The sequence below is a fragment of the Lacibacter luteus genome, from assembly GCF_004118265.1.
GTDB classification, from domain to species: Bacteria; Bacteroidota; Bacteroidia; order Chitinophagales; family Chitinophagaceae; genus Lacibacter; species Lacibacter luteus.
The window spans coordinates 634,385-865,070 of the sequence record NZ_SDHW01000001.1 but is presented as its reverse complement, the minus strand read 5'-3'; the positions used below and the strand labels follow the sequence as shown (position 1 = coordinate 865,070).

General features: G+C 40.8%; 178 protein-coding genes, 3 tRNA genes and 1 pseudogene (2 of these 182 cut by a window edge). 111 read left to right on the top strand and 71 right to left on the bottom strand.

What is annotated here, in order from left to right:
* The 3 genes in view from ESA94_RS03190 to ESA94_RS03180 are tightly spaced (at most 60 nt apart) and all read left to right on the top strand, a layout consistent with a single transcriptional unit that may run on beyond the window.
* On the top strand, positions 1–234 hold the 3' end of the coding sequence (locus ESA94_RS03190; RefSeq protein ID WP_129129406.1) for a vanadium-dependent haloperoxidase. Its footprint begins 1,122 nt before the window's first position; the window shows 234 of its 1,356 coding nt (coding positions 1,123–1,356); the start codon falls outside the window, past its left edge; the stop codon is at positions 232–234.
* Positions 235–294: 60 nt separating this feature from the next.
* A complete protein-coding gene (locus ESA94_RS03185; protein WP_240670973.1) occupies positions 295–1,236 on the top strand; it encodes a glycoside hydrolase family 43 protein in 942 nt (313 codons plus the stop codon).
* A gap of 40 nt (positions 1,237–1,276) precedes the next feature.
* Positions 1,277–4,039, top strand: coding sequence for a PKD domain-containing protein (locus tag ESA94_RS03180; RefSeq protein WP_129129405.1), 2,763 nt, complete (start codon positions 1,277–1,279; stop codon positions 4,037–4,039).
* Positions 4,040–4,045: 6 nt separating this feature from the next.
* Here the strand turns inward: ESA94_RS03180 and ESA94_RS03175 are convergent, their stop codons facing one another.
* Positions 4,046–4,822: a response regulator transcription factor gene (locus ESA94_RS03175; protein WP_129129404.1), complete on the bottom strand. Its 777-nt coding sequence runs from the start codon at positions 4,820–4,822 to the stop codon at positions 4,046–4,048.
* A gap of 35 nt (positions 4,823–4,857) precedes the next feature.
* The gene (locus ESA94_RS03170) at positions 4,858–7,986 is read right to left on the bottom strand and encodes a ligand-binding sensor domain-containing protein (RefSeq protein WP_129129403.1); all 3,129 of its coding nucleotides are present in this window, start codon (positions 7,984–7,986) and stop codon (positions 4,858–4,860) included.
* A 209-nt stretch (positions 7,987–8,195) separates the two neighbouring features.
* On the opposite strand from ESA94_RS03170, the gene ESA94_RS03165 reads away from it, so the two are divergent.
* The 14 genes from ESA94_RS03165 to ESA94_RS03100 all read left to right on the top strand — a co-directional run bounded on the left by ESA94_RS03165 (position 8,196) and on the right by ESA94_RS03100 (position 27,116).
* Positions 8,196–11,387, top strand: a complete 3,192-nt coding sequence (locus ESA94_RS03165) for a SusC/RagA family TonB-linked outer membrane protein (RefSeq protein WP_129129402.1) — start codon at positions 8,196–8,198, stop codon at positions 11,385–11,387.
* Between the two features lie 24 nt (positions 11,388–11,411).
* Entirely contained in the window at positions 11,412–13,316 is a 1,905-nt protein-coding gene (locus ESA94_RS03160; RefSeq protein WP_129129401.1) for a RagB/SusD family nutrient uptake outer membrane protein, read from the top strand.
* A 94-nt stretch (positions 13,317–13,410) separates the two neighbouring features.
* Positions 13,411–14,112, top strand: coding sequence for a DUF3823 domain-containing protein (locus ESA94_RS03155; RefSeq protein WP_129129400.1), 702 nt, complete (start codon positions 13,411–13,413; stop codon positions 14,110–14,112).
* A gap of 177 nt (positions 14,113–14,289) precedes the next feature.
* Positions 14,290–16,746 (top strand): glutaminase family protein, encoded by a 2,457-nt coding sequence (locus tag ESA94_RS03150; protein WP_129129399.1) that lies wholly within the window; start codon positions 14,290–14,292, stop codon positions 16,744–16,746.
* Positions 16,747–16,833: 87 nt separating this feature from the next.
* Positions 16,834–17,406, top strand: coding sequence for a hypothetical protein (locus ESA94_RS03145; RefSeq protein ID WP_205755899.1), 573 nt, complete (start codon positions 16,834–16,836; stop codon positions 17,404–17,406).
* Positions 17,407–17,455: 49 nt separating this feature from the next.
* Positions 17,456–18,559 carry a cellulase family glycosylhydrolase gene (locus tag ESA94_RS03140; protein WP_129129397.1) on the top strand — a complete coding sequence of 368 codons (1,104 nt, stop codon included), beginning with the start codon at positions 17,456–17,458 and terminating at the stop codon, positions 18,557–18,559.
* Positions 18,560–18,664: 105 nt separating this feature from the next.
* Positions 18,665–19,732 (top strand): glycoside hydrolase family 43 protein, encoded by a 1,068-nt coding sequence (locus ESA94_RS03135; RefSeq protein ID WP_129129396.1) that lies wholly within the window; start codon positions 18,665–18,667, stop codon positions 19,730–19,732.
* Positions 19,733–19,780: 48 nt separating this feature from the next.
* Positions 19,781–21,862 carry a beta-L-arabinofuranosidase domain-containing protein gene (locus tag ESA94_RS03130; RefSeq protein WP_129129395.1) on the top strand — a complete coding sequence of 694 codons (2,082 nt, stop codon included), beginning with the start codon at positions 19,781–19,783 and terminating at the stop codon, positions 21,860–21,862.
* A 12-nt stretch (positions 21,863–21,874) separates the two neighbouring features.
* Positions 21,875–23,038: an aldose epimerase family protein gene (locus ESA94_RS03125; RefSeq protein ID WP_129129394.1), complete on the top strand. Its 1,164-nt coding sequence runs from the start codon at positions 21,875–21,877 to the stop codon at positions 23,036–23,038.
* 10 nt (positions 23,039–23,048) lie between these two features.
* Entirely contained in the window at positions 23,049–24,095 is a 1,047-nt protein-coding gene (locus ESA94_RS03120; protein WP_205755898.1) for a glycoside hydrolase family 43 protein, read from the top strand.
* Positions 24,096–24,434: 339 nt separating this feature from the next.
* Positions 24,435–24,848, top strand: a complete 414-nt coding sequence (locus ESA94_RS03115) for a hypothetical protein (RefSeq protein WP_129129393.1) — start codon at positions 24,435–24,437, stop codon at positions 24,846–24,848.
* A gap of 508 nt (positions 24,849–25,356) precedes the next feature.
* The gene (locus ESA94_RS03110) at positions 25,357–25,923 is read left to right on the top strand and encodes a hypothetical protein (protein WP_129129392.1); all 567 of its coding nucleotides are present in this window, start codon (positions 25,357–25,359) and stop codon (positions 25,921–25,923) included.
* A 315-nt stretch (positions 25,924–26,238) separates the two neighbouring features.
* On the top strand, positions 26,239–26,568 hold the full coding sequence (locus ESA94_RS03105) for a DUF5713 family protein (protein WP_129129391.1): 330 nt from the start codon (positions 26,239–26,241) through the stop codon (positions 26,566–26,568).
* A gap of 107 nt (positions 26,569–26,675) precedes the next feature.
* On the top strand, positions 26,676–27,116 hold the full coding sequence (locus ESA94_RS03100) for a hypothetical protein (protein ID WP_129129390.1): 441 nt from the start codon (positions 26,676–26,678) through the stop codon (positions 27,114–27,116).
* Between the two features lie 186 nt (positions 27,117–27,302).
* Here the strand turns inward: ESA94_RS03100 and ESA94_RS03095 are convergent, their stop codons facing one another.
* Positions 27,303–27,653, bottom strand: a complete 351-nt coding sequence (locus tag ESA94_RS03095) for an outer membrane protein assembly factor BamB family protein (RefSeq protein ID WP_129129389.1) — start codon at positions 27,651–27,653, stop codon at positions 27,303–27,305.
* 172 nt (positions 27,654–27,825) lie between these two features.
* Here ESA94_RS03095 and ESA94_RS03090 point away from each other — a divergent pair, with 172 nt between their 5' ends.
* Entirely contained in the window at positions 27,826–28,806 is a 981-nt protein-coding gene (locus tag ESA94_RS03090; RefSeq protein WP_129129388.1) for a type I glyceraldehyde-3-phosphate dehydrogenase, read from the top strand.
* Between the two features lie 113 nt (positions 28,807–28,919).
* Complete coding sequence (gene uxuA / locus ESA94_RS03085; protein WP_129129387.1) at positions 28,920–30,101, top strand: mannonate dehydratase; 1,182 nt, start codon at positions 28,920–28,922, stop codon at positions 30,099–30,101.
* Here the strand turns inward: uxuA and ESA94_RS03080 are convergent.
* Positions 30,082–30,405 (bottom strand): hypothetical protein, encoded by a 324-nt coding sequence (locus tag ESA94_RS03080; protein ID WP_129129386.1) that lies wholly within the window; start codon positions 30,403–30,405, stop codon positions 30,082–30,084. The two genes, uxuA and ESA94_RS03080, sit on opposite strands and share 20 nt — an antisense overlap.
* Positions 30,406–30,582: 177 nt before the next feature.
* On the bottom strand, positions 30,583–34,557 hold the full coding sequence (locus ESA94_RS03075; protein ID WP_240670972.1) for a hybrid sensor histidine kinase/response regulator transcription factor: 3,975 nt from the start codon (positions 34,555–34,557) through the stop codon (positions 30,583–30,585).
* 344 nt (positions 34,558–34,901) lie between these two features.
* On the opposite strand from ESA94_RS03075, the gene ESA94_RS03070 reads away from it, so the two are divergent.
* From ESA94_RS03070 to ESA94_RS02975, 20 genes are all read left to right on the top strand, one after another.
* Positions 34,902–38,045, top strand: coding sequence for a SusC/RagA family TonB-linked outer membrane protein (locus ESA94_RS03070; protein ID WP_164972620.1), 3,144 nt, complete (start codon positions 34,902–34,904; stop codon positions 38,043–38,045).
* Between the two features lie 49 nt (positions 38,046–38,094).
* On the top strand, positions 38,095–39,840 hold the full coding sequence (locus ESA94_RS03065; protein ID WP_129129384.1) for a RagB/SusD family nutrient uptake outer membrane protein: 1,746 nt from the start codon (positions 38,095–38,097) through the stop codon (positions 39,838–39,840).
* A 116-nt stretch (positions 39,841–39,956) separates the two neighbouring features.
* Entirely contained in the window at positions 39,957–40,766 is an 810-nt protein-coding gene (locus tag ESA94_RS03060; protein WP_129129383.1) for a glycoside hydrolase family 16 protein, read from the top strand.
* A gap of 11 nt (positions 40,767–40,777) precedes the next feature.
* Positions 40,778–42,718 (top strand): heparinase II/III domain-containing protein, encoded by a 1,941-nt coding sequence (locus ESA94_RS03055; RefSeq protein WP_129129382.1) that lies wholly within the window; start codon positions 40,778–40,780, stop codon positions 42,716–42,718.
* A 10-nt stretch (positions 42,719–42,728) separates the two neighbouring features.
* Positions 42,729–43,997, top strand: a complete 1,269-nt coding sequence (locus ESA94_RS03050) for a glycoside hydrolase family 88 protein (protein ID WP_129129381.1) — start codon at positions 42,729–42,731, stop codon at positions 43,995–43,997.
* Between the two features lie 44 nt (positions 43,998–44,041).
* Positions 44,042–45,301, top strand: coding sequence for a DUF2264 domain-containing protein (locus tag ESA94_RS03045; RefSeq protein WP_129129380.1), 1,260 nt, complete (start codon positions 44,042–44,044; stop codon positions 45,299–45,301).
* Between the two features lie 146 nt (positions 45,302–45,447).
* Positions 45,448–46,668, top strand: coding sequence for an ROK family protein (locus tag ESA94_RS03040; protein ID WP_129129379.1), 1,221 nt, complete (start codon positions 45,448–45,450; stop codon positions 46,666–46,668).
* Between the two features lie 66 nt (positions 46,669–46,734).
* Positions 46,735–50,064 (top strand): SusC/RagA family TonB-linked outer membrane protein, encoded by a 3,330-nt coding sequence (locus tag ESA94_RS03035; protein ID WP_129129378.1) that lies wholly within the window; start codon positions 46,735–46,737, stop codon positions 50,062–50,064.
* A gap of 27 nt (positions 50,065–50,091) precedes the next feature.
* The gene (locus ESA94_RS03030; RefSeq protein WP_129129377.1) at positions 50,092–51,675 is read left to right on the top strand and encodes a SusD/RagB family nutrient-binding outer membrane lipoprotein; all 1,584 of its coding nucleotides are present in this window, start codon (positions 50,092–50,094) and stop codon (positions 51,673–51,675) included.
* Positions 51,676–51,796: 121 nt separating this feature from the next.
* Positions 51,797–53,254 (top strand): alpha-L-fucosidase, encoded by a 1,458-nt coding sequence (locus ESA94_RS03025; RefSeq protein ID WP_129129376.1) that lies wholly within the window; start codon positions 51,797–51,799, stop codon positions 53,252–53,254.
* A gap of 157 nt (positions 53,255–53,411) precedes the next feature.
* Positions 53,412–55,409 carry a glycoside hydrolase family 2 protein gene (locus ESA94_RS03020; RefSeq protein ID WP_129129375.1) on the top strand — a complete coding sequence of 666 codons (1,998 nt, stop codon included), beginning with the start codon at positions 53,412–53,414 and terminating at the stop codon, positions 55,407–55,409.
* Between the two features lie 36 nt (positions 55,410–55,445).
* Entirely contained in the window at positions 55,446–56,768 is a 1,323-nt protein-coding gene (locus ESA94_RS03015; RefSeq protein WP_129129374.1) for an alpha-L-fucosidase, read from the top strand.
* Positions 56,769–56,784: 16 nt separating this feature from the next.
* Complete coding sequence (locus tag ESA94_RS03010; RefSeq protein ID WP_129129373.1) at positions 56,785–59,709, top strand: GH92 family glycosyl hydrolase; 2,925 nt, start codon at positions 56,785–56,787, stop codon at positions 59,707–59,709.
* 130 nt (positions 59,710–59,839) lie between these two features.
* A complete protein-coding gene (locus ESA94_RS03005) occupies positions 59,840–60,715 on the top strand; it encodes a DMT family transporter (RefSeq protein WP_129129372.1) in 876 nt (291 codons plus the stop codon).
* A 66-nt stretch (positions 60,716–60,781) separates the two neighbouring features.
* On the top strand, positions 60,782–63,937 hold the full coding sequence (locus ESA94_RS03000) for a glycoside hydrolase family 2 TIM barrel-domain containing protein (protein WP_129129371.1): 3,156 nt from the start codon (positions 60,782–60,784) through the stop codon (positions 63,935–63,937).
* Between the two features lie 6 nt (positions 63,938–63,943).
* A complete protein-coding gene (locus ESA94_RS02995) occupies positions 63,944–65,464 on the top strand; it encodes an alpha-L-fucosidase (RefSeq protein ID WP_129129370.1) in 1,521 nt (506 codons plus the stop codon).
* Positions 65,465–65,479: 15 nt separating this feature from the next.
* On the top strand, positions 65,480–66,565 hold the full coding sequence (locus tag ESA94_RS02990; RefSeq protein ID WP_129129369.1) for an alkaline phosphatase family protein: 1,086 nt from the start codon (positions 65,480–65,482) through the stop codon (positions 66,563–66,565).
* 303 nt (positions 66,566–66,868) lie between these two features.
* Positions 66,869–68,425 carry an alpha-N-arabinofuranosidase gene (locus ESA94_RS02985; protein WP_129129368.1) on the top strand — a complete coding sequence of 519 codons (1,557 nt, stop codon included), beginning with the start codon at positions 66,869–66,871 and terminating at the stop codon, positions 68,423–68,425.
* Positions 68,426–68,454: 29 nt separating this feature from the next.
* Positions 68,455–70,428, top strand: coding sequence for an alpha-L-arabinofuranosidase C-terminal domain-containing protein (locus tag ESA94_RS02980; protein ID WP_129129367.1), 1,974 nt, complete (start codon positions 68,455–68,457; stop codon positions 70,426–70,428).
* A gap of 6 nt (positions 70,429–70,434) precedes the next feature.
* Positions 70,435–71,445: an arabinan endo-1,5-alpha-L-arabinosidase gene (locus tag ESA94_RS02975; RefSeq protein WP_129129366.1), complete on the top strand. Its 1,011-nt coding sequence runs from the start codon at positions 70,435–70,437 to the stop codon at positions 71,443–71,445.
* 11 nt (positions 71,446–71,456) lie between these two features.
* On the opposite strand, the gene ESA94_RS02970 is transcribed toward ESA94_RS02975, so the two are convergent.
* From ESA94_RS02970 to ESA94_RS02885, 18 genes are all read right to left on the bottom strand, one after another.
* Entirely contained in the window at positions 71,457–72,023 is a 567-nt protein-coding gene (locus ESA94_RS02970) for a DUF4256 domain-containing protein (RefSeq protein ID WP_129129365.1), read from the bottom strand.
* Positions 72,024–72,033: 10 nt separating this feature from the next.
* A complete protein-coding gene (locus ESA94_RS02965) occupies positions 72,034–72,612 on the bottom strand; it encodes a YdeI/OmpD-associated family protein (protein ID WP_129129364.1) in 579 nt (192 codons plus the stop codon).
* A gap of 115 nt (positions 72,613–72,727) precedes the next feature.
* The gene (locus tag ESA94_RS02960; RefSeq protein WP_129129363.1) at positions 72,728–73,873 is read right to left on the bottom strand and encodes a lactonase family protein; all 1,146 of its coding nucleotides are present in this window, start codon (positions 73,871–73,873) and stop codon (positions 72,728–72,730) included.
* A gap of 1 nt (position 73,874) precedes the next feature.
* Positions 73,875–74,237, bottom strand: coding sequence for a VOC family protein (locus ESA94_RS02955; RefSeq protein WP_129129362.1), 363 nt, complete (start codon positions 74,235–74,237; stop codon positions 73,875–73,877).
* A 56-nt stretch (positions 74,238–74,293) separates the two neighbouring features.
* Entirely contained in the window at positions 74,294–74,779 is a 486-nt protein-coding gene (locus ESA94_RS02950) for a hypothetical protein (protein WP_129129361.1), read from the bottom strand.
* A complete protein-coding gene (locus tag ESA94_RS02945; RefSeq protein ID WP_129129360.1) occupies positions 74,763–75,353 on the bottom strand; it encodes a DUF6915 family protein in 591 nt (196 codons plus the stop codon). Before ESA94_RS02945 ends, ESA94_RS02950 begins: the two co-directional genes overlap by 17 nt.
* 60 nt (positions 75,354–75,413) lie before the next feature.
* Positions 75,414–76,151 (bottom strand): BlaB/IND/MUS family subclass B1 metallo-beta-lactamase, encoded by a 738-nt coding sequence (gene bla / locus ESA94_RS02940; RefSeq protein ID WP_129129359.1) that lies wholly within the window; start codon positions 76,149–76,151, stop codon positions 75,414–75,416.
* A 162-nt stretch (positions 76,152–76,313) separates the two neighbouring features.
* Positions 76,314–77,525, bottom strand: a complete 1,212-nt coding sequence (locus ESA94_RS02935; RefSeq protein ID WP_129129358.1) for an acetate/propionate family kinase — start codon at positions 77,523–77,525, stop codon at positions 76,314–76,316.
* Positions 77,526–77,528: 3 nt separating this feature from the next.
* Entirely contained in the window at positions 77,529–79,616 is a 2,088-nt protein-coding gene (gene pta, locus ESA94_RS02930) for a phosphate acetyltransferase (RefSeq protein ID WP_129129357.1), read from the bottom strand.
* Positions 79,617–79,916: 300 nt separating this feature from the next.
* Complete coding sequence (locus ESA94_RS02925; protein WP_129129356.1) at positions 79,917–80,276, bottom strand: hypothetical protein; 360 nt, start codon at positions 80,274–80,276, stop codon at positions 79,917–79,919.
* Positions 80,277–80,374: 98 nt separating this feature from the next.
* The gene (locus tag ESA94_RS02920; protein ID WP_129129355.1) at positions 80,375–81,310 is read right to left on the bottom strand and encodes a hypothetical protein; all 936 of its coding nucleotides are present in this window, start codon (positions 81,308–81,310) and stop codon (positions 80,375–80,377) included.
* A 492-nt stretch (positions 81,311–81,802) separates the two neighbouring features.
* Positions 81,803–82,579, bottom strand: a complete 777-nt coding sequence (locus tag ESA94_RS02915) for a DUF4272 domain-containing protein (protein ID WP_129129354.1) — start codon at positions 82,577–82,579, stop codon at positions 81,803–81,805.
* 249 nt (positions 82,580–82,828) lie between these two features.
* Positions 82,829–83,446 (bottom strand): hypothetical protein, encoded by a 618-nt coding sequence (locus tag ESA94_RS02910; protein WP_129129353.1) that lies wholly within the window; start codon positions 83,444–83,446, stop codon positions 82,829–82,831.
* A gap of 244 nt (positions 83,447–83,690) precedes the next feature.
* A complete protein-coding gene (locus ESA94_RS02905; RefSeq protein WP_129129352.1) occupies positions 83,691–85,415 on the bottom strand; it encodes a sodium:solute symporter family transporter in 1,725 nt (574 codons plus the stop codon).
* Between the two features lie 20 nt (positions 85,416–85,435).
* Positions 85,436–86,932: an L-arabinose isomerase gene (araA, locus tag ESA94_RS02900; RefSeq protein ID WP_129129351.1), complete on the bottom strand. Its 1,497-nt coding sequence runs from the start codon at positions 86,930–86,932 to the stop codon at positions 85,436–85,438.
* A 147-nt stretch (positions 86,933–87,079) separates the two neighbouring features.
* Positions 87,080–87,778 carry an L-ribulose-5-phosphate 4-epimerase gene (locus ESA94_RS02895; protein WP_129129350.1) on the bottom strand — a complete coding sequence of 233 codons (699 nt, stop codon included), beginning with the start codon at positions 87,776–87,778 and terminating at the stop codon, positions 87,080–87,082.
* Positions 87,779–87,797: 19 nt separating this feature from the next.
* Positions 87,798–89,468, bottom strand: a complete 1,671-nt coding sequence (locus ESA94_RS02890; RefSeq protein WP_129129349.1) for a ribulokinase — start codon at positions 89,466–89,468, stop codon at positions 87,798–87,800.
* An 11-nt stretch (positions 89,469–89,479) separates the two neighbouring features.
* Complete coding sequence (locus ESA94_RS02885) at positions 89,480–90,187, bottom strand: NUDIX hydrolase (protein WP_129129348.1); 708 nt, start codon at positions 90,185–90,187, stop codon at positions 89,480–89,482.
* Between the two features lie 158 nt (positions 90,188–90,345).
* Here ESA94_RS02885 and ESA94_RS02880 point away from each other — a divergent pair, with 158 nt between their 5' ends.
* The 8 genes from ESA94_RS02880 to ESA94_RS02845 all read left to right on the top strand — a co-directional run bounded on the left by ESA94_RS02880 (position 90,346) and on the right by ESA94_RS02845 (position 98,683).
* Positions 90,346–91,521, top strand: coding sequence for an aldose epimerase family protein (locus ESA94_RS02880; protein WP_129129347.1), 1,176 nt, complete (start codon positions 90,346–90,348; stop codon positions 91,519–91,521).
* An 89-nt stretch (positions 91,522–91,610) separates the two neighbouring features.
* Positions 91,611–92,762 (top strand): galactokinase, encoded by a 1,152-nt coding sequence (gene galK / locus ESA94_RS02875; protein WP_129129346.1) that lies wholly within the window; start codon positions 91,611–91,613, stop codon positions 92,760–92,762.
* Positions 92,763–92,765: 3 nt separating this feature from the next.
* Complete coding sequence (locus ESA94_RS02870) at positions 92,766–93,806, top strand: UDP-glucose--hexose-1-phosphate uridylyltransferase (protein WP_129129345.1); 1,041 nt, start codon at positions 92,766–92,768, stop codon at positions 93,804–93,806.
* Between the two features lie 33 nt (positions 93,807–93,839).
* Positions 93,840–94,484, top strand: coding sequence for an HAD family hydrolase (locus ESA94_RS02865; RefSeq protein WP_129129344.1), 645 nt, complete (start codon positions 93,840–93,842; stop codon positions 94,482–94,484).
* A 105-nt stretch (positions 94,485–94,589) separates the two neighbouring features.
* A complete protein-coding gene (gene nagB, locus ESA94_RS02860; protein ID WP_129129343.1) occupies positions 94,590–96,518 on the top strand; it encodes a glucosamine-6-phosphate deaminase in 1,929 nt (642 codons plus the stop codon).
* Between the two features lie 188 nt (positions 96,519–96,706).
* Positions 96,707–97,237, top strand: coding sequence for an LVIVD repeat-containing protein (locus tag ESA94_RS02855; protein WP_164972618.1), 531 nt, complete (start codon positions 96,707–96,709; stop codon positions 97,235–97,237).
* 11 nt (positions 97,238–97,248) lie between these two features.
* On the top strand, positions 97,249–98,013 hold the full coding sequence (locus ESA94_RS02850; RefSeq protein WP_164972616.1) for an LVIVD repeat-containing protein: 765 nt from the start codon (positions 97,249–97,251) through the stop codon (positions 98,011–98,013).
* A 4-nt stretch (positions 98,014–98,017) separates the two neighbouring features.
* Positions 98,018–98,683, top strand: a complete 666-nt coding sequence (locus ESA94_RS02845) for a hypothetical protein (RefSeq protein WP_129129340.1) — start codon at positions 98,018–98,020, stop codon at positions 98,681–98,683.
* A 5-nt stretch (positions 98,684–98,688) separates the two neighbouring features.
* On the opposite strand, the gene ESA94_RS02840 is transcribed toward ESA94_RS02845, so the two are convergent.
* Positions 98,689–98,889: a YqaE/Pmp3 family membrane protein gene (locus ESA94_RS02840; RefSeq protein WP_129129339.1), complete on the bottom strand. Its 201-nt coding sequence runs from the start codon at positions 98,887–98,889 to the stop codon at positions 98,689–98,691.
* Positions 98,890–99,093: 204 nt separating this feature from the next.
* Here ESA94_RS02840 and ESA94_RS02835 point away from each other — a divergent pair, with 204 nt between their 5' ends.
* Complete coding sequence (locus ESA94_RS02835) at positions 99,094–100,197, top strand: hypothetical protein (RefSeq protein WP_129129338.1); 1,104 nt, start codon at positions 99,094–99,096, stop codon at positions 100,195–100,197.
* A 50-nt stretch (positions 100,198–100,247) separates the two neighbouring features.
* Here ESA94_RS02835 and ESA94_RS02830 read toward each other — a convergent pair.
* The 10 genes and pseudogenes from ESA94_RS02830 to ESA94_RS02785 form a co-directional block, all read right to left on the bottom strand.
* A pseudogene (locus ESA94_RS02830) lies at positions 100,248–101,108 on the bottom strand (SDR family oxidoreductase); the annotation flags it as partial.
* Positions 101,109–101,233: 125 nt separating this feature from the next.
* Positions 101,234–101,653, bottom strand: coding sequence for a VOC family protein (locus tag ESA94_RS02825; RefSeq protein ID WP_129129336.1), 420 nt, complete (start codon positions 101,651–101,653; stop codon positions 101,234–101,236).
* 51 nt (positions 101,654–101,704) lie between these two features.
* The gene (locus ESA94_RS02820; protein WP_129129335.1) at positions 101,705–102,325 is read right to left on the bottom strand and encodes a hypothetical protein; all 621 of its coding nucleotides are present in this window, start codon (positions 102,323–102,325) and stop codon (positions 101,705–101,707) included.
* A 39-nt stretch (positions 102,326–102,364) separates the two neighbouring features.
* Positions 102,365–102,577, bottom strand: a complete 213-nt coding sequence (locus ESA94_RS02815; protein WP_129129334.1) for an FUSC family protein — start codon at positions 102,575–102,577, stop codon at positions 102,365–102,367.
* A gap of 231 nt (positions 102,578–102,808) precedes the next feature.
* The gene (locus ESA94_RS02810) at positions 102,809–103,435 is read right to left on the bottom strand and encodes a hypothetical protein (RefSeq protein ID WP_129129333.1); all 627 of its coding nucleotides are present in this window, start codon (positions 103,433–103,435) and stop codon (positions 102,809–102,811) included.
* 119 nt (positions 103,436–103,554) lie between these two features.
* Positions 103,555–104,184 carry a hypothetical protein gene (locus ESA94_RS02805; protein ID WP_129129332.1) on the bottom strand — a complete coding sequence of 210 codons (630 nt, stop codon included), beginning with the start codon at positions 104,182–104,184 and terminating at the stop codon, positions 103,555–103,557.
* Between the two features lie 83 nt (positions 104,185–104,267).
* Complete coding sequence (locus ESA94_RS02800) at positions 104,268–104,846, bottom strand: Crp/Fnr family transcriptional regulator (protein WP_129129331.1); 579 nt, start codon at positions 104,844–104,846, stop codon at positions 104,268–104,270.
* A 212-nt stretch (positions 104,847–105,058) separates the two neighbouring features.
* A complete protein-coding gene (locus tag ESA94_RS02795; protein WP_205755897.1) occupies positions 105,059–105,577 on the bottom strand; it encodes a MepB family protein in 519 nt (172 codons plus the stop codon).
* 216 nt (positions 105,578–105,793) lie between these two features.
* Positions 105,794–106,222, bottom strand: a complete 429-nt coding sequence (locus ESA94_RS02790) for a hypothetical protein (RefSeq protein WP_129129329.1) — start codon at positions 106,220–106,222, stop codon at positions 105,794–105,796.
* Positions 106,223–106,387: 165 nt separating this feature from the next.
* Complete coding sequence (locus tag ESA94_RS02785) at positions 106,388–108,220, bottom strand: UbiD family decarboxylase (RefSeq protein ID WP_129129328.1); 1,833 nt, start codon at positions 108,218–108,220, stop codon at positions 106,388–106,390.
* Between the two features lie 226 nt (positions 108,221–108,446).
* Here ESA94_RS02785 and ESA94_RS02780 point away from each other — a divergent pair, with 226 nt between their 5' ends.
* A complete protein-coding gene (locus ESA94_RS02780; protein WP_129129327.1) occupies positions 108,447–108,857 on the top strand; it encodes an SET domain-containing protein in 411 nt (136 codons plus the stop codon).
* Between the two features lie 180 nt (positions 108,858–109,037).
* Here ESA94_RS02780 and ESA94_RS02775 read toward each other — a convergent pair whose 3' ends face one another.
* Both ESA94_RS02775 and ESA94_RS02770 read right to left on the bottom strand, forming a co-directional pair.
* The gene (locus ESA94_RS02775) at positions 109,038–109,253 is read right to left on the bottom strand and encodes a PLDc N-terminal domain-containing protein (protein ID WP_129129326.1); all 216 of its coding nucleotides are present in this window, start codon (positions 109,251–109,253) and stop codon (positions 109,038–109,040) included.
* A gap of 3 nt (positions 109,254–109,256) precedes the next feature.
* Positions 109,257–109,487 (bottom strand): PLDc N-terminal domain-containing protein, encoded by a 231-nt coding sequence (locus ESA94_RS02770; RefSeq protein WP_129129325.1) that lies wholly within the window; start codon positions 109,485–109,487, stop codon positions 109,257–109,259.
* 333 nt (positions 109,488–109,820) lie between these two features.
* Between ESA94_RS02770 and ESA94_RS02765 the strand changes: the two genes are divergently transcribed.
* The 12 genes from ESA94_RS02765 to ESA94_RS21340 all read left to right on the top strand — a co-directional run bounded on the left by ESA94_RS02765 (position 109,821) and on the right by ESA94_RS21340 (position 117,633).
* A complete protein-coding gene (locus ESA94_RS02765) occupies positions 109,821–110,543 on the top strand; it encodes a pyridoxine 5'-phosphate synthase (protein WP_129129324.1) in 723 nt (240 codons plus the stop codon).
* 176 nt (positions 110,544–110,719) lie between these two features.
* Positions 110,720–111,142: a hypothetical protein gene (locus ESA94_RS02760; RefSeq protein ID WP_129129323.1), complete on the top strand. Its 423-nt coding sequence runs from the start codon at positions 110,720–110,722 to the stop codon at positions 111,140–111,142.
* Positions 111,143–111,669: 527 nt separating this feature from the next.
* Positions 111,670–112,188: an OsmC family protein gene (locus tag ESA94_RS02755; protein ID WP_164972613.1), complete on the top strand. Its 519-nt coding sequence runs from the start codon at positions 111,670–111,672 to the stop codon at positions 112,186–112,188.
* Positions 112,189–112,199: 11 nt separating this feature from the next.
* Complete coding sequence (locus ESA94_RS02750; protein WP_129129321.1) at positions 112,200–113,015, top strand: class I SAM-dependent methyltransferase; 816 nt, start codon at positions 112,200–112,202, stop codon at positions 113,013–113,015.
* 187 nt (positions 113,016–113,202) lie between these two features.
* Positions 113,203–114,048 carry an EamA family transporter gene (locus ESA94_RS02745; RefSeq protein WP_240670971.1) on the top strand — a complete coding sequence of 282 codons (846 nt, stop codon included), beginning with the start codon at positions 113,203–113,205 and terminating at the stop codon, positions 114,046–114,048.
* Between the two features lie 86 nt (positions 114,049–114,134).
* Entirely contained in the window at positions 114,135–115,016 is an 882-nt protein-coding gene (locus ESA94_RS02740) for a pirin family protein (protein ID WP_129129319.1), read from the top strand.
* A gap of 86 nt (positions 115,017–115,102) precedes the next feature.
* Positions 115,103–115,498 (top strand): OsmC family protein, encoded by a 396-nt coding sequence (locus tag ESA94_RS02735; RefSeq protein WP_129129318.1) that lies wholly within the window; start codon positions 115,103–115,105, stop codon positions 115,496–115,498.
* Between the two features lie 25 nt (positions 115,499–115,523).
* Positions 115,524–115,859, top strand: a complete 336-nt coding sequence (locus ESA94_RS02730; RefSeq protein WP_129129317.1) for a hypothetical protein — start codon at positions 115,524–115,526, stop codon at positions 115,857–115,859.
* Between the two features lie 101 nt (positions 115,860–115,960).
* Positions 115,961–116,320, top strand: a complete 360-nt coding sequence (locus ESA94_RS02725) for a bleomycin resistance protein (protein WP_129129316.1) — start codon at positions 115,961–115,963, stop codon at positions 116,318–116,320.
* A gap of 155 nt (positions 116,321–116,475) precedes the next feature.
* Positions 116,476–116,937, top strand: a complete 462-nt coding sequence (locus ESA94_RS02720) for a hypothetical protein (RefSeq protein WP_129129315.1) — start codon at positions 116,476–116,478, stop codon at positions 116,935–116,937.
* 181 nt (positions 116,938–117,118) lie between these two features.
* Entirely contained in the window at positions 117,119–117,442 is a 324-nt protein-coding gene (locus ESA94_RS02715; protein WP_129129314.1) for a hypothetical protein, read from the top strand.
* Between the two features lie 35 nt (positions 117,443–117,477).
* Positions 117,478–117,633 (top strand): hypothetical protein, encoded by a 156-nt coding sequence (locus tag ESA94_RS21340; protein WP_164972611.1) that lies wholly within the window; start codon positions 117,478–117,480, stop codon positions 117,631–117,633.
* Positions 117,634–117,808: 175 nt separating this feature from the next.
* Here the strand turns inward: ESA94_RS21340 and ESA94_RS02710 are convergent, their stop codons facing one another.
* On the bottom strand, positions 117,809–119,596 hold the full coding sequence (locus tag ESA94_RS02710; protein WP_129129313.1) for a DUF7477 domain-containing protein: 1,788 nt from the start codon (positions 119,594–119,596) through the stop codon (positions 117,809–117,811).
* 194 nt (positions 119,597–119,790) lie between these two features.
* The gene (locus tag ESA94_RS02705; RefSeq protein ID WP_129129312.1) at positions 119,791–120,528 is read right to left on the bottom strand and encodes a toxin-antitoxin system YwqK family antitoxin; all 738 of its coding nucleotides are present in this window, start codon (positions 120,526–120,528) and stop codon (positions 119,791–119,793) included.
* Positions 120,529–120,556: 28 nt separating this feature from the next.
* On the opposite strand from ESA94_RS02705, the gene ESA94_RS02700 reads away from it, so the two are divergent.
* The 5 genes from ESA94_RS02700 (at position 120,557) to ESA94_RS02680 (ending at position 126,920) form a co-directional block, all read left to right on the top strand.
* Complete coding sequence (locus ESA94_RS02700; RefSeq protein ID WP_129129311.1) at positions 120,557–123,121, top strand: VPS10 domain-containing protein; 2,565 nt, start codon at positions 120,557–120,559, stop codon at positions 123,119–123,121.
* 160 nt (positions 123,122–123,281) lie between these two features.
* Complete coding sequence (locus tag ESA94_RS02695) at positions 123,282–123,791, top strand: DUF2911 domain-containing protein (protein ID WP_129129310.1); 510 nt, start codon at positions 123,282–123,284, stop codon at positions 123,789–123,791.
* Between the two features lie 127 nt (positions 123,792–123,918).
* Positions 123,919–124,770 carry a hypothetical protein gene (locus tag ESA94_RS02690; RefSeq protein ID WP_129129309.1) on the top strand — a complete coding sequence of 284 codons (852 nt, stop codon included), beginning with the start codon at positions 123,919–123,921 and terminating at the stop codon, positions 124,768–124,770.
* 107 nt (positions 124,771–124,877) lie between these two features.
* Positions 124,878–126,017, top strand: a complete 1,140-nt coding sequence (locus ESA94_RS02685; RefSeq protein WP_129129308.1) for a hypothetical protein — start codon at positions 124,878–124,880, stop codon at positions 126,015–126,017.
* 210 nt (positions 126,018–126,227) lie between these two features.
* Positions 126,228–126,920, top strand: a complete 693-nt coding sequence (locus ESA94_RS02680; RefSeq protein WP_129129307.1) for an outer membrane beta-barrel protein — start codon at positions 126,228–126,230, stop codon at positions 126,918–126,920.
* Between the two features lie 118 nt (positions 126,921–127,038).
* On the opposite strand, the gene ESA94_RS02675 is transcribed toward ESA94_RS02680, so the two are convergent.
* A complete protein-coding gene (locus tag ESA94_RS02675) occupies positions 127,039–129,279 on the bottom strand; it encodes a Tex family protein (RefSeq protein ID WP_129129306.1) in 2,241 nt (746 codons plus the stop codon).
* Positions 129,280–129,594: 315 nt separating this feature from the next.
* On the opposite strand from ESA94_RS02675, the gene ESA94_RS02670 reads away from it, so the two are divergent.
* Positions 129,595–132,591 carry a SusC/RagA family TonB-linked outer membrane protein gene (locus tag ESA94_RS02670; RefSeq protein ID WP_129129305.1) on the top strand — a complete coding sequence of 999 codons (2,997 nt, stop codon included), beginning with the start codon at positions 129,595–129,597 and terminating at the stop codon, positions 132,589–132,591.
* 19 nt (positions 132,592–132,610) lie between these two features.
* Positions 132,611–134,047 carry a RagB/SusD family nutrient uptake outer membrane protein gene (locus tag ESA94_RS02665; RefSeq protein ID WP_129129304.1) on the top strand — a complete coding sequence of 479 codons (1,437 nt, stop codon included), beginning with the start codon at positions 132,611–132,613 and terminating at the stop codon, positions 134,045–134,047.
* Positions 134,048–134,097: 50 nt separating this feature from the next.
* Here ESA94_RS02665 and ESA94_RS02660 read toward each other — a convergent pair whose 3' ends face one another.
* From ESA94_RS02660 to ESA94_RS02630, 7 genes are all read right to left on the bottom strand, one after another.
* A complete protein-coding gene (locus tag ESA94_RS02660; RefSeq protein WP_129129303.1) occupies positions 134,098–134,400 on the bottom strand; it encodes a hypothetical protein in 303 nt (100 codons plus the stop codon).
* A gap of 123 nt (positions 134,401–134,523) precedes the next feature.
* Positions 134,524–134,829 carry a lysozyme inhibitor LprI family protein gene (locus ESA94_RS21335; RefSeq protein WP_262708012.1) on the bottom strand — a complete coding sequence of 102 codons (306 nt, stop codon included), beginning with the start codon at positions 134,827–134,829 and terminating at the stop codon, positions 134,524–134,526.
* A 149-nt stretch (positions 134,830–134,978) separates the two neighbouring features.
* A complete protein-coding gene (locus tag ESA94_RS02650; protein ID WP_164972608.1) occupies positions 134,979–135,617 on the bottom strand; it encodes a peptidylprolyl isomerase in 639 nt (212 codons plus the stop codon).
* A gap of 212 nt (positions 135,618–135,829) precedes the next feature.
* Positions 135,830–137,566, bottom strand: a complete 1,737-nt coding sequence (locus ESA94_RS02645; protein ID WP_129129300.1) for a M14 family metallopeptidase — start codon at positions 137,564–137,566, stop codon at positions 135,830–135,832.
* A 23-nt stretch (positions 137,567–137,589) separates the two neighbouring features.
* Entirely contained in the window at positions 137,590–139,227 is a 1,638-nt protein-coding gene (locus ESA94_RS02640) for a M14 family metallopeptidase (RefSeq protein WP_129129299.1), read from the bottom strand.
* A 164-nt stretch (positions 139,228–139,391) separates the two neighbouring features.
* The gene (locus tag ESA94_RS02635; protein ID WP_129129298.1) at positions 139,392–139,994 is read right to left on the bottom strand and encodes a hypothetical protein; all 603 of its coding nucleotides are present in this window, start codon (positions 139,992–139,994) and stop codon (positions 139,392–139,394) included.
* Between the two features lies 1 nt (position 139,995).
* The gene (locus ESA94_RS02630) at positions 139,996–140,904 is read right to left on the bottom strand and encodes a hypothetical protein (RefSeq protein WP_129129297.1); all 909 of its coding nucleotides are present in this window, start codon (positions 140,902–140,904) and stop codon (positions 139,996–139,998) included.
* Between the two features lie 223 nt (positions 140,905–141,127).
* Between ESA94_RS02630 and ESA94_RS02625 the strand changes: the two genes are divergently transcribed.
* Positions 141,128–141,832 carry a hypothetical protein gene (locus ESA94_RS02625; protein WP_129129296.1) on the top strand — a complete coding sequence of 235 codons (705 nt, stop codon included), beginning with the start codon at positions 141,128–141,130 and terminating at the stop codon, positions 141,830–141,832.
* 52 nt (positions 141,833–141,884) lie between these two features.
* Here ESA94_RS02625 and ESA94_RS02620 read toward each other — a convergent pair whose 3' ends face one another.
* Together ESA94_RS02620 and ahcY are read right to left on the bottom strand one after the other, a co-directional pair.
* Complete coding sequence (locus tag ESA94_RS02620; RefSeq protein WP_129129295.1) at positions 141,885–142,505, bottom strand: Pr6Pr family membrane protein; 621 nt, start codon at positions 142,503–142,505, stop codon at positions 141,885–141,887.
* 91 nt (positions 142,506–142,596) lie between these two features.
* The gene (gene ahcY, locus ESA94_RS02615) at positions 142,597–143,925 is read right to left on the bottom strand and encodes an adenosylhomocysteinase (protein WP_129129294.1); all 1,329 of its coding nucleotides are present in this window, start codon (positions 143,923–143,925) and stop codon (positions 142,597–142,599) included.
* A 118-nt stretch (positions 143,926–144,043) separates the two neighbouring features.
* On the opposite strand from ahcY, the gene ESA94_RS02610 reads away from it, so the two are divergent.
* The 3 genes from ESA94_RS02610 to ESA94_RS02600 all read left to right on the top strand — a co-directional run bounded on the left by ESA94_RS02610 (position 144,044) and on the right by ESA94_RS02600 (position 147,825).
* Entirely contained in the window at positions 144,044–144,541 is a 498-nt protein-coding gene (locus ESA94_RS02610) for an Lrp/AsnC family transcriptional regulator (protein ID WP_129129293.1), read from the top strand.
* 95 nt (positions 144,542–144,636) lie between these two features.
* Positions 144,637–144,945: a phosphoribosylpyrophosphate synthetase gene (locus ESA94_RS02605; RefSeq protein ID WP_129129292.1), complete on the top strand. Its 309-nt coding sequence runs from the start codon at positions 144,637–144,639 to the stop codon at positions 144,943–144,945.
* 66 nt (positions 144,946–145,011) lie between these two features.
* Positions 145,012–147,825: a TolB family protein gene (locus ESA94_RS02600; RefSeq protein ID WP_129129291.1), complete on the top strand. Its 2,814-nt coding sequence runs from the start codon at positions 145,012–145,014 to the stop codon at positions 147,823–147,825.
* A gap of 97 nt (positions 147,826–147,922) precedes the next feature.
* Here the strand turns inward: ESA94_RS02600 and ESA94_RS02595 are convergent, their stop codons facing one another.
* On the bottom strand, positions 147,923–148,390 hold the full coding sequence (locus ESA94_RS02595; protein ID WP_129129290.1) for a hypothetical protein: 468 nt from the start codon (positions 148,388–148,390) through the stop codon (positions 147,923–147,925).
* 18 nt (positions 148,391–148,408) lie between these two features.
* Complete coding sequence (locus tag ESA94_RS02590) at positions 148,409–151,090, bottom strand: valine--tRNA ligase (RefSeq protein ID WP_129129289.1); 2,682 nt, start codon at positions 151,088–151,090, stop codon at positions 148,409–148,411.
* Between the two features lie 475 nt (positions 151,091–151,565).
* Between ESA94_RS02590 and ESA94_RS02585 the strand changes: the two genes are divergently transcribed.
* Positions 151,566–152,930 (top strand): exonuclease domain-containing protein, encoded by a 1,365-nt coding sequence (locus ESA94_RS02585; protein WP_129129288.1) that lies wholly within the window; start codon positions 151,566–151,568, stop codon positions 152,928–152,930.
* Positions 152,931–152,973: 43 nt separating this feature from the next.
* Here the strand turns inward: ESA94_RS02585 and ESA94_RS02580 are convergent, their stop codons facing one another.
* A complete protein-coding gene (locus ESA94_RS02580; protein WP_129129287.1) occupies positions 152,974–153,423 on the bottom strand; it encodes a DUF2147 domain-containing protein in 450 nt (149 codons plus the stop codon).
* A gap of 307 nt (positions 153,424–153,730) precedes the next feature.
* Between ESA94_RS02580 and ESA94_RS02575 the strand changes: the two genes are divergently transcribed.
* The 10 genes from ESA94_RS02575 to trpA all read left to right on the top strand — a co-directional run bounded on the left by ESA94_RS02575 (position 153,731) and on the right by trpA (position 163,591).
* Positions 153,731–155,146 (top strand): anthranilate synthase component I family protein, encoded by a 1,416-nt coding sequence (locus ESA94_RS02575; RefSeq protein ID WP_129129286.1) that lies wholly within the window; start codon positions 153,731–153,733, stop codon positions 155,144–155,146.
* Positions 155,127–155,792 carry an anthranilate synthase component II gene (locus ESA94_RS02570; RefSeq protein WP_240670970.1) on the top strand — a complete coding sequence of 222 codons (666 nt, stop codon included), beginning with the start codon at positions 155,127–155,129 and terminating at the stop codon, positions 155,790–155,792. The genes ESA94_RS02575 and ESA94_RS02570 overlap by 20 nt, the downstream gene beginning before the upstream one ends.
* A 31-nt stretch (positions 155,793–155,823) precedes the next feature.
* The gene (gene trpD, locus ESA94_RS02565; RefSeq protein WP_129129285.1) at positions 155,824–156,819 is read left to right on the top strand and encodes an anthranilate phosphoribosyltransferase; all 996 of its coding nucleotides are present in this window, start codon (positions 155,824–155,826) and stop codon (positions 156,817–156,819) included.
* A gap of 97 nt (positions 156,820–156,916) precedes the next feature.
* A complete protein-coding gene (gene trpC, locus ESA94_RS02560) occupies positions 156,917–157,705 on the top strand; it encodes an indole-3-glycerol phosphate synthase TrpC (RefSeq protein ID WP_129129284.1) in 789 nt (262 codons plus the stop codon).
* Positions 157,702–158,328, top strand: a complete 627-nt coding sequence (locus tag ESA94_RS02555) for a phosphoribosylanthranilate isomerase (RefSeq protein WP_240670969.1) — start codon at positions 157,702–157,704, stop codon at positions 158,326–158,328. The genes trpC and ESA94_RS02555 overlap by 4 nt, the downstream gene beginning before the upstream one ends.
* A 186-nt stretch (positions 158,329–158,514) precedes the next feature.
* Entirely contained in the window at positions 158,515–159,150 is a 636-nt protein-coding gene (locus ESA94_RS02550; protein ID WP_129129283.1) for a phosphoribosylanthranilate isomerase, read from the top strand.
* A 225-nt stretch (positions 159,151–159,375) separates the two neighbouring features.
* A complete protein-coding gene (locus ESA94_RS02545; protein WP_129129282.1) occupies positions 159,376–160,323 on the top strand; it encodes a hypothetical protein in 948 nt (315 codons plus the stop codon).
* A gap of 179 nt (positions 160,324–160,502) precedes the next feature.
* A complete protein-coding gene (locus ESA94_RS02540) occupies positions 160,503–161,456 on the top strand; it encodes a sialidase family protein (protein ID WP_129129281.1) in 954 nt (317 codons plus the stop codon).
* Positions 161,457–161,570: 114 nt separating this feature from the next.
* Complete coding sequence (gene trpB / locus ESA94_RS02535) at positions 161,571–162,758, top strand: tryptophan synthase subunit beta (RefSeq protein WP_394342822.1); 1,188 nt, start codon at positions 161,571–161,573, stop codon at positions 162,756–162,758.
* A 65-nt stretch (positions 162,759–162,823) separates the two neighbouring features.
* Positions 162,824–163,591 (top strand): tryptophan synthase subunit alpha, encoded by a 768-nt coding sequence (trpA, locus tag ESA94_RS02530; protein WP_129129280.1) that lies wholly within the window; start codon positions 162,824–162,826, stop codon positions 163,589–163,591.
* Between the two features lie 77 nt (positions 163,592–163,668).
* Here the strand turns inward: trpA and ESA94_RS02525 are convergent.
* A tRNA-Gly gene (locus tag ESA94_RS02525) sits at positions 163,669–163,741 on the bottom strand.
* 40 nt (positions 163,742–163,781) lie between these two features.
* Between ESA94_RS02525 and hisH the strand changes: the two genes are divergently transcribed.
* Both hisH and hisA read left to right on the top strand, forming a co-directional pair.
* The gene (gene hisH, locus ESA94_RS02520; RefSeq protein WP_129129279.1) at positions 163,782–164,441 is read left to right on the top strand and encodes an imidazole glycerol phosphate synthase subunit HisH; all 660 of its coding nucleotides are present in this window, start codon (positions 163,782–163,784) and stop codon (positions 164,439–164,441) included.
* Between the two features lie 41 nt (positions 164,442–164,482).
* Positions 164,483–165,196, top strand: coding sequence for a 1-(5-phosphoribosyl)-5-[(5-phosphoribosylamino)methylideneamino]imidazole-4-carboxamide isomerase (hisA, locus tag ESA94_RS02515; RefSeq protein ID WP_129129278.1), 714 nt, complete (start codon positions 164,483–164,485; stop codon positions 165,194–165,196).
* Between the two features lie 62 nt (positions 165,197–165,258).
* Here the strand turns inward: hisA and ESA94_RS02510 are convergent, their stop codons facing one another.
* Positions 165,259–166,770, bottom strand: a complete 1,512-nt coding sequence (locus ESA94_RS02510) for a lipopolysaccharide biosynthesis protein (protein WP_129129277.1) — start codon at positions 166,768–166,770, stop codon at positions 165,259–165,261.
* A gap of 94 nt (positions 166,771–166,864) precedes the next feature.
* On the bottom strand, positions 166,865–168,496 hold the full coding sequence (locus ESA94_RS02505; RefSeq protein WP_129129276.1) for a M1 family metallopeptidase: 1,632 nt from the start codon (positions 168,494–168,496) through the stop codon (positions 166,865–166,867).
* Positions 168,497–168,606: 110 nt separating this feature from the next.
* Here ESA94_RS02505 and ESA94_RS02500 point away from each other — a divergent pair, with 110 nt between their 5' ends.
* Positions 168,607–170,256 carry an ABC transporter substrate-binding protein gene (locus tag ESA94_RS02500; protein WP_240670967.1) on the top strand — a complete coding sequence of 550 codons (1,650 nt, stop codon included), beginning with the start codon at positions 168,607–168,609 and terminating at the stop codon, positions 170,254–170,256.
* Between the two features lie 113 nt (positions 170,257–170,369).
* Here ESA94_RS02500 and msrA read toward each other — a convergent pair whose 3' ends face one another.
* The gene (gene msrA, locus ESA94_RS02495) at positions 170,370–171,050 is read right to left on the bottom strand and encodes a peptide-methionine (S)-S-oxide reductase MsrA (protein ID WP_240670966.1); all 681 of its coding nucleotides are present in this window, start codon (positions 171,048–171,050) and stop codon (positions 170,370–170,372) included.
* Between the two features lie 154 nt (positions 171,051–171,204).
* Positions 171,205–171,786 (bottom strand): DUF1684 domain-containing protein, encoded by a 582-nt coding sequence (locus ESA94_RS02490; RefSeq protein WP_129129275.1) that lies wholly within the window; start codon positions 171,784–171,786, stop codon positions 171,205–171,207.
* 189 nt (positions 171,787–171,975) lie between these two features.
* Here ESA94_RS02490 and ESA94_RS02485 point away from each other — a divergent pair, with 189 nt between their 5' ends.
* On the top strand, positions 171,976–174,078 hold the full coding sequence (locus ESA94_RS02485; RefSeq protein WP_129130233.1) for an endonuclease MutS2: 2,103 nt from the start codon (positions 171,976–171,978) through the stop codon (positions 174,076–174,078).
* A gap of 42 nt (positions 174,079–174,120) precedes the next feature.
* On the opposite strand, the gene ESA94_RS02480 is transcribed toward ESA94_RS02485, so the two are convergent.
* Positions 174,121–175,824, bottom strand: a complete 1,704-nt coding sequence (locus ESA94_RS02480) for a hypothetical protein (protein ID WP_129129274.1) — start codon at positions 175,822–175,824, stop codon at positions 174,121–174,123.
* 219 nt (positions 175,825–176,043) lie between these two features.
* Here ESA94_RS02480 and ESA94_RS02475 point away from each other — a divergent pair.
* The 7 genes from ESA94_RS02475 (at position 176,044) to ESA94_RS02445 (ending at position 185,074) form a co-directional block, all read left to right on the top strand.
* Positions 176,044–176,131 (top strand) — tRNA-Ser (locus ESA94_RS02475).
* A gap of 73 nt (positions 176,132–176,204) precedes the next feature.
* A tRNA-Ser gene (locus ESA94_RS02470) sits at positions 176,205–176,291 on the top strand.
* Positions 176,292–176,383: 92 nt separating this feature from the next.
* Positions 176,384–176,620, top strand: coding sequence for a GIY-YIG nuclease family protein (locus ESA94_RS02465; RefSeq protein ID WP_129129273.1), 237 nt, complete (start codon positions 176,384–176,386; stop codon positions 176,618–176,620).
* Positions 176,621–176,831: 211 nt separating this feature from the next.
* Entirely contained in the window at positions 176,832–179,780 is a 2,949-nt protein-coding gene (locus ESA94_RS02460) for a S9 family peptidase (protein WP_129129272.1), read from the top strand.
* Between the two features lie 186 nt (positions 179,781–179,966).
* Positions 179,967–180,950, top strand: a complete 984-nt coding sequence (bioB, locus tag ESA94_RS02455; RefSeq protein WP_129129271.1) for a biotin synthase BioB — start codon at positions 179,967–179,969, stop codon at positions 180,948–180,950.
* 285 nt (positions 180,951–181,235) lie between these two features.
* Positions 181,236–183,926: a 4-alpha-glucanotransferase gene (locus ESA94_RS02450; RefSeq protein WP_129129270.1), complete on the top strand. Its 2,691-nt coding sequence runs from the start codon at positions 181,236–181,238 to the stop codon at positions 183,924–183,926.
* Between the two features lie 122 nt (positions 183,927–184,048).
* Entirely contained in the window at positions 184,049–185,074 is a 1,026-nt protein-coding gene (locus ESA94_RS02445; protein ID WP_129129269.1) for a mandelate racemase/muconate lactonizing enzyme family protein, read from the top strand.
* On the opposite strand, the gene ESA94_RS02440 is transcribed toward ESA94_RS02445, so the two are convergent.
* The 3 genes from ESA94_RS02440 to ESA94_RS02430 all read right to left on the bottom strand — a co-directional run bounded on the left by ESA94_RS02440 (position 185,071) and on the right by ESA94_RS02430 (position 188,205).
* A complete protein-coding gene (locus tag ESA94_RS02440) occupies positions 185,071–185,643 on the bottom strand; it encodes a Uma2 family endonuclease (protein ID WP_164972606.1) in 573 nt (190 codons plus the stop codon). The genes ESA94_RS02445 and ESA94_RS02440 overlap by 4 nt on opposite strands.
* A 64-nt stretch (positions 185,644–185,707) precedes the next feature.
* On the bottom strand, positions 185,708–186,673 hold the full coding sequence (locus ESA94_RS02435; RefSeq protein WP_129129267.1) for an ROK family protein: 966 nt from the start codon (positions 186,671–186,673) through the stop codon (positions 185,708–185,710).
* 50 nt (positions 186,674–186,723) lie between these two features.
* On the bottom strand, positions 186,724–188,205 hold the full coding sequence (locus ESA94_RS02430) for an MFS transporter (protein WP_129129266.1): 1,482 nt from the start codon (positions 188,203–188,205) through the stop codon (positions 186,724–186,726).
* A 133-nt stretch (positions 188,206–188,338) separates the two neighbouring features.
* Here ESA94_RS02430 and ESA94_RS02425 point away from each other — a divergent pair, with 133 nt between their 5' ends.
* From ESA94_RS02425 to ESA94_RS02400, 6 genes are all read left to right on the top strand, one after another.
* Positions 188,339–189,754, top strand: coding sequence for a glycogen synthase (locus ESA94_RS02425; protein ID WP_129129265.1), 1,416 nt, complete (start codon positions 188,339–188,341; stop codon positions 189,752–189,754).
* 36 nt (positions 189,755–189,790) lie between these two features.
* The gene (locus ESA94_RS02420) at positions 189,791–191,077 is read left to right on the top strand and encodes a glucose-1-phosphate adenylyltransferase (protein WP_129129264.1); all 1,287 of its coding nucleotides are present in this window, start codon (positions 189,791–189,793) and stop codon (positions 191,075–191,077) included.
* A gap of 84 nt (positions 191,078–191,161) precedes the next feature.
* Positions 191,162–192,487, top strand: a complete 1,326-nt coding sequence (locus ESA94_RS02415) for an MFS transporter (RefSeq protein WP_129129263.1) — start codon at positions 191,162–191,164, stop codon at positions 192,485–192,487.
* A 40-nt stretch (positions 192,488–192,527) separates the two neighbouring features.
* Positions 192,528–194,384: a glycoside hydrolase family 13 protein gene (locus ESA94_RS02410; protein WP_129129262.1), complete on the top strand. Its 1,857-nt coding sequence runs from the start codon at positions 192,528–192,530 to the stop codon at positions 194,382–194,384.
* A gap of 26 nt (positions 194,385–194,410) precedes the next feature.
* Complete coding sequence (locus ESA94_RS02405; protein ID WP_129129261.1) at positions 194,411–194,938, top strand: RBBP9/YdeN family alpha/beta hydrolase; 528 nt, start codon at positions 194,411–194,413, stop codon at positions 194,936–194,938.
* A gap of 47 nt (positions 194,939–194,985) precedes the next feature.
* Positions 194,986–195,423, top strand: a complete 438-nt coding sequence (locus tag ESA94_RS02400; protein WP_129129260.1) for a DUF805 domain-containing protein — start codon at positions 194,986–194,988, stop codon at positions 195,421–195,423.
* Positions 195,424–195,501: 78 nt separating this feature from the next.
* Here ESA94_RS02400 and ESA94_RS02395 read toward each other — a convergent pair whose 3' ends face one another.
* Positions 195,502–196,242 carry a GLPGLI family protein gene (locus ESA94_RS02395; protein ID WP_129129259.1) on the bottom strand — a complete coding sequence of 247 codons (741 nt, stop codon included), beginning with the start codon at positions 196,240–196,242 and terminating at the stop codon, positions 195,502–195,504.
* A gap of 21 nt (positions 196,243–196,263) precedes the next feature.
* Positions 196,264–199,032: an outer membrane beta-barrel protein gene (locus tag ESA94_RS02390; protein WP_262708022.1), complete on the bottom strand. Its 2,769-nt coding sequence runs from the start codon at positions 199,030–199,032 to the stop codon at positions 196,264–196,266.
* Between the two features lie 168 nt (positions 199,033–199,200).
* On the opposite strand from ESA94_RS02390, the gene glgB reads away from it, so the two are divergent.
* From glgB to ESA94_RS02370, 4 genes are all read left to right on the top strand, one after another.
* A complete protein-coding gene (gene glgB, locus ESA94_RS02385; RefSeq protein ID WP_129129257.1) occupies positions 199,201–201,150 on the top strand; it encodes a 1,4-alpha-glucan branching protein GlgB in 1,950 nt (649 codons plus the stop codon).
* A gap of 104 nt (positions 201,151–201,254) precedes the next feature.
* Positions 201,255–202,286, top strand: coding sequence for a tetratricopeptide repeat protein (locus ESA94_RS02380; protein ID WP_129129256.1), 1,032 nt, complete (start codon positions 201,255–201,257; stop codon positions 202,284–202,286).
* A 118-nt stretch (positions 202,287–202,404) separates the two neighbouring features.
* Positions 202,405–203,244, top strand: a complete 840-nt coding sequence (locus ESA94_RS02375) for a type 1 glutamine amidotransferase (protein ID WP_129129255.1) — start codon at positions 202,405–202,407, stop codon at positions 203,242–203,244.
* Positions 203,245–203,297: 53 nt separating this feature from the next.
* Entirely contained in the window at positions 203,298–204,497 is a 1,200-nt protein-coding gene (locus tag ESA94_RS02370) for a hypothetical protein (protein ID WP_129129254.1), read from the top strand.
* Positions 204,498–204,503: 6 nt separating this feature from the next.
* Here ESA94_RS02370 and ESA94_RS02365 read toward each other — a convergent pair whose 3' ends face one another.
* Both ESA94_RS02365 and ESA94_RS02360 read right to left on the bottom strand, forming a co-directional pair.
* Positions 204,504–205,616 carry a carboxylate-amine ligase gene (locus ESA94_RS02365; RefSeq protein WP_129129253.1) on the bottom strand — a complete coding sequence of 371 codons (1,113 nt, stop codon included), beginning with the start codon at positions 205,614–205,616 and terminating at the stop codon, positions 204,504–204,506.
* Positions 205,617–205,633: 17 nt separating this feature from the next.
* Complete coding sequence (locus tag ESA94_RS02360; protein ID WP_129129252.1) at positions 205,634–206,587, bottom strand: ATP-grasp domain-containing protein; 954 nt, start codon at positions 206,585–206,587, stop codon at positions 205,634–205,636.
* A 139-nt stretch (positions 206,588–206,726) separates the two neighbouring features.
* On the opposite strand from ESA94_RS02360, the gene ESA94_RS02355 reads away from it, so the two are divergent.
* Complete coding sequence (locus tag ESA94_RS02355; protein WP_129129251.1) at positions 206,727–207,533, top strand: alpha/beta hydrolase; 807 nt, start codon at positions 206,727–206,729, stop codon at positions 207,531–207,533.
* Positions 207,534–207,601: 68 nt separating this feature from the next.
* Here ESA94_RS02355 and ESA94_RS02350 read toward each other — a convergent pair whose 3' ends face one another.
* Positions 207,602–210,829: a TonB-dependent receptor gene (locus tag ESA94_RS02350; protein ID WP_129129250.1), complete on the bottom strand. Its 3,228-nt coding sequence runs from the start codon at positions 210,827–210,829 to the stop codon at positions 207,602–207,604.
* A gap of 193 nt (positions 210,830–211,022) precedes the next feature.
* Here ESA94_RS02350 and ESA94_RS02345 point away from each other — a divergent pair, with 193 nt between their 5' ends.
* The gene (locus ESA94_RS02345; RefSeq protein ID WP_129129249.1) at positions 211,023–212,222 is read left to right on the top strand and encodes a bifunctional 3,4-dihydroxy-2-butanone-4-phosphate synthase/GTP cyclohydrolase II; all 1,200 of its coding nucleotides are present in this window, start codon (positions 211,023–211,025) and stop codon (positions 212,220–212,222) included.
* A 42-nt stretch (positions 212,223–212,264) separates the two neighbouring features.
* On the opposite strand, the gene ESA94_RS02340 is transcribed toward ESA94_RS02345, so the two are convergent.
* From ESA94_RS02340 to ggt, 6 genes are all read right to left on the bottom strand, one after another.
* Positions 212,265–216,956, bottom strand: a complete 4,692-nt coding sequence (locus ESA94_RS02340) for a translocation/assembly module TamB domain-containing protein (RefSeq protein ID WP_129129248.1) — start codon at positions 216,954–216,956, stop codon at positions 212,265–212,267.
* A 112-nt stretch (positions 216,957–217,068) separates the two neighbouring features.
* A complete protein-coding gene (locus tag ESA94_RS02335) occupies positions 217,069–217,956 on the bottom strand; it encodes a bestrophin family protein (RefSeq protein ID WP_129129247.1) in 888 nt (295 codons plus the stop codon).
* Positions 217,957–217,980: 24 nt separating this feature from the next.
* Positions 217,981–218,619 (bottom strand): porin family protein, encoded by a 639-nt coding sequence (locus tag ESA94_RS02330; RefSeq protein WP_129129246.1) that lies wholly within the window; start codon positions 218,617–218,619, stop codon positions 217,981–217,983.
* Positions 218,620–218,653: 34 nt separating this feature from the next.
* Complete coding sequence (locus ESA94_RS02325; protein WP_129129245.1) at positions 218,654–219,691, bottom strand: aminotransferase class I/II-fold pyridoxal phosphate-dependent enzyme; 1,038 nt, start codon at positions 219,689–219,691, stop codon at positions 218,654–218,656.
* Positions 219,688–220,221 (bottom strand): DinB family protein, encoded by a 534-nt coding sequence (locus ESA94_RS02320; protein ID WP_129129244.1) that lies wholly within the window; start codon positions 220,219–220,221, stop codon positions 219,688–219,690. The genes ESA94_RS02325 and ESA94_RS02320 overlap by 4 nt, the downstream gene beginning before the upstream one ends.
* Positions 220,222–220,373: 152 nt before the next feature.
* Positions 220,374–222,074 carry a gamma-glutamyltransferase gene (gene ggt / locus ESA94_RS02315; RefSeq protein ID WP_129129243.1) on the bottom strand — a complete coding sequence of 567 codons (1,701 nt, stop codon included), beginning with the start codon at positions 222,072–222,074 and terminating at the stop codon, positions 220,374–220,376.
* Between the two features lie 125 nt (positions 222,075–222,199).
* Here ggt and ESA94_RS02310 point away from each other — a divergent pair, with 125 nt between their 5' ends.
* The 5 genes from ESA94_RS02310 to ESA94_RS02290 all read left to right on the top strand — a co-directional run.
* Complete coding sequence (locus ESA94_RS02310; protein ID WP_129129242.1) at positions 222,200–224,701, top strand: M14 metallopeptidase family protein; 2,502 nt, start codon at positions 222,200–222,202, stop codon at positions 224,699–224,701.
* 168 nt (positions 224,702–224,869) lie between these two features.
* Positions 224,870–225,619 (top strand): DeoR/GlpR family DNA-binding transcription regulator, encoded by a 750-nt coding sequence (locus ESA94_RS02305; RefSeq protein WP_129129241.1) that lies wholly within the window; start codon positions 224,870–224,872, stop codon positions 225,617–225,619.
* A gap of 39 nt (positions 225,620–225,658) precedes the next feature.
* Positions 225,659–228,805 (top strand): SusC/RagA family TonB-linked outer membrane protein, encoded by a 3,147-nt coding sequence (locus ESA94_RS02300; RefSeq protein WP_129129240.1) that lies wholly within the window; start codon positions 225,659–225,661, stop codon positions 228,803–228,805.
* 11 nt (positions 228,806–228,816) lie between these two features.
* Positions 228,817–230,460 carry a SusD/RagB family nutrient-binding outer membrane lipoprotein gene (locus tag ESA94_RS02295; RefSeq protein WP_129129239.1) on the top strand — a complete coding sequence of 548 codons (1,644 nt, stop codon included), beginning with the start codon at positions 228,817–228,819 and terminating at the stop codon, positions 230,458–230,460.
* An 18-nt stretch (positions 230,461–230,478) separates the two neighbouring features.
* On the top strand, positions 230,479–230,686 hold the start of the coding sequence (locus ESA94_RS02290; protein ID WP_129129238.1) for a DUF4397 domain-containing protein. The gene runs 578 nt beyond the window's last position; only the first 208 of its 786 coding nucleotides appear in the window; its start codon is at positions 230,479–230,481; the stop codon falls past the right edge of the window.

Here is a 230,686-nt window from a genome sequence, read left to right as displayed (position 1 = left end):
CATTTTTCTTACGACGATTCAACCGAACTTGAATTTAATATTCCTGTTCGTCATTTCAACTCGTTCAATGAAGCTGCACAGGAAGCTGCTATCAGTCGTTTTTACGGAGGCATTCATTACATGCCATCCATTATAAATGGGTTAGACGAAGGAAAGAAAATAGGATTTTTTATTGTAAACAAATTACGAACAAGGCGAACAGCAAAACCTGTTGCAGTTCGCACAAGTAAATGATACTGTAGAATGAACGTATTTAAACACAACTTAAAAGGAATTGTCTGCTGCATAATGTTGATGCAGCTGTTTGTTACAACTGCTGTTGCACAGCGCCCGGTTAAAGATGCGCATACGGTTTATTTTGCTGATCCATGTATCTTTCATCTCAACGGTGTTTATTATCTCTATGGCACAACAGATGAAAATGCAAACAGTGGATTTATTGTCTATACATCCACCGATCTTATCAACTGGAAAAGATCAGCCGCACAGGAAGGCTATGCATTAAAGAAAGGTGAAGCATTTGGTCAGTCGGGTTTTTGGGCACCGCATATCTTTCAGCAGAGAGATACGTTTTATATGGCCTATGTTGCAGATGAACAGATCGCAATTGCAAAAGCAACAAGTCCCGCCGGACCGTTTACACAAAAAACAATAAAGCAATTGGATGCACCTGTTAAACAGATCGATCCCTTTGTATTTACAGATGATGATGGAAAGAAATATCTCTATCATGTAAGGCTTACAAACGGCAACCGGATTTTTGTTGCAGAAATGGAAGATGATTTGTCGGCTATTAAACCGGCAACAGTAAAGGAATGCATCAATGCAACAGAACAATGGGAAAACACAGCGAATGCTCCCTGGCCGGTAACAGAAGGCCCAACAGTATTAAAGCATAACGGACTTTATTACATGTTCTACACAGCAAACGATTTTCGTAATCCTGATTATGCTGTTGGTTTTGCAACAGCCACATCACCTTATGGGCCTTGGAAGAAATACAACGGCGGGCCATTGATCAGTCGTTCCTTGCTTGGCATTAATGGTACAGGACATGGCGATTTTTTTACAGATGCGCAAAATAACCTGTTGTATGTTTTTCATACACATTTTTCCGACAGCAGTACAGGGCCACGTAAAACAGCCATTATCAAATTTAGTTTTGTGAAGGATGAGCAATTGGGTATTGATAAACCTGTAGCCGATAAAGAGAGTTTTTATTTTCTGAAAAAGTAGATTAATAAAGAACAAAAGCTTTTTGCTGAAGAATACATTCATGCGTTTATATCTGTTGTTTTTAAGCATTCTTTGTTTGCTTTGCATTACTGCATCGGTGAAAGCACAAACATGCCGCACTTCTTTAGGCGATCCTATTGTAAACGTTGCGTTTGGTTCCGGCGCAAACTATGGACCGCCATTGCCTGCAGGCACAACCAGCAGTTTGCAATACCAGGGAGCAAATTGTCCTCCCGATGGTTATTATTCGATCAATAATTATTCAACAGGTTGCTGGCCGAATGATGTTGTTTGGCATACAGCTACCGATCATACTGGTGATGCAAATGGTTATTATATGTTGATCAATGCATCCAATCAACCAAGTAATTTTTATATACAAACCATTAACGGACTTTGTGCCGGCACAACTTACCAGTTTGCTGCATGGTTGCTGAACATGTGCAGCGTTACCGGTATTAAACCCAATATCACATTCACAATTGAAAAGCTTGACGGAACGGTGCTGGGTTCTTACAACACAGGCGATATTCCTATGACGAATCCTGCAACATGGGTACAGTACGGTTTATATTTTACAACACCTGCAGGAGTGTCGTCGGTTGTGTTACGCATGCGTAACAATTCGCCTGGTGGAGTAGGGAACGATCTTGGTTTGGATGATATTACATTTCGTCCGGCAGGCGCTGCAGTAAAAGCAAGTGCAGCAGGAATATCGGGCGATACGATCAACTTATGTGCAGATGATCTTCGTTCGCTTACGTTTCAATCGACTGTTGAAAACTGTTATGTTACTACTGCCTATCAATGGCAATTGAGTACAAACAATGGCGGCACATGGAATAATATTGCCGGAGCAACAACAGCATCGTACACACGCACAACTACTGCTCCCGGAAAATATTTGTATCGGTTGTTGATTGCAGAGAGCATCAACATTGGTATTACAACCTGTCGGGTTGCGTCGAACCCGATCACTGTGAATATTAATCCATTACCTGTTGTAACAATCAGAAGTAACAGCCCACGTTGTGCAGGCGATACCTTGTTGCTTACTGCAACGGGTGGTAACCGCTACAGCTGGAGCGGACCGAACGCAGTTTCCGGAACTGCAAATAATTTACAGATCACAAATACTGTTGTTGCAAATAGCGGAATGTATTATGTAACAGTAACGGATAGTCTCGGCTGTGTAAACAACGACTCGCTTGCTGTAGTTGTGCATCCGACTCCTGTTGCTGATTTCAGTATGACAGCACCGCTTTGCGAAAAAAACAGTGTACAGTTTTCCGACAGGTCGATAACAGGAGGGCAAGCCTTGCAAAAATGGAATTGGAATTTTGGCGACGGTACAACCACAAGCAATTCAAATCCTTCACATGTGTTTGCAACAGCAGGCAAGTACAGCGTAAGTTTTTCAGTTGAAAATGTAGTGGGTTGTAAAAGTCAACCCATAACAAAAGATGTAACAATAAACCCTTTGCCCGAACCTGATTTTATAGTGCCTGCTATTTGTCTTGCCGATTCATTTGCAACATTTATCAATACATCCGTAATTAAAGACGGCAGTGAATCTTTGTTTACACATCTCTGGAATTTTGGCGATGCAAATGCAATGCCTGCATCAACGAACACATCAACACTTGTATCGCCTGATCATTCGTATAAGGCAGTTGGCATCTATCCTGTTAAACTTACAGTTACATCGAAAGATGGTTGTGTAAAAGATACGCTTAAGAATTTTACAGTAAACGGTTCACAACCTGTTGCAAAATTCGGGATAGATCCGGCTGTAAGTTATTGCAGCAATACGGATCTTGTTTTGCAGGATCAATCGACTGTGAACTTCGGAAGCATTACACGCATTGAAGTGTATTGGGATTACGGGAATGATATTTCATTAAAGTTTGTTGATTCGTTACCATCTGCAGGCAAGCGCTACACGCATCGTTATCCTGCTTTCACAGGTCCTGCAACAAAGGATGTACAGCTGCGGTATGTTGTTTATTCCGGCATCAGTTGTGTAAATGAGCTCAGCCAAACAGTTACATTAAAAGCAAGTCCCGTTGTACAGTTTCTTCCATTGCCTGCTGTATGTGAAAATGCAATGCTTTTTACATTAACACAGGCAACAGAGATAAGTGGTTTGTCTGGCATCGGTAGTTATAGTGGAGCCGCTGTTAATACTGCCGGTTTGTTTGATCCTGCCATTGCAAAGGCAGGCACACATACCATTCGTTATACATTTACTGCAGGCAACAGTTGTACAGCTTATGCAGAGCAGTTGATAAAAGTATATCCGCAACCTGTTGCAGATGCCGGGCCGGACAGAACCTTGTTATCCGGCATGTCGATCATTCTTAATGCTGCTGCACAAGGCGATAGTTTGCGTTATGAATGGTTGCCGCTTACAGCAATTGAAAATAATCTTGTGCTGCAACCAAAAGTTGCACCGCTTGCTGATATTACGTATACATTTCGTGTTGTATCAAAAGACGGATGTGAAGCAACTGATGATGTGTTTGTTAAAGTGGTGAAAGATATTTTTGTACCCAATGCGTTTACACCAAACGGAGATGGTTTGAATGATGTGTGGGAAATAGCAGTGTTGAATGCATATCCGGGTGCATCGGTAAAAGTGTATAACAGGTATGGTCAATTGGTTTATCAATCAACAGTAACATCAAAAGGATGGGATGGGATGTTTAATGGTAAACAACAACCCATCGGCACGTATGCATGGGTGCTTGATGTTGGCGATGGCAGAAAAAAAATGCACGGTATTGTAAATATTGTGCGATAGAACTGCTTATTGCTTATTTCGCTCTGCCTGTTTCGATGTTACGTATTCACGTGGTGTTAAATTGAAATGCTTCTGAAAGTTGCGGGAAAAATTACTTTGCGAACTGAAGCCCACCATGTATGAGATCTCATAAATTTTATATTCACCTTCTGCCAATAACTCAGCAGCTTTTTTCAATCGTGTAATGTTGATGAGCTCAATAGGAGTTAAAACCGATACCGCTTTTATTTTCCGGTAAAGCGTAATGCGGCTCATGTTCATGATCTTGGCTAATTTGTTCACATCAAGATCAACATCATCAATATTACTGCAAATGGCATTGTTCAGTTCTGCAAGAAAACGCTCATCGGCTTTTGAATGCTCAGGTGTTTTAATATGCACCAACGGTGAGCTGGCAAAAAAATCACGAATGATGTTTCTGTTCGAAATTAAACTGGCGATCTGTGCATGCAGGTGTTCTTTTGAAAAAGGTTTTTCGATGTATGCATCTGCACCCAGTTCCAAACCTTCCACTTTCGATTGAATGGTGTTTTTTGCTGTAAGCAGTATTACCGGTATGTGTGAGTATTCGAAGTTTGATTTTATTTTTTTGCAGAGTTCAAAACCATCCATCACCGGCATCATTACATCGCTTATAACAAGATTGATCGCTTCTTTACTAAGAATGTTCAATGCCTGTTCGCCGTCTTCGGCTTTCAGTATCGTGTACTTGCTGTTGAGCGATCTTTCAAGCAGGTCAAGAATTTCTTCGTTATCATCCACAACTAAAATCGAGGGCAGCATGTTGTTCTTTATTAAATGTTAGAGCCTGTTTAAATTCAGTTTGCAGTGTTTTCCAGCGGCAAGTTAACAACAAACACATTATGTTCTTCCGGCGAGATACGTAAAAACAGTTTGCCTTTGTGTAATTCGGTAAGTGATTTTGCAAGCGCCAGCCCTATACCTGTTCCCTGTCTTTTTTGTGTTTCTTTAAGCCGCACAAACGGCTCAAATATTTTTTCCTTCATGTCGTCGGGTATAGCAAGTCCATCGTTTTCAATTTCAACAGTAAGATCTGTTTTGTTGTTTTCCTGTGGCAGCAAGCGAATCTGTACTTTTTGCGAAGCGTATTTTACCGCATTGTCAACAAGATTGGAGAAGATCTTATTTAATGCTTCTTCGTCTGCGTAAAGATAAGCATCACTGTCGGGTAATTCGATGCTGTAGTCGAGGTTTCTTTTTTTAGCCACTGCGGAAAAATCGGCAAATGTATCTTTCAACAGTTCGGTAATATTCACTTTCGAAAAATCAAGACGGAATGAGTTGGTTTCTGTTTTGCGGAAATCGAGTATCTGTGTTATTAACGCAACCAGCCTGTTGGTATTGCGGTTCATCATAAACAGATCGTCTTTTATTACCGGTATCTCATCCACTTTTTCCATCAGGTTTTCAACCGGCCCTTTTATAAGCGTTAAAGGTGTTTTTATTTCGTGTGCAACATTGGTGAAGAAATCGATCTTTGCTTCGTAGATCTCTTTTCTTTTTTTGCTTTCGTTATAAATATGGTAAATACGGAAGAGATAATAGAACAGTAAAAGCGCAAGAATGCTGTAGACAGCATAAGCCAGGTTTGTTGCCCAGAATGGCGGTAGTATTTTTATTTTCAACTCTTTTACATCGGTCGTCCACATGCCATTTACAGAAGCTTTCACCTGGAAAATATAACTGCCGGGCGAAAGATTACTGAAATACACTTTTCGATTAGGCTTTATTGTAGTCCAGTTTTCATCGGCTCCTTTCATAAAATAACTGTACTCCGTCATTTCAGGCGAAGTGTAACTGAGCGATGTAAAATCGATGCTGAACGATGAACGGTCGTGTGGCAATACAATTTCTTTTGTGTAAAGGATCGACTGTTTCAGAAACGAATTTTTAACGCCAATCTGTTGCTCTTCGTTTTGCACCTGGAAGCCGGTGATATAAACAGGACCGATCTTGGATGCATTTTCAAAATCATCGGGGTGAAAACGGATCATTCCTTTTACACTGCCAAAGTACATGATGCCGTTGCTGTCTTTATAACCGGAGTTGTAATTAAACTGATCGTTTAGCAATCCGTTATCCTTTGTGTATACAGTAATTTTTTTTGAAGCTGAGATGAGTTGTACAAGCCCACGTGTAGTAGTGATCCACATATTGCCATCATTATCTTCAAGCGCCTTGAAAATAAAATTGCTGGGCAAACCATCGGCTGTAGTGTAAGAAGTAAGTTTTGTTTTTTCTTTATTCAGCATTGCAATACCACCGCCATCAGTAGATATCCAGATGTTATGCTGACGATCTTCTGTTAATGCATTTACAATGTTGTTCATTAAACTGATGTTGCTGCCCGGCTTGTTTAGAATTTGTCCCCTGGCTCCTGTATACGGGTTGAAATAAAAAACACCGTGATTATGTGTGCCTACCCAAATCGTGTTATCAGACCCCTCCAGTAAACAGGAAATAAAAATGTTTGAGGGTACATCATCCAACAGATCGAACGCTTTTATTTGTGGGTTGTATTTATAGAGTGAATTGCTGGAACCAATGTAGATAACATCTTTCTTGCTTTTCAGCATCGATACAACAAAGTTGCTTTTCAATTCATGTTTCCCTGTACCGTAACTATAGCGTTTGATGATTTTTTCTGTTCGCAGATCCATAATATCTAAGCCATGATCGAAGGTGCCGATCCATAGTTCGTTTCCATTCAACAATAATCCATGAATATTGCTGTACGCAATATCTGTGCTTTTGCCGGTTGGTTTAAACTGTGTAATAACACCTGTTGCCGGATTGAATTTGTTCAGCCCTGCATCTTCTGTTCCTAACCATAAAAAGCCTTTGTTGTCTTCGCAGATTTCACGAACAACATTTCCGCTTACTGCAGTTGCAGAATTGTCGGGAAAAAATTTTTGAAACAGTGTATTCTGTTTGGAATAATAGTTAATGCCGCCAAAATAAGTGCCTGCCCAAATGCCGCCTTCTCTGTCTTTACATAGTGAGTAAACAGCGTTATCGGAAAGTGAATAGACATCAAGAAACCGTTTCTTCAGGTTGATGTATTCATTTGTTTTAGTATTAAGAATAAAAATACCCGACTCTGTTGCAATCCAGAATTCATCGGTGGAGTACTGTTCTATATCACGTACAAAAACAGCAGTGCGGTCGGGGTTGTAAGTAAGGATGTCTTTATAAGTAAGTGTTGCAATATCGAACTCTTTTAAACCTTGAATAGAAGTGCCCACATAAATACCGTTGCGTCCGTTGTAATATATTTTCGGTATCCATGTTGATGCAGGAGGAGGGGAGTGTGCAAACATGTTAAACGAAGTAAAACTGTTGTTTGCATAATTATACTGATGCAGATAGCCGTTTAAGGATGATACCCATAATTCTCCTTCGGGTGTAATGCAAACAGAAGAAGCAAGAAAATATTCAGGTTCGGAAAAGCGGAATAGTTTTTTTGTTTGTAGATTGTATTTGTGTAAAACGCCGGCAGCTATAAACCAAAGATTATTTTTTTTATCGAAGTTGATGGAAATGATTGCATCAAGTGTATCAATAAACGGAATTAATTTTTCTTCCTGCCTGTTAAAGGAATAAATGCCTCTTTGTGTTCCTATCCATAATGTGTTTTGTTTGTCAACCTCGAGGCAATTAATAATAGAAGGCGTTATTCTGTTGCCATTGTTTGCAATATCATAATGTTTAAAATGATAGCCGTCGAAACGGTTCAGTCCATCTTTTGTTCCAAACCAGAGAAAGCCGGTAGTGTCTTGTACGCTGCAGGCAACCATGTTGTGCGATAATCCATTCTCTACCTGGTAATGACGGAAAGTATACGATTGTGCATTGCTGTGAGATGCACAAATACAAAGTAGAAGATGCAGAAAAAAAGCAAGCCGTTTATACGTAGTCTGTTTCAAGTTAAAGCATTGGTTTAGTAGGTTGAAACCGGTTACAGTTGCTGTAACAGACCTAAAAGTAAATGAAACAATTTGAAAAAATTATGAAACGCCGGGAATGACCCGTCGGGAAAACATGGTTTTAATTTACATCGTGAAATTAAGGTAGGATCTCTCTCCGAAATAAGCTCACAACGATTAACCATTATTAACTAACAATTTCTTGCCTCATGAGTTTTTTTAAAAAACGCATTAAGCCAGTTGATGTATGTTCTCCCGTCAACCTCCGGCAAAAAGCAAAACTACTGCTGTTTACATTTTTCATTTTATGCTCCTTAACAACTGTTTTTTCACAGGGAACAGGCGTTACCGTTTCGGGTACCGTTAAAGACAGTACAGGCGCCGGTATTCCTAACACAACTGTTTCTGAAAAGGGAACAAAAAATGCAACATCAACCAATGCTGATGGTAAGTTTACACTTACTGTAGGAAGTACGAAATCGGTATTGGTCATTTCTTCTGTTGGATTTTCACCACAGGAAATTGTGGTAGGCAATCAAACAAACATTTCCATTTCACTCGAACTTTCAAAAGTAAATATGGAAGAGGTTGTTGTAATCGGTTACGGTACCAAACGTAAGCAATCATTAACCGGTGCCGTTTCTACCATTACTGCAAAAGATATGGATCGTGTACACGGTGGTTCTACTGTAAGCTCCGGTCTTGCAGGTAAATTACCGGGTGTTACATTTAAAATGCCCGATGGTCGCCCCGGTGCAAGTGCCAACATACAGATACGTAACATGGGCGATCCCTTGTATGTAATTGACGGTATTCAACAGGATGCAGGACAGTTTAACAACCTTGCTCCAAATGATATCGAAAGCATCACCATCTTAAAAGATGCATCTGCAGCCATCTATGGTGTGCGTGCTGCAAACGGTGTTGTGGTTGTTACAACAAAACAAGGTCGTCGTAACTCAGGCAATACCATTAACATCAGTGCTTATGCAGGTGTGCAAAACTGGTCGAGATTTACGGATGTATTAACCAACTCTTACGACTATCAACGTTACAGAGCAGAAGCTGAAGTAAACCGTTATGGCAGCACTGCAATTACACAGGCGGAGCTGGACAAATGGAAAGATGGTACATTGCCCGGCTACAATAAAAGTTTCAACTGGAAAGATTTTATCATTAAAGGAAACGCTCCTTTAAATTCGGTGAACATCAACTTCACTGGTGGTAACGACAAAATCAATTATTATGTATCAGGTACACGCCTGTTTCAAAATTCTGTTTTGGGTCGTGAGTATAAATTCGGTCGTACAAACCTGCAATCAAACATTACTGCACAGGTTGCAAATGGTTTAAAGATCGGGTTAGCTATTAACGGACGTATTGAAACAAGAGACAATCCCGGTGTACCCGGTGGTGATGACTACTGGTTAGCACGTTTTGCTATTCTGCGTAATACGCCATTGGAACGTCCTTATGCAAATGATAATCCGGAATACCTCAACGATATCAAGCACAACGAAACAAACTGGGCTTATCTGAACTATAAGAACGCAGGTCGTTTTCATAACGACTGGCGTGTATTGCAAACCAATGCAACAGTTGAATACCAGTTGCCTTTCATAAAAGGTTTAAGTGTAAGAGGTATGTACTCTTACTACATTGCCGATTATCTGTTTAACAATCACGAGTACACATACGATACATACACGTTCAATCCAACCGATTCTACTTATAAAAGAACGGGTGGATCTATTAACCCTTGGAGAGAAAGAGAACAGGTAAAACAGATTAACATTACATCTCAGGCACAGGCAAACTACAACAACACATTCGGCAATCATACTGTAGGTGCAACGTTTGTAGCAGAGCGAATTTCTAACCAGCGTTTGCGTAACTGGATCCACTCTGTACCAACTACCAATGCATTGCCGTTGATTTATTTTGCTACTGCAGATCAGTACCAGGATAGCGACGACCGCCAGGCCCGTATCGGTTACATTGGCCGTGTTAACTATAACTATGCAAGCAAATACTTCCTTGAGTTATCTGCAAGAAGAGATGCATCTTATCTCTTTGCGCCTGATAAACGTGTAGGTTACTTTCCAAGTGTTTCTGCAGGCTGGCGTTTAACAGAAGAAGCATTCATTCAACGTTTGCTGGGTAACAGCAATATCCTCACTGATTTCAAAATCCGTGCTTCATACGGTCAGTTGGGTGATGATGGTTCTGCATTGGGCTTAGGTGCTTATGCATACATGACAGGTTATAACTACAACCAGGGTATTGCTATTATTGGAGGTGTTCCTGTTATCGGTTCAAGAGACCGTGGTGCACCAACAACAAACATTTCGTGGTTAGTGAGCCGTATTACAGATATCGGTGCAGACTTCAGTTTGTTTAAAGGAAAGATCTCCGGTTCGTTCGATTATTTCTATCGTAAAAGAACAGGTTTACGTGGTGTAAGAACAAACATCCTCATTCCTGTTGAGATCGGTTATGCATTACCGAACGAAAACCTTAACAGCGATGCACAATTCGGTTCTGAAGGTTCGTTAACTTATAGCGACAACTTTGGTAAAGTAAACTTCCAGGTTGGTGGTAATCTTTCGTACACACGCTCAATGTCACTTGACACTTACAACCCAACATTCTTTAACTCATGGGATCAATACCGTAACTCAAGTGAAAACAGGTATAGAAGAATTGACTGGGGTTATATCATTGATGGTCAGTTCCAGACACAGGAGCAAATCAACAACCATCCTGTTAACATCGATGGACAAGGTAACAGAACCTTATTGCCCGGTGATCTGATCTACAGAGATATCAATGGCGATAATAAAATTGATGGTTTTGATGTTCGTCCGATCGGTTATGGTGGCGGTGCACAACCAAACATAAACTTTGGATTTAACGTTGCAGTTGCATGGAAAGGAATTGAATTTCATGCAGACTTCTCAGGTGCATCAGGCTATACCTGGTTCCAGAACTGGGAAACACGTTGGGCGTTCCAGAACGATGGTAACTTAAACAAGATCTTCGAAGACAGATGGCACAGAGCAGATATTTATGATCGTAACAGCCCATGGATTCCCGGTCGTTATCCTGCATTGCGTTACAACGAAGGTGGTCACAGCAACTACAACCGCAGCTCTACTTATTGGGCACACAACGTTACTTACTTAAGAGCACGTACGTTAGAACTTGCTTACTCATTGCCTGCATCTGTACTGGAAAAAGTGAGAGCGTTTAAAAAGGTTCGTGTTTATTTAAATGCATACAACCTCTTCTCAATTGATAATGTGAAGAAGTTCAGCATCGATCCTGAAGTAAACGATGATAACGGTCTGCAGTTCCCGCAGAGTAAGGTTGTAAACGTAGGCGTTAACATCACCCTTTAATTTTCTTACAACAACTTAATTTCAATGAAACGATTATATATAAGTTTAACGGCACTTTCCCTGTTGGCGTTGGGAAGCTGTAAAAAGGATAGTGAATTTCTGAACGTACAGCCAACATCCATTATCTCTACCGATCTTGCTTTTGCAAACTCTGCCAATGTACTTTCTGTTTTGGCCGATTTGTATAACCGCCAGGTAGATATTTCTACACTGAAAGATTGGTATACCATGGCCGACTTCAGTGAAAGTTTTCCATCAGAAAACGGTCGTGCATTTTTAGTGCAACGTAACAGCTGGGGCTTTGGCGAATGGGGTAGCTGGGATTATGGTTACGTACGTGAATTAAATCTCTTCCTTGAACGTTTGGAAATTTCAACAGCACTTACAGCTGCAGATAAAGCTTTGTTTAAAGCAGAAGCCCGTTTCCTTCGTGCCAACTATTATTTCGAAATAACAAAACGTATGGGTGGTGTACCACTTATTCTGAAATCGTTGACATATGATTTCAGTGGTGATGCAAGCAACCTGCAGTTTCCCCGTTCAAAAGAATCGGAAATGTATGATTTCGTAATTGCAGAGGCAGATGCGATTAAAGCCGATCTGCCGATCGATACAAAATCGAGTGCAGCAACAGCTGCAAGAGCATCGAGAGGTGCAGCATTAGCTATGCAGGCAAGAGCTGCATTGTATGCAGGTTCTATTGCAAAGTATGGCGGTACAACTCCTGCGGTATCATTACCGGGTGGCGAAGTTGGTATTCCTGAAACAAAAGCAACGGCTTACTATACAAAAGCATTGGCTGCTGCAAAAGAAATCATCAACGGCAGTGCAGGTGCTTATGCGTTGTACAACAAAAAGCCCGATCTGAGCGAAAACTTTTCAAACATCTTTATCGATAAAGGCAACAATCCTGAAACGATCTTTATCGAAGACTTTAAACTGAAAAGTGGTAAAGTGCATTATTTCACAGGTTGGAACCAGCCACGTTATGGTGCAGAAGAAGAAGAAGGTGGACGCATTAATCCATCGCTCAACTTTGTACAGGAGTTCGAATTATTAAACAACACATTTGCTCCAATTCCAATTGCAGATGGTGGTGGCAATCCACTTTACTATAGCAATCAAACAGATCCTTTCGCAGGTCGTGATGCACGTTTGGCCGGTACAGTAATGTTGCCCGGCACATCGTTCAAAGGCCGTATGGTTGATATCTGGAACGGTTACCAAATGGCAGATGGCTCAGTTGTAAGTGGTGATGATCGTGGACAACAAAAAGTATTACCCGGTACAACAGGTTTACGCCAGGTAGTTGGTTTCGACGGACCGATCAATGCAAAAGAGTTTACTGCACAAAGTGGTTTCTACCTGCGTAAATATCTCGATCCTGCAATTGGTTCCGGCTCACGTGGTACAAACAGCGAACTGCCGTTTATCCGTTACCGTTATGCAGAAGTATTACTGAATGCTGCGGAAGCTACATTCGAATTAGGTAACACAGCAGAAGCTGCATTGTTTATGAACCAGGTGCGTGCAAGAGCAGGACTTACTGTTCCTTTAACAGCAGCCGATATTACGTTCGATCGTATTGTACACGAACGCCGTGTTGAGCTTGCGTTTGAAGGACATATCCTCTTCGACCGTAAGCGTTGGAGAATTGCACACCAGGTTTGGGATGGTACAAAAATGACGGTGAGCGATCTCTTAACCAATATCGGTAAAGCAACCAAACGCAATACACAACCGTATGCACTCTGGGCTTACAAATATTTCAACCCGGGTAATCCGAATGATGGTAAATGGATCTACAAAATTGTACTGCCATCACTGGTAACAGGTGCAAACAATTTCCAGTTGGGTAACTATTATTCATTCATTGATGATAACATCAGGGCTAACAATCCAAAAATTGTAAAGCAGCCTAACCAATAAGAATGATCAAGTGGGTTGCGTTTTCAACAATTCGCATGCAAGCTTAAACGCAACTCACTTTTTCTCATCGTTGTAAATTTTAAATAACAGAAAGATGAAAATGAAGTTTCACTATATTGGATTGCTGGCTTTATTAATTGCTGCAGCATCCTGCAAAAAAGATAATTACAAAGAACCAACTACCGTGTTGAAAGGAAAGGTACATTACCAGGGCGAGGCTATACAGGTAGAGTACGATCGTGTTCCTTTTGAACTGTACCAGTTTGGTTTTGGTAAAGTAGGTGCCATCCGTCAATCATTTACACAAGAAGGTACCTATTCCTGTGTATTGTTTGATGGACAGTATAAGCTGATCGTACCAACAGGTCAGGGCCCTTTTAAATGGAAACAAACAACATCGGGTTCACCTGACAGTGTTGTGATCAATTTAAAAGGTAATCAAACGCTTGATCTTGAAGTAACGCCTTATTACATGATCCGCACACCACAGTTCTCTGTTGCTTCAGGGAAAGTGAATGGTTCGTTCAAGGCAGAAAAGATCGTTGTTGATGCAACCGGTAAAAATATTGAAAGCGTTAGTCTTTATATCAACAAAACACAGTTTGTATCATCTGCAGATAATATTGGTTCTACAACTATTGCAGGTGGTTCAATAGCCGATCCAAACAACATTAGCATGCAGGTAACAATTCCCACAATGACGCCAACACAGAACTATGTGTTTGCACGTGTAGGTATTAAAATCGTTGGTGTGGAAGACAGGATCTTTTCTCCTGTTACGAAGTTGACGTTTTGATGTGTTTATGCTTATGCGATAAGTACGGCAATTTAAAAAAGGGCAGCAGTTAGTTTTGGAATACAGGTAAGTCTTGTTTGTTTATTACGAGTCGTTACCAAGGCCATTTAACGCTGGTTAAATGGCCTTCTTATTTTAACTTAACAGCAGTTGTTCCGCAGTTCAAATAAAATGAAAATGAAAAAAAACGGTTTATTAGGTCTCGTATTTCTTTTAGCAGGTTCGTTGGGTTTTGCACAGAGCAGAAAAGCGCCTGCTTATCCTTTGGTAACACACGATCCTTATTTCAGCATCTGGTCAACAACCGATTTGCTTACAGAGTCGCCAACACGTCACTGGACGGGAACTGATCATTCATTGGTTGGTCTGTTGAAGGTGGATGGCGAAGTGTATCGCTTTTTAGGCAACACCGGCAAGCAGTTTAAACAGGTATTGCCTGCAGCAGACGAAGTATATTACGATGCAGCTTATACCGAAACTGCACCTGCAGGTGAGTGGACAAGTGTTGCATACGACGACAGCAACTGGAAAAAAGGGAAAGGCGCTTTCGGCGATAACAAAACCACTGCACAAACCATGTGGTTGTCGAAAGATCTCTGGATGCGCAGAGAGTTTACTATGAACAGCAGCGATTTAAATGATTTGTTTGTAAAACTTCATCACGATGATAATGTAGAAGTTTTTATTAACGGCGAATTGGTTTATAAAACCATTGGCTGGACAGGAAAATATATTTACCTGCCCGTAAGCGAGGCGGTAAAAGCAAAAATAAAACAGGGGAAAAATGTATTGGCGATACATGTAGCAAATACTGCAGGCGGGCAATGGCTCGATGCAGGTATTGTGCAGGAAGTGCAGCCGCCACAAAGCGAAGCAAAGAAAATTGCCGAGCAAAAAAATGTAACAATCAATGCTACACAAACCATTTACCAGTTTACATGTGGCAAGGTTGATCTTACGCTCACATTTACATCACCGTTATTGATCAACGATCTTAACATGCTTGCAAGGCCGGTGAGTTATGTCACAACAAAAGTAAAATCGAACGATGGTGCAGCTCATGATGTGCAGTTGTTTGTTGGCGCATCAACCGATATTGCCACTAACACTTCTGCACAACAGGTAGAAGCAAAAAAATATACAGCAAACGGACTTGGTATTTTAAAAGCCGGTACAACAACACAACCCGTTTTGCAAAAGAAGGGCGATGACTTACGTATCGACTGGGGCTATATGTACATTGCAGTTCCGCAAACTGCGGCCGTAACACAATATATTTCTGCAGAAGAAGGTATTGCTAATTCATTTGCTGCACCAACTGCATCTGTAGAAAACGGCAAGCATTTGTTTTTGAATACTGTTGTACGCATGGGTAAAATCGGCAGTATTGCAAAAGACCAGGTGTTGATGATCGGGTATGATGATCTGAATCCTGTTCAGTACTTCGGAACAAATTTGAAACCCTGGTGGAAACAAGGCACTACTGCAACAATGGAGCAGTTGCTGTCAACATCATTAAAAGAGTATGCACAGGTGATGATCAAGTGTTCTGTTCTTAACCAGCGTATTTACAACGATGCGTTAAAAGCAGGTGGCGAAACCTATGCAAAGCTTTGCGAAATGGTGTATAGGCAAAGTATTGCTGCACATAAACTGGTAAAAAGCCCAACAGGTGAACTGCTGTTTTTATCAAAAGAAAATTTCAGTAATGGTTCTATCAATACGGTTGACATCACTTATCCTTCAGCTCCGATGTTTCTTGTGTACAATCCGGAGTTGTTGAAAGGGATGATGAATGGTATTTTCTATTACAGCGAAAGCGGTAAATGGACGAAACCTTTTGCAGCACATGATCTTGGTACTTATCCATTAGCCAACGGACAAACCTATGGTGAAGATATGCCTGTGGAAGAAAGCGGCAACATGATCATTCTTGCAGCTGCCATTACAAAAGCAGAAGGCAACACTTCTTATGCAAAGAAGCATTGGAAAACATTATCTGTATGGGCAGAGTATTTGAGCAGGGAAGGATTTGATCCCGCCAATCAATTATGCACCGATGATTTTGCAGGGCATCTTGCACGCAACGTAAATCTTTCTGCCAAAGCAATTGTTGCATTGGGTGGCTATGTGTTAATGGCTGAACAATTAGGTGAGAAAGAAACTGCAGCAAAATACAAAGCGCTTACAAAAGAAATGGTGACCAAGTGGATGCAGATGGCCGATGATGGTGATCATTATGCATTAACGTTTGATAAAAAAGGAACATGGAGCCAGAAATACAATCTTGTTTGGGATAAGGTGTTAAACTTAAATCTGTTTCCAAAAGAAGTGTATGCAAAAGAGATCAGCTATTACCTCGGTAAACAAAACAACTATGGCTTACCGTTAGATAGCCGGGCTACGTACACAAAATCGGATTGGATCGTTTGGACTTCTGTACTCACTTCCAACCAAAAAGATTTTAATGCACTGGTTGATCCCATTTACAAGTTTACAATGGAAACAGCATCACGTGTGCCGGTTTCAGATTGGCATCAAACCACAACGGGTCGTATGGTTGGTTTCCAGGCAAGAAGTGTAGTGGCAGGTTATTACATGAAAGTGCTGGAACAAAAAATGAAAACTAAATAAGCAACTGTGGCCAGGTATTCTGTTTTCATCGCACTTCTATTTTGCACATCGCTGCAGGCTCAGCAAATAAGCAAGCCGGTCGCCATTTTGCACTATGTGTTCGATACATTTCAACCAGGCAAAGTACAGATGAAGTCGGGAGAGATGTTTGAGCGAAGAATGAATTATAATACCATCACGGGTGAAATGATCTTTGAGGAAAAAGGGAAGTATCTCGCTATAAAAGAACCGTTGAAAGTAGATACTGTTTTTATTGCAGGCAGGAAATTTATACCTGTAGAAAAAGTTTTTTACGAGCTTTTAGTAAACGGAGCCTATCCTTTTTTCCAGGAGTTTACAGCAAAGTTGATCGAACCGGGTGCATCTATCGGCTATGGTAATGCATCTGCTACAACCAACGCTGTTTCGCTTAATTCGTTAAGACGTAACGGGCAGGCTTATGAAATGAAACTGCCCGACGATTACCAGGTTATACCCGGCTTTACGTTCTGGATATTGAAGGATGGAAAATACCATAAGGCTGGCAGTGCAAAACAACTCATTGCTGTTTTTCCGGAAAAGAAACAATGGATCAATGATTTTATTAAAACAAATAAAACCGATTTTTTAAAACGAAGCGATGTGCTTTTGCTTGTACAGCAACTGTTAGAAAATAAATAACGGTTAATAGGGGAATAAAAGCATACAATTTAATTTTTAATGAACTACTATGTATAAGAAGACGATCATTCTGTGTCAGTTGTTTTTAGTATTGACGACTGCTTTTGTACAGGCGCAAAAAACAAAGAAAGAGGCCGTTGCTCCACCTGTACCTGTTGCTTCTAAAATATGGAGCATAGAAAAAGCAAATGCGTGGTACAAACAACATAAATGGCTTACGGGTGCAAACTATATTCCTGCTAATGCCATCAATCAACTGGAAATGTGGCAGGCCGATACATTTGATCCTGCTCTTATTGATAAAGAATTAGGTTGGGCGCAAGGTATTGGCTTTAATACCATGCGTGTGTTCCTGCATTCGTTGGCGTGGAAACAGGATCCTGAAGGATTTAAAAAACGCATGGATCAGTTCTTAACCATTTCTGCAAAACATGGTATTGAACCGATGTTTGTTTTCTTTGATGATTGCTGGAACAAAGAACCAAAAGCAGGATTACAACCTGTAGTAAAAACAGGCATTCATAATTCAGGCTGGATGCAGGATCCCGGACAGCCTGCATCTGCTGAGAGTACAAATTTTCCGGAGCTTGAAAAATATGTAAAAGATGTGTTGACGCATTTTGCAAAAGACAAACGCATTCTTTTGTGGGATCTGTACAACGAACCCGGCAATAATGGCAAAGGCGATTCATCATTGGCGTTGTTGAAAAAAGTATTTCAATGGGCACGTGAGGTAAATCCTGAGCAACCCATCAGTGCAGGCTTATGGAAATGGGATCTTGAAAATCTGAACGCATTTCAGTTACTTAACTCCGATATTATTACCTATCACGACTACCAGGATGTGCAGCAACACAAACGTGTAGTTGAAATATTAAAAGCAAGCGGTCGCCCATTGATCTGTACTGAGTATATGGCACGTACAAGAAACAGCCGCTTTGCAACAGTTATGCCGATGTTGAAAGATAAAAACGTAGGCGCTATTAACTGGGGCTTTGTTGCAGGTAAAACAAATACCATCTATGCATGGGATACACCGTTGGCCGACGGCAGTCAACCGATTGAATGGTTCCATGATATTTTTAATACAGATGGAAGTGCATACCGCAACGATGAGATCAATCTCATTAAAAAGCTGAACGGCGTCAAGTAATTTTCATACACATAGCAATCGTTAACACCTTATGTTTCTACATGAGGTACTCTTTTCTTCTTTAAGCTTAATAACACAGATTGCTGCTATATGTCAACTCGTTCAATGAAACATTTTCCGATTGTTCTGTTATTGCTTTCGTTTTTGCTACAGGCCTGTAACAAAAAAAGCAGTTCGCAAACGAACACGCAAACAGGCAACACAACTGTTGCAACGTTTATGAATCCGTTGCTGAGTTCCGGCCCTGATCCCTGGGTGTACAAGAAAGACAGTTTTTATTATTACATGCACACATTGGGCAACAGGATCGAGTTATGGAAAACAAAAGCTATGAGCGACCTGAAAAACGCAGCAGTAAAAACAGTGTGGCGTACTCCGGCAACAGGTGCTAACTCAAGAAACATCTGGGCGCCTGAATTACATTTTATCGAAGGCAAATGGTATATCTATTACACAGCAGGTGCATCAGGCGATCTCAATACGCAACGCACTTTTGTATTGGAGAATGCAGCAGCAGATCCGTTTACAGATACATGGGTTGATAAAGGACAGATCGGCGATCCTGCAGCAGCACATCTTTTTTCAATCGATGGAACAGTGCTTGAATACAACGGCAAGAATTATTTTCTTTGGAGTGCGCATCCTTCAAACACAGAAGTAAAACAATATTTATACATCGCACGCATGAGCAACCCTTGGACATTGGAAACTGCAAGACAATTACTTTCATCATCCGATTACGATTGGGAAAAGAAAGGCGGCACACAATGGGTAAACGAAGGGCCACAAGCATTGAAGAATGTAAACGGTAATGTGTTTGTCATTTATTCTGCAAGCGGATGCTGGACCGATGATTATGCACTCGGTCAATTATCATTAAAGAAAGACAGTGATCCGTTGCTGAAATCAAACTGGACAAAACATCCTTTCCCTGTGTTTAGCACGTATGCAGCAAACAAAGCATTTGGTCCGGGGCATAATGGATTTTTTAAATCACCCGATGGAAAAGAAGACTGGATCATCTACCATGCAAATGCAAACAGTGGTGAAGGTTGTGGCGATCTGCGTAGTCCACGCATACAAAAATTTACCTGGAATGCCGATGGTACACCCAACTTTGGAACACCCGTGCAACTGTTTACAGCTATACCAAAACCATCAGGCGATAAATAACTATTGAACCAACAAATAAATTATTGACAACCCGTCATCTAAAAAATTATGAACAAAAAAAATCAGGCAACCAAAAAACTAAAACAGGCAGCGGCCGTTTGTGCGTTTGCATTAACAGCATTCGGTGCTTTTGCACAGGATAAGATCACAAATGTAAAAAGGCCTTCAACAAAAACTGCCAATACCTTTTATACCGGCAACCGTTTGCCATTGCAACCGTTAAGTTTTGTAAAACTTCCTGCCGGTTCGGTGAAGCCGGGCGGTTGGGTATTAAAATATTTAGAGTTGCAACGTGATGGGTTAACGGGTCAGTTGGGAAGCATCAGTGCATGGCTTGAAAAAAATAACAACGCATGGTTCAGCAATGATGGTAAAGGCGATCATGGTTGGGAAGAAGTGCCGTACTGGTTAAAAGGTTACGGTAATCTTGGTTATGCATTGAATGATGCAACCATTATTGCAGAAACAAAACTGTGGCTGAATAAAGTATTTGAAAGCCAGCAACCCGATGGTTACTTCGGGCCAAAGCTTTCTCCGAACGACAGAAAAGAAATTCCTGATCTGTGGCCAAACATGCTTATGCTTTGGACACTGCAATCGTATTACGAATACACAAACGATGCACGTGTAATTCCGTTCATGTTGAAGTACAGTAAATGGTTGATGAATGTGCCCGATGAGAAATTATTAAAAACATATTGGGAAAACAGCAGAGGTGGCGATAATCTGTACAGTGTTTATTGGTTGTACAACCGCACGGGTGAAAAATGGTTGCTCGATCTTGCACATAAAATTCATCGTAATACTGCAGACTGGAGTCAGAAAAATAATTTGCCCAACTGGCACAATGTAAATGTGGCGCAATGTTTTCGTGAGCCTGCTACTTATTACATGCAAACGAAAGACAGTAATCATTTAAAAGCAACTTATAATGATTTCTTTCTCATCCGCACATTGTACGGACAAGTGCCCGGTGGTATGTTTGGTGCCGATGAAAATGCAAGAAGAGGATATGATGATCCACGCCAGGCTGTTGAAACATGTGGTTTGGTAGAGCAAATGGCATCGAATGAATTGCTGGTTGGTATTACAGGTGATCCTTTCTGGGCAGATCATTGTGAGAATGTGGCGTTCAACAGTTATCCGGCAGCAGTAATGCCCGACTTTAAAGGATTGCGTTATCTCACAGCACCCAATATGGCAGTGAGTGATAGCCGTAATCATGCACCCGGCATACAGAACGAGGGACCATTCTTAATGATGAATCCATTCAGCAGCCGTTGTTGCCAACACAACCATGCAATGGGCTGGCCTTATTACAATGAACATTTGTGGATGGCTACACCTGATAATGGTATTGTTGCCATGCTGTACAGCGAAAGTGAAGTGCGTGCAAAAGTAGGAAGCGGAAAAGGTACAGAGGTAACATTAAAGCAAAGCACACATTATCCCTTTGATGATAAAATAAAAATTGAAGTGAACGCTGCAGCTGCAACAAACTTTCCTTTGTACATGCGGATACCTGCATGGTGCAGCAATGCAACAATCAGTATTAATGGTGTGGCACAAAATGTTTCGTTTGAAGCAGGCAGTTATGCACGCATTGAACGTAAATGGAAACAGGGCGATGTAGTTGAATTAACAGTACCGATGAAATTGCAGAAAGATGTTTGGGCAAAAAATAAAAACAGTGTAAGTATTAATTATGGCCCACTTACTTTTTCATTGAAGATAGAAGAACAATACAAGCTGATGGATAGTAAGAAATCGGCCATTGGTGATTCTAAATGGCAGGCAAATGCAGATCAGAGCAAATGGCCTTCGTTTGAGATTTATCCGGCAAGTATGTGGAACTATGGTTTGTTGTTGAACGATCAACCATTGGAACAACAGTTTGAGATCGTTAAAAAATCATGGCCTACGAATAATTTCCCCTTTACACAGGATGCCGTTCCGTTTATGATCAAAGCAAAAGGAAAAATTATTCCTGAATGGATACTGGATAAAAACGGTTTGGTCGATCTGTTGCCGCAAAGTCCTGTACAAACTTCAACCAAAGCACAAAACATTGAATTGATCCCAATGGGAGCAGCACGCTTACGCATCTCTTCATTTCCTGTAGTAAAATAAAAGCATAAAACTATGAAGCAACATAAAAACAAATTCATCCTGTTGTTAAGCATGGCGGCTGTAATAGCCTGCAACAATGCAGAAAAGCAAACCGAAGAAAAACAAACAGCAGGCGCAAAACTGCCATCGGTTGAAGCATACAAACAAACCATTGATGGTAAAGCAACAAGTTTGTACATCTTAAAAAATAAAAACAACATGCAGGCGGCCATCACCAACTATGGCGGACGTTTGGTAAGTCTGCTTGTGCCTGATACCGACAACAACATGGTAGATGTTGTGGTTGGTTTCGACAGTGTGCAGCAATTCAAAGCATCAACCGAACCATATTTTGGTGCAACCATTGGTCGCTACGGCAACCGTATTGCAAAAGGTAAGTTTACATTGGATGGAAAAGAATACACACTGTTCACCAACAACGGCCCCAACACATTACATGGTGGTAAAAAAGGTTTCCAGGATGTGGTGTGGGATGCGCAACAGGTTGGCGACAGTTCATTGGTGCTTACCTATCTTTCAAAAGATATGGAAGAAGGCTATCCCGGTAATCTCTCTGTAAAAGTTACTTATACAGTTACGGCCAACAATGAACTGAAGATCGATTACGAAGCAACGACCGATAAAAAAACGGTGGTGAATTTAACCAATCATGCATTTTATAATTTAAACGGACAGGGTAGTGGCACCATCAATAAGCATACGCTGTGGATCAATGCCGATCTGTACACGCCGGTTGATTCTACATTAATTCCATTGGGGAAAAATCAATTTGTTGCCAATACGCCTTTTGATTTTCGTACACCCACTGCTATTGGTTTACGGGTAGATGCCGATGATGTGCAGTTGAAAAACGGTAAAGGATACGATCATAATTTTGAGCTGAATAAACCAACAGGTGCAGGATTGAATCATGCAGCAACAGTTACAGGTGATAAAACAAATATTGTGATGGATGTGTTTACGCAGGAACCCGGTCTGCAGTTTTATGGTGGTAACTTTATGCAATCGAAGAACACGATCAAGGGTGGAGGGAAAGATGATTTCCGTACAGCGTTTTGTTTGGAAACCCAACACTTTCCCGATTCGCCAAATCAACCTTCGTTTCCATCAACGGTACTGGAGCCGGGGCAACAGTACAAAACAAGCTCTGTTTATAAGTTTTCTGTAAAAAAATAAGTTTACTTTGATGATGATGAAATTGCTGAAACCTCTTTTTAGTGCGCTTGTTTTGTTTGCATCTGTTTGTGCAGCGGCACAGGAAACATTTACCAATCCGTTATTGCCTGCAGGCGCCGATCCCTGGTGTATGTATAAAGGTGGCTATTATTATTACACACATACAACAGGCCGCAACATCACACTCTGGAAAACAAAAAGCATTGCCAACTTAAAAACGGCTGAAAAGAAAGTGGTGTTTACGCCACCTGCAAAAGGTCCGTATTCAAAAGAATTATGGGCGCCTGAAATTCATTACCTGCAAAATAAATGGTACATCTATTTTGCAGCTGATAGTGGCAAGAACATCGATCATCGTATGTATGTGTTGGAAAACAGTGCAGCCGATCCTTTGCAAGGCGAATGGATCGTAAAAGGAAAACTCACCACACCCGATGATAAATGGAGCATTGATGGTTCGGTATTTGAACACAAGCAACAACTGTACATGATCTGGTCGGGTTGGGAAGGCGACGTAAACGGACAACAGAATATTTACATGGCGAAAATGAAAAACCCGTGGACAGTAGAAAACAAACGTGTAAAAATTTCATCGCCTGAGTATCCATGGGAACGCAATGGAAAGATCAGTAACCCCGATGATCCGCCGAATGTATATGTCAATGAAGGGCCGCAGGTATTAGTGAATGGCAACAAACTTTTTCTTATTTACTCAGCCAGTGGTTGCTGGACGGATACCTATGCACTCGGTATGCTTACTGCAAACAGCAACAGTGATTTAATGAACCCTGCTTCGTGGAAAAAATCACCGGAGCCTGTGTTTAAACAATCTGCAGAGAACAGTGTATATGCACCGGGGCATAATTCCTTTTTTCAATCGCCTGATGGTAAAGAAAATTATATTCTCTATCACGCCAATTCAAAACCGGGGCAAGGTTGTGGTGGCTTTCGATCACCACGTGCACAACTGTTTACCTGGAACAAAGATGGTACACCCAATTTTGGAGTGCCGGTGAAGGAGGGAGAGTTATTGAAAGTTCCTTCGGGAGGTTTGTAGTTTATGGTTTATAGTTTATAGTTCATGGTTCATAGTTCATGGTTCATAGTAATACATCAGCTGTATTGCCTTCCCGTGAACAATGAACAATCAACCATGAACTGGTGAGTGGTGAATGCCAGGCTATAGTACTGTGGTAGACTGTGGTCAGTTGTTCAACGTTAATTGTTCATAGTAATACATTACTTGCACCGTCTTTCCCTTTTTTATTTCTTACTATTGTCTGCACTATCCGAAGCGTTCTTGTGAGGAAATACAATGAAGCAATCTGGCGCTTTTTTTAGCATTTGTTATCAAAGTATATATTTACAGTACAAACCCTCTGTAAAAAGTACCAGTATGCAATTTGATTTTACCGATCAGATAAAACAAAAGACCGATAAAGAGCTTACCGATATCTACATCAACTCCCGTAACTATAACCCCGAATTTGTGCGCCTTGCTAAAGAAGAATTACTTGCCCGTAATATTGTATTGGAAAATTTTGCTGTACAGAAACAGGAAGCTGAACAAAGCGTTAAAGAAGAACTTAAAGAAGGAAAGGATGGCAACCCACTGTATATTTTTCTTTGTTTTATGCTGGCATTGCTTGGCGGCTTGCTGGGCATCTATGCAGGCTATGTGTACAGTCAATCGAAAATTAAAACCGACGGAGGCGAAACGTATTATGCCTATAATAAACAGACACGGCAAATGGGTAAACTAATGATGCTGGTTGGGGTGCTTGCTTTCTTATTTATTATATTCAGGTAATAGTTGTTCAGTCTTTTTTCGGGTGCTTGAACCATAAAATGTAAAAAGTGAATGAAAGTTCTATGGCACAGATCAGCGATATGCGCCGGTAAGTTTCTCTGGCCTAAGCGTCACTAAATTTGTAATTGCAAACTGTATAAAAAGAAGTAACGGAAATGCACAGGTCGGGAGACCTGCGCCAGTTACATATTTATATTTTCAACTTTAGTAACTTTATTCGGTTTCGGTAGGCTGGGCTGGATGTAACAACAACGACCGCCTGTATAAAGCCCTAACGTTGCCTGCAATGCTAAATTGACACTCTGCTATTTTTAATACCAAGACTTTATGAAACTGCATTACGAAAAGTATATTGTTTGTCCTGACTGCCAAATTGGTGGGTATGACTTTTGCGAAAAGTGCTTAGGTGCGGGTGGATATACAATAAAGGTTTTCGGCGACCCGACACTTGAAAAAAACATAGTTAAGCCGGACAAACTCAAATCTATTAATGGAAAACTTGACTTAATTGTACAACGCAGTATTTGGAACGAGAGGATTGAAGAAAAGCTTACAGAATATTTTATACTTATTATCGGAAAGCACTTACTCTGCTGAAGTTTTAAAAACCTTAAAACGGATTTTAAAAATCAGGAAAAATAATTACGGTAAAAAACTCTTACGACTATACCAGGAAAAGACGAAAAATTTGGAGGCTATAAAATTTACTTTTTCGAAAAATGAAACATCCGTTTTTGGCGACAACAAATATTTTATTACTTGGGACGATAATAGAGTAGTCTATAAATTGACTTCATCTCAATTTGTTTCATTTTCATCAAAACTTCTCAAAGGTTTCATTGACAATCTTGAGTATAATTCAATTGTGAAATTTGAGAGTAACCAAACTGTTAGCCAATACAAAAAAGAAGATGTTGAGGCAATATCTCAGGCAGATTGCATGTATATTCATATAATGACTGACGAAAAAACAAAAAAATTTGTAATTAAAAAATCAATAATCAGGCGAGTGTGTGTTACTTATATCAATATGCTACATGAAAAGAATATAGATGGGTGGTATTATATTCAATAGACAAAACACATGCAGGCAACAAAAGTATTTGCAATAGCAGGGGCGACAGAACTCACGCTGGCGCAAGTGTTCCATCGCAGTGGATCACTTGATGCCAACTAATGTAGCTCCGATTGTATCGGGGAATTTGGAAATCAAGAACTGAGCAATAGTACAAAGCTGTATGTTATTATTTACCGCAGCTGTTGTGCAAATGAAGTTTCCGATAAATCCGATAGCTATCGGATCGGAACAGAAATAAACGGCAACAAGTGATTCTGCGGAACACTTACACCAAAGAAGAAAAAACGTTTAAAACAACTTAAAATACTTAATATGACAAAGAAACTCCCAGGCGACTTCGAATATTTAAAAGACATGTACGCAGATGAATATTTTCCCAACTTTCTTGTTGACAAAGTAAAGGAGCTGATCAAGAGTGTTGTGCTGTTTATTGAAGAAGGTGATCATTCAAACGAAGAAATTCAGGCTTCACTCGATAAAATGACGTTGGGTATAAATCAGCTGGAGGAAGAGTTTGATGAACATGACAGCGAGATTGAAACAGTTGCAAGAGAATCGATCGGCGAAACTGTAGACAATATTCTTAAGTATTTCAACATCGATATAGATATTGAGGAAGCAATACGTGAAAGAGAGTGGTAATTATTTTTATTCAGCTTCAGTGCAGAACCGGTACAACAATAAATCTTTTGTCTGGAGTAATTCTTTAACATTACCGGCGATTTGAAACATTAACACTGAATATATACATGGCAAATTTTAAACCTTACGAAACGGAGAAGCATACAGAAAAGAATGTGAAGGTTGAATTTTTTAAGGATGAAGGAAAAAGTATCATGCTTGCAAGATTAACGGGTGTACTCTCGGAGGGCAGCAAGGCAAAACCCGACTGTAGTTATATCAAGCAGGAACTGGCAATAAATCTGCTGGCCATGCGTCCCTCATCGCTTTTGCTCGATATGTCGCTTTTGCAATATTCCTTCGGCAATTCATTTATTGATGCGTTGAGCCCTTTGTTTGAATTGCAGATTTTTGAAGATAAGTATGATATTGCCTTTCTGCTTTCAGACCTTAATAAATATGGTTTGTCAAGTTTATGGAACTTTGATATCAATCAGCCGCCGGTAAACATTTTTTTCCGGTACGAAGACGCAGTAAAATACGCTGAAGCAAAGTATGATTTTTTGTAAAGAGGTGCATGCTCTTGGGCGCCCTTCTATAACCGGTTCAAAATAAGTAAGGCTATGCGAATTGCTGAAAATCTTACGACCGACAACCAATGCGCTGCAGTTTGGCACTCACGATTCACCATTGCCGAACGACGATAAAGCCAAAACTTCACACTTGTAATAACATCTGCAATTACGTAAACTGCATTATGTAGTAGTGGTAACAACTGCAGCCGTAACAGCAGCCTGTGCTGCGGCAGAAGCAGCTGCAGCAGATTCGTTGCCTGCTCCTGCAATACTGATAAAGTTATAGCCCCAGCCTTTCAGCTCGTTAAACCATACCAACGATCCGTCTTTTGCGTTAAGGCAAAATAAAAGACCCGATATTCCGATATAAAGCTTGTTGTTTTCAACACTTATTTGTCCGTAGCCTAACGATGTACTGCTTACGTTGGCGTAATCCTTCAGCTTTATTTCCCAGAAAATACTTCCGTCCTTTTTGCTTATTGCAGCCACTCTGCCTTTCGATAAAATGTACAGGTATTGATCGGTTCTCATGCGTTGTTTTTTTGTAAATATAATAACAAGGAAATTCCAAATTCCAAATTCCAAATTCCAAAATCCAAAATCCAAAATCCAAAATCCAAAATCCAAAATCCAAAATCCCAATCCTCCATCCTAAACATCCTCTGCTTAACTTTGCGGCTTCAACAATCACCCATATTTAAAAATGCGAATTGCGATAAACGGAATGGGCAGGATCGGACGAATGTTGTTTCGTCGTCTTGCAAACGATCCTCAACTGGAAGTAGTGGCAGTAAACGATCTGATGGATGCGGCCAATCTTGCGTACTTATTAAAATACGATTCGTTATACGGTGCATGGCAGCAGGAGCTGTTACAGGATAACAATACATTTACTGTTGCAGGCAAAGACATTGCAGTGCTGCAGGAAGCTGATGTAAGTAATATTAACTGGAAACAGTATGGAGTAGATGTGGTGCTGGAATGCAGTGGTGCGTATTCATCTAAAACAAAGGCAACACAACATTTGGCAGCAGGTGCAAAACGTGTATTGCTTTCTACGACAGGTTCAACCGATATTCCGTTGCTTATTTACGGGCATAATCATACCAATCCTGCAGGTAAAGATGAAATAGTTTCACCCGGCGGATGTATGACCAACTGCAGTACACATATTCTTTATCTGCTCAATTCAATCGGTATTGAATCGGCACAACTGAATATTTTACATTCTTACACATCCCGACAGGAACTGGTTGATGCTGCACATAAACAATACCGCAGGGGCAGGGCAGCGGCAGAATCAATTATTCCCGTAGAGATCGATCTGGCACAATCGCTGGAACGTTTGTTGCCGCTGCAGGGAAAAATTGCAACTGTATCGGTACGCATACCTGTTACCAATGGTGCAATGGCCGATGTTACGGTGCAGATGAAAGAGGATATTACAAAAGAACAGATCAACGCACTGTTTAAGAAAGCTGCCGACAACGAATACAAAGGCATACTGCAGTACACAGAAGATCCGTTGGTATCGGCAGATATAAGAGGAAACACGCATTCGTGTATTATCGACGGAGAACTTACCTCCGTTGTAGGACGGCAGTTAAAACTCATTGCATGGTTCGATAATGAATATGGCTATACCAGTCGGATGATCGATTGGTTGCGTTACTGGATAAACTAAACGAACGCTTGCTTCACGTAAACGTTTTCGTTTATTGTTTACTACTATGCTGTTAGAGTTGATTATTTAACTCTGCAGTAAATTAATTTTACGCCTTTAACCAACTAACAAGAATGAATAAAAAAAATGCAGGGCTTATTGAAACAATGCGTTGGTATGGCCCTAACGATCCTGTATCGTTAAACGATATTGCCCAGTCCGGTTGTTCGGGTGTTGTAACTGCACTGCACCATATACCTAACGGTGAAGTATGGACGATTGAAGAAATAAAAAAGCGCATTGCCGAGGTGGAAGCTGCAGGCTTAACATGGGATGTGGTGGAAAGTGTGCCTGTGCATGAAGCTATCCGCAGGCAGGAGCCGGGCTTTGAATTGTATATTGAAAATTATAAACAATCGCTCCGTAACCTGGGTGCATGCGGTATTACTGTTGTTACCTACAACTTTATGCCTGTGCTCGACTGGACAAGAACCGATCTGTATTACACAATGCCCGATGGCAGTAAAGCATTGCGTTTTGAACGTGCTGCTTATATTGCTTTTGATGTGTTTATTCTGCAACGCAAAGGAGCAGCAGATGAATACAGTAAAGAAGAGTTGCAAAAAGCAGAACTGCGTTTGCAAACAATGACGGAAGAAGAAAAGCAATCGCTTATACGCACCATCATTGCAGGGTTACCCGGCAGTGAAGAAAGTTTTACTGTTGCTGATTTTGCAAAAGCATTGGCTGCTTATGATAATATTGATGCAACAAAACTGAAACAGCATTTAATTTACTTTCTGCAGCAGGTAATACCGGTTGCAGAAGAAACAGGTGTGCAGTTGGTTATTCATCCCGACGATCCGCCACATCCTATTTTTGGTTTGCCTCGTGTGGTAAGTACAGAAGCAGATATTAATGATTTGATTGCTGCTGTACCATCGCCTGCAAACGGTTTATGTTTTTGCACGGGCAGTTTTGGCGTACGTGCAGATAACGATTTGCCGGGTATGGTAAAACGTTTGGGTAATCGTATTTACTTTTTACATCTGCGCAGCACACAACGAAATGTTGATGGCGATTTTTATGAAGCCAATCATCTCGAAGGCAATGTAGATATGTATGCAGTAATGAAAGAAGTGGTTTTGCTGATGCAGAAAGAAAACCGCCGCATTGTGGTAAGGCCCGACCATGGTCACCAGATGCTCGACGATTTAAGCAAAAAGACCAATCCAGGTTACAGTGCCATTGGCCGTTTACGTGGCCTGGCCGAATTAAGAGGGCTTGAGCTGGGCATCAGCCGCTCGTTGGCGTAAAAATGAGGTCTTTAAAATGAAAGAAGGGAATCCGGCAATACGGATTCCCTTCTTTTTTGCAGGAATCTGCATGTTCGGGAACGATTGCGTGAAGTTTTTTGCAACTATTTTTTAGCCCAAAAATGCGTTGGAAGTCATTTGGTTTTTTATGCTGAAATCCTTTGCCAGATTGCGTTTCAGCTTTTGTTCGTGCCGTAGGCATCATAAAATGAGCCGTTTTCTTGTTTTTGCCGCAATCGGTTTCATAGTAATTTTGATTTATCAAATAAGGCGAAAGGGTAGAGCGGTTAGAAAAGTGATTCACCTTATTTCACAAACAAGATCTTCGAACTCTTTTTTTATATGGCAAGCAATCGTTAACGGTCAACTGTTTTTACAGATGACCTTTTTTTTTGCCCGTAAGTGAAGGAAAAGACGACAGACGATGGACAACAGACAACCAGGGGCCGTTGTTCGGTACGCACTATTTATCATTCACAATTCACGACTCTTTAAACTCACTTGGCAATTTCCCAAACTGTTTTTTAAACTCACGGCTAAAATATTTTCTGTCGTTATAACCAACAGTAAACGAAACTTCATTTATAGTAAGATCGGTTTGTAATAAAAGCTGTGCTGCTTTTTTCAAACGCAGCGATTTTACAAACTCATTCACCGACATATTACTTACCGCTTTGATCTTTTTATAGAGAATAGGTGCACTCATGGCAACCTTGCGTGATAATTTTTCTACACCAAAATCAGGATCATCCATATGCTCATCAACGATCTGCATTACTTTTTCTAAAAACTCCTGATCAACTTTGTTGGCATAACCTGTTACATTGTGTTCTTCAGCTGTTTCTGTTTTCGTTTCAGGAATTACCGTTATTTGTTTGCTGAAACGTTCACGCAACTTCTCCCTTGCAGCAAGCAGGTTGCGTACATTCAGTTCAAGAATTTTTGTGCTGAAGGGTTTGGTTAAATAAATATCAGCTCCTGTTTCCAATCCGCTTACCTGGTCGCTTTGCGAACTCTTTGCAGTTAACAATACAACCGGTATATGACTGGTGCGTTCATCGGTCTTTAGTTTTTCACAAAGCGTAAAGCCATCCATCTCCGGCATCATTACATCGCTGATGATGAGATCGGGAATTTGTTCGGTAGCAGTGTTCCAGCCGAGCAAACCATTTTCACATTCCAATACATTGTAGTTGGCAGCAAATGTTTCTTTAATGAGCAAACGCAGCTCGCTGTTATCTTCAACTACTAAAATGGTAAATGGTTTTTCTGCAACGCTATCCGTTGCTGGTATCGGTTGATGTTGAACAGCAACAGGCGCTTGTTCTGCAGCAATGCTTTGTGTAACGGTTGATGTTTGTGCAGCTGATGCAACTTCGAAATGCTGATTGCCTTGCAGCAGTGTAACAGTGAAAACAGTTTTGCCTTCCTTCTCAGCAGTGGATGGTTCACTTTCTACACTGATGTTGCCTTTGTGTAGTTCAACAATGTTTTTCGATAGTGCAAGACCAATCCCATAGCCTGTGTTTTGCATGCCATGATCGGCTACCTGGAAAAAGTTGGTGAACAATTTATCAATATACTCGGGTGCAATGCCTCTTCCGTTATCGGTTACTGTAACAAGTATTTGATTGTTCTCTTGTGTTGCTTCAAAAAGAATGCGTCCACCTTCGGGTGTAAACTTAAATGCATTGGCCAGTAGGTTGAAGAATACTTTCTCCAGTTGTTCTTCATCGTAATACGCAAACATTTCTTCCTTGTTATGAATAAAGGAAATGGAAATGTTTTTAGCCAGCGACATTTCACGGAAGCTGTTGTAAACATCCTGGAGAAAAGGAATCAGGTTATGCCGCTCAACATGCAGATTTAGATGATTGGTTTCTGCTTTCCTGAAATCCATCAGCTCACTCACCAGTTTCAACAAACGATGTGCATTGCTTTTTACCTGTGTTAATTGCTGTTGTACAAATCCATCGTTTTGTTTTGTATCGAGCAGTTTATCAACCGGCGCCATGATCAAGGTAAGATGCGTACGTATTTCATGCGACACATTGGTAAAGAAATTAAGCTTTACCTGGTGCAGCTCATCTTCTTTCTTCAGCAATGCACGAAGGAAGAAGAAACGAACAACAAGAAACAATATTCCTGCAAAGGCAAGTATATAAATACAATAAGCCCACCAGGTAAGCCAGAAGGGTGGAAGTATTTTCAGTTCAATGGATGAAGCTTGACTCCATACTCCATCATTGTTGGCGCCTTTTACCCAAAATGTATAGGTACCCGAAGGAAGATTGGTGTAGGTAGCCGAAGCAGTTGTTACATCGTTCCAGTTTTTATCAAACCCTTCGAGCTTGTAAGCGTATTTGTTTTTACTGCTTTTGATAAAGTTGAGCAATGCAAACTCAACGGTAAACACATTCTGTTTATGGGTGAACACAATGCGTTTTGTTTGACTAATATTGCGATCGAGCAATTCATCATCACCATTAATTGTAACGGGGTTGTTGAACAAACGCAAACCTGTAAATACAACAGGTGCAACATAACTGTTGGTTTCAATTGTGCCGGGAAAGAAACTGGTAATACCATGATAACCGCCAAAGAAAAATTCACCCTTGCTGTCTTTTAAGTATGAGTTGTAGTTGAACTCATTGCCTGCAAGTCCATCACTCATCGTATAAGTTTGTGCCGTTTTTAAAGCAGGACTGTATTTGATCAACCCTTTATCGGTGCTCAGCCAAAAGAATCCATTCTCATCTTCCAGCAAACTGATGACGTTTGTATTGGGCAAGCCTTCTTTCTCTGTATAATGCACAAACTTTCCGTTACTGCTGTTGTACATGGCAATGCCGCCATAGCTTAACGCCACCCATATGTTTCCCTTCTTATCCTGTGTGATGTTGTTGATGTAGAGATCGTCGCTCAGTTCTTTCATGTTGTTGCCGTTCACCACATACAAACCCGGGTTGCCGCCAATCCATACGGCTCCCTGTGCATCTTTATAAAATGTTCTTGCAGGAACACCGTTTGTAAATCCATTGATGCTGCTGAATGAAAGTGCTGTTAACTCCGTTCCTTTTTTGCTGAACAACTGTAAACCAAAATTTGTTCCTGCCCAAAGCCGTTCGTTGTCATCTTCAATCATCGAAGTGATTTCTGAATTGAGGGTGGCTGCATCATTTTCTTTATAGAGATAGCGTTTAAATTTATTTTGCCTGCGATCAAGAACATTCAAACCGCCGCCATGTGTACCGCACCAGATGTTTTGTTCTTTATCAACCAAAACGATCTTTACCAGGTTAGAGCCAAGACTTGCTGCATCGTTTACATTGTTTTTATAAACTGTAAACAAACCCGTGCTGCGGTTATAATAATTTAAACCACCGCCTTCGGTGCCCATCCATAAGTTGTGCTGTTCGTCTTCAACAATACTACTCACCACATTATTACTTAAGCTTGATTTGTTTGCATGATTTTGCAGAACAGAAAAATTGGTGCTGTACGGGTAGGTTGAATTTGCTCCGCCGAAATAAGTGCCGATCCATACCGAACCATTGGCATCTTCATACAAACTGTAAATCGAATTCTGGCTAAGACTTTTTCTGTTGCCGGGATCGTTTTGATAAGAGCGGATGTTTTTTGTAACAGGATCAATAATGCTTAACCCTTCCTGTGTGCCCACCCACAACATGCCATTGCGTGTTGATCTGATGATGCGAATATTATTATTAATGATACTTGTTTCGCCATTTCCGTTTTTCGTAAAACGTGTAAACGATTTTGTAACTGCATCAAACAAATTAATACCACTGTTTTGTGTGCCTACCCATAATTGCTGTTTGGCATCTTCTGCAATACTGGTAATATATAGCGCACTTAACGAACGGGCATTACCTGCTTCATGCGTAAAGTTTTCAAAGCTGTATCCGTTCTTTTGTGGAATCATCCGGGTTAGCCCCTTATTTGTTCCTACCCACAGGTGCTTGTTATGATCTTCAAAAACAGCCCGGACATTGTTACCGGCAATACCATTTGCATTACCGGCTTTGAAGATTGTTGGCTTATCTGTTTGTCCGTTGCTGAATAAGTACAACCCATCTGAACTGCCTACCCAAATATTACCTTGCCTGTCTTCATACACACTATTAATATTCACCGGGCTTGTTCTGAGTTGAATCCGTTCAAACTGGTCCTTTGCCTCGTTATAGCGGTTAAGCCCGGTTGAAGTACCTGCCCAGATCGTTTTACGTGAATCGCACAAAAGAGAGATTACATTATTGTTGTAAAGTGTGTTGCTGTCTTTATTATTATGGAAATAGGTTTTAAAGCGTGTGCCATCGTAGCGGTTGAGTCCGATTTGTGTTCCAAACCAAAGAAAACCTGAACGATCCTGTGTAATTGATAAAACAGAGTTACTCGACAATCCATGTTCAAGTGTTACATGGTTGAAGAGCATGGTTCGGACCTGTGCTTGCAGTGGCCTGTAAAAGCCGGGTAAAACAAACAGCAGAGATGTAAGCAGGAAGTGGGCGATGCAGGAATATTTGCGGCACATATCGTTCGTATCAACTGCAATAAAAGTAAAGATATTTCAAGAGAATACAGGTGTTATGCGAAACAGCCTTTATTGAAAATCAAGTAGTTGATTTGTCGTTTATAAAATTCACCCCATTCTTTTACGATACTCACCCCGGTATTTTTTCAACAGTATGAAATATTGTAGGAAGAAAGCCGCTCAAGCTTTTCGAACGATCAAATTGCCGGCAGCTTTCTTTATTATTTCCCTTAAAACAAATGCTTATGCGATTGCTGAAAATGACCAGTGTTCCACCCGGTTTAAAACTTACGATGGGTTGGACGATCCTCTTTCTGCTGCCTCTTTTTCTGGCAGCTCAAACCAAAACTGTAAACGGAACGGTAAAAGACAGCGACGGCAAACCCGTTTCGGGTGCTTCCGTTACCATTAAAAAACAAAACGCCGGCACAACTACAAATGAAGCCGGAAACTTTACGATTATTGCTGCCACAGGAGATGTGCTGATTATTTCGGCAGTAACCTATGAATCAATTGAAGTAACGGTTGGAACAGGAAACAGCCTGAACGTTCAACTAAAAACAAAAGCCACTGAACTCACCGATGTGGTAGTAGTGGGTTATGGTACAAAGACCAAACGAGATATTGGCGGTGGTATATTAACAGTAGATCAAAAATTATTGAACAACAGGCCTGTTACAAATACAATGGATGCGCTGCAGGGAACTACTCCCGGGCTTGTCATCACACGTACTAACGGTCAGCCTGGTCGTGAAGGACTCACAGCAAGAATAAGAGGTATCACTTCTTTGGGTGTTAATAATTCTCCTTTAGTAATTATTGATGGAGTTGAAGGTGATCTTACTGCATTAAACCCGAATGATATTGAAACAATATCTGTTTTGGAAGATGCAGCCTCGGCATCCATTTACGGTGCAAAGGCAGGTGGAGGTGTGATATTGGTAACAACAAAAGCCGGCAAGGCGAGTCAAAAAACACGTTTTGAATTAACGACGATGTACACAACCCGTACTCCGTTTGCCCGCCCGGAATTGTTGAGCTCACGCAGGCAGGGTGAATTGATAAATGCAGCCAGGGTATTTGCCAACCAGAATAAAGACTTTACTGATCAGCAACTGGAATGGTTTGATGACCCAACTGTACAGGATGTATGGAATACAAATACCAAAGCATGGGACTATTATTATAACAATAACATGGTTGATATTTTGATGCGTAAACAAAGCTCACAGCGCAATATCAATCTTAGTGCTTCTGGTGGTGGCGATAAATCTACTTACCTCTTCTCTGTAGGATACCTGGGTCAGCAAGGTGTATTCAAATTTGGGCCCGACAGCTATAGCAGGTTCAATGCAAGGCTGAATTATAATACAAAGCTGTCAAAGATATTTTCACTTGATACCCGTTTGTCTTTTGTTAAGGAAAATATACTTGCTCCATCAGTGGGTGTTACCGGCGAAGGTTTGATCTATAATATTTATTCGATCCGTGCTGCCCGCAATCCCATTTTCACACCGGGAACAAACGACAGCAAATATGCTTTCATTGGAACAATATCCACTGCCTACCCCGTTTTGAAAGATGGTGGTTACGATCAGGAAGACAGATATAACATGAATGGTGTTCTTAGTCTTAATGCAAAACAAATTGTAAAAGGACTTGATTTGAAAGTGGTGTATAGCCCGGGTATGGTTTTTTCTGCAAGAGAAGTGTTTAGTAAAACAGTTGCACGCTTCTCCATTGACTCTAACAAAGTACCCATTGCAGGTACAGCTATTAACCAGGTAAACTCATATAATAAAACAAGGCCTTATACCATCAGTCAAAACATTTTTGCAACTGCCGATTACGATTATAAACTTGGTGATCACAGTTTTCATTTATTAGGTGGTACAGAGTACAAAACATATACGTACGATTGGATGCAGGCTATCCAAAGGGCTTTGTTGTTGAACAATTTTGAGACGTTAAATTATACAACTCTTGCTACTGCCGATGTAACGAACGTTGCAGATAACATACAAGAAAACAGATGGCTGTCTTATTTCGGACGCTTATCATACAACTATGCAAGCAAGTATTATTTTGAAGGAGTGCTTCGTCGTGATGGTAGCTCACGTTTAGCGCCGGGTAATAAGTTTCAAACATTCTATGCGCTGAACGCATTTTGGCGTGCTTCGCAGGAAGAGTGGTTTAAACAAACATTACCCTTTATTAATGAATTTAAATTAGCAGCTTCCTATGGTACGGCAGGTGGTGCGCAAACTTCCAATCCTAATACCAGCAACTACGATTTCCAAAGCGTTTTGGCAAGAGGTTTTTATCCATTCAACGATTCACGTACAGCGTTTTTGCGCCAGGCAGAACTTGCTTCGGAAGGCAAACAATGGGAGATCATTGAAACAACCAACTTCGGTGTTGACATTGAAGTGTTGAAAAGAAGATTGCGTGTGCATTTTGATTACTTCATCAAAGAAAACAACAATGTATTTGTTGCGCAGAATCTTCCGGCACTTCTTGGCGTAACACCAAACAGCGCCAACCTTGCTGCCATACAAGTGAAAGGCTGGGGGCTTACGCTTAACTGGAGCGATAAGTTTAGAAATGGTGGATACTTTGTTTCTGCAAACCTCAGCGATGATCAAAACAAAGTTGTTCGTTACGATGGTGCCAATACATATGCTGCAGGCATTAACAGCACAATCTTAGGCATGTCAACCAACTCAATATTTGGTTACAAAGCTGAAGGATATTTTGATACGCCTGAAGAAGTGCAAGGATCACCTCGCAGAACCACGAATACAGGTGTAGGCGATATTAAATTGCTCGACATGAACAAGGATGGTTTCATTAACCAGGGTATTGGTACAGCAGCTAATCATGGTGATCTTGTTTATCTCGGTAATACAAACCCACGCTATGTTTTTGGTTTTAGTGCAGGTGTTAACTGGAAAGGCTTCGACTTGTCTGTGCTCTTCAACGGTGTTGGTAAAAGAAGTATTCTGATTGAGCCAACTGCAAGTATTGGCCTGTATGACGGATGGAGAATGCCCTGGGCTATTCACCAGGATTATTGGAGGCCCGATAATTTAGATGCTAAATTTCCGGCTCTACGTTTTAGTGACAGAGTTAATGATCAGATATCATCTCATTGGGTGCAGAATGCAAGCTACATACGTTTGAAAAACCTCCAGTTGGGATATACATTCAGCAAGGCAATGCATAACGTAAAAGGCTTAGGTGATATCAAGCTCTATTTCTCCGGACAGGATCTTTGGGAAAAAACAGGAATGTGGTTCAACTACTACGATCCTGAAAATACAGATAGAATATCATTTGGCTATCCACTTTGGAGAAGCTATGCAATGGGTTTAAACATCAGCTTTTAGTTAACCCGTAAATGGAATTACGATTATTAATTACTTCAATGTTCAAGAAATGCGTTTCAATAAATTCTCTATAATAAACTGTATAGCTGTTGCAGCTGTATCGCTTATAACAACCGGGTGCAAGAAACAGTTAGATCTAAATACCCGTACTGTAATAACAGATCCTGTTTTTTGGAAAGACTCCAGCGATTTGATCGTGGGCACAAACTATCTCTACACAAGCCTGCCGGATTTTGATACACCGCTTGAAGATCGTTACAGCGATCTTGCAGTCAGTCTTAGCTCTGCAGGAGCTTTTAATCTTAATACTGTGAGTGACGGAAGTCGTCCCATCTCTGCTACCGACGGGCAGTGGAATAATGCATATACTTTTATAAGGGCAGCCAACAATGTAATTGAAAAAGCTGCTAACATTCCGGATGGTCCTATGAAAAGGAATTGCATCGGGCAGGCACGTTTCTTCAGGGCGTTGGCTTATTTCCGTTTGGTAAGAACTTACGGAGCTGTGCCTTATATCAGCAAAACGATTAGTGGAAGCAGTGATCCTGCTTTATATACTCCCCGTACTGAACGCAAAGCGGTTGTTGATTCTATTTATGCAGATCTTGATTTTGCTGCAAGTGTTTGTCCGCAGGCAGATAAGCTTCCGGGAAGCACAACTTCAGCAGGTCAACCTGGTATGGAGTACGGACGTATTACACGAAGTGCAGCACTCGCTTTTAAATCACGTGTAGCTTTGTACGAAGGTTCATGGCACAAGTTTCATAGTGCGCCGGAGTTTACAGAAACAAAAGATCCAGCCAAACATTTTACTATTGCACGTGATGCAGCTTTATTGGTGATGAACGAAGGAAAGCACAGTCTTTATACAAAGGATGCTGGTTTAAGTTATCAGAACCTGTTCAGGTATCCCGGTGAAGGTTATACAAATAACAAAGAAAATATTCTTGTAAGAATATACGGTAAGGATATCAGTAATGTTATTGCTTCACAGTCTTACATGCGTACACAATTGACTGACGGTGGAAATTCTGCATCAAGAACATTTCATTTGATGGCGCTTTATTCGGATGGATTACCTGCAGGGAAATCTTCACTGGATTCAAACGGAAAAGAAACCAGTCTTCTTACAGATTTCAGAAACAGAGATCCACGTTTTGTATTAACCTCATTTAAAGTTGGCGATCCATTCGCTTCCATCTCTGGTGGTAGTCCAACTTACGGTAATACTTATCATTATCATCAACAGAAATACTGGACAGGCCAGGCCGACTTCTTAGCATCGCCCAATATTTTCTTAGACTTTATTGCTATTCGTTTTGGTGAAGTGCTGTTGAACTATGCAGAAGCTGTGTATGAATTGAATGGTAGTATATCTGATGCCGATTTGAATTTATCAGTTAATCTGCTGCGTAACAGGGCTACCAACAACGATGTTGCAAAACTACCGTTGTTGACCAACGCTTTTGTTACTGCCAATGGATTAGATATGCAGGCTGAAATTCGCCGTGAACGTACAGTTGAACTTGCATTTGAAGGATTTCGTTATTGGGATCTGTTACGATGGAAAACAGCGGAAACAGAGTTGCCGAAAGCAGCTTTGGGACGCAAGTACTTTGCCACAGGTGTAAACTACGGGGGTGCTACAGCGCCAACATTGCAGAACGGTTATGTTCTTTACCAGGCAGCGGATAAAAGAAAGTTTAATGCTGCAAAAGATTATTTATGGCCAATACCAACTTCGCAAATTGGATTAAGCAATAACACATTAACGCAAAACCCTAACTGGCAATAAAAGCCGTATAACTTATACAGTACATAGGTTTACTATTTTTCAACACTGCAGTAGTTAGTTTTCATATAGCAATAATCAGGCGCCTGTTTTCCAACAGGTGCTTTAAAAATCTTTTTATGATGCAATATTTGTTTACATCTGTTCTGTTTGCAGTTGCATTTGCTTCGGCAGGCTGTGCAAAGAAAAAAGATACAACAGCGACGACAAATCAAACTCCCGTGTATAAACTTGTATGGGAAGATAATTTTGATGCAGCGCAATTGAATACCGGCGAATGGTTTCATCGTTTGCCCGGTGTGCGGCACGATGGTTTTAATGATGAAACAACTGTGTCGGTAAGCGATGGTAATTTGTTCATTAAAGTTTATTCCGATACCATCAATGCTGTTGTTAAACATCACACCGGTATGATCGCCACAAAAAAAGAATGGCGCTATGGTAAGTTTGAAGTGAGGGCTTCGTTTGTAAATAAGTATGGTTCATGGTCGGCGTTCTGGTTGCAGAGTGCAACAATGGGAAACCCCATTGGTAATCCGCAAACAGCAGGAATGGAAATTGATGTAGTGGAAACATTAAGTAACGATGGTCGTGTACATCATAACCTCCATTGGGATGGTTATGGTGCCGATCATAAAACTACCGGTATCAAAACTTCCGATCTTGGTGCCAACAGCGGCAACTATCATCTTTACACACTGGAATGGACACCCACTTATTATAAGTTTTATGTAGATGGCATTCTTACGTGGACGTATTCAACTGTAATTTCTCAACGCAGTGAATTTATTATTCTCAGTTCCGAAGTAAAAAATTATGCAGTAGGTTCATGGGCCGGTCCAATTCCTGCAGGCGGGTATGGATCAAAAGCAACTACATCAACAATTATGAAAGTTGATTATGTTCGTTGCTATAGTCTTCAACAATAAAACAAATACCGATGTTGCGTAGCGTTATCACAATTTGCTTTTTCTTCTTTTTTACATTGTCGTTTGCATACGAGAAGCGTGATCTGTTGCAAAAAAAAGCAACAGTAGCAGATGTAAAGAACAGTCTTGTAGCAAAAGAAAGCTGGATCACTTATCCTTCTTATTCTAACAGGAAAGGATGGGATGCGTTTACCGGTTCGCTTAAAGAAGAGTTGATCAAAGAAGGTGAGGCCTATCTTGATTATACATGGAAGGTTGTAAAAGCTTCTGATTATTTAGAATACGAACGCAGCGGCAGCCGTGTAGCAATGGAAAATCCGTTTGGTGCAAACAATACAGCATTAAGCAGGTTGGTATTTGCAGAACTTGCAGAAGGCAAAGGCCGCTTTATGGATCAGATCATAAACGGCGTGTGGCAATCATGCGATATGTCGTCGTGGGTTTTATCTGCGCATCTCTCCGCACAAAAATCAAGAAGAGCATTGCCCGATTACAGGGAAGAGGTCATTGATCTTACATCGGGTGATCTTGGTTCCTTTCTTTCATGGACCTGGTATTTTTTGCATGATGCATTTGATAAAGTAAATCCTGTAATTGCTGCACGACTTCGATCAACCATACAGCAACGCATACTTGATCCTTTTATGCAACGCAGTGATTACTGGTGGCAGGCATTTAATTACAAACCGGGTGTGCTGGTGAACAATTGGAATCCCTGGTGTAATTCAAACGTGCTCACTTGTTTTCTTTTGCTGGAAGAGGATAAAGATAAACTGGCAGCAGCTGTGCATCGCAGCATGCAGAGTGTAGATCATTTCATCAATTATGTGCAGGCCGATGGTGCTTGTGAAGAAGGTCCTTCGTATTGGGGACATGCAGCAGGAAAACTATACGACTACCTGCAACTGCTCAGCAATGCAAGTAAAGGTAAGCTCAGTATTTTCAACGAACCCATGATCAGGAACATGGGCGAATACATCGGCCGCGGTTATGTTGGTAACGGTTGGGTGGTAAATTTTGCTGATGCTTCTGCAAAAGGTGGTGGCGATGCAGGTGTTATTTATCGTTATGGCAAAGCTGTGAACAGTATGGAGATGCAGAGCTTTGCTGCATACCTTGTAAAGGCTGCAAATGGAAAAACAGAGATCAATGCAGGCAGAGATTTTTTCCGCAGTATGGAGAACATTGCTTCGTATAATGAATTGCTCGCTGCATCACCGGCGTTGCCCTCAGTAAAATACAGCTGGTATCCGCAAACACAATTCTGCTACATGAAAAACAAAGCAGGTTTCTTTTTTGCAGGGAAAGCCGGCTTTAATAACGAAAGTCATAACCACAATGATGTAGGTACGTTCTCTTTATATGTTGATACGACTCCGGTATTTATTGATGCAGGTGTAGGAACCTACACAAGGCAGACGTTCAGCAGCGAACGTTATACCATCTGGACCATGCAAAGCAATTACCATAATCTTCCAATGATCAATGGACAGCCGCAACAGTTCGGTACACAATACAGGGCAAGCGATGTATCGTTCGATGCAAAGAAAAATCTCTTTACGTTGAACATGGCTGCTGCTTATAATAAAAACGCTGCTGTGCAGAAATGGGTACGCAATTATACATTGGGCAGCAATCAACTTACAATCGAAGATGTGTTTGAATTAACAGAACAGAAAGCTGCCAATCAACTCAATTTTATGACCTGGGCCAAGCCGCAGTTAACAAAGCCGGGCATTGTTGTATTGCATAAAGAAGGTAAGTCTGTAACAATGCAATACGATGCTGCATTGTTTGACGCAACAGTCGAAAGCATTCCGCAAACCGACCAACGTTTATCGAAAGTATGGGGTAGTGAAGTGTACAGGTTAGTGTTGCTTGCGAAGAAGCAACAACTCAAAGGCCGCTATAAGTTTATCATCAGCAAAAACGAATCAACAAACAGTAAATAATAGTATTTGAATGAAAAAGTCACTCTTGTTCGTCTGCGTTATTGCGCTTGTATTAACAGCATTCCGGAACGATAAAAAGGATACAGCTTTTATTAAAGAAAACTTCAGCTATGCCAATAAGCAACTGAAAAATATGTTGAAGGAAGTTGATAAAAGTAAACTTGCTTTTCCACGCAGCATCAACAAAAACGGAAAGTTGGTAACTACGTCTATGTACGATTGGACACCGGGTTTCTTTCCCGGCAGTCTTTGGTATTCGTTTGAATACAGCAACGATGCAGAACTGAAAAAGGCAGCACAGCAATGGACAGAAACGCTGGAGCCTTTAAAAACATTTACACAACATCACGATCTTGGGTTTATGATGTATTGCAGTTATGGCAATGCATACAGACTTACCGGTAACGAAGCGTATAAAGATATTTTAGTACAATCTGCCCGTTCGCTCAGCACAAGGTTTAACCCGGTAACAGGTTGTATCAAGTCGTGGAATGTATTTAAGTCATGGCATGGAAATAAAACCTACAACTTCCCGGTGATCATTGATAATATGATGAATCTTGAGCTGTTGTTCTTTGCATCGGAAGTAACCGGCGATACATCCTTTCGTCATATTGCAATAGAACATGCAACAAATACCATGAAGTACCAGGTAAGAAAAGATTACAGCTCGTATCATGTTGTTTGTTACGATACCATTACAGGCAAAGTTGCAGGTAGAGAAACAGCACAGGGTTATGCAGATAATTCAACATGGGCGAGAGGACAGGCATGGGCTATTTATGGTTTTACCATGGTGTATCGTGAAACAAAAGATCCCCGATTTTTAAAAACAGCAGAAGGGCTTGCAGATTTCTTTATGCATCACAAAAATCTTCCGGCCGATAAAATTCCGTATTGGGATTTTAATGCACAACAACAAGGCTACACACCCGGTGTACGTTCAAACGCAAAAAATATTACCACTCTTTATCGTGATGCATCAGCTGCAGCAGTAGTTGCTTCGGCGTTAATGGAATTAAGTACATACAGCACTACCAAAGGAAAAGCATACCGCAACTTTGCGGCACAGATGTTACATTCATTGGCAAGCCCGGCTTACAGAGCACCGCTTGGCAACAATGGAAATTTTCTGCTGATGCAATCTGTTGGTAGCATTCCACATAATGTTGAGATCAATGTGCCACTTGTATATGCCGATTATTATTTTCTTGAAGCGTTACAACGTTACGATCTGTTGTTAAAAGGAAAAAAGTTGTTTACTCCTATCAAAAAATAAACTGTTTATATAATAAGCAGTAGCTTAAGTGTAATAAGAAGGATATGAAAAAATATACGTTGCTTTTTGTTCTGATTGTTGTAACAGGTTTGTACAATACGATCAATGCGCAAAAAACAAAAAAGAAAGAAACTGCAGCTCTGCAAGTTACACAAGGCTTACAAGACAGACAGGTGTGGGTAAACAACCTGTATAAAATTGCTTACCCTGTTATTCATAATCTTGCAGAAGGCACATTAAAACAAAACCTTCCATTAGAAATTGGACCACAGTATTATTTGCCTGTGAAGAAAGTAACCTATCTCGAAGCTGTTGGCCGCACCATGGCTGGTGTAGCGCCTTGGCTGGCATTGCCTGATGATGAAACTGCTGAAGGTAAAATGCGTAAACAGTTGCGTGATGAATTACTGAAAGGCTTACGCAATGCTGTTGATCCTGCACATCCTGATTATTTAAACTTTCGTACGGAAGGACAACCCATTGTTGATGCTGCATATGTGGCGCATGCATTTTTGCGTGCACCAAAAGCTTTGTGGGAGCCACTTGATGCTGTAACAAAACAACGTTTTATTGAAGAGTTTAAATCATTACGCAACCGTAAAGGTGCTTATAATAACTGGCTGTTGTTTTCTGCACTTAACGAAGGATTCCTGTTAAGTATTGGCGAACAATATGATCCTGCTCGTATTGATTTTGGTGTTCGTAAAATAAAAGAATGGTATGTGGGTGATGGATGGTATAGTGATGGTGAAAAGTTCAGCATGGATTATTACAACTCGTATGTCATCCATCCAATGTTGGTTGATCTGCTGAAAATATTGGTTGAAAAGAAAATGGCTCAACAACAGGATTACGATCAGGCAATACAACGCATGGTACGTCATGCTGAATTTTTAGAACGTATCATTTCACCCGAAGGAACATATCCTGCATTCGGTCGTTCCATCACTTACCGTACAGCTGCTTTCCAGGTATTGGCGCAGGTTGCATTAATGGAAAAATTGCCCGCACATATTACACAGGCACAGGTGCGTGGTGCATTAACTGCTGTTATTGATAAGATGTACAGTGGCAATCAAAACTTTGATAGCAATGGATGGTTAGTACTTGGTTTTAACGGGCATCAGCCAATGATCGCCGATCAATATACTTCTACAGGTAGTTTATACATCTGCAGCATTGGCTTTTTAACGCTTGGTTTACCTGCCAGTCACGCTTTCTGGACTGATGCTGCAACCGATTGGACCAGCCGTAAAGCCTGGAAAGGTGAGCCGGTGAAGAAAGATTATAAGGTGGAATACTAAACCGGTAGGCGAAAAAGCCAAAAAAGCTAACAGTTAGTGGGCTAAGTTGGGAATGTTTATAAATAAGTGGAAAAACTTTTATAATTTTTTTAAGAAGTTTTAAAAGTTTGTCTATTTTAGCTTCGATTTAAAAACCGATTGCCCACATGCTGTTAAAGAATAGTCGTTACAAACGCCAGATTCAAAAGCATCTCTATTTTGAGAAGGAGCTTTCCTGCGCCGATTTGAGTCTGCTCACAGATAAAAGCCTTCCGCTTACAACCCGTGTGCTGAACGAGTTGATCGAAGAGGGATTGGTAGTTGAGTCGGGCTATGCCCATTCAACCGGAGGACGTCGCCCGTTGGTATATTCTTTAAAAGCAGATATGCTTTATGTGGTTTCGGTTGCCATGGATCAGTTGGTAACACGTATTGCCATTCTGGACATGCAGAACAATTATGTGCTGGAACCGGTGCGCATCGAACTTCCTTTAAGTAACAATCCGGCAGCACTTACACAGCTAACACAACACATCAATAACTATATTCTGGCATCAGGTATTTCAAAAGATAAAATTGCCGGTATTGGTATTGGTATGCCCGGTTTTGTTGATGTAACCAAAGGCATCAATCATTCTTTTCTTAAAACAGAAGGTAGTAATAGCATCATAAGTACTGTTGAAGCGATTGTTGGAGTACCTGTTTTTATTGATAACGATTCCAGCTTAATTGCACTTGCCGAATTAAAGTTTGGTGTTGCACGCAGTAAGCAAAACGTAATGGTGGTAAACATTGGTTGGGGTATTGGTCTCGGAATGGTTGTAAAAGGCGAACTGTTTCGTGGTAACAATGGTTTTGCAGGCGAGTTCAGTCACCTTCCGCTTTTCAGCAATAACAAAATGTGCAGTTGCGGTAAGAGTGGTTGCTTAGAAACAGAATCATCGTTATTTATTGTTACCGAAAAAGCCATTACAGGTTTAAAGCAGGGGAAAGTTTCGATCTTAAAGAACCTTACATTGGAACATGCCGAAGATTCATCCAAAGAAATTATGGAGGCGGCAACCAAAGGCGATAAATATGCCATTGAATTGTTATCAGAAGCGGGTTACCATATAGGCCGTGGTATATCTATCCTTATTCATTTATTCAATCCCGAACTGATCGTGTTGAGCGGAAGAGGATCAGTTGGTGGTAAAATATGGCTTGCACCTATACAACAAGCAATCAATGAACATTGTATTCCCAAAATTGCGGAGAATACACACCTCGAAATTTCATCACTTGGTTTTCGTGCGGAATTAATTGGAGCAGCAGCATTGGTAATGGACCATTTTGATACGTTAGAAAGACGAAAAACCAAAAATGCAGGTAGCCAGGTTGAGCTTTAGGCTACCATTTACTTACTTCCATTATTCACAACAGTCTCTTTATTTTTTAACCAAAAACAAACTGCAATGAAAACGTTGTTTAAACGATTGCTGCTTTTTACTATGGCAGCTCTGTGCTTGTTGAGTGTAACAGCACAAGAAAAAAAGACGGTTACCGGTACCGTAAAGGATGCGGAAGGAAATCCTGTGGCTTCGGTAACAATTAAGGAAAAGGGTACTTCCAATCAAACAACAACTGGTGCAAACGGTGCGTTCCGCATTACAGTAGCTTCTAATGCTACGTTGGTGTTTACTTCTATTGGTTTTGAAACCAGGGAGGAAAGTTTGAATGGCCGAACTACTCTTGAAGTAAGCATGGATGTATCTACCAAAGAGATTGGCGAAGTAGTTGTAACATCTCTGGGTATTACAAGAGAGAAGAAGGCGCTTGGGTATGCGAGCTCAACCATTAAAGCCGAAGATCTTACACAAGCCGGTTCTCCAAACTTTGCAGCAGCATTATATGGTAAAGCGCCCGGTGTTCGTATTGGTGCAACACCCGGTGGTGCAACCAGTGCGGTGAACATTAATATTCGTGGTATTAACTCTATTACGGGTAAAAACCAACCATTGATTGTAATGGATGGTGTGCCTATCCGTAACGAGGAGGTAAGAAACAACGATTATTGGAACGATCAACGTTTACGTGGTAATGGATTACTTGATATTAACCCGGAAGATATTGAGAACATCTCAATTCTGAAAGGAGCATCTGCTGCAGCCTTGTATGGTTCGGAAGCGGTAAATGGTGTGATTTTGATTACAACAAAAAAAGGTTCTAAAAGCAGTAGAGGATTTAGTGTTGATTTTAATGCCAACTACAGCGTTGATCAGGTAGCTTACTTACCCCGTTACCAGAATGTTCGTGGTGCAGGTGCTCCGTTGAACGTAAGTAATGGTGGACAGGATGCTGAAGGTTTTGTTTATTACGATACAAATGGTGATGGTATTAAAGAAACAAGAGGTATTCTTGGTTACAGTATCAACTTTGGACCTAAGTTCGATGGTAAGCCTACAATGGGCTGGGATGGTGTTATTCGCCCATATGAAGCTCAAAAAGATAACTATGCCGGCTTGTTCCAAACCGGAAGAAATTCAAGCATTAACGTTGCTGTTTCGCAATCTTCTGCAAATGCAACTACAAGGTTTTCTTTAACCCGTCAGCAAAACCAGGGTATAAGTCTTGGTGCAGAAAATTATAAGAACATTGCAAACCTTAATACTTCGCTTAAACTCGGCAAGAAGTTTACAACTGATGTAATTGTAAACTTTATTAACCAGAAAACACATAACCGTCCATATTCGATTGATCGTATGATCAACAACTTTACGGGTATGATGGGCCGTTTCGATAATGCAGACTGGTACCTCAATAAATATCAAACCAGCAAAGGTTACAGATTTGTAACTGGAACCAACCAAAGCTTAACGCCCGGTGAAAATATCATCTACAATGGCTTTAAAGGTGATATTGCTGATTATGTGTGGAGAGTAAAAAGACACAATGAAGATGAGTACAGTAACCGTATTATCGGTAGCATAACCAATACCTGGCAAATTATTAATGAGCTGCGTTTACGTACAAGATTCTCAAGCGATTTTACAGCCCTTCGTTCAGAAAGCAAACAGGCAACAGAAATTCCTTTAGCATTTGGTAACTCTGGTTATTTTGGAATGAACTCTTATCAGAATAATATTCTGTATGGCGATGCCTTGCTCACATACTCTAAGAACATTACCCGTGATATTGAGTTTAATGCAATGGCCGGTTATACTGCAACAAAAGAAACGCAAACATTAATTGGCCGTGGTACAAATGGTGGGTTAAGTACAGAAAATCTGTATGATGTTGCTGCATCGGTAAATACTGCAAACAGCTCTTCATCAAGATTTTTCCTGATAAAGGATGCCATTATCGGAACTGTAAATGCCAACTATAAAAACTATCTTTTTGTTGAGGCAACAGTGCGTAGAGATCGTACTTCTGTAATGAACCCAAGTCATAACAGCTTTGTTTACCCATCTGTTAACTCAAGCTTTATTCTTTCCGATGCGTTTAAGCTTCCTTCTTATGTAAGCTTTGCTAAAGTGCGTGCTTCATGGGGTGTGGTAGGTAACTATCCGGATATCTACAATGCAAATATTGCATACAATCAAAACACATTGGGTGTACAAAGTGTAGGTGGCCAACCGGTATTGTATACAACCATTCCTTCATCTTTTGGTAATGATGCGATCAAGCCCGAAGAAAAACATGAAATGGAATTTGGTGTTGAAGCAAGATTCCTGAATAACCGTTTAGGCCTTGAGGTTTCTTATTACAATGCACAGATCAGAGACCAGATTTTACCATTAACTATTCCTGCAAGTTCTGGTGCTACTTCTGTTCTTACAAATATCGGTACACTTCGTAACAAGGGTATTGAAATTGCATTAACAGCAACTCCGGTTAGTAAAAAGAATTTCAAATGGGAAACTGGTGTTAACTTCTCTCAAAACAAAAATGTTGTAGAAAAATTATCATCCGGTTCAAATGAATTGCTGCATCAGGATTATGATGGCAATGCAGCTCAGTTGAAATCAGTTGTAGGTCAGTCGATGGGTGATTTTTATGCACACCCTGTATTAACCAACAGCAAAGGCGAAAAGGTAGTAGGCTCGAACGGTTTGTACACACTCGATGCTAACAACATGGTGAAAGTAGGAAACGCAATGCCTAAAGTAGTAGGTGGTTTCTTTAATTCAATCCGGTACAAAAACTTCAACTTAGATGTGCTTACCGATTTTCGTTTTGGAGGTTATGTAATGCCAACGGGTATTAACTGGATGATCAGTCGTGGTTTGTTGGAAGAAAGTTTGAACTACATGGATAAAGAACACGGCGGTATCAGTTATTATGTAAATGCGCAGGGAAAAGGTATGCAAACAACTGCTACAGCAGGCCCTAATGGTGAAAAGGTTTATAATGACGGTATGCTGGTTGATGGCGTTACTTCTAATGGTCAGAAAAATACCAATGTTATTTCTCAGGCTTACTATTACTGGAATGTTTACAACTGGGGTGGACCTCAGTACAGCTATTCAAGATATGAACTGTATATTAAGAAGAACTCTTACGTTAAATTAAGAGAAGTTTCTCTGAGTTACACGTTGCCTGAAAAAGCTGCAAAATTTGTTGGTGCAAGAAAAATTCAATTATCTGCATTTGGCCGTAACCTGTTCTACCTCTATAGAACATTAAAGGATATGGATGCTGAACAAACAACTGCAGGTTCAAGATGGTTCCAAACATTAAACAATGCCGGTACAAACCCATCAACAAGAAGTTATGGTGTAATGATCAGGGCAAATTTCTAATTCTGATTAACGACTAAAAAAGTAATTATGAAAAAAATAATATTGATAGGAACAACAGTACTATCGCTGGCAATAACCTCCTGTAAAAAGCAGGATTTTGCAGATAATTATGCTGATCCTTCTAAGATATCTCAAACCTCTGTTGAAAAGCAGTTTGCAGGATTCTTATCGTATAACAGGGAGTATGTTTTACCTTCTTACTGGAATTATTTTGTTGTGTTGCGTACAACAGTAAACCGGTATTCGCAGGCTGTTGGCTGGGTTAATTCAACCGGTCAATACGTTCCGGGGGCTGCAGGTATAAATGATCGCTGGAACAACTATTATGGTTTCCTTGCACAGTTTAGAGAAATGGAAAAAGTGTATGCAGGAATGACCACTTCTGATCAGCAATTGCGCAGAATTTATATGATTGCTGCAACTATTTATCTGTACGACCATACACAGAAAGTAGTAGATCTTCATGGCGATATTCCATTTTCTGAAGCAGGAAAGCTGAGTGCAAACGGAGGAGACTATGCTGTTTCGCTGCCGAAATATGATAAAGCAGAAGATCTTTACACCAAAATGCTGGATGATCTGAAAGCATTTGCAGATGAGTTAAATTCAATTACTGTTTCTGCTGCAATTCAAACAGGTTTCAAAAACCAGGATATTATAAACAAAGGAAACATGACAACGTGGAAGAAGTATTGTAATTCGCTTCGTTTGCGTATGTTAGGAAGAGTATCGGGTGTAACAGCATTTCAAACAAGGGCAGCTACCGAAACTGCTGCTATCTTAGGCAGCCCTTCTACTTATCCTGTTGTTGAAACAAATACAGAAAATGTTCAGATAAAAGTTCATGATTTAAATACTCCGCTTAATTCAACAGGTTTCAGAACAGGTTTGGAAGATTGGGATGGTAATGTAGCGGGCAAATTAATGATCGATCACATGAACACAAACGCTGATCCAAGAAGAAGAGCAATGTTTGAACCAGGACCAAATGCAGCAGGTGGTGCATATATTGGTCTCGATCCAATGGCAACTGCAGCAACACAAACTACATTGGTTGCAGGTGGTACACTTGCACGTTATAATCGTTCAACAATCAGTCGTAATCAATATTTCCCGGGAGTATTGGTAAATGCTGCCGAAGTAAGCTTTTTGGTTGCAGAAGCATACCTGAAAGCAGGAAACAATACAGCGGCAAAAACTGCTTACAATGCAGGTATTGCCAAGTCTATTGAAAATTACTTTTTGTACAGAACCGTAAGTAACGATAATACGGCCGGCGCACTTACTCCTGTAACGCCTGCAGAAATTTCAGCTTATCAAGTAATGGCAGGCGTAAACTGGGATCTCGCAACAACAACTGCAGATAAATTGAAATTGATTGCAACGCAAAAATGGATCGACTTCAGTGTTATTCAGCCTTTAGAAAACTGGTCAGAAGTACGTCGTTTGAACAGCCCGGTTTTCAGTTTCGAAGTTGATAATGCAAATGCACAGCAACTTCCTCCGGTAAGATGGTTGTATGCTACATCAGAGTCAACTTACAATACAGCTAATTATAACCAGGTAAAAGCAAAAGATAATCTTACAACAAAACTTTTCTGGGATAATTAATTTTTCGATCAGCAGTTTTAGGGTTTTAAACAGGGCCTTGATTAAGGCCCTGTTATTATCAGGCTTCTGAAAAAGATTGACTCATGGAAACGGATTTTACATGCCCGTCAACAATGCGATTATGAATAAAAAAAACAATAAGCTGGCAATAACCTTGTCGATTTTATTTACAAGTTTGTTATCAGTAACAAATGCCCAGCACAAAGAATATTATCCCGATCCGGATACAGCTATTCAACGCAGGTTAGAAGAATGGAAAGATCTGAAGTTTGGACTGTTGATGCATTGGGGAACTTATAGTCAGTGGGGTATTGTTGAAAGCTGGAGTATTTGTCCCGAAGATCTGGGTTGGGCAACAGGTGCAAGAAAACCCGGTGTTGCAGATAACTATGTCGATTATGTAAAAGCATACGAAAAACTGCAAACAACATTCAACCCAACAAAGTTTAATCCCGAACGTTGGGCAGCGGCTGCAAAAGATGCCGGTATGAAGTACATGGTGTTTACAACAAAACATCATGACGGTTTCAATATGTTTGATACAAAGTATTCCGATTACAAGGTTACAGATAAGGCAACGCCTTTTTCAAGTAATCCAAGGAGTAATATTACCAAAGAAGTGTTTAATGCATTTCGTAAAGAAAATTTATGGATCGGTGCCTATTTCTCAAAGCCCGATTGGCATACCGATTATTACTGGTGGAAAAAATTTCCTGCAAGTGATCGTAACCCAAGTTATTCTGTTCAGAAATATCCTGAACAATGGAAAAAATTTACAGACTTCACACATAATCAAATTAACGAGCTGGTAAGCGATTATGGAAAAGTGGATATTCTTTGGCTTGATGGTGGTTGGGTGCGTAAAAAAACAGATGAAGAAGTGAAAGCCGATATGTTTGAAATTTATGAAGGCAGTCGCTGGGCCCGTAACCCCCAAAGCCAGGATATTAATATGCCTGAACTTGTAAAAAAAGTAAGAGCGAAACAACCAAAAATTATTGTGGTAGACAGAGCTGTGCCGGGAGAACAACAAAATTATTTAACGCCTGAACAACATATTCCTGAAAACGGATTGCCTTATCCATGGGAAACTTGTATGACGATGGCAAACAGCTGGAGCTATGTGCCCAACGATCAATACAAACCAACAAACGAACTAATTGAAAAGCTTGTAGATATTGTAAGTAAAGGGGGAAACTATTTACTCAACATCGGGCCAAGTCCCGAAGGTGAGTTTGATCCTGTTGCGTATGACCGGTTAAAAGAAATTGGTGTGTGGATGAAGTTAAACGGCAATGCCATTTATGGCACACGGATGTATAAGCTGTTTGGTGAAGGTGAGAATATCCGCTTTACCCAAAGTAAAGACGGACGTACATTGAATATTTTTCTGTTTAATTATCCTGATGGGAATGTGCATATAAAAAATGTATCGTTCAATGCAAAAACAACCGTGAAGTTGATTGGCAGTAATCAGAAATTAAAATGGAAATCAGGTGCTGAAGGAGTGGATATCAGTTTGCCGGCTTCTTTAAAACCGGTAACAGATCATGTGTGGGTATTGCAGGTGCAGTTATAATTTAAGTTGTATTGCAATTAGCAAAACTTGAAAATATTCCTATGAACTATTCAGTTTTTTCATAATCAGTAGTTTTAGCATACAAAACTATACGGCCGGCCATTCCTGGCTGGCCTCTTTTTTAAAATGCAGCTGCGTATTGGTTAATGTTTATTTTATGAACAAAGAATTTCTGTTTTCACTGTTACTTGTTTTTGCTGTTGCCGCTACAGTAACTTCACAATCTCCTGTTCAAAAAATATTGTTACATCAAAACTGGACATTCAGTAAACAGAATACAAATAAATGGTATACTGCAAAGGTGCCGGGCACAGTGCATACAGATCTGCTTAACAACAAGCTTATTCCCGATCCTTATTACAGAGACAATGAAAAGAAATTACAATGGATCGGTGAAGCCAACTGGAATTATCAAACAACATTTACAGCAGATGCTTCTGTTTTACAAAAGAAGCATATTGAATTGGTGTTTGATGGATTAGATACGTATGCTGATGTATATCTCAATGGTCAGCTGCTGTTATCTGCCAATAATATGTTTCGCCAATGGAAAGCAGAAATAAAACAATTGCTCAAGCCAAACAATACGTTGCTTATTTGTTTTAGTTCGGCTAAAAATAAAGTTGATTCGATTGCAAAATCAAAACTGCCGTTTGTGTTGCCCGATAATCCCCGCACTTATGCACGCAAGGCACAATATCATTTTGGGTGGGATTGGGGGCCGACTTTCATTACTTGCGGCATCTGGAAAAATGTTTACCTCGAAGCATTTAATGAAAAACCAAAAGAAAAACCTTTTACGGCTGTAAATAAAGTTGAATTGGTGCAGGAACCCGATGAGCATGGAAAAACATTTTACTTTAAAATAGATAACAAGCCTGTGTACATGAAGGGAGCGAATTACATTCCTTCTGATATGTTCACCACACGTTTAACAAAAGCTGACTATCGAAAAATTTTGCAGTTGGCCAAGGATGCCAATATGAATATGTTGCGTGTGTGGGGTGGTGGTATTTATGAAGATGATGCGTTTTACGATCTCTGCGATGAAATGGGCATTTATATCTGGCAGGATTTTATGTTTGCAGGTGCAATGGTTCCGGGCGATGAGGCATTTTTCAACAATGTAAAAGAAGAGATCAGATATCAAGTAAAACGGTTACGTCATCATAAGTCAATTGTGCTGTGGAGTGGCAATAATGAAATTGATGAAGCGTGGCACCAATGGGGATGGCAAAAGCAATTCAATTTACATGGCGAAGATTCTGCAAGGGTATGGAATGATTATGTGCGTTTGTTTCGTGACAGTATCGCTGCATGGGTAAACGAGTTTGATGGCACAAGACCTTATGTAAGTACATCGCCTGCAAACGGGTGGGGCCGTGCAAAAAGTATTACTGAAGGCGATAGTCATTACTGGGGCTTTTGGTGGGGGCTGGAGCCGGTGGAAATTTTTGAACAAAAGACCGGCCGTTTTGTAAGTGAGTATGGCATGCAGGCAATGCCGAATTATGCAAGCATTGAAAAGTTTACTGTGCCGCAGGATCGTTTTCTTTTTTCAGATATTATCAATCATCACCAGAAAGCAGGAAATGGTTTTGCAAAAATCCAAAGCTACCTGCATCGCTATTTTCTCGATTCAACAAAAGTGAAACAGCTGAGTTTGCAGGATTATACTTACCTCACCCAATGTTTGCAGTATTACAGTTTTAAAAATGCCATTGCTATTCATCGCAGCAAAGAACCTTATAACATGGGTACATTGTTATGGCAGTTAAATGATTGCTGGCCGGTTGCCAGCTGGAGTATCACCGATTACAGTCGAGAACCCAAAGCTGCATGGTATGCAGTGAAAGAAGCGTATCGAACTGATGTGAAGCCTGTAAAAGACAGCGTGTATCCAAAGGAACTTGTATTGACGAAGCCTTCGTTTGTGATAAAGCATGAAGGCGAAAATCTGTTCAGCATCGTAAGTAATGTGAATGCAAAGTATGTATACTTGTATAAACAGCAATCCTTCTTTGCTATCGATGATAATTATTTTGATTTAAAGGCCGGACAGAAAAAGTATCTGCAGGTGAAGAACAGGTATTTTTCAACAAAGGAAATTCCGCAGATCAAAATAAAATCGCTTTATGATGTTTTGATGAAATGATGATGTAAAATTCTTCAGTTAAATAATATGCCGGTAATGAAAAAACTATTGATTGCATTTGTTCTTCTTGTTTCGCTTACAACAAATGCCCAACAAAAAACGGATGCTGGAACAATTAAAGATAAAATGCAGTGGTTTGCCGATGCCAAGCTGGGTATTTTTATTCATGCAGGTATTTATGCAGTAAATGGTATTGATGAGTCGTGGAGTTTTCATAACAAAAAGATCACTTATGCCGATTATATGAAGCAGCTGAAAGGATTCACCTTAAAGAATTATGATCCTGTTGCATGGGCCGATCTGATACAGGAAAGCGGTGCACGGTATTCGGTGATCACTACTAAACATCACGATGGTGTTTCGATGTATGATACAAAAATGAACAAGCTGAGTATTGTACAGGCAACACCGGCAAAAAAAGATATGATCAAACCTTTTTTTGATGAACTGCGTAAACGCAACATCAAATGCGGTGCATATTTTTCATTGCTCGACTGGAGCCATCCCGATTATCCCGGTTTTTTAAACGACAGCAGCCGTTATAAGATCGCTAATGATTACGAACGCTGGAACCGTTACCGTTCTTTTTTCCAGGGACAGATTAAAGAAATCAACTCCATGTTTAAACCCGATCTCTGGTGGTTCGATGGCGATTGGGAACGCAGTGCTGAAGAATGGGAATCGCAGAAAGTTAGAAGTCTCATCTTGGCAGGTAATGCCAATGCAATCATCAACGGACGTTTGCAGGGCTATGGTGATTATGATACACCTGAACAGAATTTTCCTGTATCAAGACCAAAGTTCAACTGGTGGGAATTGTGTATGACCACGAATGATAACTGGGGCTTCCATCACGATAATAACTGGAAAACGCCGTATGAAGTGATCAGCATTTTTGTTGATGCGGTTTCGAATGGCGGTAATCTTTTGCTCGATATGGGACCAAAGGAAGATGGAACCATTCCTGCTGAACAGGTGAATGTGTTGAAAGAATTGGGAGCATGGAACAAACGTAACGGCGAAGCCATTTTTAATACCATCGGCGGACTTCCGCAAGGACATTTTTATGGGCCAACAACATTGTCTAAAGATTCAACAACCTTGTATCTGTTTCTGCATGGAAGTTCAGGTGGCAACATTATGATCAAAGGACTGGACAATAAAATTCAGGACATCACAGTGCTCGGCAGCAACACGAAGCTTGCTCCTAAAGTTGTTGGAAAAATTTCATGGAGCCCGGTGCCCGGTCTTGTGTACATTAATGTTCCGCAAAATGTATTGGATAAGTATATCACTGTTGTAAAAGTAAAACTCGATAAGCCGGTTAAATTGTATCGTGGACAAGGCGGATTAAATTAAGAATTGAAAATTTAAGATGATGAAAAGAATTGTGTTCGTTTTTTGTTTTATTGTTTTTAGTATTTCTATTCATGCACAAACAAATTATGCAAAGCTTGTAAATCCTTTTATTGGTACAGGCGGGCATGGACATACCTATCCCGGGGCAACTATGCCGTTTGGTATGATGCAGTTGAGTCCGGATACAAGATTGGAAGGATGGGATGGATGCGGCGGTTATCATTACAGCGACAGTATCATGTACGGCTTTTCGCACACGCATTTGAGTGGTACGGGTATTCCCGATTATTGCGATGTATTGTTGATGCCGTTTACTGGTGAAGTAAAATGGAAGAACAATGAATATGCATCAGCTTTCTCACACAAAAATGAAAAAGCCCATGCAGGCTATTACGAAGTGTTACTGAAGAAGCATAACATTCATGCCGCACTTACCACATCTTTTCGTTCGGGTATGCATGCGTACACATTTGATGCTGCTGCAACCGAAGGAAAAGTATTGCTCGATCTGCAACACAGGGATGAAGTACTTGAATCATCTTTTGAAATGATAAACGAATACGAAGTAAGAGGTGTGCGCCGCAGCAAAAGCTGGGCGACAAATCAAATCCTTTACTTCCACATGAAATTTGAAAAACCGGTAAAAGAGTTTGGCATTGCGTTGAACGATGTGTTGCAAAACAACATGCGTTCTGCCAGCGGAAAAAACATCAAAGCGTATTTTAGTTTTGATGTGAGCAACAACAAAACCATTCAGGTGAAAGTTGGTATTTCAGGTGTAAGCATGGAAAACGCAAAGCTCAATCTCGATACAGAAATTCCGCATTGGAATTTTGCAACAGTGAAACAACAAGCTGAAGATGAATGGAACAAAGAGTTGGGTAAAATAGAAGTGAAAGGTGGCGCAAACGATCAGCAGGTGGCGTTTTATACTGCATTGTATCATGCATCGGTAGCCCCGAATATTTATACAGATGTAAATGGCGAATATCGTGGTACTGATCTGCAAGTGCACAAAGCCGATGGGTTTACAAACTACTCTGTGTTTTCGTTGTGGGATACGCACCGTGCATTGCATCCGTTAATGTCCATCATTAATCGCAAACGCACTGCAGATTGGATCAATACTTTTCTTGTACAATACAAACATGGTGGTATGTTGCCTGTGTGGGAGTTGAGTGGCAATGAAACATTTTGCATGATCGGTTACCATTCTGTTCCTGTTATTGTGGATGCTTATCAAAAAGGTATTAAAGGGTTTGATACCAAGCTGGCTTTAGAAGCTATGACGAATTATGCAGAAAGCAGTCGCTATGGTTTAACGCAATATGGTCAACAAGGTTTTGTAAGTAACGATTATGATCACGAGAGTGCATCGAAGACAGTTGAGTATGCATATGATGATTGGTGTATTTCAGAGTTTGCAAAATGGACAGGTAATGAAGCTGTAGCAAAAAAATATGCAGCACGTGCATTGAACTATCGGAATCTCTTCGACCCAACTACTTATCATATTCGTGGTAGAGTACAGAGCTTTTGGTTTTCGCCATTCAATGCAACAGAAGTCAATAACTTTTTCACAGAGGGTAACTCCTGGCATTATTCTTTTTCTGCACAGCAGGATATTGATGGCTTGATAAAACTTTATGGTGGCAAGGAAAATTTCTTGCGCAAGTTGGAAGAACTTTTTACAACCAAGCAAGCAATGAGTGGCAGAGACCAGCAGGATGTAACCGGACTCATTGGCCAGTATGCACATGGTAACGAACCGAGTCATCACATGGCTTACCTCTTTAACTACGCCGGCAAACCCTGGCGCACACAGGAGTTGATTCACCAGATCTGCACAGAGTTTTATCCGAACAATCCCGATGGGTTGATTGGCAACGAAGATTGCGGACAAATGAGTGCATGGTTTGTGTTGAGTGCAATGGGCATCTATCAACCAACACCCGGCAGCGGTGTGTATGCATTGGGTACGCCTTTGTTTGATGAAGTAAAGATTCATTTAGAGAATGGAAAAACATTCTCCATTACTGCAAAGAACAGAACAGCAAGGAACTTTTATGTAAACAATGTGTTGTTGAATGGCAAGGAACATGCAGCTACATTTATTAAGAATACGGATGTGGAAAATGGCGGTGAGTTGGTTTTTGATATGGCTGCAACGCCTGACAAAACACGTGGCATTAATAAAGTGGATATGCCATCATCGAAAGTAAGTGATGCAGATTTTGTAGCAGTTCCGTTCTTTAACATGAACACGAATAAATTCAAATACAGTTTGCCTGTTAAGCTGCAACATCTTGATCCGAAGGCTGAAATTTATTATGCAATTGTGAATGGTCCAGCAAAGCCACGGTTTATCCGTTACGAAAAACCGTTTGCTCTAACGGAAAGTGCAACAGTTGAACTGTTTGCAAGCAAGAATGGCAAACAGAGTGCAAGGATTGCGCAGAAGTTTTACAAAGTGCCAAGCGACAGAACCATTACTGTACTCAGCGAAGTGCATCCTATGTACACCGCTGGTGGTAAAGATGCATTGATCGACGGAATAGTGGGTGATGCTAATTGGAAAACAGGCGACTGGCAAAGTTATTTTGCAAAAGATTTTGTTGCCATTATTGATCTGCAGAAAGTAAGACCGGTAAAATATGTTGGCATAAATGTGCTGCAGGAAGTAAGCCCCTGGATCGTTTATCCAAAAGAAGTGGTGTTTGAAGTAAGTAATGATGGAAAAAACTTTACAGCATTAACAACAGTTGTAAACAAAATTACAACAGATGCCAAAGGTCCTGAAGTGCAACAACTCGGCGCAAGTGTAAATGCAACGGCACGTTATATTCGTGTGCGTGCAAAAACAGGCGGACAATTGCCTGCATGGCACGAGAGTGCAGGTTCGCCAACACATATTTTTATTGATGAAGTAATTGTGAAGTAAATAAAACAAAGGCACAAGATAAAAATCCAATATCCTTAATCATATATCCTCATGCTGTTTGCTTCGTTCTGTTAGTTGCAGATAGAATATGTTTGCAGCGCAGTTGTTGTAAGTGCTGCAGAAAAAAGTCATGAACTGGAAAGTTATATCAGCGGGATTGTTGTTTGCATTATTGTGGTCATCTGCGGCTGCTGCTACAAAAATTGGGTTACAATCGGCACAGCCATTTGTAATTGCAGTTGCCCGTTTCTTTTTAGCAGGCACAGGCATGTTGTTGTTTACACATCTTGTTTTGCGTAAACGGTTGCCGAAACAAAAGGAATGGTTGTTTCTTGCTGTTTATGGGTTACTCAATATCAGTATTTACCTGGGTGTGTATGTAATTGCAATGCAGGAAGTGTCGGCAGGTTTGGGAAGTATGGCAGTAGCTGTTAACCCTGTGCTCATCAGTATTATTTCTGTTTTACTGTTTAATCATAAAATGGAACTAAAACATTGGCTTAGTCTGTTGTTTTGTGCTGTTGGGGTAGTGATTGCTGCATGGCCCCTGTTGCAAAACAGTTATGCAACCGTAACAGGTTTGTTGCTGATGTTAATAAGCATGCTGGCCTATTCTGCAGGAGCAATATACTTTGCAAGAACAAAATGGAATGATCTGCATATCCTTACCATTAACGGCTGGCAAACATTGCTGGGCGGTTTGTTTTTACTGCCGTTTCTTTTGTTTACTTATAAACCGGAGTTGAACCATTTCGATCTGAAATTTTTCGCTTCTGTTCTTTGGTTAGTTGTTCCGGTATCTGTAGCTGCGGTGCAGTTGTGGTTGTGGTTGTTGAAACGAAATGCTGTTACAGCTTCTTACTGGTTATTTCTTTGTCCTGTGTTTGGATTTATGATCGCTGCAATCAGTTTGCGTGAGCCGATAAGTCTTTACACATTTATTGGTGTTTTATTGGTTAGCGTTGGTTTATACATTGCACAAAATAAACGAACAGTTAAGAGTTGATTTCTGCTCAATTCGGTCAATCGTTTGCACAGTGCTTTGCCACAATAAGCAAGTAAGTTTGAGCAAATGAAAAGTTTAATTGCGATTACAGTTGCAGCACTGTTTGTACAGGCTGCTTTTACACAGGAACTCCCCACAGAATTGCAAACGCCTGATGTTGTTTCGGTAAACCGCATGCCTATGCGTGCATCGGCATTTGCATTTGAAAACCGCACATTGGCACAAGGCCGTAACAAAGAACAGTCGGCTTATTTTCTTTCGCTCAATGGTAACTGGAAATTCAATTGGGTGCAGGATCCACGCAAACGTCCGCTTGATTTTTATAAAACAGATTTTAACGATGCAGCTTGGAGCAATTTTAAAGTGCCTGCCAACTGGGAAGTGAATGGTTATGGTTTACCCATTTATGTAAACCAGCCTTATGAATTTGCAGGAAGTACAAGAACAGGTGCACGTATGACACCGCCGTTTGATATTCCTGTTGATAACAATCCTGTTGGTTCGTATCGTAAAAAAATAAACATCCCTGAAAATTGGAATGGCAGACAGGTGTTCATTCATTTGGGTGCTGTGAAATCTGCATTTTTTATTTGGGTGAATGGTGTAAAGGTTGGCTATAGTGAAGACAGTAAACTTGCTGCTGAGTTTGATATAACGAAGTATGTAAAGGCGGGAGAGAATCTTGTTGCATTACAGGTGTATCGCTGGAGCGATGGCAGTTATCTCGAATGCCAGGATATGTGGCGCATTTCCGGTATTGAACGTGATGTGTATCTCTACTCAACACCAAAGCTCGATGTGCGTGATTTTAAAGTGATGAGCACATTGACGGATAATTATACCAATGGCTTGCTCAACATTAAAGCAGAGATCAACAACTATCGTATCGATCAACGCACCAACCACAGCAAGCCCGATACATTTGCTGTTGATATTGAATTGGTGGATGCGGTTGGTAACAGTATCATAAAAAGATCAACTGCAGGAGTACAAACAGTGTTGGGTAATTACAAAAGCACTGTTTCGTTCGAAGAAAAGATCAGCAATGTAAAACAATGGTCGGCAGAGCTTCCTTATCTCTACACTTTATACATTACGTTAAAAGATAAACAGGGCAATGTGGTGGAAGTAATTCCGCAACGTGTGGGCTTCCGTTCAATCGAGATCATCAACAATAATTTTTTGGTGAATGGCAAACGTGTTTTCATGAAAGGCGTAAACCGTCATGAGCATAATGCAACGCAAGGTCATACGTTGACGAAAGAAGACATGCACAAGGATATGGAGATGATGAAGAAACTGAATGTAAATGCTGTTCGTCATTCGCATTATCCGCCCGATCCATACTGGATGGAATTGTGTGATGAGTTTGGTTTGTATGTGGTGGATGAAGCCAACATTGAGTCACACGGACGTTATTATGATCTTGCTTACACATTGGGCAACGATAAACAATGGCGCATGCCGCATCTCGAACGTATCTATCGCATGTACGAACGTGATAAAAATCATACATCCGTTGTTACATGGTCGCTGGGTAACGAAGCAGGTAATGGTGTTAATTTTTATGAAGCTTATGATTGGTTAAAGCAAAATGATATTCGCCCCGTGCAGTACGAACGTGCAGAGAACGATTATAACACAGATATGATCGTTCCGCAATATCCTGATCCCAATTGGTTAAAGCGTTATGCATCACGCAATCCTTCACGTCTCATGATTATGAGTGAGTATGCACACATCATGGGGAACAGTCTCGGTAACTTTAAAGAGTATTGGGATGCGATAGAAAACAATCCTAATCTGCAGGGTGGTTTTATCTGGGAGTGGATCGATCAGTCGATTGATACCGTGAAGAATGGTAAACGCATCATGGCTTACGGCGGTGATTTCCCCTTAGAAGGACCTGTGCCGCAACATTTCACCGATAATAACTTTTGTGTAAAGGGTGTGGTAACGGCTTATCGTGGTTTAACACCCATGGCTGTTGAAATAAAGAAAGTGCATCAGTTCATCAAATCATCACTGAACAAAAATGAACTGACAATACGCAACTCTTATTTCTTCCGCAACCTGGATAATGTACAATTGAGTTGGGAGCTGATGGAAGATGGGAAGCAAATTGAAAAAGGAATCATCAATCAATTAACAATTGCAGCGCAGCAATCAACAACAGTTACGTTGCCCATCAAATCAAAACAAAAAGAAGCAAAAGAATATTTCATCAATGTGCATTATACATTGAAAGAAGCAGAACCGTTTTTAGAGAAAGGTTACGAGATCGCTTACGAACAGTTTGCTTTGAATCCCGGAACGGTTATACAGGATATGATCACTGGCAAAGGAAATCTGCAGGTGAATCAAACCGAAACTACCTGTAACATCAGTGGTAAAGGTTTTGCAGTAAACTTCGATCTGAAGAATGGTACAATGGGTGCATACATTGTAAACGGAACAACTGTTGTTGAGCAAGGCCCGCAACCATCGTACTGGCGTGCACCAACCGATAATGATATTGGTGCAGGCTTCAACCGCAACCTGCGTATGTGGCGCAATGCATACGAACAAGGCAAATTGATTGCAGCAACTGTTACAAAACAAACGGATGGCTCGTACACAATTCTCTTTAAAAAAGAAGTTGTGAATGGCGATGCGGTAAGTGAACAGCAGTTTACAGTTTATGCCGATGGTAAAATAAAAGTAAGCAGCAGTATTGATGCAGTGAAAGGAAAATATCCGTTGCTGTTGCGTGTTGGTACTGATCTGCAGTTGAAGAAAGAATTTGATCAGATCAGTTTTTATGGTCGTGGCCCATGGGAAAACTATTGGGATCGCAAATCGGCATCACTTGTCGGTTTGTACAAACAAACAGTGAGCAATCAATATTTCTCTTATGCCCGTCCGCAGGAGAGTGGTAACAAAGCCGATGTGCGTTGGGTTAAGATGACAAACAAAGCAGGCAAAGGAATTGAGTTTGTGTATGCAGATAGTCTGCTGAATTTTTCTGCGTTACCTTACACGCTCGATGATCTTGATCCGGAGACTGAGAAGAAACAATATCACTCAGGCGAACTGGTAGCGAAAGATAAAATTTACATGCATGTAGATCTGCAACAAAGCGGTTTGCAGGGTATCGATAGTTGGGGCTCAATGCCAATGCAGCAATACCGTATTCCGTTTGCTGATCATCGTTACACTTACTGGATCGTTCCGGTTAAATAAATAATTATGATGCATCATTTGTTAAAGTATTCGTTTTCTGTTGTGGCATTGATTGTGGCACAGGTCTGTGCTGCACAAGCAACCAATAAGAATTATGTAGTGATCAAACCCGGTGATACTGAACAGGAGATTGTTCGCAAAGCTGCAACTGTTACGCCAAGTGCAAGACAATTGCGTTGGCAACAACTGGAGTTAACGGCTTTCTTTCACTTTGGTGTGAATACGTATACCGATAGAGAATGGGGAACAGGCAAGGAAAGTCCCTCCATTTTTAATCCTGTTTTGTTTTATGCAGAACAATGGATCAAAACGGTAAAGGCAGCAGGTTTTAAACAGGTGATCATTACGGCTAAACATCACGATGGTTTTTGTTTATGGCCGAGTAAGTACACTGAACATTCGGTGAAGAACAGTCCATGGAAAAACGGCAAAGGTGATGTGGTGAAAGAAGTAGCTGCCGCCTGCAAAAAATATGGAGTAGGATTTGGTGTGTATTTATCGCCGTGGGATATGAATGCGCCGATGTATGGTACAGATGCCTACAACGATTTTTTTGTAAACCAGTTAACGGAACTGCTTACACAATATGGCCGAGTTGATGAAGTGTGGTTTGATGGTGCAAACGGCGAAGGACCGAATGGAAAAAAGCAAGTGTATGATTTCAATCGTTGGTATGGAGTAATACGCAAATTGCAGCCAACAGCAACCATTGCCATCATGGGGCCCGATGTACGTTGGGTAGGTACCGAAACAGGTATGGGTCGTGAACAGGAGTGGAGTGTAATACCTGCCGATGAAAACATGATGGAGAAGATTGCCGATGGTTCGCAGAAAGATGTGGCTTTTGCTCCGAAAGGAGATAAGATGCAGAAAGACCTTGGTAGCAGGGAAAAAATAAAAGATGCAAAAGGATTGATCTGGTATCCGGCAGAAACAGATGTATCGATCAGGCCGGGTTGGTTCTATCATGCAAAAGAAGATGATAAAGTAAAATCGCCGCAACGTCTGCTTGATATTTATTTCAGTTCGGTAGGATATAACAGTGTGTTGCTGTTGAATATTCCGCCAAGCAGAGATGGATTGCTTTCTGCAAGTGATGTAAAGAGCCTGGAAGGCTTTTCTGTGCTGCTTAAGAACACATTTGCAAACAATCTAGCAAAAGGTGCAACAGTAAAATGCAGCAACGGTATCAATACAAATGCAGTGCTCGATCAATCGTACACAACTTACTTTACGACGAAAGGAAAAGATACTGCTACTACCATCAGCTTTTCATTTCCATCAGCAAAAACATTTGATGTATTGAGTCTGCAGGAAAACATCAGTATTGGTCAGCGGGTAGAAAAGTTTGTGTTTGAATACAAGGATGGAAATGAATGGAAGCAGATTGCTGAAGGCAGCACCATCGGTTATAAGCGCTTACTGAAATTTAATGCAGTAACTGCCAAAGAAATAAGGCTTCGTATACTTTCGTCAAGGTTAAACCCAACACTTTCTTCATTTGGTTTGTACAAACTGGCAGAATAAATCAATTATCACTTTATGCGTATAGTTTTTACGATTGCTCTTTTTATTGCTGCACTCAGTTCAACAGCACAAAAAATTGAGAACATTATTATTGTTACTACCGATGGTCTGCGTTGGCAGGAAGTATATGGCGGTATGGATTCGGCCGTTGCCAATAACAAAAAGTTTCACCGGGGCGACAGTGCTTATATCTTCAAACATTACTGGGCTGCAACTGCAGAAGAGCGCCGCAGCAAACTGATGCCGTTTATGTGGAGGGCATTTGCTGCAAAAGGGCAACTGTATGGCAACCGCAATTATAAAAGTTATGTAAACAATGCCAATCCGTATTGGTTCAGTTATCCCGGTTACAGCGAGATTATGACGGGTTATGCCGATACAATGATCAACTCCAATGATTACAAACCCAACCCGCATGTAACAGTGCTGGAATATTTCAATCAACAACCAAAGTTAAAAGGTAAGGTAGCAGCCTTTGGTGCATGGGAAGCTTTCGATCGTATCTTAAATGAAAAGCGAAGTGGTATTCCTGTTGTATCAGCATACGATACTGCTAATGTTGCTTCGCTTTCTTCAGAGCAAAAGTTGGTGAACAGAATGCTTACAGATTCATACAAGCCATGGCATGAAGATGAATGTTTGGATGTGTTTACGCATTACGCTGCACTTTCACATTTAAAAGCAAAGAAACCAAACGTACTGTACATTGCTTACGGAGAAACAGATGAGTGGGCACATGCAGGACAATACCGTTTTTACCTGGATGCTGCACACCAGGTTGATGCATGGCTGCAACAATTATGGAATTATGTACAAAACGATCCGCAATACAAAAACAAAACAGCATTGTTTATTACAACCGATCATGGCAGGGGCGATGTGGTAAAAGCAGAATGGACCAGTCATGGTAATTCTATTAAAGGTGCATCTGAAATATGGTTTGCGGTAATGGCGCCGGGTGTTGCAGCAAAGGGAGAAGTAAAAAGCGAACAGCAGTTTTATCAGCAACAGTTTGCACAAACCATTGCCCGTTTATTAGGTTATACATACAAAGCAATACATCCGGTTGCAGAACCGGTTTCTTCCGTGTTTGCAAAATAAAAGAACAAGCGTTCTTTTAAAAAAAGCGACAGTCTGCTAACAGGCTGTCGCTTTTTTGTTAAAAATTGAGCAGAAAATTAATAATTGTAAAAATTACAATTATTCCTGTAATTTAGTCCTGCTGAACTTCCTGAACCGATTGCTGATGATGCCGTTTGATTTTAGTTATTCTTCTCTGGCCGTATGCTTTGCTGAGCATCAACCGGCCGCATGCTCATCTGTTATTCATAAGGGAAATGCTTTTGCTGTATGCAATGCTATGTTGTGTACACATTCATTTAATTGTAACCATAACAACAAACCATGTTACTGAAAAAAAGTTTTTCCGCTTTATTGCTTGCAGCTGTTGTTGCTGCACAACCCATCGTAGCACAAGAGAACAAAGCCATTCTTAATGCCGATGCCGGTAAACATGTTATCAACAAAAACATTTACGGTCATTTTGCCGAACATTTGGGTAATTGTATTTACAATGGTTTTTATGTGGGCGATACCAACAAAGTAATTCCCAATACAGCTGGTGTACGCAATGATATTATTGCGGCATTAAAAAAATTAAAAGTGCCGAACCTGCGTTGGCCCGGTGGTTGTTTTGCCGATACGTATCATTGGAAAGATGGTGTAGGTCCGAAGGATAAACGTCCGTCGTTGGTAAATGTTTGGTGGGGCGGTGTAACAGAAGATAACAGCTTTGGTACACACGACTTTTTAAATATGTGCGAACTGATGGGTGCACAACCTTATCTCGCCGGTAATGTGGGCAGTGGTACTGTACAGGAGTTGATTGATTGGGTGCAATATGTAAATAATCCGGGAACATCGAGCCCCATGAGTACATGGCGTGTGCAGAACGGACGTAAAGATCCGTGGAATGTAAGCATCTGGGGTATTGGTAACGAAGCGTGGGGTTGCGGTGGTAACATGAAGCCGGAGTTTTATGCCAATCTGTTCCGTCAGTATTCAACGTATGCAGCAGGTTCAAGTAACGGTGTTAAAATGTTTCGTGTTGCATCTGGTGCAAACGGTGGCGATTATAACTGGACAGAAGTGTTGATGCGTGAAATTCCTTCATCATTAATGGAAGGCATTGCGTTGCATCACTACTCGGTTATCCGTTGGGAACAAAAAGGGCCGGCAAGAGATTTTACCGAGCAACAGTATTTCGCTACCATGCGTTCTGCTTTGCATATGGAAGAGCTGGTTACACGCCACAGCACCATTATGGATAAATACGATCCTGCAAAACGTGTTGCATTGGTTGTTGATGAGTGGGGTGGATGGTATGATGTAGAGCCAGGTACCAATCCCGGATTTCTTTATCAACAAAACACTGTTCGTGATGCAATGATCGCAGGTGTTACGCTTAACATCTTTAACAATCATGCCGATCGTGTACGCATGGCGAATCTTGCACAGGCGGTAAATGTGTTGCAATCGGTGGTGCTTACCAATAAAGAAAAAATGATTCTTACGCCTACCTATCATGTAATGGAAATGTACAATGTACATCAGGATGCTACCATGTTACCATTACAACTAACAACAACAAATTACACGTTGGGTAACGACAGGCTGCCTGCCGTTTCAGGTTCGGCTTCAAAGAATGCAGCAGGTGTAACCAACATTTCATTGGTGAACATTGATGCGAACAAACCTCAATCGATTACAATTGATTTGCGTGGCGGTACATTTAAAACAGTATCGGGCCGTGTACTTACTTCTAAAAAAGTACAGGATTACAATTCATTTGATGAGCCGAATAAAATTCAACCGGTAGAATTTAAAGGAGCCAGATTAAACGGTTCAACACTGGAAGTAACATTGCCTCCCTGCAGTGTAGTGGTACTTGCCGTAAAATAATCAGTAACGAAAACAAGCTTACTATAAATATGAAACGTTCTTTTTTATCGATAGTTGCTGCTGCTGCTTTGTTAACTGCAACTGCGCAGGACAAAAAAACATTTGTTGTAAAAGCCAATACACCCGTTGCAGAAGTACAGTCAACCATGTGGGGTGTTTTTTTTGAAGATATTAATCTTGGTGCCGATGGTGGTATTTATGCCGAGCTCATCAAGAACCGTTCGTTTGAATTTGCACGGCCATTGATGGGATGGAAAGTAGAACAGCGTCCGTATACAGAAGGTGCTGTTACGGTGCAGAACAGGCAGGGCAACAATGCTGCGAATCCACGTTTTTTGCGTGTGCAGCTAAACAATGCTTCACAAACTTCCTTGAATTTAACCAATGAAGGTTTTCGTGGAATGGGTTTAAAAAAAGATCTGCGTTACGATTTTTCAGTAATGTATCGTACAACTGCAAACAATCTTAAACTGCATGTTGAATTACTCAATGCAAAAAATGAAGTGATCGGTAACAGCGTTGTAAACCTTGCTGCAACAGGTAGCTCCTGGAGTAAAGCCGCACAAAGTTTTCAATCGAAAGATACCGCACAAAAAGGGCAGTGCCGTTTTTGGTTTGAAGGAACAGGTACAGTTGATCTCGATATGATTTCTTTGTTTCCGGAAGATACCTGGAAGAAACGTCCCGGTGGTATGCGGGCTGATATGATACAGATGCTTGCTGATATGAAGCCAGGCTTTGTACGTTTTCCCGGCGGTTGTATTGTAGAAGGTATTGATCTGGCAAACCGTTATCAATGGAAAAAAACAATCGGGCCAATTGAGGAACGTCAGCTCATCATGAATCGTTGGAACGTAGAATTTCCACATCGTGCAGCGCCTGATTATTTTCAAACCTTTGGTTTAGGTTTCTTTGAATACTTTCAGCTGTGTGAAGATATTGGTGCAGAAGCATTGCCCATTCTTAACTGTGGTATGGCTTGTCAGTTCAACACTGCAGAACTTGTTCCGTTAGATCAACTCGATCCGTATGTACAGGATGCATTGGACTTGATTGAATTTGCAAACGGCGATGTTACAAGTACCTGGGGTAAGAAGCGTGCAGAAATGGGACATCCTGCTCCTTTCAATTTAAAAATGATGGGCATTGGTAACGAAAACTGGGGACCGCAATACCTGGAACGTTTGAAAATTTTTCAAACAGCCATCAAAGCCAAATATCCAACGTTCAAATTAATTACCAGCTCCGGTACCGATCCGGATGGTGCACGTTACGATCTGCTGAATACAGAACTGCGTAAAATGAATGTGGAGTTTGTTGATGAACATTATTACCGAAAGCCTGAATGGTTTTTCAGTAATGTAAAACGTTACGATAATTATACAAGAACAGGTTCAAAAGTATTTGCGGGTGAATATGCATCGCATGTAGACAGAACCAATGGCGATAAACGCAACACCTGGTTGGCGGGCATCAGCATTGCGGCATTTATGACTGGCCTGGAACGCAATGCAGAAGTTGTACAGATGGCTTCTTATGCGCCTTTGTTTGCGCATGTTGACGGCTGGCAGTGGGCTCCCGATCTTATCTGGGTAAACAATCTTAATGTGTACGGCACTCCCGATTATTATGTGCAGAAATTATTCTCACTCAATAAAGGAACTCAAGTGCTTCCGCTTACATTCAACAACGAAGCAGTTGCAGGACAAGACAGTTTGTATGCATCGGCAGTATTGGATAAAGCAACCAATGAGCTTGTGGTGAAGATTGTTAACGCATCCAACAAACAACAGATACAAACCATCAGTGTAGAAGGTGCGAAGAAGATCGCAAAGACTGCAAAGCTGCAGTTGATGCAACAGAACGATCTTACTGCATTGAATTCTATTGCTGCTCCGCAACAGGTAGCACCGGTTGAAAGCATGATCACTATCAACGGAAAGAAATTTGATTATACAGCAGCGCCTTATTCGTTTAGTGTGTTGCGTATTAAACTGCAATAATTATTTATGAAGAAGAGTCTGTTTCTTCTTGCTTTAACGATTGCCGCTGTTGTGCATGCACAACAGCGGCAATCGTCTGTTGGTACTGTTACTACTACTGCTCAAACACCGGTACACGATCCGGTAATGATCAAAGAGGGAAATACATTCTATTTGTTCTGCACAGGTTTTGGCATTTCTGTTTTCTCTTCAACCGATCTGCAAAACTGGAAAAGAGAAAAGCCGGTTTTTGCAACTGCTCCCGAATGGGCTGTTGCTGCAGTGCCCGGCTATCGTGGACATACATGGGCTCCCGATATCAGTTATCATAACGGTATGTATTATCTCTACTATTCCGTATCGGCATTTGGAAAAAATACAAGCTGCATTGGCGTAGCAGTAAACAAAACACTCGATCCCGCTTCACCCGATTTTAAATGGGAAGATAAAGGCAAGTTGTTGCATTCTGTTCCCGGCAGAGATAACTGGAATGCGATTGATCCCAATCTTGTACTGGATGAAAAGAAGGAAGCATGGTTAAGCTTTGGTTCGTTCTGGGGTGGATTAAAATTGGTAAAGCTCAACAACGATCTTATCAGCATTGCAGAGCCGCAGCAATGGCGTACGATTGCAGCAAGGCCACGTGCAGCTTCATCCGATACAGCTGCAGGAAACGGAGCTATTGAAGCGCCATTCATTTTTCAGAAGAACGGCTACTATTATCTTTTTGCTTCCTGGGATTATTGTTGCCAGGGCGAAAAGAGTAATTACAAAGTAGTAGTGGGCCGAAGTAAAACCGTAAGCGGTCCGTATACCGATAAGACAGGCAAGCCAATGGAACTGAACGGTGGTTCACTCATTATTGAAGGTGATGGTAAGAAATGGTTTGGTGCCGGACATAATGCTGCTTATACATTCGAAGGAAAGGATTACATCATTTATCATGGTTATGATGCGGAAGATAAAGGCCGTTCCAAATTACGCATTGATGAATTGTTGTGGGATGCGGAAGGTTGGCCGTATGTGAAGAAGAATTAAATAACAAATCATCACACCCTTAGCATTCCCCTGAACCCTCTTGCTGCATAATACGATTGTGCCCCATTGTGGTAAACAAATACATGATCATATCGTCTGTCGGCAAACAAAGCACCGCCCAGTTTACGGATAGGAGCAGGCGTAACGATCCAGCTTGATGTTTTGAGATCGAATTCACCAAGTTGCTGCAATGCCCGGTATTGTTCTTCGTTCAATAGTTCAACACCCATATCTTCTGCCATTTGCACTGCACTGTTTTCGGGTTTGTGTTCTTTGCGTGCTTCCAATGCTTCATGATCGTAACAAATACTTCTGCGGTCTTTCGGTGTTTCGGCCGAGCAATCGCAAAAAAGATACTCGCCTGTTTTTTTATCGTAACCAATAACATCCGGTTCGCCACCTGTTTGTTCCATTTGGTTGAGCGACCAGATTTTTTCCGGAGAAGCATCCAGTTTCTGTTGTACATCGTTCCAGGCAATGCCTTTGTGCCGGTTGCCGTTTTTTTCAAAACGTTTTTGCAGTGTGCTTAGTAAAGCTTCACGTTCTTTGGCTGCAATTGTTTTTTTATTGTTCTTCATGATTGGGAGATTAATCGTTCAAGCCTTTTCCAGCAAGTATTTGCGGTAAACATTTTTCAATGCGGGCTTCTCTTGTTGTTGATTGTTTAGGCGCAGCAAAATGAAGGAGATAACCCCGTTGCCTGCCCGGTGTTAAAGTCGCAAAAGCTTTTTTTACAGCCGCATTTTTTTTGAGTACAGTTTGAAACTCTTCCGGCACTGCATATTCTTTTGTTTTCTTCAGCTCCACTTTTAAACCGGCTTTTTCTATTTCAATTGCTTCGAAAATGTATTGCTTCAACGTGCGTTCAAGTTTGCTGATTTCATTTACCGAAGTAAAACGAACCTGTCTTGCACTTTGTACATTTTCACTCTGCTGTATAAGGATGTTTTTGGGGTCTTTCAATAATGCACCTTTAAAAAATAAGAACGCACAATACTCTTTAAAATCATGAATGAGCACCACATTGCTTTTACCTTCTACATAACAAGGGCAACCCCATTTCAATTCTTCGGTTAAGCCTGTGGCAATTGCTATTTTTCTTAAAGCTTCCGTTTCTTTTTGCCATTTACCGGCTTTATTAAAGTAGAAATCAACTTTTGGATTCATGACATGCTTGGTTAATAAGGTTTGTAAAAACGAACAATTCTGTTCTGTTGAATAAATGTAGTAAAGATTAAGGAATGGAAAGCAGGACTTTCAATTGTTGGGCAGATCGTTTTAGCTACCTGGTTTTATAAGTTCGTATTTGTAAGCAGGAGGCACCCGGTATGTTTAGTTCTGTTCCTGTTTTAGTAAGCAGTCCTGTAAAAGCATCTCTCTTAAAAACAACAACGTTGCCTGTAAACTGATTGGCAACAAGCAAAAAGTTTCCTGTTGGATCGATGCAGAAATTTCTTGGATGATCGCCATCGGTTTTTTGATGGCCCACTAACGCAAGCTTTCCGTTTGTTTGATCAATTGAAAAAATGGAGATGGTATTTTCTTCTGTACCACGATTGGATGCATACAGAAAAAGTCCATCGGGTGAAATATGAATATCGGCACTTGTATATGCTTCAAGTTTTTTAGAATAAGAAAATATACGTTGTATGGAATCAAGTTTGCCGTTACGATACCGATAAGCGGCAACTGTTCCGCCAAGTTCTTCAATACAGTATGCGAACTTCCCATTTGGATGAAATGTAAAATGTCTTGGGCCACTACCGGGAGTTGTGGTAACAAAATAGTTGGTAAAAGCCGTCAGTGGTTTTACATGCTTCGCATTAAATCGGAACACTCGTATTTTGTCAGCACCAAGATCGGGTAAAAATAAAAAGTCGTTTCCGGGTGAAAAAACAGTTGAATGAATATGTGCTTTTTCCTGTCGTACTTTGTTAATGCCGCTGTCTGAAAATTGAATGAGTTGTGAGAAAGGATTGATGCTGCCATCACTGTTGGCAGTAAGTACAACTACACTTCCTCCAGTATAGTTTCCTGCTGCAACAAAGCGGTTGTTTTTATGTACAGTAATGTACACAGGGTTTTCACCACCGCTCGATTGTTTATTGATAAAGCTGAGCTTGCCGTTAATACTGTCGATGCTGAAAGCAGTAATGCTTCCGTTGTGCGGCAACTTAGTATCGGTGCAGGCGTATAAAAAACGACCGTTGGGTGAAACCGTAAGGTAGGAAGGGTTGGTAATTTTTTCAACCGTACTCCGATGTGTAAGCTTACCTGTTGATGTATTCAATTCATACACATAAATACCTGTATCGGGTTTGCCGCCGGTGAACGAACCGATAAACAAAAGCGTTTTGTTCTTTACTTGCGCAACTGCTGTTTGCAGCAGGAGTGTACATATAAAAGCAATCGTTATTCTGCGTATCATTTTACCATTGTTGAATAATAATGCCGATCTGTCCATCGGTAAGCGCAAACTCTTTTGCTCCCCAGGGACGCAGCGTAACTTTTGATAAGTTAGGATGTAAAAATTCGGGAAACCGTTTACTCACTGATTCGTACACTTCTTCAATGTTATCGGTTACCAGCCGGAACTCAGGGTTGTGTTCTTCAGCCAAGGCCGTATGTTGAAAGAGATTAACCCCAAGTCCGTCTTTTCTCAGCACACAAAAAGGGTTTTGTGTTTCAATTTCGTTATGACTTATCTGAAACTCAAGACAATCGACAAAAAGTTTTAAACCGGTTCGTATGTCTTTATAAAAAATATTCGGAACTAATTTTGAAAACTGCATGGTGGATTGTTTAAGGTAATATCTATGTTTTAATCCGATGTTTCTTTCGTAAAGAATTATAATTCAAAAAGAGTTTTTTCACCGCTATCCTGTTCTTCTTCACTATAGATTTCTTCTTCGGTTTCTTCATTAAAATCAAGAAGAGCTTTGATGGTTGAACTATATTTTACTACTACCCGGTTGTTTTCAATGGAAATGTTTCCTTTGCCATTCATTTCAAATTCGCCGGCATCAGGAATGTCTAATTTGTCAATCATGTATTGTTCCAGTTCGAAAAAATTGTCTTCTTCTTCTGTGCTCGCATCTTTGAATGTAACAAAAGCTTCATCGTTTCCGCTTTCCCAGGTAAATGATAAATTCTCTTTTTCTTTTACTTGTGCAGATATCCAGTCCTTGAGTTTATGTTCGGCAGCTGTTATTCTTTCTTGCCTTTCTTTTTCCCAGGCAGCCATATAGTCTATTACCGGCGGAGCAGGTGTTTCTTTTTTTGTATTGTTCGAAGTGCCAAAAAGAGTTTTAAATAAATTACGAAATAAACCCATTGTCAATTTGTTTTAGTTGTTGTAAATCGGGTGAGTACTGCCATCTGTCTTTCAATTTAACGTATTGCAGTAATTCATTAATGTCTGAGCGGTCTAAATAATTTGCAAGTTCCAATGCATAGTCAATACCCAGTATTTCTTTAGTAAGATAAATGCCAAAGTTGCTGTGTGTGATTATAAGCGTAGACTTTAAGCCAGACATAATGAACGGTCGAAGAATAAACTCTTTTAGTTTGCTGTCGTCAGGGTTAATCGGTTTGATTAGCGACAGTAAAGTGTCGTCAACATATTTAAACCAATTATTGAGAGTTGGTACAACACCAAGCAAATCTTCTTTGCAATGTTCGGCAGAAATATCCCTCACCATAATTGTTCGCCCTTCAGAATTAGTTACAGTTTCCCCGAATTTTTCAATGCTAAGATCAATTCCATATGTGTTATGTAAAAGAATTCTGTGTTTAATGTCGAAATAAAATAATTTGCTGATGTCTAAAAATTTGTGGATGTGCAGGTAATCCTCCGGAGTACCACCAAATTTTTTCTTTGACAATAAACTGTGTTTCCAGTAATTCATTTTAAGAGTCCTGTTTTGGAGTTGTTCTGCTAATGTATATTTTTTGCGAAGTGCCGTAGATTAATTGCTCTTTTTCTTCTTAAGCTCTTTCGCCATCATTATCGAATGTTTCAATGAGTTCAGGTTATTCCAGTCGCTGTGTGCAACAATGATAAACCGGGGGCTTCTGTATTTTTTCTCAACCCTCTTTAGTGTAGATTCGTATTCGGTTATATTACCATCGCCAAGAAAACCAAGATTCTCATCGCTTGCACCTTTTATTAAACAACCGCCAAAAAGAATTTTTTCTTTTTTGAACCAGATTACAATATTGTCAACTGTATGGCCTTGCCCGGGATAAAAGGTTTCAAAAGAATATTCACCTGCATGAAAAACGGTATCTTTTGTCATTAAAAACTCGGCTCTTTTTTTATTGTTCTTTTTGCTTAGTTCATCTGTAAGAACGGTGCTGTAGGTTTTAATTCCCTGCTGTCGGTAATATTCCAGTCCGGCAGTTTTATCGCTATGCCAATGTGTAGCAAAACACATAATCACTTTTTTGTTGTGCCTTACTTGTATGCTGTCGAGCAACGGCTGAAATTGCGTTGTATCCCACGGCGTATCAAACATTACCACGCCATTGCTTGTTACAAGGTACATTCCGTTTGCGGGTACTTTACTTTCCTGGTAGGTGTTGTAGGTTGTATAGATGTAGAAGTTTTCCGTTAAATGAGCGATCTTAAGTTTAGCATCTTCTGCTTGTGCTGCAGCAATGGTTAACGAACAGAGAAATACAAGAGTTGAAATAATTATCCGCATACTGTAACTGACTTTTTGTTGATGATCGTATGTAAAGTTATTGGTACTGATGGAGAATACAGATTGATTTTTTAAGGAGTCTGTAAGTTTTTCTGGCAATCATTCGCTAAACAAAAAAGCAACCGGTTACAGTTGCTTTTAATCTGCTATCAGTTAACAGCATCAGGCTTTCGCCACCAACTCTGCTACCTCTTTTGCTATCTGCCATTCTTCATTGGTTGGCACGATCAATATTTTTACTTTACCAGATGGAGTTTGTATTTCCACAGGAGTATCAGCATGATTGTTGTCAACATTCAGTTCTTCATCCAGTTCAATACCTAAGCCTTCCAGGTTCTTACAGGCATAACGGCGTGTAAGGATAGAGTTTTCACCCAGCCCGGCTGTAAAGATCAACGCATCCACACCATTGAGTGCGGCCATGTATGCTCCAATGTATTTGCGTATACGATAGCCATACATTTCAAATGTAAGAGCAGCATTAGGATCACCTTCATTATACCGGGCAGCTACATCACGTGCATCGCTGCTGCCTGCAAGCCCAAGCATGCCGCTTTCTTTGTTTAACACATTTTTAATTTTTTCTAAAGGCATGTTCAATTGCTCGAGCATGTGAAAGATTACCGAAGGATCAATGTCGCCGCTTCGTGTGCCCATAATTAATCCGCACAAAGGTCCAAACCCAAGACTGGTATCAATACTATGTCCGTTCTCATCTATTGCCGTCATACTGCTGCCATTGCCGAGATGAATCGTAATGGCTTTTAGTTTTTCATTCTTTAAATACTTCTTTGCTTCGTTGTACACATATTTATGACTGGTGCCGTGAAAACCATATACCCGTATCTTTTCTTCGGCATAAAATTTTTCAGGAATAGCATAACGGAATGCATGTTCGGGAAGTGTTTGATGAAAAGCCGTATCGAATACTGCAACCTGTACAGCATTCGGGAAGAATTTTTCTGCAGCTTCCACACCAATAAGATTTGCAGGATTATGCAATGGCGCTAACGGAATCAATGCACGAATGGTTTCTTTTACTTCGGGAGTAATTACCTGTGTCTCCGAAAATTTTTCACCACCATGTACAATACGATGACCCACTGCTGTTATCGCTTCAGGTGATGCAATTACTGCATCTTCTTTATCGGTAAGCAGCTGTGTAATAATTTCAAAAGCTACGTTATGATTTGGAAGATCCTGCTCAACAACTTTTTCAATGGAGGCTCCGTTTTTTGTAAACTGATGTTTCACCCTGCTGCCTGCAATGCCAATGCGTTCTGCAAGTCCTTTGGCTAAAACGGTTTTATCATCTGTTTCTATTAGCTGGTATTTCATAGATGAGCTACCGGCATTGATCACTAATATCTGCATAACTTATTTGTTCGTTGATTGAATAGCTGTAATCACTACGGTGTTGTAAATATCGTCGATGGTTGCACCACGGCTTAAATCGTTAATGGGTTTGTTCAACCCTTGCAACATGGGGCCAACAGCCAACGCACCTGTTTCACGCTGTACAGCTTTGTACGTATTGTTACCCGTGTTGAGATCGGGGAAGATGAGCACATTGGCTTGCCCTGCAACTTCGGAGCCGGGCATTTTACTACGGCCAACAACAGGATCAACAGCCGCATCGTATTGTATAGGACCTTCCACCAAAATATCCGGACGACGTTCTTTTACCAGTGCTGTTGCCGAACGTACTTTCTCAACTTCTTCACCTGTACCCGATGAACCCGATGAATAGGAGAGCATGGCTACTCTTGGAGTATCAATGCCAAAAGTTTTTGCAGAATCGGCCGATGAAATGGCGATCTCTGCCAACTGCTCTGCAGTAGGGTTGGGAACAATGGCACAATCACCATACAACACAACTCTATCTGGTAACAGCATAAAGAAAACAGACGATACCGTATTGAACCCTGCTCTTGTTTTCACAAACTGCAATGCAGGTTTAATGGTATGCGCTGTTGTGTGTGCAGCACCCGAAACCATTCCGTCTGCATCGCCTTTGTACACCATCATTGTTCCATAGTACGATGAGTCGGTCATTAAGTCGGCGGCAACAGTAATCTCCATTCCCTTGCTCTTGCGTAAGTTGTACAGGGTTGTATAATAATCTTCATACTTAACACTGTTCATCGGGTCAACAATCTTAATGCGTTCATCATCCCAATACAAACCAAGATCATTTACTTTCTGTTTCACTTCATCCGGTTTGCCTAACAGTGTAAGGTAACCGATCTTATCTTTTGCAAGACGGGATGCTGCTTTTAAAATACGTTCATCTTCACTTTCGGGTAATACAATATGTGTTTGTGCTTTTTTTGCAATTGCCAGTAAATTATGCTGGAACATAATCGGGGTAATAGCTTCCGATTTTACCGAGTTGATCTTTTCGCTCAGCTCATCGGTACCAACAGCCGATTCAAAAATTTCTATTGCCAATCTTATTTTGTATTCGTTGCCTGCATAGATCTTTGGTTGAATGTTGGCAATGCGTGATGCAGTTTCAAATGTACCTGTGCTTACTGCTAAAACAGGCAATGTATGTTGCGAACCATCCATCAGATTTACCACCGAACGTTCAGGTAAAAAACCACCGGTAAGTACCAGGCCTGCAACACGTGGATAGTTGGGCGACATGTTCGCCAGCATTGTACCAATCACTAGATCCGATCTGTCGCCGGGCATTACTGCCACACAGTCGGGCGAAATGCGGTTGAGATAATTGGCGAGCTGCATTCCTCCAATAATGGAGTTGCGTGCAATCGCATCCATCTTATCATTACCAAACAAAACATGGGCTTTTAATTCATCGGCAATTTCTTTCATGGTGGGATGGCCTAACTCTTCGTTGTCGGGAATCAGCGATACAACCAGTTCTTTCGGCAATCTTGCTTTAAGTGCTGTTTCTGACTTCGCTAAATCTTTGGTACAGCGGCTTACAAACACACCAATGATCTTGATGTTTTTTGCAATGAACGAATGCAGTTGTAACTGCACATGTTCTACCAGTTCATCACATGTATCGAAGTTGTCTTTAATTACAAGCAGCGCCGGCATACCAAGCGATGTTGCAAGCGATGCATTAAAGTCAACTTCAAACACAGAAGTTTCTTCGTTAAAATCGCTGCCTTCCACCAGCACAAAATCAAACCGTTCTTCCAGCTTCTTGTATTTATCAATGATCTCTTCGTACACATAATTAATGCGGCCCTGGTTACGGAGTTCATTCAACTCACTTCTCGAAAATGCATACGCATCTTCATATTCCATCGGAATTTTAAAATGCGAAAGCACCGCATCAATATGATTGTCTTTTTCTTCTTTGTCTTCAACCACAGGTTTAAAAAAAGCCACTCTCGGGGTAGTGCGTTGCAGCATTTGCATAAGCCCCAGACTGATGATGGATTTTCCACTTTGGTTGGATGGTGTAATGATGTAAACCGACCGATTCATAAAGTAAAAATTAGTTGAATACAGTTAACAAACCGCCTTTTACGGGCACATTTATTTTATGCAGCAAATTTATTGCCCCGCAACGGACGAAAAGATGGGATACAACCTTTGCAAAACTGATTATTATCATGCTTCATAAACCTGCAAAGCCTTAAACATCGTTTTTAGTTGGGCAGAGGAGGCGTTTTGCTGATGCAGAGCAGTAAACTGATGGGGTGGGTAAGTTACTGAAGCCTTGGTTTGTACCATCACGGGCCAATTTGTAAATTATTTGGATTCGTGGAAAGAGGAACCAAGGCGTTAGTTTTTATACAGTGGGTTTATTATTACAGTGTCCCTGTGAATAAAAATTCTTGTAACGCTTTCTTGTGGGATGCCGTTTGAAAAGTACCCAAAAGGCATGACAACGGGCTTGCCTTTTAATTTAAATGATAACAGGTAATAGCCGTCTGTTTTAGCAATGCCTGTCATGTCAATTTCATACAATGCTTTTGAACCGGGTGTCATTTGAAGAAAGTTGTTCTTCGATTTGTCTGGAAGAATGTAAAGACTGTCAACGTTTTCGGAGCTCGCATTTGTAATTTCAAATTTTGCAATTGTTTCTGAATTACATGCTGTTGATAAAATGATAATAAGGAGAAAAACGAATGTTTTATTCATAGTAATAATGATTGACCAGAGGTTTTTATTGTTTCTGAAAGTTACAGAACAATTTGTAAATTATTTCGGTTCGTGGAGATAGAAACCGAGGCGTTTCTTTATTTGATAATACTTTTTTGAAGATATGTAATAGTTGACTGCTCTATGTGTTTAATTGCTGACGATGAAATTTTTATTGCTTCAATTCTTGATTTTTCTTTTTGCGAATGCGCTTGTGAATTATACCAGTTGGCTAAAGGGACATTTCCATAATATTGCTCCCATTGTAAATAATCCGCTTGGGTCAGTTCACTCCAAGTGATTTCGTCGTATGTATTGTCAATTTTTACTTTGAATGTTTTTTCTCTCATTGAATATTCTTTCATCGGCACCATAAGTACAGACCAGCTGTGATTATTTTCTGAAACTACCTTGCCTTTAAAGTTCATCATTTCCATTACGTATATAAATGACATTTCCCGTTCGCTGCACCATCCAAATGTTGAAAAACTATCACAAAGTGTACTTCTATATTTTGGGTAATCGCCAAACAGGTCACTTAAAAATAGATAAGGTGTTCGGTCAATGTCAGCAAAAGAACCATATTTTGGATAGGCGTTTAAGGTTTTTAGGTCATTCAGTTTTATGTTGTTTCTGGCTAGAAAAATATTGTATCTCGGGTTTGGATTTATCCAATGCCAGTAATAGGGGATATTAATAATGTCTCCCACTGAGCCATTGGTTGGACTTTTCGAAGTAAATAGTTTATGTATGATACCTATAGTAAAGAATTGTTTGATATTATGAGAGTCTTTGGCGTTTAGGTTGTTTGTTTTGCAAAAGTCAATAAAGATGGAGTGGCTGATTAATTTAAAATCGGGTATATGATTGCTAACATACGATTTAAAAAATCCGGCAACAGTAGTGTTATTGTAGTTGTGATAAACAATTGACTTGTTGGGTTTGGAAGAATTGTCATTTGATGTTGATCCTGTTGAATGATTACAGGAAAGAGAGCAGAATAAGATAGCTATGGCAATGGTGATACGCTTCATTTTTATCATCATCCAATATTTACTCTATTATACACAACAACATTCAATAATCAAAACCAGCAAACAAAAAAGCTATTATTGTTTTACTGGTTGGTGTTATCACCGACCATCTTTTTTGTTATGATGTTATTTCGGTTTGTGGGACACCAACCGATAAGAAAAAAAGCCTTTGTCAATATTGTGAAATTATAATTACAAGAGGAACAAATAGCAATAACAGTCCAATGATAATTTGTTTATAAATTTTTGCTTGTGTCACTTTTAAAAGTCCCAAAACAATAGCGATAATTAAATTCAAAATTGTCAAAGCAGGATAAAACACCATGAAAATAATTGGGGATTTGTCAGAGTCGGTCTTGATTACAAAATAAATGATAAGCCCAATAATTATGGCGTTAAATATAAAAGCAATTGTCCTATGTAAATTAAATGTTGAAGTCATTAGAGAGTGTCAATTAGCATTGCCAATACGATGTTGCCTGCTGGCATTTTCTATGTGTCTGTTGTTACATCGTCCCAAGATTGGTTCATATAATTTATCAACCAATTCAAAGTATGATGTCTTTCAAAAACCACACTTTTATCAAGCCCACCTGGTGCTGTTTCATTTTTTACTCTTGCACTTACACAAGCCCAGTCAAGTCGCAATATTAAGTCTGCTTGGTCAAGAATTTCCTTTTTGCTTCTCAATTTGGCTTTTTGTCTGAACCCTTCTTCTTTGAGTTCGTAAATTATTTTTACATCGTCAGCAACATTACACATCTTGTCTGGGTAACTTAATGTGTCAATGTATCCTAATGCCCATAATAAAACGTGTAAACTTTCATATCTCCAATTTGCGTCCACTTTCTGTTGTTCTGTCGGTTGGTTTGATATTGCATAGGCTTTTTCGGTTGGACTTAACTTTTCTGAAATGCCAAAGTCTTTGTCCATTTGGTCTAAATGTTTTTGTTCAAGCCCTTCGCTTTTTAAACCAATATAGCAAAGTGCCAAAGCCCTGTCAACAACTTCATCTTGTGTTCTTATGTTAACCTTTTCGTCTGTCTCAACAAATAAAGAGTTGGGGTTTTTGTAAACAGGGACATTTTTAGATTTACAAATTTCTTCAGACTTTGCCCGCCGTTCAATTTGTTCTTTAGTAGCTGAAATATTTTCAACTGGTTTTGTTATTATTGAATTGTCGGTCTTGTTATTTTTAGAATTGTTCTGTCCACAACCAAAAAGTGTTGTCAAAATACCCATTATCAGAAACGTTTTTAAAACTCTCATTTTACTTCAAAGTTTGTAAGGTGTCGCACTATGCTTGCAGGTAACGTTAAAGCATTTGTGTTTGTGGCGGAATTTAAAATTCGTCAGCTTGGTACAAATGCTGATTAAAAATACTAAAGTTCATTGTTACTTCTGTTGCTCAATTTATAACGTCGAGCTGATAACTACAGATGATTGACAGCTGAAGTTGATGTGGCGTTATCTGTCCGCCGACATAACACAAATGCAATGTTACCTGCTGTGCTTTTGTTACACTACAATTGTCCTGCTTTTGATTGCATTGGTTTTTGAAAATTTATTCGTGCAATTTGTGTCTGTCAAGTAAGTAAACTCACTTTTAGAAACGATATCTTTAAATAGAGTGTCTGCTGTCTTATTCTTTGTCGAGATATGAAGATTTCCATATTGACAAATGTCAGCAACGATATTTTGCTCTGGGTCAGTGAAGTGAACATACTGAACAATGCCGTTTGTCCGTACCAGCCAACTAAGGTATTTAATAAAGGTTTGCAGTTCATTTATGTCAACTTGCAAGGCACCATTAAATCGCTTACCGATTTTATTGTCAACTAAATACTGTAATGCTTCTTGAAAACTTTCGTAAGTGTCAAGTCGTTTAAGCCAAGGAATATCTATATCGCCCAGAAATACTAAACGGTCATAGCCTAAGTTTTTTACTAAATAAGCAATCTGTGTCCCGAGTAGCTTTTGATGTCCTTTGTAAGATTTTGAGGGAAGTGTCAAAACGTAGTTCGCAAAAACTTTGGGAGAGTTAAAAATCTCCTCATCATTCTTCTTGTCGTAGTGTCGCAACGGAAGAATTGGGAATTTATTAATTGCTTCTTGTCTGTCAATTTTGATTAGCATACGATGTCGAATAGCATAGCATACAACACGTATATTGATGTTATTATACGCAGTACTAATTTAGAAAACGTTTTTAATAGTCAATAAGTTAATGTTCAACTTTTTGTATTGTTATTGGTACAATCCACTTTTCTTAAAGCCGTGTACAAACGTTTAAAAACATTTGTACACGGCTTAAGTTCTCCCAACTAAAAAGCCGCTGCACAAAACTTGCAGCGGCTTTTCTATCTATACATAAAACTTCTTACCAGAATTTCACATACAGTGCCACAAGAATGAGCAGTGTTACCACGATCATTGCTAAAATTTGCGGACTTACTTTAAACATTTCCTTATCCAATGCAAATGCTTTCGGATTTACTTTTGGTCCGGCTAAGCTGATGCCGATCATTACCAACATGGTAAAGAAGAACGACCAACCCATGTTAATCAAGAATGGAATTTCATAAGCTCCTTTACTGTTTTTAAATGCAGTGTATAAAAGTGTTTCGTGACCAAATATATTAACTGCAAATAATTTAAAGAACAGGATAACTACAAGGCCGGTAATTAAACCAACCACAGCAGCTTGTCCGGTTGTACGTTTCCAGAACATACCAAGAATAAACATGGCAAATACACCCGGGCTGATAAAGCCGGTATATTCCTGAATAAAAGTAAAACCACCTTTGCTGTTAATACCCAGTAAATCGTTCCATTCAAAAATTACAGCAATGGCAATGGATGTAAACGCCACCACCTTGCCAATCCATACCATACTTTTTTCGGCACCGGATCCCTCTGTTTCTTTTGTTTTCTTTCTGAAATATTTCATGTGAATATCCAGCGTATAGATTGTAGCAATACTGTTTAGTTTACCAGCAAGCGATGCTACAATTGCCGCAGTAAGTGCCGCAATTGATAAACCTTTTAATCCGTTTGGCAAGAAACTCAAAATAGCCGAGTATGCCTGATCTTGATTAACGGTACCAGATGCATCCAGCATTTCCTTTTGGAGACCGCCATTTTCGTGTAACACAAAAGCAGCAATACCGGGCAGCATTACAATAATCGGCATCATCAGCTTCAGAAAACCTGCAAACAAAATTCCTTTACGTGCAGTATTTAAATCGGCACCCAATGCACGTTGTGTGATGTATTGGTTACAACCCCAGTAGTTGAGGTTTACGATCCACTGACCGGCCAGGTACATCGCAATACCGGGAAGGATCAGGTATTTGTCAATCTCAGACTGAGAAGATGCTTCTGTTGGTTTTTGCAGAATCATTTTGAAATGATCCGGAGCCTGTTGCATGAGTGTTTTAAAACCTGCAATCGCATCTCGACCAACACCGAATTTTTCACCTACAATGGTTAATGCAAAATAGATGGTTGCAAAACCACCAATGATGAGTACTGCTACCTGTATAACGTCGGTATAACCGATCACCTTCATACCACCGAGTGTGATGATGAGGGAGAAGATGGCCAGGCCGATCATTACAGCATGCAGATATTCTGGCCCAATTAAACCACTGATGGCAATAGCACCGAGATAAAGAATAGAAGTAAGGTTTACGAATACGTACAAAAACAGCCAGAAGATGGCCATGATGAGTGATACGGTTTCGTTATACCTTGTTTTTAAAAACTGCGGCATGGTGTAGATCTTGTTTTTAAGATATACAGGCATGAACCATACAGCAATAATAATAAGTGCCAATGCAGCGATCCATTCGTAAGCGGCAACAGCAATACCTACAAAGTAACCGTTACCACTCATGCCGATAAACTGTTCGGCAGAAATGTTGGATGCAATAAGTGATGCACCGATAGCCCACCATGTAAGTGAACCTTCGGCTAAAAAGTAATCATGCGAAGCAGAAACGGATTCCTTTTTCTTTTTGCGGTAAATCCAGTAGCCGTAGAACGTTACCACTGCAAAGTAGACAAGGAATACGACAAGGTCAATCGATTTTAATGAGCCCATGTGTTGTGGTTTAAGTTGTTTTATTTGTAATATACTTCACTCCAGCGAAGCTGGTTCTTAAAGTCATAAAGATTTGTGTTTTTGTTGATCAGCGTTAATTCAATGCCGGCCATTGCTGCAAAATCTTCCATGTGTTCGGCTGTAAGATTCTGACTGTAGGCTGTATGGTGTGCACCACCTGCATAGATCCATGCTGCACATGCCGTATTCATATCGGGCAATGGTTTCCACAATACTCTTGCAACAGGCAGTTTAGGCAGATCGTGTTTGGGTTTAACTGCTTCCACTTCGTTTACCAGCAAACGGAAACGGTTACCCATATCAACAATGGATGCATTCAATGCTGCACCTGCAGCAGAGTTAAACACCAAACGTACAGGATCGGCTTTGCCACCAATACCCAACGGATGAATTTCGCAGCTTGGTTTTGCATTGGCAATTGACGGACAGATTTCCAGCATGTGCGAACCCAACACTAAATTGTTGTTTGGTTCGAAGTGGTACGTATAATCTTCCATAAACGAGTTGCCACCAGGCAAACCACTGCCCATTACTTTTAATGCACGCACCAAGGCTGATGTTTTCCAATCGCCTTCGCCACCAAAGCCATAACCATCGGCCATTAAACGTTGTGTTGCAATGCCGGGCAATTGTAACAAGCCATGCAGATCTTCGAAGGTATCGGTATAACCTTTAAAGTCGCCTTCTTCTAAAAAATTGCGGATAGCAATTTCAATCTTCGCTGCATCCCGCAGGCTTTGATGATTCTTGCCATTCTTTTTTAATGAAGCTGCAAGCTTGTAGGCTTTGTTGTATTCATCAACCAACGCATCTACTTCTTTTTCTTTTACTTTATTCAATACCGCTACGAGGTCGCCCACACCATGTGTGTTTACACTGTAACCGAATTGCATTTGCGCTTCTACTTTATCGCCTTCTGTTACTGCAACCTGGCGCATGTTATCGCCAAAGCGTACAAATTTTGCATTCTGCATATCAAACCAACCTGCAGCAGCACGGCTCCATGTGTTGATCTGTTGCAACACTTTTTTATCCTGCCAGTGACCAACCACAACCTTGCGCTCAATACGCATACGGCTCATCATAAAACCAAATTCACGGTCGCCATGTGCAGATTGGTTGAGGTTCATAAAGTCCATATCGATCGTTCCCCAAGGAATATCACGGTTGAACTGTGTATGTAAATGCAGCAATGGTTTTTGTAAAATCTTTAAACCATTGATCCACATTTTAGCAGGAGAGAAGGTATGCATCCATGTAATGATACCGATACAGTTTTTTGCTGCATTGGCTTCTGCACAGATGTTGTAAATTTCTTCCGGTGATTTTACAACGGGTTTAAATTTTACCTGCACAGGAATAACGGCTGCTTTATTAAACGACTCGGCAATTTTTGCTGAATGTTCATCTACCTGTTTCAAGGTTTCAGGACCATACAAGTGCTGGCTGCCTGTAACAAACCACACTTCGAACGATTTTAAATTTGGTAAACTCATATTGCTGGTTTTGTCCTGTGCGGGGCACAAGATATTTTATTGTTTGCTGTTTAATTATTCAATATAGATCGGTTTTTCTGTCATTTAGTTCATGGTTCATGGTTGATGGTTCATAGTGGAACACTCATCATTCATCACTCATCTCCGTCATTGCCCATAATAACTATCCGGTCCGTGCTTGCGTTCGTAATGCTTTTTAATCAACGCATCTTTTAAACGTGGCGCATTGGGGTTAATCTGTTCAGTTAACCAAGCCATCTTTGCTACCGATTCCAGCACAGCTGCATTGTAAACTGCTTTGTGTGCATTCTTTCCCCATGTAAAAGGAGCGTGGTTACCCACGATCATCATTTCCACTTCGGTATAATCCAATCCTTTTTCTTTGTAACAGTTCATGATCTGGAAACCTGTTTCGTATTCGTAGTTGCCTTTGATCATTTCATCGCTCATTGGTGCTGCGCAGGGAATATCAACGGTGTTATGATCGGCATGTGTGGTGCCGAAGATGGGAATATCTCTTAATGATTGTGCCCATGCGGTTGCATAGGTTGAATGCGTGTGTACGATACTGCCGATTTTTTCCCAATGCTTGTAAAGTACAGCATGCGTTTTGGTGTCGGATGATGGACGCAGATCGCCTTCGATGATATTGCTGTCGAAATCAACGATCACCATTTTATCAACCGTTAATTCTTCGTAAGGAACACCACTTGGTTTAATAGCGAAAACTTTTTTCTCTCTGTCGGCCACACTCACATTGCCGAAGGTAAACAGCACCAAACCGAGTTTGGGCAGTTCCATATTGGCATCGTAGCACTCTTGTTTTATTTGTTGATACGCACTCATGATGAATGATTAAAAGTGATTAAGCTTTGGTTTGTTGTTCGATGAACGCACCCAGCTGTTTGTATTTATTGTAACGTGTTTGATAGAACGCAACTTTTGCAGGGTTGGGGTTGTATTCTGCATCGAAACCTTGTCCCATCACTTCCATTGCTTCTTCTACTTTGTTATAGATGCCTGCTGCTGTTGCTGCAAACATGGCTGCACCCAAGGCACAGGTCTGTTCACTTTTATGAATACGGATCGGCATGTTCATGACATCGGCCATCATTTGCATAATGAACGGTGATTTTTTTGCAACACCACCTAAACCTATCAAACCTTTCACCGGAATACCTTCATCAATAAAACGATCTACAATTGCTTTAGCACCAAAGCAGGTTGCTTCTACCAATGCATGAAAAATGCGTGGTGCACTGCTGCCGAGGTTGATGTTGGCAATAGCTCCTTCGAGTAATTGATTGGCATCGGGGGTACGGCGACCGTTCATCCAATCTACTGCCAGCTCTGCATCTTCGCTGATGGTTAAGGCAGCGGCCTGTTTCGATAATTCAGCAATGAGTTTATCGCTCATTTCCTGTTGCAGTTTTTCGGCAGTAGCTGCATCAATGATTGCTGAGTTTTGCAACAAATTTTTTGCCGGCCAATCTAATACAGATTTAAACCATGCATAAATATCGCCGAATGCAGATTGACCTGCTTCCAGACCAATCATACCGGGAATAATAGAACCATCAACCTGTCCGCAGATGCCGTTTACACAACGGTCGTTGATGTCGGCAACAGGAGCTACCAGCATATCGCAGGTAGAAGTGCCCATCACTTTACTCAAGTGGTATGGTTCAATTTGCCCACCAACTGCACCCATGTGTGCATCAAACGCACCTACACCAATCACCACATCATTTGGTAAACCCAAACGTTGTGCCCATTCGGCAGAAATAATGCCTGCCTGTTGTGCTGATGTGTATGTTTCAGTAAACAGTTTAGTTGTAAAACCATCTAACAACGGATCGAGTGTTGCAAAGAATTCGTTTGGAGGAAAACCATTGAAGGCTTCGGCCCATAATGCTTTATGGCCTGCACTGCACACACCACGTTTCATTTGTGTAACATCGTTGCCTCCTGTTAATACAAAGGGTATCCAATCGCAATGTTCTACCCACGATGCTGCTTTGCTGCGTACAGTTTCATCAATACGCAGAATGTGCAGGAGCTTTGCCCAAAACCATTCAGATGAATAGATACCGCCTACATACTGTAAATAGTTAACGGGGAATTTTGTTGCATGCACATTGATCTCTGCTGCTTCGTTTACACTGGTATGATCTTTCCACAACACAAACATGGCGTTGGGATTTTCTTTAAACTCAGGCAACAATGCAAGCGGAGTACCTGTTGCATCAACTGCTACAGGAGTAGAGCCTGTGGTATCAATTGAAATACCTTTTACTCCTGCTGCTATTGCCGGTCCTGCTTTTTCCAGGCAGACTTTAATGGTTTGTTCTAAACCTTCTAAATAATCCAACGGATGCTGGCGAAACTGGTTGTCTGTTGCATTACAATACAATTGTTGTTTCCAGCGTGGATAGTAGAATACCGATGCAGCAATTTCTTCGCCACTGTTTGCATTTACCAGGATGGAGCGAACTGAATCTGTACCGTAGTCTACACCTATTACATATTGACTCATCAACTGTTTATTTAAGAATAATAAATATCCGGGTTGGGAATAATGGTAGCCACCGAATGAAAATTGGCTTTGTATTTCTTCTTGTTCAGCTTATAAAACCATGCACCTTTCTTTGAGTTCTCTTTATCTTTTTCATCGAGCTTTTCCAATAAGTGCATCGAAAGGATCTTGCGGCTGAAATTGCGCTTGTCCATTTCTATGTTATAAACTTCTTCGTACAAGCTTTGTAATTGCGGCAGGGTAAATTTTGCCGGCAGCAGTTCAAACAAAATAGGGTGGAAGGCTGCTTTGTACCGTAAACGGGCTTTTGCTTTTTCCACCATTTCCTGGTGATCGAAAATGAGTTTGGGAAACTTATTCAGATCGAACCACTCTGCATGATAATCGGTCGTGATCTGCTGCTTGTATTTATTTATATCAATAAGGGCAAAATAGGCAACGGAAACAGTACGTTCAACAGGGTCACGGGTTGGTTCGCTGAAGGTGGAAAGCTCTTCAAGGTATACATCCGATAAACCGGTGAGTTTGTGCAATACTCTTGATGCTGCCTGCCCAAGGCTTTCTTCGGGTTGTACAAAACCACCTACAAGGCTCCATTTGCCTGCTTCGGGCTCAAGCGCCCTTTGTACCAGTAAAAGTTTAAGCTGTCTTCCATCAAACCCGAAGATAATACAGTCAGCTGCTATGAGAATTTTTGTCTGATGGTTATATTTGGTCATACGACTTGCAAACGTTATGGCGATAAAAATAAATGTAATTTTGACAATTAAAAAAAATAATTTTACTTTGTCTACCCGCAAGGGTCATAATCAATAGTTGGGCGGGCAGTGTCTACTACTCGCCATTTTCTTTCATTTTTTAAAATAAACATTGCCATATGCATCAAGCTATTAAGTTTACCTTTATTTCAGCTATTTCTTTCTTATTATTTTCCTGTTCAAACAATCAAAACAACAAAACCGAAATGAATTCTACAACCGATTCGGTAGCCGCAGCTACATTGCCGGGCGCTGCTACGTTCGATTCTACCATTGATGGTAAAAAAGTACAACTTGCTTACATCTCTAACAAAAATGGTATTAAAGCAGCAGTTACCAATTACGGTGCAAGAATGGTTGGTTTGTTAGTGCCCGATAAAAACGGTGTACCAACAGATGTTTGTATTGGCTTCGATAATATTAAAGATTATGCAAGCGCTCCTGAACGTTACTTTGGCGCTATCGTTGGTCGTTTTGGTAACCGTATAGCAAAAGGAAAGTTTACCATCGATGGTAAAGAATACCAATTGGCATTGAACAACGGTGTAAATGCACTGCATGGCGGCCCCAAAGGTTTTCACAGTGTAATGTGGGATATGGTACAACCCGACAGTTCATCGGTTGTATTGACTTATGTAGCTGCTGATGGTGAAGAAGGTTATCCCGGTAAATTAACCGTGAAGGTTGAGTACCGTATTACCGATGCAGATGAAGTAGTGATGAATTACGAAATAAGCACCGACAAGAAAACAGTGGTAAATGTTACCAATCACAACTACTGGAACCTGAATGGTGAAGGCAGCGGTACCATTAACAACCACGAGTTACTGATCAAAGCAACAAAATATACGCCTGTTGATTCTACCTTGATTCCTACAGGCATTGAGCCCGTTGCAGGTACGCCTTTCGATTTTACAACTGCAGCAACAATCGGTTCACGTGTTGAAGCAGATAACACACAATTGAAATACGGTAAAGGTTACGATCATAACTATGTTTTAGATAAAGGCATTACGGCGCAACCCGAATTGATTGTTACAGTTAAAGGCGATAAGAGTGGTATTGCAATGGATGTATTAACAACAGAGCCTGGTGTGCAATTCTACGGTGGTAATTTCATGGGTGGTCTTAACACATTAAAGAATGGTACAAAAGATACTTTCCGCACAGCGTTTTGCCTGGAAACACAGCATTTTCCTGATTCACCGAATCAACCAACTTTCCCAACAACGGTATTAGAGCCAGGCAAAGTTTACAAGAGTTCTACTGTGCAACGTTTTTACGTTGTAAAGTAACACGGTCTTCGCTTACTTATTGATTTGAATAAATAAATGCATCAGGCCGTTTTTAAAAACGGCCTGATGTGTATAACAACTATCAGAGAATGAAACAAAAACTACAGAAAACTTTTTTAGAGCAATATGCTGTTGAACCAACAGTAATTGTTCGTTCGCCGGGCCGTGTAAATATTATCGGTGAACACACCGATTACAACGAAGGCTTTGTATTGCCTGCTGCTATTGATAAAGCAGCATATGTTGCCATGAGCTTGCGGAACGATGATGAAATTCATCTTACAGCAGCAGATCTCAACGAAACATTTTCCACTACTGTAAGCGGATTAAAACCGGTTGGCGACGTTAGCTGGCCCAATTATATATTAGGCGCTGTTGCACAGTTTGTAAAACGTGGCATGAAGCTTCCGGGCTTTAATGCGGTTCTGTCGAGTGATGTACCAATGGGTGCAGGACTTTCATCGTCTGCTGCAGTTGAATGTGCAACCGTGTTTGCATTGAATTATTTACTGCAAACCAATATCGACCGTGTGGCAATGGTGAGCATGGCACAAAAAGCCGAGCACGAATATGCAGGTGTGATGTGTGGCATTATGGATCAGTTTGCATCGATGATGGGCAAGAAGGATCATGTAATTAAACTCGATTGCCGTTCGCTCGATTACGAATATGTACCGTTTAAGTTAGATGGAATCAAAATCGTTTTATTAAACACCAATGTAAAACATTCGCTTGCTTCATCGGAATACAACACACGCCGCAACGAATGTACACAAGGGGTGGAGTGGATCAAGGCGCATCATCCGGAAGTAACATCGCTGCGTCATGCAACTATTGCGATGTTGGATGAGCATGTGTTACCGAAAGATGAAACCATTGATAAACGCAGCCGTTTTGTGGTAGAAGAAATTGATCGCTTGCTTACAGGTTGTGCCGATTTGCAGAAAGGTGATATTGCAGCACTCGGTGAGAAAATGTTTGCCACGCACGATGGGTTGAGCAAGATGTATGCAGTGAGTTGTAAAGAACTCGACTTTCTGGTTGATTTTGTACGCAACCGTCCGGAAGTGCTTGGTGCACGTATGATGGGTGGTGGCTTTGGTGGCTGTACCATCAACCTTGTAAAAGAAGAAGCCATTGATGCATTGATTACAGCAGTAAAACCGGCTTACGAAGCAGCAACCGGTTTACAACTCGATTATTACATTGCTTCTATTGAAAACGGAACAGAAATCATCTAAATCATGTTTAACAGTAAAGAACATTCACATACACGTTTAAATATTCTCACAGGCGATTGGATATTGGTTTCGCCGCATCGCATGAAACGTCCTTGGCAGGGAAAAGTAGAAGCACTGCCTGCAGATAATCGTCCTGCATACGATCCTACATGCTATCTCTGCCCGGGTAATAAACGCAGCGACGGAACAGTGAACCCTGCATACACCGATGCGTATGTATTCACCAACGATTTTTCCGCATTGCTGCCCGATACACCCGATGGTGGTGAAAATGAAAATGGTTTATTGGTAAGTAGCAGCGAAAGCGGTATCTGCCGTGTAATTTGTTTCTCACCAGATCACAGCCTTACCCTTCCTGTAATGCAGGAAGAAGCCATTGTAAAAGTTGTTCAGCTGTGGAAAAAAGAGTTCAATGATCTGTCGCAAAACGAACACATCAAATACATTCAGATATTTGAAAACAAAGGCGAGATCATGGGGTGCAGTAATCCGCATCCGCATGGACAGATATGGGCTTCGTCTTCTGTTCCTTTAGAATTAACCAAGGAAACCACACAACAGAAAAACTATTTTGAGAAAAATGATAAGAGTTTGCTCTCTGCTTATCTCGATGTAGAGTTGCAAAAGAAAGAACGAATTGTTGTGGAGAACGAACATTTTGTTGCACTGGTTCCGTATTGGGCAGTATGGCCGTACGAAACAATGATCATCAGTAAACGACATGTACAAACTGTAACACAGTTTACTGCCGAAGAAGAAATTGCACTGGCGCAAATACTCAAACAACTTACCTGCAAATACGATAACCTGTTCAATGTTTCATTTCCATACAGTGGGGGTATGCACCAGGCGCCTGTAAATGATGGTGCACATCCCGAATGGCATTGGCATATGCATTTCTATCCGCCATTACTGCGCAGTGCAACTGTAAAGAAATTTATGGTGGGTTACGAAATGCTTGCAAATCCACAGCGTGATATTACGCCGGAAATGGCAGCCGCTACATTGCAACAATTGTCAACTGTTCACTATTCAATTCAGTAAAACTGTTTCTTTGCAGTAATCACCAACAGAACTATGCAGAAAGCTTTTTTGTTCGATCTCAACGGAACGATGATCGATGATATGGAGTATCATATCCGTGCCTGGCATTCTATTTTAAACGGGTTAGGTGCACACTTAACATACGAAGAAACCAAGCTGCAGTGTTACGGCAAAAATCATGAATTACTGGAACGCACTTTTCCCGGCAGGTTTACACTTGCCGAGAAAGATGCGATGAGTGTTGAAAAAGAAAAACAATACCAGCAGGCATTTGGTCCACACTTAAAACTTATTGATGGTTTGGATGTGTTAATGAACGAAGCAAAGCAGGCCAACATTCCAATGGCCATTGGTTCTGCTGCCATCATGTTCAATATCGATTTTGTATTGGATGGCCTTGATCTTCGTTCGTACATTTCGGCGGTAGTAAGCGCCGATGATGTAACCATCAGCAAACCGCACCCCGAAACATTTCTTAAATGTGCAGAAAAACTGGGGGTTGCTCCGGCAGATTGCATTGTGTTTGAAGATTCACCAAAAGGTGTTGAAGCTGCTGCTGCTGCAGGCATGAAAGCAGTAGTAATTACAACCATGCATGAAGAGCATGAGTTTGCAGTCTATAATAATATTATTGGGTTTATAAAGGATTACAGCAGTTTGTCTCTTTCGTCTTTATAATTGCCAGGCTATCGGGCATTTGTTAGTTCATTTTATGCAAACGGTTGAATTGGGATGGTTAAACCTGAATTGAATATCTTTGGGTTTCAACTAAGAACAATGATTATGGCAAAAAAGACTGCCTCAATGGATTTAATTGACAGTTTCGAAAAGATCCCCACCAAAATTTTTACCACAGCAAAACAAGGGTCGGCTTATGCAGCACAGCAGATCGCCGAATTGATTCGTGAAAAACAGGCAAAGAACGAAAATTGTGTTCTTGGTCTTGCAACAGGTTCTACACCAAAATCGCTGTATGCTGAGTTGGTTCGTCTGCACAAAGAAGAAGGCTTGAGTTTTAAAAACGTAATAGCTTTCAATCTCGACGAATATTATCCCATTGAACGTGATGCTATTCAGAGTTATCATCGCTTTATGAAACAGCAGTTGTTCGATAAAGTAGATATCGATCAAAACAATTGTCATATCCCCGATGGCACAACTGCAAAAGAAGAAATTAAACATCATTGCGCTGCTTACGAACAAAAAATTGCAGAAGCAGGCGGCATCGATTTACAAATACTTGGTATTGGTGTTAATGGACATATTGGTTTTAACGAACCAGGCTCAAGCATTTTTACTAAAACACGTTTAACCACCCTTACCAACTCAACACGTTTAGCCAACAGTTACGAGTTTGCAAACATCAGTGCAGTACCACGTTTGGCCATTACAATGGGTATTGGCACAATTACAAAAGCAAAGAAAGTTATTCTGTTGGCATGGGGTTCTACCAAAGCACCTGTTATTCGTGAGGCAGTAGAAGGCGATGATACGGAACATGTGCCTGCATCGCTTTTGCAAAATCACGATGATGTTACGTTTGTGGTGGACGAAGCAGCTGCGGCTGAGCTTACCCGTTATAAAAGCCCCTGGTTAACGGGTGAATGCGAATGGAACGAGCGCATGATCAAAAAAGCAGTGGTGAACATGGCGCTGAAATTAGGTAAGCCTGTATTGAGTTTAACCAATACCGATTATAATGAATATGGTTTAAGTGATCTGCTGGTAGAAAAAGGAGATGCATATGAAATAAACCTGCAGGTGTATTATATGTTGCGTGACAGCATTACGGGCTGGCCAGGTGGTAAACCAAATGCAGTTATTCCAAACCATCCGGAACGTAGTAATCCTTATCCAAAGAAAGTGGTGCTTTTTTCGCCGCATCCTGACGATGATATTATTTCAATGGGGGGGACTTTTCAACGCCTGCACGATCAGGGACACGAAGTACATGTAGCTTATCAAACAAGCGGTAACATTGCTGTTACCGATGAGTTTGTTACTCGTTTTCTCGATTTTGCTGTAGGTTTTGAACAGATGTTTGGAATTGATGCAGACAAATCGAAACAGATATTAGCAGAAGCAAGAGGTTATCTGGAAAAGAAAAAGTCGAACGAAATTGATACAAAAGAGATCCGTGAGATAAAAGGTTTGATTCGTCGCTGCGAAGCTGCAGCAACATGCCGTTATGTTGGATTGAAAGAAGGGCAATGGCATTTCCAGAATCTTCCTTTCTACGAAACAGGAACCATTGAAAAGAACCCGATGGGCGAAGAAGATGTATTGTTAACAATGCAGTTGTTGCGTGAAATTAAACCGCAGCAGGTGTATTGTGCAGGCGACTTTGCCGATCCGCATGGAACGCATCTTGTATGCTTTAATGTTGTTTTGGAATCGCTGAAGCGTATTAAAGCAGCAGGTGATGAGTGGGTGAACGATTGCTGGCTGTGGTTATACAAAGGCGCATGGCAGGAGTGGAACCTTGAAGAAATTGAAATGGCCATACCAATGAGTCCCGAACAGGTGATGAAAAAACGCTTCGGCATTTTCATTCATCAATCGCAGAAGGATATGGTGCCGTTCCAGGGTAGCGACAGCAGAGAGTTCTGGCAACGTGCTGAAGAACGAAATGCAGCAACAGCCGATCTGTATGGTAAGCTGGGCTTAACACAATATGCTGCAATGGAGGCATTTGTACGTTGGCATTATTGATACTATTCAAGCACTAAATAGCAGGAGCCGGTCTTTCAACAGACCGGCTTTTTGCTTAAAGATCATTTGCGCCAGGCCGTCATGCAGGTAACTTGTAGTGCCGTTTAAACAGCTTTTTTTAGTAAGTTTTTATAACCATGCAGCGAAAGCCCCGCCACAGTAATCATTTCTGTAAGAAAATATTGCTTATGAAATTCTTCCTGTTACTTATTGCAGGGGCACTGCTTTTCTCGTCGTGCGACACTTCTTCGGACTGGCGATTTAATTCTGCTACTTCCGGCTATGTACCTGTTTATGCCAAAGCTGTTGATCTGGAGAATATTGGTGTTGAAGCTGCTAAACCCGTAGTTAAACCAGGTAAGGTTTATGTGATTGGAAACCTTTTACTTCAAAACGATGTAAACAGTGGTGTTCATTTTATTGATGTAAGTAATCCTAAACAACCGGTTAAACTTTCTTTTCTGCGTGTGCCTTTCAGCACCGAAATTTCGGTAAAGAATAATTATCTCTACGTAAACAATTACAACGATCTGCTTGTGTTTACAGTTGCCGACCCTGCAAATCCACAGCTAGTAAAGCGATTGAAAAATGTATTTCCTTATCATAACAGCGAGTATCCGCCTGTAAGTAATACTTACTTCGAATGTGTAGATCCCTCAAAAGGAATTGTGGTAGGATGGAAATCAGCTAATCTTACCGATCCTAAATGCCGACGTTAAAAACAACGCCTATGTATCGCTACTTCAAAAAACTGTTTTGCATCGTATTTGTGTCCGCTTTCTTTCTGCATTGCGGTAAAGACAGTGGAGCTAATAATTATGCCGGAGGATCACCTGCAGGCCAGGGAGGTTCGCTTGCCCGGTTTGCTGTTGTTGGAAATTATATGTATGCAGTAGACAAAGAAAATCTCTCTGTTTTTTCTATTGCCGATGCTGCAAATCCGCAGTTGGTTAATATCGTTAAAGTTGGATTTGAAATTGAAACGATCTTTCCGTTCAAGGATAAATTGTTTATTGGCAGCACCAGCGTCGTGCATATTTTTTCGATTAGCAATCCGCAGTCTCCTGAAAAACTAAGCCAGGCAATTTCGCCCGATGTAATGCGCCGTTGCGACCCTGTTGTTGCAAAAGATACCGTTGCATACGCAACGCTTCGTGTAAATGGTGCCTGCGGTGGGGTGCAAAGTATACTTGCCTGTTATGATGTAAAAGATATTACCAGGCCGGTACAACGGGGAGTAGCGTTGGTTGGCGAACCTTACGGACTCGGTTATAAAGATAACGTGCTGTACGTATGCGACCGGCAACGTGGTTTAATTGTTTTTGATATAAGCAAAGCATACGAACCTGTACAAATAAAAACAATCTGGACAGGTAGATGGTTTCTTGATGTGATTCCGTACAATGATCTGTTGATTTGCTGGACGGATACCGGTGTTTCGCTCTACGATATTACAGACAACCGCAATCCTGCTTTACTCACCACTATTCAATAACCGGATGAAAAAAATACTGCTGTTGTTGGCAGCCTTTATTGTGCATGCAGAGTTAAAAGCACAGAAAAAATCTTTCTCTCCTTTGTATCAAACGCAATTGCATATCAGCCCGCTTGGCTTGCTTGATGTGATTGAACACAATGTAAGTGCAGGGTTCGATACAAAAGTTGCAAACAGGCTTTATGCAGGAGCTGATGTGTCGGCATATTTCTGGAGTAGTACTTACAGCAAACCGCTGAATGGTTTTGCAGTAAGGCCAATGCTTCGTTTGTACAACAAAAGGTTGCAAACTGATTATGTAGAACTGGTACTGATGTATAAACGTACCGCTCTTAAAGAACAGGGATGGCTGGGAATGGATTGTGTAAATAACGTGCCTTCTTACGAAAAGTTTGATACGTATAAAAGAATAAAAGAAGTGTACGACATAAGCTTTCGCTACGGAACACGGCAGCCCTTCTTTTCTTCTGGAAAATGGTTTTACGAATGTTATTTCGGCATTGGTATCAGGCACAAACAGTACACGGTAAAATACAACGAAGCCAATTCCTGTATGCTTGATAACGGGGAAGTAACGCTTAATTTTTTCGGAAATTCAACAGGTAATACAGGACGTTCAACATTCTTTTCTCTTCCCTGCGGATTTCGACTGGTACGTACCATAAAATAAAACAATCAGCGTTGCTGTTGCATGGCTTTAATAATACGATCGGTGCGTTTATCGGCTCTTGCATTATTAAGCGAAATAACAGCCCATATTGCAGCAGGTATCCAACCGAGAATAGTGATCTGCAAAATCAAACATAAAATACCGGTGAATATTTTTCCACGCAGAAAAAACGAAAGCCAGGGAAGAAGTATAGCAATAAGTGTCATGAAAAGGTTTTAGTTGAAGTTAGGAAATTTTGTTGTGCAGCTGTATGCTTTTTACTGATGCTTACTTATCGGGATATTGTTAGTATATCCATCCATCCATTTTTATATCCATTTATCTGCTGTTTGCGTTTGTTGCGCATTAATACATAAATATGTCATTGGCTCAAATTTAGTTTTGCGGCTAAATTAAAAACCTATTCATCTATGCGTTTGTTAACCTTTGTTGCAACTGTATTGTTTATGCAGTTGCTGAGTATCAGCTCCTGCAAAAAACCAACTCCTTCAACAGCCCCGGCAGTAGATCTTTCACAGGTAAAAATAACTGCGTTTGAATTTGCCGAAGCAACAGCTGTGTCTGTAAACATTACACATCCTGTACTTGTTAATGGCGAGGAAACAACAGCAGGTCGTATTGAAATCATTATGCCGGAAGACTTAACCGGGTTACAGTTAACACCCCTTGTTTCAAATTTTCTACAGCAGGAATTTACGATTTCGCCACAGCTTGGCATAAAAACAGACTATGAGAACAAGGAAGTGCTGTATACGATTACATCAACTCAAAACACCCGGAAAAAATTGCGGTATAAAGTTGTTGTACAAAAAGAAACAGCAGGTGCGCTTCGGTTAACGGATGTGCAGTTGCTTCAATCTTCAAATCCACAATTAGGTTCCGATATTCATGCAGCACATATACTGCATAGCAATGCTTCTATTGGTAAAGTATACCTGTTTGTTCCTGCCGGTACCAACTTCAGTTCATTAACAGCAAAAATGGTACACAATGGCAGCGAAGTGCGTTATACACAAAATGCAGCAGAGGTGCCGGGCAACAGTGCAAATGTATATCCCGCAAACGGGCAGGTGCTTGACTTTGCTTATCCGAAAGGATTTTATGTTGCATTAAAACGTGGTAACGAAACTGTAACCTACAGTATTGTGGTTGATGTGGTGAAGCCCGTTGCGTTTACGAACGAACAGGTAACATTGCAACTGGCAACCGGTGTAAATCATCAACTCAAAGCAGGTGAATTACATAACCGGGGCAACAGACCAATAACAATTAACCAGATCGTTCATGCCGATCCTGTTCCGGCATTGTCGCCATTACGCACATTTGTTTTAATTCCTTCGGGAGGTTTGTTGCCGGGGCAAAAGGCAGATGTTATTACAAGTTTTGATGCTCGTTCTTTACCGGCAGGTGCATATGAAATTACTGCTAAAATACGGCCGGGGTTTGTAATGGAGCCGGAAGCACAAACATTTTTACAAACCTCCGATTTTAAATTAAAAGCAGTGTTGCAATAATACAGCAGCTGTGAAATTATTTGCACAGGCGTAAAGCCTGTGCATTTTTTTTAATTGCCTGCTTTTTGTTTTACATATGCTTCAAATGTTGTTGCACCAATTTGCGGAGCAATGGTATCGTGTTGCATTACTTCGGTAAAAAAGGCAAACTTATCGTACATGTTTTTATTAAAAAGTTTTAGTAAAGGCAGCATGCTGTTGAGCAGCCATAGCGGTATGGTACGCAGTTTTTTTGATTTGCCAGCTTCATTGTTGATGATCTCATTTAACTGCTTTCTTGTGTAAATGTTTTTACCACCAGCTTCAATAACAGTATTTGGCTGATCGATTGCTTTTACAACAATTGCTGCAAGATCGCCTTCGTAAACAGGATTTGTTTTTTTATCGCCACTGCCAATATTCACCAGTCTGCCTTTTTTTGCCATATCAATAATGTCGATGAATGCGCTGAAGAGGGCAGGAGGCTTAATGATGCTGTAATCGATGCCGGAAGATTTGAGTCGCTCAGCAAATAAATGGTGCACACGAAAGTATTCGAGCTGCGGATATTTCTCAGCATGAAACGCAGAGATGTACACAAATTTTTTAATTCCTTTTTCAACAGCATAGTGGAGAATGTTACTGTTGCCGTCGAGATCAACTTCTTTAAAGCCTGGTTTGCTGTTGTCGTTTGGCGATACGCTTTTGCCCAATGCTGATACGATAACATCATATGAGTCCTGTAGAACAGAAAATGAATCGGCATTACAGGCGTTAACAATAACAGCAGCAGATGTAATATGCGATAATGTTTTTGCTTTGGCTTCGCTTCTTACAGCAACAGTAAGCTGATAGTTCTGTTGTACAAGTTCTTTTGCAATTTCTTTACCTAAGTTACCGGATGCACCGAAGAGGAGTACTTTTTTCATGGTTAAATGGTTGAGCTTTTACAATGTAAGGGAAGCAGGCAGAGTACACTGTTTATTTTTTTCTGCTAAAGATAAAATTACTGCAGATACCTGTGTGCGTTAAAATGAAAATGACAAGCGGTTTGCGATCAGATGCTTTTGCCGGAACTTATTTTTTTCTGTATTTGCCAGTAGTGTCCAAATGGATCTTTAAACATGGCCTGTCTGTATCCGTAGTCGTGATCGGTAACAGGGGTAATGCCGGTTGCACCGGCGACAATTGCACGGTCGAAAACTTCCTGCACATCATCCACAAACAAACCAATAACTGCTGTTACTCCTTTTGCGGTTACGGGTTCATTTGCTTCAAACCAACGCATGGTTTCGTGAAGATGAAAGATAGCGCCATCAATTTCCAGCTCAGCTACATGAATGCTGCCGTCGTCGTTTCTGAAAATAAAATGTTCTGTTGCGCCAAACTTTATGTAGAAGTCGATGTTGAAAGTGCCGTTCGGAATATGTAATTCCGGTGCGAAGTGCGTTTTTTTATCGTTTGCTTCTGCTGTCATTGTAAGGCATAATTGGCGATTGCAAGCTGTGAAAGTTATGCTGCAGAAAAGTTATAAATAAATAACCTTTAAATAGTCAATTGCCAGGCTTATTTTTCTGCCGGCACCGAAGCCAATTAAATTTCCGAAAAAAGGAGTAAAGGGCATGGTATATATATCATCGTCGTTAATAGAAAAAGTATAAGTGTTGCCTGTTTTTTTAATACGGTACACATTGAAATCGTCGGGGTTAAGCATTGTTTTTTGTAACGAGCCTTTTTTTACTGTACAGGAACTCAGGGTTTTGCCCGTGCAGAACTGAACAGAAGCAAAGCCATCTTTAGCGAATGTAAAATAGTGGCTTTGCATTGCTTCCCTTCCCCAGAAAAGCATGCTGAAATAATTTTTATGTTCTGCATTGCCGCTTACAATTTTTATACTTGCTTCAATTTGAAAATCTTTCCTGGTATCAATTTTTATTTCATGTGCTTCGCCATAAGCGTGACCTGTTGCGGTTAAATAGTAAACGCCGCCTTCAATTTTTGAACGTACGTTTTTATCGTCAGCAACTGTCCAGTTGTTGGCATTGTTATCAAAACCATCAAAGAAAATAATATTGGCCGATGTGCTGTCTGCCTGTGCTGCGCCGGTAATTGCTGATAATAGCGCAATAAACAAGGAGAATAGTTTCATTGCTTCAGTTTTTTGAAGTTGTGTTTTGTAAGCCGGCAGCTATTTTTTGCTGTTTCCATTATTGATCAGTTTGTAGATGAGATATAAAGGGATGAGTGTAAGAAAGCCCCAGCTGTTCATTACAATACTGTACAGCACAATGCCGATAAGAAACCCGATGAATACTGCATTGGTGATTGCAGTTGATCTAGCTTTCTTTGCTTCAGCAGACAATTCCTTGTCTTTTACCTGTGTTGATTCCTGTTCATTCATTATTGTTCGGTTATGTTTGTTTATGAACGATGACAGTTGTATGAGTGCCACCTGTGCAAAAATAGCGGCCACAATTTTACAAAGCAAACTTCAGACATGCAGCTGCTTACTAAATGTTTAATCTTGCGCATGTCTCCGAACTGCACATTGTTTTACGGTTGTGCTCTTCGCCAACCTGTGTTAATACAATTTCGGTTGCTGTCGCCAGCAACCGAAAAGAAAAAATAACAACTAAAAATTAAATCCAAAATGAAATCCCGGTTCTCCAAAAACGAATTTCGACCATTTGTCATCCAGCTGCTTAAATCCATCAGGTAACTCTGTGTGATAAGCACGATGCGTTATTGCAATGGATGGTTGAATAAAAAACCGGTCTTTAAAAAGTTTGATGTGATAACCGGCTCGGTAAGTATTGAAAACCTGGAATCCGTTATCAATTTTTTCACCATCAGTATTTACAAATTTTTGCAGTGTAGGCATTACATTCAGTTCGGCATAAAGGCCTTTCCGGAAAAAGCGTTGATATGCCAGTGATAAACCATACTCACGAACATATCCCGGAAACTGTTCTTCCTGCTTTCCATATGCTTTGTTTAAAAACGGGTGAATACCATTTGGCCAGGCATATTTCCAGGTTTTTGGTTCCAACGTAACTACATCTTTTCCTGTAATACGATAGCCAATATTCAGTTGAACAAAGTTGGGGGGATTTGTAGTTGACAAATTGCCCAATAAAAAAACAGTGCTGCCAACGAACCACCGTTTAAATGAGCTGTCTGTTTTACCATATTGTGCGTTCAACTGTAAGCTGCCTGCCAACACAAAGGCAAGTGTAATCCATAAAAATTTCTTTTGCATGTATTCTTTTTTGTAAAGTGATACTGCAAAACTAGATTGGCAGGTAGCTTCAATACGTTCACTTAAGTTAAGAAATAACGTTCAGCTCTTTTATCTGGTGGTTATTGTTGTTGTGGCTATTATTTTTTCTTTTTAAAATCGAAATTATATCCAAAGTGAAGACCGGGTTGCAAAAAATAGTTGGGCCATTTTTTTTCTACAGCTTTAAACGATTCCGGAACATTTGTTCTTACAGGCCAATAACTACACCCAATAGCCGGTTCAAAAAAGAAACGGTTTTTAAAAAACTTAAACTGGTAACCCAAATGGAAGTTCAGGTATAACGTATATCCATTTCCAATTTTATCATCATCCTCATCCATGTATTTTTCAAAAGCATTCAATGCATACACGGATGTATAAGCGCCTTTCCACCAAAAACGCTGGTATGCTATTGTAGGTGCAAGTATGCGTGCATGTCCGGGATAGTTTAGCCCTGCTGCATCAAATGATGGTCCGAAGGGGATGCCCAGTGGCCAGGCGTAAACAGATCTTTTAAACTCAAAGGAAACAACATCTTTGGGTGTTATCCTGTAACCAACATTTAATTGTATGTACTCAGGGTTGTTTACTCTATCAAAATTTCCTAACAGAAAGAGCGAGCTCCCAACATACCATTTCTTGTAGGTGCTGTCCTGATCTTGTGCATTTGCCTGTAAACTGCCTGCCAACAGAAAGGCAAGTGCAAGCCATAAAGTTTTCTTTTGCATATCTTTTTGTAATTGTTAAACGATACTGCAAAAGTGGATGGACGGGATGCCATAACCCGTTCACTTAAGTTAAGAAATGAGGTTCAGCTCTTTTTTTCGAGCAGTCTTGCTCTCAGCCGGCTTAATGATTGGGGTTTGATGCCGAGGTAGCTTGCTAACTGGTGTTGCGGAACACGTTGAACAAGGTCCGGTCTTTTTTGCAATAGGTTCAGGTATCGTTCCTCGGGTGAAGAAGTTTTAAATTCGTCAAAGTCGATTCGTTCTTTCGCTAATAATTCTTCCGACAACTTTCTGCACATTAATTCAAATTTTGGAAACTTACTGTTTACTTCTGCTTCCATATCGGAGTTGGAAACGGAGAGAATACAGTCTTCCACGCAACTGATGAAAAAGTCAGAAGGCGTTTTATTGATAACAGAATGAGGTGTTAAGGCGTCCATTTCTGTGTAGAAAGCGGTTGTTTTTTCTTCTCCGTCTATGATGTAATATGTGCGGATGCAGCCTTTTAAAACAAAGTAGCTTTCATTTGAATGTTGTCCTTCTTTGAGTAGAACAGTGCCTTTCTTTACCGTGCGGAATAAATCTAAAGAAATGAGTGCATTCTTCTCATCTTCTGTAAGAGAAATGTATTTTGAAATAAAGTCGAACAGTATATTTTTCATTGTTTTGTTGTTGCTGCTTCTGCAATAAAGACTAATATACGCAACTCATTAATAAATCGAAATTTCTAACCCCTTTTTTACGACGAATCGGCGTTGCCGGACATCGTCTTTGAAGTATGGAGTCTCGGCGGAGAAGTATGCGGCTCCCTTTCTGGATACTGGCCTGACAAAAAGCTACTATTGCATATTCGTTGCTCTTCGCTTCAATCTATTCAACTGGTTCCAAATAGTTGTTTTGCTGAATCTAAATTTGGTTGTTCGTTTGCTCTGAGATCGATAAAGTGTTTTGTTTGCCAACGTTGCGTTTTTTCGGCTTGTTTATTTGTTACTGTGTTCCAGTTTGGATAGACCCTGATTCCTCGTTTGCCGTCTTTGTTGTTTATTGTTATAATTCCTTTGTCAGCTAAAATAGTTTTTGAAAAAATAAACAACCCGAAATTGTTTTTGTCCTGCGAGCAAATAATCAGAAAATCAAAATCGTCATTCTGGTTAAATGGTGCTGTAATGTTTTGCTTGTTTCTTTTCCAGATTGTTACGAATTGCCCAGTCTTTTCAGGAGTTATTTTAGAAGCCCGAAACCTGATTCTTAGATCATTCAGCTTAAAGCTGCAAGCTTCATATTCCCGGCTTTCATCTTCCATTACAAAATCGGATAATTCAAAGTTGCACAGGTCGAACAACGATTCCTTTGCCAGGTAAAGTTGCCTGTATAAAATGTTATCTTCTTTCAATTGGTTTGCTTGTGACATTGTTTGTTCAGAATGTGTTGTGTTCCTGTTTGGCATTGTTGTTACTAAAGTAAGAAGATAGTGAGCGTGCAGAAAAGTAAAGCTGATAAGTTTAAGACTTTTTATTTACTGGTTGCTGTCTTCGCCAACCAGCTGTTATAACAAAATTTCGGTTGGTGGAGACAGCAACCGAAAAGAAAAATGTTGGCTGCTGCTTTATCAATCAATTATCCTGTTGTAAAGTCTTCTTACCGATTGTCCGAGAAACGTTATGATTGTACATACAGCAAATGGAATAACTGTCACCAAAGCAATATGAGTATATGAATCTTTGGTTGTGTCATATATGAAATAAGCAATGCTAAGCCAAAATAAAATAAGCCCAACAATTTGAAATACGTTTTTTAGATTTTGTTTGAGATTGAATAATGAAAATAATAAACAAATTTGTCCTAATAGACTTAAAAAACCAATCACAGCAAAATGATTGTCAACTCCATTGAATGAAAAGATGAAGCTATCTTTTGTCAAATAAGGAAACGTGAATATCTCAATGATAAAGAGGAATAGAATTCCATGCCCTGCTCCAACTAAAATAAGTCCATGAGTAATGAGGGTCCAAATTTTTAATTTTTTGGTTGTTGTCATTTTCGATTGTCAAAGTTTGGGACGTTTGAGCTGTTAGGTACAAGTAGCAGCCAACACATGAACATACGCAACCCGTTCAAAAAACAGGGTTTCTAATCTTTTGATTTTCATTACTTGTTCTATGCGCTTTTCAGATTGTTGGTTGCACAATTGCCGCAATTAAAATCATCCAACTCCTTCCAAACTTCCTCCCTTTGCAAACAAACGATCCACTCTCTTTTCAACAGCAGCATCTTTTTCCAGCGCTGGTGCATGGTGCGGCTTTATACGTACATCAAACACAACAGGTCCGTTGCAGCCCCAATGCTTGTGCTGTACAAACGAATCAATACCATACACATCATGACTGGGATTGCATCTTGTGTACGTAACCCATAAATAGTTTTTCAATGTAGCAGCAGTAAAGGATGCATCATCGCAGATGATGATTTGGGCTACTGTATTCAATTCACCATTCACCATTGACAATTCACCATTGAGCCGCTCCATTTCTTTGGCAGCTTCAGTATACGTAGTAAACTTCTTTGTTTGCAGTGCAACAACACCGGGCATGCAGAGTTGTGCATTTTCAAACTCTTGTAATTCTTTCAACGCCTGCGGTACTTCTCTGCACAGTTCTCTTTTCTTATCGCCATAAGCAGCCAGTACCAATTTACTTCCACTGTTTAAACCTGTACCGGAATAATCGAGCGTATCAATAGTGGTGTTGGTATGGAAATGCAGATCACGACTAAGATCAATGCGTTCAAAAATATATTCGAGATACTGTTGAATGTTGTGTGTGGTGAGTTGATTCGTATCGTCAGCCGTAATAAATAAAAACTTCGCCAGGCTTAACTGTCCTGTGCCCAATACATGGTTAGCAATCGTTAACAGTTCAGCCGGTTGTTTGGCAGGCATGTAGGGCGTATAACGTTCGCTGCCGATGGCCAGCAACAGCGGATGCACACCTGCGGCATCAACCGCATGTACTTCTTTTACGCCGGGTATTTCCTGTGGAATAGCGTTGCCCGTTAGTTCGTGTATCAGTTCGCCAAAACTGGTATCTTCCTGCGGCGGACGACCAACTACTGTAAATGCCCAGATGGCATTTTTCTTTGCATACACATTGTGCACCTTCATTAACGGAAACGGATGTGTTAAACTGTAGTAACCCAAATGATCGCCAAACGGTCCTTCGGGTTTTGTTTGGTAAGGATCAACTTCACCTGTAATCACAAAGTCTGCATCGGTGCTGATGGCGTTGCCCAATGCATCATACGCATAACGGAATCTTCTTCCTCCCAATAAACCGGCAAAGGTCATTTCGCTGATGCCCTCGGGCAAAGGCATTACTGCACTTAAGCTGTGCGAAGGTGGTCCGCCAACGAAGCAACTTACTTTCAGCGCTTGTCCCTTCCTGTTAGCTTTTGTTTGATGCACACCAATGCCACGATGTATCTGGTAATGCAAACCAATTTCTTTATTCAGTTCATAGTCGTTGCCGCTTAGCTGTATGCGGTACATGCCCAGGTTCGATTGCATGATGCCGGGCTTGTCTGCATCTTCGGTATATACCTGCGGCAGTGTTACAAACGCACCGCCATCCATCGGCCAGTGCTTGATCAATGGCAGATCGCTTACCTGTATTTGATCGAACGAAAACGAGGATTGTTTTTTAGGTAATGCTTTTAACGCTGCAAGTCCGGTGCTGATGTTTTGTAACGGACGTTTAATGGCTTTCATAGGATCGCCTTTCAACTCAATGATCTTTTGCACCAGTTGCAAGGTATCTCTGAAAATAAATTTACTGCGATCGAGTGTGCCGAAGATATTGGAAGCGGCACGGTATTTACTTCCTTTTACATTTTCAAACAACAGTGCCGGGCCTTTTGCATCATACACACGGAGATGGATAGCCGCCATTTCCAAATGCGGATCAACTTCTTCTTTAATGCGTACAAGGTGACCGTTCTTTTCAAGATCAACTAAACATGCTTCGAGCGAACTATATGCCATAGGATGCAAAGATAACTGAGGTTTGCAGTTTATGGTTTCTTGTTTATGGTTTGTTACGGGTGGACGGCACTCTGCGATTGAACTCTGTTTCTCACTTCTCTGCGCCAAACAAAAGTTTAAACAGCTGAATTAAATACAACATGATAAAAGTTATAAGCACCCATAACCCTTAACGCATAACCCGTAACAGTTTTATACCCATCTTTGCAATCAACAAATCAAGAAAATGCTCAACTATCCCATTGAAGTTAAAAAAAGTAAAGTGGCAGGTAAAGGTGCGTTTGCACAAAAGGCTATTCCGGCAAAACGGAAGCTGGGCAATATGGCGGGGGAGATCATCAGCTATAAAGAAGCACAACGCAGAGTAAAGCAGCAACATGCCGGTGAATTACTGATGGTGGAGTTTGACAACGATCCTGTGGCGTTGGATGCAAGCATTAACCGCAACGAACTTTCATACATCAATCATTCCTGCGACCCCAATACATACATGCGCCGTGCATACAGGCAGGTGGAGTTTTACAGCAAACGGCCCATTAAAAAAGGAGAGGAGCTTACCTGCGATTATGGCGAAACACATCACGACGGTAAACTGCCTTGCCAATGCGGAGCAAAGAACTGCAGGGGATTTATTTGATGGTGAATGGTGAGTGGTCAATGGTGAATGGGGGCTTGATCGCCTGATAGCATAGATCTCAATTTTTTCATCTCTGCGCAAACTCCATATCCTTCTGTTCTTTGCGTTAAAAGAAATCTTTGGTGCAGCGAAAGAAGAGACAGAGCTAAACGCAGAGGGTTAGCCACTCGTAACCTTCTTCTATCGTTCACGACTTGGTTTGTAGCCAAAGAGTAGGTAACAGATTATACTAATAAAAGGCGCAACAACAAAAAAGAGCATCCACATAATTTTGGATGCCTGGCTGATATCGTTTCGTTTCCACACAGCAAGAATAAATGTGAGTGGTATTGCAATCAGCAAAAAAAGAAAGATGAGGTAAAGGAAGCCTCCCATAGCAGATTCAACCAGTTCCATAGGTTAGTTGTTTTCTTCTTCTAAAGAAATGTCGCTGCGGCTGCCAAACATAAAGTAGCAAACGAGACCGATAACAGGTGCAAGTACAATAAAAATACTCCAGAGTAATTTTGTGCTTTGATAAAGATCATTTCTGCCCCACACAGAATAAACAGCACGAATAAATACAGCTAAAAATAAAAGTGAAAAAAGTGCCCAAAAAATAAGTGTCCAGTCGGGGGAGAGCAGCGTCATAGATTATGTGTTTTGGTAAAATTAGTGAAGTTATTGCAAAGAAAAGTGTTTTCGGGAGCAGAGAGTGGCCCTCATCAACGGGTTGCAATCTTTCAACTGTTTCACAACACTGTTTATTTGTATTCATCTCTGTGCAAACTCCATTTCCTCCTGTTCTCTGCGTTAAAAGAGATCTTTGTCGCAGGAAAGGAAGAGTGAGAGTTCAACCGGAGAGTGTCAAACACTCGTAACTCATAACCCTTAACCCTTAACCCGTAACAGGCTACCTGTAACCTATAGCAAGAAACAATAAACGATAAACCACAAACTTCAAACTCTCCCTACCTTTACAGCATGACGAAGCTTTCTGTAAACATCAACAAATTTGCCACGCTGCGGAACAGCCGTGGTGGTAACCGCCCCAACGTATTGCAAGCCGCTATTGATGCCGAACGTTTTGGTGCCGATGGCGTCACTGTTCATCCACGCCCCGATGAACGTCATATCCGTTACGATGATGTGCGGCAGATAAAACAGATCATTACAACCGAGTTTAATATTGAAGGCAATTGCCGTGAGCAATCGTTTATTGATCTGGTGCTGGAAGTAAAACCCCACCAGGTAACACTTGTGCCCGATACACTCGGACAGCTTACCAGCGATCATGGTTGGGATACCATACAGAATAAAAATTACCTGGTTGAAATGATCGGCGTTTTTAAAAGTGCAGGCATACGTACTTCCATTTTTGTTGATCCGGAAGTAAGGATGATTGAAGGTGCAGCTGAAACCGGTACTGATCGTATTGAACTGTATACCGAAGGTTATGCAAGAAAATATGCAGATGATCCACGTTATGCTGTACAGGAATACCTTGTTGCTGCAACACGTGCAAGAAGTTTTGGCTTGGGCATCAATGCAGGACACGATCTCGATCTTGAAAATCTCAACTATTTAATAAAAACAATTCCCTGGATAGATGAAGTAAGCATTGGACATGCTTTGGTTTGTGATGCATTGTATCTTGGTTACGAAAATGCCGTGCAGATATATAAGCGACAGTTGCAGATTTTGTAAATGCAGATAAAGGTTAACAGTTACGTGTTTCGGATGCTTATAATTTTTACCCCGTTGCGCTTTAAATTATGATACGGAAACTTTTGTTTGGTGCAGCGCCAATGGCAGCATGCCTGCCATCCATAACCTTCTTCCCATCTCCCCATTTATTCCGTATCTTACTAAAAAGCTTCTGTATGAAAAAGTATCAAGCATTCCCTGCTTTATTTTCAGTATGTTTTGCAACTGCCTGCAGTAATGGGTTGGAAGAAGGTAAATCAGCCACCACAATAACTCCTGTAACAACAACAGCTCCTGCTGCACCTCCGCCAGTACAGCAGCCGCAACAAACAGCTACTAAAGGAACGGTTACACTAAATCCTCCGCATGGGCAACCCGGTCATCGTTGCGATATTAAAGTAGGAGAGCCGCTTACAGGCACAGCTCCTGCAACAACCATAAATACACAGCCGCCACAAATGCAACCTGTTACCAATACAGTTGTTGCACCTTCTGCACCGGGTACTGTTGCTGCAGGAAAAAACCCACCGCATGGTCAGCCGGGCCATCGCTGCGATATTGCTGTTGGCGCTCCGTTAAACAGCAAGCCTGCACAGTAAAACAGAAGTTGAATGCATGTTGCTTTCGTATAAAAAATAATCTGGAAATGACGGGCATCATAGGAACAGATTGTAAAGTTCGGTACCTTCAAACAACTTTAACACGGAGTAGGTCGGTTAAGAAAGGAAACAGCAGCGTTGCTTAAAAGACAATAAACCTGTTTTCTGCAAAGCAGCATAAAAGCTGCGAACGAGACCACGACAATTACCGGATTAAATAAGAAGTTGCAGAATAGCAGCATTTAACAACTGCAAATACTGCAACAACTGTGCAAGGTAGGTTTTAACGAACCTGCCTTGTTTTTTTATGGATGCTGTTGCCTGCAAATAGCTACACAATTGAAAATATCCCTTTTAATCCTGGCAACACAAGTGCATTCTTTCGTGTAATTATTGTGCGTTTGCATTCTACAAAGAATAAATCTATTTTTAAAAAACTTTCAAAGCAGTATGCTTTGCGTAAAACAGAATGCTTCTTACAGCAATTGCTGCATAAAGAATATTACCAAGCCTTAAACAAAAATTGTATGCACAACACAGAACAAATAAAAACAACAATTGAACGTACAAAAAAGGCCTTGTTGCTAAAACCATCGCTGGGAAAAGGAACGGGTGTTTCAAAAGTAAAAGTTTCGGAAGGGTTGAGGTGCGAAATAGAAGAAGGTAACTGGAAGTTTTATGCTGATATGCCCGAAGGTGCCGGTGGTAAAGGTTCTGCACCAACTCCGGGTGTTTACGGCCGTGCTGCATTGGGCGCTTGCCTTGCTATTGGTTATATGATGAAGGCTGCTGAATTGCAACTTCGCATTAATAATCTTGAAGTAACTGTTGAGGCCGATTTTGATGATGGTGCGTTATTTGGTACTGCAGACAAAACAATTCCTCCCGGCTATCTTGAAGTCAGGTACACAATAACGATAGAATCGGATGAAACGGATGAAGCAATTATGCAGATGATCAATGAAGGTGATTTGTACAGTCCATATTTAGACATCTTCAGCAGGGCACAAAAATGTGTGCGAAAAATTAATATCATTTCCAAGTAAACAATTTCCTGATGGAAGAAGCATTACAAAGGCGTGTACAACGTTATGGATGGGATAAAGCTGCACAGTATTACGAAACATTGTGGCAGCAACAATTAAAGCCGGCACATAACAGCATGTTCGCACTTGCTCAAATTAGTGTAGGTGAAAAAATAATTGATACTGCCTGTGGTACAGGTCTCATCAGCTTTCGTGCATTAGAGGCAACAGGTGTTGATGGCTATGTTTTAGGAACGGATATTTCGGATAAAATGATTGAGCTGTGTATGCAGGTTGCTAAAATGAATAAAAGCGAAAACTGTCGTTTTGAAAGAATGGATGCGGAGTTGCTTGTTGCAGGTGATGGAGAGTTTGATGTTTCGCTTTGTGCATTGGGTTTAATGTATATGCCCAATCCTGTTCGTGCATTACAAGAAATGTTTCGTGTAATAAAGCATGGTGGACGATGTGTTGTTTCTGTTTGGGGAAAGCGACCGCATTGCGGTTGGGCAAGTATATTTGAAATTGTAGACAAACGGGTTACATCAGAAGTATGTCCTATGTTTTTTAATCTTGGCAACGATGGTATGTTGGAAAGAAGTATGAAGATGGCCGGATTCTCTGATATTGTGTTGGAAAAAATAAATACTCATTTGCAATACAAATCTGCAGAGGAAGCATGTGCAGCAGCATTTGAAGGAGGGCCGGTGGCTTTGGCGTATCACAAATTTTCGGATGTTGTAAAAAAAGAAGTTTGTGAAGAATACCTGCAGTCGATAGAAGCATATAAACATGAAAACGGGTATACAATTCCCGGTGAGTTTGTTATTGGAAAAGGAAGCAGATAGGGGGAAGTAACAAGATGCAAGGAGCAAGGTACAAGATCCAAAAACCAAGACTCATAACCCATAACCCATAACCCATAACCCATAACCTGTAACCCATCACTCATAACAACTCTCCCCTCGTATCTTCGCAGCTTATTTTAATTAATAACTGTTGCCGGAAACAATTATAACTGTCCTCGCCGTTTTATTGCGCATCATATCGAACCCGTTGGGTAATGTGTTGCAAAAACAATTAACGGTAAAAGGCAATCATCCTTTGCTGGTTAATTTTCTTACCTACCTGTTGTTGTCGGTACTTTGCGGGTACATACTTGTTACAACAAGCTGGCTGTTGTTGCCGCAACAGTTCTGGATGTTTGCAATAGCAGGAGGTTTGACTGGTGCGTTGGGTAATGGGTTTTTAGTAAAGGCATTGCAAAAAGGCGATCTGTCGGTTTTGGGCCCCATCAATTCGTATAAATCGGTTGTAGGAATAATCGTGGCTGTTTTTCTGTTGGGCGAATTGCCCAATGTTTGGGGCTTGCTTGGCGTTGCACTCATTATTTACGGAAGCTATTTTGTGCTCGATACAACAGCAGAACGTTTTTCGTGGGCATTGTTTAAAAAAAGTGAAATACAGTTTCGCATCTGGGCTATGATCCTTACTGCAATTGAAGCTGTTTTTGTAAAGAAAGTAATTGTTGCATCAAGCGCCACAATTGCATTTGTAAGCTGGTGTTGTTTTGGTGCATTGTTTTCGTTTTTGCTGTTGTTTGTGTACAGGTTGCCGCTTGCAAAAGAGTTGAAAAAGATTGCAACACCCGATCTTAAATTTTACCTGCTGTTGATTGTTTGCATCGGTACCATGCAGTTTACCACCAATTACGTGTTCGATCGTATGCCTGTTGGTTATGCATTAAGTTTGTTTCAGCTTTCAACTATTTTGAGTGTGCTGTTTGGTTACAGGTTGTTTAACGAAGCGAACATCCGCAAAAAACTCATTGGTTCTGTAATTATGCTTGTTGGTTCCGTTGTAATTATTTTAATGAAGTAAAACGGTTTTCTTTTTTTGAACGAACCTTGCTTAATTTTATTCTTTCCTGCAAACAATATTAGTCAACCGAAGAAGAATCTGTTATCATGTCAAACATCAATCTCATTATTGAAGAACGTGCAGCCAATATCGGCAAGTTTATGGTGGGCCGCTTATTGCCCTTTCGTGAAAAGCGGATGGTAGGGCCGTTTATTTTTATTGATCACATGGGGCCTGTGCAAATGAACGAACGGGAGAACATGGATGTAATGCCACATCCGCACATTGGCCTCAGCACACTTACCTTTTTGTTTGAAGGCAGCATCATGCACCGGGATACATTAGGAACAGCAATAGAAATTAAACCCGGTGCTGTAAACTGGATGACGGCAGGAAAGGGAATTGTACACAGCGAACGCACTCCGGAATACCTGCGTCATTCAACCAAAACAATGCATGGTTTGCAGATATGGGTAGCATTACCCAAAGAACTGGAACTGATGGAGCCGGAGTTTTATCATATCAACGAAGAAGATATTCCTGCATGGGCAGATGGAGGTTTGCAATATAAACTTGTTGCAGGTGAAGCATGTGGTCATCAGTCGCCTGTACCTGTTTACAGCAAACTGTATATGCTCGAAATAAAAAGCACTACACAACAAACAGTAAAGATCGGCAGCGAATTATATGGCGAATCGGGTTTGTATATTTTAAAAGGCGGTATAGAAAGCGATGGCAACAGTTTTGGGCCTAAGCAGTTACTTGTGGCAAAAGACAGCACCCTTTGCGAGTTTACTATTGAAGCAAACAGTACCATCTATATTTTTGGTGGTGAGCCTTTTGCCGAAGAGCGTTTTATTGATTGGAATTTTGTTGCAACAAGCAAAGAAATTATTGAAGCCGCAAAACAAAAATGGATCGCACAACAGTTCGATAAAATTAAAGGCGATGAAACAGAATTTGTTCCTTACCCTGCACCGAAGAGATAGAAGCTGGCTGCAGGTTTCTTGTTCCTTATACCCTAAACCTTTTACCCTATTCCTTATTCTTTACCCAACATTAAAACGTTAACAGCATGGCAAGTGTATCATCAGTTATTAAAAAGGAGTTGTACCGTATAGAAATAAAATCGCCGTCGGGTAATGTGGTTATTGCCGATGAACCGGTTTCGAATGGAGGTAAAGATGCAGGCTTTGCACCAAAAGAATTACTGTGTTCTGCATTGGCTGCCTGTACCAGTGCAACAGTGCGTATGTATGCCGATAGAAAAGGGTGGGAGTTAGAAGAAGTACAGGTACAGATTAACCTGGAGTATATAACAGCTGAAAGCAGAACCATCATCAACAGAGAAATAAGATTTATCGGCAACCTCGATGATGCACAGCAAAGTCGTTTGCTGGCCGTAGCCAATGCATGCCCCGTTCATAAAATTTTAAGTAACCCGATTGAGATCAATACAGCAATTGTGTAACTTCAGAAAATAAAGCACCTGAGACATGCCTAAACTTCTTCTTGGTATACTTCGTGCAGCACTTTTGCTGATACTTGCACTTAAAATAATAAACTTGTTTTTGCATTTTCCAAAGGAGATAAATGCACTGTTAAATGCAGCCATGTTTACGCTTATTGGCATTAATTTTATTTTGGTCGGCTCAAAGTGGGATAAACCGATCATTAAAATTATCTTTTCTGTTTGCGGACTTTATCTTGTTGTAATGAACTTTTTTTCATCAACCGCTTTGCTGAATGTTATTGGTATCGTTTGCATTTTAACGCCAATCATCATTGCAAGGTTCAGTACTGATAAAGAAAAATTGGCCAAAGCTGACTAACGTGAAAAAAGTTATGGGTTGAATTCTAATAACAAGATGTTGCCAATTTTTTAAATGTTGACAGCGCCGTCAATAACAACGATCAATCAAACACAAGAACAATGCTTACAGCCATCCATCCAAAATTGCCCATGCGTAACCCAGCTGTTACAAAAGCATATTATATAGAACAGTTAGGTTTTACACAATTGGGCGATCCGGTTTTTGAGCCTTACCTGATGGTAAAAAAGGAAAATATCGAAATTCACTTTTTCGAATTTAAAGAACTGGAGCCCAAAGAAAATTACGGGCAGGTGTATATACGTACCAACAACATCAACGAATTGTATCAACAGCTATTGCAAAATAAAATTGCCATTCATCCTAACGGTCACCTTCAAATAAAACCCTGGGGACAAATTGAATTTTCGTTACTCGACCCCGATAATAATCTGCTTACGTTTGGGCAGAGCATTGAGTAGTTGCCGATAGTCCTGAACGCTTTGCTTTCTTCGTTGAAACTCCAAGCTTCAAAGACGGCGTCTGGCAGCGCCAACTCGTCGTAATCAAAGAACAAAAGTTGAAATTTGCGGTAATGAGCATATCGTTTTAACATTGTATGAAATACATGAACCAAATGAAAACTTTTTTTCCAATCATATTTTTTCTTGCTGCGTGCACAACAAAGTCAGGCAAAGTTGACAATGCTCAACCTACTGTAAGAGATACTTTACAGCAACAAGCCGCACAAGTAAATAAACCAAACGTAAACGCTGAAAGTAAAATACAAACGTTGATACTTAGTTATAATGCAATTTCCTGTACCTGTGCGCAATGGAGTGAATCGAAATTTAATAACGATACCAGTGAAAGGGTTCGTTATTGGTTAGAGCCTGAAAATACACTTTTGGTAAATGCAGATACATTGTATAGTGGCGATAATTTGCCACTGCAAATACAAGTAACCGGACGGATAGTAAATGAAAATGGTTACCCGGTTGGCGCTAACGTAGAAAAGCTTGGTTTAGACGAAGAAGCTAAAGTATTTATGTACACAAAAATTAAAGTGCTGAAAAACGGGCAGAAGAAAAAGGCTTAACTCTGTTAGCTGATAGTTGTTGTTTGCCGGTAACCACTAACTAAACCACAACCCGCAAACAGCTTATCTGCATTTCGCTACAACTTATCTGCTTTTTTTTACCACTTACTCAAAAATAGTACGCAGCTTTTCTGGTCTTTTCTATTTTCATGCTGCATTTAACAACTGCCCGTTTAGCAGAATGAAAATAAAGGCACTCATATTACTTATTGGCTTCATTGGTTTGCTTACCGGAACAGAATCATTTGCAGTTTACCTGGAAACTGTTAAACAAAACCGTACAGCTTGTAATGCTACGCAGCCCGTAAACGAAGAGCAAAACAAAGATGCCTGTTGCTGCAATAACACAGTAAGCACAGCCTGTTTGCTGCAAAAAGAATTTACATATACACAGGTTACAGCACCAACAGTAAAGCATGTTGCAGATGTAGTTAATCATTACAGCATGTTTTATCTTGTCAGCGTATGGCGGCCGCCGGCTCTGCTGCTGTACTTCACAATCTGACAGATTTTATTTTATCAACATCAAAATTTAAAAAAATGAAAAAGCTTATTTATATGGCAATTGCCTTTGCATTTATTGGTACAGTTTACGCAGGTGTTACTGCAGATAAACCCAAAAAAAATAAAAAGAAAACGGAGCAGTGCTGCAATAAAACAAATACCTGCTGCAAAAAAGAAACCAGTAAACAATAGCACTGGTTGGTTTAAATAAAAAGAAGCTGCCTCTTTTTGGGGCAGCTTTCTTTTTTATTAAGTATAGCACATATGTAATAACAAAATAAAGCTCAAAAAACAAAAACCAAGCACCAAGGAACAAGCTCCCGCCTTCCGGGTTCTAACATGCCTGCACTAAATACAGCTTAACCCGTTAATCGTTTTTACCCGGTATGTAAAACACTTTATCAATATTGTATCCTGCATCCCATTTAGGATTTATCTCCGATACGTTTATTGCTTCTCCGTAATTGTATGCAGAAGAAGTAAGCTTACTGTCTGTTTGCAACAATACATACCAATGGGTTTTTGTTTTTGCTACAGAGGAAATATAGAATTTACTTTTTTCATCTTCAAGTATACGGCTGTGGTTCCATCCGTCTTCCAACGCAAACTTGCGGTAACGTTGCGTGTAATTGCCACCCAGACTCATCACTACAATCCATCCCTCTGTTGGGCTGTAGGCCATATCGGTTATATCGTAGTTCTGCTTCCAATAAGCTTCAATCTTTGTTTCAGGAAATTCATCTGCATGAAAAAATACCTGGCTTTTATAGTTCGATCCTTTTGAGGTAACAGCGATCCACTGATTGTTGATGTAACTGAGTGTAGTGATCTTGTGTGAAGTATCTTTTCTCCAGATATCTTTAATAGCAGTCATTATCTTTTCCCTGCTGTCTGCTAATCGCCATATCTGATCTGTGTAGTTTGTGTTTTTCGAAAACGTAACAAACCATTTTCTGTCTGCTCCTCCGTACGTAATGTCGGTAATATAATAATCCGATTTCCACCGGCTGTCAATTGCAGCAGAAGGGAAGTCGAGGGAAGAATTCCAGGCCTGCATGCCAAGATCTTTACCTCTGCTGAAATGTACATACCAGCGTGCGGTGGTAATTGAAGAGTTGTTGTTCTTTTGTGCGCCCGATTCTCCACTAACAGAAACCGGGGGCTTGTTGGTTGTTACACCGGTTGAGCTGTTGTTAATACCCGATTGATTTAAAGTTGTTGAGCCGTTACCGGGAACTGCTGTAGCGGTTGATGAATTGTTGGTGCCATTACAAAAACCCGAAAGATGTTTTAATGCACAGGCAATGTTTTCCATGATCTCTTCATTCCTGTCGGAAATAGCTACAGCGCCGGAGTATTTGCCAAATGTTTTTTTACCATCATCAAAACTGTCGGGAGTAGTGGTACGTATGCTTGCTGCATTTGTACTGTACTCGAATTTGCCGTATTTGTTAATGGCTAAAATAGCGGTAGGCAATATCTCTTCATAACTTCTTACCAGGCCCCTGTACGTTACCGTTAGTTGGCAGCTGTTAATACTTATTTTGATGTTGCTGCCATACTGCCCTGCATATAAATTTTCGTTCAGTTTGGTTTGCAGCCAGCTGATGGTTTGGTCTTTTGTAAACTTGCGGATCTGTGCATTAAAAGCCGATTCCTGTTTCTTTGGTTTAAAGCTGTAAAGCAGGTTCATGTTTTTCTCAAACTCTGCTTTGTCTTTGGTACGAATGTAAAATTCAAAATAATCGGATGAAGAAGGATCGTCGTCGGCGGCTTCATCTGATGGGAAGAATTCACTTTTAAAACTTTTTTTAAACCTCACTTTTACAATCTGCAGATCGCTGTTTTTGTATTCTGTAAAAACATCATGGTCAAAAATATCGTTCCAGGAAATATTGCTGTAACGGTGTATCCACTCGGTACTTTTTTTCTCCATGTTTTTGGTATACACTGCCACAGCAGTTTCGGTAAAGAGTTGTTTGGTGATCTTGTCGGGCTCTTTACTGAAAAGACTGTTGCCGTCTATCTTTTCGCCTACAGCACGGTTAACGATTTGTTGCAAAGCAGCAAATACTTCCTGCCTTGTTTGGGCGACAGCATGCTGGCTGCAAATAATAAGGAGCAGAAACGCAACAGCTTTCAGGGGTAAACGCATTGGTGATTGTTTGTGGTTTGGCTGCAAAATAATTGATTTGCTGTAAACAGGGCAATGGGCAGTTGAAAATACTCCTTATGGGGTAGGGGAATGTTTTACCAATGTAATTTGCTGGTAGATGAATGTGCATGCAATAACACAAGCCACAAGGAAGAAGGCACAAGAAACCAAAACTCAAAACCCATTTACCCAACTCATCCTCCCGTTTGCCCGGTACGAACTTTCACTTTCTTCTTGCCGCTGTTCTTCTTTTCGTATTCGAGTATTTCTTTGGGCTTGGGTTTTTCTTTCGTGGTTTCTTTTTTGGTAGTGCTGTTGGTATCTGCTGCTTCGTTGGGATCTTTTTTTACAATACCGTTGGCTGTACCTGTACCATCATCGAGTTTACCAAGAATAAAATTTTCTTTACGTAACACTTTGCCGGTGCCGGGTTCGTAAATGGTCCAGAAACCATGTGGTGTACAGCTTGCTTCCATCTTCACTTCCACCAATGTAATTTTCTTGGGGTCGTTTACATCGTACACTTCCACTGTTTCGGTTGGTTTGTCGGGGTTTTGTGCAAGCCAGCTTTCTTCACGCACCATATCGCCCATGGTATTAAAATATTGCTGCTTACCATGCTTGTTTCCCCAACGGTAATTTTCAATGGCAAGAATATCGCCCATTAAACTGTACACACGCCAGGGACCTTCTTTTTTTCCATCTTTAAAAATGCCTTCTTCTTCATAACCCGGTTCGCCACGAACCTCTTCTACCCGAACCACCCATTTACCCTGTTTAAGATCTTTTACATCGGTGCAGTTTAAGGTATCGCCTTTCACCCCAATGGTATAGTCTTTACATTGTGCAGAACCATTCATCCAAAAAATGAAAGCAGCAACTGCACTTAAAATCAACCTTCGTATGTTTGAACAAGTCAATGTCTTTTTCATCGTAACATGAGAATTTAAATACCAACGCATGAACCCAACTAAAACGACTGCAGGCATCAAAAATTGCCTCTTCAAAGTTATTCCGATTCTTTCATTTCTGTCGGTTACCTGTACAGTTTCCGCACAAATCAAGCCAACAACAGCAGACGAACGGCAGAAGGGAATGGTTGTACGCAAGGAGCTCGAAAAGAAATCATTATTAAAGGATGCAAAGTTCCGCAACATTGGGCCGGTGGTAATGAGCGGCCGTGTAGTTGATGTAGATGTAAATCCGCAAGACCCTACTGAATTTTACGTTGCCTATGCAAGCGGTGGTTTGTGGCATACAAAAAACAACGGACAATCATTTACGCCTTTGTTCGATAACGAAGATGTTATGACCATTGGTGATATTGCGGTGAAATGGTATGGAAGCCGTGTTATCTGGATTGGTTCGGGTGAGGTAAACAGCAGCCGCTCATCGTACGCAGGTAATGGTGTGTACAAGAGCAGCGATAATGGTAAAACATGGGAGTATCTTGGTTTGCCCGAAAGTCATCATATTGGTAAAATACAATTGCATCCAACCGATCCTAACACAGCATGGGTTGCCGCATTAGGGCATTTGTATTCGCCCAATAAAGAACGTGGTGTATATAAAACAGTTGATGGCGGTAAAACATGGAAGCTTACACTTGCAGTTGATGAAAACACAGGTGCTGTTGAAATGGAGATCAATCCCAACAACCCTAATGAACTGTATGCTGCCATGTGGCATCGCACACGCCGTGGCTGGAGCTTTACCGAAAGCGGTGCAACAAGTGGCATTTATAAAAGTACCGATGGTGGTACTACCTGGAGTTTAATAACTGCACCGGGCAGTGGTTTTGCAGAAGGAAAGAAACTGGGTCGTATTGGTTTAAGTGTGTATGCACAAAACCCCAATATTGTTTTTGCTGTAATTGATAACTACGATGCAATGCCCGATACAAGTCGCAGAAGACAAACAGCCGATACCGGTTTGCAGTTGAAAGATTTTAAAACAATGACAAACGAACAACTGCTGAACATGGAGAGCAGTAAGCTGGATACGTTTATGCGTAAGCAACGTTTTCCTGCTAAGTATACAGCCGCAGTTGTGAAAGAGATGGTTCGTGCCGGAAAAATTCAGCCCGTTGCATTGTGGGATTATTATGATGCAGGTGATGATGGTTTCAGCGGCAACGTAAAAGGTTGCGAAGTTTACCGAAGCGATGATGCAGGTAAAACATGGAAGCTCATCAACAATAAACTGCCACAAGCCTTCAGCACTTATGGTTACTATTTTGCGAAGATCTATGTATCGCCAATGAATGTTGATAAGATTGTTGTGCTTGGCGTAAGTGCATGGATGAGTGTTGATGGCGGTAAGTCGTTTAAAGTAATTGACGGCCGCAATGTGCATTCCGATCATCATGCGTTATGGTTTAATCCAAAGAAAGATAATCACATGATCAATGGTAATGATGGCGGCATCAATATTACATACGATGATGGTGCCAACTGGTTTAAAGCCAACACGCCCTCTGTTGCACAATTTTATGCCATTACAGTTGATGATGCAAAGCCGTACAATGTATACGGTGGTTTGCAGGATAACGGTAGTTGGTATGGCCCAAGCAACAACCGTGAAACAGTAGACTGGCACGATAACGGCAACTACGCATTTAAATCAATTGGTGGTGGCGATGGTATGCAGGTACAGATCGATACAAGAGATAACAAAACAGTTTACACCGGTTCGCAGTTTGGTGCATACATCCGTGGCGATAAAACCAATTTGTTTCCAACAAGAGTAAGTGTACGTCCGCTGCACGAGCTGGGCGATAAACCGCTTCGCTTCAACTGGCAATCGCCGATCCTGTTATCAAAACATAACCAGGATGTATTTTATTTTGGTACCAATCGTTTTCACCGCAGTTTAAACAAAGGCGAGCAGTCGGTAAATATGAGCGGCGATCTTACAGGTGGCAAGCGTGAAGGCAATGTTCCTTTTGGTACATTGGTAACTATCAGCGAATCGCCTGTTCGTTTTGGTTTGATCTATACCGGAAGCGATGATGGGTTTATTAATGTAAGTAAAGATGGTGGTTACAGCTGGTCGGCTATTCATACCAAATTACCTAAAACAGTACAGGGCCTGTACGTAAGCCGTGTAGTTGCATCGAAATACAAAGAGAGCAGGGTATATGTTACCATGAACGGTTACCGCAACGATCATTTTAATGCATGGGTATTTGTTAGTGATGATTATGGTGCAACATGGAAACAACTGTTTACCGATTTACCTGCAGAGCCTGTGAATGTATTGCGTGAAGATCCGAAAAACGAAAACCTGTTGTACGTTGGTACAGATCATGGTTTGTATGTATCGGTTGATGCTGGTGCAAGCAGTATGGCATGGATGAGCGAATTACCAAGAGTGGCTATCCACGACATAGCTATACAGGATCGTGATAATGAAATTGTGTTGGGTACACATGGCCGTGGCATTTACATTGCTTCTTTAACCGAAGCACAAAAATTAGCAACTGATAAAGCCTATTACGAAAAGAAAAAAGCTGAAGTAAAATAAGCAGATACTAAAAAGACTGATTGAACGAAGGGTTGTTACCGAAGGCCATTTGGCACAGGTAACAACCTTTCTTTTTTTGAGCAATAAAACCGTTTGTCATACAGGCAACAATATTGCAAGTATTTTGTAGTAATTTACTCACTCAAAAAAAATAACGAATATGAAACGTATGTTCCGTTTGCTGCCTTTTCTGTTATTTGTTGTTACAGTAACAGCATGTGCACAGGAAAATAAAAAGCCTAGTCCTCCTGCATCAACCGAATTTAAAAGCGGTGCAGCTACTATTAAGATTAATTACAATGCACCTTCTGTAAAGGGTCGGGAAATATGGGGTAAGCTGGTGCCTTATGGCGAAGTATGGCGTGCAGGTGCCAACGAAGCAACTACTTTTGAAACCGATAAGGATATTAAGGTAGAAGGTAAAACATTACCTGCCGGTAAATATTCATTCTTTACCATCCCTGGCGAAAAAGAGTGGACCATCATCTTTAACAAAACAGCGAAACAATGGGGCGCTTACAGTTACAAACAAGCCGATGATGTGCTGCGTGTTACGGTAACTCCTGCTGCTGCAGCTGCTGCCAACGAAGTGCTGAAGTATGAAGGAAAAACAGGCAGCTTCTCATTACTTTGGGAAAAGCTGGAAGTAAAGGTTAAAATTGAAGGATAGTTTTTAAACCATCAATGTATACAACCCGATCCCTCTGCGTTTGCGGAGGGATTTTGCATTTCACAGCTTATCCACAAAGCGGGTGCGGCATCTTTCAAACCTTAATTAATAAGTAGTTTGCAGCGGTATGAAGGATACGAGGAATATTTTGCTGGTTGTAGTTTCACTTTGTCTTGTTGCCACCTGGGGTTATCATTTGTATGATAAAAACAAATATGCAACAAGTGTAAAAGAAGTTGTACCTGTAAAAGATTCGCTTGCATTGCAAAGCCGCATCAACGATTCGTTACGGTTGGCTTACAACAGCCTGTTACAACAAATGGATTCTTCCCGCAATGCTGTAATGATCGATACGGTTGGCACAACTGCAGCCGTAAATGAAATAGATAGTTTACGCAACGAAATTTCGGCAATACTTGCCATCAATAACATAACAAAGGAAGATCTTAAACGGGCAGAGCAAAAAATAAAACAACTGCAGCAACGCCTGGCACAAACAGCCGGAATTTCTGTGCAATCACCTGCCGAAACACGTTCAACCGTTACTACTGCAAAAACAGATAATTCCATTAAACCACCAACCGTCGAAACTTCTTATACTGTTTCAGGTGTCAGTTTTCGTGCTATGGAAACAGGCAGAGAGCTGCCCACTGCAAAAGCCGATGCTGCAGGTTACCTGAGTGTTGGAGCAACTTTGCAAACTACATCAGCTAACGCAGCGGAGTCGGATGTATTTATGGTTATTACCGATCCTTCGGGTGATGTTATACAGGATGATCCCTGGCAATCGGGAATGTTTACTGCTGCCAACGATGATCGCCTTGCTTATACACGCAAAGCAAAAGTGCTGGCGAAAAGAGGTGAGCCGGGGCGTTTTGCTGTAAACCTTAAACTTGCAGGCTTTAGCAAAGGCGCATACAGTGTACAGATATATTTAAATGGTATGCGTATGGCCCGCACCGAATTGCGTTTAAATTAAACGGTACAGGGTTAAGCACATTTTTTTCACAGTTGCACAATGCTGTTTTACGCAAACCCTTACTGGGCTTATGTTTGTGTTACTTTTACCCAAACTTACATTACGCTATGGTGAAAACGAAAGCCCGTGCACTGCTTGCTGCGTTTCTATTTATTACTGCTTTTGTTGCAGCACAAACAAGTGTCAACCGCAACATCAAAATTCCTAATCTGTATGCCGGTATCGAAGTAGGTTCAAAAGGTGTAAAAATGAGTTTGATCGAATTTACACGCAGTGCAGAAACAGGTAACAGTTTTGCCATTGTAAAAGATACCAGCATTAATACCGATTTTATTTCGTTTACTCCCGCAACCTTCGATGCTACATTAAATGGATTAACAGCACTGTTCAATGCAGCGCTTACAAAGTATAATATTCCAACAAAACGTGTGTTTACTGTTGTAAGCAGTGGTGTAAAACAACAGGCCGAAAAAGAAAAGAAAACAGAATCGATCTCGAAACTTATTTCTGCATTTCAAACAAAAATTAATGAGCCTGGCCGTTTGGTTGATGTGGTGGATGTAATGGATGAAGCAAAACTTTCGCACCAGGGTATTGTGCCATTGGCCCGCCGTTACAATACTTTTTTAATTGATATTGGCAGCGGTAATACAAAAGGTGGTTTCTTTCCTTACGGCAACGACAGTTACTTTTATTTGTTTCAGTTAAACTGGGGAACAAAAAGTACAGCGAACGCAGCCGATAAATTATGTGGCGATGATAAATCGTTGCAGAATTACAGCAAACAATTGCTTCGTGTAGCTGCTAATGCAGAGGCTGCCGATATTACATACGCTGTAAATACAAGTGGCAGTTATCCGGTGAGTGATCATATCGCCTTCAGTGGCGGTATTGCATGGGCTACTGCAACATTATTATATCCTGAGCTGAGTAATAATCCCATCATTCCGGTTACATACGAAGATGTTGAACGTTTTACCAAACGTGTAAGCGATAACTTCTCTTCGTTAAGCGAAGCATACCTTGTTGGTAAGTTGGGGAATGGTAAGTGGAATAAAAAACAGATCAGTGATGAAGTAAAACGTGTACACAGCGTGTTCGATCAAAAGTCGTTAATGGCAGGCAGTGCATTGCTGCTGCGTATTATGCGCCAGTTTAAATCGGTTAACGAAGCCAAACAGTTTTATTTAATTAAAAACGGACAGGTTGGTTGGGTATCGGCCTATGTTACCGAAGCTACAGATTAGTTTGTGTACTTGCCCCTTGTTTATATAAAGAGCTCCGCAAGTGCGGAGTTTTTTTTGTGCTGTATTAAACATTGCAGTTTTATTTCCGTCTTAAAATCTATGTATTTACGTTTTGCGTAAACAAGAAAACAAATTCATTACAAACAATCCGTACCCAGGTCAATTTTTAGTTTGGCATGGTGTTTGGCAAACAACTGAAAAATTACGTTTATGAAAATCAAAGCGCTTTGTATTCTTCTCTTATCTGCTGTTGTAAGCAGTGTATCAGCACAGGAATCATCAGTATTTTTAAAAGCTGGTTTTAATATGGCCAATGTGTCGGTAACAGATGGTGGCGATATTGACGAAGCACGCATGTTGCCAAGTTTTCATGTGGGTATAAAAGGTGATATTCCTGTAGTTAAAAATCTTTTATCTATTCAGCCCGCTTTGCTGTTTACAGGAAAAGGTTCTAAAGTACAAAGTGGTACAGAAGGTACCAATGGTTACTTTAAAGCATCAACCAATCCTTATTACATTGAAGTACCGGTGAATGTTGTGGTAAAAGCTCCAATGGGCGATGGTGCAAAATTCTTTGCAGGTGCAGGTCCGTATGTAGCAATGGGTATTGCAGGTAAACGTAAACTCGAATACCAGGCGTTGAATATTGTGTACAACCGTACAGATAATATTGAATTTTCAAATGATGATCCAACAACAGCAGGAGAGGAAGGTGCAGGTTACGGTATTCTCCGCCGTTTTGATTATGGTTTAAACGGAACGATCGGTTTCGAAGGTAAAACAGCGATGTTTTCTGTAAACTATGGTTTAGGTTTAGCAAAGTTGCAATCCGGCAGCGACAACAATGCAGATGAAAATAACAAGCACAGAGTCTTGAGTTTTACAATTGGTTTCAGATTGTAAAGAAGCTGTTAGCTATTAGCTGCAAGACATTGGCTAAAACAATCACTCCATCATAAATATAGAGGCGCATCATTTGATGCGCCTCTTCTGTATTTATTTGCAGCTAAAAGCTTGTAACTTATTTCTTAAACTTATTCTTCAAAGCAGCCAACGCATCATTTACACTCAGGGTGCTTAAATCCTCTTCCTTCTTTTGGAATTTGGTATTGGGATTTTTATTCATTCTTGTTCCTCTTGCCGGTGCTTCCTGTGTTTGTTTGATCGAAAGTGCAATACGTTTACGAACAAGATCAACTTCCACCACCTTCACCATTACTTTATCGTTGAGTTTTAATTTCTCAGCAGGATCAGTAATATAGTCGTGTGAAATTTCTGAAACGTGTACAAGGCCATCTTGTTTTACACCAATATCAACAAAAGCACCAAAGCGGGTGAGGTTGGTAACCATGCCGGGAATAACCATGCCGGGTGTAACTTCTTCGATGCTGAAGATGTTGGCATATTCAAACACCTGTGCTTCACTGCGTGGATCAAGTCCGGGTTTTACCAACTCTTTTAAAATATCGTTGATGGTTAATTCACCAATCGTTTCGCTTACATATTTTTTTGCATTGATCTGTTTTACTGTTGCTTCATTGCCTACCAGTTCTTCCAGTTTCAGTTGTAAGTCTTCCGCCATTTTCTCAACAACCGCATATGCTTCGGGATGCACCGAACTTTTATCCAAAGCATTCTCTCCGTCATTGATGCGTAAGAAACCTGCACATTGTTCAAATGCTTTATCGCCAAGGCGGGGTACTTTCAACAATTGTTTGCGTGAGGTGAAACGACCGATCTCATTTCTGTACTTCACAATGTTTTCTGCAATGCTGCTGTTAATACCACTCACATAGCTGAGCAAATGTTTGCTGGCAGTATTTAAGTTTACACCCACCTGGTTTACACAGCTCACTACTGTTTGATCGAGACGTTCTTTTAAACGCAGCTGGTTTACATCGTGCTGGTATTGTCCAACACCAATACTTTTCGGATCGATCTTTACCAACTCAGCCAATGGATCCATTAAACGGCGACCGATACTTACTGCACCACGAACGGTTACATCTTTATCAGGAAATTCTTCACGTGCCACTTCACTTGCACTGTAAACAGATGCGCCATCTTCATTCACTAAAAAGATGGGTAAACCTAAGTTGAGTTTTTTAATGAACTGTTCAGTTTCTCTTCCCGCAGTACCATCGCCAATGGCAAATACCTGCGTGTTGTAAGTGCTTACTAAATGACGGATGGTATGTTCAGATGAGTAAAGCTTACCCGGCTCGTGTATGTAAATAAGATCAGTTGTCTGCAATTCGCCTTTCTCATCTAAACAAACAATTTTACAACCTGTACGGTAACCGGGATCAAGTGCAAGTATACGTTTGCTGCCAAGCGGACTGCTTAACAACAGCTGACGTAAATTTTCTGCAAACACGGTGATGGCTTCTTCATCGCCTTTTTGTTTCAGCTGCGAACGGAATTCTGTTTCAAGGCTTGGTTGCAGTAAACGTTTATAGGCATCTTTAACAGCACGCTTCACCTGTGCAGTAGAATCGTTCATGCCTTTTACAAACAAACCATCAACCAATTCAATGGCCAGTTCTTCTTCGGGTTCAATACTCATCTTTAAAATGCCTTCTGTAAAACCACGCAGAATAGCAAGAATACGGTGCGAAGGAATTTTATGTACGGGTTCACTAAAGTCAAAATAGTCTTTGTATTTAGCGCCTTCGGTTTCTTTATCTTTCATTACGCTGCTCTTCACTAATGCTTCATCTTCAAAAAACTTACGAAGCTTGGCACGCACATTGGCATCTTCGTTCACCATTTCTGAGATAATATCTCTTGCGCCTTGTAACGCATCATCTGCACTTGCAACTTTCTCATTCACGAATGTTGCGGCTTGTTCTGCTACATTGATATCTTTCTGTTCAAGCAACAGCAAGGCTAAAGGTTCCAGTCCGTTTTCACGTGCTGTTTGTGCTTTTGTTTTGCGTTTAGGTTTATAGGGGAGATAAATATCTTCAAGTTCGTTTAACGTAGCAGCTTTGTCCAGTTTCTCCTGCAATGCTTCCGTCATCTTACCTTGTTCGGTAATTGTTTTTTCAATAAAGGCTTTACGTTCGGTAAACTCTTTCAGGAATTTCGATTGATCCTGTATCTGCTGAATCGCTACCTCATCTAAATTGCCTGTTTTATCCTTACGGTAACGGGCAATAAACGGAATAGTGGCGCCTTCGTTCAATAACTCCATTACGGCTTCTACCTGCTGCACACGCAGGCTTAATGAACCTGCGATCTTTGATGAAAATTCTGTCATTCTATCTACGTTGTCTTGTTAAAAAGGGGATGCAATATAAACCCCTGCGGCAAGAAAAAAAATTTGTTCCTTTCAAACAGGCTGCTAGCTTTTTTGCTGACAGGAAAATGACAAATGCAGTTTAAAATGTAAAAAACAGCAATTGTGTTTTTAATAGCTGTTGAAAAATTACCATTCATCAAATGAGTAAGCCGTATGAGCAGCGTAACATATTTATGTGATGTCAGTTTAATGTGCAGTGCGTTTAATTCGCATGCATTATAACCGTTGAACGACAACAGTTATACCATTGTTTCAACTTAAACCTTATCATTCATGAAAAGAAAAAACCTCCGGGTTCTTCTTTCATTTGTGATTGCGTTGTTTTCATTTGCGTTTGTGCAGGCACAAACAGTAACGGGAAAGATCGCATCACAAAACGGAGAACCCCAGCCTTTTGCTACTGTACAGGTAAAAGGCACACAAACCATTGCTACTGCAGATGCTCAGGGAAATTATTCTATCAAAGCAAAACAAGGCGATGTTCTTATTTTCACCAGCACTTCTTTTGAACGTTTAGAAATTACTGTTGATGGCACTGTTGTTAATGCAACAGTAGTTGCAACGGTAAGTGCGTTAAAAGAAGTAGTGATTACCGGTTATGGTGCACGTTCCAAACGTTCGAACATTGGTTCAGCTGCAACGGTTGTAATTGACGATATCCGCACCCAACCCATTGCATCTTTCGATCAGATTTTACAAGGACAGGCTCCGGGTTTAAACGTTAAAACAGGATCGGGACAACCGGGTCGTAATGCCGATGTAATTATTCGTGGACGAACTTCTGTAAACGGATCGGTAGATCCATTGTATATCGTTGATGGGGTAGAGGTACGCCCCGGCGATTTCAGCACCATCAACCAAGGCGATTTTGAAAGTGTATCGGTATTAAAAGATGCAGCATCAACAGCTATTTACGGTTCACGTGCAGCAAATGGTGTTATTGTTGTTACAACCAAAAAAGGCCGCAGCGGTAAAGTTCGTTTTGCATACGATGGACAATTTGGTATTTCAATGCTTCCGGAAAATAAACTGAAGCTGATGAATACTGCAGAGAAACTCGATTTTGAAATGAACATTGCAGGTAATCCATGGGGGTGGTCTGCTGCCGATGTAACTGCTCTCAGCCAGATCAATAATAACTGGAACGATTTTGTTTTTCGTGATGGTAAAATGCAATCGCACCAGGTTAGTGCAAGCGGTGGTAATGAAAAAACAACTTTCTATACTTCGTTCAGTTATTTCGATCAGGAAGGTGTAACCATCAATACCGGTTTAAAACGTTATAACGGACGATTGAATTTAGCACATACCGAACGCAACGTTAAGTTTGGTGTAAATCTTTCAGGTGGTTGGTCAAACTTCAGAGGAACGTTTGAAGGCGATCAGAGTGTTGGTTCGCCATTGAATACTGTTTTGTGGGTATTGCCTTACGAAAAAGCGTATAACGATGATGGTACGTATGCAGGCTCTGTTCAGTTTCCATTCTGGTTAAATCCTGTTGAGGAGTTACTGGAGAATGGTGATAACAGCTGGCAGTTAAAATCAACCGGAAATGTTTTTGTTGAATACAAAATACCAGGCATTAAAAACTTAACTTATCGCTTTAATGCAGGTGGCGATTATTCACAAACAGAAGCATTTGCTATTACAAAGAAAGGAACACAAGCTGCAGAACAAAACGGTGCAATCGGCAGTGGACTTTCTGTTGATGGTGCTATTGCAAGAAGCCTTGATCGTCGTTTCCGTTCAACTATTACCAACAGCCTTACACACAAAGCAAGTTTTGGTGCAAATGATGAACATGAATTAACAACTTCTGTGTATACCGAATTTATTCGTCGCACAGGCCGCAGTTTTAACTTCACAGGTTTTGGTTTGTTACTTCCGTTCGATAATGAAGCCGGGCTTGTTGCCGGTACTGCAACCAATGGCTATATTCCTATTGTTGGTGGTGGCTTTCCCGAAAACAGTTCGTTGCTTTCGTACTTTGGTACAGCCGATTATTCATTTAAGAACAGATACTTTGTTTCACTCTCGGGAAGAACAGATGGTTCATCACGCCTCAGTCCGCAAAACCGTTGGACACAGTACGGTTCAATTGGTGCAGGCTGGCTAGTATCCGATGAAAGTTTCTTCAAAGTAAATGCTGTCAATTACCTGAAGCTGCGTGCAAGTTTTGGTGCAGTTGGTAATCAAAATGGTATTGGCGAATTTCCTTATCTGCAACAATATGGTCGTGCAACTTATGGCGGACAAGGAACATTGAATATTACACGCCTTGCAAATCCTGATCTTACATGGGAGAAAAGAAGAACAGCAAATATTGGATTGGATTTTGAATTGCTGAAGAGTCGTATACGAGGTTCAGTTGAGTTATACCAAAGTGTTACAACAGGTTTGTACTTCGAACCAAAAGTTCCGGCAACAAGTGGTGGTAACGGAACCTTCCTTTCCAACGCAGGCGACATGGAAAACAAAGGCGTGGAAGTAAGTCTTTCGTTTAGAATTATTGATGCAAAAAGTTTCAAATGGAATATTGATGCAAACTATGCGTACAATAAGAACACCATTAAATCATTGCCCGATAACCAGGATTTCCAGTTGTTTAAAAGCTTCCAGGCATTGCAGGTAGGCAAACCATTGAACAGTTTTTATCTCGTGCAATATGCAGGTGTAAATCCGGCAAATGGTAATTCGCAATACCTTAAAGCCGATGGTAAAACTATTACAGAAGATTATGATGCCAACGATCTTACGGTGTTAGGTACAAGTGATGCACCGCATAACGCAGGCTTCACCAATACCTTCAACTTTAAAGGACTGGAGCTTTCTGCATTCTTTGTGTATTCTGCAGGTAACTATGTGTACAACAATGCACGCTTTAATGTAGAGTATTATCAATACACCACATCCGGTTTTGCAAGCAGCGGTTTAAGTGCATGGACAACACCCGGACAAATCACCAACTTCCCACGTATTGATGAAGCAACACAGGGACAAACGACACGCTTTCTTGAAAAAGGCGACTTCCTGCGTTTGCGTAATGTGATGCTTTCTTACTCTTTGCCAAAAAGTATTACACAAAAACTGAAGATACAAGGCTTGCGTGTGTTTGCACAAGGACAAAACCTTTACACATGGCATAAGTTCCAGGGATGGGATCCTGAAGTGTCTTCAATTGTTGATGGCGACGGAAACAATGCTTCTGTAAGTGGTGCACAATACCCTGCATTACGCAGCATCAACTTTGGATTGAACTTAAATTTTTAACGAACGAAATTCTTAGTATATGAAGATGAATAAACCGTTTCTGTTGCTGATGGCCCTGTTGCTTACAGGTTTCATGGCATGTAAGAAACCTTTGGATACGGTGCCCGATACGTCGCTCACCGAATTGAAAACATTTGATGATGTACGCAATGCGTTACGTGGTGCATACGATGGTTTTCAAAGCAATAACTATTATGGTAATCCCGGTGCTTCGGGTTCGCCAAGTGGCTGGAGTGGTTTGCCCGAACTCATGGGGGATGATTTTGTAGAAGCGTTGGAAAGCTTAGGCAACTGGAATATTATGAGTGAAATGATCTATGCTTCCGATAACGGACAGGCTGCCGGCATCTTTGTTCAACCCTACGAAATTATTTCCAGGGTGAACAACCTGCTGAAGTATATTGACAAATACGAAACAGGTTCAACAGCTGCTGAAGCCAAACAGATCAAAGCACAGGCATTGGCAATTCGTGCACATGCACATTTTGATCTGATGCGTTATTTCGCCCCCGACTTCGGACGTAATTCAACTGCACTTGGTGTGCCTTACGTAACGGTGTTCGATCCGCAAAAACCATTTGCAAACTTACCTGCACGTAACACTGTTAAAGAAAATTACGATGCAGTGCTGAAAGATTTTGCAGATGCATTGGTTGCTTTTCGTGATGGTGGTAACACAGCCGATAATACAACACGTAATTACATTGACAGTGTAGTTGTGTATGCCATGCGTGCACGGGTTAATTATTATGCTTCGCAATGGACAGCTGTTATCAGCGATGCAAATGTGGCGTTGGGTTTACGCCCAGTAGGAACTTCTGCAAATTATGTTTCAGCTTTTTCTGTTGCGGGTGAAGCAGCTCCATCAAGCGAAGTGTATTGGGCTATTCCGTCGGATAATGCTTTACGTCCCGGTGCTGCTGTAAGCGGCGCAAGTCCTAACTATCGTGTAACAGCAGCAATGAGTGCGGTATTGCAATCGCAGGGCGGTGCGTACATAAACACAGGTGTTAATCGTTTTAACCAAGCCGGTCTTGGTGGTATACAACGTACACTTTGCTGGAAGTATCCCGGCATACGCAGCTTTAAAGTTTTTCGTGCAGGCGAGTTGGTATTGATGCGTGCTGAAGCAAAACAACGAACAAGCGATGCCACAGCTCTTGATGATCTTAACCTGTTGCGTACAAACAGGGGAGTAGCAACAGGTGCAGAAGCAGGTACAGCATTGCTCGATGCAATTTTGTTGCAGCGTCGTGTTGAGTTGCTTGGTGAAGGTCATCGTTGGTTCGATCTGCGCAGAACAACGAAGACCATTATCCGCACAGAGTGTGGTGTTGCCGGTGGTTCACGTGCATCCAACTGCAATATTTCCCCAACGTCAAGATCGTGGACATTCCCGATTCCATTTAATGAAATCAAAGTAAATCCAAACCTTGTACAGAACCAGGGTTATTAATGATTGATGTTAACAGGAAAAGCTGTTCAGTTATTTACTGAACAGCTTTTTTATTGTTCTTCCCTTTCGTGATGTGTTAATTCGGCGTGCAGCACTTCTTCAATTTTTTCATGCAGAATCTGCGAAGAGGCAAGTACCCAATCGGGGAGTTCTGTAATTTCTTCCGATATCTTCCAGCCGTAATCGTCTTTCTGCATTTTAAAGAGTAGGCGGTTGCCACGTTCATCGGCCACATCTACGCTAAAGATGCCTTCCTGTAAGCCGCCAAGCTTGCGGAAGTTGAATTCACGTAAGCGCCCGTCTGCTTTAATTAAACGGGTGAACTGAATGTTTTTTGTTACCTGTAGTTTCATCAGTATGTAAGTTTTTTAGTTGTGTGCTGTTCTACTGATGCGGATATGGGAATAGAAACAAAAGCAAATCTCATGCACAAGTTGTTTTTTGTGGAAAACTTAACCTTTGTCAGGCTAAAGCGATTAATTGAAAGTTCTTTTCAGTAATGCAAGTATTCTTTCTTTAACAAACTGAGCATTTTCATCATGCATTATCATCGCATCGTCCTGAGCTCCCGAAGAATTACCCAATGGTGATTTGCCAGGATGTTTTTGCTTAAACTTATTTAAAGTCATTTTAAAATATACATTTCGGGATGTTAGCCAACTTCGTTGTTCGTTTCTTAGCTGAATCTTATGGTTTGAATCGAGTTTTGCAGCTATTTTGAAATAAACAATATTGAGCATGCTATCCATCACTTTGTAAAACGATTTAGAACAGTCAAGCATGTTTTTCCCTTCATCGAGACAGGCTTGGTATTTTGTTTCTAAACTGTCGATCGTTTTTTCATTCTGTGCAAAGCAGTTGCCGTAAGCAGAAAGAGTAAGCAGTATGCAAAAGAGAATTGTGTAGCGAAACATTTAAACAAGGGTTAGGGTTATTCTTTGATCACTTTTGCTTCTTTAATAATATCGATCTGCGGAAATTTATTGATGAACCATTTATTGCCTTTGAAGTAAATGGTATCGGCCGGTTTCATGGCATCGTTTCCATAACCTGAAAAGAATTGACGCACCACATCCATGCCGGTGATGACTTTTGCAAAAGGAACAAAGCCCTTTACGCCGCCTGCATTCAATGTATCATAAGTGAGGTTGTTACGTAGATTAATAAAGATGGATGTTTTGCGTGTATTGGGGGCGCCACGTGAAAAACAAATGGTGCTGTCGGTATTGGAGCCAACCACCGGTTCGTCTTTTAAATTTTTCCCCTGCCAGAAAATGTTCTTCTGTTTGTCTTCGCTTACACCAAACTGTACCAAAAAATCTTTTACTACACGAAAGATAACAGTATTGTTATAGTAACCGCTGCGGATGAGTTGATAAAACCGATCGGCACCAAGCGGCGACCAGTTGCGATATACTTCAACGGTAAAATTGCCTTTGGTTGTTACAAACTCTGCTTTAAAAGTTTCGGGTGCTTTTAGCTTTAAAAGGTTGGCATCTGTTTTCAATACCTGTGCATGTGTTTGTATAAACAGGAGTGAAGTGCATATAAAAAGTAGCAATGATTTCATGTTGAATGCTTGATGCCGAAAATTACAAAGCTTTCGGTAAACAGACATCAATAAAAAATCCTCACAACGTTAGTGTGAGGATTTTCTTTTTGTGCTCCGTGAAAAGACTTTGTGTTCTTTGAGCGAATAATAAGTTACACAACGAACACTGAGAATGCACCAAGGAAACGGAGAGATTCATTCTTCGTACCTCGTACATCTTACTTCGTACTTTATTTCTTCGCTACTCCACCTTTCTTACTATCAACGCTAATGGTATATTTTCCGCTGCCTTGCACAACCCAACGAACCGTAACAGTTGATAAGCCGGGAATATTAGCCACTTCAATACGTTCAGGATTTGTCGCTTGTTCGGTTGTGATGTTAAGATCGGCATTTTCAACAACCATTCCTGCAACAGCTTTTACACCACTGATGGAAATATAATCAGGTCGTTCAATTTTAAACTTCAGATCATGACTGCTGTGTGTTGGCATAATGCGACTGTTTGAAATAACTGCAGTTACTTCTTTCAATCCATTGCCTAAGTCTTTTTCTGTAACTGTATCAACATTGAGTAACGGCGTATGATATGCATGATAGATCGTGAAAGCCATATTGCGATGCGCATCACTTTCTAACAAAAATCCGGGATGTGCACGGCCAAAATTTTTCTTGAAACCACCAATTTCAATTTTACCATATTGCGGATGATCGTATTCATGCCAATCAACAAATGCATCTTTAAATAGGAGATAACTGTCAAATTGAAAATTGCTGTTGTCCTGCGGGTTGCGTGTTGCATCTTTATTGAACATTAAATACGGAGTCCATAATTCATTCGAATAAGTATAGATACCACGACCGCCATAGAACCAATCTAGTTCGCCACCATACGCAGCATAGAGATCTTTGTGTACAATGAGATAACGGTAGCCCGGAATCAATTCTTCGCCCTTGCGTGCAATGATATCGTACACCTGTATGTCCTGCGGATTATAAGTAACCTGGTCGGTAGGATCGCCGGGGCCTCGTAAGATCATACCACCTGCATTGTGATACGATTGTGCACCTGCAATATTCGGATGCTTCATCACGAAATCCATCACTGCTCTCGATTCAGGCAACGAGAATGGATATTTATACGCACCATTCTGTATATAGTTTGGTTGCCATCCCCAACCCCAGTCACGGTTAGGATCGTATTGAAATGTATAACCATCTTCATTTACCACACCATCACCATCATCATCTTTTCCTTCAAGTCCAAGCAATTCATAATCCCCTTTTTCATCCGGGCCAACCTGTATCATTCTGCGTGGATCGGACGGATCAACACGGTAACGACCCGTTGCACTCTTACGACGCATCAATAAAATTTCATTGTCTTTATCAAGGTCATCATAACCGTCTTCATCTGTTAAACCATCACGATCATTATCTACAGGAATAACACCTGAACGTGGTGTGCTTCCTGTATTAGGCTCATGAAAATAACTGTCACGGCCATCGGGATTAATTGTTGGGACGATATAAAAAACTTTATCGGCCAACAACTCTTTAATGAAACGTGTGTCTTTAAACGTCTCCGTTAAATACCATGCAGTGTACAATGAAAACTCTGCGCCCTGCACTTCGTTCGAGTGTATATTACCATCGATGTACATACCGGGTTTCTGATCAGGATTTCCTTTTTTGAAATCGGTAATGGTAAGGCACCAGATATCACGGCCTTTATACGATTTGCCGATGGATTGCAGTTTTGCTAACTCGGGATGTGCGGCAGCAATCTTCTTGCAAATTTCAGTAATGCCTGCATGATCGTAATAACGGTTCCAGCTGACTGTTACTTTTGGATTGGCTGGTGAGCCTGCTGCTTTAAATATCTGATCGGCATTTTGTGCAGTTGCAAGCAATGCACTTACACTGAATGCTGCTGATGCGATGAATTGTTTTATGTGAAGTTTCATTGTAGAAAAATTTGGAGTGAACATTAAAGTGTAACCTCAATTGTTTTTGTTCCTGTTGTTGGACTTCCTGCTTCAATGGTTACTTTGCCGGTTCCTTTAATTAACCATGTAAGTTGTTTGGAACTGTAACCTTCCAATGCATTCAACAGTTGAATCTTTTTACCACTGATGATGGATTGCGAACTGCTGTTGTTCACTTTTACATTGATGCGTTTTACCCAATAACTACGTTCACCTAATTTAGAATGCGAAGGCAAGGCAGCTTTGTTAATGACGTCAAGCGTAATTCTTGTTAAGCCATTTGCCAGTTTTTCCGTTTGCACATTAATGATGTCGATCTCGGGTTGTGCAGCTGCAAGTTTTACAATAAATGCACTGTGTTTTTTTACAAGATCAGGTACGAGTGAAAAAGGAGGTGTTTGCATTACAAACGGATCAACACCACCCACTTCCACTTTTTGATTCGGAAAATCAGGATGCTGAATTGTTTTCCATTCGGTAAAAACATTGCCGATATTTTGTTGCGAAGCCCAACGCAAATAGTTTGCTGTTGCATCTTCTACGGTAAATGCTTTTTCATTTTTTGCAGTATCGGGTTTTGTTTTCGGCACCCACCATCCCGGTGTGCTGAAACTGAAACGGCCATAGTGATAATAACCCCATGATAAAAGATCGCCGCCGTTTGCAGATGATGCAGGCGCATCTTTTAAACCAACAGTTTTGTTGTATAGGTCGCTCACCATGCTGTTTACTTTTGTATCGGGCATTAACCATCCTGCAAGAACAGGAGCGGTGGCAGCTTGCGGATTAAATGAAAGAGGTGTACTTAAATTATTGTTACTGCTGAAACTGATGACAGCATACACATTAAAACGATCGAACAATTCATCCAACAGCGCTCTTGTTTCATTTTCACTTGCAGGATATTCGCCTGAGCCTTGTGAAAAAGATGGATGCTTAAATGTTAAGTTCTTATTGAACCAAACGCCACCTTCTGCATCTTCATTGAAGTTGCCGTCTTTGTCATTGTCTTTGCCTTCGGTAAAAACAAGATAAGTTCCTTTTTCGCCTTTACTTGCATCGGCTTTTATCAATACTCTCGGATCGTTGGGATGTACACGGTAGGTACCAATAGGCGATTCAACACGCATCCAGGTGATCTTGTTGTTGCCATCCAAATCATCGTAACCATCTTCATTGCTTTTGCCATCACGATCATCATCGGTTGAAGTAGCATTGCCCTGGCGTTCATAACGCAGCGATGCAAAGTATTGTTCCATTGCATCAGGACTCATATTTGGAAAAATATAAAACGTTGTTTTGTTCAACAGGTTTTTAATGCTGTCGCTGTTGATGCCCTGCAATAAATTTTCTGCAAAACCAATGGCCAGTTCAGAACTGAGTGGCATATTACCCTCCACACCTCCAACAACTGCAATAGCAGGTTTGCTTTCGGTGTTGCCGGAGCCAATGGTGATCTGCCAAATGTCTTTGCCACCTGTTGTTTTAGTAATTGATTTTACTTTTACCCATTGCGGATTGGCTTTTGCCAATGCGTTAATGCGGTTGCTTTGCTGGGCGAAATTGCTGTAGCCTGTTTGTGCGGTGATGCTGTTATAACAGAGCATGCACAACAGGTAAGCACCTATTCTTTTCATCATACTGAAATTGTTTTGGTTGCCGAATATACTGAAAACAAAAGCCTGTAGCTCTGCTTTTGATGAATGGCGGAATAGGGGGATGGGTTGGGAGAGATAGCAGGAAGTATGAGGTAGGAATTAAGAGTATGATCATTAAACAGGATCATAAAGCCAGATATGTGCAGTTATCTGAACTTAGCTGAAACAGTGTAACAAACTTTCTCGTTTATACGGTAGAAAATTTCGTTGTTGATTTTGCGTGCACGCCGCAGGTTTCTTCTGTCGAGCAATACACCGTTTTCATCGTAGTACTGCGGTTGCTGGTAAAAGGTGAGAATAAAATATTTTTCGGGCGAAAAAGGAGAAGTACGTGCACCATTCCGAATACTCATAAACGTAAGCAGCTTTGCTTCTTTATCTGTATAATAATCGAGTTTATTGATCCATGTGCATTTGATGGTCTTCATGTCTTTCAGCAGATTAATACAGGTAACTGCATCGTAACCGTATTTTACAAGTGTATCTGCAAATGATGGATCGGCGAGATTGAATTCGTACACATAGCGGATGCTGTCTGTTTTCATTTCGGCCAGTACATGCCTGAACTCTCCATCGGTAAAACCGAGCGATATTAATCGGTTTGTTGTAAGCTGTGCATATTGCTTTTCAATTGCAATAATGGCTTGCTCATGCTGAAAATAATAATTGCCCGGAAACTGTTTGCCGGTTCTGCATCCACTGATGAAAGCAGCTGATAGAAAAATCAATATGAACAATCTGTTTTTCATCTTACCTGTGTCGTACACTCCAGCTGATGCCGAAAAGCATGCTGTAAAGAGCTTTTGTGTCAATTTGCCGTTGTGTTGTAAAGCCTGCATCCCAGTAAGTCATTGTGATATGTCCGTTTTCTTCAACAATACTTTTTAAAACAACATAGTGTGTAGGGATGTGCTTCTTTACTTTGTTATGATTTTTTTTACGGAGAATGCCATTGTTGAGATAAAGAAATACATCGCCCTGCGCAAGTTTTTTCTGCAGCGAATCAACCAGGTGTTTTTGTTTTACCCGAACAAGGTCGTAACCAATGCAACGTATTTCAGTTTGCATCATAGCACGAAGCATACGGTTGAATTTTGCAAGATTGGTTGCGGCCCAAAGTCCAAGTTCTCCATCCCGTTTATACTTGAGGTGCAAAATGTTGAGATAACCTTTGTAATGATCGGCAAGTGTAAAAAAGAAAACCTGGTCGGCATCATTGCGGTCCAGCTCACCTTCGTACAAAATGGTGCCTGCTGTTTTTCTTACAGCTTCAGCTGGTTTATACGTTGTGTTTGCGTACAACGCTTCTCCATTCGTATACAGGTCGAGCATGAATTGTACGTAACCTGACGGATCCTGTTCGAGTAAGATATAGCCTACAGCGGCATAACTGCAGAAGTTGGTGTTACGTCCTGCATATAAAAACACCGGCCGTTCAATGTTACGTTTAAGGTTGGCAAGAAAAAGATCGGGGTTAACGTTTGGCCAGCTATTGCTTTTTGTAAGAGTGATTTGTTTTACCAGCGATAACGCCTGTTGTTTTTTGTCTGCATATGTGTTACTGTGTGTTTGTGCAGCTGCTGCAAACACAACAAGCCAGTATAAACAACAGAAAAGTAGTCTTGAATAAATGCCCATGCTTTCGAAAACGCTTATCATGCTAAAAGTAAAACTAAACTGCGAACTTAGATGATGACGATCACGCAATTATCATATTTGCAACAATATGCCACAGCAACGATTTACTGCTTGCATTTCAGTAACGGATTGTTTAACTTGTTATACTTACTCTTCCGCACCAACCTTTTAAATTCCGCTCCCGTTTTAATCTGTGCCGGTTCGTATGCCTTGTCTTGTTCTTAACATCAAAATAAAAAAAGTCATGAAAAAAAATGAACAGAAACAGGTAACTGCACGCAGAGAATTTTTAGGTGCATTTGCTGCCGGAGCTGCGGCTCTTGGCCTTGCGTCTTTTCCAGGAGCTGCCAATGCCGGGGCTTTCCTGGAAAACAGTATGGCAACAGATGAATCAAACCCCGACGAATGGTTCAAACAAATTAAAGGCAAACATCGTATTGTGTTTGATGCAACACAACCGCATGAAATTTTTCCTTTTGCATGGCCTAAAGTTTTCCTGTTGACCAATGAAGCTACCGGTACCGGTGCAAAAGACTGCAGCGTGGTGGTGGTGCTGCGTCATTCGGCAATTGGTTATGCAATGGAAGATAAATTATGGGCAAAATATAATCTTGGTGAAGTATTTAAAGCCAACGATCCTAAAACAAGTAAGCCAGCAACACGTAATCCTTTCTGGCAACCCAAACCCGATGATTTTGTCATTCCGGGTATTGGTGCAATACCACTTGGTATTAATGACCTGCAAAAAGAAGGTGTGATGTTCTGTTATTGCCAGGCAGCATTTGGCGTTTACTCAGCAGTAGTTGCCGGTGCTGCAAAAATGGAAGTTGAAGCTGTTCGTAAAGAATGGCTGGCAGGAATGTTGCCGGGTATTCAACCGGTGCCTTCCGGTGTATGGGCATTAGGCAGGGCACAGGAACATGGTTGTGGGTATATTTTTGCCGGATAATAAAACAAAGCCCCCGCAAAAGCGGGGGCTTTGTTTTATAAGGTATAGCTGATCATGCTTTTTTCTTTTTGCCAACCCATAATAATAGCAGCGACACCAGCAGGAAACAAACCGTTACATAAAATGCATTTACAAATGCTTTGCTGTAGCCGAGTTTACTTACATCGATAAAAAAGTAAGGATAGAAATTACTGAACGCTCCACGAATGATCACATATATGAGATAGAGCAATGGATAGATCAACCATGAAGTGGTGCTTTTCCAGCTTACTTGTTTGGTATTGGCGAAAAACAGCCAGTAAAGCAATGCAAGTGCTGGTGTTGCCGAATGTAAAAGATTATCTGCCAGCAATTGCAAACCCTGCGGGTTCCATAACGAACGTAATACAAGATTATAAATAAGCCCCACAATAAAAATGTAAACAGTTACTGCTGTAAGCACTCCGGGGTTATTGAAAAAGCGAAACGCTTTTCCTTTTTGAAGGGCTAATGAAGTAAAACAAACAGCTACGATGATGTTTGTGAGAATGGTGAAGTAGCTGAAGAAACGAATTACTGCTTCTGCAACGCCGGTTGTACGGTTAATGATCTGCAGGTACAATTGTAAAAGAATTGCAAACCATGCAACAAGTGCTATTACAATTTGGGTGATGCGTTGGCCGATGGATGACATAGTAAGATGTTGTGCTTAAAGATAAGCAAGAACTTAAAAAACAAAAACCCGTTTCAATTGAAACGGGTTTTGCTTGCAGCTTAAAGCTGTATTAATAACGATAATGTTCAGGTTTAAACGGACCTTCTTTTGCAAGACCGAGATAATCAGCTTGAACAGTTGTTAATTCTTCCAGTTCAACACCAATTTTAGCAAGGTGTAAACGGGCAACTTTTTCATCGAGGTGTTTCGGAAGAACGTACACATCATTGTTGTACTTGCTGTGGTTCAACCAAAGTTCGATCTGCGCCAATGTTTGGTTACTGAATGAGTTACTCATCACAAATGATGGGTGACCGGTAGCACAACCAAGGTTTACGAGGCGACCTTCAGCCAAGAGGATGATGTCTTTACCATCTACATTGTAAATATCAACCTGTGGTTTCACTGTGTCTTTTGTGTCACCGTAGTTATCGTTCAACCATGCAACATCAATTTCAATATCGAAGTGACCAATGTTACAAACGATGGCTTTGTCTTTCATCAGTTTGAAATGTTCGCCGGTGATGAGATCACGACAACCAGAAGCAGTAACAACAATGTCAGCTTCTTTCACCGCATCTTTCATTTTCTTTACTTCAAAACCATCCATTGCAGCTTGCAAAGCACAGATAGGATCAATTTCTGTAACAATCACACGGCAACCAGCGCCTGCTAATGAAGCAGCAGAACCTTTACCCACATCACCGTAACCACCAACAACTGCAATTTTACCTGCAAGCATAACGTCGGTAGCACGACGGATAGAATCAACCAATGATTCTTTACAACCGTATTTGTTATCGAACTTCGATTTAGTAACACTGTCGTTTACATTGATAGCAGGCATTGGTAATGTACCTTTTGTTACACGCTCGTACAAACGGTGAACACCTGTTGTAGTTTCTTCGCTGATACCTTTAATACCGGCAATCAGTTCAGTATAGTTATCCAACACCATGTTGGTTAAATCACCACCATCATCAAGGATCATGTTCAAAGGACGGTCAGCACCACCAAAGAACAATGTTTGTTCAATACACCAGTCAGCTTCTGCTTGTGTTTGGCCTTTCCATGCGTAAACACCAATACCTGCAGCAGCAATAGCAGCAGCAGCATGATCTTGTGTAGAGAAGATATTGCAAGAGCTCCATTTAACTTCAGCACCCAAAGCAACGAGTGTTTCAATTAACACCGCAGTCTGGATGGTCATGTGTAAACAACCGGCAACACGTGCACCTTTCAATGGTTGTTGTGCACCAAATTCTGCACGGATCGACATTAAGCCCGGCATTTCTGCTTCAGCTAAACGAATTTCTTTACGACCCCATTCTGCGAGGCTGATATCTGCCACTTTGTATTTCAGATCGAAATCAATAGTGCTTCTTGTGAGCGTTGACATATTGTAATGTTTTTAGATTGCAAAGGTAGTTTTTCAGGATAAAATAATACGAATGTGAATAAATTCAGGAAATCATTCTAAATTGGAGGTAGATAAAAGGACAAAAACCTGTTTACCCATGGCAAAAGCGATCAAAACAGAACAAATCACTAAAGAACCGGTTACGCTCGATAAAACCGACCTGAGTATTCTCCGTCTGCTGCAGCAAAATGCACGGATGACGGTGAAGGAGATCGCAGATAAGGTTCACCTGAGCACCACACCAGTGCATGAACGCATCAAATGGCTGGAACGGAGTGGGGTGATCAAGCAATATGCTGCACTCATCGATCATGCAAAAGTAAAGAAGGGTTTAATGGTGATCTGTTATGTTTCGCTAAAAGAGCACAGCAAAAATGCAGGCACGAAATTTATTAAACATATTAATGAGTTGCCGGAAGTGATCGAGTGCTATAATATTTCCGGTGAGTTTGATTTTATGTTGAAGGTGGTGGCGGAGAACATGGATGATTATTATAACTTTCATGTAAACAAGCTGAGCCAAAGCGAAAACATGGGCAATGTGCAGAGTGTGTTTGTAATGGGCGTATTGAAACAAACGCATGTGATGGTGTAGAGAAGTACGAGGGACGAAGTAGGATGTAAGTGGTACGAAGTAAGACTTTAGCGATTAACAAGAAACTAAAAACAATAAACTATAAACTTTATTATATGTACAACTACGATACAGTAACCGATGCCATCAACGGTTTGAGAGAAAGAGGCTTTACGCTTGATTTTAATTTGCAGGTAAACTCCTTGCAATGTTTTAATCCTGATTTGAATTTAACGCCGCATGAATTTGAGATCAAAGAGATCTATCGATTTGAAGGTGATACAAATCCATCAGATGAAGAGATCGTGTATGCCATTGAATCGAAAGACGGGCACAAAGGTGTATTTGTAAATGGCTATGGCACATCGGCCGAAGCAGTTGGTGGGGAGATGATGAAGAAGCTGGTGGATCATCACAATCAATAAAGCTTAATAATTTCATGGTAAAGGAAGATCAGAATCGATTTTCCTTTTTTATTTTTAATTATGGTTATGAAACGATTGATCTTCTCTTTCTTACTTTTTGTTTTTGCTGCTAAAACCAATGCCCAGGTGTTTGGCGGTAATCCAACTTCTTTAAAATTCTATCAGCTTACTACCGATACGGTGCGTGTCATCTTTCCTAAGTCGCTGGAAAAGCAGGCGAGAGAAGTCGCATGGTTGCAGCATCAGCTGGTAAAGAACAATCCTGCGGCGTTGGGTACACAGCACCGTAAGTTCAATGTGGTGTTACAGAACCAAACAACTGCATCCAATGCGTATGTTGGTCCGGCACCGTGGCGCAGTGAGTTTTACATGATGCCCGATTTAAACAATCTGCAAAGTGGTGCTCTTCCCTGGCACCGGTATCTTGCGTTGCACGAGTTCAGGCATGTGGAGCAGTTCTCGAATTTCAATCGTACCATTCCTAAACTGGCAGGCGTATTCTTTGGACAGGAAGGACAAGCTGTAGCAATGAATCTTGCAGTTCCCGAATGGTTTTGGGAAGGCGATGCCGTTTGGCAGGAAACAATGAGCAGCGAACAGGGAAGGGGACGATTACCCTCTTTCTTTAACTCCTATCGTTCGTTGTGGCTGGCTAAGAAAAATTATTCGTACCAGAAATTAAGAAACGGATCATACAGGCATTTTGTACCTAACCATTACGATCTTGGTTATTTGCTTGTAACCTATGGACGGGAAAAGTTCGGCAACGATTTATGGACAAAGGTGAACAAAGATGCACTTGATTTTAAAAAGATTGTATTCCCGTTTCAGAAAGCGGTACAGAAATATACGGGTGTAACGTATAAGCAATTTGTAAACGATGCATTCAGCTGGTATAAAACAAAGATGCAGATCGAATCGCAATCGTTTTTTGCAAACATGCAGACAGTTACCAAAGCCGATAAGAATAATGTGCGCAACTACCTCTATCCGATTGAAGAGGCAGATGGCAGTGTGCTTGTGTTGAAAACATCGTACAGGCAAGTGCCAACATGGGTGCGTATTCATACAAACGGACATGAAGAAAAACTGCGGCCAAAAGATATTGCCGAAGATCAGTACTATTCGTATCGTAACGGAAAAATCGTATACACAGCGTTTGCTACTGATGCCCGCTGGGAATGGAAAACCTATTCTGTGCTGAAGATCTGGAACCCGGCAGTGAATGAAATAAAAAAGATCACCAGCAAAACACGTTTGTTTCAACCCGATCTTTCGCCCGATGCATCGAAAGTAATTGCAGTAAATGCAACAACCGATCTGCAAACGAATCTGCAGATGATTGGCGTAAACGATTCGTTGAAATATGATTTGCCCAATCCGGAGGGTTATGTTTATTCTTATCCCAAATTTTCGGCAGATGGATTGTCGGTTATAAGTGCAGTGCGTAACCAAAAAGGTGAAATGAGTTTGCTGCAAACAAACCTTGAAGGAAAAGAAGGACAATTGTTATTTCCGTTCAGCAATACCGTATTGGGATATGTGCAGGTTTCCGGTGATACGGTTGTATTTACAGCACCACAAAACGGAAGAGATGCTTTGTACCTGTACGATCTGAAGCAAAAGAAATTGTTTCGTGCAGCCGATCTGCCCAACGGAAATTACCAGGCAAGTTTAAATACAGCAACGGGTAAGTTGCTCTGGAATACTTTTACAGCTGATGGATATATGTTGCTGAAGCAGAACATAACCGATCTGCGTTTAACAGAAGAAGCGCAACCTAATGCCTTGTCCGATCTGTATGTTTCAACAACCAAATCAATTGAACGAAACATTTTGCAGGAGGTGAAGCCATTGGAAGGAACAATAAAACGGTATCGTTCGGGTCTCAATCTTTTTAATATACACAGTTGGCGACCATATACTACCGATCCCGATTATGGTATTACCTTCTTCAGCAACAATATACTCAACACAATGGTTGGTGAGTATAGCTATAACTACAACCGCAACGAAGCATCGCATGGTTTGTCGGCTGCACTTGTTTATGGTGGATTGTATCCGCAATTATCTGTTGGTGCATCGCAAACATGGAGCCGCAGCCAGGTGTACAATGCCGATACTACGTTAACATGGAATGTAAGCAACGTAAACGCAGGTGTAACATTGCCATTCAATTTTACCGGTGGATTGTTGTACAGTAATCTTACATTCAGCAGTTCCATTAATGCCGAGCAAATGAATTTTACAGGTATTGCAAAGCGTTTATTAAACGATCGTACGATCAATTATACAAATTCATCCATCAGTTGGGTAACGCAAACGCAGAAAGCATACCAACAGATCTATCCGAAATTTGCAAACGTTTTCTCAGTTCGTTACAGAAGAACGGTTAACGGACAACAGGGAAGCCAGGTATTGTTCAATGCAGGGTTATACCTGCCGGGTTTGTTGCGTAACCATAGTATTGTGTTATTTGCTTCTGCTTTTTCAAGAGACACGTTGCGTGGTGGATTGTTCAGCAACAATCTTTCCTTTGCACGTGGATTTAATGCAGTGAATTTGCCACGCATGTGGAGAGTAAGTGCCAACTATCATTTCCCGATCGTATACCCGGAGTTTGGAATAGCCAATCTTATTTACTTTTTGCGTGTGCGTGGTAATTTGTTTTACGATTATACACATGGCAGGAGTTTGCGCACAGGAAGAGAATTTCCATTTGAATCGGCAGGGGGCGAATTGTATTTTGATACAAGATTGTGGAATGTACAGCCCTTTACATTTGGGGTACGTTACAGCCGTTTGCTTACAACCGATGTGCTGGAGCCCGGAAAGAATCCTAATCAGTTTGAGTTGATACTGCCGATCGAATTGTTTTAATCGACGATAGTATGAGATAAAAATGCCGATAACATTTCATTGTCATCGGCATTTTTTATTGTAAGAACCTTTTGGCGAATAGCTTACAGCTTCTTCTTTACATTACTTTGATCTTAATATCCGGAGCTGTATAATAATAGCCGAACTTATCTTTTACAATAATATCGGTGATAAGAATCTCGTCTTCTTTCTTAACGATTTCATACAGGTTTTTTTGCCAGTTTGCAGGGAGAAAAGGAGAGTTGCTTACGTTAGCACCCGAAGTATTGAAACGGGTTTTGATTTCGCCTGTTTTCTCATCTTCAAACTTATCCTTGCTTTTGTATACAAGAATAAAGCGGGAAATATGGTACTTCACTTTTTTGTCGTCGATTACCCAAATAGCCGAATCGATTGTTGGCAACAACAGATCTAAAGGCAAGTCGCCACCTTTTGTTTTACCCCAGAAACTTTGCAGCACCGGTGGTTTTAACGTAGGCTTGGGTTTTTCCTGGGCTTTTGTTTGTGTGCTTAAGAGCAGAACAAACAAGGCAAAAAACAAACGGAATGGTCTTTTCAGCAACATGGATCAAATTGATTTTTGTTATAACGATGCAAGACTTTCTTCTATTGCCTTGATCTTTGCTTCTGCATCGGCTTTTTTCTTCCGTTCAACATCCACCACTTCGGGCTTTGCATTTTGCACAAAGCGTTCGTTGCCCAGTTTCTTTTCAACCGATACGAGAAAACCTTTGAGGTAATCAAGATCTTTCAGCAATTGTTCTTTTTGAGAAGATGTATCAATGGCCTGTTCGGTTGCAATGTAAAACTTGTCTTTTTGTACTACGGTTGAAATGGTGCCTGCCACTGCTGCACTCACAAAATCGATGCTTTCTGCATTTACCTGTTTTTGCAGGATAGATGCAATGCGTTTATAGGATGCATCATTGGCTGTTTCAATTGAAAGCTTGATGGCTTCTTTTGGTTTGATCTGGTTTTTTACACGAACGTCACGCAATGAACTGATCACTTCTTTTAACTGTGCAGCCAGCTGCAATACTTCTGCATTTGCAGTTCCTGCAGTTGCATATTGTTTGATGATAATGTCATCGCCTGCTGCTCTTTCTTTCAGTGCATGATAGATCTCTTCTGTAATGAACGGCATGAACGGATGTAACAATTGCATCAGCTCTTCGAAATAGGCAACTGTTTTTGCGTACACTTCCGCATCAATCGGTTGTTCAAAACCCGGCTTCACCCACTCAAGATACCAGCTGCAGAAATCATCCCAAATGAGAGAGTATATTGTTTTCAACGCTTCGCTCAAACGGAATTCTTTGAACAGTTGATTGATCTCTGTTTTCGCTTCATTCAACCGGTTGCCAAACCATTCAACTGCAAAGTTGTTTTCAACTGTGGTCTGTGGTCCATTGTCTGTCGTCGTTTGTCTTCCTTCCCACATCTTCACCAGCTTCAAGGCATTCCACAATTTGTTATTGAAGTTGCGGCCTTGTTCGTTGCTGCCTTCATCCCACAACAGATCATTCCCTGCCGGAGAGGAGATGAGGATACCAAAGCGACAGGCATCAGCGCCATATTTATCAATCAGCTCAAGTAAGTCGGGTGAGTTGCCCAAGCTCTTACTCATCTTACGTCCTTGCTTATCTCGCACAATACCGGTGAAATACACTTCTTTGAACGGGATTTCTTTTTGGTATTCCATACCCGCCATAATCATACGGGCCACCCAGAAGAAAATGATCTCTGGAGCGGTTACCAATGTATTGGTAGGGTAGTAATACTGTACATCTGCATTACCGGGATTGCTATAACCTTTAAACACTTCAAAAGGCCAGAGCCAGGAAGAAAACCAGGTGTCGAGACAATCTTCGTCCTGCGAAAGTTGAGTAATGGATTTGCCAAACTTTGTTTCGTATTGTTTTAATGCTTCTTCATGCGAAACAGCAACAACATAATTGCCCTCCGCATCGTACCAGGCCGGAATACGATGTCCCCACCATAACTGGCGACTGATGCACCAGTCCTTAATGTTCTCCATCCAATGGCGATAGAGATTCTTGAATTTAGCCGGATAGAATTTAATGTCTTCATTCATCACCACATCCAATGCCGGGCCGGAGATCTTTTTCATATCAACCCACCATTGCAAACTCAAACGTGGTTCTACAACTGCATCTGTACGTTCGCTGTAACCAACTTCACTGGTATAATCTTCTGTTTTGATAAGGTAACCATCTGCTTCAAGCATTGGAATAATTTTTTTCCTTGCTTCAAAACGATCTTCCCCGATCAATATCTGTGCTTCTTCGTTCAGCGTTCCATCTTCATTGAAGATATCAACTACTTCCAGGTTGTGCTTTTGGCCCAACTGGTAATCGTTCATATCATGTGCAGGTGTAACCTTCAATGCACCTGTTCCAAAATCCATCGTCACATAATCGTCGGTAATGATGGGGATGCGGCGGTTGATCAATGGCACAAACGCAAACTTGCCATGCAGGTGAGCATAACGTTCGTCTTTTGGATGTACACAGATGGCGGTATCGCCCATGATCGTTTCCGGACGAACTGTTGCAATAGTAATGAAGTCCTCGGTCGACTGTCCACTGTCAACAGTTGTATTGCCATCGTCTGTCGTCTGTTGACCATGGTCAATTCTGTATTTTAAGTGATAAAGTTTCTGCTGTGTTTCTTTCCTGATCACTTCCTCATCGCTCAACGCTGTTTTCGCTTTCACATCCCAGTTGATCATGCGTTTACCACGATAGAGATAACCTTTGTTATACAGGTCAACAAACACATTGATCACCGATTGGTAATAATCAGGATCCATGGTGAAGCTGGTGCGTTCCCAATCCAGACTACAGCCCAGCTTTTTCAATTGCTGAAGAATAATACCACCGTACTTCTCTTTCCATTCCCACGCATATTTCAAAAATTCATCACGACTGAGTGATGCTTTCTGAATTCCTTTTTCACGGAGCATCTGTACCACTTTAGCTTCGGTGGCAATAGAAGCATGATCGGTACCCGGTACCCAGCAGGCATTTTTCCCCTGCATACGGGCACGACGCACCAACACATCCTGAATGGTATTGTTGAGACAATGCCCCATGTGCAACACACCCGTTACGTTTGGCGGGGGTATTACAACCGTATAAGGTTCACGGTCGTCGGGAGTACTGTTATAGTATTTGCGCTCGTTCCAGTAGCTGTACCATTTTTGCTCGGATGCCTGATGCTCAAAATTCTTGCTGAGTTCCATGAAGGATGTACTTTTTTTGGTGTGCAAAGTTAAGGAATGAAGGGTGGACGCAGGAAGGAAATCCTGCTGAAAATGAGGCATGTAAATAAAAAAGCTCCCTGTAGGGAGCTTTTGAATAAAGTGAATAAGGTACATTGCTGTTTTTCAACAGCCTTCAGCGTAAAGTTTGAACCATAGGCAATTGCTTAACCGAACATTAATAATGTAACGAGTGCAATTGCTGCAAAAAATACAATAACGAAGATTGTAGTTTTTACTGATTCGCTCATTTGTGAAGAATTTGATGCCATAACTTTAAGTTTAAAGGTTACAAATTACGATCACAGGAAATACGGAATTCTAATATACTGTTGAGGCCTTACGAGGGAATCTTATACTTATTCTAATTCTAATACGAATTTACTTCAGATTTCGTGCCCCACAAAGAATCTCGTCTATTTATTTTTACTTTGCTATACGTGTTTTTACGATAAATATGCTTTACGCTGTAACTGATATTGAAACAACAGGTGGCTATGCTTCTGCAAACGGTATAACCGAAATAGCTGTTTACATCTATGATGGTCAGCAAATAGTGGATAGTTTTGAGTCGCTCGTAAATCCGCATCAACCCATTCCCAGGTTTGTGCAATCGCTAACCGGTATTACCGACGATATGGTGCAACTGGCACCATCGTTCGAAGAAATAGCTCCCCGCTTGTTTGAGCTTTTCCAGGGCAAAGTATTTGTTGCACACAATGTAAACTTCGATTATTCTTTTGTAAGTCACCAGTTACAGCAATCGGGTTATCATCTTAACTGCAAAAAACTTTGCACGGTACGTTACACCCGCAAAATATTTCCAAAGCTTGCATCGTATAGTTTAGGCAACCTCTGTCGGCATTTCGAAATTCCTTTATACAATCGTCACCGTGCAGCAGGTGATGCAAAAGCTACTGTTCAGTTACTCGAATTGTTGCGTAAAAATGATGTAAACAATCATCTGCATACAATGATCGGCAAACAATCGAAAGAACAGTATTTGCCGTTGCATCTGAACAAAGAAGATATTGATCAGCTGCCTTTAACACCTGGTGTATATTATTTTCACGATGCAAAAGACAAAGTAGTGTATGTGGGGAAAGCGATACAGCTGAAGAAGCGTGTAACAAGTCATTTTTCCAATAACAAACCAACTAAACAGAAGCAGGAATTTCAGCGAAATGTTCATCGTATTTCATACCAGCAGTGTGGTACAGAGTTAATGGCATCGGTGCTTGAAACAATTGAAATAAAGCGACTGTGGCCGAAGTACAACCGGGCCGTTAAAGGATATGAAGCACAGTATGGGTTGTATTTGTTTGAAGATGGGAGAGGGTATTATCGTTTAGGCATAGACCGTAAGCATAAGAATGTTCCTGCCGTTTACCAGTTTTACAGCAGACATGAAGGAACCCTGGAGTTGAAACGACTGATACAGGAGTTTGAATTATGTAATAAGCTTTGCTTTATCGATCGGTCAACAGATAGATCCTGTGAACATCCGCAATGCAAAGGCGCCTGTACAGGCGAGGAGTTGCCAACTGATTACAATGAACGTGTAGAACAGGCGGTTGCACAGCTGCGTAAAGAGCTGCCCAGCTTTGCCATTCGTGAACGTTCTTATTTTAACGGACAGGACAGTTGTATTTTGATGGAGGACGGTCGCTTTTATGGAATGGGTTATGTGCCTGCCGGTTTTGATGTAAGTATGAAAGATGAATTACGGAAACAGCTGCAGGAATATCCCGAGTACGATTTTGTACGAAACATCATTAAACGATATGCGTTGGATCAGCCGGAAAAAGTGATATGGTTATAATATGTTGCAAGTTGTTAGCAGAAAGCTTGCAGCTTACAACATCTTATTGTTTTGTCCATGTATCGGTTCTGCCAATAAGCGATACACCGATATAGCCTCGTACTTTTAATTTAGTAGCACCATCCAGCGACATTTTGCAGGAATAGGTTTTGCCATTCTTCGGATCGTAAATTTTGCCACCTGTCCATTCGTTTTTATCAGTATACTTGAAACCCCACATATTAACCAGACCCATCACCGGGCGCTTGTGATTTACTTCGTCCGGGTGGTTTTTATCGAGCTTGGGTTTGCCTGTTTCAGGATCGTTCGGTTCTTTTAACCAAATGATCTTTCCCTGGTATTTATCTCCGTTTTTATAGATCTGAATAATGCCTGTTCCTTCGCCATTTTTCCATGAACCGATAATGGCATCGGGGTTATCTTGAACTAAAGTAAATGATAAGAATAAAATGGTGCAGCAAAGTGTAAACTTTATATATGCAAGCTTTTTCATGTAGGAAACTATTTAAAGGGTTTAAATGCTGTTTCAAAAATAAACAACCATTCGTAAAGAAAATTTTAATTCCGATCCTGTAAAAAAAATTTTGCAGTTCCATCATCCTTCAACATATTTGCACAGCAATGAACAAAACAATTACAAATACTCAGTGGTGGTGGCATACAACTCTAAAGGGGCTGTAATGCTGTTGCTATGATTATTGTATCATATTTCAGAAGCCCCGATTTTATCGGGGCTTTTTTATTCCCCTCCCTGGAGGGGTTAGGGGTGGGTTAAGAAAAATAATTGAACTAAACGGATCATGAAAAAAATTAACATAGAAACGACTTGTAAGAAAATGCTGGCCGATGTGTACACACCGGTGGGCATTTACCTGCGCCTGCGTGACCGGTTCAGAGATACCGTGTTGCTGGAGAGTACTGATCATCATGCAGCAGAAAACAGTTGGTCGTTCATTGGTATCAATGCCATTGCAGGTATGGAGATCAGCTCCAATGCCAGCATAGAATTTAAACTGCCCGGACAAAAGCCGGAACGGATTGCTATTAAGCAACCATCGGAAGTGCCGCAGCAGTTGTTCGATTTTATGAACCACTTTGAAGCGACAGGTGATTGCAAGGAAGCCCGTTTTGCACATGGTTTGTATGGTTATACTACATACGATGCGGTGCAGTTTTTTGATGCGGTGAAGTTGAGTGATGCAAAAGTGCAGGCATCGGCTATTCCGTTGATGCGTTATCGCCTGTATCAATATGTCATTGCTATCAATCATCATAAAGATGAGTTGTTCATTTGTGAGAACAGAATGAAAGGTATTGAAAGTGAGCTGGCAGTTGTGGAGAGTTTGATCCGGAGTAAAGATGTTCCCGTTTACCCGTTTGAAGTAAAAGGTGAAGAAACATCGAACATTACTAACGAAGCATACATTGAGATGGTGAAGAAAGGTATTGCCAGCTGCATGCGTGGTGATGTGTTCCAGATCGTGTTGAGCAGAAGATTTCAACAATCGTTCGCCGGTGATGAGTTTAATGTGTACCGTGCCTTACGCAGCATCAATCCTTCTCCTTATTTATTCTTCTTTGATTATGGCGATTATAAGCTGATGGGTTCATCACCTGAATCGCAGATCATCATCAATAATGGTAAAGCAGTGGTGCATCCAATTGCCGGTACCTTCAAGCGCACAGGCGATGATGAAATTGATCAGCGTGAAGCAGCCCGTCTGCTGGAAGATGCAAAAGAAAATGCTGAGCATGTCATGTTGGTTGATCTTGCCCGTAACGATCTGAGTCGTGTTTGTGATGATGTGCGTGTGGCGCATTACAGACAAGTGCAGTACTACAGTCATGTGATTCATTTGGTGAGTGAAGTGATTGCAAAAGTTCGTCCTGCTTCCAATCCGTTTGAATTATTGGCGAAAACATTTCCTGCAGGTACATTAAGCGGTGCGCCAAAGATCAAAGCCATGCAGTTGATCGATGCATATGAAACAACAGCCCGCAGTTATTATGGTGGCGCAATAGGCTTTATGGGGTTTGATGGAAGCTGTAATCATGCCATCATGATCCGCACCTTCCTGAGTAAACAGAATACATTGTTTTATCAAGCCGGTGCTGGAGTTGTAGCTGCAAGTAAACCTGAAAGTGAATTGCAGGAAGTAAATAATAAACTGGGAGCATTGAAAAAAGCAATTGAGTTTGCTGAAGAAATTAGTTGATAGTCCATGGTTCATAGTAAAAAAGACCATGAACAATGAACCATCAACCATGAACCAAATAAAAATGAAAATATTAGTCTTCGATAATTACGATTCGTTTACCTACAATCTTGTTCATCTTGTAGAGAAGATCATTCATGAAAAAGTGGATGTGTACCGGAACGATCAGATTCCCTTGGAAAATGTAAAAGCTTATGATAAAATTATTTTGTCGCCTGGTCCCGGTATTCCCGAAGAAGCAGGTTTGCTGTTGCCGTTGATCAAAGAATATGCAGCAACAAAATCTATACTTGGTGTGTGTTTGGGTCACCAGGCAATTGGTGAAGCATTTGGCGGAACGTTGACGAATCTGTCAACTGTATTTCATGGGGTAGCTACACCTATCAATATCCAAAATCCAAAGAATCCAAAACCCAATGGCGTGTTAAATGGATTGCCGGATACAATTGAGGTGGGTCGTTATCATAGTTGGGTGGTGAACAAAGAAGGCTTTCCTGCAGAATTGGAAATTACTGCCGAAGATGAAACAGGAATGATCATGGCGTTACAACATAAAACGTATGATGTTCAGGGCGTGCAGTTTCACCCGGAGAGTGTGTTGACACCACGAGGTGAAGACATTCTTCGCAACTGGTTGAAGGCGTAATTTGATAATGAGTGAATTTGAAAATTTGAAAATGAAAAAAATACTTCAGTTACTGTTTGAACATAAAAGTTTGTCGAGAGCGCAGGCAAAAGAAGCGTTGCTCAACATTGGTAAAGCCATGTACAACGAACATGAGATCACTGCTTTCATGACGGTGTATTTAATGCGCAGCATTACCATTGAAGAGCTGCAGGGTTTCCGTGATGCATTGCTGGAATTGTGTGTGCCGGTTGATTTGAATGGTCATGCAGTGTTGGATATTGTGGGAACAGGTGGCGATGGAAAAAACACCTTCAACATTTCAACGCTTGCTTGTTTTATTGTGGCGGGTGCCGGACAAAAAGTTGCCAAGCATGGTAACTACGGGGCATCTACCATCAGCGGTGCAAGTAATGTAATGGAGCAGTTGGGTTATAAGTTCAAAAACGATGTCGATCAATTAAAACGTGAAGTGGAAGAGGCAAACATCTGTTTCATGCATGCGCCGATGTTTCATCCTGCATTAAAAACTGTTGGGCCTATTCGTAAGAATCTCGGCATGCGTACCTTCTTCAATATGCTCGGTCCAATGGTTAACCCGGCGAAACCTGCGTATCAACTGGTGGGTGTGTATAATTTGGAGATGGCACGGGTGTACAATTATCTGTTGCAGCAAACAGGCGGTGCGTTCACCATCATTCACAGTTTGGATGGTTACGATGAAATTTCATTGACCAACGATACCAAAGTGATCACCAACAAAGGAGAGTTTGTAATGACGCCTGAACAACTCGGCAAGCGAATGGTGCAGCAAAGCGATATACATGGCGGTAACACGGTTGAAGAAGCTGCAAAGATATTTACGAAGATATTAAGCGGCGAAGGGACATGGGCGCAAAATGCAGTGGTGATGGCGAATGCAGCAATGGGTTTGTACTGCACCGGTGCTTATACAACTTATGATGATGCATTTGCAGCAGCAGTGGAAAGCCTGGAGAGTGGTAAAGCAAATAACTGTTTAAAGAAATTGATAGAATTGAATAACTAAACCTTGTGTCCTTAGTGTAAAGCTTTGTGCTCTTTGTGGTAAAAATTGAACCACGAAGCACACGAAGAAATCACAAAGATTCACGAAGAGATAAGACATGAATATTTTAGATAAGATCATTGCACAAAAACGAATTGAAGTAGCAGAACGCAAAGCTAAAACAAGCATTGCTGAATTACAGCAACAGCCCTTGTATGCCCGTGCAACACTTTCGTTGAAACAGTTTTTACTCGATGATACAAAGACCGGCATCATTGCGGAATTCAAACGACAGTCGCCATCAAAAGGAGTGATCAACGGAACGGCTGACGTGGCGGAAGTAACATCTGCTTATACAAACAACGGAGCTTCCTGTTTAAGTGTATTGACGGACGAACAATTCTTTGGCGGCAGCACGAATGATCTCATCAAAGCAAGAGTAAACAGCATTCCTATTCTCCGCAAAGATTTTATTGTAGATGAATACCAGATCGAAGAAGCAAAGGCAATGGGAGCTGATGTAATTTTGCTCATCGCAGCATGTTTAACAACAGATGAAGTAAAACGTTTGGCGGCTTATGCAAAAAAACTTTCGCTGGAAGTATTGCTTGAGCTGCATGATGAAGAAGAGTTGCAGCATATCTGCGATGAAACAGAGATTGTAGGCATCAACAACCGCAACCTCAAAACATTTGAAGTGGATATTGAACGGAGTCTGCGCATGGCCAAGCAGATCCCTGATACAAAAATAAAAGTGGCAGAAAGCGGTATCAGTTCGGTGGAGAATATTCAACTGTTCAAAGCAAATGGATTCAGAGGATTTTTGATCGGCGAAAATTTTATGAAAGCAGAAAACCCGGGAAAAGCATTTGCAGCATTCGTACAACAACTAAAAGAAAAAGCATGAACATAAAAGTATGTGGCATCACCACAGCAAAACAAGTACAACAGTTAGACGGATTAGATATCGATTTCGCAGGATTTATTTTTGTGCCCGATTCTCCACGTTATGTAGAAGGTAAGCTGGATAAGAAAGCAATTAAGAATGCAGATTTTGATCTGAAGAAAGTAGGTGTGTTTGTCAATCCATCGTACAGCGATATACTCGATGCAATTGAAGATTATGGTTTGGATGTGGTGCAGTTGCATGGTGAAGAAACACCTGAGTTTTGCAGCGATCTGAATGAAGATGTGGAAGTGATCAAAGTATTTCACATTGATGAATCAGTAAAAGATATTGATGCATTGGTTGCACCGTACGATGAAGCTTGTGATTATTATTTGTTCGATACAAAAGCAGGTGAGTTGAAAGGTGGCACCGGTAAACAATTCGATTGGAGCATAATCGCCAAAAGCAAAATTGAAAAACCATTCTTCTTAAGCGGTGGAATTGGTGTGGATGATATTGCGCAGATCAAGAAGTTTAAGCACCCTGATTTTTATGGCGTGGATATCAACAGTAAATTTGAAACAGAACCGGGTACAAAGGATATGGCGAAAGTGTTACAGTTTAAAGTGGGGTTGAAATAATTGATAATTGGTTAATGGATAGTGGAGAATGAAGTATAATACGAAGCCGAGCCATGAGAGGTGGTTGGATTTTGAGCGTTTTATATGGCGAAGCAATCTCAGTTGAAAAAGTAGATTGCTTCGTTCCTCGAATGACGAAAACAGATAACGATTGCGTTTGCTGACAAAACCTTTTAAGCAAAGCTTATGCGCATAAAAGTCTGCGGCATGACCGAACTGGAGCAACTGCAACAACTGGGCGATCTGGGTGTTGAGTTTGCCGGTATGATCTTCTATCATAAATCGCCGAGGTTTGTGTTGCGCACGCTTACGGGTGAGCAGGTGAAAAGGGCCAAGCTGAAAGTGTACAAGGTGGGTGTGTTTGTAAATGCTTCGTATGATGAGATCATGAATCATGTAGAAAATTTTGGTCTTGATCTTGTGCAGTTGCATGGCGATGAAACGCCGAGATTTTGTGAACAGGTGAGTGAGTATATACAAACCATCAAGGCATTTCGAATTGCCGAGGATGATAACATCGCCTGGAAGATCAAAGATTATTTTGATGCCTGCGATATGTATATGTTCGATACGATGGGTGCAGGTTATGGTGGCACTGGTAAAAAGTTTGACTGGAATATGCTGAAGGGACTGGATATTGGTAAACCGTTTTTCTTAAGCGGCGGAATAGAACCAACCGATGCAGCAGCAGTAAAAGAATTCGCCAACGAACCGGTAGCGAAAAACCTGTTTGCATTGGATATGAACAGTAAGTTTGAACTGAGTGCGGGTGTAAAAGATATGAAGCTGGTGAAGAAGTTTGTGGAAGAGGTGAGGGGATAGCAGGATGTTGGATTTATGATGTATGATTTCGGATGTAAGAAGATGTTGGCGATTCGTCATGTCGACGAAGGAGACATCTCTGAGAGTAGAGACTGTTTGAATGATGGAGGGATGAGTGAATATATAAGGTATGAATGTTTAGGGATGCTTCGTGCCTCAGCATGATGGCTTATAGAGTTTGTGTAAGTAAAAGTACTTGTGCATCAACTATGCTAAACAACTATTATGAAAAAGACTATTTGTTTGATCGTTTTATTTGTTGCTAATCATGTAATGGCTCAGTTAAAAGTTGAGGAGTTGATGAATGATTCACTAGTGAAAGCATTTGTATGTGAGCAAACAGGAAGAAATTTTCAGAATGTACATCTTGTTTCGATTGATGAATTAAAAGAAAGAAAGCAGCTTGAAGCTGTAACTGTTTTTGATTCTCTACAGACTGTGCATAAACTGGTTGATGATTTTAATGAGGATGGCAAGAAGGATTTAATAGTGAGTTATGCATTTCGGGTGCCGAGTCAAATGTATTTTGATGGATTTTTTATACAAGCATTTGTGTCGAATGAGAAAGGAAAATACGATCTGAAAGATCTTTGGCATCGGTACGAGTATTTGCTTGGGCGAATTATTGGAATGGATAGAAAAAGCAAGAGTTTTGTAGTTGCAAGGCAATGGATTGATTTCAGGAAGGAGGTTTTGGGGTTTGATACGCTTTTTTATTTCCAGGGAGAGTTTATTAATAAGAACAATACTTGCAATATAGGATTTGACCAGTTGGAATATTATACAACATCAAACTGGTTGGCATCTTCCTACAAGTATAGTTATTTTACCCTTTTTGCTAATGGAGTTATTAGAAGGGAAGATTTTGATATGGGGAACAGGAAGATTTATCAGTGTCAGTTGAAGAAAGAGATTTTTGATAGCCTTAATAATCTAATCTGTGCCGTAAATCTATGGGAGTTAAAAGGTCGCTATGAAATGGAAAATGTACATGATGTTGGAACCTCTCACCTGGTAATTAGTTATAAAGGGACAGTAAAAAAGATTGATGATTATGGCCATTGGGGAAATTTTGGTTTGGCAGTTATTTATAAAACGCTGAGCAGATTGAGTAAGGATTCGGATTGGGTGTTGATTGAGCAGATAACTAAAAAAGATGAGGGGAAATATTGAAGCTGAAAAATATGCCGGGGGAAAACTGATGCTATTTGCACAACCGATGTTTTCTGGCGCAGGTCTCTGACCTGATGCCATGTGTTACTAAATTTTAAAAGATAAGTAGCGAATAAGCACAAGTCAGAGACTTGCGCTAGTTGAGAGTTGATTAGATAAATAAAATGAGATTAAGATAAATGCGAATCGTAATAATTATTTTATTAAGTCTGTTTGCTAATTCAGCAAAATCGCAATCGTCATCTATCCTTGATTTAGTTGTTATTGGCAAAGACACTATTGTAGCATCAACTTACGATATGTCAATCATCGTGTCGCATGATGGAGGAAAAACGTGGATAACAACGGAACGTCAATTAATGAAGAAATTAGGGTTAGATGGTAAGCGTATTTGGGGTATTGATAGCTGGATTGGAATACATGAAAGAAGTTATTCCAGATTGTTTTACTCTGATGATATTGGTAAAACATGGAAACAAATTGAGCTTAACACAGACTTGTTTTTTGCAATGGATTTCATTGAAATAGGAGGACGGTTTTGGATTGTAGATGCACAAAGTGATATATGGGAGCATAAAGTAACCAACGTTGAAACTAGTTTAAGTTGGAAGAAACGAACAAGTTTTAATGATTTCGGCAGGCTTTCTATCTTATCATCTTACAGAGATTCATATTTAAAAATTAGTGGACTCGGGGATAGTTTATGGGTGTTTGATACAAAAGCAAAAAAGTTGATACGAAGCAAAAGTCCAATTGAGGATTTAGAATTGGCTGTTTTACTTAACAACAGTATTGTTTATTTGTTAGATGGAAAAGATAGTCAGGTTTTTCAATTTGATTTAAAAGAACAAAAGCTTAATTCTATCACCAAAGTTGAAGGATACAAATGGTTTTCTTCGTTCTCAATTGTTGGAAATACTCTTTTTGTATTGGGTGAAGGTAATGATGGTAGGCAGGATTTTACAGTTTTGTCCATGATTAACTCACAGGGACAATTAAAAATAATCGATGGGGTTAAAGGAGGCGACGCCGATGTTTGTTTTATTGACAAATACAATCGACTTTGGATTGGAACTACAAAAGGAATGTTTTTGCTTGAACCCGGAAGTGATAAATCGAAGCAGATTCTTTAAAGATGAATAGAATTACAAAACGTACAAGTGTGCGACGCAACAGAAGATAAATAGTAGCACAAGCGGTGGCTACATAACCCTCCTTCGCTAAAGCTTCGGAGGATAAAAAATAAAATGATGGAAACAACATATCAAAAACCTTCGCAACAAGGTTATTACGGAAAGTTTGGCGGGGCATACATCCCGGAGATGCTGCATCGCAATGTGGAGGAGCTGCAGAGCCGTTACCTCGATATTATGAGCGATGCATCGTTTCAGCAGGAGTTTCGTGGTTTGCTGAAAGATTATGTGGGCAGGCCAACGCCTTTGTATTTAGCAAAACGTTTGAGCAAACTGCATAACACCAACATCTGGTTGAAGAGAGAAGATCTTTGTCATACCGGTGCACATAAGATCAATAACACGATCGGACAAATTCTGTTGGCTGAACGTTTGGGTAAGAAACGCATCATTGCAGAAACAGGTGCAGGTCAGCATGGAGTGGCAACGGCAACGGTGTGTGCATTGAAAGGTGTGGAGTGCATTGTGTACATGGGCGAAAAAGATATTGAACGGCAGGCACCGAATGTGGCCCGTATGAAAATGCTGGGTGCAACGGTTGTGCCTGCAACTAGCGGCAGTAAGACATTGAAGGATGCAACGAATGAAGCGATCCGTGACTGGATCAATAACCCCAACGATACGCATTACATCATCGGCAGTGTAGTGGGGCCGCATCCATATCCTGATATGGTGGCGAAATTTCAGAGCGTGATCAGCGAAGAAATGCGTTGGCAGTTGAAAGAACACACGGGCGCTGAATTACCATCGCATGTGGTGGCATGTGTGGGTGGGGGAAGTAATGCAGCCGGTGCGTTCTATCATTTCCTTGATGAGTTGAGTGTGCAGTTGGTGGCTGTGGAGGCTGCTGGTGAAGGTGTGCATAGTGGCATGAGTGCTGCTACAACACAACTCGGTAAGCCGGGTGTATTGCATGGCAGTAAAAGTTTGGTGATGCAAACAGAAGATGGACAGGTGGTGGAGCCGCATAGTATATCGGCAGGTTTGGATTATCCCGGTATTGGTCCGCTGCATGCAAATTTATTTGATAGTGGTCGTGGTTTGTTTTTAAGTGCAACAGATGAAGAAGCATTGAAAGCAGTGTTTGAATTGTGTAAGCTGGAAGGAATTATTCCGGCCTTGGAAAGTGCGCATGCGTTGGCTGCATTGCATCAACTGAAGTTTAAAGAAAACGACCAGGTGATTCTTTGTTTGAGCGGAAGAGGAGATAAGGATCTGGCGACGTATATGAAACATATTTAAAATTAACCACAGAGGTACGGAGACACAGAGTAGCTCCGAGCCTCTGTGTCTCCGTGGTAAATAATATGAGCAGGATACAAGAATTATTCGAAACAAAAAGCAATCGTGTATTGAATGTGTATTGCACAGCCGGTTATCCGCAGTTGAACAGTACACTGGAAGTAATGTCTGCCTTGCAGGTAAACGGTGCAAACTTAATTGAGTTAGGTATGCCGTATAGTGATCCGCTGGCTGATGGTCCGGTGATACAGCATAGCAGTACCATAGCCTTGGCAAATGGCATGACCATTAAAACCTTGTTTGCACAATTGAAAGATTTCAGACAGACGATAAATGTGCCGGTGATCTTAATGGGCTATATGAATCCTGTGTTGCAGTATGGCTTTGAACAATTTTGTAAAGATGCTGCTGATGTTGGCGTGGATGGTTTGATCTTACCTGATCTTCCTGAATACGAATTTGAAACGGAGTATGGCGCTATCATCAAAAAGCATGGACTTGATTTTGTTTTCTTAGTTACACCTGAAACAAGTGAAGAACGTATTAAAAGACTCGACAGTTTGAGTACAGGTTTTTTATATGCAGTATCATCATCGTCTACAACAGGTAGTGATAAAAACATGACCGATGTAAATGCTTATCTGCAAAAACTAAAAGCCATGCAGTTGAAAAATCCGGTGCTGGTTGGTTTTGGCATTAAAGACAAACAAACTTTTGATACAGCCTGTGCAAATGCAAATGGCGCAATCATCGGTACAGCCTATATCAAGGCATTGGAAGGAACAAGTGATGTGGCGAAAACAACAAAAGAATTTCTGAAGGCAATTGTCTGAACCAGGATTTGGGTGGATTAAATGATTTTATCATCTTCTTCATCCTTTAAATCTTAATAATCATGGTTCAGACAATGAGCGGAAGACGGGGCTCGAACCCGCCACCCTCAGCTTGGGAAGCTGATGCTCTACCAAATGAGCTACTTCCGCTAGTATGTTTAAAGTTAAACATGAAATTGAATTTTAAAAAATGAGTACAGTAGAAAACAGCGGGGTCTTTTCAGTTCCCCCTTCAGGGGGCGGAGGGGGCTCTGTGGCAATTGTAAAATACAACGCAGGAAACATTCAATCGGTGCTGTTTGCATTGGAACGATTGGGTGTGGATGCAAAAGTGACGGATGATTTTGAAGAACTGCAGAAAGCGGATAAGGTGATCTTTCCCGGTGTGGGCGCTGCTCGCAGTGCTATGGATAGTTTGAAAGAAAAGGGACTGGATGCAGTGATCAAAGAATTAAAGCAACCGGTGCTGGGTATTTGTGTGGGGATGCAGTTGTTGTTCGATCATTCAGAAGAAAGTGATACGGAATGTTTGGGTATTATTCCGGCGAAAGTGAAATTGTTTCGCAGTGAAGAGATCAGTCCGGATATTCCGATAAAAGTTCCGCAGGTAGGATGGAATGATATTTACAATTTAAAAACCGATCTGTTCAGTAATGTACCGGAACATAGTTATGTGTATTATGTTCACAGCTATTGTGCTGAAATGAACCCGTATTGTATTGCCACTACCAAATATGGATTGGAGTATGCAGGCGCTGTGCAGAAAGATAATTTCTACGGTGTGCAGTTTCATACAGAGAAAAGTGCAAAGGTGGGAGAGCAGATATTAGCTAATTTTTTGGAGTTGTAGAGTGATTTTCGAATTGATAATTTTTTAATTGATTATTGATAATGCAAATAATTCCAGCCATCGATATTATAGATGGAAAATGTGTGAGATTAACAGAGGGTGATTATTCTCAAAAGAAAATTTACAACGAACACCCTTTAGAAGTTGCAAAGGAATTTGAAGATGCCGGCTTACAGCGTTTGCATCTCGTTGATCTGGATGGCGCAAAAGCAGGTGCTGTTAAAAACTGGAAAGTGCTGGAAACAATTGCAGCAAAAACATCGCTGGTGATTGATTTCGGTGGCGGTATTAAAAAAGCAGAAGATGTAAACATTGTGTTCAACTCCGGTGCTGCATTGGCAACAGTGGGCAGTATTGCTGTGAAAGATGAAACAACATTTGTTTCATGGTTGCAACAGTTTGGTGCTGCTAAGTTTTTATTGGGTGCTGATGTAAAGAATGAAAAGATAGCTGTAGGTGGCTGGTTGGAAACAACTGATATCTGGATCTACGATTTTATTGAGAAATACATCAATCATGGTGTGCAGCAGATCTTCTGTACGGATGTAAGTAAAGATGGTCGCCTTGAAGGTCCCTCAACCGAACTCTATAAAAATATTCTGCAGAAATTCCCTCAACTTCATTTTATTGCCAGCGGCGGTGTAAGTTCTATGAGCGATTTAGATGAACTGGCGAATATCGGTTGCACGGGTGTAATTGTTGGCAAAGCTATTTACGAAGGAAGGGTGACGTTGAATGATTTGAAGAAATTCTAAAGATGTAAGATATAGAATTTAGGATGTATGAAGCGTGTTGATTATTCACCATTCACAATTGACTATTCACCTTTCTTCCCAAATCGTTTCTTCACCACCTCCACCAACTGCAATGCATCGGGTGTAAGTTTTAATGCAAACACGGCTGCAACAAAGATGATGCTGAATAAACTGCTACGCAGAAAAACACCTGTCCATCCGTTCATGCTGTTAAACAAATAGTAACTGATGAAATAGGCTGCAGCTCCTGTTACAAGCGCAAGAATGGTTTTGCTGCTGAACGGTTGCAGGTTATATTTCCGCAACAGGAACACATAACGTATAGCATTGTAAATAACAAAGGAAATGAGGTTAGCATACGCACTGCCTACTATGCCGTACTCTTTGATCAACAAATAGTTTAACGGAAGTATGAGAAGAATCAATATTACACCGGTGAAAAATTCAAAGCGCCAATGAACAGATGTTGCAATGATCTGACCATTTACACCTGTACCCGCATCGATGAGTTTGGTAATGCCCAATACAAATACCACCATCAGCCCGGCTTTGTAATCGCCTTGTATTTTCAACAGATCGAATGCATCTTCCACATTCAGCCACACACCAAGAAATATAAACAAGCCAAGCAGTAACAGATTGATGGATGTGCGTTTATACAGCCGTTCAATTTCTTTTAAATTTTTATTCTTCCAGGCAATAGATAAAGCTGCAATAGTAACAGCTACAATGCTGCGTTGCGGCACCTGTATAAGATTGGCGATGTACGACGAAAGATTGTATACGCCGGTGTCTTTAATGCCGTTTTCACTTACACTGGAAATGATAATGCTGTCTGCCACCTGCGAAAGAATCATGATAAGTGAGCCGCCATATACATAGCTCGATAGCGCAACCATTTTCCATTTAAACTTTTTGGTAACACGGCTTTGTTTAAAGGTGAAATGTAAATCGCCTCCACGTTTCAGGTAAAACAAAAGGAAAAGAGCAATCACAATAAACATCAACGAGAACAACTTGATGAAGCCATCAAATTCAACCAGATTAAAAAAGAAGAGCATCACCAGTAACAGAGTAAGCAAACGCAAACCTGTTTCCCGTAAAAAGTTGGAGTAAATGGTTTTTTGATAAGTCCACGCAAAACTTTCGAGTATCGAAAACAACAATGTGCCAAAGCCAAATAGAAACGTCCAGTGGTAATATGTAACGAAAATAGGAGAGCGGTAACTGAACTTTCGAACGATCAGTGGTTCAAATAAAAGTCCGCCTGCAATGACTAAGATAAAACCCAGCATCGGAATCAATAACAACCAGCTGTACAGGTCGTTTTCTTTCTTCTGCAGATTGTCTTTGTAATACGGAAAGAATTTGTATACAACAGCAACCACACCAAATGCCGATACTGCATACATCAACTGACCAATATCAAAAAATAAACGGGTTAAACCGTATTGTTCCGGAGTAAACGCATGTTCGCCACTGCGGATGAAAAACCAGGTATTAATAAAGCCAACAAAGAAGCCAATGTAAATGACGATACTGGATAGGATGGCTTGTTTCCTGATTTGTCCCATTTAGTTTAAGGTAGATGGTTAAAGGTGAAAAGTTTTATGGAAGAAGGTCAAAGGTATAAGGCTTTCCTTTAACCCTATACCTTACGCCTTTCAACTATTTTACCTTCTTATAGTTTACATAAAAATTCTTATCCATCAGATTACCGATGTCTTCGCCCTCTTTGAAATTGGTGCGTACCTGTTGCCAGTTTTCAGTAGCCAGCAATAAACCATATTTACCGTTGCTGTTACCGGGTAAACGAACAGGCATATTAAAACCTTTTACACAATTACTCCAGCGGTAATACAAAATCTGCGAAGCATTTTCTGTACTTAAATAATATTCCAGTGTTGGCACCTGCGTTGTACGCAGGTATTGATCGAACATTTTTGAAAGATTATAACCTGTACGTTTCGAAATGAAATCTTCTATCTCAGCAGAAGTAACTGTTTTGTGGTAATACTTTTCATTCATATCACGCAGCAACAAACGGAAGGTGCTTTTGTCGCCAATGATCTGCCGAACCATGTGCAGCATGTTTGCCGCTTTTGGATACATGTCACCACTTCCTTCATTATTCAAATTGTATTTGCCAATTATGGGGCGGTCGTTACGGATGTTTCTGCGAATGCCCTGCAGATAGGCATTGCCTGCCTCTTCACCATAAAGATAGTCGGTGTACAAGGTTTCGCTGTAATTGGTAAAACCTTCATGCACCCACATATCAGCAATGTCTTTACTGCTGATGTTGTTGCCATACCACTCATGTCCGCTTTCATGAATGATGATGAAGTCGAATTTTTTTCCCCAGCCTGAGCCGCTTAAATCGTTTCCTTTATAACCATTCATATATTCATTGCCATAAGCAACAGCACTTTGGTGTTCCATTCCAAGGTGATGACTTTCTACAAGCTTGTAACCATCTTCATAAAATGGATAAGGACCAAACCAATATTCAAACGCACGCAGCATTGGTTTTACCTGTTCAAATTGTTTTTTTGCTTTATCAAGATTGTAATCGAGTACATAATAATCAAGATCGAGTTTTCCTTTTTCGCCTTGCAACGTATCGCTGAAATGTACATACTTGCCCACGTTCATCGTTACGTTATACAGGTTGATGGGTTGCGTAACAGCCCATGTCCATGTTTTATGACCTTTACCGTCATTACTTACATTTTGTAAACGTCCGTTCGAAACATTCATTAATGTATCGGGAGTAGTAACGCTGATGGTTACGCCATTATCCGGCTCATCACTTTGGTGATCTTTACAAGGCCACCAAACACTTGCCCCTAAACCCTGGCAGGCAACGTTGATCCATGGGTTGCCATTCTTGTCTTTTTTCCACACAACACCGCCATCCCATGGTGCACGCAGGGCAGGCTTCGGTACGCCATGATAAACGATGCGTAACTGATGCACACCTGTTGCTGATGTTGCAGATTTCGGAAGACGACCTTTTGCTATATCAATAAACCATGCATGGCCATCTCTGCGGAAATTCATTTTTGTACCGTTAAGAATTGCACTGTCGATGATCATTGGGTCCTGCAGATCGATCTGCATTTGTTTGCCTGGCTTTTTTACCAAACGAAACGTTATAACTGTTGTGCCGGTTAATGTAAACTTATCGAAGTTGGGTGTTACATCCAGATCGTACTTCACTACATCCCACCAAACACGACCAGGGGTTATGCTGCCACGCAAGGTATCCTGTCGTGTAAACGATGTTTCGTTTTGCATTAACTGGGCATTGGCTGTTGAAAAAACTGTAAAACAGGTTAAGAGGGACAGAAGCAAATGATTTTTTTTCACCGGGAAATATTTGAGGCTAAATTTAGCAGGAAATATTTATGTACAGAACGGAAAATATACAAATCAACTTTCTGCATACACTAATGGGCTGTTTAAGTGTTGTACTGCTGTTTATATCCTGCGGTAAACGCAGGGAGAACGATGCGAATTTTTTCAAGTATAACGAAGTTAGCGGTGTCAGTTCTCTCGATCCTGCATTTGCAAAAAGCCAATCGGTTATTTGGGTAACACATCAGCTTTACAGCACATTGGTTGAAACAGATGATCAGCTGCATGTTGTTCCATCGGTTGCAAAGAGTTGGGATATCAGTGCAAACCGTTTGCAGATTACATTCCATTTACGTAACGATGTGTTCTTTCATGACAATGCAGCTTTTGCAAATGGACGGGGACGAAAACTTGTTGCAGCGGATGTTGTGTACAGTTTTCAACGGTTGATGGATAAAAATACAGCAAGCCCCGGTGCATGGATCTTTAACAACCGCATCGATTCCGTAAAAGGTTTTGAAGCATTGAACGATACAACTTTTCGCATCAACTTACAAAAACCATTTGTGCAGATATTGGGTGTGCTGAGTAATGTGTATTGCTCTGTTGTACCGAAAGAAGTAGTAGAAAAATATGGCGTTGATTTTCGACGCAATCCATGTGGCAGCGGTCCTTTTCGTTTTAAAGCATGGGAAGAAGGGCAGGCGCTTGTGCTTGAACGCAACCCGAATTATTTTGAAACCGACAGTACAGGTAAACGTTTGCCTTATGTTGATGGCGTGAAAGTGAGTTTTCTCGACAGTAAGGCGAGTGAGTTTATGGAGTTCCGGCAAGGCAACCTGCATTTTATTAATGATATTGATGCATCGTTTAAAGATGAAGTGTTGAGCAAGAAAGGAGAGTTGCGTGATAGCTGGAAAGGAAAAATTGTGTTGAACAAACATCCTTATCTCAATATCGAATACATTGGTATATTGGTCGATTCAACGAATCCATTGGTGAAGAATTCACCTTTGAAATTAAAAGCAATACGGCAGGCAATTAATTATGGATTCGACCGCCGAAAGATGATGCTGTACTTACGTAACTCCATTGGTACCGCAGCAGAAAGCGGATTTATACCAATGGGCTTACCAAGTTTTGATACTGCTGCTGTGCATGGTTATACCTACAATCCGCAAAAAGCAAAAGCATTGTTGCAGCAGGCAGGTTTTGGAAACGGAAAAGATGTGCCTGAAATAAAGTTGCTCACCATTCCTATCTATGCCGATCTTGGAAGTTATATTGCCCGGCAGTTGCAGGATATTGGGTTGAATGTAAAAGTAGAAGCCGTACAAAAAAGTTTACTGCTTACACAAACAAGTAAAAGCGAAGCTTTGTTTTTTCGTGGCAGCTGGATAGCCGATTATCCTGATGCAGAAAACTACCTGAGTGTGTTTTATGGTAAGAACCCGGCACCGCCGAATTATACACGCTATAAAAATCCGTTGTTTGATGTGTTGTATGAGCAATCGACAAAAGAACCAAACGATTCGTTACGTTATCAGCTTTATCAGCAAATGGATAAATTAATTGTACAGGATGCACCTGTTGTGCCTTTGTGGTACGATATGGTGATTCACTTGGTACAACCGAATGTAAAAGGCTTTCGGCCCAATGCGTTGAATTGGCTGGAGCTGCGGAGGGTGAAGTTGAAGTAGTTTCTGGTTTTTAGTTTTTTGTTCATGGTTTAATTACACCCGATTGTACTGTAACAAAAAAGGGAACATTTGAGTTTCAAGAATAATAACGAAAAACCAGAAACGATAAACCCTTAATTCTTCCTCTTTTTATTTGCAAACACTTTTTCAAACTTATCCAGTTTGGGCTTAATTACGTAGTAGCAATAAGGATTTGTGTTTTTGTTGAGATTGTAATAATTCTGGTGATAGTTTTCTGCCTCGCTGTAATTTTTATACTGCTCAATTGTTGTTACAATCGGTTTACTGAAGGCGCCACTTTTATCCAATTCTGCTTTATAATGTTCTGCTTTTTGTTTTTGTTCTGCATTATGATAAAATACTGCACTGCGGTACTGGGGGCCTTCATCATTACCCTGCCTGTTTAAAGTAGTAGGATCGTGTGTTTGCCAGAAAATTTCAAGCAACTCATCATAACTTATTTTTTTCGGATCGAAAACGATCTGTGCAACTTCTGCATGGCCTGTTGTTTTGCTGCACACTTCTTCGTAAGTAGGATTTTTTACGTGGCCGCCACAATAACCACTACTCACTTTTAATACGCCTTCCACCTGTTGAAAAATAGCTTCCACACACCAGAAACAACCTGCGCCAAAGGTGGCTGTATCTGTTTCTTCGCCTGATTTACCGCCGGTAAAAGCAGCGGTAGAAATAGTATCGCTCATAGTTTTATTATTCGGTTCGCTGGTAACACAGGAAAAAAACTGAAACGATCCCGCTGTTACTAATATGCTCAAAAGAAATTTACTCCACATATCGTTTTTTGTTGTTTTTCGCAACATGCAATTTACGTTCAAAATTGTGCCGAAAGATTGCAGCAGTTTGTACGCTGTGCGACAATTTACAGATTTTATACTTGCTTTAACGAATCGGATCGCTTTTGTAGAAGTATTACGACAGAATCGGCTTCTAATGCTTCCCGTAATTCATTTCACCTGCTTTAATGGCTACCTGCAAATCATTTTCCTGCGGAGGAATAGGACAGTTATAGCCTGTTGTATAGGCACAATAAGGGTTGTATGCTTTGTTGAAATCGATTGTGTAGGTTTTGTTTACAATGTCTGACAGTACAAGATCAATGTAGCGGCCGCCACCATAGCTCTCTATACCGGATGTTTTATCGGTAAACGGAATAAAGAGATAGTCTTTGTATTTTTCCGAACTCAATAAGTTGCGTGATTGATACACCTGCAACGTTAGCAAGCTGTCGTTCAGTTGAAAATAAAGTACGCCAAACACTCTGTATTGTTTTTTCTCTTTGCCCGAAGTATTCATCCAGAACCATGCACTGTTTTCTTTTTTTTCGAAACTTGCAGTAATGCGGTACTGTTTGCTTACCGGAAAGAACTTCAGTTTTTGTTTATCGGCCCCGGTAACCACTTCGTGATCGGTAACATATTTTTTCAGAAATACAGTAACAGAATCTTCGTAAGAAGTTTGTGCAGTTGTAACAATGGGTATACAAAATAAAATGAGTAAAAGATATTTCATGCAGCCGGTCATTTGCAGCAATTTAATGAACTGTACGATACAAAATGCAACGGCCTTGCTGCTGCCTGCATTGCTGTAAAAGTGTTCCGACGATAAAATATCGGAATGCAGACCGAAAGCGTCTGCATGCGACGCAAGGAACGGTGAGAAGAATTACCTTTGCCGGCAACAAAAAAGTGGTTTTCTGTGATAAAGTTTTTCCCGGAATCGGCATTAGTGCAGTTGGAGTTTGATAAAGTAAAGGCCTTGTTGTTTGAGCATTGCAAAACAGAGTATGCAAAAAATAAGGCACAGAACCTGCGCATCCATACCCGAAAAGAATATATACAACTGGAGTTGCAGCAGAGTTATGAAATGATGCTGATAACGCAACAGGGACAATATTTTCCCACCGATTATATTCTCAATCTGTCGAAAGAGTTAAAGCTGTTGAGTATTGCAGGTGCTGTACTTACTGAAGAACAGTTTATGCAACTACGCAAGCTGGCAGAAAATATGCAAAGTATTTTTCGCTGGTTCGATAGCGACCGACGTTCGGCTTACCCTGCATTAACGCAGGTAATTGAAGGTACATATTATGAGAAAGTAATTCTGGAGTTGATTGATGATGTGCTCGACAGCGGCGGCATGGTAAAAGACGATGCAAGTGAAGAGTTGAGCAACATCCGTATGAATTTATACCGCAAACGGAACGAGCTGCGGAAAGAGTTTGAAAAGGTGTTGAAAAAATTACAGAAGCAGGGTTATGTGGCCGATATTGAAGAATCGTTTTTGAGTGGAAGGAGAGTAGTGGCCTTGTTTGCAGAACAGAAGCGCCAGGTAAAAGGAATATTGCATGGCGAGAGCGAAAGCCGCCGTACAGTATTTGTTGAACCTGAAGAAACCATTGAACTGAACAACGATATTTTCAGTTTAGAAAATGAAGAGCGTAGGGAAGTGTATCGCATTTTGCGTGAGCTTACACAGCAGCTTTCGGTTTATGCATCCTTACTTACAACTTATCATGGTATTTTAGGCGAGTATGATTTTATTCGTGCAAAAGCAAAGCTGGGTGTGGATATGCAGGCGAATTATCCTATGCTTACAGATAAAGCTGTTATTCAATTAAGAGATGCTTATCATCCATTGCTGTTACTGTACAACAAAAAAAATCAAAAGCCAACGATTCCAACACAAATCCGTTTAGATGAGAAGAGCAGGATTCTGGTAATATCCGGACCAAACGCCGGTGGTAAAACGGTTACCATGAAAACGGTGGGCTTAATGCAGCTGATGGTGCAGAGTGGGTTGCTGGTACCTGTACATCAGGAAAGTGAATTTGGGATTTTTAAACAGATCATGATCCATATCGGCGATACACAAAGTATCGAATACGATTTGAGTACATACAGCAGTCACCTGTTGCACATGAAGCATTTTATGGAAACAGCCAATGGCCGCACATTGTTTTTTATTGATGAGTTGGGTAGCGGTAGCGATCCTAATCTTGGTGGTGCTTTTGCCGAAGTAATTATGCAGGAGCTGGTAAAAAAACATTCGTTGGGTATTGTAACCACACACTATCTCAACTTAAAAGTAATGGCCAATCATACACCTGGTATTATTAACGGTGCTATGAGTTTTGATGAAAAGAGTTTACAGCCTTTGTATCGATTGATCATTGGTAAACCCGGCAGCTCGTACACATTTGCTATTGCTGAAAGAATTGGTCTCGACAAAAAACTCATTGATCGTGCAAGAGCGTTGGTTGATGAAGATCATTTCCGTTTAGATAAATTATTGAACAGTGCAGAAAGCGATCTGCGGCAGATCGAGAAAAAAGAAAAAGAACTGCATCGTTTGCTGAAAGAAAATGAACGCCTGAAAAAAGAAATGGAACAGGTGCTCAACAAAGAACGGCATCAGCAACAGGTTGAATTATTAAAACAGCAGAATAAAATTACCGAAGACCGTATTGCTTACCTCAAGGATATGGATCGCAAACTCAAAGCTATTGTGCAGGAGTGGAAGCGGAGTGATAATAAAGCTGAGGTGATGAAACAGATCAATGCCCTGCTGTTTGATCAACGGCAGAAACAGGTAGCAGAGAAAAAAGATAAAAAGCTCAACGAAAAGTTTAAAGAAATTGGCGGCGAAATTAAGCCCGGCGTAAAAGTAAAAATGATGAAGAACCGGCAGGTGGGTGTTGTAAAAGAGTTGAAGGGTAAAAATGCAGTTGTGCAGTTAGGAGCAATTCCCATTACCGTAAGTTTGAGTGACTTGGTGGTGGTTGTGGATAAAATTGAAGAATAAGAATAAACGAAAAGATCCGCTGTTAAGCGGATCTTTTCGTTATTAGCGGATGGTTATTTTGCCAAGCTTCAGTGTCGATTTACCTAACAGGCTCGGTTTATATGCTACAAGATAAAGTTCATTACCTGTAAGCATGCCGTGCCGCACCATGGCTATTGGTTCATCTTCGTTTGTAAACAGAAATTTCCTTGCTACATCGCCACTTGTTAAATCAAGTGTAAGCGTATAACAATTCGATTTGCTAAAGTTGTAAGTTGATTTAGCCTTGTCGCCAACTTTTTTTACTGCCGCATTTTTTGTGTTATCGTTATAATAAAAAATGAGTTTGTTTTTAAACGGAGCAACATTGAAGGAACTGTAAAAAGGCAATCCTCCTGAAATAAAAAGATGAGGATTGTAATTAACTCCCGTAGCAGTTGCAGGGCCTCTTGCTTTTACAGCTTCAACCTGCAGTTTCGGAATTACATTCACCCATTTCAGTGTGCCGTCATCGCCCACTTTAATTGTCAGCAGATCGCCGCTGGTGTATTGGTAAGTTGTTACTGTTCTGTAAGTCCATCGTTGGCCGTCGTAGCTCGATTCGGTTCTTGTATATGTGTCAAATCTGAATTTTTCTGCAAGCAGAAGAATAGAATTGTCCTGGCCAACAAATATTTTTCTAAAAAGAAAATCAGACGAAAAACCATCCAGGTCACCCTCTGCAGCAGCTTGTTTCGATGAAAGTTTCGATTGCTTGGTTTCTGCATCTTTATCATCATCTGCGTCATCATCAAAAGTGCCGATCATGCTTGGGTCAATCTGTTTTGTAGTGCTTGCAATAACAGTACCTGTTGCGAGGTCGATCCTGTTTACAAGCAGGCCGTTTATATCCTGTGTTTTTGCATTGTTTGAATAAAAGCCACAAACAAAGAGCTCGCCTTTTTTGTTTTGAATCATTTTGGCGCTTACCAATACTTTGCCTGCATCAGAAGTGGGTAGTTCCATTTCTTTCTTTCCGGCCAGGTCGTACTTTTCAATGGAAAGTTTTTTAAACATCAGTCGTTTTCTTTTCTTCGTCAGTTCAACTTCTTCATAAATCTTTCCAACAAGCAGGATTTTTTTGTCGTTAGTGAATAGTACATCCTGTAACGCATAGCTGTTTTTTGCATATTGAAGATTAATAGTGGTTACGGACTGCTGTTGCAAAGCTTCATTCATCACAAGAACTTTTACAGAGCTACGGTCGTTATTGCTGATGTCCGCAACAAGTATCATTGAGGAAGAATCAGAAGAAGGAATGATTGTGAACTCATATGCATCACCTCTGTTTTCACGTGGTACAACCACAATTTCCTTCCAATCGGTTTTTAACTTCCCGGAAGCTTTATCAATTTCGGCAGCATAAGTAATAAATTGCTTTTCTTTTTTATCGTAATCATCTGCAAAAATGTAAAGCTTGTTTTTAAAAGGGATAATACGGTTCAGTTCTTTACCTTTCAACTCCTGTTTGTAATCCTCTTCATAAACTTCGTTATAAAATTTGTCGAACTTTCTGAATTTGAATCCCGTCATATTGTTTATACCGATAGTAAAATAGCGCACGCCTCCTTCCTGTACGTATACCCCTGTGTTGTCGGCGGTAATTATTGTCAGTTCGGTTGTGCCCCTTTTAATTTTAAGATCTTCTCCCCAATTAACAGTTGAGTTTTGAGCAATGAGTGTTGTTTGCAGTGCCAATAACAGGATTAGTAGAAAATGTTGTTTCATACGTTTTAAAATGTGCAGCAAATCTATAGTTTGACGTGAAAAGCTGAAAATATAGTTTAAAAAAGATAAGCAGCTTGCTAATACAAAATGGATGTAATGCAAGCTGGCATTGTGTTTTATTAATACTCTTTAGCAACAGATGGTAAGGCTCCGAAAATATCTCTATACATATTTGATAATTTTTTTGGCTTAAAAAAACTGTACCCTTACTTTTGCCGCGGAGAGATGGCAGAGCGGTCGAATGCGGCGGTCTTGAAAACCGTTGACTGTCACAGGTCCGGGGGTTCGAATCCCTCTCTCTCCGCCAAACCAGCCTCATTTATGTGGCTGGTTTTTTTATGCAATTAATCGAAAGAAGTTGTGTGTAATTTTATCTTCCCGGAGGGATGCCAGAGTGGTTGAATGGGGCGGTCTCGAAAACCGTTATGCGGGCAACTGTATCAAGGGTTCGAATCCCTTTCCCTCCGCATCACCCTCCGTAGCTTTAGCGAAGGAGGGTTACTTCTTTTCCATCGAAGAAATGTTTTCTATATTCATTGCTTCATCAAACCTAAACACCATGCAATACGTTTACATTCTTAAACGCTCCGATAATAATTATTACACCGGATGTACAAATGATTTAAAAGATCGCTTTGATCGGCATCAAAAAGGATATGTTGATTCTACCCGTGATTTCAGGCCATTGGAATTGGCATATTACTGTGCTTTTAGCAGCAAGGGTAAGGCATTTGCTTTTGAAAAGTATTTGAAATCCGGATCGGGCATTGCCTTCAGGAATAAACATTTACTTTAAATCGTTCCTCCTTCGCTGAAGCTACGGAGGACAAGTCGAATCCCTTTACCCTCCATAGCTTCAGCGACGGAGGGTTTACGTCCGTAGCTTTAGCGAAGGAAGGTTTTGCTTTTATAGCTTTCAGATAGTATGCATATCAACCGATCTCTTCTTTCCTTCATATTAAAATAGTCGTTACCTTTCTCGCTTTCTTCACCTTAACCATCAAACAATGATCAAAAAAGCATTACTGGCCTTTCTGCTCTTGCCTTGTGCAGCAGCATTTAGCCAGGCCAAACAGGAAGCAAAACCTATGAGTTGGAAAGATGTACCCGGCTGGCGCTCCATCAGCAACTTCCAGGTTACACTTTCACCAAACGGACAATGGGCCGCATATCCCATTACCGCTGCTGAAGCAGACGGCGAATTAGTTGTAAAAAAATTAAACGATACAGTAGAAAGAAAGTATCCTGTTGGATACAGCAGTTTTCCGCAGTTCAGTTTTTCGGAAGATGGCAAATGGCTTGTATATAAAGAATCGGCTAAGTTCAGAGAAGTAAAGGCCAACGAAAAAATGCCGGGCAAGCAATTGTTCGATAAGCTTTATCTCATCGATCTGGCAACAAATAAAAAAACAGAAATTGAAAGGGCTGGTGCATTTTCATTTAACGGAAAAGCAGCAACACATTTGGCTGTACGCACCGTAAAAGAAAGAAGTGCTGCACCTCCACGTCCCGAAGATGGACAGGGAGGCGATCTCCTCATTATTGAACTTGGTACAGGTAAAACAACCAATATTGGTAATGTTGGTGAGTTTAGTTTTAACAAAGCCGGAAACCTGATGGCATATACTGTGGATGCAACCAATAAATCGGGTAACGGTTTATATCTCTATACAGTTAGCTCTCGTCAAACATCGGTGTTGGATAACGATAAACTCAGCTATAAGTTTTTAGTTTGGGCCGATGATAAAGATGCGGTTGCAGTTTTAAAAACAAAAAAAGACGAGAAATATAAAACGGATAAAGGCATAGTGCTGGGTGTAAAGAATATTGCAACAACTCCAACTGTATTTACATATGATCCTGAAAAGGATTCGCTCAACTTTCCAGCAAAGATGACGGTGAGCGGTAACCGCCGTCCATATTGGTCCGATGATCTTACAAAAGTTTTCTTTGGTATTGCTCCTTTGGAATTAGTAAAGAAAGAAGCCGATACAACAGGCAAAGCAAAAGCAACTCCTGTAAAAGAACCCGATTCGTTAGTGCTTGTGCGTATTAAAGCCGATACAAGTATTAAAACGGTTGCCGATTTAAAACGTGCGTTGGATAAAGCAGAAGCGAAAGGCAAGCCTGAAGTGAAGCCTGCAAACGATGCAACAAAACCCGATATGAACATCTGGCATTGGCAGGATAAACGTTTACAAAGCCGCCAGCAGGTAACGGAAATGCAGGATAAGAATTTTTCTTATGTGGCAATGGTTGATGTAGCTACAAATAAGTTTACACAGCTGAATGATGGTAACATGCGCTCTTTATCCATTATGCCAAAGCAATTCTTTGCAATGGGCGAAGATGTGGATGCATATGAACTGGATCAGAACCTCGACGGACAAAGCTATTCTGATCTGTACATCATCAACCTGAAGACGGGCGCTAAAACAAAATTCAAGGAACGTTTCTATCGTCCCTCATTCACTTCAACTCCACGCCCTTCTCCCGATGGTATGAAATTCGTGTATGGTGAAGACGGTCATTATTATGTGTACGACCTTGCAACAAATGCAGCCATCAACATCACAGAAAAAGTTGCAACAAGTTTTGTAAACAGCGAAGACGATCATAATGTAACCAAACCGCTTACTTCTGTAATTGGCTGGAGCAGTGACAGCAAATACATTCTTATCCGTGATTTGTGGGATATCTGGCAAATTGCTGCTAATGGCAGCAGTGCAGTTAATCTTACATTGAATGGAAAAAAAGAGCAAATACGTTACGCCGGTCGTTATACCATTGATGAAGAAGAGAAAGGATTTGATCTGAAAAAGAAAAACTATTTCCGCATTTATGGCGAGTGGACAAAGAAAAGCGGTGTTGTAACAATTGATCCGGGAACAAACGGATTAAAACCCGGCGCAACTGTATTGGTGTGGGAAGATGCTTCTGTTGGTGGATTGGTAAAAGCAAAAAATGCAAACGTATTTATGTTTGCAAAAGAAGATTTCAATAAGCCTACAGAGTTCTTTACAGCAAACGATAAGCTTGCAGATGCTGTACAGTTTACAAAGAATACACCCGATGCTGCAAAATACAAATGGAGTGCAGGTGTACAGCTGGTAAATTATGTTTCAGATAAAGGCGATACACTGCAAGGTGCATTGTTCCTGCCTGCCGGTTACGAAAAAGGAAAGAAATATCCAACTGTAGTTTATTATTACGAAAAGCTGTCGCAAACATTGCACAGTTACAGCAATCCCGGCTTTAGCGGTACAGGATGGAACCCTACGATGTACACCAGCAATGGCTATGCGGTATTTATTCCGGATATTGTTTATAAAATGGACGATCCCGGTATGAGTGCTGTATGGTGTGTGTTGCCTGCAGTAAAAGCGGCAATACAAACAGGCGTGATTGATGAAACCAAAATTGGTATTCATGGACATAGCTGGGGCGGTTATCAAACAGCTTATCTTATTACACAAACAAATATGTTTAAAGCCGCAGCAGCAGGTGCGCCTTTAACCAATATGGTAAGTATGTACGATCTTATTTACTGGAACAGTGGTGGTGGCAACATGGCTATTTTCGAAGCATCGCAAGGCCGCTTCAAAGGTGGTCCATGGGAAAACTGGGATTCGTACCTGCGCAACTCACCCGTATACCATGTAAAGAAAGTAAACACACCGTTGCTGATGTTGCACAACGATAAAGATGGTGCGGTTGATTTTACACAGGGTATTGAGTATTACAACGCATTACGTCGTTTGAAAAAGCCGGTGGTGATGATGCAGTACAAAGGTGAAAATCATGGGTTGGCGAAAATGGAGAACCGGAAAGATTACAGTGTGCGTATGATGGAATTCTTCGATCATTACCTTAAAGGAAAAGAAGCTCCTGAGTGGTTAAAGAACGGTATCGATCGTTCAAAACTGCCCGAACATCTGGAGGATAGAGCATTCTGAATTTTATGCAATCGATAACACGCCGGGATGTTAAAAACATCCCGGCTTTTTTACGTATAATATCGTTGTGCTGCAATTTATTTGAAGAGTAGTGTGACGAAATGAAACTTGCTTTCCCTCTATCTTTGCCCCGTTCCAAAAACGATAGTTGATATTGGAACGGTCATCAACTTCTAAATCGAAAACATGCTGAGAAACGATTGGTCTCTTGAAGAGATCGCCAACATTTATCATTCGCCATTATTAGATCTGATATTCCGTGCCGCCCAAATTCATCGCAACAATAACGACTATGCAGAAGTGCAGATAAGTAGTTTGATTTCGATTAAAACCGGTGGTTGTCCTGAAGACTGTGCTTATTGTCCGCAGGCTGCACGTTACAATACCGATGTTGATGTGCATGCATTAATGCAGGTAGAAGAAGTGCTGGCAACAGCCAAAAAAGCGAAAGATGCCGGTGCTTCACGTTTATGTATGGGCGCTGCCTGGAGAGAAGTACGTAACAACAGAGATTTTACACGTGTGCTGGAGATGGTTAAAGCAGTAAATGAAACAGGAATGGAAGTTTGCTGCACACTTGGTATGCTGTCGTACGAACAGGCGCAACAGTTGAAAGAAGCCGGGTTGTATGCATATAATCACAATGTAGATACGTCACGTGAAAATTATGAAACCATCATCACCACAAGAACTTACGACGATCGCTTAGATACTCTGCATAATGTTCGCAAAGCAAACATTACAGTATGCAGCGGCGGTATTATTGGTTTAGGCGAAACCAACAACGACAGGATAAAAATGCTGCATACATTATCAACGCTGCCGCATCATCCTGAGTCTGTGCCCATCAATGCACTTGTTCCCGTAAAAGGAACACCGCTCGAAAACCAGCCACGTGTTTCTGTATGGGAAATGGTACGCATGATTGCTACTGCAAGAATCGTTATGCCGAAAACCGTGGTACGTTTATCTGCCGGACGAACGGAAATGAGTTTGCCCGAACAGGCTTTGTGTTTTATGGCCGGAGCCAATTCAATTTTTGCAGGCGATAAGTTACTTACTACTCCTAATCCTTCTTTTGAAGATGATATGACCATGTTTGAAATTCTTGGTTTGAAAGCACGCAAAGCATTTAAAGCCGGAGCTGCTTCACCATTTGCAGATGACTGATGCAAATGGAAGAAAACTTGATGCGTATCGATCTGTTGTTGCAGCCATTAGAAAATAATGTATGCATCGAGCCGCTTTACAATATTTCCCCTGCAGATCCTCGTTACTTAGTGGTTTGCATGTAAATGGTTGAAGGAGGCTTTAGTCTGTTTTAGGTCTTTTTTGCCGAAGTCCTCATTCTCTGCAAACGATTTAGGGATAAGTTCAGAAAAACCTGCTTCTTTTTGGCCACATAAACTCCGATAACCATCGGAATTTCAGTATTTTTCCACCCAATTGTTGATTATGAAGATTCAATTCTATCTGCGTTTCTTTACGCAGTATGGCCAAAGCCTTTTTCTTACAGGAAACTGCGATGCTTTAGGAAATAACGATTTGTCTGCCGCTCTTCCCATGCAATATCTTACAGATGAATTCTGGACGGTGACTGTTGAACTGGGTAAAGATTTCGAGAACGATCTGCAATACAGCTATATTCTTAAAAACGAAAATGGCGAAGAAATAAGAGAGTGGGGGAACGATCGTGTGGTTGAGTTTATGAAACTGCAGGTGGATGAACTTACGCTTATCGATACATGGAATCATGCAGGTGAATATGAGAATGCTTTTTTTACACAGCCTTTTCAGGAAGTGCTATTCCCAAAGCATAGAGAAAACAAAACAAGAACGTATAAAGGCGTTACACATCTCTTTAAAATAAAAGCTCCGTTGCTAAAGGCCGATGAAGTGTTGTTTATTTCGGGCAGCAACGAAACACTGGGCAAATGGAGTAATGCAGAACCATTGCTGATGCACAAAGAAGACAACTGGTGGACAGCACGCATTGATCTCTCGAACGAAAGTTTTCCTGTTGCATATAAGTATGGTGTGTTCAATACCAAAACAAAAACTTTTGTGCAGTTTGAGAGTGGTAACAACCGCATTCTTTACGATAGTTATGGCAAAAAGAAAATAACCATTCTGCACGATGGATTTGCACAATTGCCTGCAGATGGCTGGAAGGGAGCAGGCGTTGCTATTCCGGTGTTTAGTTTGCGTACAGAAAAAAGCCTCGGTGTTGGTGAGTTCAGCGATATGAAGTTGTTGGTTGACTGGGCAAAGAAAGCAGGCATGAAGCTCGTACAGATCTTACCCATCAATGATACAACAGCAACACATACCTGGCAGGATTCTTATCCGTATGCAGCAATCTCTGCATTTGCTTTGCATCCTGTTTATCTCAACCTGGAAATGATTGCACAGAAAGCAACTCATCCGGTTATAAAATCATTAAAGAAAAAGCAAACGGAGTTAAATGCATTGCCCGAAGTAGATTATGAAGCGGTGATGAAAGTAAAATGGGCTGCAGCTAAAGAGTTGTACCAGGAACAAAAAGATGCACTGCATGAAGATGCAGAATTTTTCAGCTTTTTTGAATTGAACAGGTATTGGCTTGTTCCTTACGCTGCTTTCAGTTATTTGCGGGATAAGTACAAGACACCTGATTTTACAAAGTGGAAATCGCACAGTGTTTATAACGAACATGCCATACAGGAATTTGTTGCACCATCGCAAAAGCATTACGATGAAATTGCGTTGTATTATTTCATCCAGTATCATTTGCATTTGCAATTACTCGATGCAACAAACTATGCACATAAGAACGGCATTGTTGTAAAAGGCGATATCCCGATTGGTATTTACCGTAACAGTTGCGATGCATGGGTTGAACCTGAGCTGTACAATATGAGCATGCAGGCCGGTGCACCGCCTGATGATTTTGCAGTGAAAGGACAGAACTGGGGCTTCCCAACCTATAACTGGCAACGCATGGCAGAAGATGGATTTAAATGGTGGCGCAGAAGGTTTGAACAGATGAGTAATTATTTCGATGCATTCCGTATCGATCATATACTTGGGTTCTTTCGCATCTGGAGTATTCCAATGGATGCAGTTGAAGGTATACTCGGTTATTTTGTACCAGCGTTACCGGTACACATCAACGAATTTGGTCAACGTGGTTTGTGGTTCGATTATCAACGTTTGTGCAAACCGTTTATTAACGATGAGGTATTGCGTGAGTTAATGAATGGTGATGTGGAGATATTAAAGCCTTACCTGAATCACATTGGTAACGGACAGTTTGAATTAAAAGAAGAGTTCAATACACAGCGCAAAGTAGAAGCGCATTTTGCAGCACAGGAACAGAATGCACAAAACGAAAACATCAAACATGGTTTGTACGATTGCATCAGCAATGTAATTCTGTTTGAAGTGGAAGGAAGCCAATCGCAGCAGTTTCATTTCCGCATCAGTGTAAGTTCAACTTCATCGTTCCGTTTTCTGGATGAAGATTCCCGTCGTAAGCTGGATGAATTTTATGTAAATTATTTTTATCGCAGACAGGATGATTTCTGGCGTAAGGAAGCAATGGCAAAACTTCCCTCGCTTAAACGCAGCACAAATATGTTGGTTTGTGGCGAAGATCTAGGTATGGTGCCCGATTGTGTGCCCGATGTAATGAAACAGATGGGTATGCTGAGCCTGGAAATTCAACGCATGCCAAAAGATCCGGCCAAACAATTCTTTCATCCGAAAGATGCACCTTACTTAAGTGTGGTTACACCCAGCACACACGATATGAGTACAATTCGTGGATGGTGGGAAGAAGACCGTACACAAACACAAAAATTCTTTACACACGAATTAGCACAAACAGGCGAAGCGCCTTATTACTGCGAACCCTGGATCGTTCGCAGCATTATTACACAGCACCTGTACTCGCCTGCAATGTGGAGCATTTTTCAAATACAGGAATTGTTGGGTATGAATGGTGTGCTGCGCAGAGAAAATCCGGCTGAAGAACGGATTAACGTTCCTGCCAATCCGAAACACTACTGGCGTTACCGTATGCATCTTTCATTTGAACAGTTGCTGAATGAAGAAATGTTTAACCAGGAGTTGAAAGGATATATTGATGCGAGTGGAAGAGGATAAAACGTTTGCGGTTTATGGGTTGTAGTTTATTGTTTATGGAGTCTTGAACCTTGAACCTTGTGACTTGTTTTTTGTGCCTTTTCCTTAAGCCTTATCCCCTCAACCTTAAACCTTAAAAACAGATGCCTTTAAAAGTTCGCTATAAAAAAACAGAGTTACCGTTCCGTTACCCGTTCACTATTTCAAAGGGAACGAAAACACATCAGCCTGCATTAGTTGTAGAGTTGGAATATTTAGGACGTAAAGGTTACGGCGAAGCACCTGCCATTGCGTATTACAATATTCCGGTTGATAAGATGGCCGAAGATCTTGAACGCAAGAAAATGTTTGTGGAGAAGTTTGCATACACCGATCCGGAACGTTACTGGCATTACCTGCATCATTTATTTCCGCAGAATAATTTTTTGGTTTGTGCATTGGATATTGCCAGCTGGGATATATATGGCAAGCTGCGGAATCTGCCGTTGCATAAACTCTGGAATATCGATTACAGCAAAGCGCCTGTATGCGATTATACCATCGGTATTGATACAGTAGAAAAGATGGTAGAAAAAATGCAGGAGAAGCCCTGGCCTGTTTATAAAATTAAAGTAGGTGTGTCCGGCGATCTTGAAATGGTAGAAGCATTACGCAAACACACCGATGCTGTTTTTCGTGTGGATGCCAATGCAGGCTGGACATTGGAAGAAGCGCAACAAAAAATTCCTGTACTGAAAGAATTGGGCGTGGAGTTGATAGAACAACCGCTTGCAAAAGATAATTGGGAAGGTATGAAAGTTTTGTACAACGAATCGCCTTTGCCTTTAATTGCCGATGAAAGTTGTGTACTGGAACAGGATGTAGAAAAATGCAACGGTTATTTTCATGGCATCAATATCAAGCTTACCAAGTGCAGTGGTATTACACCTGCCAAACGAATGATCGATAAAGCACGTACATTGAACATGAAGATCATGATCGGTTGTATGAACGAGTCAACCGTTGGTTCTGCTGCAATTGCTCATCTTGCTCCTCTTGTTGATTATGTAGATATGGATGGTCCGTTGTTGCTTGCAGAAGATATTGCAACAGGATTAAGCTATGAGTATGGAAAAGTAGAAGTGAGTGATAAACCGGGATTGGGAATTGAGTTGCTGGATGATTTTTAACCGAACGAAATACCTTCATATATTTCGCTCAACAGCATAGGTTTGTTGATCGTTTGTAATACAAATACATCTGAAATGTTTTTGTATTCGGTGAGTGTCCATGAATTGTCTTTGTTGCGTTGATAAAATTCAACATGCTGTTTGCTTGCGTTTACCAATACATATTCCTGCAGACTTTGAATATCACGATACAATTCAAACTTTACACCTTTATCGTAATTGGCTGTTGAAGGCGACAGTATCTCAAACAAAACAGACGGATTCAATAACGTGTCGAATGTATTATCCAGGAATTCCGGTTCTCCGCACACGATCAAAACATCCGGGTAAGTGTAAAGGGTATTTTCTTTTACGTGTACACGCAGGTTACTGCCAAGAGAGCGGCAGTTTTTACCTTTTAAAAAGCTGCCAAGGTTTACTCGTATGTTATCTTCAATAACATTATGCTCGTACGATGCACCGCTCATGTTAAAAATCTCACCCCGATAATACTCATGCCGATCGGGGCTTTCCCGTTCGAAAGCAAGATATTCTTCCTGTGAATAATATTTAACTGCGGGCTGTGCCATGCAATAAAGATAAAAAAAAGACGGCAACAGCTGCCGTCTTTTGTCTACGAACAAATAATGCTTTTTAATGCTCACTTTCCCAAACCAATGCACTTGCACCGAGAATGGCGGCATCTGCTTCTTTCAGATCACTAAAGATCACTTTTACTTTGTTCTGGAAAATGGGTAACAGGTTTGCTTCCATTGCCCGAACGGTTGGCTTCAGTATTAAGTCGCCTGCTTTGGTTAAGCCGCCAAACAATACAATGGCTTCGGGTGATGAGAACATAACAAAGTTGGCCAATGCTTCACCCAAAACTTCACCGGTAAATTCAAAGATCTTATTTGCAATTACATCGCCCTGTATGGCGCAGTTGTACACTGTTTCGCTGGTAAGATCATCGATTGAATAGTTGCGTAGTAAACTTGCTGTATCCGGTTCGTTGGTTAAAAACTCAATGGCCGTTTCACGAACACCGGTTGCAGATGCATACGATTCCAATGAACCACGCATGCCTGTTCCTTTGTGTAAACGTCCGCCCGGTTTTACAATTATATGGCCTAATTCGCCTGCAAAACCATCATGACCAACTACAATTTTACCATCAATAACAATACCACTGCCAACGCCTGTACCAAGTGTAATGGTGATAAAATGCTTTAATCCTTTTGCTACACCATACATCATTTCGCCCATTGCTGCGGCATTGGCATCGTTGGTGAGTTTGGTAGGTAATTCAAACTTTTTTTCAATCAGCTCGGCCATAGGAATAATGCCTTTCCATTTAAGGTTTGGTGCATATTCAATGGTTCCGGTGTAGTAGTTGCCGTTAGGAGCACCAACGCCAATTCCTTTAAATTTTTCACTACCACCATGCGAGTCAATAAGCTTCGAAAGATTTACATACAGTTCGGAAATAAAATCTTCTGCATTCTCATGTGTGTCAGTACGCATACGGCCTTGCTCAAGGATATTTCCTTTTCTGTCAACAATACCAAACTTGGTATTCGTTCCGCCGATGTCTATGCCTACTGCATAGTCTTTAGTCATAATTCGGGTTGTTTATTCAATTCTTTTAATACTATAGACAAAGGTTGTTATTAATGTCCGCCGCCGCCTTCGAGCTTATCGTAATCAATACCCTGTGCTTTCAGGATCGATTTGGCTTTGATGGCATAGAACGCAAGGTAAGCAAAGCAAGCCACACCAACGAGGTACGACCATTGAATACCGAGAATAGCATCGTCTGCAACCACACCTTGTAAAAGGCTTATAACACCACCACCCATAATCATCATAATCAAAAAGCTTGCGCCTTCGTTGGTGTGTTTACCTAAACCTGCAATGGCTAGTGTAAAAATACAAGGCCATAAGGTACTGCAGAACAAGCCTACACTAATGAATGCGTATACACTTAACATACCATCGGCAAGCATACCGATAAACAATGCTGTAATACCCATGAGTGAATAAATGAGGAGCAAACGTGCAGGACTGCCTTTACTAAACATATCGCCGATGATCATAAATACAATCACTACAGCATAAATGTAGAAATGTGAAAGATCGTGTTGTGCAATAGCGTTTACCAAAAGGAACACGCCGAACGCAATGTATGGCATTAAAAAGCGAAGGATCTGTGCTGCACTTTTACTTACGCCAAATGCACCTGTTGCAGATGTCCAGCGGCCGATCATTAAACTGGCCCAGAACAACGAAACATATGGAGCGATCTGCTCGGTAGGCGTGTTGAGGTGTTGCTTCATAAACTCCGGCAGGTTCGATGCTGTAGATACTTCAACTCCTACATAAACAAATATGCCGATCATACCTAAAACAAGTTGTGGATATTGTAATACACTTTTCTTGTGCAACATTTTTGGATTAGATGTTCCTCCTTTTGTAGAAGAGTCCGCATCAAGATGAATAGGATCGTCTGCAACTTCAAGATCGATCTTGTTAGGTACAGAAGACAGTCTGAAAATAACTGCAGCAATTAAAAATGCAGCACCTAAAATCAAATAAGGCGTTTTAATACTTTCAATGCTGGCATCACTTGAAGCTGCACCAACAGAACCAAAAATGGCAAAACTTACAATCAATGGTCCGATGGTTGTACCAAAGTTATTGATACCGCCAGCCATACTTAAACGTTGCGAACCAGTTTTAGGATCGCCCATAACAATTGCCAACGGGTTTGCTGCTGTTTGTTGCAATGAGAAGCCTAAACCAACAATAAACAAACCGGTAATCATTAAGTTAAACGATGCGTTTTGTGCTGCAGGGTAAAACAGCAATGTGCCTAAAGCTGAAATAACCAAACCTAATGAAATGCCGTTCTTGTAACCGATCTTATTGAGTACATCGCCACCAACGGCTTTTGAAACAAGGAAGTAAATAATTGAACCAACGGTGTAAGCAACATAAAATGCAAACGAAACCATTTGCGATTGCCATTGTGCGAGGTGTAGCTTTTCTTTAAATACGGGGATGAGGATGTCGTTTGATGCGGCTACAAATCCCCAAAAAAAGAACACGGAGATGAGCACACCAAATTGTGACCATTTTGTTTGCTGAGACATAAATCAAATAGTTGTTGTTGAAGGGCTGAAAGTATGCAAGAAATTGCTTTGCGAAAAATTATTTATTCATTTTTGGTAACAGTCAAAGTCCTTCCTATATTCAGGTCATCAAACAGTTACAAATTCTTGCCAAATGGAAATACTTCATGTTAGTGCCGAATGTTACCCCGTGGCAAAAGCCGGTGGTTTAGGCGATGTGGTGGGAGCTTTACCCAAATATCAGCAGGATGCAGGTCATCAGGCCAAAGTGGTAATGCCGATGTACCGTACTAAATTTCTTTACAACAACGATTTTGATGTAGTGCATAAAGGCTACACCAATATTGGCGACTATTTCTTTGACTATACCATCATCAAAGAAAAAACAAACAAGCTGGGCTTTGGTCTTTACCTCGTTGATATAAATGGCTTACTCGATCGGGAAAAGATCTATGGATACGATGATGATGTGCAACGCTTCACTGCTTTCCAGGTTTGCGTGGTAGACTGGATTGCTTCCTGGCAGTTTAAACCCGATGTGGTGCATGTACACGACTATCATGCAGGCTTGATTCCGTTTATGATGCAGCATTGTTACCGTTACAATGCACTTGCGTCTATTCCTACTGTACTTACTATTCACAATGCACAATACCAGGGTTGGATGACATGGGAGCAGAGTACACTTCTTCCCCCGTACGACGATTGGAAACGTGGCATGCTGGAATGGGGTAACAGCATTAATCCATTGGCAAGTGCTATAAAGTGTGCAAGTAAAGTAACAACTGTAAGTAATAGTTATCTCGACGAGCTGAAGTACATGAGCAATGGTCTTGAAGCTTTGTTTGAATATGAGAAGGGAAAATGTGTGGGTATCTTAAACGGAATTGATACGCAGGTATGGAATCCGGAAACGGATACTTACATTAAACACGATTTTTCTCTGGCAACTGTTGAAGAAGGCAAGGCAAAAAATAAAGCCCAGCTATGTGAAACATTTGGCCTGGACGTAAACAAACCGCTATTTGTTTTTATTGGAAGATTGGTAGGGGAAAAAGCAGCCGATCTGTTACCGAATGTTATTGGTGATTCGTTTTACTATATTGGTCGCCGGATGAACTTTCTCATTCTCGGCAGTGGCGAACCCGATGTAGAAGCCCGTTTAAACGGTATGATGCCTTTATCGCAAAACGATTACAGTTGTTATATCGGTTATAACGAAGGTCTCAGTCACCTCATGTATGCCGGAGCTGACTTTCTCTTAATGCCAAGCAGAGTGGAGCCTTGTGGTTTAAATCAAATGTATTCGATGCGTTACGGTACGGTGCCGCTGGTACGTAATACAGGAGGTTTGCGTGATACGGTAAAAGACATAGCCGAAGAAAACGGTTATGGTCTTGTGTTTAACAATGCCTCTGTTGGCGATGTATGCAATGCAGTTTGGCGTGCATGCGATTTGTATAGTGATAAATCTTTATTTACTAAAGCAAGAGCACAAATGATGCAACTTGATTTCAGTTGGGAAACAAGTGTGCAACAATATCTTGCTTTGTATCAAAGTTTGCGATAATTTTAGAACAGGCCCCTTACACTTAAACTACTTTCTATGAGTAAATCTCCCGCAAAGAGCACCCTTGCTGTCATCCTTGGTGGAGGCGCAGGCACACGTTTATATCCGTTAACAGCAAGCCGTAGTAAACCCGCAGTACCTATTGCCGGTAAATACCGTTTGGTTGATATTCCCATTTCAAATTGTATTAACTCGGGTATTAACCGCATGTTTGTGTTAACGCAGTTCAATTCAGCATCGTTAAACAAACACATTAAAAACACGTATCACTTCAGCATGTTCAGCAATGCGTTTGTTGATATTCTTGCTGCAGAACAAACTCCTGATAATCCGGGTTGGTACCAGGGTACAGCTGATGCGGTACGCCAATGTTTGCGTCATGTTGAACAACACGATGCAGAATATGTGCTCATTCTTTCCGGCGATCAGTTGTATCAGATGGATTTTCAGCAAATGCTCGAAGATCATATTGCACGTGGTGCAGATATCAGCATTGCTACAATTCCTGTAGCAGAGCGTGAAGCTCCCGAGTTTGGTATTCTGAAATCGGACGATCAGGGTATGATCACTTCGTTTATTGAAAAACCGAAGAAAGATATTTTAAGTGATTGGGTAAGCGATACAGGCGATGAAATGCGTGGTGCAGGCCGCATCTATCTTGCATCAATGGGTATTTATATTTTCAACAGACGACTACTCATCGATCAGTTACAGAACGAGTATAAAGATGCTACAGATTTCGGTAAAGAAATTATGCCTGCTTCTATTGAAAAATATAAAGTAGCAAGCTACCAGTACGATGGTTACTGGACGGATATTGGTAACATCTATTCTTTCTTTGAAGCCAACCTTGCACTTACACAGGAGATACCCGATTTTAATTTGTTTGATAATACAAAGCCTGTGTTCACACGTGCACGTATGCTGCCTCCTGCAAAGATCAGCGGTACCACATTAGAGAAAACAATTATTGCAGAAGGTTCTATCATTCTTGCAAGCAGAGTAGAGAATAGTGTAATTGGTATTCGTACACGCATTGGTCATGGTACTACTGTTGTAAGCAGTTACATTATGGGTGGCGATTATTTCGAAACACTTGAAGAAATGAAACACGCTGCAGAAAGAGGTATTCCTAAAATTGGTATTGGCGAACGTTGTTACATCAAAAATACCATCATCGATAAAAACTGCCGCATTGGTAACGATGTGCGTATTAATGGCGGTCATCATTTACCTAATACCGATCATTCATTGTACACAGTGAAAGATGGCATTGTAGTGGTGAAGAAGGGCGCTATTTTACCGGACGGTTTTGTGATTTAAACTTTCTTCCCGGAAAGTTTTTGTTGACTATTGATTATGAACTTAAACAGATCTTTCGTCCGGGACGGGAGATGAATGATTGTTATGCAGAATATTTCTGTTTCAAAGCCAAGGCTCAGTATTGTTGAGATCATCAATATGAGCGTTGGCTTTTTTGGTATCCAGTTCGGCTGGGATTTGCAACGTGCCAACATGGGACGTATTTACGAAAATCTTGGTGCCAATCCCGATGAAGTTCCCATTCTTTTTCTTGCAGCTCCGTTAACCGGTTTGTTGGTACAACCCATCATCGGTTATTTGAGCGATAATACCTGGCATCCGAAATGGGGGCGTCGTCGTCCTTACTTTATGATCGGTGCCATCTTAAGCTCCATTGCATTAATTGCAATGCCGCACAGCAGTGCATTGTGGATGGCTGCAGGTTTGTTATGGGTGCTCGATGTGTTTGGTAATGTATCAATGGAACCCTTCCGGGCATTTGTAACAGATAAGTTACCCGACTCACAGGTGAACCGTGGTTTTATTATGCAAAGCTTAATGATTGGTTTAGGAGGAAGTATTGCATCGGCTCTACCCTGGATCATGCGGAACGTGTTTAAACTGCAAAACACAGCTGCAATAGGAGAGATACCGCAAAATGTAAAATGGTCGTTCTATCTCGGCGCATTCTTTTTTCTGGCTTCTGTTTTATACACGGTGTTTACCACACGAGAATATTCGCCTGAAGAATTAGGCATTAAAAAGGATGAAGAAAAGAAAGGTGGTTTTGCAACAGGTGCAAGTGAGATTTTGCACGCATTACGCAATATGCCTAAGCGCATGCAGATTGTTTCGCTGGTGCAATTCTTTACATGGCCCGGTTTATTCCTCATGTGGTTTTATTACACCACTGCCGTTGCTGTAAATGTATTTGGTGGTAAAGATGCAAGCGATCCTGTTTATGCAGAAGGTGCCGACTTTGGCAGCTTAACACTCTCATACTACAGTGTTGTTACGTTTTTGTTTGCATTGGTGTTACCGTTTATTGCCGATAAGTTAGGAAGAAAACTTACACATGCACTTTGTTTACTTGCAGGTGCTATTGGTTTAATAAGCGTAGCATGGGTACAAAACAAATACATGTTGTATGTGAGTATGACGGGCGTTGGTATTGCATGGGCAAGCATCTTAAGTATGCCTTATGCCATGTTAAGTGGTTCGCTGCCGAAGGAAAAAGTAGGCATCTACATGGGTATTTTCAATTTCTTTATTGTATTGCCCGAAATTATTGCTTCGCTTGGCTTTGGCTGGCTGATGCGGAACGTTTTAAATAACGATCGCTTACTGGCTGTACAGATAGGTGGTGGATTAATGATATTGGCTGCGACCATCTGTTTTCTTTTTGTAAAAGAACAAAGGCAACGGCTTTAGCTTTCAATTTATTTCTGTTGACTCTCTAAGATTTTCAATTATGCGGAAAAGACTTTTTATCCTTCAGTTACTGTTAACAGCAGTAACTTTTTCATTTGCACAAAACAGTTATGAGCTTTATCCATCCAACTGGTGGGTTGGTATGAAGTACAATAAAATTCAGTTGATGATCCGTGGTAATGATGTTGGCAAACATAGTGGCTTTGCTATCCGTTATTCCGGTGTTACATTAAACAAAGTAAATAAGTTCAGCAACAGCAACTATGTTATACTTGATATAAGTATTGCTGCAACAGCAAAGCCGGGAACAATCGGTATCCGCTCTGTTAATGCAAACGGCAAACAGTCAAATTTTGAATTTGATCTGGTGCCTCGTCGCAAAGGCAATGGAACAAGTTATGCCAATGGTGCCACCTCTTCCGATCTCATGTATCTCATCATGCCCGATCGTTTCAGCAATGGCGATCCTTCAAATGATCGTGTGCCGGGTATGAAAGATCAAACCCTTCGCAGAGATACTGTATTCAACCGTCATGGCGGCGATTTAAAAGGAATTCAAAATCATCTCAATTACTTTACTGATCTTGGTGTTACTACACTTTGGTTAAACCCCATTATCGAAAACGATATGGCCGAACGTACCGAACATGGATATGCGTTTACCAATCATTATAAAGTAGATCGTCGTTTAGGCGGCAATGAAGCGTACCGCACTTTAATTAACGCTGCACATGCAAAAGGTATTAAGATCATTCAGGATGCTGTGTATAACCATGTAGGGATTGATCATATTCTTTTTAAAGATCAGCCCGACAGCACCTGGTTTCATCGCTGGCCAAAATTCACACAAACAAATTATAAAGATCAGGCGCTCTTCGATCCTTATGCCGCAATGGTTGATAAGAAAATTATGAGCGATGGCTGGTTTGTTACCTCAATGCCCGATTGGGATCAAAGCAATCTGTTTGTACAAAACTTTTTAATACAGCATGCATTGTGGACAGTTGAACAATTTGGTATTGACGGATGGCGCATCGACACCTATGCGTACAACGATCTTGCATTTATGAACAGGTGCAACAAAGCGTTGTACGATGAATATCCACGCATCAGCATCTTTGGCGAAACATGGGTGCATGGTGTGCCTAATCAAAGTTTCTTTTGCGAAAACAAATACACAATTCCTTACAAAAGTAATTTACAGGCAACTACCGATTTTCAACTGTTGTTTTATGGAATAAAAGCTGCATGTAACGAAAAGTTTGGATGGACAGACGGTGTAAATAAACTGTATACAACAACAGCGCAGGATTTTCTTTACAAAGACCCGATGCGCCAGGTGATCTTTTTAGACAATCATGACCTGCCTCGTTTTTATTCGGTAGTGGGAGAAGATACCTCGAAATACAAAATGGCTTTTGCATGGATGCTTACATTCCGTGGTATTCCGCAAATGTATTATGGCAATGAAATTCTCATGACAGGATTTACTTCGCCCAACGATGGTTATGTGCGCCAGGATTTTCCCGGCGGTTGGGACGGCGATAAAGAGAATAAGTTTACTGCAGCAGGGCGCACCGAAAAAGAAAACAAACTGTTCAACTACATTAAACGACTGGCTAATTTTCGTAAAACATCATCAGCCATCAAAACAGGAAAGCTGATGCAGTTTATTCCTGTTGATGGTGTATATGTTTACTTCCGTTACGATGCCAAACAAACGGTGATGTGTGTAATGAATACGAATGCAGAACCGAAGACCATCGATCTTTCCCGTTTTGCAGAACGCATGAATGGTTATCGTTCTGCTGTTGATGTTGCTGCAGGAATAGAATTTAAACTGGAGAAAGAATTACAACTGATGCCTGTTTCCAATCTTGTGCTGGAGCTGAAATAACAGATGACCGACACTTAATTTCATTTATGACGCATTATTTTATTGTACCGGGACTTGGTAATTCAGGCGCCGATCATTGGCAAACATATTTTGAGCAAACATTAAACAATTGCAAGCGTATTGAGCAAAAGGAGTGGGATGCTCCTGATTGTACCGATTGGATCAATACGATTGATGCTGCCATCAACGGATATAATTCAGATGAAGTTGTGTTGATCGGTCATAGCCTTGGCTGCACGGCCATTGCACATTGGTTTGCCAAATATGGCAGAACTATAAAAGCTGCATTACTTGTTGCACCAAGCGATATTGAAAGCCCGGTATATACATTTCCTGCCACAGGATTTACACCAATTCCTTTAAACAAGTTTTCTTTTAAAACAATTGTTGTTGCAAGCGAAAACGATGAGTGGGTATTGTTGCAACGTGCGATGTTCTTTGCCGCAAACTGGGGCAGCGAGTTGGTAAACATTGGTAATGCCGGGCATATTAATGCTGTTGCCGGATATGGAAAGTGGGATGATGGAATAGCTTTGGTCAATAAGTTCGAATAGGTTATTTTTAAAAGAATATTTAATCCTAAACCAAAAATCAACACAACATGGAGAAACATGAATCGAATTACAATTTGTTCGACTGGTGGAAAAAAGTAGTATTTAAAAACTACGCTAATTTCAATGGCCGTGCACGCAGGGCCGAATACTGGAATTTTGTTTTGGTGAATTTTATTGTTTACATCCCTCTTTACATTCTTTTTATCGGCGGTATGTTAAACGAATCGGAAATAGTTGGTTCGTTGGGCATGGGCGTGCTTGGCATTTTTGCACTGGGGATGCTTATACCAAGCCTCGCTGTATTAGTTCGCCGCCTGCACGATCTTAATAAAAGCGGCTGGTATTTCTTAATGTATTTTATACCGCTTGTTGGACCAATTTTAATGCTTGTTTGGTTGTTTACCGATGGAAATCGTTTTGTAAACAACTATGGAGAAGATCCAAAAAATCCCGGTATACCCGAACTGGAATTTACAGGACAATAAGTTTAAAGCAACTACGCTTCTTACAATAAAAAAAGACAGAACAATGTTCTGTCTTTTTTTATGCTGATGATTGTTTTGTTACAGGAAGCTGGTCCATAAAACCTTGGCACCGTATTTACCCCAATCGCTCATGGCTTTGTTTAAATCCTTTTCATAAGCGGCCCATGTTACTGTTTTACCTTTTTGTTTTGGTGCAAGGATGGCAGGAGTGGGTTCTTTAAGTTCAACCTTTGTAGCAAACCATGTCATTTGCAAACGTGGTACTGCAAGGCCCAGTATCATGCCTGGTAAACCCCCGAAGCTTTCCGGTCCGCTGCTAACGGTAATTTCATCGGTATAAAACGCAACAATATAAACAGAGTCGCAGATAATCGTTACAGCTTTACGGCATTCAAATCCTGCAATGGTTCTTGTTTCGTTGGTAATACGCCATTGGTAATTGCGTATGCTGTCTTTAATAAGATAAGTTTGTTCAAAAATATCACGCTGTAACGATATTTGTCCTGTTCGTACATCCTTTACCGTTATATCGTTTTCACTTGGCTTACGGCCCCATACATATTTGCCTGCAGGATCTTCCTTGGTTAATTTATAAACCGATTTTTCTTCATTGAAGTCGAGTGTGTACGTTTCGCTTACCATCTTTGGAAATGCTTTTTTCATTTCAACAACCCACGGACTCTCATCGTCGTCTTTATCGTAATACGAAAACTGGTTGCTGCGTTTTTCATATTCAATATGTCCGGTACTGATGAACTTTACTTGTGCATTTACAATACTGCAGCTTGCAAGTAAAAAGAATATTAAAAGATGTTTCATGTATTTAAAATTGAATAAGGTTTAAAATTCTGATGGTTTGCCGTTTTTTGTAAAGTTCCATGTAAGTGTAAGCAGCCAGAAGCGACGGATGTTCTGGAAAGTGTTTTCCGAAATAAAGTTGCTGCTGATGTTACGTCTTACTCCCAGGTTTTGATTAAACAGATCGTTTACAGAAAGCTTTGCTTCAAAAGCATCTGTTTTTGTAAAAGTGCGACGTATGGCTGCTGTAACGTAAGCAACATTGCGCTGGTTGGCAAACGTTTCTGTTTTCTGGTAAATTGAAATGTTGCTTTCCATATCGATATATAGTTTTTGCTTTTTGAAACGCATCGACAGATATGGGTAGGAGCTCAGACTCCAGTATTTTATTTCACGTGCTTTGCTGATAGATGATCTTGAATAGTTATAAGTCGGTTGAAGATTTATACTAAAGCTGATCCATTTGTCGCTCCAGCGGCTGAGACCAATACCAAGCCCGGCTGAATAGTTGTCGCTTGTGTTAAGCCGGTTGTTTACTTTGTTTACAAGCCTGCTCATGTTTGAGTTAGTACTGATGTTGAAATTCACACCTTTAAAAAGTTCAAAACCATAATGTGCCCAAAGATTTCCGCCGTAGTTGCCGTTGGTATTAATTGTTTGATTAATACGCCGGCCAATTGAATCGATATAGTTTGAGTTACTGATGGCATTGTTTACAAAAGAGAAGTTGGCGCTTGCATACAGATTCTTGCTTTTGATAATTTTATAATCGCTCATGTTGAATGAGAAATTATGACGAAAGGCCTGTTTCAGATTTTCGTTACCGATTGTAATATTCAACGGATCGTTGTTATCTCTGATGGGATTGATTTGTTGCAGACTCGGGTTTTGTGTAGAGCCGTTATAGTTAAGTGTAAAACTGCGTTGTTTTTTAGGAGCAAAACGGAAACTTGCTCTTGGCAATAAGTTGGTAAAAGAAATATTCCGGTTGGTTCCTTTGTTCAATTCATCAAGGTTGAAGTTTGTGCGGCCAACAGCTGCGCCAAACGAAGTAGTTATTTTTTTTCCTGCATAACGGAATGAGAATCCTCCGGTATGATCATTTGTTCTAAACAGGAAATGATTGCTTAGGGTATCAACGATGTCTGTGTACTTATCGTTACTCACAGGTTTCTCCAGTGTGTTTCTTTCAGCATCGTTTTGGCTGAAGTTGTTGCGATAGATTAGTTCAAGATTCCATTTTTTAGAAAGCGGTTCGGTGTAAACAATATTGTTCTGGAACGTGAGCTGCTGTTCGTTGTTTATTTTTTTCTGATCAATATCTTCATTGCGTAAAAACTGACCTGTTTTATCGTAGAAATTATTTTCAGAAAAAAGAAAACCTTCGCCGGTTTTGTTATTGCTGCTGAAGTTGCCTGTGTAACTGATGGTACGGCCTGCTTTCTTTAAACGTTTTCGGAAACTCAACTCCGATGTAAAGTCTTTGTTATCACCCGCAGTTGTTGTTGTGCGTTTGGTGTCATTGATGGGCAGGTTGTCATCGGTATAAGACATACCGGTATATTCGCTTGTTTTGCTGTTGTTCACCAACGAACCGCTTGCTTTAAACTTCAGCGTGGCACTTGAATCAATTTGCCAATCGTAATTTGCATTCAGCTTGTTGCGGCGGCGATTACTGTTGAAAATTTCTGTTGTTGTATTGCTGAAACTTGAATCATCGAGCAGTGTTTGCGTAAAGCTTCCGTTACGGCCTGTCACATTTTGATCGTTAAACTGGTAGCTGCCATTGATGGTATTTTTGTCTTTGTTCCATTTATTCAAATAAGAAATGCCTCCTGTGGTGGAAGTAGGTAAACCTTGTCCGCCGCTGAAATCATCGCCTCCGCTCCACATCATCATTGCCCCATCATCTGTTATTTCCATGTTGGTATTGCCGCTGCTGCCGAAGTTGCGTTGTTCGTTCCAGTTCAACCCTTCAAATGTTGTATTGTTGTGTGTAATGTATGCTGTAATTTTCTGTTTTTTCTTAAACGAGTTGATCATTGCTTTGCCGTTACGGTAACGGTCGAAGTCGGTGCCTGCTTCAATCTTACCAAAATAGCCTTTCTTCTTATCTTCTTTTAACTCAAGATTAATGGTTTTCGTTTTCTGCCCGTCATCAACACCTGTAAACTCTGCCTGCTCGCTCTTCTTATCAAATACCTGTACTTTGTCAACCACATCGGCACGCAGGTTTTGTGCAACAACTGCAGGATCGTCACTAAAGAACTCTTCGCCATCCACTAATATCTTTTCTACTTTCTGTCCCTGTGCGGTAATCTCACCTTTGGAGTTAACCTGCAAGCCCGGCAGTCGTTTCAGCAATTCCTGGGCACTTGCATTCGGTCCTACTTTAAAACTATCGGCTTTATACTCTGTAGTGTCGCCTTTAATTTTAATGGCAGCTACTTTTTGTTGAATGATAATCTCTTCCAGTAATTTACTTCGTGGAATGATGGTGATGTTCTTTTGTACGTTACTGCCTTCAGTAATATGCACATCGTCTACATATTCTGCATAGCCGGGATAACTTACCATGAAAATGTAAGATCCTGCGGGGAGATTGTTTATTTCAAAACTGCCCTGTTCGTTGGTTCGGGTAAATTTCGAAAGGGTGGAATCTTTCGTACGTATCAAACTGATTACAGCCATACTCAGTTTTTTACCCGAGCTGGTATCGGTAATGCTGCCTGAAATTTTGTTTGATTGACTAAAGGATTGTAATGCGATAAATGCTCCGCATACGAGCAGTAGTAGTTGCTTTGGTGACATCATGGTTTTAATTGATGATAATAAGTGGTTGCGATATTAAAATGTTTTTCTTAGAGTTTTTCCCTGAAAGATGTTAAAGTGGTATATTTCCATACAAACGACAATAGTTTTTTTATAACTGTGTAATTGGGCTTCTCGTAAGGAAACTGAACCAACTAAACTTAACACATGCAAACTGCCGGCAAATACGAAGACTATCATTTTGTTGATACAACCAAACCCGTGTGGAATTATTCCCGGTTTGAAGGCGATGATATTGCCAATTTTCAAAACGGTACAAACTACCGGTGCGATGAATTGTTTGGATCGCACTTAATGGAAGTGCTGGGAACAACAGGATATTATTTTGCAGTTTGGGCCCCCAACGCAACGTTTGTATCGGTTTTCGGCGAGTTTAACGAATGGAATAAGCAAAGTCATCCGCTCTTTGTACGTCTCGATAATTCCGGTATATGGGAAGGGTTTATTCCCGATTTACCGAAAGGAGCGTCGTATAAATTTCACACTCATGGTTATGCCGGACAGAAGCTAGATAAAGGCGATCCCTATGCAAACTTCTGGGAAGTGCGACCCAATACTGCTTCCCGTACATGGGCACTTGATTATGAATGGAGCGATGTAACGTGGATGGATAAACGAAAAGAGCATAACAAACTCGATGCGCCCTGGAGTGTGTACGAAGTGCATCTTGCCAGTTGGATGCGTCCCGATAAGCACAATGAAGAAATCTATCATAGTTATTCGTTTTTCAAAGAGCACCTGGTTAGCTATGTAAAGGAGATGGGTTTTACGCATGTGGAATTAATGCCGATCATGGAACATCCTTTCGATGGCAGCTGGGGTTACCAGGGAGCGGGTTATTTTGCACCAACCTCCCGTTACGGAACACCGCAGGAGTTTATGGAATTGGTTAATGCGTTTCATAACGAAGGCATTGGTGTTATTCTCGATTGGGTGCCTTCGCATTTTCCTTACGATGCACATGGTTTGTTTATGTTCGATGGTACGCATACCTATGAGTATGCTGATATGCGTAAAGGCTACCACCCCGATTGGAACAGTTATATTTTTAACTACAAACGTGGCGAAGTAAAATCATTTCTCATCAGCAGCGCTATGCATTGGTTCCGCAAATACCATATTGATGGCATAAGGGTGGATGCTGTTTCTTCAATGCTCAAATTGAACTATTCCCGAACAGCAGGACAGTGGGAGCCAAATGAGCATGGAGGCGATGGTAACCTGGAAGCAATTGCATTTATCAAAGATCTCAACGAGACCATCTTCCGTGATTTTCCCGATGTACAAACCATTGCAGAAGAAGCAACTGATTGGCCCGGCGTTAGCAAGCCTACTTTTGAAGACGGATTGGGTTTTGGTATGAAGTGGATGATGGGATGGATGCACGATACATTGAAATACTTTAAGCAAGATCCCGTGTATCGGCAGTTTCAGCAAGATCAGTTCACTTTCAGTATGATGTACTATTACGACGAGAATTTTATGTTACCTCTCAGTCACGATGAAGTGGTGCATGGCAAAAGCCCGATGCTGTATAAAATGCCCGGCGATGAATGGCAGAAATTCGCCAACCTGCGTTTAATGTACAGTTATATGTTTACGCACCCGGGAGGCAAGTTGCTGTTCATGGGTAACGAGTTTGGAGCTACAAACGAATGGAATTACAAGAGTGAACTGCAGTGGGAGTTGTTGCAATACGAGTCGCATAATGGTGTTCGGGAATGTGTAAAAGCGTTGGCGAATCTATTAAAGGCAGAACCTGCTTTGTACGAAAACCAATTCAACCAATATGGGTTTGAATGGGTTGATCTGAACCACGGAGCCGAATCGGTAATGGTGTACAAACGCAAAGGAAAGGATGCTGCAAACGATGTTCTGGTGATATTAAATATGACTCCGGTTGTTCGCAAAGACTGGAAGATACATGTGCAGGGGAAACAAAGCTGGAAAGAGATTTTCAACAGCAACGACGCAAAATTCTGGGGAACAGGCGATACATACAATCCCGACATACAGGTAAGAATAGTTGATGGGCAAGCCGGCTGGTACGAGTTGAACGTGCATTTACCTTCTTTAGGGGCAATTATTTTAAAGTAAACCCTTAAAAATGGGAAAAATGGCAGGATTTATGCGAGTAGATTTACGCTTTGCAATAACTTTAATATGTCTAATTTTACACGAAATCCAAAAACCGTAAATCCATGAAAACCTGGTTAACCCTAACAACCATCTTTCTTACCTGCAGTATTTCCCTTTTTGCACAAAACAGAGATAGTTCAAACGCCGTATTGCAGCGTGCAATTACTGCTAAGAATGAGCGTCGTATTCAGTTAGCACTGAATCTTTTTGAACAGGCAATCAAATACGATACATCGAATGTTGAAGCCTTAAAAGCGATGGGGCAATATGGTATTGAAAGCCGTAACTACCGTCAGGCAGTTGATGCATACACCCGCTGGAATCGATTGGAACCAAACAACGAAGAAACATTTCAGCAACTTGCAACACTTTACTTTAATCTCGGTCGTCATCAGGATGCATTAAGCTTCACCGAAAAATGGGAGAAGTTACACAAGGATAAACCCATGCATTACATTGCCGGCATGTGTAATTATTATCTCGAAAATTATCCGCAAGCCATCAACCGTTTAATGTACGCCATGGAAACAGATACCAGTAATGCGGTGTTGTATTATACCATTGGCCGCAGCTATTTAGAAATGGAGCGTTACAAGCAAGCCATTCCCTATTATCAGAAAGCAGCTAATGCCGATCAGAAAAATGCACGTTATGTGTTTGAGATGGCAATGGTTTATTATTCAATTCCTGATGATAAAAATGCTATTGCTACGTTTCAGCTCGCTGCAGAAAGAGGCTGGCAAAAAAATGCGGATTATTACGAGAGCCTTGCTTATTGTTATATGAACATCGGCGACTTTGCAAAGGCGGCTGAAAATCTTCAATTATCGCTTGAAAAAAGACCACATAGCTTAACTGTTCGCTATGCTTTGGCCGAATCGTTCTACAAAGGCGGCAAGTATAAAGATGCAATTGACAACTGGGATATGGTGTTGCAAAACGATAATAAAAATGCAAGAGCATTGTACATGATTGGCATGTCTTACCAAAAAATGGGACAAAAAGATAAAGGAATGATGCTTTGCGATAAAGCCATTGAATTAGATCCTTCGTTAAACAGTCTGAAGCAAAAGAAAATGGATATGGGTATGTAAGCTCAAACAAACTTGATATAACAACAGGCCGCTGAAAATCAGCGGCCTGTTGCTTTTTCACATTTGTGGATAGATGTATGCCTGTTCAAACATCAATTTTTCGGTATTTTTGCCGTTTATGGCAGAAGTAAAACAGGTACGTGTTGCAATATTGGATATGTATGATGGCGTTGCGAACCAGGGCATGCGTTGTATTCGTGAAATACTGAACAGTTTTGCCGACATCAACGTACTGGATTTGAGTTGGGATGAATTTGATGTACGTGGTAAATGCGAAGTGCCCGATCTGTCGTACGATTTGTTTATTTCTTCAGGTGGTCCCGGCAGTCCATTGGAAAGCGAAGGCACAGAATGGGAGAATGTTTTTTTCAGCTGGATCGATTCTGTAAAACATTGGAACGATAATCCCTTGAACAATCAGAAAAAGCCGGTGTTTTTTATCTGTCACTCGTTTCAGTTAGCCTGCCGTTATTTTAAGATCGGTAATGTTTGTGCCCGCAAATCAACTGCCTTTGGCGTTTTTCCTGTTCATATTATTGAAGGCATAGAAGGAGAGGCTGTTTTTAGTGGCTTGAAAGATCCGTTCTATGCTGTAGATAGCAGAGATTACCAGGTAATACAGCCCGATCATAAATACCTGAAGCAAATAGGAGCATCTTTATTGTGTATTGAAAAAGAACGTCCGCATATACCGCTCGAACGTGCAATTATGGGTGTACGTTTTAACCGATACATGATCGGTACACAGTTTCACCCCGAGGCCGATGCAATTGGTATGAGCATGTACCTGCAGAAAGAAGACAAAAAGAAAACCGTGATCGATAATCATGGGTTCGAAAAATGGAAGAGCATGATCGAACATCTTGAAGATCCGGATAAGATTCTGTTCACTTATTCGCATATACTTCCCAACTTTTTACACAGTGCTGTTTTTTCTCAATATGCGGTAGAAGCGTAAACACTTTCCTGTTTAAATAAAATCAAATACTTTTAGAAGACAAAACATCTTCTATGGTTCCTGCAATACGCAAAGCATTCAACAATGCATTTACTGTTGAAAAGTATGAGGCTTTCTTAAAAGACCTGCACAGTCTTCATCCCGGAGATATTGAATTTCGTGTAAGCGAAACACCTGTGTTTGTAGATAAAGCTTTTGCACAAAAAATGATCGATGCATGCGAACGCATTGTAGATGTTATTTGTGAACCTTCTTTTCTTTCGTTAACCGAACGTTCAATTCCGGCAGGAGAAAAAGTACCCAACGAAAACAAACAAGCACACATGATCGCATTTGATTTTGGTGTGTGCATGAATGAAGCGGGCGAACTGGAGCCTCAGTTGATCGAAATGCAGGGTTTCCCAACCTTGTTTGGTTTCCAGGTGTATTATCCCGAAGTAGTGCAACGGCATTTTGATATCCCTTCTAACTACAGTCAATTCTTAAACGGGTATACAAAAGAAACGTATATCGAGTTGCTGCGAAAACTCATCATCGGTTCGCATGCAACAGAAAATGTTATTCTGCTTGAAATAAAACCTGAAGAACAAAAAACAAGAATTGATTTTTCCTGCACCAAAGATTATATCGGTATTGAAGCTGTTTGTTTAACTAAACTGATGCAGGAAGGACGCAAGCTTTACTACATGAAGGATGGTGTAAAAACAGAAGTAAAGCGCATTTACAACCGCATCATCTTCGACGATCTGAAAGCGAATAAAGAAAAGCTGGGCGATGTAGTGGATATTACGCAGGATCTTGATGTGGAATGGTTGCCGCATCCCAACTGGTTTTATCGCATCAGCAAATTCACATTGCCGTTTATTCAACATCCTTACATCCCTGAAACATTTTTCCTGAATGAGATCAAACAACTGCCAGATGATTTGTCGAAGTATGTATTGAAACCGTTGTTTTCATTTGCCGGGCAAGGTGTAATTATTGATGTTACGCAGGAAGATATTGATGCAATTAATGATCCTGAAAATTATATTCTGCAAAAGAAAGTGCAATATGCCGATGTGGTGGAAACACCCGACGATCCTGCAAAAGTGGAAATCCGGATCATGTATGTATGGCCTGATGGCGATGAGCGTCCGCATGCAGCAATTAACCTTGCACGTATGAGCAAAGGGAAAATGATTGGTGTGCGTTATAACAAAGACAAAACCTGGGTTGGAGGTAGTGTGGCGTTTGTAGAACGTTCCGTCTGACGAGGATTACACTCCACTCAAAAACTCAGCACCAATATAATCAACAACCGAAGGAAGACTTTTTGTATCCTCGTATACCTTTAGCTGTCTGTCGGCACCGGTGCCTTTGTTCAACATTTCAGGAATGTAGTTGATGGCAGCACGGCAACCCAACTCATCCACAACATCATCAACAAAATCGAGCAATTCGTAAATGAGTGCACGGGTATTGGTTTCTTCTTCTTTACCAAAATCAATCAGATAACCATCAATGCCATAGCGGCTCGCTCTCCATTTGTTTTCGTTTATCAGTGCCCGTTGGTATTGGATGAAGTTCATATTCTGATTACGCAGCTTATACAGTTTAGCTGTAATAGCCTGGAACAAGCCTGTAATCGCAATGGTTTCCATTACGGTCATCGGTACATCGCAAATGCGAAACTCAATGGTGTTGAAGAAGGGGTGTACACGTAGGTCCCACCAGATCTTCTTTGCATTATCAATACAGTTTGTTTTAATAAGCAGTGCAACATAGTTTTCGTATGCTTCAATACTGTCGAACGATTCGGGAATGCCTGTACGGGGGAACTTATCAAACACTTTTGTGCGGAACGATTTGTAACCCGTCATGCGTCCTTCCCAAAAAGGAGAGTTGGTACTTAGTGCATATACATGTGGTAAAAAATAACGTGCAGAGTTGGCCAGGTGAATAGCCATCTTCCTGTTCTCCATTCCTACATGTACATGCAAACCAAATATGAGATTGCTTCTTGCAGCTTCCTGCAATTCGTTTACGATCTGGTTGTAACGTACATGATCGGTAATTAGCTGGTCCTGCCAATGACTGAACGGATGTGTACCGCTTGCGCCAACAGCTAACCCAATATTGCCTGCAATACCATGTATGGTTTTGCGCAGTAAAGCAACATCGTTGTACGCTTCTTCAATACTGTGACAAATATCTGTACCAACTTCCACCACAGCCTGGTGCATCTCGGCCTTCACTTTGTCCTTTATCACTTTTTGTCCTTCGCTTACAATTTTCTGCTCATGGCTTTTTAATTCTCTTGTTACAGGATCAAAAACCATGTACTCTTCTTCAACACCTATTGTAAACTGTTTATAGTTGATGCTAGCCATTCGTTAATATTAATTTTTTAATACAAGGATTGCTTGTTCGCTCCACGTTTTACATATTCACCCCAGGTTAAATTGTCTTCACCCGGTTTTTGTTCTAAGGCACGTTCAATGGCATAATTGGCGGCAGCTTCAACAACCCAATCGAAATTTTCCTGCCCAACACTTGCAAGGTCGGCATCAGGTGCAGGATTACAGAAGTCAATTGCATACGGCACACCATCACGCAATGCAAGTTCTACGGTATTAAAATCATAACCAAGATAATTGTTGATGCGCAATACAATATCTGTCATCATCTGCAGTTTTTCTGCCGATGGTTGAAAGTCTGCTACATAGCGTAAATGATGTGGGTTACGTGGTTCGTAACTCATAATACGTACATACTTGCGGCCAATACAATAACAACGGTAATATTCTTCAAACACAATCTCTTCCTGCAATAACATTACAAGCTGTCCGGTTTCTGCATGCTTATCAAAAAAGTCGGCAGCATTGTTGAGCTTGTAAACATTCTTCCAACCACCTCCTGCAAATGGTTTCATATAAGCCGGAAAGCCAATGTAGTTGAACATGCCTTCCCAATCCATCGGGTACGCAAGGTTGCTGAACGATGCGTCGCTTGTATCGTCTGGTCGTTCTTTCGACGGAAGGATCACTGTTTTGGGAACAGGTACATTGATTTTTGTAGCCAGACAGTTGTTGAAAAATTTATCATCGGCACTCCACCAGAATGGGTTATTGATAACAGCTGTGCCCGTAATGGCTTCGTTTTTTAAATAAGCACGGTAATGCGGCACATCCTGCGAAATACGATCCACAATAACAGCATAACCATTATTTACACCCTGCACTACTTTGTCAATACGAACAGGCTCAGCTGTTATACCGGCTATGTTTTTACTGTTAATACGGTCAACAAATGCAGTGGGGAAAGAGCGTTCTTTTCCGTGTAAGATGCCGATCTTTTTCATACTTTTTTATTTTGTGTAGGTGATGTGTGAACTATTGATTGTATAGTTCTTTGTTCACTGCATTAATATAGCACACAATTCTGTAACATCAATTATTGCCTTTAAAATATTTTACTGCATTTCCTTATTTTTGACGTTTATGCTTAACACGAAATTAATGCAGGTTGTGTTTGTATCGGAGCTGCTGTTATCGGAGTACCTGGAACGGGAAGTAACGGTTGATTTTTATTTGCCGACTCCCGTTATTGATTCGGCCGAAATAAGTTTACTGCTTATAAACGACGGACAGGATTTATTGAAAATGCCGTTTACAGATATTCTTGAAAACTTATACGATCAACAAAAAATACAACCATTGCTTTGTGTGGGTATACATTGCGGTACCGATCGTAAAATGGAATATGGTATTGCCAGCCAGGCCGATTATTTAGGACGTGGTGCCAAAGCAGATTTGTACACAAAATTTGTGTTTAACGAATTGCTCCCTTACCTCCGTAAAAAATACAACGTTCCGCAGTTTAAAGAAAAAGCATTTGCAGGTTTTTCGCTCGGTGGTTTAATGGCGTTGGATATTGTTTGGAATCATGCACATGAGTTTACTAAAGTAGGCGTGTTTTCCGGCTCGTTGTGGTGGCGGCAAAAGGCGTATGATAATGGTTATACCGATGAGGCAGACCGCATTATGCATAACCAGGTGCGTGCAGGAAAAGCATCACCGTGGTTGCGGTTCTTTTTTCAAACAGGATTGCTCGATGAAAAGTCCGATCGCAACAACAACGGTATTATCGATTCAATTGATGATGCGTTGGATCTTATAATGGAACTGAAACGCAAAGGTTATGCTGCAGATGCAATAAAATACCTCGAACTGGAAGATGGAGCACATGATGTGCCAACATGGACCAAAGCATTTCCCGAGTTTTTAGAGTGGGGATGGGGTAAATAAAAAATTGATTGAAAAGAAAAAGGTTGTCTGCAAAGACAACCTTTTTCTTTTATAGTGATTTGCTGTTATCAGAATAACAAACGTACACCAAAGTTCATTCTCCAGGTATTAGCAACAGTAATATTGCTGCTATATGTTTTGCCCGGTAATGCACCGTTAACAAGGTTCATTCTGTAAGTTGCTGCTGTAGTTGTTGTAGGAGCAGTAGCAACAGCTAAGATTGCACCGTTGTTGTAGTTTGTACGTTTACTTACACCCCAATCGTTGTTAAGCAGGTTAGTGAAGTTTTCAATTTCCCAGCTTAACTGTACACCATAATTCTTGTGTTTGCTGATTGGTAAGATATCCTGTAATACACGGAAATCGAGGTTGCTGAACCAAGGCATTTTAGCGCCATTTCTGTCAGCAAATTGACCTTTGTGTTTTTTCAGGTATTTATCCTGGTTGATGTAAGCAAAGAATGCATCGCTTTGTTGTTGCGGACTGAAAGCACCATTTGTTGCAAATGTAATTTCAGATGCATCTTTAGGAATATAGATCAAATCGTTCGATAAACCGTCCTGGTTGAAGTCGTTTGAATATACATAGCTGAAACGACCTTGTTCGTAACCTAAGTACACCAATGTAAATGTTGTATTTAAGAACTTGTTCCAGTTTGCTTTGTACGATGCATAAGCAATAATACGGTTTGGTGTAGCGTAATCGCTGTAAGAAAGATCAAGACTGTTGTTGCCTCTTAAGCTTTGTACGTTACTCCAGGAACTTGCAGCCTGTGAGCCCGGGTTACCCGTAACATCTAAAGCAACTGTTCCTGTGTAAGCAACTGAGAAATCCCAGTTCTTGTTAAAGCGTTTTGCTAACTGTACAGTAAAGATACCAGCTGCACCACGGCTTGTGTTAGAAAGGATGATCGCTTCAGAGATACCTGTGTTATATCTTCTTGTAGCAGTTGTGTTGCCAAATAACGGACGGCTGCCTGGACCAAATGTGGTACCTACTGCCTGGCGTTGGTTGGCGTTATACTGCAACAATGCATTGATGTCTTTATTGAAAATAGCTTCAACAGTTAATGTCCAGTCGTTGCCTAATTTTTTATCGGCAGCAAGACTTGTTCTGAACACCTGTGGCATTTTAAAATCTTTGTCAACCGCTGCTAAGCTGCTTGGTAACGGTGGTGTACCAGCGCTGCTTGGGAAGCTGCTAACATAATGCAGAGGGTTGGGGTTAAACAGGTAGTTGCTTAATGCTGCACCTGAAACTTCGTAAGGAACTACAGAAGTACCGCTGTTGCTTGGCTGGTTGGTAAACCATACAAACGGGAAACGGCCGGTAAAGACACCTGTACCACCACGGATGATTAAACTTTTGTCGCCTTGAATATCCCAGTTAAAACCAACACGTGGGCTAAAGTAAGTGCGTTCTTTCGACCAGCTGCTTACATCAATGTTGAAAGGTTGGTTGTTAAGATTGTAGAAAGTTAATGCTTTGATTGAACTGTTTGCAATAAGATCGTTCTGGAATAAAGGACGATCTGCACGTAAACCAACAGTTAATTTAAATTTATCGCTGAACTTAATTTCATCCTGTGCATACAAGCTTGCCTGGCCAAAGTCTAACTCAACATAAGGAGTTCTTCCTTCAACAGGGAATGTAATAGCAAAAGAACTTGGAGTTGCGTTATTGAAGAAATCAGCTAAAGAATTATATCTGTAGTAGCTGGTACCATAACGCATGAAATAGTTCTGTACATAAATTTTTTCGTAAGCAGCACCACCTGTAAAAGTGTGTTTGCCGGTAGTGTAGGTAACGTTGTTGTTAAAGGTTAATGTGTTGTTTACAACATCATTGTTCCATGAAAAGAGTTCGTAACCTGCACTGATGTAGTTGAAACCACCTTCCCATATATCAATGAAAGGGAAAGGAGTTGAATTAGAGCTTCTTTTAGGATCGTTTGCTTTTGTGTAAGTAGCAATAAACTGGTTCGAAAGTTTATCGTTAAAGTTGCTCTTTACTTCCAATGCATACGATTCAAGCTTATTCGTGTTTGCGTAGTTTGAATTTTCAAAACTCATACTGTTTACACTCCATCTGTTGGTAGAGCTGCGTGGGTTAGGCGCACTGTTACCGTTAAGCAACTGGTCGTCGTCTGTTTTAGAGAAGTTGTAACGGAAAGAAGCTGTATGTTTTGTATTAATGATCCAGTCTAAACGGCCGAGGATTTTCTGGTTCTTGGTTTCGAAGTTGCCAAGGTTTTCGGAAGGACCTGTTTCGTAACCATATTTCGATTTCAAATAAGCACTTACAGAGTCGAGTGCAGTTGCACGAACACGTGTAGTATTTGCATCTGGAGTAACACCTGGTCTGCTTGCTTTCCAAACAACACCCGGTACACTTACTTCCACCTGCTCTACGTTTACAAAGAAGAACAATTTGTTTTTGATGATCGGGCCACCGATTTGTGCGCCCATTGTTTTAGAACGTGACTGTGTTACAGTTGGAATTTTTTGACCTACAGCTGTTCTTCCCAAAAACTCCTGATCACGATAGAAGCCGTAAATGCTTCCTTTAAATGTATTGGTACCTTTTTTAGTTGTAGCGTTAATGCCTGCACCTGTAAAGTTTGCCTGGCGCACATCAAACGGACTTACGTTTACCGAAATTTCATCGATAGCATCGATAGAAATCGGCTGAATAGTACCACCTGGCAAAGGGCTGCTCGACAAACCAAAGTTGTTATTGAAGCTGGCTCCATCAATCTGAATATTGTTATAACGACCATCACGACCGCCAAACGAGTTACCACCACCAGCTTGTGGAGTTAAAGTAGCAACGTTTGAAATGTTACGGTTAATGTTCGGTAAACTATTAATTGTACGCTGGCTGAAGTTTGCACCTGTACCGGTTTTGATGGTACGGGAAGATCTGCTGCCTGTTACCACAATTGTTTCCAGTGTGCTGCCCGATGAGCGTGCAGTAAAATCGAGTGTTTCAGTTGTACCGAGTTGCAGAATTACATCTGTTTTGTCGGCAATCGTAAATCCTACGAAAGTTACAGAAACAACGTACGGACCACCTGCATCGAGGTTGGGGATTGAGAAACGACCGTTTTTGTCTGTTTTAGACAACTTAACTGAGCCGTTTTGGGTATTCGTTACTTTAACAGTTGCGCCTTCAAGCACATTTCCGCTCTCGTCTTTTACCACACCCGCAATATTAGCCGTGGTAACCTGCGAATAGGCTGCAAAAGCAAGAAACAGGGAAATGACTCCCAAAAGCAGTTTTTTGATTTTTAGCATACTTTATAGTTTTACGTGTGCAAATAAACAACAAACTTGTGTTAGAGAAATAAAGAAATATTAACAATTCGTAAAGAATGACAAGGGTTTTTAAGCAATTGCTGCAAGTGCAAGCGGGCGTTTTTAAACAACTCATTTTTCTTGCGTTTTCCGGCCTTGTTTTCAACTAACTTTGCGGCCTAAAAGGAAACGCATGCTGGATTCTATTGAAAGTGCTATTGAGGATATTAAGCAAGGTAAAATAGTTATTGTGGTAGATGATGAAGACCGTGAAAATGAAGGCGATTTTATTGTTGCGGCCAGGCACGCTACTCCCGAAATTGTCAATTTTATGGCAAAAGAGGGACGTGGGCTTATTTGTGCAGCGCTTACCGATGACCGTTGTAAAGAGCTGAACCTTGAACCAATGGTTTCTTCCAACACATCTTTACACGAAACTGCTTTTACCATTTCTGTTGATCTGATTGGTCAGGGAACTTCAACAGGCATTTCGGCACAGGATCGTTCAAAAACAATTCTTGCGCTCATTAATCCCGATACCAAGCCAGAAGATCTTGCCCGTCCGGGACATATTTTTCCTTTGCGTGCAAAGCCCGGCGGTGTACTCCGTCGTACAGGCCATACCGAAGCGGCTATCGATTTGCCAAGACTTGCAGGTCTTGAACCCGCCGGCGTGCTGGTAGAAATTATGAATGAAGATGGCACCATGGCTCGTTTGCCGCAATTGGAAGTGCTGGCACAAAAGCTCGATGTAAAGATCATCTCCATCAAAGACCTCATTGAGTACCGTTTAAAAACAGATTCACTTATTGAAGAAATTGTACGGGTAGAAATGCCTACAGCATACGGACAGTTTCAACTAGCTGCTTTTAAAGAAAAAGAAACCGGACAGGAACATCTTGCATTAATAAAAGGCCAGTGGGAACATGATGAACCGGTGTTGGTGCGTGTGCACTCATCTTGTTTTACCGGCGATATTTTAGGATCGCTGCGTTGCGATTGTGGCGAACAATTACATGGCGCCATGCAAATGGTTGAGAAGGAAGGAAAGGGTGTGGTATTATATATGAACCAGGAAGGAAGAGGTATCGGTTTGTTCAATAAACTAAAAGCTTATAAGCTGCAGGAAGAAGGGATGGATACGGTTGAAGCCAATCTTCATCTTGGTTTACCAATGGATGCAAGAGATTATGGTGTAGGTGCACAAATTCTGCGTACATTAAATGTTTGCAACATAAAACTCATCAGCAACAATCCTAAAAAGCGTGCAGGTTTATTGGGTTATGGGTTGAAGATCGTTGATACTGTTCCCATACAGATCGCTCCCAACATGCACAATCAAAAATATCTCGAAACAAAAAGAGATAAACTCGGTCACGAAATTCTGAAATAAAGTGTGCAAGCTGTTTGACTTAAAACTCAAGCAGCTTTTTTTCTATTCAAATTCCCGAACATAAGAGAAGCTGATACCTGTGCGGTTAGCTGCACGCCATTGCACATCGTATACACTTCGGTAGAAGCCGATGATACGCAGTTTACCATCGGGTGAAAGTAACCACTCCAATGTAAAGTCAGGAGTCAGCTGGTTGGTTTGTGTAGTAGTGGCCTGGCCTGTATTTACCAATAAGGAACCGCCTGCTTTTAAGATCAATCTTCCGTTTAACATGGTTTTGGTTACACCAAAATTTCCTGTGCCGTTGAAGCCTACACCTTGTGCCTGCAAACCTGAAACGAGCAGCGGATTAAATGTTACATACGGATCGAGATTGAGCTTATTAATGCCGGGAATATTTTTCAACGCTATACCCAAACCCGATTCGAGCTGTTGTGCAATAAATTCTGAAATAGTACCTGCTGCACTGCTCAACACACTTGTCCCAATGTTCGCAGCAGAGTTAGATGAGCTGGCGCTTGTTGAAAGGAACTGGTTGAACAATAACACCGAGAAAACCTGGTTGTTCAATTCGTTAGGATTTGCATATAAACGTTCGAAGCCCGCTCTGGTCGCAGCATTTGATTTACAAGGGTGATCATTTGGTAGCTCAAACCTGAATTGTATAACTGGATTGGAAAGGGTTCCAGTTAATTTACTGATCAATGTTATAGGGCTTCGCTCGTTTGAGCTGCAACCCTGTACAAGATCCTGAGGTAATGCTATATTAGGAGTTATATATTTCGCATCAATATTAATGTTTGCATTATACGGATCGCCATTCCATTCAACACTTCCGTTATCAATAAAAAATTGTTTTTTAAATACTTTCTGCCAGTTAAAGGTGTACTTACCATTGGTAATATTGTAGCGACCAGCCATGGTTGTGCCCTCAATTGTACTGGTGCGAATGTTGAGGTTGCCATAACCTTGCCCCTGAATAATATCATTGGTTACTTCATCTAAGATCAAGTCAACTTTTGCAAGCGGGTTGGCAGTAATATCCAGATCAACCAACATGTTCGATGTTTTCTTTATCTGCGATTCCACTTTCATTTCTTTACCATACTTGCGGAACACAATGAAATCGGCTGTGCCCGTTACTCTCGAATCGGAAGTAGGTAAGTAGATATGTGAGCTGTCTGTTGGTTCGCCCTGGAAACGTAACACAAGATTGTCAACATCGCCATTAACAGTGCCGCTTGCGTTTGCAATTACTTTTCCATAAAAAAGACTGTTGTCTTTCTTGGTAGTATTAAGCACAAGCAAACCTCTGCGGGTATCGTTTGCACGAAACGACATACGGAAACTCATGCTGTCGAAGAATTGATGATAGAGTTTTCCGGAAAAAGTTGCAGCACGGTTGGTTGTATCGGTTAAAGCAATGTTGCCGAAATCAATTTCGCCTTTACGGAAGGCGATCTCGGTACCTTCTTTCATATTGTAACGAACCTTCGTATAGTCTAACACAAACGATGCGTTGCTGAGTTTTACATTGCCGATCAGGTCGGGTTTAGCAGCATTGCCTTGAACCAGAATTTTTCCATTGGCAACACCACGCATATCCGTCATAATAATTGACAGGTATTTTTCAAGAATGCTCAGCTTTAAATTCTTTGCATCAATTACCTGGTCTATCTGCGGGTTCTTCGGGTCTTTGATGTTGATCTTTCCTTCGCTGAAGAAATCGTACAGCGGATTGTCGGAAATAATCTTTGTATTGATCTCACCCGATTGACTGTTGTAATTACCCGAAAGTTTTACGGTGCCGATTGAATCATTGTTAAAGCGAAAGCGCTCTGCATCGAGTTCTGTTTCGATCATAAACTTTCCAAGCGGATTAAGAATATCCACACGACCGGTTACCTGTCCTTCAAGCCGTGGATCTTTGAGTACATAAGGCATAAAGTCGCCGATCTGTACTTTGTTCAATTCCACTATAACATCTTCATCCGAATATGATCCTGTATCGGTAATCTTTGTGTAAACAAGTATCGATTCATTACCTGAGTTCAAACGTATACGGTCCGAATGAATTGAGTTTTTACCAATGAACAGATCGCTTTTATCTTCAATATTCCAAACCTTATCGTTTACAACCAGGGTTGAAGGTTGAAATACAATTTCAACACCTTCTCTCGATGTTTTGATTTTTGCATTGAGATCGGCATCCTTTAACGTTTGGGTTGCTCTTGTACGAATATTTACTGAGCCGGTATCGTTAGCAGCAACTAAGGAAAAAGTTGTTTTTGGTAAACTCAGGCTATCGTTAAAAGCTACTTCATTAATACCGCCCTGCAGGTTTAAGCGATTGTAATCGCCTTTTGCAACAATGGACGAACTGTTGAACGCAATATTGTTGTATTTGAAAGCAGGCACATCGGTTTGTACTTCAAACGTATTTTCTTTTGTGCTGATGCGGCCTTTAACCGTACTGTTATCGAAACCTTTAACCGGAATATTCAGCAGGTCGATGTAGGATGCAATGTTTCTTGTAGTTATTTCAAATGTAAAATCCTGGTTCTTTGCCTGTTTTTTGGGTTGAGCAATATAACTTGGAAAATAGGTATGCAAAAATGAAAGGGTAGCGTTGGGCAAATCAAGAATATTAAAATCGCCTGCAACGCTAACATCAGCTTCATTACTGCTTGCCGTTAATCGTTTTTTTCCATCAATAATTATCGATGATAAAGAAAGGTAATCAAATGAGAGTTGAGTAGTATCGTTTGTAAGAACCGCATTGCGTAAATCGGCTGTACCTAAAAAGTCGTCGATGTTGCGACCTTTAAAATCAAGATCAACATACGATTTAAGACGAAGATCGTTTTTAGTAAAACCAAGCTGTTTAAAATTGATGTGGTACACATCGCCGGTTACTTTGTAAACGGGAGTATCTTTTCTGAAGTTTACCAAACCGGTAAGATTTACACGCAGGTTACTATCGTTTACAACAAAAGCACCATCGAATTTTTGTTTTTCGTAAATGCCTTTTGCTGTAATGTTCTTATACGTGTAACCGTTCAGGTAAATGGCACGCACATTACCATCTACTTCTGCAAACAATGTTTTCGGGTTAAAGCCTTTTCCCTTTACAGAGCCATTCATTGCAATAGAGCCAAACAAGGTATCCTTAATAAACGTACCTAATGCAAAACCATCTGTTTTTATTTTGCCCGAATAAATAGCTTCTGTTCCTTTCGGCAGCTTCAGGTTAATATCGGTAACCAATGTGCCAAGGTTGGTGTGAATGGTGCCATAGGTAACAAAATCGTTAAAGAAGCCGGTGTACGATCCGGTAAAGTTGAGATAGCTGATTTTTGAAATAGCAGGGTAGGTGATGTTGCGCAAAGGAGGATAAATTGCAGCTGCATCAGCATATGATGTACGGAGTGTATTCGACTTCAGATCAAGAAACGTACTGTTAATATCGGGTAAGCCATCCATGGTAAAGCTGCCATCAAACTCTGTTTGTTTGAGCGTTGTTATTACAATGTCGTTTCCTTTTAAATGATCAACTGTACCTCTTACCCGGCCTTTGATATTTATCTTATCATTCCAGTCTTTTAAAACAGGGGCAAAGAAGGCAATATCATCGCTATGCAGTTCGCTGTTGTTAAACACACCTTCCATACGCACATGTGTAATAAACTCGCTCATGTCGTGATCGAACTGCGAATAACGCATGGCAAAGAAATTACTGAGCCGGCTTTTGTTTGTTTCTGCCAACAGGTTGCTGAACTCCATACCCTGCGGATGAAACAGGAAATCGGCTTTCAATTGTTTTACTTGAAACCCGCTGCGTTCTTTTGTTGAAAGCTGAATGTTTGCAGTAAGCGAATCGCCAATGAATTTGAGATCTTTAAAACGGCCGTTTATTTTTTCAAACGCAATATGTGCACCATCAAAATAATCGAAGACTGCACGTTCGGTTGCAATATCGTTTTTGAACGTTCCATTCGCAATACGTATATCAGCCGCAGAAAATTTCCAGCCGGCTTCATTCCAGTGAACAGGACTATTTTCGTTTAGATGATAGGCACTGTCAGGTTTCCGTTGGCGTTTGGGGCGTAGTCCCGCATAACTGTTGATGCTGAAGTAAGGCGATTCTATTTCTACCGATTCGGCATTGATTATTTTTTTGTTGAGATCGAATTCTTTAAAGTTTACCAGGAGATAACCAAGTTTGCCCGACATAGTTTGTCCACGCCAGTCATCACGTTGAATAAGCTCGATGTCTTTCAGTTCAACTTTCTTAAAACGCAGATCGGTTTGCGACTTCGACTTTTTACCTGTACCTGGAGAAGAGAAGTAATCGATGAGAAACTGATAGTTCCATACACTGTCTTTCCTGTAGGCATATAATTTCGTTTGTTCAAGACCGATATATTCCAACTCAATCTTCTCTTTCAGGAAAAACCAGTCGGTAATGTTTGCCTTCAGTTTACCAATATTGGCAAGCGTGTCTTTATTGCGGTCTTTAACCAGTACGCCTTCAATCGATACTTTGTTAAACAGTGAAAGGTTAACATGCTTAACACTTACTTCGGTTTTTAATTCGCCGGCAAGCCAGTTGGCTGCTTTTTTTGTAAGCCAGTTTTGTACGGGACTTGTTTGAATGAGCAACCACCCCGCTATGAGCAGAAGCAATAAAACAAGTACAATGCGGGATAGTATTTTAGCGATTTTTCGTGCCAAGGTATCTGAGCTGTAAAAATAACCATTCGGCCTGTTACGGCAAATTCAATACCATAATTAACAAAACAAACTCAAATAGTGCAGCCGGTTAACGATTCGTGCAAACAATTGCTTAATGCAGGATCTCCTGTACATGCTTTTTAATATTCGTGGCTATTTTCTCCATTGGCAGATCGTTGGCATCAATACCAAAAGGGTCTTCAATTTCTTCGGCTACCAACTCCAGGCTGGCGAGTACATAAAACACAAACGTTACTACAGGTATTACATAATAACCCATGCTGAATACAAAACCAAAAGGAAGGGTCATTACATAGAAGAAGATGAATTTTTTAATAAACACACTGTACGAAAAGGGGATGGGTGTATTTTTAATCCGTTCACAGGCACCACAGATATCGGTGAACGATTGCAGCTCGGCATTCAATACAATCAATTCTTCGCCGGTTATTTTTCCCTGCTTGTGTAAGCTATGCACACGTTTAAACAATTGTGCTGCCACCTGGTTAGGAATGTGTTTTCCCTGGTCGATGGTTGCAATTAAATGACCATGATCATCTTCATCAAACAAAGCTGTTTTTGTGCTTTCCTGCTGCAGGTGGTTCAATAAGCTGTATGCATAAAAGGGAATACTGCTGCTGAAAAAAGTACGGTTGGCTTTATCATCTTCTTTGAGTATTGTCGCCAGTTTAATTGAAAGATTCCGGCTATTGTTTACAAGTGCTCCCCAAAGTTTGCGGCCTTCCCACCAGCGGTCGTACGCCGTGTTGGTACGAAATACCAGCAGCATTGAAATGGCAAAGCCCAAAAGGCTATGCATTAAAGGGATGTTTTTAAGATGATTATTATCTGAAAGACGAAATACTTCTACCTCCAGCACAGCAATAATGCCAGAATAAGCAGCAATGCCGAGCAGGAGGGGCGACAGTTTACGAATAGTATCTGACTTATGCAGATGAAACAAAAACGTAAACCACTCTTTAGGATTGTAACCGATCATACTAACAAGTAAAAAGCGAAGTTCTTATTTTTTTCGACCAAACCAATAACCGATGCCTGCACTTACAGTGTGGTAACGTAAACTCGGCGCATCGTCTGTATTGATCATATTACCGAAGCCATAGGTATAATCAACCAAAATACGCAGGCCCGAAGTTGTTTCGTAACCTAAACCTGCATGCCAGCTTGCATCATACATACCGTAGTGTTGAAAACCATATTTAAGTTTGGCATTTGTTGGAACACCTGCGCCATCCTGTTTTGTTTGTTTGCCAGTAAGACCAAAGCCAAGCGAAGGCCCCGTCATTACAAACATGCTGTTTTCATTTTGACTTGGGTGTTTAAAGTCTATCTGCACAACAGGCATTAAACGTAACTGCACTTCGTTGAGCTTGCTGTACGTGCCTGCAGGCAGTGCATTTGTTTTCATGCCACGATAATTAAAGTCAACCTGCGGATTAAAGAATAAACGGTTATCGAAGGGTATTTTCATCATTACACCTGCATAGCCACCGGAAAAGCCTTCCGTTTTTGCAGCAGAAAAACTGGAGAATACATAACTGTAACCGCCTTTAATACCATATTCAATTTTACCAAGTGTTTGCGAAAACGATGTTGCAGAAAGAAACAGGCAAATAACAGTGGTAAGCACAAGAGATTTCATTACATTTTTTATTTTAGTGATTGTAGCCGGAAGTTTAAAACGCTTCCAATAAGCGAACCAGTTTTTCTAAATCGGAATTGGTATGGAGGGCATTCACAACAACCCTGTTTACAGGGTCGTCTTCAGGATGAGGATAACCGAAGGATGAAATGATCATGTTATTTTGCAATAGATGTTGTGCAATACCTTTTTTTGCTACAACAAATACAGGCGTTCCTTCATTGGCCACAAATGTATGGCTTGCAGTTAGTTTTTGCAAATATTCGATGTTTTGCTGCAGCTTAACCCGTTGCTGTTGAAACAGATCGCCGGCTTGTGTAAACGCATATGCCAGCGATGGCATAAACGGTGTACTTGTTGCATAATTTACATGTTTGCGAACAGCGTTTATCCATTTACGTGAGCCGCAAACTGCGCCACCGTTCATATGAAAAGCTTTAGATAAGGAGAAGTTCAGCAGCAACTCAATATTGTCCGGCAATTGCAGCAACGAAACAATGCCCCGGCCTTCTTTACCTAACCAGCCAATGCCATGCGAATCGTCGATGATGAGTGTAATGCTGAAATTTGCAGGCGTATTTTTAAAAAAGGAAAAATCGTTGATGTGCCCGGGAGTAGCATGGATGCTGTCGGCTGCAACAGCAAACCGAAACTCGTTTGCGGCTGCCCGTAGCCGTAAGAACTCCTCCCAGCTTTGTGCAGCAGGAATTTGTTGTATGCCTGCCAATGCAGTCGATGACGGATGCGTATGTTGCAATGCATAAACCATCATTTCTTCGCTCACTACTTCTACCGCTGTACGTGCCGAAAGAAAACCTGACGATAAACAGGCTGCATCTTCTGTTTGTGTAAATGCGGCTAATTGTTTTTCCATAGCTGCATACAGAGCGAGCTGTGTGTTGGAAATACGGGATGATGGATAAACAACGCCGTAAAGATCAATTCCTTTTTTCACAAGATCGGTAAACGCCGGTAACATACCCAGGCCGAGATACGAATAACCGGAGAAGAACTGGAATTCCTCATTATTGATGATTGTTGTTCGGCCGGGAATATTTTGTAAAGTGATCATGAATGTTTGTGCTGCATTTGATCGTTAAACTGCTGCGACTGTCCTTTGGGGATAGATAAGCTTTGCCATTCGTTGTTTTTTATCATTCTGCCTACATAAACGATCTGGCCAACATGATAAGGATAATGGGCCAGTTGCCTGTTCAATGCATCAATAACAGTTAAACCTTCGCTGCGGATGGTAATTGTTTTCAACAGATCATCTGCTGTTAATTGCTTAACTGCATTGAGGTAACAGTCCCAGCCTTCGTTCCATCTTTTCAACAATGCGTCTTTACTCCATTGCTGATCTTCAAATTCCTCATCACGCTTACGCCATTCTTTTTCGCCATCTTCTGTAAGAAAGTTTGTAAAACGGCTAAGCATGTTGCCCGCCAAATGCTGCATGGTTACTGCAATGCTGTTGCTTGCTTCATTTGGCTGATAATGAAAATCGGCATCGCTTAATTGTGCAAATGTTTTATCGGCTAACTCTTTATAGCCAAGCGCCCGTTTTATATAAGAGTTTAAAAAAGTTTCTGCGAATGTCATAGTGAATGGTGAATAGTCAATGATGAATGTTTGCACGCTGATTCTTGTGCCTTGTTGCTTGTTTCTTGTTATGGTTGGTTTTTGGATTTTGGAATTTTCTTCTTTTTCCTTGTGCCTTCAATTTGTATTTCCAACTTTATACTTCGTACTTGCTAGTATCCTTCTGCATGGTCATCGCCACGGTTATCGGCAACAGCTTCAATTGTTAATACGGAGGATGCATTTCTTGTAATCTTTATTGCTTCAAAGCGGCCGATGTTTCCACGCACTACAATTTCATAACCCATTGCTTTTAATTTATCACGAGTATCTGCAGGAAAATTTCGTTCCACATAAACCACATCGGGCAACCATTGATGGTGGAAGCGAGGTTTCCATACTGCATCTTCCAGACTTAAATTAAACTCCAGTGTATTTATTAACACCTGGTATACTTGTGTAGGAATAGTAGTGCCACCGGGTGAACCAAGTACCAAATAAGGTTTGCCATCTTTCAATACAATAGTTGGCGTCATGGAACTGAGCATGCGCTTGTTGGCGGCAATGGCATTGGCTTCTGTACCCAATGCGCCATACATGTTTGGTACGCCGGGTTTAATGCTGAAATCATCCATTTCATTGTTCAATAAAAAACCTGCGCCGGCAACAACAGTGCGGCTTCCGTAGTTGCCGTTTAATGTAGTGGTTACCGAAACAGCATTGCCAAACTGATCGCATACACTCAGATGTGTTGTTTCTTCGCTCTCGGGGCTGATGTTGCCATGTGTGGTTGTTTTACTGCTGCCCGGTTTTGTTGCATCGTAATCGGCCATGCGTTGCCGTAAGTATTCGGGAGAAGTAAGTTTTTTAACAGGCACTTTTACAAAGTCTCTGTCGCCAAGAAATTCTGCACGATCGGCAAATGCTCTGCGTTCAATTTCAATCATCAATTGCACAGCCTCTGGCGAATGAAAACCATATTGTGCAATATTCCTGTTTTCGACCATGCCCATCATTTGCTGAATAAGAATGCCGCCACTGCTTACCAAGGGCATACCAACAATTGTATAGCCTTTGTATTGCGATACCATTGCTTCACGCTTTGCAGTCTGGTAGTTTTTCAGATCGGCTAATGTAATTAAACCGCCACCTCGTTTCATTTCGGCCACAATTAATTTAGCTGTTTCGCCTTCGTAAAAACCTTTCTGTCCAAAATCACGAATACGTTTTAATGTAGCTGCAAGCTCTTTTTGTATCAAGGTGTCACCGGCTTTCCATCCACCATATTTAATAAGGGCGTTGGACTTTGTGTTGTAACGTACGAAATCGCCCATGCTGTTATTTAAATTGTTTGCTTCAGCCTCTGTAATTGCAAAACCTTTTTCGGCCAGATCAATTGCAGGTTGTATCAATTGTGTAAATGGAAGCTTTGCGTATTTGTGTGTGGAGAATAAACCGGCAACAGTACCGGGTACACCCGATGCTAAATGTCCATTCTGACTCAGATTTGTTTGTGCGTTACCATCTTTATCTAAATACATATCACGACTTGCAGCCGCAGGTGCTTTTTCCCGATAGTCTAAAGCGATCTGTTCGTTTTTTGCAGTAACAGCTACAAGAAAACCACCGCCGCCAATATTTCCTGCACCGGGATACACAACGGCTAATGCCAATTGCGTTGCAATCGTTGCATCAAACGCATTGCCTCCTTTTTTTAAAATAGCAACACCCACTTTGCTTGCAAGCGGATGTGCGCTTACAACTGCTCCGTTTTTAACTTCTGCTTTTTTGCTAATACTGTACCGGTAAGGATTATACTGGGCTTCTGCATTAATAAATACCAATAACAGCAGCAATGCAGCGATTTTTCTCATGTACTATTTTTTGCCGAATTTAATTTTTTCGGACGAAAGCAACATATCTTGATTATTATAAAGTTGTGATAAGTGGCAAGCTGCCACTAAACCGCATCCTTACATTTGCAACATATTTTTAAGTTATGAGAAAATTTCTATTACTGGTTCTTTTAGCTGCTTTTGCAGGGCAGTCTTGGGCTCAATTACAAAGTCCCGAACAGTTTCTTGGCTATAAAATAGGAACACGTTATACGCCACATTGGAAAATTGTCAGCTACTTTCAACATGTAGCAGCTAACGCACCTAAAACAGTTAAGCTGCAACAGTACGGACAAACAAACGAAGGTCGTCCACTGATGGTTGCGTTTATTTCATCAGAAGAAAACATGAGCAATCTTGAAGCCATTCGTACAAACAACCTGCGTTTGGCAAACCTCAGCAGAGATAAAGCTGCACCCAACGAAAATGCAGCACCCATTGTCTGGCTCAGTTACAATGTGCATGGCAACGAAACATCGAGCAGTGAAGCTGCTTTAATGACGGTGTGGGCATTGGTTGATCCTGCCAATACAAAAACAAAAGAGTGGTTGAAGAATACAGTGGTGGTAATGGACCCCTGTATTAATCCGGATGGCCGTGACCGTTATGTAAACTGGTTTAATTCGGTTGTAGGTGTAAAAGCTACACCTCGCATGGATACACGTGAGCACCGTGATCCCTGGCCGGGCGGCAGAAGTAATCATTATAACTTCGATCTTAATCGTGACTGGGCCTGGCAAACACAGGTAGAAAGTCAGCAACGCTTAAAACTTTATAACCAATGGATGCCGCAGATACATGTTGATTATCATGAGCAGGGCATTAACGAGCCGTATTATTTTGCACCGGCCGCAGAACCTTTTCATGAAATAATTACACAGTGGCAGCGTGATTTTCAAACAACAATTGGTAAGAACCATGCAAAATATTTCGACGCAAATGGCTGGTTGTATTTTACCAAACTTCGTTTCGATCTGTTTTATCCTTCTTACGGCGATACTTATCCAACTTACAACGGAGCAATTGGTATGACGTATGAGCAAGGTGGCGGTCCTGCTGGTGGTGCAACTGCATTAACCGAAGAAGGCGATACGCTTACCCTGTACGATCGTGCTATCCATCATTTCACTACTGGCATGAGTACGATTGAAGTTGCATCTGTAAATGCATCAAAACTTATTGCTGAATACCGTAAGTTTTTTAATAAAGGAATAAGTGGTGGTTTTGGTGAGTATAAAACATACATCATTAAAAGCAGCACAAAAGATGCAGATCGTTTGCAGGCATTTTTACAATTACTCGAAAAGAATGGTATCGAATATGGTACTGCAACAGCAACAGGCAAAGGCTACAATTATTTTACAGCTAAAGAAGAAAATTTTGCAGTTGCCAATGGCGATGTGGTGGTAAGTGCATTTCAGCCACGTTCGGCAATGGTGCAAGCCTTGCTTGAACCTAAATCGAAACTGAGCGATTCTGCAACCTACGATATTACAGCATGGAGTCTTCCATATGCATACGGGTTACAGGCTTTTGCTTCGAAAGACCGCATTAATCCATCTGCATATCAAAAACCGGCAGCTGTTGTAAATGCTGCTGCTGATGTGTATGCTTATGTAATTAAGTGGGAAGGCGTGCAAAGTGCAAAAACTGCAGGCCAATTATTGCAAAAAGGAATCACTCTGCGTTACAGCGAAGTGCCGTTTGAAGTAAACGGACAGAAGTTTGACAGAGGTTCCATTATTGTAATGAAAACAAGTAACCAATCGCTGGGTACACAATTGTGGAAACATGTGGTTGATGCCGCCAATGCAAATAATGTAAAACTCTATCCGGTAACAACTGGTTTTGTAGACAATGGCGGCGATTTTGGAAGTGATCTTGTTACACCTTTCAAACTCAAGAAAGTTGTATTGCTCACAGGCGAAGGTGTAAGCAGCTTAGGTGCCGGTGAAATCTGGCATTTCTTTGATAAGCAATTGGAGTATCCTGTTTCGCTGGTATATGCAAACGACTTCAGCAGAATTAACTGGGCCGAAACAGATGTAATTATTATGCCCGATGGGAACTATCGTTTTATGGGCGATAAAACATCAACCGATCAGTTAAAAGAGTGGGTGAGCAAAGGCGGTAAAGTAATTGCGCTTGAAGCAGCAGTTGCAGCATTTGCACGTTTAGATTGGGGATTGAAATCAAAGAAAACAGAAGATGCATCAACCAAAGATCCCTACAAGGCGTTAACCACTTACGAAAACCGTGAACGTGATTTTGTAAGCACAATGACACCCGGTTCTATTTACAAAGTTCAACTCGATAATACGCATCCATTGGCATTTGGTTACCCGGATTTTTATTTCACATTAAAAATGGATGATAATATTTACGATTTCATGAACGGAAACGGATGGAATGTTGGCGTAGTAAAGAAAGAAGGACAGCTTGCAGGTTTTGTTGGTAATAAACTGCAAAACCGTTTGAAAGATGGATTGTTGTTTGGCGCACAAAACATTGGTCGTGGTTCGGTAGTGTATTTAACCGATAATATCATGTTCCGTAATTTCTGGGAAAACGGAAAGCTGATGTTGTGTAATGCGGTGTTCTTCTAGGCGGTAGTAAACGAATTAAAGCAAACCCTGAAAGGAATTCCTTTCAGGGTTTTTTCTTGCCCGGACCGTAAACTAATAGCTACTAGTTTTCCACATTTCCTGCAAGTTGTTGAGAGTTTGTGCGGTTTTTTGCAGCTATTTACTATATTGGAGTTCAAACCAAAGAAATTGCTTAAGAAAGAACGACATGCGTTTATTATGCATCAGCTAAACCTGCACAACAAGGTTTTGTCGAACGATTTATGCCAGATAATGGAAGTGTCGGAAGATACGATCCGCAGGGATCTGCAGGAACTTTCAGCGGCAGAGAAGTTGATTAAAGTGCATGGTGGTGCCTTATCGCTTTCCTTTAGCGAAGTCCAGTTTTCAACCGATCATTTATACTCACCGGAAAAGAAACGCATTATTGCCGAGAAAGCTGTTTCCTTAGTGGAGAATGGAATGTTTGTTTTAACCGGCGGGGGTACAACTATTGTGGAAATGGCCAAAGTGTTACCTCCACAATTACGAGCAACATTTATTACAGGAAGTATTCCTGCAGTAAACGAATACCTCAAACATCCTTCGATAGATGTGGTAATGATCGGTGATAAAATTCTGAAGGATTCAAAAATTACATGCGGCTCGGAAGCCATTAGTAAAATACGGCAGTTAAATGCCGATATCTGTTTTTTGGGGATTAATGCAATTGACAGCAAAAGCGGTGTAACCGAAAACGATTGGGAAGTTGCAAACCTTAAACGTGAAATGATTGAAGCATCGAAGAAAGTTGTGTGTTTGAGTATTTCCGAAAAGCTGAACAGTTCGCAACCTTTACGGATATGTGGTTTGGAAAAGATCACACATCTTATTACAGAATTACCGCCCGATGATAAACGATTAAACGATTACCACAAAGCAGGTGTAATCGTTTTATAATTCATATGTATTCTTAAACAACCAAAATAAAACTGGATCATGAGAAAACTGTTGAAATGCAAAGACAAACTGTTGTTGCTGTTTTTCTGGTTGCCCTTATTGGTTTTTGGGCAGGATAAAACAATAACAGGTACAGTTCTATCCGAAGAAAACACACCATTGCCCGGAGCTACTGTTTCGGTTAGAGGTACAAACCGATCTGTAACAACAAATGCTTCCGGTGTATTTACAATAAGTGCTGCAAGCGGTGCAACATTAGTAGTGAGTTATATTGGTTACGAACAACAATCTGTTCGTTTAGGAACCAGTACCACTATTACTGTTACGCTTCGTACTTCTAAAAGCAGTTTGGGAGAAGTAGTTGTAACTGCTTACGGCATCCGTCGTGAAAAGAAATCACTCGGTTATTCTACACAGGTTGTTGATGGTGATGAAATTGCCGGAACACGTCGTGAAAACTTTGTAAACTCTCTTGCTGGTCGTGTAGCAGGCGCAACTATTACTCCATCATCAGGTGTGCCGGGTGCATCATCGCAAATTGTATTACGTGGTGCCACTTCAATTGGTGGCAATAACCAGCCTTTATTTGTGGTGGATGGTGTACCATACGATAACCAAACGCTTAACCAGGAAAATCTTGTTGGCGGTTCTGTTTCGTTTGCAAACCGTAACTCCGATTATGGTAACCGTGCAATGGATATTAACCCCGATGATATTGAAAATGTAACCATCTTAAAGGGTCCTGAAGCAACTGCATTGTATGGTGCAGACGGTGCATCAGGCGCCATTGTAATTACTACAAAGAAGGGTAAATCGGGGAAAGCTTCAATTTCATACGATAACTCTTTTCGTGTGGAGAATGTATATCGTTTTCCCGAAGTACAACAGGTGTATGGTTTGGGTAACAACGGTATCTATGATCCAAACTATACAACGAATCCGTTTTCAGTATTAGGTACATCAACAGGTGCCGGTATTCCTGCAGCTTATGGTCCTAAACTGCCAACAGGTACATCAACGTTTAATAATGCTGAAAACTTTTTCCGTAACGGGTTTACACAACAGCACAATATTAATGTAGAAGGTGGCAGCGATATTGCAACGTATCGTTTCTCTGCTAACTATACCGATCAGGCTGGTGTGGTACCAAATACAGGATTTGAAAAATTCTCAGCACGTTTAATGGGTTCAACTAAAATTGGTAATAAGCTCCGCTTAACCACCAGTATGAACTATGTTAGCAGCACCACAACAAAAGCAAGCAAAGGTGCAGGAGGTTATTTGCTCACCTTACTTACATGGCCTGTTACGGTTGATGTACGTAATTATCAAAAACCTGACGGAACAAAAATTCCTTTAAGAAATATCACCAATCTTAATCTGGAGTACGATAACCCTATGTGGGATGTGTACAAAAACCCCGGCATGGATAAAGTAGATCGTTTAACCGGTAATCTTAATCTTTCGTACGATGTAACAAGCTGGTTAAATCTTGGTGCAGTTACAGGTATTGACTATTATACACAATATGGTACACTGGCTGTTCATCCGCTTTCACGTTTTGGTTTAGCAGGTAATGGTTTTTATTCGTTGTATCAACAAACTACACGCAACTTCAGTAATACGCTTAAAGCTACTGCAACGAAAAAGTTCGGCGATTTCAGTAACTCGTTTACTGCAGGCTTTTATATGGAGAATAACTACACGAAAGTTGAATCGCAAAAAGGCGAACGTTTTTACGAACGTGATTTTCTTGGCATAAACAATACCGATCCGCTTTCACGTGATGCCCGTACAGCTATCAGCAACATCCGTAAGGTGCGTTTCTTTGGTAACTATATCTTAGGTTATAAGTTTGCTTACTTGTCGTTGGCAGGCAGCCGTGAAGGTTCTTCAACTTTTATGTCGAGTGTAGTTGATAAAGATCCGTTCTTTAACTATGGCTCATCTTCTCTTAGTTTTGTATTCTCTGATATTAAAGGTGTAAAAGAAGCATTGCCCTGGTTGAACCTTGCCAAAGGCCGCATCTCTTATGCAACAACAGGTAAGAGCCCTTCTCTTCCTTACATTATCGACTATCGTTTTACAAGCCAGATTACAACAGGAGGTGGTTTTGCATACGATGTTACGGGTAATAACTTCGATCTGATTCCTGAACGTTCAAACAACCTGGAGTATGGTGCAGAATTATCGATGTTTAAAGGCCGTATACGTTTGGATGTTGCCCGCTATCATTTGTTGAGCAAAAACCAGATACTTGCAGCACGTGCATCATACGGTACCGGCTTTGTAATTAAGTGGTTTAACGGTGGTGAAGTAGAAAACAAGGGTATTGAAGTACAACTTGCAGGTACGCCTGTTGAAACAAAGGATTTCCGTTGGGAAACAATTTTCAATTTCGATCGTAACGTAGGCACAGTAAAATCAATGCCTGCAGGTTTACCAACGTACTACGATTCTGATACCTGGGTATTCGGTAACCTTCGCTCACAATATTTCCCCGGGGCGAAAATTGGTAATATGGCTGCGAACACTGTTGCCCGCAACAATGCAGGCCAGGTGTTAATCAGTCCAACATCAGGATTACCTGTTCGTGATAATGATTTTAAAACTGTTGGAGATCGTCAGCCACAATTTAAATTAGGCTGGGTAAACAATCTTCGTTACAAGCAGTTCGATTTATCATTTAATATCGATTTCAGAAAAGGCGGCGATGTGTTTAATGCTACTGAATACTTCCTGTATTTAACAGGTTACAGCGTTAAAACACTCGATCGTGAAATGCCACGTGTAATTGAAGGCGTATTGCAGGATGGCTTGGAAAATACAGCTAATCCAACCAAAAATACCATTGCAGTTACACCTATGTACAACTCATCGTTTTACTCAAGCACAACAGCTGCAACAGAAGAAGATTTTGTTGAGACTGTAAACTGGGCTCGTTTGCGTGATGTAACGCTTCGTTATACTGTTCCTGCAAGAATACTATCAGGTGCAAAATTTATTAAGTCTGCATCTATCTATTTTACAGGTACAGATTTATTAATGATCACCAATTACAGCGGTGCTGATCCTGCTGTAAATGCAAACACTGCTTCAAACCGTGGTTTCGGCGGTGCAGGTATTGATTACGGTGCATTAAGTATTCCACGTGGTTTCAACTTTGGTTGTGCTATTAAATTTTAAATTTTCTGAACATGAAAAAGAAACTTCTTCATATACTGCTTCTTTCGGCTGTGTTGATCAATGCAACAAGCTGTAAGAAATATCTCGACATCAACTCCGATCCGGATACACCGCAGCAGCCCGATGTGTCATCGGTATTTCCTGCAATGCTGGCTGCAATACCAAGAGGTACGCAATACGATGCACGTTATGTTTCAAAGTACATCCAAAACTTTGCACAGAACGCTGCAGCTAATGCATGGGATCTTCACGGACATCAAAACTATCCCAACCCATCCGACATTGGTGGCGATATCTGGCGCCAGTGTTACTATGGTTTGGGTGCAAACCTTAATTACATTATCGACAATGGTAAACGTAAAGGTCAGTGGGATTATGTTGGTGCTGCGTATGCATTAAAGGCAATGATGTTCCAGATGTGTACCGATGAATATGGTGAAATTATTTACACTGAAGCTTTTAAGGAAAATACATCGATGTTTAAGTACGACGATCAGCAGGTTGTTTACAAAGGCATCGACTCGTTATGTAAGTTGGCGTTGAACTATCTGCAACGTACCGATCTCAGCCCTTCAAATTCCTTATTGGTAAGAGGCGATTATATTTACGATGGAAGCAATGCAAAATGGATCAAGTTTGTGAATGGCCTATTGGCAAAAAACTTTCATCGCATGACCAATAAATCTTCCTACCTGGCCGATTCGGTGATTTATTATGTAGATCGCTCATTTGCCAACACACAGGAAGATTTTGTTGTTCCTTTTGATGCAACCAAAAACGATGATTCTAATTTCTTTGGTACTTATCGTGATAACCTTAGTTCTTTCCGTCAAACAAAAATGATTGTACAGTTGCTCGATGGTACAACTTTTACCGGCACTACGTTAGGCATAAACAGAGATCCCCGTTTGCGCCATATGCTTTGCGCTTCGAACGATACAACAAATGGGAATGGAGGGTACTACGGTCTTGAACCGGGATTAGCTGATCCAAATGGAAGTACGTCCCCCAAACGTGTTGCTGCACCATTTGGCGATTCGATCTATGCCAATCCAAGTGCAAGCCGTTTCGACCCATCACGTGGTAAATATCTGTTCCGTGATAAAGCCGTATCGCCAGTTATGACTTACAGCGAATTGCAGTTTATGAAAGCAGAAGCTGCCTATAAAAAAGCAGGAGGTCCTGATGCAACGGCTTACCAGGCTTACCTGAATGGTATTAATGGCCACTTCGATTTTATTAACCGAGCAGTTTATCCAAGAAGCAATGTGCCGATTTATAATACGGTAACAATTTCTACCGCACAACGTAACGCTTACCTCGTAAGTGCAAACGTAAAACAGAGTGCCGCTGCATTAACGCTTACCGATATTATGTTGCAGAAATACATTGCACTTTGGGGCTGGGGCTTTACCGAAACATGGGTTGATATGCGTCGTTACCACTATACCGATCTTGATCCTGTTACAGGCACAGTTGTTTATAAAGGATTCATTACTCCTGCTGCAATACCTGCAACAAACAATGGTAAACTGGCAACACGCATTCGGCCACGTTACAATTCGGAGTATGTATGGAACCTTGATGAGTTGATCCGTATTGGTGGAACAGCAGTAGATTATCATACAAAAGAAATGTGGTTCAGCTTACCTTAATTTTTTAAACTATTACATATGCGAAACAGATTTTTTCAACTCATATGTTTTTTTGCAGCTGTTGTTACTTTGTTTACAGCCTGCGAAAAAAACGAACTGAAAACGACAGAGGTAAATAAACTTACTTCAAACGAGGCGCAGGTAAAAGTGATGTTTGCTTCTTTTTACCGGTCAAATCCCCGTATCTATATTAAAATAAACGATCAGCTTGTAAGCAGTACGCTTA

What these genes read in the sequence shown, in the direction of transcription:
- ESA94_RS03185 (WP_240670973.1), top strand. Translation starts at nt 295, where the DNA reads ATGCAGCTGTTTGTTACAACTGCTGTTGCACAGCGCCCGGTTAAAGAT.
- ESA94_RS03180 (WP_129129405.1), top strand. Translation starts at nt 1,277, where the DNA reads ATGCGTTTATATCTGTTGTTTTTAAGCATTCTTTGTTTGCTTTGCATT.
- ESA94_RS03175 (WP_129129404.1), bottom strand. Translation starts at nt 4,822, where the DNA reads ATGCTGCCCTCGATTTTAGTTGTGGATGATAACGAAGAAATTCTTGAC.
- ESA94_RS03165 (WP_129129402.1), top strand. Translation starts at nt 8,196, where the DNA reads ATGAGTTTTTTTAAAAAACGCATTAAGCCAGTTGATGTATGTTCTCCC.
- ESA94_RS03160 (WP_129129401.1), top strand. Translation starts at nt 11,412, where the DNA reads ATGAAACGATTATATATAAGTTTAACGGCACTTTCCCTGTTGGCGTTG.
- ESA94_RS03155 (WP_129129400.1), top strand. Translation starts at nt 13,411, where the DNA reads ATGAAAATGAAGTTTCACTATATTGGATTGCTGGCTTTATTAATTGCT.
- ESA94_RS03150 (WP_129129399.1), top strand. Translation starts at nt 14,290, where the DNA reads ATGAAAAAAAACGGTTTATTAGGTCTCGTATTTCTTTTAGCAGGTTCG.
- ESA94_RS03140 (WP_129129397.1), top strand. Translation starts at nt 17,456, where the DNA reads ATGTATAAGAAGACGATCATTCTGTGTCAGTTGTTTTTAGTATTGACG.
- ESA94_RS03135 (WP_129129396.1), top strand. Translation starts at nt 18,665, where the DNA reads ATGAAACATTTTCCGATTGTTCTGTTATTGCTTTCGTTTTTGCTACAG.
- ESA94_RS03130 (WP_129129395.1), top strand. Translation starts at nt 19,781, where the DNA reads ATGAACAAAAAAAATCAGGCAACCAAAAAACTAAAACAGGCAGCGGCC.
- ESA94_RS03125 (WP_129129394.1), top strand. Translation starts at nt 21,875, where the DNA reads ATGAAGCAACATAAAAACAAATTCATCCTGTTGTTAAGCATGGCGGCT.
- ESA94_RS03120 (WP_205755898.1), top strand. Translation starts at nt 23,049, where the DNA reads ATGATGATGAAATTGCTGAAACCTCTTTTTAGTGCGCTTGTTTTGTTT.
- ESA94_RS03115 (WP_129129393.1), top strand. Translation starts at nt 24,435, where the DNA reads ATGCAATTTGATTTTACCGATCAGATAAAACAAAAGACCGATAAAGAG.
- ESA94_RS03105 (WP_129129391.1), top strand. Translation starts at nt 26,239, where the DNA reads ATGACAAAGAAACTCCCAGGCGACTTCGAATATTTAAAAGACATGTAC.
- ESA94_RS03100 (WP_129129390.1), top strand. Translation starts at nt 26,676, where the DNA reads ATGGCAAATTTTAAACCTTACGAAACGGAGAAGCATACAGAAAAGAAT.
- ESA94_RS03095 (WP_129129389.1), bottom strand. Translation starts at nt 27,653, where the DNA reads ATGAGAACCGATCAATACCTGTACATTTTATCGAAAGGCAGAGTGGCT.
- ESA94_RS03090 (WP_129129388.1), top strand. Translation starts at nt 27,826, where the DNA reads ATGCGAATTGCGATAAACGGAATGGGCAGGATCGGACGAATGTTGTTT.
- uxuA (WP_129129387.1), top strand. Translation starts at nt 28,920, where the DNA reads ATGAATAAAAAAAATGCAGGGCTTATTGAAACAATGCGTTGGTATGGC.
- ESA94_RS03075 (WP_240670972.1), bottom strand. Translation starts at nt 34,557, where the DNA reads ATGCTCTTCAACCATGTAACACTTGAACATGGATTGTCGAGTAACTCT.
- ESA94_RS03070 (WP_164972620.1), top strand. Translation starts at nt 34,902, where the DNA reads ATGCGATTGCTGAAAATGACCAGTGTTCCACCCGGTTTAAAACTTACG.
- ESA94_RS03065 (WP_129129384.1), top strand. Translation starts at nt 38,095, where the DNA reads ATGCGTTTCAATAAATTCTCTATAATAAACTGTATAGCTGTTGCAGCT.
- ESA94_RS03060 (WP_129129383.1), top strand. Translation starts at nt 39,957, where the DNA reads ATGATGCAATATTTGTTTACATCTGTTCTGTTTGCAGTTGCATTTGCT.
- ESA94_RS03055 (WP_129129382.1), top strand. Translation starts at nt 40,778, where the DNA reads ATGTTGCGTAGCGTTATCACAATTTGCTTTTTCTTCTTTTTTACATTG.
- ESA94_RS03050 (WP_129129381.1), top strand. Translation starts at nt 42,729, where the DNA reads ATGAAAAAGTCACTCTTGTTCGTCTGCGTTATTGCGCTTGTATTAACA.
- ESA94_RS03045 (WP_129129380.1), top strand. Translation starts at nt 44,042, where the DNA reads ATGAAAAAATATACGTTGCTTTTTGTTCTGATTGTTGTAACAGGTTTG.
- ESA94_RS03040 (WP_129129379.1), top strand. Translation starts at nt 45,448, where the DNA reads ATGCTGTTAAAGAATAGTCGTTACAAACGCCAGATTCAAAAGCATCTC.
- ESA94_RS03035 (WP_129129378.1), top strand. Translation starts at nt 46,735, where the DNA reads ATGAAAACGTTGTTTAAACGATTGCTGCTTTTTACTATGGCAGCTCTG.
- ESA94_RS03030 (WP_129129377.1), top strand. Translation starts at nt 50,092, where the DNA reads ATGAAAAAAATAATATTGATAGGAACAACAGTACTATCGCTGGCAATA.
- ESA94_RS03025 (WP_129129376.1), top strand. Translation starts at nt 51,797, where the DNA reads ATGAATAAAAAAAACAATAAGCTGGCAATAACCTTGTCGATTTTATTT.
- ESA94_RS03020 (WP_129129375.1), top strand. Translation starts at nt 53,412, where the DNA reads ATGAACAAAGAATTTCTGTTTTCACTGTTACTTGTTTTTGCTGTTGCC.
- ESA94_RS03015 (WP_129129374.1), top strand. Translation starts at nt 55,446, where the DNA reads ATGAAAAAACTATTGATTGCATTTGTTCTTCTTGTTTCGCTTACAACA.
- ESA94_RS03010 (WP_129129373.1), top strand. Translation starts at nt 56,785, where the DNA reads ATGATGAAAAGAATTGTGTTCGTTTTTTGTTTTATTGTTTTTAGTATT.
- ESA94_RS03005 (WP_129129372.1), top strand. Translation starts at nt 59,840, where the DNA reads ATGAACTGGAAAGTTATATCAGCGGGATTGTTGTTTGCATTATTGTGG.
- ESA94_RS03000 (WP_129129371.1), top strand. Translation starts at nt 60,782, where the DNA reads ATGAAAAGTTTAATTGCGATTACAGTTGCAGCACTGTTTGTACAGGCT.
- ESA94_RS02995 (WP_129129370.1), top strand. Translation starts at nt 63,944, where the DNA reads ATGATGCATCATTTGTTAAAGTATTCGTTTTCTGTTGTGGCATTGATT.
- ESA94_RS02990 (WP_129129369.1), top strand. Translation starts at nt 65,480, where the DNA reads ATGCGTATAGTTTTTACGATTGCTCTTTTTATTGCTGCACTCAGTTCA.
- ESA94_RS02985 (WP_129129368.1), top strand. Translation starts at nt 66,869, where the DNA reads ATGTTACTGAAAAAAAGTTTTTCCGCTTTATTGCTTGCAGCTGTTGTT.
- ESA94_RS02980 (WP_129129367.1), top strand. Translation starts at nt 68,455, where the DNA reads ATGAAACGTTCTTTTTTATCGATAGTTGCTGCTGCTGCTTTGTTAACT.
- ESA94_RS02975 (WP_129129366.1), top strand. Translation starts at nt 70,435, where the DNA reads ATGAAGAAGAGTCTGTTTCTTCTTGCTTTAACGATTGCCGCTGTTGTG.
- ESA94_RS02970 (WP_129129365.1), bottom strand. Translation starts at nt 72,023, where the DNA reads ATGAAGAACAATAAAAAAACAATTGCAGCCAAAGAACGTGAAGCTTTA.
- ESA94_RS02965 (WP_129129364.1), bottom strand. Translation starts at nt 72,612, where the DNA reads ATGAATCCAAAAGTTGATTTCTACTTTAATAAAGCCGGTAAATGGCAA.
- ESA94_RS02960 (WP_129129363.1), bottom strand. Translation starts at nt 73,873, where the DNA reads ATGATACGCAGAATAACGATTGCTTTTATATGTACACTCCTGCTGCAA.
- ESA94_RS02955 (WP_129129362.1), bottom strand. Translation starts at nt 74,237, where the DNA reads ATGCAGTTTTCAAAATTAGTTCCGAATATTTTTTATAAAGACATACGA.
- ESA94_RS02950 (WP_129129361.1), bottom strand. Translation starts at nt 74,779, where the DNA reads ATGGGTTTATTTCGTAATTTATTTAAAACTCTTTTTGGCACTTCGAAC.
- ESA94_RS02945 (WP_129129360.1), bottom strand. Translation starts at nt 75,353, where the DNA reads ATGAATTACTGGAAACACAGTTTATTGTCAAAGAAAAAATTTGGTGGT.
- bla (WP_129129359.1), bottom strand. Translation starts at nt 76,151, where the DNA reads ATGCGGATAATTATTTCAACTCTTGTATTTCTCTGTTCGTTAACCATT.
- ESA94_RS02935 (WP_129129358.1), bottom strand. Translation starts at nt 77,525, where the DNA reads ATGCAGATATTAGTGATCAATGCCGGTAGCTCATCTATGAAATACCAG.
- pta (WP_129129357.1), bottom strand. Translation starts at nt 79,616, where the DNA reads ATGAATCGGTCGGTTTACATCATTACACCATCCAACCAAAGTGGAAAA.
- ESA94_RS02925 (WP_129129356.1), bottom strand. Translation starts at nt 80,276, where the DNA reads ATGAATAAAACATTCGTTTTTCTCCTTATTATCATTTTATCAACAGCA.
- ESA94_RS02920 (WP_129129355.1), bottom strand. Translation starts at nt 81,310, where the DNA reads ATGAAGCGTATCACCATTGCCATAGCTATCTTATTCTGCTCTCTTTCC.
- ESA94_RS02915 (WP_129129354.1), bottom strand. Translation starts at nt 82,579, where the DNA reads ATGAGAGTTTTAAAAACGTTTCTGATAATGGGTATTTTGACAACACTT.
- ESA94_RS02910 (WP_129129353.1), bottom strand. Translation starts at nt 83,446, where the DNA reads ATGCTAATCAAAATTGACAGACAAGAAGCAATTAATAAATTCCCAATT.
- ESA94_RS02905 (WP_129129352.1), bottom strand. Translation starts at nt 85,415, where the DNA reads ATGGGCTCATTAAAATCGATTGACCTTGTCGTATTCCTTGTCTACTTT.
- araA (WP_129129351.1), bottom strand. Translation starts at nt 86,932, where the DNA reads ATGAGTTTACCAAATTTAAAATCGTTCGAAGTGTGGTTTGTTACAGGC.
- ESA94_RS02895 (WP_129129350.1), bottom strand. Translation starts at nt 87,778, where the DNA reads ATGAGTGCGTATCAACAAATAAAACAAGAGTGCTACGATGCCAATATG.
- ESA94_RS02890 (WP_129129349.1), bottom strand. Translation starts at nt 89,468, where the DNA reads ATGAGTCAATATGTAATAGGTGTAGACTACGGTACAGATTCAGTTCGC.
- ESA94_RS02885 (WP_129129348.1), bottom strand. Translation starts at nt 90,187, where the DNA reads ATGACCAAATATAACCATCAGACAAAAATTCTCATAGCAGCTGACTGT.
- ESA94_RS02880 (WP_129129347.1), top strand. Translation starts at nt 90,346, where the DNA reads ATGCATCAAGCTATTAAGTTTACCTTTATTTCAGCTATTTCTTTCTTA.
- galK (WP_129129346.1), top strand. Translation starts at nt 91,611, where the DNA reads ATGAAACAAAAACTACAGAAAACTTTTTTAGAGCAATATGCTGTTGAA.
- ESA94_RS02870 (WP_129129345.1), top strand. Translation starts at nt 92,766, where the DNA reads ATGTTTAACAGTAAAGAACATTCACATACACGTTTAAATATTCTCACA.
- ESA94_RS02865 (WP_129129344.1), top strand. Translation starts at nt 93,840, where the DNA reads ATGCAGAAAGCTTTTTTGTTCGATCTCAACGGAACGATGATCGATGAT.
- nagB (WP_129129343.1), top strand. Translation starts at nt 94,590, where the DNA reads ATGGCAAAAAAGACTGCCTCAATGGATTTAATTGACAGTTTCGAAAAG.
- ESA94_RS02855 (WP_164972618.1), top strand. Translation starts at nt 96,707, where the DNA reads ATGAAATTCTTCCTGTTACTTATTGCAGGGGCACTGCTTTTCTCGTCG.
- ESA94_RS02850 (WP_164972616.1), top strand. Translation starts at nt 97,249, where the DNA reads ATGTATCGCTACTTCAAAAAACTGTTTTGCATCGTATTTGTGTCCGCT.
- ESA94_RS02845 (WP_129129340.1), top strand. Translation starts at nt 98,018, where the DNA reads ATGAAAAAAATACTGCTGTTGTTGGCAGCCTTTATTGTGCATGCAGAG.
- ESA94_RS02840 (WP_129129339.1), bottom strand. Translation starts at nt 98,889, where the DNA reads ATGACACTTATTGCTATACTTCTTCCCTGGCTTTCGTTTTTTCTGCGT.
- ESA94_RS02835 (WP_129129338.1), top strand. Translation starts at nt 99,094, where the DNA reads ATGCGTTTGTTAACCTTTGTTGCAACTGTATTGTTTATGCAGTTGCTG.
- ESA94_RS02825 (WP_129129336.1), bottom strand. Translation starts at nt 101,653, where the DNA reads ATGACAGCAGAAGCAAACGATAAAAAAACGCACTTCGCACCGGAATTA.
- ESA94_RS02820 (WP_129129335.1), bottom strand. Translation starts at nt 102,325, where the DNA reads ATGAAACTATTCTCCTTGTTTATTGCGCTATTATCAGCAATTACCGGC.
- ESA94_RS02815 (WP_129129334.1), bottom strand. Translation starts at nt 102,577, where the DNA reads ATGAATGAACAGGAATCAACACAGGTAAAAGACAAGGAATTGTCTGCT.
- ESA94_RS02810 (WP_129129333.1), bottom strand. Translation starts at nt 103,435, where the DNA reads ATGCAAAAGAAATTTTTATGGATTACACTTGCCTTTGTGTTGGCAGGC.
- ESA94_RS02805 (WP_129129332.1), bottom strand. Translation starts at nt 104,184, where the DNA reads ATGCAAAAGAAAACTTTATGGCTTGCACTTGCCTTTCTGTTGGCAGGC.
- ESA94_RS02800 (WP_129129331.1), bottom strand. Translation starts at nt 104,846, where the DNA reads ATGAAAAATATACTGTTCGACTTTATTTCAAAATACATTTCTCTTACA.
- ESA94_RS02790 (WP_129129329.1), bottom strand. Translation starts at nt 106,222, where the DNA reads ATGACAACAACCAAAAAATTAAAAATTTGGACCCTCATTACTCATGGA.
- ESA94_RS02785 (WP_129129328.1), bottom strand. Translation starts at nt 108,220, where the DNA reads ATGGCATATAGTTCGCTCGAAGCATGTTTAGTTGATCTTGAAAAGAAC.
- ESA94_RS02780 (WP_129129327.1), top strand. Translation starts at nt 108,447, where the DNA reads ATGCTCAACTATCCCATTGAAGTTAAAAAAAGTAAAGTGGCAGGTAAA.
- ESA94_RS02775 (WP_129129326.1), bottom strand. Translation starts at nt 109,253, where the DNA reads ATGGAACTGGTTGAATCTGCTATGGGAGGCTTCCTTTACCTCATCTTT.
- ESA94_RS02770 (WP_129129325.1), bottom strand. Translation starts at nt 109,487, where the DNA reads ATGACGCTGCTCTCCCCCGACTGGACACTTATTTTTTGGGCACTTTTT.
- ESA94_RS02765 (WP_129129324.1), top strand. Translation starts at nt 109,821, where the DNA reads ATGACGAAGCTTTCTGTAAACATCAACAAATTTGCCACGCTGCGGAAC.
- ESA94_RS02760 (WP_129129323.1), top strand. Translation starts at nt 110,720, where the DNA reads ATGAAAAAGTATCAAGCATTCCCTGCTTTATTTTCAGTATGTTTTGCA.
- ESA94_RS02755 (WP_164972613.1), top strand. Translation starts at nt 111,670, where the DNA reads ATGCACAACACAGAACAAATAAAAACAACAATTGAACGTACAAAAAAG.
- ESA94_RS02750 (WP_129129321.1), top strand. Translation starts at nt 112,200, where the DNA reads ATGGAAGAAGCATTACAAAGGCGTGTACAACGTTATGGATGGGATAAA.
- ESA94_RS02740 (WP_129129319.1), top strand. Translation starts at nt 114,135, where the DNA reads ATGTCAAACATCAATCTCATTATTGAAGAACGTGCAGCCAATATCGGC.
- ESA94_RS02735 (WP_129129318.1), top strand. Translation starts at nt 115,103, where the DNA reads ATGGCAAGTGTATCATCAGTTATTAAAAAGGAGTTGTACCGTATAGAA.
- ESA94_RS02730 (WP_129129317.1), top strand. Translation starts at nt 115,524, where the DNA reads ATGCCTAAACTTCTTCTTGGTATACTTCGTGCAGCACTTTTGCTGATA.
- ESA94_RS02725 (WP_129129316.1), top strand. Translation starts at nt 115,961, where the DNA reads ATGCTTACAGCCATCCATCCAAAATTGCCCATGCGTAACCCAGCTGTT.
- ESA94_RS02720 (WP_129129315.1), top strand. Translation starts at nt 116,476, where the DNA reads ATGAAAACTTTTTTTCCAATCATATTTTTTCTTGCTGCGTGCACAACA.
- ESA94_RS02715 (WP_129129314.1), top strand. Translation starts at nt 117,119, where the DNA reads ATGAAAATAAAGGCACTCATATTACTTATTGGCTTCATTGGTTTGCTT.
- ESA94_RS21340 (WP_164972611.1), top strand. Translation starts at nt 117,478, where the DNA reads ATGAAAAAGCTTATTTATATGGCAATTGCCTTTGCATTTATTGGTACA.
- ESA94_RS02710 (WP_129129313.1), bottom strand. Translation starts at nt 119,596, where the DNA reads ATGCGTTTACCCCTGAAAGCTGTTGCGTTTCTGCTCCTTATTATTTGC.
- ESA94_RS02705 (WP_129129312.1), bottom strand. Translation starts at nt 120,528, where the DNA reads ATGAAAAAGACATTGACTTGTTCAAACATACGAAGGTTGATTTTAAGT.
- ESA94_RS02700 (WP_129129311.1), top strand. Translation starts at nt 120,557, where the DNA reads ATGAACCCAACTAAAACGACTGCAGGCATCAAAAATTGCCTCTTCAAA.
- ESA94_RS02695 (WP_129129310.1), top strand. Translation starts at nt 123,282, where the DNA reads ATGAAACGTATGTTCCGTTTGCTGCCTTTTCTGTTATTTGTTGTTACA.
- ESA94_RS02690 (WP_129129309.1), top strand. Translation starts at nt 123,919, where the DNA reads ATGAAGGATACGAGGAATATTTTGCTGGTTGTAGTTTCACTTTGTCTT.
- ESA94_RS02685 (WP_129129308.1), top strand. Translation starts at nt 124,878, where the DNA reads ATGGTGAAAACGAAAGCCCGTGCACTGCTTGCTGCGTTTCTATTTATT.
- ESA94_RS02680 (WP_129129307.1), top strand. Translation starts at nt 126,228, where the DNA reads ATGAAAATCAAAGCGCTTTGTATTCTTCTCTTATCTGCTGTTGTAAGC.
- ESA94_RS02675 (WP_129129306.1), bottom strand. Translation starts at nt 129,279, where the DNA reads ATGACAGAATTTTCATCAAAGATCGCAGGTTCATTAAGCCTGCGTGTG.
- ESA94_RS02670 (WP_129129305.1), top strand. Translation starts at nt 129,595, where the DNA reads ATGAAAAGAAAAAACCTCCGGGTTCTTCTTTCATTTGTGATTGCGTTG.
- ESA94_RS02665 (WP_129129304.1), top strand. Translation starts at nt 132,611, where the DNA reads ATGAAGATGAATAAACCGTTTCTGTTGCTGATGGCCCTGTTGCTTACA.
- ESA94_RS02660 (WP_129129303.1), bottom strand. Translation starts at nt 134,400, where the DNA reads ATGAAACTACAGGTAACAAAAAACATTCAGTTCACCCGTTTAATTAAA.
- ESA94_RS21335 (WP_262708012.1), bottom strand. Translation starts at nt 134,829, where the DNA reads ATGCTTGACTGTTCTAAATCGTTTTACAAAGTGATGGATAGCATGCTC.
- ESA94_RS02650 (WP_164972608.1), bottom strand. Translation starts at nt 135,617, where the DNA reads ATGAAATCATTGCTACTTTTTATATGCACTTCACTCCTGTTTATACAA.
- ESA94_RS02645 (WP_129129300.1), bottom strand. Translation starts at nt 137,566, where the DNA reads ATGAAACTTCACATAAAACAATTCATCGCATCAGCAGCATTCAGTGTA.
- ESA94_RS02640 (WP_129129299.1), bottom strand. Translation starts at nt 139,227, where the DNA reads ATGATGAAAAGAATAGGTGCTTACCTGTTGTGCATGCTCTGTTATAAC.
- ESA94_RS02635 (WP_129129298.1), bottom strand. Translation starts at nt 139,994, where the DNA reads ATGAAAAACAGATTGTTCATATTGATTTTTCTATCAGCTGCTTTCATC.
- ESA94_RS02630 (WP_129129297.1), bottom strand. Translation starts at nt 140,904, where the DNA reads ATGATAAGCGTTTTCGAAAGCATGGGCATTTATTCAAGACTACTTTTC.
- ESA94_RS02625 (WP_129129296.1), top strand. Translation starts at nt 141,128, where the DNA reads ATGAAAAAAAATGAACAGAAACAGGTAACTGCACGCAGAGAATTTTTA.
- ESA94_RS02620 (WP_129129295.1), bottom strand. Translation starts at nt 142,505, where the DNA reads ATGTCATCCATCGGCCAACGCATCACCCAAATTGTAATAGCACTTGTT.
- ahcY (WP_129129294.1), bottom strand. Translation starts at nt 143,925, where the DNA reads ATGTCAACGCTCACAAGAAGCACTATTGATTTCGATCTGAAATACAAA.
- ESA94_RS02610 (WP_129129293.1), top strand. Translation starts at nt 144,044, where the DNA reads ATGGCAAAAGCGATCAAAACAGAACAAATCACTAAAGAACCGGTTACG.
- ESA94_RS02605 (WP_129129292.1), top strand. Translation starts at nt 144,637, where the DNA reads ATGTACAACTACGATACAGTAACCGATGCCATCAACGGTTTGAGAGAA.
- ESA94_RS02600 (WP_129129291.1), top strand. Translation starts at nt 145,012, where the DNA reads ATGAAACGATTGATCTTCTCTTTCTTACTTTTTGTTTTTGCTGCTAAA.
- ESA94_RS02595 (WP_129129290.1), bottom strand. Translation starts at nt 148,390, where the DNA reads ATGTTGCTGAAAAGACCATTCCGTTTGTTTTTTGCCTTGTTTGTTCTG.
- ESA94_RS02590 (WP_129129289.1), bottom strand. Translation starts at nt 151,090, where the DNA reads ATGGAACTCAGCAAGAATTTTGAGCATCAGGCATCCGAGCAAAAATGG.
- ESA94_RS02585 (WP_129129288.1), top strand. Translation starts at nt 151,566, where the DNA reads ATGCTTTACGCTGTAACTGATATTGAAACAACAGGTGGCTATGCTTCT.
- ESA94_RS02580 (WP_129129287.1), bottom strand. Translation starts at nt 153,423, where the DNA reads ATGAAAAAGCTTGCATATATAAAGTTTACACTTTGCTGCACCATTTTA.
- ESA94_RS02575 (WP_129129286.1), top strand. Translation starts at nt 153,731, where the DNA reads ATGAAAAAAATTAACATAGAAACGACTTGTAAGAAAATGCTGGCCGAT.
- trpD (WP_129129285.1), top strand. Translation starts at nt 155,824, where the DNA reads ATGAAAAAAATACTTCAGTTACTGTTTGAACATAAAAGTTTGTCGAGA.
- trpC (WP_129129284.1), top strand. Translation starts at nt 156,917, where the DNA reads ATGAATATTTTAGATAAGATCATTGCACAAAAACGAATTGAAGTAGCA.
- ESA94_RS02555 (WP_240670969.1), top strand. Translation starts at nt 157,702, where the DNA reads ATGAACATAAAAGTATGTGGCATCACCACAGCAAAACAAGTACAACAG.
- ESA94_RS02550 (WP_129129283.1), top strand. Translation starts at nt 158,515, where the DNA reads ATGCGCATAAAAGTCTGCGGCATGACCGAACTGGAGCAACTGCAACAA.
- ESA94_RS02545 (WP_129129282.1), top strand. Translation starts at nt 159,376, where the DNA reads ATGAAAAAGACTATTTGTTTGATCGTTTTATTTGTTGCTAATCATGTA.
- ESA94_RS02540 (WP_129129281.1), top strand. Translation starts at nt 160,503, where the DNA reads ATGCGAATCGTAATAATTATTTTATTAAGTCTGTTTGCTAATTCAGCA.
- trpB (WP_394342822.1), top strand. Translation starts at nt 161,571, where the DNA reads ATGATGGAAACAACATATCAAAAACCTTCGCAACAAGGTTATTACGGA.
- trpA (WP_129129280.1), top strand. Translation starts at nt 162,824, where the DNA reads ATGAGCAGGATACAAGAATTATTCGAAACAAAAAGCAATCGTGTATTG.
- hisH (WP_129129279.1), top strand. Translation starts at nt 163,782, where the DNA reads ATGAGTACAGTAGAAAACAGCGGGGTCTTTTCAGTTCCCCCTTCAGGG.
- hisA (WP_129129278.1), top strand. Translation starts at nt 164,483, where the DNA reads ATGCAAATAATTCCAGCCATCGATATTATAGATGGAAAATGTGTGAGA.
- ESA94_RS02510 (WP_129129277.1), bottom strand. Translation starts at nt 166,770, where the DNA reads ATGGGACAAATCAGGAAACAAGCCATCCTATCCAGTATCGTCATTTAC.
- ESA94_RS02505 (WP_129129276.1), bottom strand. Translation starts at nt 168,496, where the DNA reads ATGCAAAACGAAACATCGTTTACACGACAGGATACCTTGCGTGGCAGC.
- ESA94_RS02500 (WP_240670967.1), top strand. Translation starts at nt 168,607, where the DNA reads ATGTACAGAACGGAAAATATACAAATCAACTTTCTGCATACACTAATG.
- msrA (WP_240670966.1), bottom strand. Translation starts at nt 171,050, where the DNA reads ATGTGGAGTAAATTTCTTTTGAGCATATTAGTAACAGCGGGATCGTTT.
- ESA94_RS02490 (WP_129129275.1), bottom strand. Translation starts at nt 171,786, where the DNA reads ATGAAATATCTTTTACTCATTTTATTTTGTATACCCATTGTTACAACT.
- ESA94_RS02480 (WP_129129274.1), bottom strand. Translation starts at nt 175,824, where the DNA reads ATGAAACAACATTTTCTACTAATCCTGTTATTGGCACTGCAAACAACA.
- ESA94_RS02465 (WP_129129273.1), top strand. Translation starts at nt 176,384, where the DNA reads ATGCAATACGTTTACATTCTTAAACGCTCCGATAATAATTATTACACC.
- ESA94_RS02460 (WP_129129272.1), top strand. Translation starts at nt 176,832, where the DNA reads ATGATCAAAAAAGCATTACTGGCCTTTCTGCTCTTGCCTTGTGCAGCA.
- bioB (WP_129129271.1), top strand. Translation starts at nt 179,967, where the DNA reads ATGCTGAGAAACGATTGGTCTCTTGAAGAGATCGCCAACATTTATCAT.
- ESA94_RS02450 (WP_129129270.1), top strand. Translation starts at nt 181,236, where the DNA reads ATGAAGATTCAATTCTATCTGCGTTTCTTTACGCAGTATGGCCAAAGC.
- ESA94_RS02445 (WP_129129269.1), top strand. Translation starts at nt 184,049, where the DNA reads ATGCCTTTAAAAGTTCGCTATAAAAAAACAGAGTTACCGTTCCGTTAC.
- ESA94_RS02440 (WP_164972606.1), bottom strand. Translation starts at nt 185,643, where the DNA reads ATGGCACAGCCCGCAGTTAAATATTATTCACAGGAAGAATATCTTGCT.
- ESA94_RS02435 (WP_129129267.1), bottom strand. Translation starts at nt 186,673, where the DNA reads ATGACTAAAGACTATGCAGTAGGCATAGACATCGGCGGAACGAATACC.
- ESA94_RS02430 (WP_129129266.1), bottom strand. Translation starts at nt 188,205, where the DNA reads ATGTCTCAGCAAACAAAATGGTCACAATTTGGTGTGCTCATCTCCGTG.
- ESA94_RS02425 (WP_129129265.1), top strand. Translation starts at nt 188,339, where the DNA reads ATGGAAATACTTCATGTTAGTGCCGAATGTTACCCCGTGGCAAAAGCC.
- ESA94_RS02420 (WP_129129264.1), top strand. Translation starts at nt 189,791, where the DNA reads ATGAGTAAATCTCCCGCAAAGAGCACCCTTGCTGTCATCCTTGGTGGA.
- ESA94_RS02415 (WP_129129263.1), top strand. Translation starts at nt 191,162, where the DNA reads ATGCAGAATATTTCTGTTTCAAAGCCAAGGCTCAGTATTGTTGAGATC.
- ESA94_RS02410 (WP_129129262.1), top strand. Translation starts at nt 192,528, where the DNA reads ATGCGGAAAAGACTTTTTATCCTTCAGTTACTGTTAACAGCAGTAACT.
- ESA94_RS02405 (WP_129129261.1), top strand. Translation starts at nt 194,411, where the DNA reads ATGACGCATTATTTTATTGTACCGGGACTTGGTAATTCAGGCGCCGAT.
- ESA94_RS02400 (WP_129129260.1), top strand. Translation starts at nt 194,986, where the DNA reads ATGGAGAAACATGAATCGAATTACAATTTGTTCGACTGGTGGAAAAAA.
- ESA94_RS02395 (WP_129129259.1), bottom strand. Translation starts at nt 196,242, where the DNA reads ATGAAACATCTTTTAATATTCTTTTTACTTGCAAGCTGCAGTATTGTA.
- ESA94_RS02390 (WP_262708022.1), bottom strand. Translation starts at nt 199,032, where the DNA reads ATGTCACCAAAGCAACTACTACTGCTCGTATGCGGAGCATTTATCGCA.
- glgB (WP_129129257.1), top strand. Translation starts at nt 199,201, where the DNA reads ATGCAAACTGCCGGCAAATACGAAGACTATCATTTTGTTGATACAACC.
- ESA94_RS02380 (WP_129129256.1), top strand. Translation starts at nt 201,255, where the DNA reads ATGAAAACCTGGTTAACCCTAACAACCATCTTTCTTACCTGCAGTATT.
- ESA94_RS02375 (WP_129129255.1), top strand. Translation starts at nt 202,405, where the DNA reads ATGGCAGAAGTAAAACAGGTACGTGTTGCAATATTGGATATGTATGAT.
- ESA94_RS02370 (WP_129129254.1), top strand. Translation starts at nt 203,298, where the DNA reads ATGGTTCCTGCAATACGCAAAGCATTCAACAATGCATTTACTGTTGAA.
- ESA94_RS02365 (WP_129129253.1), bottom strand. Translation starts at nt 205,616, where the DNA reads ATGGCTAGCATCAACTATAAACAGTTTACAATAGGTGTTGAAGAAGAG.
- ESA94_RS02360 (WP_129129252.1), bottom strand. Translation starts at nt 206,587, where the DNA reads ATGAAAAAGATCGGCATCTTACACGGAAAAGAACGCTCTTTCCCCACT.
- ESA94_RS02355 (WP_129129251.1), top strand. Translation starts at nt 206,727, where the DNA reads ATGCTTAACACGAAATTAATGCAGGTTGTGTTTGTATCGGAGCTGCTG.
- ESA94_RS02350 (WP_129129250.1), bottom strand. Translation starts at nt 210,829, where the DNA reads ATGCTAAAAATCAAAAAACTGCTTTTGGGAGTCATTTCCCTGTTTCTT.
- ESA94_RS02345 (WP_129129249.1), top strand. Translation starts at nt 211,023, where the DNA reads ATGCTGGATTCTATTGAAAGTGCTATTGAGGATATTAAGCAAGGTAAA.
- ESA94_RS02335 (WP_129129247.1), bottom strand. Translation starts at nt 217,956, where the DNA reads ATGATCGGTTACAATCCTAAAGAGTGGTTTACGTTTTTGTTTCATCTG.
- ESA94_RS02330 (WP_129129246.1), bottom strand. Translation starts at nt 218,619, where the DNA reads ATGAAATCTCTTGTGCTTACCACTGTTATTTGCCTGTTTCTTTCTGCA.
- ESA94_RS02325 (WP_129129245.1), bottom strand. Translation starts at nt 219,691, where the DNA reads ATGATCACTTTACAAAATATTCCCGGCCGAACAACAATCATCAATAAT.
- ESA94_RS02320 (WP_129129244.1), bottom strand. Translation starts at nt 220,221, where the DNA reads ATGACATTCGCAGAAACTTTTTTAAACTCTTATATAAAACGGGCGCTT.
- ggt (WP_129129243.1), bottom strand. Translation starts at nt 222,074, where the DNA reads ATGAGAAAAATCGCTGCATTGCTGCTGTTATTGGTATTTATTAATGCA.
- ESA94_RS02310 (WP_129129242.1), top strand. Translation starts at nt 222,200, where the DNA reads ATGAGAAAATTTCTATTACTGGTTCTTTTAGCTGCTTTTGCAGGGCAG.
- ESA94_RS02300 (WP_129129240.1), top strand. Translation starts at nt 225,659, where the DNA reads ATGAGAAAACTGTTGAAATGCAAAGACAAACTGTTGTTGCTGTTTTTC.
- ESA94_RS02295 (WP_129129239.1), top strand. Translation starts at nt 228,817, where the DNA reads ATGAAAAAGAAACTTCTTCATATACTGCTTCTTTCGGCTGTGTTGATC.